192 protein-coding genes, 2 tRNA genes, 3 pseudogenes and 1 riboswitch (2 of these 198 only partly in view) are annotated in these 229,426 nt (G+C 71.9%); of the genes and pseudogenes, 115 read left to right on the forward strand and 82 right to left on the reverse strand.

The features are described 5' to 3' along the window. Positions 1-205, forward strand: partial view of a hypothetical protein gene (locus tag ACFVYX_RS04595; RefSeq protein WP_389679825.1) — the 3' portion only. 197 nt of this gene lie to the left of the window's left edge; 205 of the gene's 402 nt are visible here — the last part of the coding sequence; the start codon falls outside the window, past its left edge; the stop codon is at positions 203-205. 61 nt (positions 206-266) lie between these two features. On the opposite strand, the gene ACFVYX_RS04600 is transcribed toward ACFVYX_RS04595, so the two are convergent. Continuing rightward, positions 267-2,735: a Tex family protein gene (locus ACFVYX_RS04600; RefSeq protein WP_389679826.1), complete on the reverse strand. Its 2,469-nt coding sequence runs from the start codon at positions 2,733-2,735 to the stop codon at positions 267-269. 129 nt (positions 2,736-2,864) lie between these two features. Beyond that, a complete protein-coding gene (locus ACFVYX_RS04605) occupies positions 2,865-3,731 on the reverse strand; it encodes a hypothetical protein (protein ID WP_389679827.1) in 867 nt (288 codons plus the stop codon). Between the two features lie 149 nt (positions 3,732-3,880). Between ACFVYX_RS04605 and ACFVYX_RS04610 the strand changes: the two are divergent. Both ACFVYX_RS04610 and ACFVYX_RS04615 read left to right on the forward strand, forming a co-directional pair. Further along, positions 3,881-4,861, forward strand: a pseudogene (locus ACFVYX_RS04610) (GlxA family transcriptional regulator). Between the two features lie 11 nt (positions 4,862-4,872). After that, complete coding sequence (locus ACFVYX_RS04615) at positions 4,873-5,517, forward strand: DJ-1/PfpI family protein (protein ID WP_389680046.1); 645 nt, start codon at positions 4,873-4,875, stop codon at positions 5,515-5,517. Positions 5,518-5,520: 3 nt separating this feature from the next. Here the strand turns inward: ACFVYX_RS04615 and ACFVYX_RS04620 are convergent, their stop codons facing one another. After that, positions 5,521-6,264: an enoyl-CoA hydratase/isomerase family protein gene (locus ACFVYX_RS04620; RefSeq protein ID WP_389679828.1), complete on the reverse strand. Its 744-nt coding sequence runs from the start codon at positions 6,262-6,264 to the stop codon at positions 5,521-5,523. 117 nt (positions 6,265-6,381) lie between these two features. On the opposite strand from ACFVYX_RS04620, the gene ACFVYX_RS04625 reads away from it, so the two are divergent. Together ACFVYX_RS04625 and ACFVYX_RS04630 are read left to right on the forward strand one after the other, a co-directional pair. Beyond that, on the forward strand, positions 6,382-7,107 hold the full coding sequence (locus ACFVYX_RS04625) for an HdeD family acid-resistance protein (protein WP_389680047.1): 726 nt from the start codon (positions 6,382-6,384) through the stop codon (positions 7,105-7,107). Positions 7,108-7,237: 130 nt separating this feature from the next. Then, a complete protein-coding gene (locus ACFVYX_RS04630; RefSeq protein WP_389680048.1) occupies positions 7,238-7,759 on the forward strand; it encodes an ATP-binding protein in 522 nt (173 codons plus the stop codon). On the opposite strand, the gene idi is transcribed toward ACFVYX_RS04630, so the two are convergent. From idi to ACFVYX_RS04645, 3 genes are all read right to left on the reverse strand, one after another. Further along, entirely contained in the window at positions 7,725-8,345 is a 621-nt protein-coding gene (gene idi / locus ACFVYX_RS04635; RefSeq protein WP_389679829.1) for an isopentenyl-diphosphate Delta-isomerase, read from the reverse strand. The genes ACFVYX_RS04630 and idi overlap by 35 nt on opposite strands. 152 nt (positions 8,346-8,497) lie before the next feature. Continuing rightward, entirely contained in the window at positions 8,498-9,745 is a 1,248-nt protein-coding gene (locus ACFVYX_RS04640; protein ID WP_389679830.1) for a GNAT family N-acetyltransferase, read from the reverse strand. 203 nt (positions 9,746-9,948) lie between these two features. Further along, positions 9,949-10,890: a cation diffusion facilitator family transporter gene (locus ACFVYX_RS04645; protein WP_389679831.1), complete on the reverse strand. Its 942-nt coding sequence runs from the start codon at positions 10,888-10,890 to the stop codon at positions 9,949-9,951. A 414-nt stretch (positions 10,891-11,304) separates the two neighbouring features. On the opposite strand from ACFVYX_RS04645, the gene ACFVYX_RS04650 reads away from it, so the two are divergent. From ACFVYX_RS04650 to ACFVYX_RS04735, 18 genes are all read left to right on the forward strand, one after another. Beyond that, the gene (locus tag ACFVYX_RS04650) at positions 11,305-13,089 is read left to right on the forward strand and encodes a DUF5941 domain-containing protein (RefSeq protein WP_389680049.1); all 1,785 of its coding nucleotides are present in this window, start codon (positions 11,305-11,307) and stop codon (positions 13,087-13,089) included. After that, a complete protein-coding gene (locus ACFVYX_RS04655) occupies positions 13,086-13,823 on the forward strand; it encodes a sugar phosphate nucleotidyltransferase (protein ID WP_389679832.1) in 738 nt (245 codons plus the stop codon). The genes ACFVYX_RS04650 and ACFVYX_RS04655 overlap by 4 nt, the downstream gene beginning before the upstream one ends. Continuing rightward, a complete protein-coding gene (locus tag ACFVYX_RS04660; protein ID WP_389679833.1) occupies positions 13,811-14,872 on the forward strand; it encodes an iron-containing alcohol dehydrogenase family protein in 1,062 nt (353 codons plus the stop codon). Before ACFVYX_RS04655 ends, ACFVYX_RS04660 begins: the two co-directional genes overlap by 13 nt. Beyond that, positions 14,850-15,629 (forward strand): CDP-alcohol phosphatidyltransferase family protein, encoded by a 780-nt coding sequence (locus tag ACFVYX_RS04665; protein WP_389679834.1) that lies wholly within the window; start codon positions 14,850-14,852, stop codon positions 15,627-15,629. The genes ACFVYX_RS04660 and ACFVYX_RS04665 overlap by 23 nt, the downstream gene beginning before the upstream one ends. Positions 15,630-15,676: 47 nt before the next feature. Further along, positions 15,677-16,522 carry a glycosyltransferase family 2 protein gene (locus ACFVYX_RS04670; protein WP_389680050.1) on the forward strand — a complete coding sequence of 282 codons (846 nt, stop codon included), beginning with the start codon at positions 15,677-15,679 and terminating at the stop codon, positions 16,520-16,522. Between the two features lie 48 nt (positions 16,523-16,570). Beyond that, on the forward strand, positions 16,571-17,500 hold the full coding sequence (locus tag ACFVYX_RS04675; RefSeq protein WP_389679835.1) for an ABC transporter permease: 930 nt from the start codon (positions 16,571-16,573) through the stop codon (positions 17,498-17,500). Then, positions 17,493-18,278: an ABC transporter ATP-binding protein gene (locus tag ACFVYX_RS04680; RefSeq protein WP_389679836.1), complete on the forward strand. Its 786-nt coding sequence runs from the start codon at positions 17,493-17,495 to the stop codon at positions 18,276-18,278. Before ACFVYX_RS04675 ends, ACFVYX_RS04680 begins: the two co-directional genes overlap by 8 nt. 283 nt (positions 18,279-18,561) lie before the next feature. Further along, positions 18,562-19,209, forward strand: coding sequence for a TetR/AcrR family transcriptional regulator (locus tag ACFVYX_RS04685; RefSeq protein ID WP_389679837.1), 648 nt, complete (start codon positions 18,562-18,564; stop codon positions 19,207-19,209). A gap of 314 nt (positions 19,210-19,523) precedes the next feature. After that, positions 19,524-20,435 carry a squalene synthase HpnC gene (gene hpnC / locus ACFVYX_RS04690; RefSeq protein ID WP_389679838.1) on the forward strand — a complete coding sequence of 304 codons (912 nt, stop codon included), beginning with the start codon at positions 19,524-19,526 and terminating at the stop codon, positions 20,433-20,435. After that, positions 20,432-21,382 carry a presqualene diphosphate synthase HpnD gene (hpnD, locus tag ACFVYX_RS04695; RefSeq protein WP_389679839.1) on the forward strand — a complete coding sequence of 317 codons (951 nt, stop codon included), beginning with the start codon at positions 20,432-20,434 and terminating at the stop codon, positions 21,380-21,382. The genes hpnC and hpnD overlap by 4 nt, the downstream gene beginning before the upstream one ends. 82 nt (positions 21,383-21,464) lie before the next feature. Beyond that, the gene (hpnE, locus tag ACFVYX_RS04700; protein WP_389679840.1) at positions 21,465-22,865 is read left to right on the forward strand and encodes a hydroxysqualene dehydroxylase HpnE; all 1,401 of its coding nucleotides are present in this window, start codon (positions 21,465-21,467) and stop codon (positions 22,863-22,865) included. Then, positions 22,862-23,962, forward strand: a complete 1,101-nt coding sequence (locus ACFVYX_RS04705; RefSeq protein WP_389679841.1) for a polyprenyl synthetase family protein — start codon at positions 22,862-22,864, stop codon at positions 23,960-23,962. The genes hpnE and ACFVYX_RS04705 overlap by 4 nt, the downstream gene beginning before the upstream one ends. A 107-nt stretch (positions 23,963-24,069) precedes the next feature. Beyond that, positions 24,070-26,055 (forward strand): squalene--hopene cyclase, encoded by a 1,986-nt coding sequence (gene shc, locus ACFVYX_RS04710; protein ID WP_389679842.1) that lies wholly within the window; start codon positions 24,070-24,072, stop codon positions 26,053-26,055. Next, positions 26,055-26,729 (forward strand): 1-hydroxy-2-methyl-2-butenyl 4-diphosphate reductase, encoded by a 675-nt coding sequence (locus ACFVYX_RS04715; protein ID WP_389679843.1) that lies wholly within the window; start codon positions 26,055-26,057, stop codon positions 26,727-26,729. The genes shc and ACFVYX_RS04715 overlap by 1 nt, the downstream gene beginning before the upstream one ends. Before the next feature lie 7 nt (positions 26,730-26,736). Continuing rightward, positions 26,737-27,759: an adenosyl-hopene transferase HpnH gene (gene hpnH, locus ACFVYX_RS04720; RefSeq protein ID WP_030313699.1), complete on the forward strand. Its 1,023-nt coding sequence runs from the start codon at positions 26,737-26,739 to the stop codon at positions 27,757-27,759. Positions 27,760-27,766: 7 nt separating this feature from the next. Continuing rightward, positions 27,767-29,152, forward strand: a complete 1,386-nt coding sequence (locus ACFVYX_RS04725; RefSeq protein WP_389679844.1) for an aspartate aminotransferase family protein — start codon at positions 27,767-27,769, stop codon at positions 29,150-29,152. Between the two features lie 93 nt (positions 29,153-29,245). Beyond that, complete coding sequence (locus ACFVYX_RS04730; RefSeq protein ID WP_389679845.1) at positions 29,246-29,875, forward strand: helix-turn-helix domain-containing protein; 630 nt, start codon at positions 29,246-29,248, stop codon at positions 29,873-29,875. Positions 29,876-29,931: 56 nt separating this feature from the next. After that, positions 29,932-30,087: a DUF6126 family protein gene (locus ACFVYX_RS04735; protein WP_389679846.1), complete on the forward strand. Its 156-nt coding sequence runs from the start codon at positions 29,932-29,934 to the stop codon at positions 30,085-30,087. Between the two features lie 9 nt (positions 30,088-30,096). Here ACFVYX_RS04735 and ACFVYX_RS04740 read toward each other — a convergent pair whose 3' ends face one another. Further along, positions 30,097-30,918, reverse strand: a complete 822-nt coding sequence (locus ACFVYX_RS04740; RefSeq protein WP_389679847.1) for a tyrosine-protein phosphatase — start codon at positions 30,916-30,918, stop codon at positions 30,097-30,099. Positions 30,919-31,278: 360 nt separating this feature from the next. Beyond that, positions 31,279-31,466: riboswitch (cyclic di-AMP (ydaO/yuaA leader) on the forward strand. A 4-nt stretch (positions 31,467-31,470) separates the two neighbouring features. On the opposite strand from ACFVYX_RS04740, the gene ACFVYX_RS04745 reads away from it, so the two are divergent. Then, positions 31,471-32,481, forward strand: a complete 1,011-nt coding sequence (locus ACFVYX_RS04745; protein WP_389679848.1) for a peptidoglycan DD-metalloendopeptidase family protein — start codon at positions 31,471-31,473, stop codon at positions 32,479-32,481. A gap of 171 nt (positions 32,482-32,652) precedes the next feature. After that, positions 32,653-33,447 (forward strand): SGNH/GDSL hydrolase family protein, encoded by a 795-nt coding sequence (locus ACFVYX_RS04750; protein WP_389679849.1) that lies wholly within the window; start codon positions 32,653-32,655, stop codon positions 33,445-33,447. A 38-nt stretch (positions 33,448-33,485) separates the two neighbouring features. Here ACFVYX_RS04750 and ACFVYX_RS04755 read toward each other — a convergent pair whose 3' ends face one another. Further along, the gene (locus tag ACFVYX_RS04755; RefSeq protein ID WP_389679850.1) at positions 33,486-34,124 is read right to left on the reverse strand and encodes a TetR/AcrR family transcriptional regulator; all 639 of its coding nucleotides are present in this window, start codon (positions 34,122-34,124) and stop codon (positions 33,486-33,488) included. A gap of 199 nt (positions 34,125-34,323) precedes the next feature. Between ACFVYX_RS04755 and ACFVYX_RS04760 the strand changes: the two genes are divergently transcribed. The 6 genes from ACFVYX_RS04760 to ACFVYX_RS04785 all read left to right on the forward strand — a co-directional run bounded on the left by ACFVYX_RS04760 (position 34,324) and on the right by ACFVYX_RS04785 (position 39,932). Next, on the forward strand, positions 34,324-35,607 hold the full coding sequence (locus ACFVYX_RS04760) for an MBL fold metallo-hydrolase (protein ID WP_389679851.1): 1,284 nt from the start codon (positions 34,324-34,326) through the stop codon (positions 35,605-35,607). A 589-nt stretch (positions 35,608-36,196) separates the two neighbouring features. Beyond that, complete coding sequence (locus tag ACFVYX_RS04765) at positions 36,197-37,948, forward strand: ATP-binding protein (protein ID WP_389679852.1); 1,752 nt, start codon at positions 36,197-36,199, stop codon at positions 37,946-37,948. Positions 37,949-37,953: 5 nt separating this feature from the next. Then, positions 37,954-38,388: a roadblock/LC7 domain-containing protein gene (locus tag ACFVYX_RS04770; protein ID WP_351906169.1), complete on the forward strand. Its 435-nt coding sequence runs from the start codon at positions 37,954-37,956 to the stop codon at positions 38,386-38,388. Beyond that, positions 38,385-38,762 carry a DUF742 domain-containing protein gene (locus ACFVYX_RS04775; protein WP_389679853.1) on the forward strand — a complete coding sequence of 126 codons (378 nt, stop codon included), beginning with the start codon at positions 38,385-38,387 and terminating at the stop codon, positions 38,760-38,762. The genes ACFVYX_RS04770 and ACFVYX_RS04775 overlap by 4 nt, the downstream gene beginning before the upstream one ends. Then, positions 38,740-39,363, forward strand: coding sequence for an ATP/GTP-binding protein (locus tag ACFVYX_RS04780; protein WP_389679854.1), 624 nt, complete (start codon positions 38,740-38,742; stop codon positions 39,361-39,363). Before ACFVYX_RS04775 ends, ACFVYX_RS04780 begins: the two co-directional genes overlap by 23 nt. Next, positions 39,360-39,932 carry a GAF domain-containing protein gene (locus ACFVYX_RS04785; RefSeq protein ID WP_389679855.1) on the forward strand — a complete coding sequence of 191 codons (573 nt, stop codon included), beginning with the start codon at positions 39,360-39,362 and terminating at the stop codon, positions 39,930-39,932. Before ACFVYX_RS04780 ends, ACFVYX_RS04785 begins: the two co-directional genes overlap by 4 nt. Positions 39,933-40,018: 86 nt before the next feature. Here the strand turns inward: ACFVYX_RS04785 and ACFVYX_RS04790 are convergent, their stop codons facing one another. Next, positions 40,019-41,227, reverse strand: coding sequence for an acyl-CoA dehydrogenase family protein (locus ACFVYX_RS04790; RefSeq protein ID WP_389679856.1), 1,209 nt, complete (start codon positions 41,225-41,227; stop codon positions 40,019-40,021). 465 nt (positions 41,228-41,692) lie between these two features. Here ACFVYX_RS04790 and ACFVYX_RS04795 point away from each other — a divergent pair. After that, a tRNA-Pro gene (locus tag ACFVYX_RS04795) sits at positions 41,693-41,766 on the forward strand. Between the two features lie 72 nt (positions 41,767-41,838). Here ACFVYX_RS04795 and ACFVYX_RS04800 read toward each other — a convergent pair. Then, a complete protein-coding gene (locus ACFVYX_RS04800; RefSeq protein WP_389679857.1) occupies positions 41,839-43,554 on the reverse strand; it encodes an ABC transporter ATP-binding protein in 1,716 nt (571 codons plus the stop codon). Then, complete coding sequence (locus tag ACFVYX_RS04805) at positions 43,551-45,395, reverse strand: ABC transporter ATP-binding protein (protein WP_389679858.1); 1,845 nt, start codon at positions 45,393-45,395, stop codon at positions 43,551-43,553. Before ACFVYX_RS04805 ends, ACFVYX_RS04800 begins: the two co-directional genes overlap by 4 nt. Positions 45,396-45,560: 165 nt before the next feature. Between ACFVYX_RS04805 and ACFVYX_RS04810 the strand changes: the two genes are divergently transcribed. Then, positions 45,561-46,241 carry a TetR/AcrR family transcriptional regulator gene (locus ACFVYX_RS04810; RefSeq protein WP_389679859.1) on the forward strand — a complete coding sequence of 227 codons (681 nt, stop codon included), beginning with the start codon at positions 45,561-45,563 and terminating at the stop codon, positions 46,239-46,241. 97 nt (positions 46,242-46,338) lie between these two features. Continuing rightward, positions 46,339-48,153, forward strand: coding sequence for an ABC transporter ATP-binding protein (locus tag ACFVYX_RS04815; protein ID WP_389679860.1), 1,815 nt, complete (start codon positions 46,339-46,341; stop codon positions 48,151-48,153). 6 nt (positions 48,154-48,159) lie between these two features. Here ACFVYX_RS04815 and ACFVYX_RS04820 read toward each other — a convergent pair whose 3' ends face one another. The 3 genes from ACFVYX_RS04820 to ACFVYX_RS04830 form a co-directional block, all read right to left on the reverse strand. Then, on the reverse strand, positions 48,160-49,428 hold the full coding sequence (locus tag ACFVYX_RS04820) for a mannosyltransferase family protein (RefSeq protein ID WP_389679861.1): 1,269 nt from the start codon (positions 49,426-49,428) through the stop codon (positions 48,160-48,162). Between the two features lie 83 nt (positions 49,429-49,511). Then, on the reverse strand, positions 49,512-49,865 hold the full coding sequence (locus tag ACFVYX_RS04825; RefSeq protein WP_389679862.1) for a hypothetical protein: 354 nt from the start codon (positions 49,863-49,865) through the stop codon (positions 49,512-49,514). Further along, positions 49,858-50,355 (reverse strand): SigE family RNA polymerase sigma factor, encoded by a 498-nt coding sequence (locus ACFVYX_RS04830; protein WP_389679863.1) that lies wholly within the window; start codon positions 50,353-50,355, stop codon positions 49,858-49,860. The genes ACFVYX_RS04825 and ACFVYX_RS04830 overlap by 8 nt, the downstream gene beginning before the upstream one ends. 548 nt (positions 50,356-50,903) lie before the next feature. On the opposite strand from ACFVYX_RS04830, the gene ACFVYX_RS04835 reads away from it, so the two are divergent. The 3 genes from ACFVYX_RS04835 to ACFVYX_RS04845 all read left to right on the forward strand — a co-directional run bounded on the left by ACFVYX_RS04835 (position 50,904) and on the right by ACFVYX_RS04845 (position 54,206). Continuing rightward, complete coding sequence (locus ACFVYX_RS04835) at positions 50,904-51,329, forward strand: hypothetical protein (protein ID WP_389679864.1); 426 nt, start codon at positions 50,904-50,906, stop codon at positions 51,327-51,329. A gap of 153 nt (positions 51,330-51,482) precedes the next feature. Next, positions 51,483-54,038, forward strand: coding sequence for an ATP-dependent Clp protease ATP-binding subunit (locus tag ACFVYX_RS04840; RefSeq protein ID WP_389679865.1), 2,556 nt, complete (start codon positions 51,483-51,485; stop codon positions 54,036-54,038). Positions 54,039-54,041: 3 nt separating this feature from the next. Further along, a complete protein-coding gene (locus tag ACFVYX_RS04845) occupies positions 54,042-54,206 on the forward strand; it encodes a hypothetical protein (protein ID WP_389679866.1) in 165 nt (54 codons plus the stop codon). Positions 54,207-54,322: 116 nt separating this feature from the next. Here ACFVYX_RS04845 and ACFVYX_RS04850 read toward each other — a convergent pair whose 3' ends face one another. Further along, the gene (locus ACFVYX_RS04850) at positions 54,323-55,510 is read right to left on the reverse strand and encodes a thiolase family protein (RefSeq protein WP_389679867.1); all 1,188 of its coding nucleotides are present in this window, start codon (positions 55,508-55,510) and stop codon (positions 54,323-54,325) included. 167 nt (positions 55,511-55,677) lie between these two features. Continuing rightward, positions 55,678-55,929, reverse strand: a complete 252-nt coding sequence (locus ACFVYX_RS04855; protein ID WP_389679868.1) for an EF-hand domain-containing protein — start codon at positions 55,927-55,929, stop codon at positions 55,678-55,680. Between the two features lie 237 nt (positions 55,930-56,166). Here ACFVYX_RS04855 and recQ point away from each other — a divergent pair, with 237 nt between their 5' ends. Then, positions 56,167-58,188, forward strand: coding sequence for a DNA helicase RecQ (gene recQ, locus ACFVYX_RS04860; RefSeq protein WP_389679869.1), 2,022 nt, complete (start codon positions 56,167-56,169; stop codon positions 58,186-58,188). Between the two features lie 38 nt (positions 58,189-58,226). Here recQ and ACFVYX_RS04865 read toward each other — a convergent pair whose 3' ends face one another. Beyond that, positions 58,227-59,504: a YhgE/Pip domain-containing protein gene (locus tag ACFVYX_RS04865; RefSeq protein WP_389679870.1), complete on the reverse strand. Its 1,278-nt coding sequence runs from the start codon at positions 59,502-59,504 to the stop codon at positions 58,227-58,229. Between the two features lie 37 nt (positions 59,505-59,541). Further along, positions 59,542-60,402, reverse strand: a complete 861-nt coding sequence (fdhD, locus tag ACFVYX_RS04870; RefSeq protein WP_389679872.1) for a formate dehydrogenase accessory sulfurtransferase FdhD — start codon at positions 60,400-60,402, stop codon at positions 59,542-59,544. Positions 60,403-60,684: 282 nt separating this feature from the next. Here fdhD and ACFVYX_RS04875 point away from each other — a divergent pair, with 282 nt between their 5' ends. After that, positions 60,685-61,671 carry a Dyp-type peroxidase gene (locus tag ACFVYX_RS04875; RefSeq protein WP_389680051.1) on the forward strand — a complete coding sequence of 329 codons (987 nt, stop codon included), beginning with the start codon at positions 60,685-60,687 and terminating at the stop codon, positions 61,669-61,671. Positions 61,672-61,676: 5 nt separating this feature from the next. Then, positions 61,677-62,519 (forward strand): family 1 encapsulin nanocompartment shell protein, encoded by an 843-nt coding sequence (locus tag ACFVYX_RS04880; RefSeq protein WP_389679873.1) that lies wholly within the window; start codon positions 61,677-61,679, stop codon positions 62,517-62,519. A 23-nt stretch (positions 62,520-62,542) separates the two neighbouring features. Here ACFVYX_RS04880 and ACFVYX_RS04885 read toward each other — a convergent pair whose 3' ends face one another. After that, positions 62,543-63,010 carry a GreA/GreB family elongation factor gene (locus ACFVYX_RS04885; protein WP_389679874.1) on the reverse strand — a complete coding sequence of 156 codons (468 nt, stop codon included), beginning with the start codon at positions 63,008-63,010 and terminating at the stop codon, positions 62,543-62,545. A gap of 322 nt (positions 63,011-63,332) precedes the next feature. Here ACFVYX_RS04885 and ACFVYX_RS04890 point away from each other — a divergent pair, with 322 nt between their 5' ends. Continuing rightward, positions 63,333-64,004 carry a 1,4-alpha-glucan branching protein gene (locus tag ACFVYX_RS04890; protein ID WP_389679875.1) on the forward strand — a complete coding sequence of 224 codons (672 nt, stop codon included), beginning with the start codon at positions 63,333-63,335 and terminating at the stop codon, positions 64,002-64,004. 15 nt (positions 64,005-64,019) lie between these two features. On the opposite strand, the gene ACFVYX_RS04895 is transcribed toward ACFVYX_RS04890, so the two are convergent. The 3 genes from ACFVYX_RS04895 to ACFVYX_RS04905 all read right to left on the reverse strand — a co-directional run bounded on the left by ACFVYX_RS04895 (position 64,020) and on the right by ACFVYX_RS04905 (position 71,571). Then, on the reverse strand, positions 64,020-65,099 hold the full coding sequence (locus ACFVYX_RS04895; RefSeq protein ID WP_389679876.1) for a trypsin-like serine peptidase: 1,080 nt from the start codon (positions 65,097-65,099) through the stop codon (positions 64,020-64,022). A 6-nt stretch (positions 65,100-65,105) separates the two neighbouring features. Then, positions 65,106-70,460 carry a trypsin-like peptidase domain-containing protein gene (locus ACFVYX_RS04900; protein ID WP_389679877.1) on the reverse strand — a complete coding sequence of 1,785 codons (5,355 nt, stop codon included), beginning with the start codon at positions 70,458-70,460 and terminating at the stop codon, positions 65,106-65,108. Between the two features lie 223 nt (positions 70,461-70,683). After that, positions 70,684-71,571: a DNA/RNA non-specific endonuclease gene (locus ACFVYX_RS04905; protein ID WP_389679878.1), complete on the reverse strand. Its 888-nt coding sequence runs from the start codon at positions 71,569-71,571 to the stop codon at positions 70,684-70,686. A 103-nt stretch (positions 71,572-71,674) separates the two neighbouring features. On the opposite strand from ACFVYX_RS04905, the gene ACFVYX_RS04910 reads away from it, so the two are divergent. Continuing rightward, positions 71,675-72,481, forward strand: coding sequence for a caspase domain-containing protein (locus tag ACFVYX_RS04910; protein WP_389679879.1), 807 nt, complete (start codon positions 71,675-71,677; stop codon positions 72,479-72,481). A 164-nt stretch (positions 72,482-72,645) separates the two neighbouring features. After that, a complete protein-coding gene (rox, locus tag ACFVYX_RS04915; protein WP_389679880.1) occupies positions 72,646-74,076 on the forward strand; it encodes a rifampin monooxygenase in 1,431 nt (476 codons plus the stop codon). Positions 74,077-74,125: 49 nt separating this feature from the next. Here rox and ACFVYX_RS04920 read toward each other — a convergent pair whose 3' ends face one another. From ACFVYX_RS04920 to ACFVYX_RS04950, 7 genes are all read right to left on the reverse strand, one after another. Beyond that, the gene (locus ACFVYX_RS04920; protein ID WP_389679881.1) at positions 74,126-77,011 is read right to left on the reverse strand and encodes an AAA family ATPase; all 2,886 of its coding nucleotides are present in this window, start codon (positions 77,009-77,011) and stop codon (positions 74,126-74,128) included. Positions 77,012-77,237: 226 nt separating this feature from the next. Next, positions 77,238-78,938: a S8 family serine peptidase gene (locus tag ACFVYX_RS04925; protein WP_389680052.1), complete on the reverse strand. Its 1,701-nt coding sequence runs from the start codon at positions 78,936-78,938 to the stop codon at positions 77,238-77,240. A gap of 658 nt (positions 78,939-79,596) precedes the next feature. Beyond that, positions 79,597-80,463 (reverse strand): GNAT family N-acetyltransferase, encoded by an 867-nt coding sequence (locus ACFVYX_RS04930; RefSeq protein ID WP_389679882.1) that lies wholly within the window; start codon positions 80,461-80,463, stop codon positions 79,597-79,599. Between the two features lie 182 nt (positions 80,464-80,645). Then, entirely contained in the window at positions 80,646-81,545 is a 900-nt protein-coding gene (locus tag ACFVYX_RS04935; RefSeq protein ID WP_389679883.1) for a hypothetical protein, read from the reverse strand. After that, positions 81,542-82,549: an SPFH domain-containing protein gene (locus ACFVYX_RS04940; RefSeq protein WP_389679884.1), complete on the reverse strand. Its 1,008-nt coding sequence runs from the start codon at positions 82,547-82,549 to the stop codon at positions 81,542-81,544. The genes ACFVYX_RS04935 and ACFVYX_RS04940 overlap by 4 nt, the downstream gene beginning before the upstream one ends. Before the next feature lie 318 nt (positions 82,550-82,867). Then, positions 82,868-84,115: a DMT family transporter gene (locus ACFVYX_RS04945; RefSeq protein ID WP_389679885.1), complete on the reverse strand. Its 1,248-nt coding sequence runs from the start codon at positions 84,113-84,115 to the stop codon at positions 82,868-82,870. Further along, positions 84,112-84,939 carry a phosphatase PAP2 family protein gene (locus ACFVYX_RS04950; RefSeq protein ID WP_389680053.1) on the reverse strand — a complete coding sequence of 276 codons (828 nt, stop codon included), beginning with the start codon at positions 84,937-84,939 and terminating at the stop codon, positions 84,112-84,114. Before ACFVYX_RS04950 ends, ACFVYX_RS04945 begins: the two co-directional genes overlap by 4 nt. 210 nt (positions 84,940-85,149) lie before the next feature. On the opposite strand from ACFVYX_RS04950, the gene ACFVYX_RS04955 reads away from it, so the two are divergent. Next, the gene (locus ACFVYX_RS04955) at positions 85,150-85,752 is read left to right on the forward strand and encodes a TetR/AcrR family transcriptional regulator (protein ID WP_389679887.1); all 603 of its coding nucleotides are present in this window, start codon (positions 85,150-85,152) and stop codon (positions 85,750-85,752) included. 112 nt (positions 85,753-85,864) lie between these two features. After that, positions 85,865-86,230, forward strand: a complete 366-nt coding sequence (locus ACFVYX_RS04960; RefSeq protein ID WP_389679888.1) for a DUF488 domain-containing protein — start codon at positions 85,865-85,867, stop codon at positions 86,228-86,230. 10 nt (positions 86,231-86,240) lie between these two features. On the opposite strand, the gene ACFVYX_RS04965 is transcribed toward ACFVYX_RS04960, so the two are convergent. Continuing rightward, positions 86,241-86,777, reverse strand: coding sequence for a DUF309 domain-containing protein (locus ACFVYX_RS04965; RefSeq protein ID WP_389679889.1), 537 nt, complete (start codon positions 86,775-86,777; stop codon positions 86,241-86,243). Between the two features lie 161 nt (positions 86,778-86,938). Between ACFVYX_RS04965 and ACFVYX_RS04970 the strand changes: the two genes are divergently transcribed. The 6 genes from ACFVYX_RS04970 to ACFVYX_RS04995 all read left to right on the forward strand — a co-directional run bounded on the left by ACFVYX_RS04970 (position 86,939) and on the right by ACFVYX_RS04995 (position 97,404). Continuing rightward, positions 86,939-89,677 (forward strand): ATP-binding protein, encoded by a 2,739-nt coding sequence (locus ACFVYX_RS04970; protein WP_389679890.1) that lies wholly within the window; start codon positions 86,939-86,941, stop codon positions 89,675-89,677. A gap of 53 nt (positions 89,678-89,730) precedes the next feature. Beyond that, positions 89,731-89,804, forward strand: a tRNA-Pro gene (locus ACFVYX_RS04975). Between the two features lie 815 nt (positions 89,805-90,619). Next, on the forward strand, positions 90,620-91,159 hold the full coding sequence (locus ACFVYX_RS04980) for a hypothetical protein (protein ID WP_389679891.1): 540 nt from the start codon (positions 90,620-90,622) through the stop codon (positions 91,157-91,159). Positions 91,160-91,172: 13 nt separating this feature from the next. Continuing rightward, the gene (locus tag ACFVYX_RS04985; RefSeq protein ID WP_389679892.1) at positions 91,173-93,917 is read left to right on the forward strand and encodes a KGGVGR-motif variant AAA ATPase; all 2,745 of its coding nucleotides are present in this window, start codon (positions 91,173-91,175) and stop codon (positions 93,915-93,917) included. A 183-nt stretch (positions 93,918-94,100) separates the two neighbouring features. Continuing rightward, on the forward strand, positions 94,101-96,359 hold the full coding sequence (locus ACFVYX_RS04990; protein ID WP_389679893.1) for a hypothetical protein: 2,259 nt from the start codon (positions 94,101-94,103) through the stop codon (positions 96,357-96,359). Between the two features lie 598 nt (positions 96,360-96,957). Further along, positions 96,958-97,404: a subtilase-type protease inhibitor gene (locus ACFVYX_RS04995; RefSeq protein ID WP_389679894.1), complete on the forward strand. Its 447-nt coding sequence runs from the start codon at positions 96,958-96,960 to the stop codon at positions 97,402-97,404. A 208-nt stretch (positions 97,405-97,612) separates the two neighbouring features. Here ACFVYX_RS04995 and ACFVYX_RS05000 read toward each other — a convergent pair whose 3' ends face one another. Then, positions 97,613-99,049: an endo-1,4-beta-xylanase gene (locus tag ACFVYX_RS05000; RefSeq protein WP_389679895.1), complete on the reverse strand. Its 1,437-nt coding sequence runs from the start codon at positions 99,047-99,049 to the stop codon at positions 97,613-97,615. Between the two features lie 811 nt (positions 99,050-99,860). Next, complete coding sequence (locus ACFVYX_RS05005; protein WP_389679896.1) at positions 99,861-100,886, reverse strand: LacI family DNA-binding transcriptional regulator; 1,026 nt, start codon at positions 100,884-100,886, stop codon at positions 99,861-99,863. A gap of 231 nt (positions 100,887-101,117) precedes the next feature. On the opposite strand from ACFVYX_RS05005, the gene ACFVYX_RS05010 reads away from it, so the two are divergent. From ACFVYX_RS05010 to pntB, 11 genes are all read left to right on the forward strand, one after another. Further along, a complete protein-coding gene (locus ACFVYX_RS05010; RefSeq protein ID WP_389679897.1) occupies positions 101,118-102,410 on the forward strand; it encodes an extracellular solute-binding protein in 1,293 nt (430 codons plus the stop codon). Positions 102,411-102,498: 88 nt separating this feature from the next. Then, complete coding sequence (locus ACFVYX_RS05015) at positions 102,499-103,404, forward strand: carbohydrate ABC transporter permease (protein WP_389680054.1); 906 nt, start codon at positions 102,499-102,501, stop codon at positions 103,402-103,404. Beyond that, positions 103,401-104,231, forward strand: coding sequence for a carbohydrate ABC transporter permease (locus tag ACFVYX_RS05020; RefSeq protein ID WP_389679898.1), 831 nt, complete (start codon positions 103,401-103,403; stop codon positions 104,229-104,231). Before ACFVYX_RS05015 ends, ACFVYX_RS05020 begins: the two co-directional genes overlap by 4 nt. 68 nt (positions 104,232-104,299) lie before the next feature. Next, positions 104,300-105,664: a glycoside hydrolase gene (locus ACFVYX_RS05025; RefSeq protein WP_389679899.1), complete on the forward strand. Its 1,365-nt coding sequence runs from the start codon at positions 104,300-104,302 to the stop codon at positions 105,662-105,664. 26 nt (positions 105,665-105,690) lie between these two features. Next, positions 105,691-105,918, forward strand: a complete 228-nt coding sequence (locus ACFVYX_RS05030) for a hypothetical protein (RefSeq protein WP_389679900.1) — start codon at positions 105,691-105,693, stop codon at positions 105,916-105,918. Beyond that, positions 105,915-106,961 (forward strand): Gfo/Idh/MocA family protein, encoded by a 1,047-nt coding sequence (locus ACFVYX_RS05035; protein ID WP_389679901.1) that lies wholly within the window; start codon positions 105,915-105,917, stop codon positions 106,959-106,961. The genes ACFVYX_RS05030 and ACFVYX_RS05035 overlap by 4 nt, the downstream gene beginning before the upstream one ends. Beyond that, positions 106,958-107,818: a PmoA family protein gene (locus tag ACFVYX_RS05040; RefSeq protein WP_389679902.1), complete on the forward strand. Its 861-nt coding sequence runs from the start codon at positions 106,958-106,960 to the stop codon at positions 107,816-107,818. The genes ACFVYX_RS05035 and ACFVYX_RS05040 overlap by 4 nt, the downstream gene beginning before the upstream one ends. Next, complete coding sequence (locus tag ACFVYX_RS05045; protein ID WP_389680055.1) at positions 107,815-108,552, forward strand: cupin domain-containing protein; 738 nt, start codon at positions 107,815-107,817, stop codon at positions 108,550-108,552. Before ACFVYX_RS05040 ends, ACFVYX_RS05045 begins: the two co-directional genes overlap by 4 nt. Beyond that, a complete protein-coding gene (locus tag ACFVYX_RS05050) occupies positions 108,552-110,027 on the forward strand; it encodes a non-reducing end alpha-L-arabinofuranosidase family hydrolase (protein ID WP_389679903.1) in 1,476 nt (491 codons plus the stop codon). Before ACFVYX_RS05045 ends, ACFVYX_RS05050 begins: the two co-directional genes overlap by 1 nt. Positions 110,028-110,384: 357 nt before the next feature. Then, entirely contained in the window at positions 110,385-111,911 is a 1,527-nt protein-coding gene (locus tag ACFVYX_RS05055) for a Re/Si-specific NAD(P)(+) transhydrogenase subunit alpha (RefSeq protein ID WP_389679904.1), read from the forward strand. Position 111,912: 1 nt separating this feature from the next. Continuing rightward, entirely contained in the window at positions 111,913-113,331 is a 1,419-nt protein-coding gene (gene pntB / locus ACFVYX_RS05060) for a Re/Si-specific NAD(P)(+) transhydrogenase subunit beta (RefSeq protein ID WP_389679905.1), read from the forward strand. Between the two features lie 68 nt (positions 113,332-113,399). Here the strand turns inward: pntB and ACFVYX_RS05065 are convergent, their stop codons facing one another. The 9 genes from ACFVYX_RS05065 to ACFVYX_RS05105 form a co-directional block, all read right to left on the reverse strand. Beyond that, positions 113,400-114,905, reverse strand: a complete 1,506-nt coding sequence (locus ACFVYX_RS05065; protein WP_389679906.1) for a SulP family inorganic anion transporter — start codon at positions 114,903-114,905, stop codon at positions 113,400-113,402. Beyond that, positions 114,902-115,483 carry a carbonic anhydrase gene (locus ACFVYX_RS05070; protein ID WP_389679908.1) on the reverse strand — a complete coding sequence of 194 codons (582 nt, stop codon included), beginning with the start codon at positions 115,481-115,483 and terminating at the stop codon, positions 114,902-114,904. Before ACFVYX_RS05070 ends, ACFVYX_RS05065 begins: the two co-directional genes overlap by 4 nt. A gap of 323 nt (positions 115,484-115,806) precedes the next feature. Then, entirely contained in the window at positions 115,807-116,265 is a 459-nt protein-coding gene (locus ACFVYX_RS05075; RefSeq protein WP_389679909.1) for a CBS domain-containing protein, read from the reverse strand. A gap of 203 nt (positions 116,266-116,468) precedes the next feature. Continuing rightward, positions 116,469-118,937: an MDR family MFS transporter gene (locus ACFVYX_RS05080; RefSeq protein ID WP_389679911.1), complete on the reverse strand. Its 2,469-nt coding sequence runs from the start codon at positions 118,935-118,937 to the stop codon at positions 116,469-116,471. 9 nt (positions 118,938-118,946) lie between these two features. Further along, positions 118,947-119,075 carry a hypothetical protein gene (locus ACFVYX_RS05085; protein ID WP_389679912.1) on the reverse strand — a complete coding sequence of 43 codons (129 nt, stop codon included), beginning with the start codon at positions 119,073-119,075 and terminating at the stop codon, positions 118,947-118,949. Positions 119,076-119,184: 109 nt separating this feature from the next. After that, positions 119,185-120,396 (reverse strand): helix-turn-helix domain-containing protein, encoded by a 1,212-nt coding sequence (locus ACFVYX_RS05090; protein ID WP_389679913.1) that lies wholly within the window; start codon positions 120,394-120,396, stop codon positions 119,185-119,187. 218 nt (positions 120,397-120,614) lie between these two features. Continuing rightward, entirely contained in the window at positions 120,615-121,559 is a 945-nt protein-coding gene (locus ACFVYX_RS05095; protein ID WP_389679914.1) for a hypothetical protein, read from the reverse strand. A gap of 57 nt (positions 121,560-121,616) precedes the next feature. Beyond that, positions 121,617-123,254 (reverse strand): DUF6801 domain-containing protein, encoded by a 1,638-nt coding sequence (locus ACFVYX_RS05100; RefSeq protein WP_389679915.1) that lies wholly within the window; start codon positions 123,252-123,254, stop codon positions 121,617-121,619. Between the two features lie 117 nt (positions 123,255-123,371). Then, entirely contained in the window at positions 123,372-124,007 is a 636-nt protein-coding gene (locus ACFVYX_RS05105; protein WP_389679916.1) for a hypothetical protein, read from the reverse strand. Between the two features lie 617 nt (positions 124,008-124,624). On the opposite strand from ACFVYX_RS05105, the gene ACFVYX_RS05110 reads away from it, so the two are divergent. From ACFVYX_RS05110 to ACFVYX_RS05170, 13 genes are all read left to right on the forward strand, one after another. Beyond that, positions 124,625-125,680, forward strand: a complete 1,056-nt coding sequence (locus ACFVYX_RS05110; RefSeq protein ID WP_389679917.1) for an ABC transporter ATP-binding protein — start codon at positions 124,625-124,627, stop codon at positions 125,678-125,680. Beyond that, entirely contained in the window at positions 125,677-126,441 is a 765-nt protein-coding gene (locus ACFVYX_RS05115; protein ID WP_389679918.1) for an MlaE family ABC transporter permease, read from the forward strand. The genes ACFVYX_RS05110 and ACFVYX_RS05115 overlap by 4 nt, the downstream gene beginning before the upstream one ends. Positions 126,442-126,444: 3 nt before the next feature. Then, positions 126,445-127,251 (forward strand): ABC transporter permease, encoded by an 807-nt coding sequence (locus ACFVYX_RS05120; RefSeq protein WP_056555096.1) that lies wholly within the window; start codon positions 126,445-126,447, stop codon positions 127,249-127,251. A 1-nt stretch (position 127,252) separates the two neighbouring features. After that, positions 127,253-128,506 (forward strand): MCE family protein, encoded by a 1,254-nt coding sequence (locus ACFVYX_RS05125; protein ID WP_389679919.1) that lies wholly within the window; start codon positions 127,253-127,255, stop codon positions 128,504-128,506. Further along, the gene (locus ACFVYX_RS05130; protein ID WP_389679920.1) at positions 128,503-129,552 is read left to right on the forward strand and encodes an MCE family protein; all 1,050 of its coding nucleotides are present in this window, start codon (positions 128,503-128,505) and stop codon (positions 129,550-129,552) included. Before ACFVYX_RS05125 ends, ACFVYX_RS05130 begins: the two co-directional genes overlap by 4 nt. Further along, on the forward strand, positions 129,549-130,595 hold the full coding sequence (locus tag ACFVYX_RS05135) for an MCE family protein (protein ID WP_389679921.1): 1,047 nt from the start codon (positions 129,549-129,551) through the stop codon (positions 130,593-130,595). Before ACFVYX_RS05130 ends, ACFVYX_RS05135 begins: the two co-directional genes overlap by 4 nt. Further along, positions 130,595-131,620 (forward strand): MCE family protein, encoded by a 1,026-nt coding sequence (locus tag ACFVYX_RS05140; protein ID WP_389680056.1) that lies wholly within the window; start codon positions 130,595-130,597, stop codon positions 131,618-131,620. Before ACFVYX_RS05135 ends, ACFVYX_RS05140 begins: the two co-directional genes overlap by 1 nt. Continuing rightward, the gene (locus ACFVYX_RS05145) at positions 131,617-132,840 is read left to right on the forward strand and encodes an MCE family protein (protein WP_389679922.1); all 1,224 of its coding nucleotides are present in this window, start codon (positions 131,617-131,619) and stop codon (positions 132,838-132,840) included. The genes ACFVYX_RS05140 and ACFVYX_RS05145 overlap by 4 nt, the downstream gene beginning before the upstream one ends. Then, positions 132,837-134,111, forward strand: a complete 1,275-nt coding sequence (locus tag ACFVYX_RS05150) for an MCE family protein (protein ID WP_389679923.1) — start codon at positions 132,837-132,839, stop codon at positions 134,109-134,111. The genes ACFVYX_RS05145 and ACFVYX_RS05150 overlap by 4 nt, the downstream gene beginning before the upstream one ends. After that, positions 134,108-134,623 (forward strand): hypothetical protein, encoded by a 516-nt coding sequence (locus tag ACFVYX_RS05155; protein WP_389679924.1) that lies wholly within the window; start codon positions 134,108-134,110, stop codon positions 134,621-134,623. Before ACFVYX_RS05150 ends, ACFVYX_RS05155 begins: the two co-directional genes overlap by 4 nt. Beyond that, positions 134,620-135,408, forward strand: a complete 789-nt coding sequence (locus ACFVYX_RS05160) for a hypothetical protein (protein ID WP_389679925.1) — start codon at positions 134,620-134,622, stop codon at positions 135,406-135,408. Before ACFVYX_RS05155 ends, ACFVYX_RS05160 begins: the two co-directional genes overlap by 4 nt. Before the next feature lie 26 nt (positions 135,409-135,434). Next, positions 135,435-135,977 carry a nuclear transport factor 2 family protein gene (locus tag ACFVYX_RS05165; protein ID WP_389679926.1) on the forward strand — a complete coding sequence of 181 codons (543 nt, stop codon included), beginning with the start codon at positions 135,435-135,437 and terminating at the stop codon, positions 135,975-135,977. Between the two features lie 105 nt (positions 135,978-136,082). Then, on the forward strand, positions 136,083-136,874 hold the full coding sequence (locus ACFVYX_RS05170; RefSeq protein ID WP_389679927.1) for a hypothetical protein: 792 nt from the start codon (positions 136,083-136,085) through the stop codon (positions 136,872-136,874). Between the two features lie 16 nt (positions 136,875-136,890). Here ACFVYX_RS05170 and ACFVYX_RS05175 read toward each other — a convergent pair whose 3' ends face one another. Further along, a complete protein-coding gene (locus tag ACFVYX_RS05175) occupies positions 136,891-137,535 on the reverse strand; it encodes a DNA alkylation repair protein (RefSeq protein ID WP_389680057.1) in 645 nt (214 codons plus the stop codon). Between the two features lie 226 nt (positions 137,536-137,761). Here ACFVYX_RS05175 and ACFVYX_RS05180 point away from each other — a divergent pair, with 226 nt between their 5' ends. Next, complete coding sequence (locus ACFVYX_RS05180; RefSeq protein ID WP_389679928.1) at positions 137,762-138,943, forward strand: nitric oxide synthase oxygenase; 1,182 nt, start codon at positions 137,762-137,764, stop codon at positions 138,941-138,943. Positions 138,944-138,962: 19 nt separating this feature from the next. Here the strand turns inward: ACFVYX_RS05180 and ACFVYX_RS05185 are convergent, their stop codons facing one another. Continuing rightward, positions 138,963-139,253 carry a hypothetical protein gene (locus tag ACFVYX_RS05185; RefSeq protein ID WP_389679929.1) on the reverse strand — a complete coding sequence of 97 codons (291 nt, stop codon included), beginning with the start codon at positions 139,251-139,253 and terminating at the stop codon, positions 138,963-138,965. A gap of 101 nt (positions 139,254-139,354) precedes the next feature. Then, a complete protein-coding gene (locus ACFVYX_RS05190; RefSeq protein WP_389679930.1) occupies positions 139,355-140,239 on the reverse strand; it encodes an NAD(P)-dependent oxidoreductase in 885 nt (294 codons plus the stop codon). A 75-nt stretch (positions 140,240-140,314) separates the two neighbouring features. On the opposite strand from ACFVYX_RS05190, the gene ACFVYX_RS05195 reads away from it, so the two are divergent. Continuing rightward, a complete protein-coding gene (locus tag ACFVYX_RS05195; RefSeq protein ID WP_389679931.1) occupies positions 140,315-140,665 on the forward strand; it encodes a winged helix-turn-helix transcriptional regulator in 351 nt (116 codons plus the stop codon). Between the two features lie 147 nt (positions 140,666-140,812). Here ACFVYX_RS05195 and meaB read toward each other — a convergent pair whose 3' ends face one another. The 3 genes from meaB to ACFVYX_RS05210 are packed head-to-tail and all read right to left on the reverse strand — an operon-like array spanning position 140,813 to position 145,778. After that, positions 140,813-141,796: a methylmalonyl Co-A mutase-associated GTPase MeaB gene (gene meaB, locus ACFVYX_RS05200; protein ID WP_389679932.1), complete on the reverse strand. Its 984-nt coding sequence runs from the start codon at positions 141,794-141,796 to the stop codon at positions 140,813-140,815. Then, complete coding sequence (scpA, locus tag ACFVYX_RS05205) at positions 141,793-143,967, reverse strand: methylmalonyl-CoA mutase (protein ID WP_389679933.1); 2,175 nt, start codon at positions 143,965-143,967, stop codon at positions 141,793-141,795. Before scpA ends, meaB begins: the two co-directional genes overlap by 4 nt. Then, complete coding sequence (locus ACFVYX_RS05210) at positions 143,967-145,778, reverse strand: methylmalonyl-CoA mutase family protein (RefSeq protein ID WP_389679934.1); 1,812 nt, start codon at positions 145,776-145,778, stop codon at positions 143,967-143,969. The genes scpA and ACFVYX_RS05210 overlap by 1 nt, the downstream gene beginning before the upstream one ends. Before the next feature lie 134 nt (positions 145,779-145,912). On the opposite strand from ACFVYX_RS05210, the gene ACFVYX_RS05215 reads away from it, so the two are divergent. Further along, complete coding sequence (locus ACFVYX_RS05215) at positions 145,913-146,188, forward strand: hypothetical protein (RefSeq protein ID WP_389679935.1); 276 nt, start codon at positions 145,913-145,915, stop codon at positions 146,186-146,188. Positions 146,189-146,201: 13 nt separating this feature from the next. On the opposite strand, the gene ACFVYX_RS05220 is transcribed toward ACFVYX_RS05215, so the two are convergent. The 3 genes from ACFVYX_RS05220 to ACFVYX_RS05230 all read right to left on the reverse strand — a co-directional run bounded on the left by ACFVYX_RS05220 (position 146,202) and on the right by ACFVYX_RS05230 (position 148,812). Continuing rightward, positions 146,202-146,861, reverse strand: a complete 660-nt coding sequence (locus ACFVYX_RS05220; RefSeq protein ID WP_389679936.1) for a class I SAM-dependent methyltransferase — start codon at positions 146,859-146,861, stop codon at positions 146,202-146,204. Positions 146,862-146,923: 62 nt separating this feature from the next. Continuing rightward, the gene (locus ACFVYX_RS05225; protein WP_389679937.1) at positions 146,924-147,394 is read right to left on the reverse strand and encodes a hypothetical protein; all 471 of its coding nucleotides are present in this window, start codon (positions 147,392-147,394) and stop codon (positions 146,924-146,926) included. A 95-nt stretch (positions 147,395-147,489) separates the two neighbouring features. After that, on the reverse strand, positions 147,490-148,812 hold the full coding sequence (locus ACFVYX_RS05230) for a hypothetical protein (RefSeq protein ID WP_389679938.1): 1,323 nt from the start codon (positions 148,810-148,812) through the stop codon (positions 147,490-147,492). Positions 148,813-149,010: 198 nt separating this feature from the next. Between ACFVYX_RS05230 and ACFVYX_RS05235 the strand changes: the two genes are divergently transcribed. The 4 genes from ACFVYX_RS05235 to ACFVYX_RS05250 all read left to right on the forward strand — a co-directional run bounded on the left by ACFVYX_RS05235 (position 149,011) and on the right by ACFVYX_RS05250 (position 152,121). Then, the gene (locus ACFVYX_RS05235) at positions 149,011-149,715 is read left to right on the forward strand and encodes a DUF2470 domain-containing protein (protein ID WP_389679939.1); all 705 of its coding nucleotides are present in this window, start codon (positions 149,011-149,013) and stop codon (positions 149,713-149,715) included. 71 nt (positions 149,716-149,786) lie between these two features. Continuing rightward, on the forward strand, positions 149,787-150,341 hold the full coding sequence (locus tag ACFVYX_RS05240) for an HD domain-containing protein (RefSeq protein ID WP_389679940.1): 555 nt from the start codon (positions 149,787-149,789) through the stop codon (positions 150,339-150,341). Continuing rightward, entirely contained in the window at positions 150,338-151,066 is a 729-nt protein-coding gene (locus tag ACFVYX_RS05245) for an RNA polymerase sigma factor (RefSeq protein WP_389679941.1), read from the forward strand. Before ACFVYX_RS05240 ends, ACFVYX_RS05245 begins: the two co-directional genes overlap by 4 nt. Further along, the gene (locus ACFVYX_RS05250; protein WP_389679942.1) at positions 151,063-152,121 is read left to right on the forward strand and encodes a CU044_5270 family protein; all 1,059 of its coding nucleotides are present in this window, start codon (positions 151,063-151,065) and stop codon (positions 152,119-152,121) included. The genes ACFVYX_RS05245 and ACFVYX_RS05250 overlap by 4 nt, the downstream gene beginning before the upstream one ends. A 31-nt stretch (positions 152,122-152,152) precedes the next feature. On the opposite strand, the gene ACFVYX_RS05255 is transcribed toward ACFVYX_RS05250, so the two are convergent. Continuing rightward, positions 152,153-153,076 carry a glycerophosphodiester phosphodiesterase gene (locus ACFVYX_RS05255; protein WP_389679944.1) on the reverse strand — a complete coding sequence of 308 codons (924 nt, stop codon included), beginning with the start codon at positions 153,074-153,076 and terminating at the stop codon, positions 152,153-152,155. A gap of 145 nt (positions 153,077-153,221) precedes the next feature. On the opposite strand from ACFVYX_RS05255, the gene ACFVYX_RS05260 reads away from it, so the two are divergent. Together ACFVYX_RS05260 and ACFVYX_RS05265 are read left to right on the forward strand one after the other, a co-directional pair. After that, positions 153,222-154,034, forward strand: a complete 813-nt coding sequence (locus tag ACFVYX_RS05260) for an IclR family transcriptional regulator (RefSeq protein ID WP_389679945.1) — start codon at positions 153,222-153,224, stop codon at positions 154,032-154,034. A 166-nt stretch (positions 154,035-154,200) separates the two neighbouring features. Further along, positions 154,201-154,671, forward strand: coding sequence for a hypothetical protein (locus ACFVYX_RS05265; RefSeq protein WP_389679946.1), 471 nt, complete (start codon positions 154,201-154,203; stop codon positions 154,669-154,671). 67 nt (positions 154,672-154,738) lie between these two features. Here the strand turns inward: ACFVYX_RS05265 and ACFVYX_RS05270 are convergent, their stop codons facing one another. From ACFVYX_RS05270 to ACFVYX_RS05285, 4 genes are all read right to left on the reverse strand, one after another. After that, a complete protein-coding gene (locus ACFVYX_RS05270; protein WP_389679947.1) occupies positions 154,739-156,172 on the reverse strand; it encodes a GH1 family beta-glucosidase in 1,434 nt (477 codons plus the stop codon). A gap of 108 nt (positions 156,173-156,280) precedes the next feature. Then, entirely contained in the window at positions 156,281-157,189 is a 909-nt protein-coding gene (locus ACFVYX_RS05275) for a carbohydrate ABC transporter permease (protein ID WP_389679948.1), read from the reverse strand. A 4-nt stretch (positions 157,190-157,193) separates the two neighbouring features. Then, a complete protein-coding gene (locus tag ACFVYX_RS05280; protein ID WP_389679949.1) occupies positions 157,194-158,198 on the reverse strand; it encodes a carbohydrate ABC transporter permease in 1,005 nt (334 codons plus the stop codon). An 85-nt stretch (positions 158,199-158,283) separates the two neighbouring features. After that, on the reverse strand, positions 158,284-159,633 hold the full coding sequence (locus tag ACFVYX_RS05285) for an ABC transporter substrate-binding protein (RefSeq protein ID WP_389679950.1): 1,350 nt from the start codon (positions 159,631-159,633) through the stop codon (positions 158,284-158,286). A gap of 327 nt (positions 159,634-159,960) precedes the next feature. Here ACFVYX_RS05285 and ACFVYX_RS05290 point away from each other — a divergent pair, with 327 nt between their 5' ends. Beyond that, positions 159,961-161,025: a LacI family DNA-binding transcriptional regulator gene (locus ACFVYX_RS05290; protein WP_389679951.1), complete on the forward strand. Its 1,065-nt coding sequence runs from the start codon at positions 159,961-159,963 to the stop codon at positions 161,023-161,025. A 160-nt stretch (positions 161,026-161,185) separates the two neighbouring features. Here the strand turns inward: ACFVYX_RS05290 and ACFVYX_RS05295 are convergent, their stop codons facing one another. The 3 genes from ACFVYX_RS05295 to ACFVYX_RS05305 form a co-directional block, all read right to left on the reverse strand. Continuing rightward, positions 161,186-161,866: a D-Ala-D-Ala carboxypeptidase family metallohydrolase gene (locus tag ACFVYX_RS05295; RefSeq protein WP_389680058.1), complete on the reverse strand. Its 681-nt coding sequence runs from the start codon at positions 161,864-161,866 to the stop codon at positions 161,186-161,188. 259 nt (positions 161,867-162,125) lie between these two features. Next, entirely contained in the window at positions 162,126-163,871 is a 1,746-nt protein-coding gene (locus ACFVYX_RS05300; RefSeq protein ID WP_389679952.1) for a glycoside hydrolase family 6 protein, read from the reverse strand. 17 nt (positions 163,872-163,888) lie between these two features. Further along, positions 163,889-165,436 carry a cellulase family glycosylhydrolase gene (locus ACFVYX_RS05305; protein ID WP_389679953.1) on the reverse strand — a complete coding sequence of 516 codons (1,548 nt, stop codon included), beginning with the start codon at positions 165,434-165,436 and terminating at the stop codon, positions 163,889-163,891. Positions 165,437-165,708: 272 nt separating this feature from the next. On the opposite strand from ACFVYX_RS05305, the gene ACFVYX_RS05310 reads away from it, so the two are divergent. The 8 genes from ACFVYX_RS05310 to ACFVYX_RS05345 all read left to right on the forward strand — a co-directional run bounded on the left by ACFVYX_RS05310 (position 165,709) and on the right by ACFVYX_RS05345 (position 177,442). Continuing rightward, positions 165,709-168,621: a glycoside hydrolase family 48 protein gene (locus ACFVYX_RS05310; protein WP_389679955.1), complete on the forward strand. Its 2,913-nt coding sequence runs from the start codon at positions 165,709-165,711 to the stop codon at positions 168,619-168,621. Positions 168,622-169,106: 485 nt separating this feature from the next. Further along, a complete protein-coding gene (locus ACFVYX_RS05315) occupies positions 169,107-170,357 on the forward strand; it encodes an ABC transporter substrate-binding protein (RefSeq protein ID WP_389679956.1) in 1,251 nt (416 codons plus the stop codon). After that, entirely contained in the window at positions 170,357-171,376 is a 1,020-nt protein-coding gene (locus ACFVYX_RS05320; RefSeq protein WP_389679957.1) for a carbohydrate ABC transporter permease, read from the forward strand. Before ACFVYX_RS05315 ends, ACFVYX_RS05320 begins: the two co-directional genes overlap by 1 nt. Next, positions 171,373-172,254 carry a carbohydrate ABC transporter permease gene (locus ACFVYX_RS05325; protein WP_389679958.1) on the forward strand — a complete coding sequence of 294 codons (882 nt, stop codon included), beginning with the start codon at positions 171,373-171,375 and terminating at the stop codon, positions 172,252-172,254. Before ACFVYX_RS05320 ends, ACFVYX_RS05325 begins: the two co-directional genes overlap by 4 nt. Before the next feature lie 16 nt (positions 172,255-172,270). Then, positions 172,271-172,846 carry a hypothetical protein gene (locus ACFVYX_RS05330; RefSeq protein WP_389679959.1) on the forward strand — a complete coding sequence of 192 codons (576 nt, stop codon included), beginning with the start codon at positions 172,271-172,273 and terminating at the stop codon, positions 172,844-172,846. Between the two features lie 174 nt (positions 172,847-173,020). Beyond that, on the forward strand, positions 173,021-175,753 hold the full coding sequence (locus tag ACFVYX_RS05335) for a Tat pathway signal sequence domain protein (protein ID WP_389679960.1): 2,733 nt from the start codon (positions 173,021-173,023) through the stop codon (positions 175,751-175,753). 17 nt (positions 175,754-175,770) lie between these two features. Continuing rightward, positions 175,771-176,847, forward strand: a complete 1,077-nt coding sequence (locus tag ACFVYX_RS05340) for a rhamnogalacturonan acetylesterase (RefSeq protein ID WP_389679961.1) — start codon at positions 175,771-175,773, stop codon at positions 176,845-176,847. 292 nt (positions 176,848-177,139) lie between these two features. Then, positions 177,140-177,442, forward strand: coding sequence for a hypothetical protein (locus ACFVYX_RS05345; RefSeq protein WP_389679962.1), 303 nt, complete (start codon positions 177,140-177,142; stop codon positions 177,440-177,442). Positions 177,443-177,516: 74 nt separating this feature from the next. Here the strand turns inward: ACFVYX_RS05345 and ACFVYX_RS05350 are convergent, their stop codons facing one another. Beyond that, positions 177,517-180,390 (reverse strand): glycoside hydrolase family 2 TIM barrel-domain containing protein, encoded by a 2,874-nt coding sequence (locus tag ACFVYX_RS05350; RefSeq protein ID WP_389679963.1) that lies wholly within the window; start codon positions 180,388-180,390, stop codon positions 177,517-177,519. Between the two features lie 237 nt (positions 180,391-180,627). Here ACFVYX_RS05350 and ACFVYX_RS05355 point away from each other — a divergent pair, with 237 nt between their 5' ends. The 5 genes from ACFVYX_RS05355 to ACFVYX_RS05375 all read left to right on the forward strand — a co-directional run bounded on the left by ACFVYX_RS05355 (position 180,628) and on the right by ACFVYX_RS05375 (position 186,445). Continuing rightward, positions 180,628-181,725 carry a LacI family DNA-binding transcriptional regulator gene (locus tag ACFVYX_RS05355; protein WP_389679964.1) on the forward strand — a complete coding sequence of 366 codons (1,098 nt, stop codon included), beginning with the start codon at positions 180,628-180,630 and terminating at the stop codon, positions 181,723-181,725. Beyond that, complete coding sequence (locus tag ACFVYX_RS05360) at positions 181,706-182,245, forward strand: SigE family RNA polymerase sigma factor (protein WP_389679965.1); 540 nt, start codon at positions 181,706-181,708, stop codon at positions 182,243-182,245. The genes ACFVYX_RS05355 and ACFVYX_RS05360 overlap by 20 nt, the downstream gene beginning before the upstream one ends. Next, the gene (locus tag ACFVYX_RS05365) at positions 182,245-182,916 is read left to right on the forward strand and encodes a hypothetical protein (RefSeq protein WP_389679966.1); all 672 of its coding nucleotides are present in this window, start codon (positions 182,245-182,247) and stop codon (positions 182,914-182,916) included. Before ACFVYX_RS05360 ends, ACFVYX_RS05365 begins: the two co-directional genes overlap by 1 nt. Before the next feature lie 244 nt (positions 182,917-183,160). Further along, entirely contained in the window at positions 183,161-184,837 is a 1,677-nt protein-coding gene (locus ACFVYX_RS05370; RefSeq protein ID WP_389679967.1) for a rhamnogalacturonan lyase B N-terminal domain-containing protein, read from the forward strand. A gap of 105 nt (positions 184,838-184,942) precedes the next feature. Further along, complete coding sequence (locus ACFVYX_RS05375) at positions 184,943-186,445, forward strand: carboxylesterase/lipase family protein (RefSeq protein WP_389679968.1); 1,503 nt, start codon at positions 184,943-184,945, stop codon at positions 186,443-186,445. A 50-nt stretch (positions 186,446-186,495) separates the two neighbouring features. Here ACFVYX_RS05375 and ACFVYX_RS05380 read toward each other — a convergent pair whose 3' ends face one another. From ACFVYX_RS05380 to ACFVYX_RS05435, 12 genes are all read right to left on the reverse strand, one after another. Beyond that, positions 186,496-187,626 carry a pectinesterase family protein gene (locus tag ACFVYX_RS05380; protein ID WP_389679969.1) on the reverse strand — a complete coding sequence of 377 codons (1,131 nt, stop codon included), beginning with the start codon at positions 187,624-187,626 and terminating at the stop codon, positions 186,496-186,498. 25 nt (positions 187,627-187,651) lie between these two features. After that, a complete protein-coding gene (locus tag ACFVYX_RS05385) occupies positions 187,652-188,947 on the reverse strand; it encodes a polysaccharide lyase family 1 protein (RefSeq protein ID WP_389679970.1) in 1,296 nt (431 codons plus the stop codon). Further along, positions 188,944-189,750, reverse strand: coding sequence for a rhamnogalacturonan acetylesterase (locus tag ACFVYX_RS05390; RefSeq protein ID WP_389679971.1), 807 nt, complete (start codon positions 189,748-189,750; stop codon positions 188,944-188,946). Before ACFVYX_RS05390 ends, ACFVYX_RS05385 begins: the two co-directional genes overlap by 4 nt. After that, positions 189,747-191,087, reverse strand: a complete 1,341-nt coding sequence (locus ACFVYX_RS05395) for an ABC transporter substrate-binding protein (protein ID WP_389679972.1) — start codon at positions 191,085-191,087, stop codon at positions 189,747-189,749. Before ACFVYX_RS05395 ends, ACFVYX_RS05390 begins: the two co-directional genes overlap by 4 nt. Before the next feature lie 61 nt (positions 191,088-191,148). Beyond that, positions 191,149-192,717, reverse strand: coding sequence for a family 43 glycosylhydrolase (locus ACFVYX_RS05400; protein WP_389679973.1), 1,569 nt, complete (start codon positions 192,715-192,717; stop codon positions 191,149-191,151). After that, on the reverse strand, positions 192,714-193,559 hold the full coding sequence (locus ACFVYX_RS05405) for a PmoA family protein (RefSeq protein WP_389679974.1): 846 nt from the start codon (positions 193,557-193,559) through the stop codon (positions 192,714-192,716). The genes ACFVYX_RS05400 and ACFVYX_RS05405 overlap by 4 nt, the downstream gene beginning before the upstream one ends. Beyond that, positions 193,556-194,725 carry a Gfo/Idh/MocA family protein gene (locus tag ACFVYX_RS05410; RefSeq protein ID WP_389679975.1) on the reverse strand — a complete coding sequence of 390 codons (1,170 nt, stop codon included), beginning with the start codon at positions 194,723-194,725 and terminating at the stop codon, positions 193,556-193,558. The genes ACFVYX_RS05405 and ACFVYX_RS05410 overlap by 4 nt, the downstream gene beginning before the upstream one ends. Positions 194,726-194,751: 26 nt before the next feature. Further along, a complete protein-coding gene (locus ACFVYX_RS05415; protein WP_389679976.1) occupies positions 194,752-195,669 on the reverse strand; it encodes a carbohydrate ABC transporter permease in 918 nt (305 codons plus the stop codon). Next, on the reverse strand, positions 195,666-196,604 hold the full coding sequence (locus ACFVYX_RS05420; protein WP_389679977.1) for a carbohydrate ABC transporter permease: 939 nt from the start codon (positions 196,602-196,604) through the stop codon (positions 195,666-195,668). The genes ACFVYX_RS05415 and ACFVYX_RS05420 overlap by 4 nt, the downstream gene beginning before the upstream one ends. Positions 196,605-196,725: 121 nt before the next feature. Continuing rightward, entirely contained in the window at positions 196,726-198,474 is a 1,749-nt protein-coding gene (araD, locus tag ACFVYX_RS05425) for an L-arabinonate dehydratase (RefSeq protein WP_389679978.1), read from the reverse strand. Continuing rightward, positions 198,471-199,397, reverse strand: a complete 927-nt coding sequence (locus ACFVYX_RS05430; protein WP_389679979.1) for a dihydrodipicolinate synthase family protein — start codon at positions 199,395-199,397, stop codon at positions 198,471-198,473. The genes araD and ACFVYX_RS05430 overlap by 4 nt, the downstream gene beginning before the upstream one ends. Beyond that, positions 199,394-200,044 carry a GntR family transcriptional regulator gene (locus ACFVYX_RS05435; RefSeq protein ID WP_389679980.1) on the reverse strand — a complete coding sequence of 217 codons (651 nt, stop codon included), beginning with the start codon at positions 200,042-200,044 and terminating at the stop codon, positions 199,394-199,396. Before ACFVYX_RS05435 ends, ACFVYX_RS05430 begins: the two co-directional genes overlap by 4 nt. Positions 200,045-200,220: 176 nt before the next feature. Between ACFVYX_RS05435 and ACFVYX_RS05440 the strand changes: the two are divergent. Both ACFVYX_RS05440 and ACFVYX_RS05445 read left to right on the forward strand, forming a co-directional pair. After that, positions 200,221-200,826 (forward strand): annotated as a pseudogene (locus tag ACFVYX_RS05440) (TIM-barrel domain-containing protein); the annotation flags it as partial. Positions 200,827-200,982: 156 nt separating this feature from the next. Further along, a complete protein-coding gene (locus tag ACFVYX_RS05445; RefSeq protein ID WP_389679981.1) occupies positions 200,983-201,441 on the forward strand; it encodes a pyridoxamine 5'-phosphate oxidase family protein in 459 nt (152 codons plus the stop codon). A gap of 95 nt (positions 201,442-201,536) precedes the next feature. Here the strand turns inward: ACFVYX_RS05445 and ACFVYX_RS05450 are convergent, their stop codons facing one another. After that, positions 201,537-202,421: an NAD(P)-dependent oxidoreductase gene (locus tag ACFVYX_RS05450; protein WP_389679982.1), complete on the reverse strand. Its 885-nt coding sequence runs from the start codon at positions 202,419-202,421 to the stop codon at positions 201,537-201,539. A 127-nt stretch (positions 202,422-202,548) separates the two neighbouring features. Between ACFVYX_RS05450 and ACFVYX_RS05455 the strand changes: the two genes are divergently transcribed. Continuing rightward, positions 202,549-203,571 (forward strand): GlxA family transcriptional regulator, encoded by a 1,023-nt coding sequence (locus ACFVYX_RS05455; protein WP_389679983.1) that lies wholly within the window; start codon positions 202,549-202,551, stop codon positions 203,569-203,571. Positions 203,572-203,643: 72 nt separating this feature from the next. Next, the gene (locus ACFVYX_RS05460) at positions 203,644-203,856 is read left to right on the forward strand and encodes a DUF397 domain-containing protein (protein WP_389679984.1); all 213 of its coding nucleotides are present in this window, start codon (positions 203,644-203,646) and stop codon (positions 203,854-203,856) included. 31 nt (positions 203,857-203,887) lie between these two features. On the opposite strand, the gene ACFVYX_RS05465 is transcribed toward ACFVYX_RS05460, so the two are convergent. From ACFVYX_RS05465 to ACFVYX_RS05475, 3 genes are all read right to left on the reverse strand, one after another. Beyond that, entirely contained in the window at positions 203,888-204,415 is a 528-nt protein-coding gene (locus ACFVYX_RS05465; protein ID WP_389679985.1) for a hypothetical protein, read from the reverse strand. Between the two features lie 146 nt (positions 204,416-204,561). Then, complete coding sequence (locus ACFVYX_RS05470; protein ID WP_389679986.1) at positions 204,562-207,519, reverse strand: glycoside hydrolase family 3 C-terminal domain-containing protein; 2,958 nt, start codon at positions 207,517-207,519, stop codon at positions 204,562-204,564. Between the two features lie 225 nt (positions 207,520-207,744). Beyond that, positions 207,745-208,260 (reverse strand): hypothetical protein, encoded by a 516-nt coding sequence (locus ACFVYX_RS05475; RefSeq protein WP_389679987.1) that lies wholly within the window; start codon positions 208,258-208,260, stop codon positions 207,745-207,747. A 1-nt stretch (position 208,261) separates the two neighbouring features. Here ACFVYX_RS05475 and ACFVYX_RS05480 point away from each other — a divergent pair, with 1 nt between their 5' ends. The 3 genes and pseudogenes from ACFVYX_RS05480 to ACFVYX_RS05490 form a co-directional block, all read left to right on the forward strand. Then, positions 208,262-208,399, forward strand: coding sequence for a Beta-galactosidase C-terminal domain (locus tag ACFVYX_RS05480; RefSeq protein ID WP_389679988.1), 138 nt, complete (start codon positions 208,262-208,264; stop codon positions 208,397-208,399). Further along, the gene (locus ACFVYX_RS05485; protein WP_389679989.1) at positions 208,396-210,606 is read left to right on the forward strand and encodes a glycoside hydrolase N-terminal domain-containing protein; all 2,211 of its coding nucleotides are present in this window, start codon (positions 208,396-208,398) and stop codon (positions 210,604-210,606) included. The genes ACFVYX_RS05480 and ACFVYX_RS05485 overlap by 4 nt, the downstream gene beginning before the upstream one ends. A 147-nt stretch (positions 210,607-210,753) precedes the next feature. Then, positions 210,754-210,876, forward strand: a pseudogene (locus tag ACFVYX_RS05490) (transposase family protein); the annotation flags it as partial. A gap of 12 nt (positions 210,877-210,888) precedes the next feature. Here the strand turns inward: ACFVYX_RS05490 and ACFVYX_RS05495 are convergent. After that, positions 210,889-211,458: an SMI1/KNR4 family protein gene (locus tag ACFVYX_RS05495; RefSeq protein WP_389679990.1), complete on the reverse strand. Its 570-nt coding sequence runs from the start codon at positions 211,456-211,458 to the stop codon at positions 210,889-210,891. Between the two features lie 105 nt (positions 211,459-211,563). Here ACFVYX_RS05495 and ACFVYX_RS05500 point away from each other — a divergent pair, with 105 nt between their 5' ends. From ACFVYX_RS05500 to ACFVYX_RS05515, 4 genes are all read left to right on the forward strand, one after another. Next, on the forward strand, positions 211,564-211,965 hold the full coding sequence (locus tag ACFVYX_RS05500; RefSeq protein ID WP_389679991.1) for a hypothetical protein: 402 nt from the start codon (positions 211,564-211,566) through the stop codon (positions 211,963-211,965). Positions 211,966-212,039: 74 nt separating this feature from the next. Continuing rightward, entirely contained in the window at positions 212,040-212,663 is a 624-nt protein-coding gene (locus ACFVYX_RS05505) for a hypothetical protein (RefSeq protein WP_389679992.1), read from the forward strand. 316 nt (positions 212,664-212,979) lie between these two features. After that, positions 212,980-213,678 carry an alpha/beta fold hydrolase gene (locus ACFVYX_RS05510; RefSeq protein ID WP_389679993.1) on the forward strand — a complete coding sequence of 233 codons (699 nt, stop codon included), beginning with the start codon at positions 212,980-212,982 and terminating at the stop codon, positions 213,676-213,678. Between the two features lie 289 nt (positions 213,679-213,967). Further along, entirely contained in the window at positions 213,968-214,708 is a 741-nt protein-coding gene (locus tag ACFVYX_RS05515; protein WP_389679994.1) for a class I SAM-dependent DNA methyltransferase, read from the forward strand. 108 nt (positions 214,709-214,816) lie between these two features. Here ACFVYX_RS05515 and ACFVYX_RS05520 read toward each other — a convergent pair whose 3' ends face one another. From ACFVYX_RS05520 to ACFVYX_RS05530, 3 genes are all read right to left on the reverse strand, one after another. Further along, positions 214,817-215,854, reverse strand: a complete 1,038-nt coding sequence (locus tag ACFVYX_RS05520; protein ID WP_389679995.1) for a LacI family DNA-binding transcriptional regulator — start codon at positions 215,852-215,854, stop codon at positions 214,817-214,819. A 358-nt stretch (positions 215,855-216,212) separates the two neighbouring features. After that, complete coding sequence (locus ACFVYX_RS05525) at positions 216,213-217,256, reverse strand: zinc-binding dehydrogenase (RefSeq protein WP_389679996.1); 1,044 nt, start codon at positions 217,254-217,256, stop codon at positions 216,213-216,215. Then, positions 217,253-218,407, reverse strand: coding sequence for a mandelate racemase/muconate lactonizing enzyme family protein (locus ACFVYX_RS05530; RefSeq protein WP_389679997.1), 1,155 nt, complete (start codon positions 218,405-218,407; stop codon positions 217,253-217,255). The genes ACFVYX_RS05525 and ACFVYX_RS05530 overlap by 4 nt, the downstream gene beginning before the upstream one ends. A 224-nt stretch (positions 218,408-218,631) precedes the next feature. Here ACFVYX_RS05530 and ACFVYX_RS05535 point away from each other — a divergent pair, with 224 nt between their 5' ends. Beyond that, positions 218,632-219,402, forward strand: a complete 771-nt coding sequence (locus tag ACFVYX_RS05535) for an IclR family transcriptional regulator (protein WP_389679998.1) — start codon at positions 218,632-218,634, stop codon at positions 219,400-219,402. Positions 219,403-219,631: 229 nt separating this feature from the next. On the opposite strand, the gene ACFVYX_RS05540 is transcribed toward ACFVYX_RS05535, so the two are convergent. Then, positions 219,632-220,912, reverse strand: coding sequence for an ROK family protein (locus ACFVYX_RS05540; RefSeq protein WP_389679999.1), 1,281 nt, complete (start codon positions 220,910-220,912; stop codon positions 219,632-219,634). Positions 220,913-221,064: 152 nt separating this feature from the next. On the opposite strand from ACFVYX_RS05540, the gene ACFVYX_RS05545 reads away from it, so the two are divergent. The 5 genes from ACFVYX_RS05545 (at position 221,065) to dgoD (ending at position 225,831) form a co-directional block, all read left to right on the forward strand. Continuing rightward, on the forward strand, positions 221,065-221,970 hold the full coding sequence (locus tag ACFVYX_RS05545; protein WP_389680000.1) for an SMP-30/gluconolactonase/LRE family protein: 906 nt from the start codon (positions 221,065-221,067) through the stop codon (positions 221,968-221,970). A gap of 285 nt (positions 221,971-222,255) precedes the next feature. Beyond that, a complete protein-coding gene (locus ACFVYX_RS05550) occupies positions 222,256-222,930 on the forward strand; it encodes a bifunctional 4-hydroxy-2-oxoglutarate aldolase/2-dehydro-3-deoxy-phosphogluconate aldolase (protein WP_389680001.1) in 675 nt (224 codons plus the stop codon). Further along, positions 222,927-223,886, forward strand: a complete 960-nt coding sequence (locus ACFVYX_RS05555; RefSeq protein ID WP_389680002.1) for a sugar kinase — start codon at positions 222,927-222,929, stop codon at positions 223,884-223,886. The genes ACFVYX_RS05550 and ACFVYX_RS05555 overlap by 4 nt, the downstream gene beginning before the upstream one ends. A 50-nt stretch (positions 223,887-223,936) precedes the next feature. After that, complete coding sequence (locus ACFVYX_RS05560; protein WP_389680003.1) at positions 223,937-224,689, forward strand: SDR family NAD(P)-dependent oxidoreductase; 753 nt, start codon at positions 223,937-223,939, stop codon at positions 224,687-224,689. After that, positions 224,686-225,831, forward strand: coding sequence for a galactonate dehydratase (gene dgoD / locus ACFVYX_RS05565; RefSeq protein ID WP_389680004.1), 1,146 nt, complete (start codon positions 224,686-224,688; stop codon positions 225,829-225,831). Before ACFVYX_RS05560 ends, dgoD begins: the two co-directional genes overlap by 4 nt. 61 nt (positions 225,832-225,892) lie before the next feature. Here the strand turns inward: dgoD and ACFVYX_RS05570 are convergent, their stop codons facing one another. Together ACFVYX_RS05570 and ACFVYX_RS05575 are read right to left on the reverse strand one after the other, a co-directional pair. Beyond that, positions 225,893-227,479 carry an arabinogalactan endo-beta-1,4-galactanase gene (locus tag ACFVYX_RS05570; RefSeq protein WP_389680005.1) on the reverse strand — a complete coding sequence of 529 codons (1,587 nt, stop codon included), beginning with the start codon at positions 227,477-227,479 and terminating at the stop codon, positions 225,893-225,895. Between the two features lie 213 nt (positions 227,480-227,692). After that, positions 227,693-229,426: the 3' portion of a beta-galactosidase gene (locus ACFVYX_RS05575; RefSeq protein ID WP_389680006.1), read on the reverse strand. It continues 291 nt past the right edge of the window; the window shows 1,734 of its 2,025 coding nt (coding positions 292-2,025); its start codon lies off the right edge, out of view — the gene reads right to left on this strand; it ends in the stop codon at positions 227,693-227,695.

Raw genomic sequence — 229,426 nt, forward strand, 5'->3', positions numbered from 1 at the left:
CATCGGCGGCCCGGAGGCCCTGCCCGCGCTGATCCGCGCCTCCGCCGTCGACCTCGGTGACGACCAGGACGGCCTGGCCGCCGAGATCGTCGACCTGGTCCAGGCGGACCCCGGGACATCCCGCGCAGTCCTTGAGCCCCTCACGGACGACGACGACCTCTCCGTCGCCCACCGCGCCGAGTGGGCCATGCGCTTCCTGCCGTAGGACCCGGGACTCATGCGACGAGGCCACAGCCCGCCGGGCTGTGGCCTCGTGTCACTCGGGGTCAGCGGCGCTTGCCGCCGCCCTCGCCCAGGAGCCCGGCCTTGCGCAGGGCGTCGGCCATCGCGCTGTTCGCGGGCGCGGGCGCGGTGGACCGGTCACGGCCGCCGCGCTCGGGCTGCCCGCCCCGGCCGTTCCGGTCGCCCTGCCCGCCGCCCCGGTTGTCGCGGCCCCGCTCGGGCTGTCCGCCCCGGTTCCCGCGCTCGCCCCGGCCGCCGCCGCCCTGCCGCTGCTGCGGAGGCCGCCCGGAGCGCTCGCCCCGCTCGCGTCCGGGCGCCCCGTCCGGGGCCTCCGCGCCCGGCCGGTCGTCGAGCCGCAGCGTCAGCGAGATCCGCTTGCGCGGGATGTCCACGTCCTGGACCTTGACCTTGACCACATCGCCCGGCTTGACCACGTCGCGCGGGTCCTTGACGAAGTTCTTCGACATCGCCGACACATGGACCAGACCGTCCTGGTGCACACCGATGTCCACGAACGCGCCGAAGGCGGCCACGTTGGTGACGACCCCTTCGAGGACCATGCCGGACTCCAGGTCGCCGATCTTCTCGACGCCGTCCTTGAAGGTGGCCGTCCTGAACGCGGGTCGCGGGTCGCGGCCCGGCTTCTCCAGCTCGCGCAGGATGTCCGTCACCGTGGGCAGACCGAAGGTCTCGTCGACGAAGTCGTCCGCCCGCAGCGACCGCAGGGTGCCCGTGTCACCGATGAGCGCCGCGACCTCGCCGCCCGTCGCCTTCACCATCCGGCGCACCACCGGGTACGCCTCGGGGTGCACCGACGAGGAGTCCAGCGGGTCGTCGCCGCCCCGGATGCGGAGGAAGCCCGCGCACTGCTCGTACGCCTTCGGGCCGAGCCGCGCCACGTCCTTGAGCGCCCGGCGGGAACGGAAGGGGCCGTTGGCGTCCCGGTGCGCGACGATGTTCTCCGCGAGGCCGGAGCTGATGCCCGAGACGCGCGAAAGAAGCGGCGCGGAGGCCGTGTTGACGTCGACGCCGACGCCGTTCACACAGTCCTCGACGACCGCGTCGAGGGAGCGCGAGAGCTTCACCTCGGCCAGGTCGTGCTGGTACTGGCCGACACCGATGGACTTCGGGTCGATCTTCACCAGCTCCGCCAGCGGGTCCTGGAGCCGCCGGGCGATGGACACGGCGCCGCGCAACGACACGTCGAGGTCCGGGAGTTCCTGCGAGGCGAACGCGGAGGCCGAGTAGACCGAGGCGCCCGCCTCCGAGACCATCACCTTGGTCAGATTCAACTCGGGGTGCTTGGCGAGGAGTTCGGCCGCCAGCTTGTCGGTCTCACGGGACGCCGTGCCGTTGCCGATCGCGACCAGCTCGACCGCGTGTTCCTTCGCGAGCCGCGCCAGCCTGTCCAGCGCCTGGTCCCACTTGTTGGCGGGCACGTGCGGATGGATCGTGTCGGTGGCCACGACCTTGCCGGTGGCGTCGACCACGGCGACCTTCACGCCCGTACGGAAGCCGGGGTCGAGGCCCAGCGTCGCCCGGGTGCCGGCCGGCGCGGCGAGCAGCAGATCACGCAGGTTCGCCGCGAAGACCCGGACCGCCTCGTCCTCGGCGGCCGTCCGAAGCCGCAGCCGCAGGTCGATCCCGAGGTGGACGAGGATGCGGGTCCGCCAGGCCCAGCGGACGGTGTCCTGCAGCCACTTGTCGCCGGGGCGTCCCCGGTCGGCCACGCCGAAGCGGTGGGCGACGATCCCCTCGTACGAGGAGGGTCCGGGGGTCTCGGCGGGCTCCTCCGGCTCCAGGTCCAGGCTGAGGACGTCCTCCTTCTCGCCGCGCAGCATGGCGAGGATCCGGTGCGAGGGCAGCGCCGTGAACGGCTCGGCGAAGTCGAAGTAGTCGGCGAACTTCGACCCCGCCTCCTCCTGGCCCTCGCGGACCTTCGCCACCAGCCGGCCCCGGCCCCACATGCGCTCGCGCAGCTCGCCGATGAGGTCGGCGTCCTCGGAGAACCGCTCGGCGAGGATCGCCCGCGCGCCCTCCAGGGCCGCGGCGGCGTCCGCGACGCCCTTGGCCGCGTCCACGAAGGCCGCGGCGGCGGCCGAGGGCTCCACCGACGGGTCGGCGAGCAGCCCCTCCGCCAGCGGTTCGAGTCCGGCCTCGCGCGCGATCTGGGCCTTGGTCCGGCGCTTCGGCTTGAAGGGCAGGTAGATGTCCTCCAGGCGCGCCTTGGTGTCGGCGGCCCGGATCCGGGCCTCGAGCTCCTCCGTCAGCTTGCCCTGCTCACGTACGGAGTCGAGGACCGCCTTCCGGCGGTCCTCCAGCTCGCGCAGATAGCGCAGCCGCTCTTCGAGCGTGCGCAGCTGCGCGTCGTCGAGCATCTCCGTCGCTTCCTTGCGGTAGCGCGCGATGAACGGCACGGTGGAACCGCCGTCGAGCAGCTCGACGGCTGCCTTCACCTGTCGCTCGCGTACGCCGAGTTCCTCGGCGATCCTTGCTTCGATGGACGTCGTCACGGTGTCCCGACTCGCCTTCTCGTGCCTCAAGCTTGCGAGTGCATTGTGCCGGGTCGCTCACCCGTACGCGGCATCCGACCCGTTTGCGCGCGCGCCGGGGCCGCCGTGCCCCGGCCCCTTCCGATCGGCTCAGCCCTTGCTGATCAGGTCCGCGGGGAAGGCGCCCGCGGCGGACGCCGAGACGGCGAAGCCGCGCGCCAGTCCGGTGAGCCGCTCGACCCCGGCCGCGCCGAGGTGCTCGTAGGGGGCGGTGTCCAGCCGGTCCGTGACCTCCTCCAGCTCCTCCCGCAGCCGGGTCCCGGTCTCGGTCAGCTCGCCCTCGGCGTCGAGCAGGCCGCGTGCGCGCAGCCGCTCGGCCGCCGCCTCCCAGTCGGCGCGCCGCCAGCCGCGGCTGCCGAGGAACCAGCGCGGGCTCATCGCCCTGCCGGTCGCCGTGTGGGAGACGACCGCCTCGATCGGGTCGAGGCCCAGCGAGAGCAGGGCCGCGAGGTGCCCGTCGCCCCGGTGCTCGCGCAGCAGCGTCGCGGCGTGCCAGTAGGCGAGGTGGGGCGCCTCAGGCACCGGCAGGTCGGCGTTGGCGGAGTAGAGCGGCCTGGCGTGCCGGGTGCAGGCCTCGGTGGCGCGCAGGGCGAGTTCGGCGGCCTCGGCCATCTCGGGGGAGGTGATCGTCTCCTCGCCGAGCAGCCGGCGCAGGGTCGCGTCGGCGGCGCGCAGCCGGGCGTCGAGGACGGCCGCGGGCGAGGCGGTCTCCCAGACGGCGGGCAGGTGCCGGGCGAGCAGCTCGTGGTTGTAGTTGTAGAAGGTCGCGGCGACGGTGCCGGCGCCGACCGCGCCGAGGACGGCGCTGCGCGCGGCGAGCCGCGCCGCCGCGCCGTCGGTGATGCCGAGTCCGCCGCACTCGCGGTCGAGGTCGGGCGAGAAGTAGAGCGTGGTGTGGATCGTGTTGACGGCGTTGTGGCAGCGGCGTCCGGCACGCGGGGGGAGAGAGGTCGTCATGGACCCGTACGTTACCGACTGGTCGGTACGACGGGAACAGGCGGGCCGTGCCGGCGGACACACCGACCGGCGACGGGTTCGCCATGGATGGCAGGAAAGGTGGGTTCCTCGTCGTTGCGGACGCCCCGGGCCCGGCGAAGGATGGAGGCATGCTCCAGCGCCCCGTCCTCGTCGTCCTCTTCGACGGCGTCCAGAGCCTCGACGTCACCGGCCCCTTCGAGGTGTTCGCCGGCGCCGCGCGCGCCGCCGGAGACCCGTCCGCGTATCCGCTCCGCACCGCCTCCCTCGACGGCGGACCCGTCCGTACGCACAGCGGGCTGCGGCTGCTCCCCGACACCACGCTCGCCGAGGCCGTCGCCGACGGCGGACCGCACACCCTCGTGGTTCCCGGCGGCGAGGGCACCCGCGCACCCGACCCCGCCCTGATCGACTGGCTCCGCACCCACGCCCCTGGCGCCGGGCGGCTCGTCTCCGTCTGCACCGGGGCGCTGCTCCTCGCCGAGGCCGGGCTCCTCGACGGACACCGGGCGACGACCCACTGGATCGCCTGCGACCACCTCGCCCGCTGCTACCCCGACGTCGAGGTCGACCCGGAGCCCATCTTCGTACGGGACGGGCGGCTCTCCACCTCCGCCGGGGTCACCGCGGGCATCGACCTGGCACTGGCCCTGGTCGAGGAGGACCTCGGCCGGGACGTGGCCCTCACGGTCGCCCGCCACCTGGTCGTCTTCCTGCGCCGCCCCGGCAACCAGGCCCAGTTCAGCGCCCAGCTCTCCGCCTAGACCGCCCGCCGTGAGCCACTGCGCGACCTCCAGCACTGGATCACCGAACACCCCGGGGAGGACCTCTCCGTCGAGGCGCTCGCCGCCCGCGCCCGGCTCTCGCCCCGCCACTTCGCCCGCGCCTTCCACGCGGAGACCGGCACCCCGCCCGGCCGCTACGTCGACCGGGTCCGGATCGAACACGCCCGCCGGCTCCTCGAGGAGACCTCGCGCGGTGTCGAGGAGGTCGCCCGCGCCTCGGGCTACGGGACGCCGGAGGCCATGCGCCGCGCCTTCACCAAGGCCCTCGGCACCACCCCCGCCGACTACCGCCGCCGCTTCCACGCACCCGTCCACCGAACCGAATGAAAGGGCACACCGTGCAGATCGCCGTCCTGCTCTACCAGGGCTTCACCACACTCGACGCCGTCGGGCCGTACGAACTCCTCGCCCGCCTCCCCGGCGCCGAGACCGTCTTCGTGGCCAAGGAGACCGGCCCCGTCCGCAACGACCAGGGCAGTCTCGCGCTCGTCGCCGACAGGACCCTCGCCGAGGTCCCGCGCCCGGACATCGTCCTCGTCCCCGGCGGGCCCGACTCCCGGCAGGCCATGAACGACCCGGAGATCCGGGCCTGGCTCCGTACCGCGGACGAGACCAGCACCTGGACCACCTCGGTCTGCACGGGCTCCCTGCTCCTGGCCGCCGCCGGTCTGCTCGGCGGCCGCCGCGCCACCACCCACTGGCTCGCCCGGGAGGAGCTCCGGGCGCTGGGCGCCGAGCCCACCGGCGAGCGGGTCGTCTTCGACGGCAAGTACGTCACGGCCGCCGGGGTCTCCTCCGGCATCGACATGGCGCTGCACCTGCTCGGCCGGATCGCCGGGGACGAGACCGCCCAGACGATTCAGCTGCTCACGGAGTACGACCCGCAGCCGCCGTACGACGCGGGCTCCCCGGAGAAGGCGCCGGCCGCGATCGTCGCGCACTGGCGGGGCACACCCGTCGAGTCGCTCGCGCGGGAGGGCTGAGACTCAGAGCCCGTATGTGAAGCGGGGCGCGCGGCGCTCCAGGAAGGCGGCGACCCCCTCCGCGGTGTCGCCGCTGCCGCGCGCCTGCTCGGCCCAGTGGGCGTCCCGGTCCAGGCGCCCGTCCGCGAACTCCTTGGCGGCCGCCTGCGTCAGGAGCGAGCGGGAGGCCAGCACCCGGACGAACTCGGCCACCCGCTTGTCGAGCTCGCCCACCGGGTGGAGCTCGTCCACGAACCCGGTCCGCAGGGCCCGCTCGGCGTCGATCAGCTCACCGGAGAACAGCAGGTACTTGGCGGTCGCGGGCCCCACGAGAGCGGCGAGCCTGCGGGTCGAGGAGGCCGGGTAGACGATGCCGAGCTTCGACGGGGTGACACCGAAGCGGGCGCCCTCCTCGGCGAAGCGCAGATCGCAGGCGGCGGCGAGCTGGCTGCCGCCCCCGACGCAGAAGCCGCGGACGGCGGCGAGGGTCGGCCTGGGGAAGGCCGCGAGGGCGTCCTCGGCCCGTACCGCGAGCGTCTGCTGCTCGTCCCCCGGCTCCCGCAGCGCCGAGATGTCGGCCCCGGCGCAGAAGGTGTCGCCCTCGCCCGTCAGGACCAGGACCCGCACCGCGGGATCGGCGGCGAGCCGGTCCAGTACGCCGGGCAGGGCACGCCACATGCCGGCGCTCATCGCGTTGCGCTTGGCGGGGTTGGCGATGACGACGGTGGCGATCCCGTCCGTGACGCTGACCTTCAGCTGTGGCTCCATGGGCCGGATGCTATCCGCCGTGCTCGAACGTACGATCAGGAAGGGGTCGCCCTGAGGAGGGACCGCATGGCCAAGGACACCCGCGGGACGCGTGAGGAGCCGGACCCCGTCCGGGACATGGCGCGCGAGGGGAAGAAGCTCAGCCGCAGCTTCGGCTGGCTGGCCGCCCTCGGCACCCTGCTGGTGATCGGCGGTGTCGTCGGTCTGGTCTACACGGGCGTCGCCACCCTGACCTCGATGCTGCTCTTCGGCTGGCTGCTGCTGATCGGCGGTGCCGTGGGCCTGCTCCAGGCGATCCAGTCGCGGGGCACCAGCTACTTCTGGCTCGCCGTGGTGGTGGCCGCCCTGAACATCGCCGCCGGTCTCGTGGTGATCCGTCACCCGGAGGGCTCGGCGGAGACGCTGACGATGTTCGCGGCCCTGCTGTTCCTGACCGGTGGTGTCTTCCGTCTGGTCGGCAGTGTGGTGGTGCGCGGTCCGCAGTTCGGCTGGACGCTGCTCCAGGGAGCCTTCGGCCTGCTGCTCGGGCTGCTCGTCCTCTTCGACTGGCCGGACAGCAGCCGGTACGTGCTCGGGGTCTTCTTCTCGCTCGCGCTGCTCTTCGACGGCCTCGGCCTGATCGCGATCGGGGTGGGCGGGCGACGGATCGTCAGTATGGTGACCCCGGCCCCGGCCCCGGCCCCGGCCCCGGCCCCGGCCCCGGCCCCGGCCCCGGCCCCGGCCCCGGCCCCGACCCCGCCCCCGGACACGGCCCCGACCGCCACCTCGGCACCGGACCCGACCCCGGTTCAGGGGAGGGCCCCGGAGTCATCAGAAAACGCGCCCGATCAGTCGAAGAACTGACATCGGCATACTCAGCCGATCAGAAAGCAGCCGATAAGTGTCGACTTCTGGTCAGTAGGCCGGTCCGCCCTCGCGCATTGCCAAGACTCGATCCGTGGCGAGAATCGAGCACGAGGGTGGGAACCGTACCGTGGAGACCCGCGGAGGTGGCCCCGCCCGGCAACCGTCCTACGAAGGAGTCTGGCGCTTCACCGCTGCCGCGGTCGACGTCTCCGTCCCGCAGGCCCGGCACGCCGTACGCGACCTTCTGGTCCGCCAGGGCGTCCCCCTCCATCAGGAGATCATGGACGGCCTGCTGCTGATCGTCTCCGAGCTGGTCACCAACGCCGTGCGGCACGCCGCGCTGCTGTCGCCGGAGATAGCGGTGGAGGTGGCCATCGGCCCCGAGTGGATCCGGGTGTCCGTCGAGGACAACCACCCGTACCGCCCCAAGGCTCTTGAGGCGGACTACGGGCAGACGGGCGGCCGCGGGCTGCTCCTGGTCCGCGAGATCGCCCAGGAGGCCGGCGGCGCCTGCGACGTCGAGCACACCGCGAGCGGCGGCAAGATCATCTGGGCGGCGCTGCCCCTGGCCCCGATGGCACCGGGGCCCGAGGCCGTGATCCACCAGCCGGTCGTCACCAGCCCCCGGACGGACCCGTCAGTTCCCTGATGGCGGGGCGCGCCGCGTCGAGGACCGTCATGAACCAGGCGGAGAAAGGCGCGGCGCCATGGCGCTCGGCCAGCTCGGCAGCGGTCACGAAGGCGGTGTCCTCGATCTCCTCCGGGTCCGGCCGGGGGTCGGCCTGCACCAGGCCGACGAAGAGGTGGTTGAACTCCTGCTCCACCAGGCCCGAGGCCGGGTCGGGGTGGTTGTAGCGGACGGTGCCCGCCTCCGCGAGCAGCGTGGGGGAGACGCCCAGCTCCTCGAAGGTCCGCCGGGCGGCCGCCGTGAACGGAGCCTCACCCGGGTAGGGGTGGCCGCAGCAGGTGTTCGACCAGACGCCGGGGGAGTGGTACTTGCCGAGCGCGCGGCGCTGGAGCAGCAGCCGGCCCGACTCGTCGAAGAGGAAGACGGAGAAGGCGCGGTGCAGCAGCCCGGGCGCCTGGTGGGCGGCGAGCTTCTCGGCCGTGCCGATGGTCGTCCCGTCCTCGTCGACCAGTTCGAGCATGATCGGCGCCGGGGCACCGGACGGCTGGACACCGTTCGACATGATCTCCGGCGAGATCTGAGCCGCGGTGGCTGGTGTGGTCGGCATACCCATCCTTCGCTTCGGTCCTCGGCCCGGTGGGGCCACCTCAGTCTGCCGTACAAAACGGGCTTGTCCGTACTTCGGCGGCCGGACGTGGCCGCTCCCGCCGCACCGGACTGTCACCGGTGCGGCGGGAGCGGAGGGACGGCACGAGGAGGCTAGACCCCGAAAGCCGCCGGATAGGCGATCGTGCCCGGCGGAACGGGTACGGAGTCGTCGAGCACGAGCGCCATCATCGCCTCGTCGGGAACCTCGAAACCTGGCTTGATTCCATACTCAGACGCACGTACGAAGCCGAACCTCGGGTAGTACTCCGGATGCCCCAGGACGAGCACGAACGGTTCGCCCCGCAGCCGGGCCGCGTCGAGCACCGCGCGGACCACGGCCTGCCCCGCCCCCGTCCGCTGGTGTTCCTGAGCCACCGAGACCGGGGCGAGCGCCGCCGCGGGGGCGTCGCCGACCCGGCAGCGGGTGATCAGGGCATGCGCCGCGACCGAGCCGTCGGCGGCCTCGGCCACGTACGAAAGGCCGGGGAGCCAGGCGTCGGGGTCCCGCCGGAGGGCCTCGACCAGATCGGCCTCCGCGTCCGACCCGAAGGCCTCCGCCACGACCCGTCGGATCGCCGGGGCGTCCCCTGCGGTCTCCTGACGGGTGGGCCACCGGGGATCGGCGGGCCGCAGGACGAATCCGGCGTACCCGTAGTCGGAGCCGTGATCCCGGCGCAGGGCGATCTCGGCGCGGGCGCCGGCCACCGCCTCGGTCATGCCGGGCACGGAGGTGTCCGCCGCCTCGGCGTGCGCGGCCAGTGGACCGTAGTACTCGTCCCAGTCGCTCTCCGGCTGGGTGAAGGTCCCCAGGATCCGGTAACCGGCCTCGACGGCCGCCGCCGCGTTGCCGGTGACGGTACGGAGCGGGTAGTTCTCGTCCCAGAAGGCGCGGGCCACCGGGCCCGGCTCCCCGGTCGTCCAGACGCACTCGGTGAGCACCAGCGTGCCGCCCGGTGCCAGGAGCCTGCGCCACTCGGTGAGCGCCCGGTCGAAACCGAGGACGAAGACCGAGCTCTCGGCCCAGACGAGGTCGAAGGAGCCGTCGGGGAACGGCGGTGCGCCCATGTCGGCGCGGAGGGTACGGATCGAGCCGTCGAGCCCGCGGGCGGCGGCGGACCGCCGCAGTTCCGCGAGGAAGGGCTCGTGGGTGTCGACGGCGGTCACCTCGGCGCCCGCCTCGGCGGCGAGGAGCAGCGCGGAGCGACCGGGGCCGCAGCCCAGATCGAGCACGCGGGGACGCTCCGGGAGCCTCCCCGCGAGCGCGAGAAGCCGTCGGGTGGTGGTGTCGGAGCCGGGGCCCTGCCGCGGAAGACCGTGGTGCAGGGCGAAGAAGGAGTCGTGCAAGGCGTTGTCGGACAACGTGGGAAACCCTTGGTGAGAGGGCCCCGGCCGACGACGTGACCGGTGGGAAGACCGGGATCAGGTCAGCCGGAGACCCGGAGGCTGAGGGACGACCGGGCGCTGCCGCTGCGGGCAGCCTCCATCGCGACGGTCATCAACCTCAGCTCCTCTCTCCACACGTTCGTGCGAAAAGACTAACAGCCGGCCGTCTCCCCGGGAACTCAGAGACAGAGCTTCGCCTCGTGCTCCGCGTGCCCCACGGGCTCCAGCTGGAAGGTGCAGTGCTCCACGTCGAAGTGCGACCCGAGGCACCCCTGGAGGGAGTGCAGCATCTTCTCGTGGCCGACCGAGTCCAGTGCGCCCTGGTCCACGACCACGTGCGCGGAGAGCACGGGCATCCCCGAGGTGATCGTCCAGGCGTGGAGGTCGTGCACGTCCTCGACCCCCGGCAGGGCCAGGATGTGCGCCCGCACCTCCGCCATGTCGACTCCCTTGGGGGCCGCCTCCAGGAGTACGTCGAGGGTCTCGCGCAGCAGCTTGACCGTACGGGGGACGATCATCAGGCCGATCACGATCGAGGCGATCGGGTCGGCGTACTGCCATCCCGTGGCCAGGATGATGCCGGCCGCGACGATCACCGTGACCGATCCCAGGGCGTCCGCGAGCACCTCCAGGTACGCCCCGCGCACATTGAGGCTGTCCTTCTGGCCCCGCATGAGCAGCGAGAGCGAGATCACGTTGGCGACCAGACCGATCGCCGCGAACGTGATCGCCAGGCCGCCCTTGGTCTCGGCCGGCTCGACGAACCGCTGGACCGCCTCGTACAGCACGTAGCCGCCGACGCCGAGCAGCAGCAGACAGTTGGCGAGCGCCGCCAGGATCTCGGCGCGCGCGAACCCGAAGGTGCGGTTCCCGGAGGGCGGCCGGTTGGCGAAGTGGATGGCGAGCAGCGCCATCGCGAGGCCGACCGCGTCGGTCGCCATGTGGGCCGCGTCGGCGATCAGGGCGAGCGAGTCGGCGAGGAGACCGCCGATGATCTCGATCACCATCACGGAGAGCGTGATGCCGAGTGCTATCCGCAGCCGGTTCTTGTACGCGGCCCCGGCGGTGCCGGTCGGCGCCGGTCCGCCGTGGCTGTGCCCGTGGTCGTGTCCAGCCCCCATGGAATGGCCTCCAGATCATGTGGTCGCAGGTGCCCCGAGTCGCAAGTGAACTACGGGTGGGGGGTATGCGCAACACGGTACTGAACACCGTTGTCATATGCTCTGACCTGCGGTGATGCAGGAGTGACCGGCCATGGCGAGAAGTCGCCCCGGCACGTCCCAGGGGCGGGCTCCGGTCGTGGTTTGTGAGGCGGGCCACCGATCGCCCATGATGATCTCCACCGGGCGAGGCGCAGCTACGAGGACACGGGTGGGCCCGGGGGAGTCCTGCCCGCGAAGCCTCGGTGAACTCACGCTTCTGTTCATCCGATAGCCTCAGCCGACGTGTCGCCGCCCCGTGCCGGGCCGCACCGCCGCGCCCGGGGCCGCCATGGCCCCGCCGGCCCCTCCGTCAGCTCCAAGGAGTGAGTTCGTCTGTCGACCGCCATCGTCACCGGTCCGCCGGCACCCGGATCCTCGCTCGCCGGAGATCTGCGGTCGCTCGGCTTCGACGTCAAGGCCGCATCGGACGCCGACGAGGCCGGAGCCCTGCTGGCCGCCGTACCGGCGGGTGAGCGCGTCGCGCTCGTCGACCCGCGGTTCGTCGGTCACCTGCACGCGCTGCGCCTCACCCTGACCGATCCCCGGTTCCCGGCCGCGGCCGCCCCCGGCGCACTCGCCGCACAGCAGGAGGCCCGCCCCGCGCTCATCCGCGCGCTCAAGGCCGCCACCGCCACCGACGACCTCCCCGGCACCCTCGCCGACGCCCTCGGCGCCGACGGCGTCGCCGTGCACCGGCCCCAGCTCGGCACCCTCGTCGCCACCGTGCCCGCCGACCCGGAGGCCCGCCACGAGGCCCGCGCCGCCGTCGACGCCGTCGACGAGGAGGCCGTACGCCTCCGCTCGGCCGTCAAGGCCCACGACGGCTTCTTCACCACCTTCTTCATCAGCCCGTACTCGCGCTACATCGCCCGCTGGTGCGCGCGCCGCGGACTCACCCCCAACCAGGTGACGACCGCCTCGCTGCTCACCGCCCTGATCGCGGCCGGCTGCGCGGCGACCGGTGAGCGCGGCGGCTACATCGCGGCCGGCGTCCTGCTCCTTGTCTCCTTCGTCCTCGACTGCACGGACGGGCAGCTCGCCCGCTACGCGCTGAAGTACTCGACGATGGGCGCCTGGCTCGACGCCACCTTCGACCGGGCCAAGGAGTACGCCTTCTACGCGGGTCTCGCCCTCGGCGCGGCCCGCAACGGCGACGACGTGTGGGGCCTCGCGCTCGGCGCGATGGTCCTCATGACCTGTCGGCACGTCGTGGACTTCTCGTTCAACGAGGCCAACCACGACGCCACCGCCAACACCAGCCCCACCGCCGCCCTCTCCGGCCGGCTCGACAGCCTCGGCTGGACCGTCTGGGCCCGCCGCATGATCATCCTGCCGATCGGCGAGCGCTGGGCGATGATCGCCGTCCTCACCGCCGTCACCACTCCCCGGATCGTCTTCTGGGCGCTGATCATCGGCTGCGCCTTCGGCGCCTGCTACACCACGGCGGGCCGCGTCCTGCGCTCCCTGACCCGCAAGGCGAAGCGCACGGACCGGGCCGCGCGGGCCCTGGCGGACCTCGCGGACTCCGGCCCGCTGGCCGGGATCGCGGGTCGGATCTTCGGCCGGGCCGGGCTCGGGCTGCTCCCCGGGTTCGTCCTCGCGTTCATCGCCACGGGCGTACTGATCTCCGCGGTCCTCGCCCGCCCCTTCGGGGACGGTGGGACCGTCGTCGCCGCCGCCCTGTACGTGATGTTCGCCGGCGCGGCCGTCGCCCACCCCCTCAAGGGCGCCCTCGACTGGCTCGTACCCCCGCTCTTCCGCGCCGCCGAGTACACCACCGTCCTCGTGCTCGCCGCCCGCTCCGACTCCCCGGGCGCCCTTCCGGCGGCATTCGGCCTTGTCGCGGCGGTCGCCTACCATCACTACGACACGGTGTACCGCATCCGCGGCGGCACCGGCGCGCCGCCCGCGTGGCTGGTGCGCGTCACCGGCGGTCACGAGGGGCGCACGCTCCTGGTGGCCGTCCTCGCCGCCCTGCTGGCGGACCGCGGCGACGACTTCACCCTGGCCCTGACCGCTCTGGCGGCGGCCGTCGCCCTTGTGGTGCTCGTGGAGTCCATCCGCTTCTGGGTCTCCGCCGGAGCACCCGCCGTTCACGACGAAGGAGAAACAGCATGATCGGTCTCGTACTGGCAGCCGGTGCCGGACGGCGTCTGCGCCCCTACACCGACACCCTTCCGAAGGCCCTCGTGCCCGTCGACGGCGAGACCACGATTCTCGACGGGACGCTGAAGAACTTCGCCGAGATCGGCCTCACCGAGGTCGCGATCGTCGTCGGCTACCGCAAGGAGGCCGTCTACGACCGCAAGGAGGCCCTGGAGGCGAAGTACGGCCTCAAGATCACCCTCGTCGACAACGACAAGGCCGAGGAGTGGAACAACGCCTACTCCCTGTGGTGCGCCCGTGAGGTCCTCAAGCGCGGTGTGATCCTCGCCAACGGCGACACCGTCCACCCGGTCTCCGTCGAGAAGACCCTGCTCGCCGCCCGCGGCGACGGCCAGAAGATCATCCTCGCCCTCGACACGGTGAAGAGCCTCGCCGACGAGGAGATGAAGGTCATCACCGCCGAGGGCAAGGGCGTCCAGCGCATCACCAAGCTCATGGACCCGGCCACCGCCACCGGCGAGTACATCGGTGTCACCCTCATCGAGGCCGAGGCCGCGGAGGAGCTCGCCGACGCCCTCAAGGCCACCTTCGAGCGCGACCCCGACCTCTACTACGAGGACGGCTACCAGGAGCTGGTCAACCGCGGCTTCACCGTCGACGTGGCCCCCATCGGCGACGTCAAGTGGGTCGAGATCGACAACCACGACGACCTCGCGAAGGGCCGTGAGATCGCGTGCCAGTACTGACTCGGCTGATCCCCTCGCCGGTCGTCGTCGACATCCGCAGAGGAGCGCTGGACGACCTGTCCGCGCTCCTCGCGGACCAGCGGATCTCCAGCAACGGCAAGATCGCCGTCGCCATCAGCGGCGGCTCGGGCCTCAAGCTGCGTGACCAGTTCGCCGCCGAACTCCCGGGTGCCGACTGGTACCCGGTCTCGGGCGGCACCATCGACGAGGCCGTGAAGCTCGCCGACGCCATGCGGGGCAAGCGGTACGACGCCGTGGTCGCCCTCGGCGGCGGCAAGATCATCGACGTGACCAAGTACGCGGCGGCCCGGGTCGGGCTGCCGTTGGTGGCCATCGCCACCAATCTGTCGCACGACGGGATCTGCTCCCCGATCTCGACCCTGGACAACGACAACGGCCGCGGCTCCTACGGTGTGCCCACCCCGATCGCCCTCGTCATCGACCTGGACGTGATCAGGGAGGCGCCGGTCCGCTTCGTCCGCTCCGGCATCGGCGACGCGATCTCCAACCTCTCCGCCATCGCGGACTGGGAGCTCTCCCACGAGATCACCGGGGAGCCCGTCGACGGCCTCGCGGCCGCCATGGCCCGCAGCGCCGGCGAGGCGGTGCTCCGCCACCCCGGCGGCGTCGGCGACGACGACTTCCTGGTCTCCCTCTCCGAGGGCCTGGTGATGTCCGGCATCGCCATGTCGATCAGCGGGGACAGCCGCCCCTCGTCGGGCGCCTGCCACGAGATCAGCCACGCCTTCGACCTGCTCTTCCCGACCCGTGCCGCCAGCCACGGCGAGCAGTGCGGTCTCGGAGCGGCCTTCGCCATGCACCTGCGCGGTGCCCGCGAGGGGTCCGCGCAGATGGTCGAGACCCTGCGCAGGCACGGGCTGCCCGTCCTCCCGGAGGAGATGGGCTTCACCGTGGACGAGTTCGTGCAGGCGGTGTCCTTCGCCCCGCAGACCCGGCCGGGCCGCTTCACCATCCTCGAACACCTCGACCTGTCCGACGACGAGATCAGGGACGCGTACGCCGACTATGCAAAAGCCATCGGTAGCTGAGCTCCGACCGGTCGTCCACCCGCCGGGTGTGAAGGACCGGCGGAGCGGTGAGCACTGGGGCGGCCGCCTGTACATGCGGGAGATCTCGCTCAGGATCACCCGGCAGCTCGTCGGCACCAGGATCACGCCGAACCAGCTCACGTACGTCATGACCCTCGCGGGTGTCCTCGCGGCCCCGGCCCTGCTGGTGCCGGGGATCCCGGGGGCGCTGCTCGGCGCGCTCATGGTCCAGCTCTACCTGCTGCTCGACTGCGTCGACGGCGAGGTGGCCCGCTGGAAGAAGCAGTTCTCCCTCGGCGGGGTGTACCTGGACAGGGTCGGCGCCTACCTGTGCGACGCGGCCGTGCTCGTCGGCTTCGGCCTGCGCGCCGCCGACCTGTGGGGCTCGGGCCGGATCGACTGGCTGTGGGCCTTCCTCGGCACGCTCGCCGCCCTCGGCGCCATCCTGATCAAGGCCGAGACCGACCTCGTCGGCGTCGCCCGCCACCAGGGCGGTCTGCCTCCGGTCAAGGAGGCGGCCTCCGAGCCGCGCTCCTCCGGCATGGCCCTCGCCCGCAGGGCCGCCGCGGCGCTCAAGTTCCACCGGCTCGTCCTCGGCATCGAGGCCTCGCTGCTGATCGTGGTCCTCGCGATCGCGGACCAGGTCCGTGGCGACCTGTTCTTCAGCCGGCTCGGTGTCGCAGTCCTCGCCGGCATCGCGCTGCTCCAGACCGTGCTGCACCTGGTCTCGATCATGGTTTCCAGCAGGCTGAAGTGAGGCCGGCCGCGAGCACGCCGCTCAGGGTGGGAGCCGTCGTCATCACGATGGGCAACCGCCCCGACGACCTGCGCGCGCTGATCGACTCGGTCGCCGAGCAGGAGGGCGACCGGATCGAGGTCGTCGTCGTCGGGCAGGGCACCCCGGTCACCGGGGTGCCCGACTGGGTGCGGACCGTCGACCTGCCGGAGAACGTCGGCATCCCCGCCGGCCGGAACATCGGCATCGAGGCCTTCGGCCCCGGCGGCACCGACGTCGACGTCCTGCTGTTCCTCGACGACGACGGGAAGCTCGCCCACAAGGACACCGCCGAACTGGTCCGGCAGGCCTTCACCGCCGACCCGCGGCTCGGCATCATCAGCTTCCGGATCGCCGACCCGGAGACCGGGACCACCCAGCGCCGGCACGTGCCGCGGCTGCGCGCGGCCGACCCGATGCGCTCCTCGCGGGTGACCACCTTCCTCGGCGGCGCCAACGCCGTGCGCACCAAGGTCTTCGCCGAAGTCGGCGGTCTGCCGGGCGAGTTCTTCTACGCACACGAGGAGACCGACCTCGCCTGGCGCGCGCTCGACGCCGACTGGATGATCGACTACCGTTCCGACATGGTGCTGTTGCACCCCACCACAGCCCCGTCCCGGCACGCCTCGTACCACTTCAACGTGGCCCGCAACCGAGTGTGGCTGGCACGTCGCAATCTGCCCGCACCTCTGGTGCCGGTCTATCTCGGCGTCTGGCTGCTGCTCACGCTGGCCCGGCGGCCCTCGCTCCCCGCGCTGAAGGCGTGGTGCGGCGGTTTCCGCCAGGGCTGGACCACCCCCTGCGGACCGCGCCGCCCCATGAGGTGGCGTACGGTGTGGCGGCTGACCCGGCTGGGTCGCCCCCCGGTCGTCTGACATCGTGGTACCGACGTGCCGCGCATCTTGAACACGAAAGTTTCGACTGTGAGTGACACACACCAGGGCGGGGCGGTCGCGACGAGCGCGCCCCCGTCCGTCGACGAGGGCCTGGCCCCGGCCGCGCTGGCCGCGAAGTACGGCCTCTCCGTCAGCGGCGCCCGGCCCGGGCTGTTCGAGTACGTCCGCGAGCTGTGGAGCCGCCGCCACTTCATCCTGGCCTTCTCCTCCGCCAAGCTGACCGCCCAGTACAGCCAGGCGAAGCTCGGCCAGGTGTGGCAGGTGGCGACCCCGCTGCTCAACGCCCTGGTCTACTACCTGATCTTCGGGCTGATCCTCGGCGCGGGACAGGGGATGCCCAAGGACGTCTACATCCCCTTCCTGGTCACCGGCATCTTCGTGTTCACCTTCACCCAGAGCTCGGTCATGGCCGGCGTCCGGGCGATCTCGGGGAACCTCGGCCTCGTCCGCGCCCTGCACTTCCCGCGGGCCAGCCTCCCGATCTCCTTCTCGCTCCAGCAGCTCCAGCAGCTGCTGTTCTCGATGATCGTCCTCGTCGCGATCGTGATCTCCTTCGGCAGCTACCCCTCCCTCCGGTGGCTGCTGGTGATCCCGGCGCTCTTCCTGCACTTCGTGTTCAACGTGGGCCTGGCGATGATCGTGGCCAGGCTTGGTTCCAAGACGCCCGACCTCGCCCAGCTGATGCCGTTCATCATGCGGACCTGGTTGTACGCGTCCGGCGTCATGTTCTCGATCCCGGTGATGCTCGCCGACAAGCCGGCCTGGATCGCCGACATCCTCATGTACAACCCGGCGGCGGTCTACATGGACCTGATCCGCTTCGCGCTCATCGACAGCTACAGCGCGAGCAACCTGCCGGACCACGTCTGGATGACCGCCCTCGCCTGGGCGCTCGTCGTCGGCATCGGCGGTTTCGTCTACTTCTGGAAGGCCGAGGAGAGGTACGGCCGTGGCTGACACGAACGAGGGCAAGGTCCCCACCGTCATCTGCGACGACGTCCACATCGTCTACCGGGTCAACACCGGTGGCGGGGGCAAGGGCAGCGCCACGGCGGCGCTCAGCCGGATCGTCGGCCGCGGCAAGGCCGAGGTCACCCGGGGCGTCCGCAAGGTCCACGCGGTCCGCGGTGTCACCTTCACCGCCTACCGGGGCGAGGCCATCGGCCTGATCGGCTCCAACGGCTCCGGCAAGTCGACGCTGCTGCGCGCCATCGCCGGCCTGCTGCCCACCGAGACCGGCAAGGTCTTCACCGACGGACAGCCCTCGCTCCTGGGCGTCAACGCGGCACTGATGAACGACCTCACGGGCGAGCGCAACGTGATCCTGGGCGGCCTCGCCATGGGCATGAGCCGCGAGGAGGTCCGCGAGCGGTACGAGGGGATCGTCGACTTCTCCGGCATCAACGAGAAGGGCGACTTCATCAGCCTGCCCATGCGCACGTACTCCTCCGGCATGGGCGCCCGGCTCCGTTTCGCCATCGCGGCGGCCAAGAACCACGACGTCCTCCTCATCGACGAGGCGCTGGCGACCGGTGACCGCAAGTTCCAGATCCGCTCCGAGGAGCGGATCCGCGAGCTCCGCAAGGAGGCCGGCACGGTCTTCCTGGTGAGCCACAGCAACAAGTCCATCCGGGACACCTGCGACCGGGTGCTCTGGCTGGAGAAGGGGCAGCTCCTCATGGACGGCCCCACGGACGAGGTCCTCAAGGCCTACGAGCGGGAGACCGCCCGCTAGGGCCTGTCTGACAATTCCCGCCGGGTCCGGCCCGCCCGGCACGCACGCTCGCCGCACGGCCGAAACGCCCAAGTAGCTCCGCTACGAGGGCGTCCCGGCCGCACGCCGATCGCACGCACCGAACGACCCGGCCTGATCCGGCGCGAAATTGTCAGACAGGCCCTAGCCCCGCCGCCCGCGCCGCCCGCACCGCCCCCACTCACCGGTGGGGGCGGTTCCGGTTTCCGCGCGTCCTGCCGTCACCTGGAATGTTCATGCGGTAAACATCGGGCAGGATGAGCCCATGGCAGCGATCTCGGGGGGAAAGACCTACCACCACGGCGATCTGCGCAACGCGCTGATCTGCGCGGCCGTCGGCCTCGCCACCGAGGGCGGCCCCGAGCGGGTCGTCCTGCGCGAGGCGGCCCGCCGGGTCGGCGTCTCGCCCACCGCCGCCTACCGGCACTTCGACGGACGCGGCGAACTCCTCCGCACCGTCAGGGCCCACGCCCGCCGGGAGCTCGCCGCCTCCATGGAGCAGGCCGCCGCCCGCGAGCCGGGCGCCGACGACCCCGCGCTCGCGGCCGAGCGACGGGTCGCCGCCCTCTGCCGGGGATACGTCGGCTTCGCCGTCGAGCAGCCCGGCCTCTACCGGGCCGCGTTCTGTGCCCCCCGCACCGCCGACGAGGCCGAACCGGCACCGGAGCGAGAGACCGCCGAGCCCGAGGTCCGTGCGTTCACCCTGCTCAGGGAGGCACTCGAAGCGCTCGCCCGGTGCGGCGCGGCTCGGTGCGGAGCCCGTCCCGCCACCGGCGCCGCCGCGTGGTCCGCCGTGCACGGGCTGTCACTCCTCCTGGTCGACGGGCCCCTTCGCCGTCTCTCCGCACAGGGCAGGAACGTCGCCGTCGAGGCGACCCTCGCCATGGTGGTCTCCGGCATGCGCGCCGTCTGAGTCATCCCCTTGGTTCGAACTCCCTTGCAGCGCGGGCGGGTTGGCGACTCGTACGGGTGACCTTGTCCGCGTCCGCCACCCCGGAATGGCGACGGCCGTCGTACAACGTAAGCTGGACCGGTCTGTTTCGCGGCAAGTAGGGCGATACTCCACGACCATCGGGCCCCCGGGCGGCGGCTCTACGGGCAGGGGTCGGCGGCGTGTCCGAAATAGGATGGATTGGATCGGCAGTGTAGAACGGGAGACGTGACGGCCATGACGCAGAATCTCCAGCTCCACGAGGGTGTCGCCGTCCCTCCGTCGGGCAGTGACCTGTGACGGACACCGGGCGGGCGCGCCCCGACGCCTCCTCACGCGCCACACTGGGCAAGGCCGCGGACGAGAACTTCCCCGTGGCCCCCTTCTTCCTGCCCCGGGCCTGGCGCGACGACCTCATGGCCGTCTACGGCTTCGCCCGCCTCGTCGACGACATCGGCGACGGCGACCTCGCTCCCGGCGGCGCCGACGCCCGCCACCTCGGCGTCGGCCCCGAGACCGCCGAGGACCGGCTCGCCCTCCTCGACGCCTTCGAGGCCGACATCCGCCGCGTCTTCGACGGCACCCCCCGTCACCCCCTGCTCCAGGCCCTCCAGCCAACCGTCCGGCGCTGTCGGCTGACCCCGGAGCCCTTCCTCGGCCTGATCGCCGCCAACCGCCAGGACCAGCTGGTCAGCCGCTACGAGACGTACGACGACCTCCTCGCGTACTGCGAGCTCTCCGCCAACCCCATCGGCCGGCTCGTCCTCGCGATCACCGGCACCGACACCCCCGAGCGGATCAGGCGCTCCGACGAGATCTGCACCGCCCTCCAGATCGTCGAGCACCTCCAGGACGTCGCCGAGGACCTCGGCCGCGACCGGATCTATCTGCCCGCCGAGGACCTCAAGCGGTTCCACGTCACCGAGGCCGACCTCGCGCACCCCACCGCGGGAGCCTCCACACGCGCCCTGATCGCCTTCGAGGCGGGGCGGGCCCGCGAGCTGCTCCACGCGGGCCTGCCGCTCGTCGGCAGCGTCCACGGCCGGCTCCGCCTCCTCCTCGCGGGCTTCACCGCAGGGGGACTCGCGGCGCTCGACGCGATCACCGACGCCGGATACGACGTGCTCGCGGGCGCACCGAAATCCACCAAGCCGAGCCTGATGCGCCAGGTGGGAGCGGTACTGCTCCGGGCGCGGAGAGAGGGGTGAGCGCGACCGTGGAGGCACAGCCCCAGCCGTCCGCACCGGTACAGGCCGCCTACAGCTACTGCGAGGCGGTCACCGGACAGCAGGCACGCAACTTCGCCTACGGGATCCGGCTGCTGCCGACCGAGAAGCGCCAGACCATGTCCGCGCTCTACGCGTTCTCCCGGCGCGTCGACGACATCGGAGACGGCACGCTCGCCCCCGGAGTCAAGCAGGAACGCCTGGAGGCCACCCGCGCCCTGCTCGACCGGGTCCGGGCTGGCGAGGTCGACGAGGACGACACCGACCCCGTGGCCGTCGCCCTCGCCGACTCTGCCCGACGCTTCCGGATCCCGCTCGGCGGCCTCGACGAACTCATCGACGGCGTCCTCATGGACGTCCACGGCGCGAGCTTCGAGACCTGGGACGACCTCAAGGTCTACTGCCGCTGCGTCGCCGGGGCGATCGGCCGGCTCTCCCTCGGCGTCTTCGGCACCCAGCCCGGCGCCCTGGGCGCCGACCGCGCCCCCGAGTACGCCGACACCCTCGGCCTGGCGCTCCAACTCACCAACATCCTCAGGGACGTACGGGAGGACGCGGGTAACGGGCGGACCTATCTCCCCGCCGACGACCTCGCCAAGTTCGGCTGCGGCGACGGCTTCCGGGGCGCCACCCCGCCCGCCGGCGCCGATTTCGAAGGCCTCGTCCACTTCGAAGTGCGGCGCGCCCGCGCCCTGTTCGCCGAGGGCTACCGACTGCTTCCCCTGCTCGACCGGCGCAGCGGCGCCTGCGTCGCCGCCATGGCCGGCATCTACCGCCGCCTCCTCGACCGGATCGAGCGCGACCCCGGGGCCGTGCTGCGCGGCCGTGTCTCGCTGCCGGGCCGCGAGAAGGCGTACGTCGCGGTGCGGGGCCTCTCCGGCCTCGACACCCGCCACATCGCCCGCCGCGCCGTCAGGGGGCGTGCCTGATGCGCCCCCGCGCCGCCGCCCACCGGGCAACCCCGGGCGCCGCCCCGGCGTCCCTGCCCGCGACGACCCGAACGGAGGCCGTGTGACCCACGACGGAACCGAGCAGCACGCCCGGCAGCCCCACGCCGTCGTCGTCGGCGGCGGGCTCGCCGGAATCACCGCCGCGCTCCAGCTCGCCGGCGCCGGAGTCGGCGTCACCCTCCTCGAAGGCCGGCCGCGGCTCGGTGGACTCGCCTTCTCCTTCCGCCGCGGCGACCTCACCGTCGACAACGGCCAGCACGTCTATCTGCGCTGCTGCACCGCCTACCGCTGGTTCCTCGACCGGATCGACGGAACCCGGCTCGCCCCCCTCCAGGACCGCCTCGACGTCCCCGTCCTCGACGTCGCCCACCCGCGCGGACCCCGGCTCGGCCGGATCCGCCGCGACAACCTCCCCGTACCGCTGCACCTCGCGCGCACCCTCGCCACCTACCCGCACCTCTCCCTCGCCGAGCGTGCGTCCGTCGGCCGGGCCGCCCTCGCCCTGAAGAAGCTCGACCCCGCCGACCCCGCGCTCGACGGCGTCGACTTCGGCACCTGGCTCGGCCGGCACGGACAGTCCCCCCGGGCCGTCGAGGCCCTCTGGGACCTGATCGGCATCCCCACCCTGAACGCCCCCGCCCCCGAGGCCTCCATGGGACTCGCCGCGATGGTCTTCAAGACCGCGCTCCTCACCGAGCCCGGCGCCGCCGACATCGGCTGGGCCCACGTCCCGCTCGGCGAACTCCATGACACCCGCGCCGCGAAGGAGCTCGACGCCCTCGGCGTCCGCACCCTGCTCCGCACCAAGGCGGAGCGGATCTCCCGTACGGACGAAGGACGCTGGGCCGTCGACGTACCCGGCGAGACGATCACGGCGGACGCCGTCGTCCTCGCCGTACCGCAGCAGGAGACCCACGGTCTGCTGCCCGAGGGCGCCCTCGACGACGCCGACCGGCTCCTCGACATCACCGTCGCCCCCATCCTCAACCTGCACGTCGTCTACGACCGCAAGGTGCTCAAGCGGCCGTTCTTCACCACGCTCGGCTCCCCGGTGCAGTGGGTCTTCGACCGCACCGACTCCTCCGGGCTCACCGGCGGAGGCCAGTACCTCGCCGTCTCCCAGTCCGCCGCCCAGGACGAGATCGACGAACCCGTCGCCGCCCTGCGCGCGAAGTACCTCCCCGAGCTGGAGCGGCTGCTGCCCGCCGCCCGGGGCGCCGGGGTCCGCGACTTCTTCGTCACCAGGGAGCGGACGGCCACGTTCGCCCCCACCCCGGGCGTCGGCCGGCTCCGCCCCGGCGCCCGCACCCAGGCCCCGGGGCTCTACCTGGCCGGCGCCTGGACCGCCACCGGCTGGCCCGCGACCATGGAGGGTGCCGTCCGCAGCGGATTCAGCGCGGCGGGTGCCGCGCTCTCCGCCCTCGGCCGCCGCCATGACCATCCGCTGCAGGAGGCGGTATGAGTGTGAGTACCGGAACAAGAGGAGAGACCGTGCCGACTGTGCCGCCGGGTAATCCGGCCGTCGACACCGCGGACGTGTCCGCACTGCTTGAGCGGGGGCGGACCCTGTCCACCCCCGTACTGCGGGCGGCCGTCGACCGCCTCGCGCCGCCCATGGACACCGTGGCCGCCTACCACTTCGGCTGGATCGACGCCGAGGGCAATCCCGCGGACGGCGACGGAGGCAAGGCCGTCCGCCCCGCGCTCGCCCTGCTGTCGGCCGAGGCCGCGGGCGCCGCACCCGAGGTCGGCGTCCCCGGCGCCGTCGCCGTGGAACTCGTCCACAACTTCTCGCTGCTGCACGACGACCTGATGGACGGGGACGAGCAGCGCCGCCACCGCGACACCGTGTGGAAGGTGCACGGACCCGCGCAGGCCATCCTCGTCGGCGACGCCCTGTTCGCCCTCGCCAACGAGCTGCTCCTGGAGCTCGGCACCGTCGAGGCGGGCCGGGCCACCCGCCGGCTCACCACGGCCTCCCGCAAGCTCATCGACGGCCAGGCCCAGGACATCTCGTACGAGCACCGCGAGCGGGTCACCGTCGAGGAGTGCCTGGAGATGGAGGGCAACAAGACGGGCGCCCTGCTCGCCTGCGCCGTCTCCATCGGCGCCGTGCTCGGCGGGGCCGACGACCGCACCGCCGACAAGCTGGAGGAGTACGGCTACCACCTCGGCCTCGCCTTCCAGGCCGTCGACGACCTCCTCGGCATCTGGGGCGACCCGGAGGCCACCGGCAAGCAGACCTGGAGCGACCTGCGGCAGCGCAAGAAGTCCCTGCCGGTCGTCGCCGCACTCGCCGCCGGCGGCGAGGCCTCCGAGCGGCTCGGCGAACTCCTCGCCGCGGACGCCAAGTCCAACGACTTCGACAGCTTCTCCGAGGAGGAGTTCGCCTTCCGGGCGGCCCTCATCGAGGAGGCCGGAGGACGCGAGTGGACCTCCCAGGAGGCCCGCCGGCAGCACGCCGTCGCGATCGAGGCCCTGCACGAGGTGGACATGCCTGCCCGCGTACGGGCGCAGCTCACCGCGCTCGCCGACTTCGTGGTCGTACGGAAGAGATGATCACCATCACCCTGATATGAGTTCGCGGTCGCCGGCCGGTGCCACCCGGCGCCGGCCGACGGCAGACCCGTAGAAGCAGATGCAACCGACTGCGCAAAGGGGAAGCCATGACAGCGACGACCGACGGAAGCGCCGGGGGCATGAGCCCCCTGGCAGCCGCGGCCAGCACGACGCACGACACCGGCGCCGCCGCGCCGGACCTCGACGAAGCCGCCGCCCGGGCCGCGGAGCGGGCCGTCGAGCACCTGCTCGCCCGACAGGACCCCGAGGGCTGGTGGAAGGGCGACCTGGAGACCAACGTCACCATGGACGCCGAGGACCTCCTCCTCCGCCAGTTCCTCGGCATCCTCGACGCCGACACCACCCGCGCCGCGGCCCTCCACATCCGCCGCGAACAGCGCGAGGACGGCGCCTGGGCCACCTTCTACGGCGGACCCGGCGAGGTCTCCGCCACCGTCGAGGCCTATGTCGCCCTGCGCCTCGCCGGAGACCCGCCCGAGGCCCCGCACATGGCCCGCGCCGCCGCCTGGGTCCGCGCCGGGGGAGGCATCGCCGCCGCCCGGGTCTTCACCCGGATCTGGCTCGCCCTCTTCGGCTGGTGGCGCTGGGAGGACCTGCCCGAGCTGCCACCGGAACTGCTCTTCCTCCCCAAGTGGTTCCCGCTCAACATCTACGACTTCGGCTGCTGGGCCCGGCAGACGATCGTGCCGCTCACCGTCGTCTCCGCGAAGCGACCGGTCCGCCCGGCCCCCTTCCCGCTCGACGAGCTGCACACCGACCCGGCCCGGCCGAACCCGCCCCGCCCCCTCGCCCCGGCGACCGGCTGGGACGGGATCTTCCAGCGGCTCGACAAGGCACTGCACGCCTACCACCGGCTGGCGCCGCGCTCCCTGCGCAGGACCGCCATGAACATCGCCGCGCGCTGGATCATCGAGCGCCAGGAGAACGACGGCTGCTGGGGCGGCATCCAGCCCCCCGCCGTCTACTCGGTCATCGCCCTCCACCTCCTCGGCTACGACATCGAACACCCCGTCATGCGCGCCGGCCTCGAGTCGCTCGACCGGTTCGCCGTGTGGCGCGAGGACGGCTCGCGGATGATCGAGGCCTGCCAGTCGCCCGTGTGGGACACCTGCCTCGCCACGATCGCGCTCGCCGACGCGGGGCTCCCGCCGGACCACCCGGCCCTGGTGAAGGCCGTCGACTGGATGCTCGACGAGGAGATCACCCGGCCCGGGGACTGGGCGGTCCGGCGGCCAGGACTTCCGCCCGGCGGCTGGGCGTTCGAGTTCCACAACGACAACTACCCCGACATCGACGACACCGCCGAAGTGGTGCTGGCCCTGCGCCGGGTCAGACACCCCGAGCCCGCACGGGTGGAGGCGGCCGTCGCCCGGGGCGCCCGCTGGACCCTCGGCATGCAGTCGCGGGGCGGGGCCTGGGGCGCCTTCGACGCAGACAACACCAGCGCCTTTCCCAACAGACTGCCCTTCTGCGACTTCGGAGAGGTGATCGACCCGCCCTCCGCCGACGTCACCGCCCACGTCGTGGAGATGCTGGCGTACGAGGGCCTCGCCCAGGATCCCCGGACCCGCGCGGGCGTCCAGTGGCTGCTCGCCCACCAGGAGCCGAACGGTGCCTGGTTCGGCCGCTGGGGCGTCAACCACGTGTACGGCACCGGCTCGGTGCTCCCGGCGCTCACCGCAGCCGGGCTGCCCTTCTCCCACCCGGCGATCCGCCGGGCCGTCCACTGGCTCGGATCCACCCAGAACGAGGACGGGGGCTGGGGCGAGGACCTCCGCTCCTACACGGACCCGACATGGATCGGACGCGGCGCCTCCACCGCCTCCCAGACCGCGTGGGCGCTGATCGCCCTCCTCGCGGCGGGGGAGCGGGACTCCGAGCCCGTACGGCGGGGCGTGGCCTGGCTCGCCGGGACCCAACGCGAGGACGGCTCCTGGGACGAGCCGTACTTCACCGGCACCGGCTTCCCCTGGGACTTCTCGATCAACTACCACCTCTACCGCCAGGTGTTCCCCCTCACGGCGCTCGGACGCTACGTGTACGGGGAGCCCGCGCCCGGCAAGGAGCGCTGATGGGGCGCGAGCCGGGCCCCGCCGCCCCGCCGCCGCTGCTCATCGCCTGCGCGCTCGGCATCGAGCAGCTCGCCCTGCGCAGCGGGGAGCGCGGCGGCGCCCCAGGGCCTGTGACCGTGCTCCGTACGGGCATGGGACCCGACCGGGCCCGCCGGGCGGTCTCCCGGTCGCTCGGCGAGGAGCGGTGGCGGGACGCCGCCGTCATCGCCTCGGGCTTCTGCGCGGGGCTCGCCCCCGGGATGCACCCGGGGGACCTGGTCGTCGCCGACGAGGCCCGCGGGCCCGACGGCACGACCCTCTGCACCGGGACCGAGCTCCTGGTGAAGGCGCTGGCCAGGGCGGTGCCGGGGCGGGCCGTGCATACCGGGCCGCTGACCGGCTCCGACCACGTGGTGCGCGGCCCCGAGCGGGCCGCGCTGCGGGCGACCGGGGCGATCGCCGTCGACATGGAGTCCGCCGCGACGCTCCTCACCGCCCGGGAAGCCTTCTCCGGCGTCGGTGGCGGGCCGGACGCCCGCCCGGTTGCGGCCGTCCGGGTGGTCGTGGACGCTCCAGAACATGAACTGGTGCGGATCGGCACGGTACGCGGGGGAATATCGGCCTTCCGCGTTCTTCGTGCCGTCCTTCCCGCTTTCTTCGAATGGCACCGTTCTTTGCTGCTCCCCAGGAGGTGAGCGAGTTATGGCCATGCCGCTGCGTCAGTCCATCAGGGTCGGGACCTACCTCTTCGAACAGAAGCTCCGCAAGCGCGAGAAGTTCCCGCTGATCGTCGAGCTCGAGCCGCTCTTCGCGTGCAACCTCAAGTGCGAGGGCTGCGGAAAGATCCAGCACCCGGCGGGAGTCCTCAAGCAGCGCATGCCGGTCGCCCAGGCGGTCGGCGCGGTCCTCGAGTCCGGCGCCCCCATGGTGTCCATCGCGGGCGGCGAGCCCCTGATGCACCCTCAGATCGACGAGATCGTGCGCCAGCTGGTGGCGAAGAGGAAGTACGTCTTCCTCTGCACCAACGCGATGCTGCTGCGCAAGAAGCTGGAGAACTTCACCCCCTCGCCGTACTTCGCCTTCGCCGTCCACATCGACGGCCTGCGGGAGCGGCACGACGAATCCGTCGCCAAGGAGGGGGTGTTCGACGAGGCGGTGGCGGCCATCAAGGAGGCCAAGCGGCGCGGATTCCGCGTCACCACCAATTCGACCTTCTTCAACACCGACACCCCGCAGACGATCATCGAGGTCCTCAATTACCTCAACGACGACCTCCAGGTCGACGAGATGATGATCTCGCCCGCCTACGCGTACGAGAAGGCCCCCGACCAGGAGCACTTCCTCGGCGTGGAGCAGACCCGCGAACTCTTCAAGAAGGCCTTCGCCGGCGGAAACCGGCGCCGCTGGCGGCTCAACCACTCGCCGCTCTTCCTGGACTTCCTGGAAGGAAAGGCGGACTTCCCCTGCACCGCCTGGGCCATTCCGAACTACTCGCTCTTCGGCTGGCAGCGCCCCTGCTATCTGATGAGCGACGGATACGTCCCCACGTACCGCGAACTCATCGAGGACACCGACTGGGACAAGTACGGCCGCGGCAAGGACCCCCGCTGCGCCAACTGCATGGCGCACTGCGGCTACGAGCCCACCGCCGTCCTCGCCACCATGGGCTCCCTCAAGGAGTCCCTGCGCGCGGTGCGGGAGACCGTCTCGGGGAACAACGGGTGAGTGCCTCATGACAGGCGAGTTCGACCTGCGGGCGCTGCTCGCCGAGCGCGGCGGCGAGCGGTACGAGCTGCACGCCAGGTACCTCAACCACCAGCTGCCGCGCATGCTCCACACCATCGGCTTCGACAAGGTGTACGAGCGGGCTGAGGGCGCCCACTTCTGGGACGCCGACGGCGTCGACCACCTCGACATGCTCGCCGGCTTCGGCGTGATGGGCCTCGGACGGCACCACCCCGTCGTCCGCAAGGCCCTCCACGACGTCCTGGACGCCCAGCTCGCCGACCTCACCCGCTTCGACTGCCAGCCGCTGCCCGGACTCCTCGCCGAGCGGCTCCTGGCCCACAGCCCGCACCTGGACCGGGTCTTCTTCGGCAACAGCGGCACGGAGGCCGTGGAGACCGCCCTGAAGTTCGCCCGGTACGCCACCGGGCGGCCCAGGGTGCTCTACTGCTCCCACGCCTTCCACGGCCTCACCACCGGCTCCCTCTCCGTCAACGGGGAGAAGGGCTTCCGGGACGGCTTCGCCCCGCTCCTGCCCGACACGGCGATCGAGCTGGGCGACCTCGACGCCCTGGAGCGGGAGCTGCGCGGGGGCGACGTGGCCGCCTTCGTCGTCGAACCCATCCAGGGCAAGGGGGTCCACGAGTCCCCGCCGGGCTTCCTCCGCGCCGCCCAGGAGCTGCTCCACCGGCACGGGGCCCTGCTGATCGCCGACGAGGTGCAGACCGGCCTCGGCAGGACGGGCGACTTCTACGCGTACCAGCACGAGGAGGGCGTCGAACCCGACCTGGTCTGTGTCGCCAAGGCACTCTCCGGCGGCTACGTCCCGGTCGGCGCCACCCTCGGCAAGGACTGGATCTTCAAGAAGGTCTACTCGTCGATGGACCGGGTCCTGGTCCACTCGGCGAGCTTCGGATCGAACGCGCAGGCCATGGCGGCCGGGCTCGCCGTCCTCTCGGTCATGGAGGACGAGGGGACGGTCGCGCACGCCCGCCGGATCGGCGACCTGCTCTCCGGACGTCTGAAGGAGCTCGTGCCCCGGTACGAGCTGCTGCACGAGATCCGCGGGCGCGGTCTGATGATCGGGATCGAGTTCGGCCGGCCGTCCTCGCTCGGCCTGCGCGGGCGCTGGACGATGCTCCAGGCGGCCCGCAAGGGCCTCTTCGCCCAGATGGTCGTCGTCCCGCTGCTCCAGCGGCACCGGATCCTCACCCAGGTCTCGGGTGACCATCTGGAGGTGATCAAGCTGATCCCGCCGCTGATCATCGACGAGGCGGACGTGGACCGGTTCGTCACCGCCTTCACGGCGGTGATGGACGACGCCCATGGCGGCGGCGGGCTCCTGTGGGACTTCGGGAGGACCCTGGTCAAGCAGGCGGTCGCGCAGCGCTGAGCGCGGATCTCCGGCTGTCGAGCGGGATCCCCGGGCTTTTGCCTCTGAGGCAAGAAATTTGCCTCAGAGGCACGATGCTGGCGGAATGGACCCATGGACCACGTCCCCGGGGAGACCTCCCCGGACCCCGCCGCCCCGGGCGCCCTGCCGGGCGTCGCCCCGCAGCTGCGGGCCCTGCGCCGCCGCCGGGGGCTCACCCTGGAGGCCGCCGCCCAGCGGGCCGGCCTCTCGCCGGCCCACCTCTCACGCCTGGAGACCGGAAACCGGCAGCCCTCGCTGCCGATGCTGCTCGCCCTCGCCCGCATCTACGGTACGACGGTCTCCGAGCTCCTCGGCGAGGCGCCGCCCGAGCGTGACCCCGTCGTCCGGGCCGGCCGCTCCGAACCCGTCGAGGCCGACGGCTGGATCTACCGCCAGGCGGGCGGCGCCGGGCGGGCCCTGCAGTGCCTGCGGGTCCATGTGCCGTACGCGACGCGGGCCGACATCGTGCGTGTCCACCCGGGCGAGGAGTGGATCCACGTCCTGGAGGGGCGGGTGCGGCTGGCGCTCGGCGAGGCCGTCCACGTCCTCGACCCCGGGGACAGCGCGCATTTCGACTCGCTCACCCCGCACCGGATCGGCGCCGCCACCGCCGGCGGGGCGGAGGTGCTGTTCGTCCACACCCTGATGCAGAGTCCCGCGGCCGAACTGTGCCTCGGCGACGGGACCGCCCACCGGCGGTGATCTCCGCGACGCTCCGTTCCTCCGTACTCCCTCCGATTCCTTCCGAAAGGGCAGACATGTCCGACAAGTCGCGACCGGTCACTGGTGAAGAGCGCGGAGAGGGCAAGTTCCCCAAGGGGCTGGTCCTCCGTCTGTTCGCCTATCTGATCGCAGGCCACCTCTTCGCCGGCTTCCTCTATCTGCTCTTCATGCTCGGCGGGCAGAACCAGTAGCCGACGGGTCTACGCCTCCGTGAGCAGGCGTTCCTTCAGCCGCTCACGGGTCTCCGGGGCCAGCTTCAGGCCCTCCGCGAGGTAGCCGTCCACCGAGCCCCAGGTCGCCTCGATCGTCTCGAAGGCGCCTCGCAGATACTCCACCCGCGCGTCGAAGAGGGGGCTCAGCAGTTCCATCACCTCGGGCGACATGGCGTCCGGAGCGGTGGAGCCGCGGCGCACCTTGTAGCGGCGGTGCGGCTCGTTCGACTTCACGTAGTCGTCCTCGATCGCCGCCCGCTCGACTCCGACGGCGAGCAGGGTGATCGCGATGGAGAGCCCCGCGCGGTCCTTGCCGGCCGCGCAGTGCATCAGGGCGGGGAGGCTGTCCTCCGCCATGGAGTGCAGGATCCGGCTGTGCTCGGCGGTCCGCTCGATCACCATCTTCCGGTACGACTCGGACATACGGGCGGCGGCCTTGCCGTCACCGAGGATCTCCCGCAGCTGCTCGATGCCGCCGTCGCGGACCAGCTTCCAGAACTCCTTGCCGTCCGCCGGATCGTTGAGGGGTATGTTCACGTTCCGTACGCCGGGCAGCTCGACGTCCGGGCCCTCGACCTTCCGGTCGGCCAGGTTCCGGAAGTCGAAGACGGTGTGCAGTCCCAGCGAGTCGAGGAAGACGACGTCCGTCCCGGTCGCGTGGGCGAGGTGGCCGCTGCGGAAGAGGCGGCCGGGGCGCACGGCGCGCCCGTCCGTCGTCGGCAGGCCGCCCACGTCCCGGAAGTTGCGTACCTCGGCCAGCTCGGGTTCGTTCAGCTCGATGGGCGGGACCTGCGGCAGCTGCTGCGTCACGGATGCTCCTGGTGGTCGACGTTCGGGTGCCCGACGCGGAATGGGTTCCAGGGGCAATCATCCAGGCGGGACGGTGGCAGCGCAGCCCCCTGGACTGGAATGGGTGATCTGTCCGTATTGAGGCCTTACGTATAACGCGCCCTGTTTACAGGTGAGATGAGCTCCCGTGCGTGAGCAGGGTCATAGAAGTGACGGATCGTGGCCGACAGTCGGAAGCAATTCCCCTGCGTAAAACGGGAATCGAAGGGCCGTCATCCACGGAGGGTGACCGGAATTCCGGGTGAAAGAGGCGGCGGAGAAAGCCGGTGGAAAACGGTGGCTTGTTCGTGCCGACCCCGCTCGTCTAGCGTCACCGTCAATCCGGTCGGACCGCCGAATCCTGCCACCGTCCGGAATTCCACTCATCCCATGCGTGGCAGGAGCGGGGGACCCAGGAAGTACGCCGGTCCCGCGACGCAGGACGGCTTGGGGTGAAGCCGCGTGAGAACGCGGCCGGGCATCTCCAGTCCGAACCCGACAGCTCACCTCGCAGGCGCCGGAGAGGAATTCGCCATGCCCGCGACGGGTAAGCACCGCCGTACGAAGTCCAGCCGCCTCACCCGCGGCATCGCCGCCGCCGGTACCGGAGGCGCCGTCGTCGCCCTCCCGTTCCTCGGAGCCACCGGGGCCCACGCCGCCGAGCAGGCGGCCCCGGCCGCCGCCCCCGCCCAGGCCGTCACCGCCGCCGCCCACGTGAAGGCCGCCGCCGTCCAGGCCGCGCCGACCGCCACGAAGGCCGCACCGAAGACGTACTCCGTCGTCCGGGGCGACTACCTGTCGAAGATCGCCTCCGAGCACCACCTCGCGGGCGGCTGGCAGAAGCTCTACGCCGACAACCGCCAGGTCGTCGGCGAGGACCCCTCGCTCATCCTGCCCGGCATGAAGCTCACGCTCGGCGCCAAGAACACCGCCAGGCCCGCCGCCCCGAAGAGCGCCGCGCCCAAGGCCGCCGCCCCCAGGAGCAGCCAGAAGACCTCCGCCGCGCCCTCCTCGAAGAACGGCGACACCCCGCGCGCCTCCCGTGGCGCCGAGCGCTCCTCCGCCCCGGCCGCGCAGACCCCGGACGCCGCCCCCGCGCGGTCCACGGGCTCCTCCGCCTCCGGCGCCTCGACCTCCGCGTCCGGCTGGGTCGCCCCGGTCGGTGGCGGCGTCTCCACCCCGTACCGCGCCTCCGGCTCCATGTGGTCCTCCGGCTACCACACCGGTGCCGACTTCATCGCCTCCTCCGGCACCACCGTCCGCGCCGTCGGCGCCGGCACGGTCGTCTCGGCCGGCTGGAGCGGTGCGTACGGCAACGAGGTCGTCATCCAGCACGCCGACGGCAACTACTCGCAGTACGCCCACCTCTCCTCCCTCTCCGTCTCGTCCGGCCAGACGGTCACCGGCGGCCAGCAGATCGGTCTCTCCGGTTCCACCGGCAACTCCACCGGCCCGCACCTGCACTTCGAGATCCGCACCTCGCCGAGCTACGGCTCCGACATCGACCCGCTGGGCTACCTGCGCCAGCACGGCGTCTCCATCTGAGCCCGACGCCCGTCAACTCCCGTGTGGCCCGGCACTCCTGTGCCGGGCCACCGGCATGTCCCCCCGCTCTATTCCGGCTTGGCACATTCTTTATCGGTGGCATATGTCACGCACCGTCAACCCCTCCTTACGGTCGCGTAGGTCACACCCGAAAGGGAAGGATGTGCTCCCGTGGCAGACGATTCGAGATCAAGAGACAAGAACGCATTCGGGTCGTACGCGGCGATCGGTGACAGCTTCACCGAGGGCGTCGGAGACCCCGGGCCCGACGGGACGTACGTCGGCTGGGCGGACCGCTTCGCGGTGCTGCTCGCCGACCAGCTGCCGGAGCACGACGCCTTCCGCTACGCCAACCTGGCCGTACGCGGGCGCCTCCTCGACCAGATCGTGGCGGAACAGGTCCCCCGGGCGAAGGAACTCGCCCCCGACCTGGTGACCTTCTGCGCCGGCGGCAACGACATCATCCGCCCCGGCACGGACCCCGACGACGTGGCCGAGCGCTTCGAGCGCGCCGTCGCCGAACTGACCTCCGCCGTCGGCACGGTCATGGTGACCACCGGCTTCGACACCCGTGACGTGCCCGTCCTCCGGCACCTGCGCGGCAAGATCGCCACCTACACCGCCCACGTCCGGGCCATCGCGGACCGATACGACTGCCCGGTCCTCGACCTGTGGTCCCTGAAGTCCGTCCAGGACCGGCGGGCCTGGGACGACGACCGGCTGCACCTCTCGCCCGAGGGGCACACCCGGGTCGCCCTGCGCGCCGCCCAGGTCCTCGGCCTGCCGGTGCCGGCCGACCCCGACCAGGCGTGGCCGCCGGTCCCGCCGCGCGGCACGCTCGAAGTGCGCCGTGACAACATCCAGTGGGCGAGGGAGTACCTCGTGCCCTGGATCGGGCGCCGGCTGCGCGGCGAGAGCTCAGGGGACCACGTGGAGGCCAAGCGCCCCGACCTCATGCCCCTCTGAGCCCGCCTCTGAGCCCGTCGGTGACGGCCGGACCGTGGTCAGGCCTCGCCCGGTTCCTCGTCCGCGCGCGGTCCTCCGGCCTCGTCCGGCAGGTTCAGTTCCCGGACGAGCGCGGTGTCCGCCCAGCGCAGCATCGCGGTGCGGGAGAGAGAGCCGTGGTACGCCGTCGTCTGGACGGCGAGGCCGTCGAGGAAGGCGGTGAGCCGCCAGGCCGCCCCGTCCGGGTCCGCGCAGGCGAACTCCCCGGCGGCGCTCCCCTCCGCGATCACCCGGGCCAGCGCCGCCTTCCACTCCTGGTCGAGGGAGGCGGCGACCCGGCGCAGCTCGGGGTCGCGCAGCGAGGCCGCCCAGCCCTCGATCCACAGGCGCCACCCCTTGGCCTGACCGGTCGGCGCGTACCAGCGCACCGCGGCCCGCAGTCGTCGCACCGCCGTGGAGCGGCGCCCGAGGATCCGGCGCAACCGGGTGAGATCGGCCTCGGCGGCGTGTGCGAAGGCGGCGGCGACCAGCTGTTCCTTGGACGAGAAGTGGTAGAGCACCAGGGCATTGCTCACCCCGAGCGCGGAGGCCACGTCGGAGATCCGGACAGCCGCGACACCGCGCGCCTCGATCTGCTCGACGGTGGCCCGCAGCAGCTCCTCCCGCCGCTCGGCCACGCTCAACCGCACTCTCGCCACGCGGCGCAGCCTACACAGCACATGACGCGGGCATGATCGTCATGGGCAGCGGTGTGTGAGGGGACCGGTACCGGCCGTGGCGTTCGGCGAAGGGCCGGCCGGAGGCCGTACCGAACCGCTGCCCGGTACGGCCGGCCGCCCCGGACGTTCGCGGCGCGGGCCGCCCATAATGGAACGACCCCAGAGATCAGGAGGTCCTGTGACCGGTACCGGCTCCGACCGTTCGCCACGGGCCCGGCTGCGCGCACTGCGCCCCGAGTCCTTCGGCGCGGACCCCACGGGTGAGCGCCTCGCCCGCATCCGCCGCTCGCCGAACTTCGCGGACGGGATCTTCCAGAACCCCGAACCCGCCCGACGCGGCCCCTCCGGCTCCGGCGTCGAATTCGCCAAGATCTACTTCGACAAGGAAGGACGGTCGCGCCGGATCCCCACCGGCACGATCCCCGTCCACCCCACCACCGTCGCCGACCTGGCCAGGCCCCCCGTCACCGGTCTCCGGCTGACCTGGATGGGTCACTCCGGCGTCCTGGCGGAGATCGACGGCCACCGGGTCCTCTTCGACCCCGTCTGGGGCGAGCGCTGCTCCCCCTTCGCCTTCGCCGGGCCCAAGCGGCTCCACCCGGTGCCCGCGCCGCTCGCCGCGCTCGGTCCTGTCGATGTCGTCGTGATCTCGCACGACCACTACGACCACCTCGACCTGCCGACGATCAAGGCGCTCGCCACCACCGACACGGTCTTCGCCGTCCCGCTCGGTGTCGGCGCGCACCTGGAGCGCTGGGGAGTGCCCGCCTCCCGCCTGCGGGAACTGGACTGGAACGAGTCCACCGAGATCGGCGAGCTGCGGCTCACGGCCACCCCGGCCCGGCACTTCTGCGGCCGCGGCCTGCGCAACCGCCAGATGACGCTCTGGGCCTCCTGGGTGGTGACGGGACCCGGCCACCGGATCTTCCACAGCGGGGACACCGGCTACTTCTCCGGCTTCAAGGAGATCGGGGCGGCCCACGGCCCCTTCGACGCGACGATGATCCAGATCGGTGCCTACTCGGAGTTCTGGTCCGACATCCACATGACCCCGGCGGAGGGCATGAAGGCGCATCTGGACCTCCAGGGCGGCGGGCCGGCCGGGGTGATGCTGCCGATCCACTGGGGCACCTTCAACCTCGCCCCGCATCCGTGGGCCGAGCCGGGGGAGGGCACCGTCGAGGCCGCCGCCGGGGTCTCCCAGCGGGTCGCCCTGCCGATCCCCGGCGAGCCCTTCGAGCCGGGTGCGGAGCGGCTGCCCGAGACCCCCTGGTGGCGGACGGTCGCCCGGGTCCCCGCCGAGGGCTGGGGAGGGCGGCCTCTCACCGACGGTCACATGCCGCTCACCGGCGCGCCCGGCGTGTCCGCGGACCTGAAGGCCGGTGCGGACGCCGGACGGGCGCCTGGCGAGACGGGCACGGACGGCGGCCTGGGCGCGCCGGAGGCGGCCCGGACCCCCTGAGGGCGCGTGCGGGCCGTGCGGTCCGCGCGGCCCCGGGAGATTCCGGTCGAGGGCGATTTCCGCAGAGGGCGGAGGCGTGTGAACGCCTCCGCCCTCTTCCGTTCCCGGTCCACGGCAGCCCTTCCGCGCCACGGCGTCGACTTTAGGCCGATGCTTCTCGGCCTGTCGTGCGAGAGGCGATACCAGACCGGGCCGCTCTACGGGTAAGTTTGCCAACTGCGCGCCGCACATGAACGGTTGACGACTACAGTGTGTGGTTGGTGATCATCGGTAGGCTCGTCGCACCCTTGTCGGCCACCGCCAGAACAGCCCCTGAGCAGGACCCCGAGCAAGCCCCCGTACAACCCCCGTGAAGCCCTCCCCGTAACCCCTGAACAGCCCCCGCAGTACGCCGATTCCTGGGCACGTACCAAGGACACTCATGTCTCAACTTCGCGCACCCGCCTCGCGGTCAGATCGACGCGAGGGTGGGCGGCACGGCCGGTCAGGCGCCCGCTCCGCCCCCGGTACCACCAGCAACCCCCCGGCACACTCCTCCCCGCAGCACACGACGGAAGCCCGCATACGCTCCCAACTCCTGCGCACCTCCGTGCTCCCCGCCGTCGCGGTGGCACTCGGCGGGGCCGCGGCCGTCCTCTTCACCATCCGCTCCACCGGCGCCGGTCCCACCCCCGGCCTCTGGGCCGCGCTCACCGGCGCCGCCGCCCTCACCGTTGCCTCCGTGACGGCCGCCGCGCTCGGCGCGGACCGGGCGGCCAGGGCGGTGCTCGACCGCTGCAACGCCCTGCGCCGCACCAGCGCCCGAGGGCAGAGCGAACTGCACGCCATTCTCGAACAGTTGCGCAGGGGTGAGGCGCTGCCGCCCCGCCCCGCGCTGCCCACCGGCACCGCGTCCGGCGACGAGTTCGACCTGCTCTCCCAGGAGCTGACGCGCTCCCACGAGGCCGCCGTCGCAGCCGTCGTGCAGGCGTCCCGGCTCTCCAGCAGCGTCGGAAACGAACAGAAGGTCGAGGTCTTCGTCAACCTCGCCCGACGCCTGCAGTCCCTGGTCCACCGCGAGATCCAGCTCCTCGACGAGCTGGAGAACGAGGTCGAGGACCCGGAGCTGCTCAAGGGCCTGTTCCACGTCGACCACCTGGCCACCCGCATCCGCCGGCACGCCGAGAACCTCGCCGTGCTCGGCGGGGCCATCTCCCGCCGCCAGTGGTCCAACCCGGTCACCATGACGGAGGTGCTGCGCTCCTCCATCGCCGAGGTCGAGCAGTACCCGCGCGTGAAGCTCGTACCGCCGATCGACGGTACGCTCCGGGGCCATGCCGTGGCCGACGTCATCCACCTCCTCGCCGAGCTCGTCGAGAACGCGACGCTGTTCTCCGCGCCGCACACCACGGTGCTGCTCCGCGCGCAGTACGTCACGGCCGGCCTCGCGATCGAGGTCGAGGACCGCGGCCTCGGCATGCCCGTCACCGAGCAGAACAAGATGAACGCCCTGCTCGCCGACCCCGACCAGGTCAACGTCGCCCATCTGCTCCAGGACGGCCGGATCGGACTCTTCGTCGTCTCGGCGCTCGCCCGCCGGCACGGCATCGCCGTACGCCTCCAGTCCAACATCTACGGCGGGGTCCAGGCGGTCCTCGTGCTGCCGCAGGGCCTTCTCGGCGCCGACCCCGAGGGGCTCGCCCAGCACGAGCGCCAGGCCGCCGCGACCGCGGGTTCCGCCGCGGTCCCGCCGAACCAGGTGCAGATGCAGCCGCAGCCCCAGCCGACGGCGTCACAGGATCCGTCGCACCCGCAGTCCCGGCCGGAGACCCCCGCCGCCGCCCCGGCGGCGGCCCCGGCCCACACCCCTCCGACGGCCCCGACGGCGGCACCGGCCCACCCCCAGGCGCCCGTGCCCGCGGCCATGAACGCGGCCGCCCCCGTACCGCCGCGGTCCGCACCTTCCCCGGAGCGGGCCCCCGCCCGCCACGAGGAGCCCCGCACCGCCGACCCGCTCACGTACCCCCGTACGAGCGAGCGGCCGGACGGGTACGCGGACTCCGGCCGCACCACCCAGGTACCGGCCCAGTCGGCCGGCGCGGCACCCACGGGACCGCCGGCCTCCCTCCTGTCGCCGCTCCCCCCGGCGCCCGAGGCTCCCGGCCGGCCCGTGCTCCCCAAGCGGCGCGCCCAGGAACACCTCGTCCCGCAGCTGCGCGACGAGCCGGCGGCCCGCAAGCCCGAGGAGCACACCCTGCACGACCCCGGCCTGATGGCCGCGTTCCAGCGCGGCATCGGACTCGCCGAATCCCAGCCCGCCCCCCATGAATCGCTGCGTCCCGGCGACGCGCACAAGGAGTAGACACCATGGCGAGCAATGTGCCGACCGGCCATTCCTCGGACCTCGACTGGCTGCTGAGCGGACTGGTCCAGCGGGTCCCGTACACCCGCAACGCGGTTCTGCTCTCCTCCGACGGCCTCGTGAAATCCGTCCACGGCCTCGACCCCGACGCGGCCGACCACATGGCGGCCCTGGCCTCCGGGCTCTACTCGCTGGGCCGCAGCGCGGGCGCCCGCTTCGGTGACGGCGGTGAGGTCCGGCAGGTGGTCGTGGAGCTCGACTCCACCCTCCTGTTCGTCTCCACCGCGGGCTCCGGCACCTGCCTGGCGGTCCTCGCCGGCCGGGAGGCGGACGCCGCGGTCCTCGGGTACGAGATGGCGATGCTCGTCAAGAGCGTCCGGCCGTACCTGGTCACCCCCGCCCGGCAGGCCGCCGGCGTGGTGGGTGGCATCGGCCAGTGAACGTCACGTCCCCTCAGGAGGGGCCCTGGCTCGACGACGCGGCCGGCCGGCTGATCCGCCCGTACACCGTCAGCGGTGGACGGACCAAGCCGACCACCGCCCTTGACCTGCTGTCCATGGTGATGGCGACCGGATCGTCACCCCAGGCCCACATGGGCCCCGAGCACAGCCTGGCCCTCGGGCTGTGCGACGGGCCCACCTCGGTGGCCGAGATCGCGGCGCACTTACGGCTCCCCGCCGTGGTCACCAAGGTCCTGCTCTCCGACCTCGTGGACTGCGGGGCGCTCACCGCGCGCGCCCCCCGGTTCCACGCCAACCCAACCGACCGTTCCTTGCTGGAGGCAGTGCTCGATGGCCTACGACAACGGCTCTGAGCGCCACGACGGCTTCGCCGCCGACCCCTTCCCCACCGCGCTGAAGATCCTGGTGGCGGGCGGGTTCGGCGTCGGCAAGACGACCCTCGTGGGCGCGGTCAGCGAGATCGAACCACTGAGCACCGAAGAGCTCCTGACCTCGGTCAGCGCGGCCACCGACAGCCTGGAGGGCGTGGAGTCCAAGACCACGACCACCGTCGCCATGGACTTCGGCCGCATCACGCTCGACGACCGCCATGTGCTCTACCTCTTCGGCACCCCGGGCCAGGAACGCTTCTGGTTCATGTGGGACGAACTCTCCGAGGGGGCGCTCGGGGCGGTCGTCCTCGCCGACACCCGCAGGCTCCAGGAGTGCTTCTCCGCCGTGGACTTCTTCGAGCGGCGGGGCATCAAGTTCGTCGTGGCGGTCAACGAGTTCGACGGCTCCTTCCGTTACGAACCGGACGAGGTACGGGCCGCGCTCGACCTCAAGCCGGAGGTGCCGGTCGTCCTCTGCGACGCCCGGATCTCAAGCTCCGGCATCCGCACCCTGCTGACCCTCGTCCAGCATCTGCTCACCACCATCCCGGCCACCGTGCCGAGCTACGGAGCCACGCCATGACGTACGACCCCACCGGTCACCTCCTGCTGACCCCCATCGACAAGGACGCGCCCGCCCGCGTGCAGCGGCTGCGCGAACTCGGTCTCGGGGAGCGGCCGGAGCCGGCGTTCGACGAGTTCGCCCACCGTCTCGCGGACGTGACCGGCGCTCCGTTCTCGATGGTCAACTTCATCGACGAGAACCGGCAGTTCTTCGCCGGCCTGCACACCCCCGAGGGCACCCACTCGGGCAGCGACCTGGGCGCGGCCGCGGCGGGAGCGGGCGGTGTCGGCCGCTTCATGGCCCGCGACCACGGCTACTGCCCGCACGTCGTGGTGCGGCGCAAGGCGCTCGTCCTCGAAGACGTCTGCGACTACCCGCGCTTCGCGGGGAACCCGGTCGTGGACGAGATCGGCATCCGCTCCTACATGGGGGCGCCGCTGATCGACCGCACCGGGGTCGCCCTGGGCACCATCTGCGTCGTCGACACCGACGTCCGGCCGTGGGGGCGCGCCGGTCTCGAGACGATCAAGACGATGGCCGCCGAGCTGATGCAGCAGATCCACCGGCGTGAGGACGGCATGTTCTGACCGCCGCCCCCCACATCCCGGGAGCCCCGGTACGGCCGACGGCCGTACCGGGGCTCCCGGCACGTGGGGGCGGGCATGTCGGGGCGTCAGGCGTGCACCGGCTCCGGTTCCGGTGTGCGGACCAGCTCGGACAGACGCTCCGACCAGCTGCCCTTGTCCTGGCCGAGGGCGACCTCGGCGAGCCGCAGGAGCTGGATGTCGGAGGTCCCGGCCGGGGCGAAGATGTGGTGCGCGTCGCGGAGGTAGCGCTCGATGGCCCGGTCGGTGAAGAGTCCGGCGGCGGCGTGGATCTCCATGGCGTTACGGCCGGAGTCGATGGCCGACTCGACATTGACGAGCTTGGCGTTCATCAACTCGGTGTCGCAGGAGAGACCCTGGTCGAGCAGGTGCACGGCGTGGTACGCGGCCAGCCGGGCGGTCATCAGCCGGGACTGCATCTGGCCCAGCTTCAGCTTGACCGTCGGCAGGTCGTGGAGCGGCTTGCCGTACCGGATGCGCTCGGAGGCGAAGCGGGTGGTCTCCTCCAGGATCGCCTGGTGGATGCCGAGTGAGACGGCGGTGAGATTGGCCCGGCCGTAGAGCACGCTGGAGGAGTACGCGACGGCGAGGCCGTCGCCCTCGTCGCCGAGTCGATTCGAGGCCGGAACCCGGCAGTTCTCGAAGATGAGCTCACCGAAGCTGAAGCCGTGGAGTCCCATGGCGGGCTGCTGGGGACCGGTCCTGAACCCGGGGCGATCGGATTCGACGAGGAACGCGGTGAGGCCCTTCGAACCGGGACCGGTCCTGACCACGACGCCGTGCAGGTCACCGACGTGGCTGTTGCCGACGTAGACCTTGCTGCCGTTGAGGATGTAGTCGTCGCCGTCACGCACCGCGGTGGCGCTCATGCCGAGGACATGACCGCCCGACTCGGGCTCGGTGACGGCGATGGTGGGCAGGCACTCGCCGGCGGCGACGGCCGGAAGCCAGGTCTTGCGCTGCTCGTCGCTGCCGAAGTGCACGATCTTGGCCGTGCCCAGCTGTGAGGCCTGGACCATGGCGCCCATGGCACCGCTGACCCGGGACAGTTCCTCGATGATGATGGTCTTGGCCAGATGGCCGGCGCCCATGCCGCCGTACTCCTGGCTGATTGTCGCGCCCAGCCAGCCCTGCTCGGCGATGAGCCGGGACAGTTCGTGGTGGACCGTGCGGGACTCCTCCATCTCGGCTATGCGTGGCCGGACCTCACGCTCAGCGAACGCGCGCACCGTCTCCCTGAGCTGATGATGCAGTCGACTGCTGAAGTAGCTGTCCATACGAGTCCCTCCCTGCGAAACGCCTGATCGGTTCTCCGAACAGGTGGTGCATCGGCAGTGGTCCCGTCCCGAACAGGCCGACCACTTCATGGTGTTGATCTTTCCGGGACGGATCAATATCGCCACCAGATTTGTCCGAAACCCGAGCGGTTGACGATTGGATCCGGCTGTGTTTCGTGTGGACTTGGCCTGCTCGGCCCGCTCCGAGGGGCGTTCCGCGTGGGCATCTTTCTGCCACATGTCACCGGCAATCCACGTATGGGCATATGTCCATGAGGGCGATCGGTTCGCCACATGGGCACCTTCGACCCACAAAGCATGAGATTCCGGGCGTCACGGAGGGTGAGCGGTTCGCCGTGCGCGCCCGCACGCCGGACGCCGGGAAAGGGTTCGTGACCACCAGCGAAAGTGCGGTATTGTTCTCATGCGCGTCCAGCCAGGGGAAACCCCAGGTCAGACGGGCACCGGGACGTGGCGCAGCTTGGTAGCGCACTTGACTGGGGGTCAAGGGGTCGCAGGTTCAAATCCTGTCGTCCCGACTCGAAAGAGTCGTCGTCAAGGGGCCGTTTCAGAGCAGTCTGAAACGGCCCCTTGGTCGTGCCCCGGGTCTCTCACTCGCTCCCGGCCGGTGTCAGGGAGAGCTTCCAGAAGTCGGCGTACCGGCCGCCGTGGCGCAGCAGCGCGCCGTGGCTTCCTTGCTCCGCGATCCGGCCGCCGTCCAGGAAGACGACACGATCGGCGCGTCGGACGGTCCGCATCCTGTGCGCGACCATCACGACGGTCCGGCCCGCCATCAGGCGCTCGATCCCCTCGTGGACGGCTGCCTCGTTCACCGGGTCCAGTGCGGAAGTCACCTCGTCCAGGAGCACGACGGGAGCGTTCTTCAGCAGTGCTCGCGCGATCGAGACACGCTGGCGTTCACCCCCCGACAGCTGCGAGCCCCCCTCGCCGACGTGCGTCGACCAGCCGCCGGGCAGTCGCTCGATCACCTCGTCGAGGCGAGCCGCCGACGCCGCCGCCCGCACCTCGGCCTCGTCGGCGTCGGGGCGGCCGAGGCGCACGTTCTCCTCGATCGTGCCGTCGAAGAGATGGACGTCCTGGAAGACGATGGCGAACTGCGCCATCAGCACCTCCGGGTCGATCGCGCGCACGTCCACCCCGCCCACCCGCACCGCGCCCTTCTCCACGTCGTAGAAGCGCGCCAGGAGCTGCAGCAAGGTGCTCTTGCCGGAACCCGACGGTCCGACGACGGCGAGCCGCTCTCCCTGGGGCACGGACAGCGACAGGTCGTCGATCACCGTGCGGTCGCCGTGCCGGAAGGCGACGGACTCGAACTCCAGGTCGTGGCGCACCGGCTGGATCGGTACGGCCGGCTCCGGCAGCGGCTCCGTGCGCAGGACGGTGTCGAGCCGCGCCAGCTCATGGCGGGCGGCGCGGAGTTGGCCGCCGATGTCCGAGAGCGACAGCAGGGGGTCCGCGCAGCGGGCGGCCAGCACCAGGGTCGCCAGGACCTCCGCCGCACCGACGTGCCCGCCGATCGCCAGGTACGCGCCGAGGGCCAGGACCCCGGTGAACGCCGTCTGTACCGCGAGTGCGAGACCCACCACGCCGGGCAGGGCCGACAGCGCGGTCCGACGGGAGGCGCGCCGGACCTCCCGCAACGAGTCGTCGAGCATCCGGAAACGTTCGACGGTCCGGCCACCGGCCCGCAGTACCGGCTGGGCCTGGAGGTATTCGATGACCCGCCCGGTGGCCTCGTGGTCGCGTGCGTGGCGCTCCCTGTCCGCTGCGGCCATCGCGCGTCCCGTCCGCAGCTGGATCGCCGCCACGACCGGAACGGCGGCCAGCGCGGCGAGGCCGATCTGCCAGTGGAAGGCCAGCATGACGGCCACGATCGTCAGAGGGGTCACGGAGGCGGAGATGAAGGGGGCCAGCAGATGCGCGATCACGCTCATCGCCTGGAGGACTCCCCGGCCGGCCAGGACGGACACCTCCCCGACGCGGCCCCCCTCGTACCAGCCGATGGGCAGCCGGGCCAGATGGTCGCCGAGCCGGTGGTACGTGCCGCGCAACAGGGTGGCCCCCGCCCGGAAGCCGGACAGGTCGCTGACGTAGCGCAGTACCGCGTAAACGGAGACCACGGTCCCGAACGCGCCCAGCCACGGCCAGGCGTCCTCGGGCGTGCTCCCGAACAGTGCCCGCAGGACGGGAACCAGCAGGGCGTAGGACAGGCCCTCGACGAGTGCCGTCGTCGTCATCAGGGCCACGGTGCGACGCACCGGCTGGGCGTACTCCTGCCCCAGCACACGCAGCAGCATACGGATCACCGGGGCTCGCCTCCTCGCGGTACGCCCTCGTGGGTCTTGGTACGGTCGGCGACCGCCGACCGCTGGGCCTGCCAGAAGGCGGCGAACCGCCCGTTCCGTGCGAGCAGTTCGGCCGGTGCGCCGCGCTCGACGACCGAGCCTCGCTCCAGCATCACGACGGTGTCGGCCTCGGCGATCGTCTCCGGGCGGTGGGCGATGACCAGGATCGTCCGGGTGCCCTCCAGCGTCGCGAGCGCGCGCCGCACCGCCCGCTCGGTCCGCGGGTCGGCGAAGGAGGTCGCCTCGTCGAGTACGAGAACGGGCGCGTCGGCGAGCAGCGCGCGAGCCAGGGAGATCCGCTGCGCCTCGCCCCCCGACAGTCCGGCGTCCTCACCGATCACCGACTCGTATCCACGGGGGAGTTCGAGGATCCGCTCGTGGATGTGGGCCAGCCGGGCCGCCCGTACCACCGCGTCGAAGTCGGCGTGGGGTACGGCGAGGGCGATGTTGTCCGCGACCGACGCGCGCAGCAGCCGGACGTCCTGGAAGACGAAGGAGACCTTCCGGTAGAGCTCCCGGCTGCCGAGTTCGCGCAGGTCGACGCCGCCGAGGGTGACCGAGCCGTGGGTCGGGTCGAAGAACCGGGGCAGCAGCCGCACCAGCGTGGACTTGCCGCTCCCCGACGGCCCGACGAGCGCGGTGACCGTTCCCGGTTCGAGCACCAGGTCGATCCCTCGCAGCACCTCGTCGCCGGTTTCGTAGCCGAAGCGGACGTCACGCAGTTCCACCCGGTGCCCCTGGGCCGTGGCCGGGTGCGCGGGCTCCGGCAGCGGCCGTACCGCGAGCACCTCCCGGATCCGGCCGACCGCGCGCCGGGCGCTCTGCATGTCGTCGAAGCCGTGGCCCAGGGCCGCCACGGGAGCGGTCAGGCCGAGGCCGAGGAGCAGGAAGGGCAGCAGATCGGCCGCGGCCATGCCACCGCTGGTGAGGAGTGCCGTACCGCCGACCAGCACGACGAGCAGCACGAACGGCGGCGACAGCACCACCTGCATCCCGGCGGCGATCCCGGCCAGCCCGCGCACCATCCGGACGAAGCTGCCGACGAAGCCGTCCACGGCGGTGAGGAACCTGCGGTGGACGCGGTCGGCTCCGCCGAACGCCTTGACCACCGCGATGCCCTCCACGAACTCGACGACCGAACTCGCGATCCGTCCCATGCCCGCGTCGAACTCCTCCTGCTCCCGCAGCCGGTTCGGGGTCATCATCAGGGGGACGAGGGCCACGGCCAGGAGCACGGGTATCAGGGTGATCAGTGTCAGCCGCCAGTCGATGGTGAACAGATAGACCAGCGACGCAAGGGGCACCACGAACGCGGAGACGAGCTCGCCGGGGGTGTGGGCGATGAACGGGTGCACGGCACTGACGTCCTCGCCCACCACCTTCGCCAGTTCGCCGGTCCGGCGCCGCGAGAACCAGCCGATCGGTACGCGGCCGAGCCCCTCGGCCAGGTGCCGGCGGAACGCCAGTTGCACGTGGCCGTCGAGGACGTGCCCGATGCCCGACGACGCGGCGGTGAACAGCAGCCGGACGAACATGCCGGCGGCGCCCACGGTCACGACGATCCAGACGCGATCGTGATCGGTCGGGCCGGGTGACAGGAGGGCGCGGCCCAGTTCGCCGACCGCCAGGAGCGGCGCCAGTCCGGCGAGGGCGCCGATGACCTGCAGGATCACGACGGCGGCGAGCCCCGGCCAGTAGGGGCGCAGCAGTCCGCTCGTGCTCGGTCCCGCCGCGGCGTCGGCCCGGTCATCGGGTGGTGGGGTGGACTGCTCCCTCGGCGCGGCGAGGTCGGTGGTGGTCATGGCTCTCGTCGCTCTCCTGTCCTGCGCATCCCGAACTCCCTTCCGGCGGCGGCCCGCTGACTTATCGAACGTGTTCCGAAAGTAGCACGGGCAGGCAGCCGCGCACACGGAATCCGCCCCGCACCCGTGGTGAGGCGGGGCGCGGCGGGGCGGCATGATGGGACGATGTCCCGAGCGCCCGCACCGCACGGCCGCACCGGCCGGCCGCCCCTGACCTCCCGTGCGCAGATCCTCGTGGCCGCCCGTCGGCTCATCGACCAGGACGGCTGGGAGAAGCTGACGATCCGCCGCCTCGCCGCCGAGATCGGCGTCGGGGCGACGACCCTGTACCACCACATCCGGAGCAAGGACGACCTGCTGCTCCTCCTGCTCAACCACCACATCGGGCAGGTCGAACGCCCCCGACTGCCCGACGACCCGAGCGAGCGCATCGTCGCCGCCGCCACCGCGATGCGCGACGCCCTCACCGCCTGGCCGTGGGCGGCGGAGGTCCTCTCGGCCGACGGATTCGTCGGCCTCCTCGACGAATCGGCGATGTGGATGGTCGAGGCCATCGTGGCGGGCGCCGGCGACCACGGATGCACACCGGAACAGAGCGTCGACCTCTTCCGCGGCATCTGGTACTTCACCGTCGGCGAGGTCCTCGTCCGCGCCCACTCCGCCCGCCGGACGGACGAAGGCCGTCCCTTCGCCCACCGTGACGACCTGGACCCGTCTCAGGTGCCCCATCTGGCCGCCATCGGTGTCCGCTGGGCCGCGCTGGCCGCACGGGACATCTACCCCCAGGGACTCCGCGTCCTCGTCGACGGACTGCTCGCGCAGGCCACCCCCCACGGCGCCGGCTAGCCGGGCGCGGTGGCCGGTAATAACCCTTGGACGGCGTGAGCGCCCGCACGGAACACTGCCAACCCTGTCCATTTGGATACGACAAGACAGGGTTGGGATGGGAAAGCCTGAATCGCGCAGACGTTCGCCGGGCAGGGGCTCCGTGCTCCTCGCGCTCCGCTACTACGGACGGGAGCTGATCCGACTCAGACGGATGACGGCACCGGCGATGCTGCTCCCGGCACTGGGCAACATCGGGATCTTCTACGTCGTGCCGCTGATCGTCGCGAAGCTCGTCGGCCGCATCGCGGGGAACACCGGCGGAGGCGTCGGCCCGATGCTGCCCTACGTCCTCGCCTTCGCCGGTGTGCTGCTGCTCGCCGAGGCGCTGTGGCGCGTCGGACTGCACTGCCTGAACCGACTCGACGCCCTCGGCATCGAGCACCTGTACGTGATCGGCATGGACGCGCTGTTCGCCAAGGACGCCGCCTTCTTCCACGACAACTTCGCCGGCTCGCTGACCAAGCGGGTCCTGAGCTTCGCCTCACGGTTCGAGGAGTTCGTCGACACGCTCACCTTCTCCGTCATGGGCAAGTTCGTGCCCCTCGTGTTCGCGTCGGTGGTGCTGTGGACGTACGAACCCCTGCTCGTCGTCGGGCTTCTGACGATGATCGCGGTCACCACGCTGTGCGTGCGGCCCCTGATCCGGCGCCGTCAGGCACTCGTCGACCGGCGTGAGGAGGCGATCGCCCGGGTCTCGGGCCACGTCGCCGACAGCCTGATGAACATGGACACCGTCCGGTCGTTCGCCGCCGAGGAACGCGAGGCCGCCGAACACCGCTCCCGCGTCGCCGAATCGCGCCGCCTCACGCTGCGCTCGTGGGACTACGGCAACCTGCGCATCGACACGCTGATCGCACCGATGTCCGTGCTCACCAACGTCCTTGGTCTGGTGCTCGCCCTCTCGCTCGGCGCGGGCGAACACGGCGTCGAGGCCGTCGTCGTCGCCTTCACCTACTACTCCAACGCCACCCGGATCATGTTCGAGTTCAACCAGATCTACCGCCGCCTGGAAAGCTCGATGACCGAGGCCGCGCAGTTCACCGAACTGCTGCTGACCCCGCCGACCGTACGGGACCCCGAGGTACCGGAACCGCTCCTCTCCGAGGGCGCCGATGTGCGCTTCGAGAAGGTGACCTTCGCCCACGCGGGAGCGAAGCCGCTCTTCGAGGGCCTCGACCTGTCCGTGCCCAGCGGCGCCAAGGTCGGATTCGTCGGCCGCTCCGGCGGCGGCAAGACCACGCTCACCCGGTTGCTGCTGCGGATGACGGACATCGACGGCGGCCGGATCACGATCGGCGGGCAGGACATCAGCAGGCTGCGGCAGGCCGAACTGCGCGGCCTGATCGCCTATGTGCCGCAGGACCCGGCGATGTTCCACCGCACGCTGCGGGAGAACATCGCGTTCGCCCGGCCGGACGCCACCGACGCCGAGATCCGCCGCGCCGCCGAGGCGGCGCACGTCACGGAGTTCGTCGACACCCTGCCCGACGGCTTCGACACGATGGTCGGTGAGCGCGGAGTGAAGCTGTCCGGCGGCCAGCGCCAGCGGGTCGCCCTCGCGCGGGCCATTCTCCGCGACGCGCCGATCCTGCTGCTCGACGAGGCGACCAGCGCCCTGGACTCGGAGAGCGAGATCCTCGTACAGGACGCACTCTGGCGTCTCATGGACGGGCGGACGGCGCTCGTGGTCGCCCACCGGCTCAGCACCGTCGCCACCATGGACCAGCTCGTCGTCCTCGACGGCGGGCGCATCGTCGAGCGGGGCACGCACCACGAACTGCTCGCCGCGGAAGGCGCGTACGCGAAGCTCTGGCAGCACCAGTCGGGCGGCTTCCTCGACGGAACGCCCGCCGGGGCCGACCTGGTGTAGGCGGTGTCAGCCGGCCCAGCGGCCTGTCATGAAGGTGACGGCCAGGACCGTGCCCAGGGGCGCGACCAGGCAGAGGTACACGGTGGTGGCCGTCCCGCGGCGCAGGCTCCAGACGGCGAGTCCGGTCCACAGGGGCCACCACAGGAGGGTGCTGCGCGCGACGGACATGTACCAGTACGAGGTGCCGAGCGCCCACAGCGTCAGCGCGATGTACAGGGCTTCCGCCCAGCGGCGCCGGCGGACGAGCACGGCGAGCAGCAGGAGGCCGAGCAGCATGGCGACGAGGTCCGCCTGGAACAGGGCGGCGTAGCCGGTGGCCTGGGTGTGGGCGAAGGCCTCGTGCCAGGTCTGGGCCCAGGCCTCCCAGGGGGCGCGGAAGGTGCGGTACCAGCCGCGTTCCTGGGCGTGCTTCCACGCCATCAGGTCACCGGTCCGCTCGTACAGGTACCCGAAGTAGAGGAGCGCGGGCAGTACGGGCAGGACGAGCAGCGCGGCCCGGTGCCGCCTCGTGCGTACCGTCGTGAGGAAGTGGACGGCGAGGGCGGCGGCGAGGAAGAGGCCGCTGATGCGGACGGTGGTGGCGCAGGCCGCGAGGAGCGCGGCCAGGGGCCAGCGGTGCCGCTGGGCGGCGAGCCAGGCGGGCAGGGCGAAGGCGAGGAACAGGGCCTCGCTGTAGCCGGCGGCGAGGAAGACCGCGCAGGGCGACAGCAGGAGGAACAGGGCGGCGCGGCCGCCCGCCCGCGAGCCCGGCAGGTGCAGTTCGGCGATCCTGGCCAGTGCGAGGACGGCGACGGCGCCGGCCACGAAGGAGATGAGCAGCCCGGCGACGGTCCAGTCGGGGACCACCGTGTGCACCGCCCGCAGGAGCAGGGGGAAGCCGGGGAAGAACGCCTCCCTGTTGTCCCCCGCACCGGCACCGGTCGCCGTTCCGGATCCGTCTTCGCCGGGGAAGTAGCCGTCCCTCGCTATGTGGAGGAAGTGCCCCCAGTCCCAGTGCTCGAAGGACGCGAGCACCGGTTCGGGCTCACGGGCGTCGCCGTGTCCGGGGAACAGCCAGCGGGTGCAGTAGGCGGTCGTCCACAGGGCCGCCCGGGTCAGCAGGTACAGCCCGAGGACCTCGCGGTCGACAGGCCGCAGCCGTGCCCACGCCCGTCCGAGCAGCGTGTCCCGCGGGCATGGGCGATCCGCCCGCCGTACGTCCTCCGGTGCCTCGGACGCGACGCCGCCCGCCCGTACGGGGGCATGCCTGGGGGAGGGGGGTGCCGTGACAGGCATGGGTGATCGTCTCTCCGTGGGTACGTCGAAGGGCGGGCGGGCCCTGTGGCGCGGGCCGTCCCGTGAAGGGGGGGAGCGGTGGGTCAGCTGTGCGGGCTCGTGGGGTCCTGGCTGGGCGGCGGCGACGTGGTGGTCTGCGCCGTCTCCCGCGGCTCCGGCCCGGGAAGGGTGGAGCTGGGACCGGGCTGCGGTGTGGAGGGGCTGGTCGCGGGCATGACGGGGCCGGGTCGTTCGGGCACCAGCGTCGCGGCCGTCGCCACGCCGAGAGCGGCGACGGCGCTCGCCGTGACCACGGCGAGGGCCACGTGGCGCCGCCGGGACCGCCTGCCCCGCTCGACGACCCGCTCGACCGGCGGCGGCGTGGCCTGCCGCCGGCCGTGATCGGCGGCGGCCCGGAACAGGGCCCTCAGGGACGGGTCGTCGATGTCGTCACGCATCGGGAGCCTCCTGCACGTTGTCCCGCAGCCGGTCGGCCAGGGCGGCACGCCCGCGGCCGAGATGAGTCTTGACCGTGCTGGCGGACAGCCCGGTCTCGCCCGCGATCTGCTCGACGGTGAGGTCGCACAGATAGTGCAGGGCGACGGTGCGCCGCTGCTGGGGCGGCAGGGTACGCAGCGCCTCGACAAGGACGACGTGCTCCGGGCCCGGTCCCGCCACCTGGGGCGGGACCGCGGCCCGCCGCGTCCACGCGTCGGCCGTACGTCTCCGGAAGCGCCACTGGCTCACGGCCAGACGCCAGGCGACCTTCCGGATCCACGCCTCCGGTCCGCCGTCGCGGTCGAGCTGCCGTCGCCGGTTCCAGCCCTTGACGAACGCTTCCTGGACAACGTCTTCAGCCTCCTGCAGATCGCCGAGCATGACGTAGAGCTGCCCGGTGAGCCGCCCGACCGCCTGGACGTAGAACGCTTCGAACTCTTCGACGGTCAACGGCAACTCCCGGGTCTCTCGCTTCACCAGGCATACGCCCGGGAGGGCCGCGACGGTCTACACCGCCGCCGAGAAGAGGGTGTGAGGCCCGTCACAGCCCCGGCTCCACCCGCACTCCGGGGGGCCCGACGATCGAGCGGGCGGCGCCGGCGGTCGGCCGGACGACGCCCACGACCCATATCCGTGGATCCTGGTCGGGGAGCGGTGGCGGATGGTCTTCCTCGCACGCATCACGTCTGCTCCTCGGTCGACTGGACATGGAGACAGCAGTCTCACCAGAGGTGAGCATGGTGGTCATGAGTACGCGTACTCATGACCCGGTGGTCCAACGCGGTGTGCCCACTACCGGGTGTCCGGCCGATCACGCTCCTGGCTAGGGTGAACGAGCGGGTCGGAAGCGAGCGTGAACCAACGGGGCCGGCTGTGTGCCCCGCCTGTGGGTCAAGCCGTGGGGAACCAACCACTTTCGTACCGCGGGGCGGGGATCTACCAGTAAGGCGGGGCGCAGCGTGAAGTCCTGGAGTTTTCGGCGCAAGGCAGTGGTCGGTGTGACCTCGGTATTCCTGCTCACCATGGGAGGGTGCTTCGCCGCGCTGTCCGAGCAGCCCGAGAGCATCGATCGCTCGCAGGTCGCCGGTACATGGATCGGGGACGGCGGCGCACGGGTGGAGTTGCGCGTGGACGGAGGGTTCGAGATGTCCGGCATCCCGCGCAGCGCCCTGCACTTCAGCTTCATCGACCCGCCGCCGGGTGAGGGCAAACTGTCCGGGAGCGGGACCTGGGAGCTCGGCCCTCACCGCGAAGGCGACAGCGTGGAGAACATCCTCCTGTACGTCGACACCGGCGGGTCGTTCTCCGACGACTCCGAGGTCGAGGAACTTCGGGTGGCCGAGAGCGGCGAGAAGCCGGTGCTCTACTTCTTCACCAGCCCGGAGAAGTGGTACGGGTTCGAGGTTCGCAAGACCGGCACCTGACCGGCCGGGCCGCTCTCTCCAGGAGGGCGGTCGGCGGAGAGCCCGGCGCCCGGCACGTGGCGCGTGCCACGCGCGCCCGGCCGCACCGTTTGCGGAGGGGCCGGGCTCGGGTTTGAGTGGACGGGACCCCCCACTCGCTCATCAGGAGCCGGTATGTCGATGGCCTTCGGTTCTCCCTTCGGTTCGTCGGATCCGTTCAGCGACATGCTGAATCGTTTCTTCGGTATGTCGCCGGCGTCCTCGCCCCCCGCCGTGCAACGCGTGCCCATCGGACGCCTCCTCACCGAGTCCTCCCACGAACTGCTCAACGCGGCCGCGGCCAAGGCGGCCGAGGACGGGACGAGCGACCTCGACACCGAACACCTCCTGTGGGCGGCCACCCAGGTCGAGCCCACCCGCAGGCTGCTCGCCCAGGGCGGGGTGGACCCCGGCACCCTCGCCGCACGGATCGCCAAGGTCCTGCCCCGCGAGGCCCAGGAGCCGTCCTCCGAGCCCGGCCTCACCCCGGCGGCGAAGCGCACCCTCGCCCTCGCCCATGCCAGGTCCCAGGCGGCCGGCGTCTCGTACATCGGCCCCGAGCACATCCTCGGCGCCCTCCTCGGCGACGCCGACTCCGGCGCCTCGCGCTTCCTGCGCGCCGACGACCTCGACGTCTCCAAGCTGCGCGGCACCGCCGACCGGGCCGCCTTCGGTGAGAGCGGCCCCGCGGCACCGAAGCAGCCCGCCACGACCCTGGACGAGTTCGGCCGGGACCTGACGGAGGAGGCGAGGGCCGGCAGGCTCGACCCCGTCGTCGGCCGGGCCGAGGAGATCGAGCAGACCGTCGAGATCCTGTCGCGTCGCTCGAAGAACAACCCCGTCCTCATCGGCGAACCCGGCGTCGGCAAGACCGCCATTGTCGAGGGCCTCGCCCAGCGGATCGTGGCCGGAGAGGTGCCCGACACCCTCAAGGACAAGCGGGTCGTCTCCCTGGACATGTCCGGGATGGTCGCCGGCGCCCAGTACCGGGGCCAGTTCGAGGAACGCCTGAAGAAGGTCATCGAGGACGTCCAGCAGGCCGGGGGCGAGATCATCCTCTTCATCGACGAGCTCCACACCGTCGTCGGCGCGGGCGCGAGCGGCGAGGGCGCGATGGACGCCGGCAACATGCTCAAGCCCGCCCTCGCGCGCGGCGAGCTCCATGTCGTCGGTGCGACGACGATCGACGAGTACCGCAAGCACGTCGAGAAGGACGCCGCCCTCGAACGCCGCTTCCAGCCCGTCCTCATCCCCGAGCCGACGGTCGAGGAGACCGTGCAGATCCTCGAAGGGCTGCGCGACGCCTACGAGGCCCACCACCAGGTCCGTTTCGCCGACGGGGCGCTCGCGGCCGCCGCCGAACTCTCCGACCGGTACATCAGCGACCGCTTCCTGCCCGACAAGGCCATCGACCTGATGGACCAGGCGGGTGCCCGCGTACGGCTGCGCAGCTCCGGGCGCTCCACCGAGGTCGTCAGCCGGGAGGAACGGCTCGCCAAGCTGCGCCGGGAGAAGGACCAGGCCGTCGCCGCCGAGGAGTTCGAGAAGGCCAAGGGGCTGAAGGAGGAGATCGCCGAGGTCGAGGGCGAGCTCGCCGGCATCGAGGAACGCCGGGAGGGCGTCGTCTCCGTGACGGCCGCCGACATCGCCGACATCGTCTCGCGCCGTACCGGCATCCCGGTCTCCCAGCTCACCGCCAGCGAGAAGGACAGGCTCCTCAAGCTGGAGGAGGAGATGCACGCCCGGATCGTCGGCCAGGACGAGGCGGTCACCGCCGTCTCCCAGGCCGTGCGCCGCAACCGGGCCGGCATGGGCGACCCCGGCCGGCCCGTCGGGTCGTTCCTCTTCCTCGGCCCCACCGGCGTCGGCAAGACGGAACTCGCCAAGACCCTCGCCGAGCTGCTGTTCGGCGAGGAGGACCGGATGATCCGGTTCGACATGAGCGAGTTCCAGGAGAAGCACACCGTCGCCCGGCTCGTCGGCGCCCCTCCCGGATACGTCGGATACGAGGAGGCCGGCCAGCTCACCGAGAAGGTCCGCCGCAATCCGTACAGCGTCGTCCTCTTCGACGAGGTGGAGAAGGCGCACCCCGACGTCTTCAACACGCTGCTGCAGATCCTCGACGACGGGCGTCTCACGGACGGACAGGGGCGCACGGTCGACTTCCGCCACTGCGTGATCATCATGACGTCCAACATCGGCGCCCACCGCATCCTCGCCCACGAGGGCGACGCGGCCGATCTGAAGGACGAGCTGATGGAGGACCTGCGGGGCCGGTTCCTGCCCGAGTTCCTCAACCGCATCGACGACATCATCGTCTTCCACAGCCTCACGGAGAAGGACCTGTCGGAGATCGTCGACCACCTCCTGGACCGCAGCAAGCACCGCGTCCACGCCCAGGGCCTGACCCTGGAGGTCACCGAGGCCGCGAAGAAGCTGCTCGTGGCCCACGGCTACCAGCCTGAGTTCGGCGCCCGACCGCTGCGCCGCACCATCCAGACGGAGCTCGACAACCGGATCGCCTCCCTGCTCCTCGGCGGCGAGGCCGAGCCGGGCGACACGATCGTCGCCGACGTGATCGACGACTCCCTCCACTGCACCATCCGCGCGAGCGGCGGCGCCGGAACCGGGACGGTCCCGGTGGCCGACAAGGCCCCCACGGCGACCGCCATCCCCGAAGGCAAGGAGTGACCGATGGCCCACCACCACAAGTCGAGCGAAGAGGTCGAGGGCGACCCCGACACCGGCCACGGCCGCGGGATGCCCCGCCGCCCGGACGAGGAGGAGCTCGACGAGCGCCTTGAGGAGGACCGCGAGGACGTGGGTCTCCCTCCGGACCAGGAACGGCAGGCCGACTAGCCCGGACCCTGGAGCCCGGTTTCCGCGCGCCGCGACCACGAGCCCGACCGGCACCGCCCGGTCGGGCTGGTTCGCCTCGGAGTGACGGCTCGGGCGGACGGCAGCGGGCTCGGGGGTCAGTCCCGGTCGACGAGGACGGCGGTGCCCTGGCCGACGCCGACGCACATGGTGGCGAGGCCGCGCCGGTCTCCGGTGCGGCGCATGCGGTGGAGCAGGGTGGTGAGGATGCGGGCGCCGGAACCGCCCAGGGGGTGGCCGAGGGCGATCGCGCCACCCTGAGGGTTGACCCGCTCGGGATCGATGCCCAGTTCGCGGACGCAGGCGAGGGCCTGGGCGGCGAAGGCCTCGTTGAACTCGGCGGTGTCGACATCCGTGAGCGCCCGGCCGGTCCTGGCGAGCACCCGGCGTACGGCCGGGACCGGGCCGATGCCCATGACGTCCGGGTCGACGCCGGCGCTGCCACCGGCCACGTAACGGCCGAGCGGCTCAAGGCCGAGCTCGTGCAGGACCTCCTCGCTGACCAGGAGCAGCGCGGCCGCGCCGTCGTTCATCGGCGAGGCGTTGCCGGCGGTCACGGTGCCGTCGGGCCGGAACACGGGCTTGAGGGCGGCCAGCTTCTCCGCCGTGGTGTCGGCCCGGATCGACTCGTCGTGGGCGACGACCGTGCCGTCGGGAAGGGTGACGGGGACGGTCTCGGCGTCGAAGAGGCCGTCCTTGCGGGCGGCGGCGGCGAGCCGGTGGCTGCGGAGGGCGAAGGCGTCCTGGTCCTCGCGGCTGACGCCGTACCGGGCGGCGACCTCCTCGGCCGTCTCTCCCATCGAGAGCACCCCGTGGAGCTCCTTCATCCGCGGGTTGGTCATCCGCCAGCCGAGCTTGGTGTCGAAGATCTCCTGGTGGTGGGGGAGGGCTGTCTCGGCGCGGGGCAGGACGAACGGGGCGCGGCTCATCGACTCCGAGCCGCCGGCGAGGACGACGTCGGCCTCGCCGGCGGCGATGGCGCGGGCGGCGGTGGTGACCGCTTCGAGCCCGGAGGCGCACAGCCGGTTGAGCGTGGCGCCGGGCACGGAGTCCGGCAGTCCCGCGAGCAGCACGGCCATCCTGGCCACGTTGCGGTTGTCCTCGCCGGACTGGTTGGCGGCGCCCCAATAGACGTCGTCGACCCGGGCCGGGTCGAGCGAGGGGACGGTGTCCAGGGCGGCGCGGACGGCGGTGGCGGCGAGGTCGTCGGGCCGTACGCCGGAGAGAGCGCCGCGGAGGCGGCCGATCGGGGTGCGCCGGGCGGCGGCGAAGTACACGGGACGCATGGTCACGGCTCCAGATGGGGGTCGGTCATCACACGGGCGCGCGGGCGTGGGTGCACGGCCCGCCCCTCAAACTAGCAGTGCAAGTTTCCCCGTGGAACGCGACCGCAGGGTGAGCCTCCGTGTCCGTCGGGACACTGGCCCGTCGTCCCGCGCCCGGTTCCCCGGCGTCACCAGTCGAAGCGGCGGTCGACCAGGGCGCCGAACTCCTCGAAGGACAGGACGCGGTCGCCGTTCTGGTCGGCGGCGTCGAAGAGGGCCGAGGCGTCGTCGGCGCTCCCCACACCCCAGAAGGGGATCACTCCCTGCGCGGCGAGCGTCGGACCCTTGGCCCTCAGGGCGTTGATCACCTCGGTACGCGTCAGGGTGCCGTCGTGGTCGAGATCGAGCGCGTCGAAGAGAACGCGGGCCTTGTCACTCATGGTCTGTCCTGTTCCCTGTGGCCCGGGCCGCCATATCGGCCGGGTCCGTGTGAGGAAGGACGCCGGGGACGCCCCGCGCGTTCCCTCCGGCCCGTCCCCGACCTCTCCCGGCGGCCGCGCGGGGAGCGCTCCCCGCGCGGCCGCCCGCTCGCACCCCGGACCGGAACCCCCGAGAGGTTTTCCACAGGTTCCATCGGACGCGGCCGGGGTGTCCGTGGCGGCCGATAGGGTGGGTGAATGGTCCTTTCCGACGATTCCGCCGTGATCTCCGAGTCCGCGGGTGTCCTCCATCGCGTCTTCGGCTACAGCTCCTTCCGAGGGGAGCAGCAGGAGATCATCGAGCAGGTCGTCGGGGGCGGAGACGCCCTCGTGCTGATGCCGACCGGTGGCGGCAAGTCGCTGTGCTACCAGATCCCCGCCCTCGTCAGAGAGGGCACGGGCGTCGTGATCTCGCCGCTCATCGCCCTGATGCAGGACCAGGTGGACGCGCTCAAGGCCCTCGGGGTTCGGGCCGGATTCCTCAACTCTACGCAGGATCCGTACGAGCGCCAGGCCGTCGAGCAGGCCTTCCTCGCCGACGAGCTCGACCTGCTCTACCTGGCCCCCGAGCGCCTCCGCACCGAGGGCACCCAGCGGCTCCTCGACCGCGGCACGGTGTCCCTCTTCGCGATCGACGAGGCGCACTGCGTCGCCCAGTGGGGTCACGACTTCCGGCCCGACTACCTCGCGCTGTCCATGCTGCACGAGCGCTGGCCCAAGGTGCCGCGCATCGCGCTCACCGCGACGGCCACCGAGGCCACGCACAAGGAGATCGCGGCCCGGCTCGGCCTCGAGGACGCCCGGCACTTCGTGGCCGGCTTCGACCGGCCGAACATCCAGTACCGCATCGTCCCGAAGAACAGCCCGCACAAGCAGCTGCTCGAACTGATCCGGACCGAGCACGAGGGCGACGCCGGCGTCGTCTACTGCCTCTCGCGGGCCTCGGTGGAGAAGACCGCGGCCCTCCTCGTGGAGCACGGCATCGACGCCGTGCCGTACCACGCCGGCATGGACGCCCGTACGCGCGCCGCGAACCAGGCCCGCTTCCTCCGGGAGGACGGGGTCGTCGTGGTGGCGACGATCGCCTTCGGCATGGGCATCGACAAGCCGGACGTACGCTTCGTGGCCCACCTCGACCTGCCGAAGTCGGTCGAGGGCTACTACCAGGAGACCGGCCGCGCCGGCCGCGACGGCGAACCGGCCACGGCCTGGCTGGCGTACGGCCTCCAGGACGTCGTCCAGCAGCGCAAGCTCATCGACGGCTCCGAGGGCGACGAACAGCACCGGCGCGCCCTCGGCATGCACCTGGACGCCATGCTCGCGCTCTGCGAGACGGTCGACTGCCGACGGGTGCGCCTCCTCGCGTACTTCGGCCAGTCCGGCGAGCCGTGCGGCAACTGCGACACCTGCCTGACCCCGGCCGAGTCCTGGGACGGCACGGTCGCGGCACAGAAGCTGCTGTCGACCGTGTGGCGTCTCGCCAAGGAGCGGCGCCAGAAGTTCGGCGCGGGCCAGATCATCGACATCCTGCAGGGCAAGAAGACCGCCAAGGTCATCCAGTTCGATCACGACGCCCTTTCGGTGTTCGGCGTCGGGGCGGACGTGAGCACCGCGGAGTGGCGCGGGGTCGTCCGTCAGCTCCTGGCTCTGGGGCTCCTCACGGTGGAGGGCGACTACGGGACGCTCGTGCTCACGGAGGAGAGCGGTGAGGTCCTCGGCGGGCGCCGCACCGTCACCATGCGGAAGGAGAAGGCGCAGGCCGCTCCGTCCCGCAAGGAGTCCGGGGCGCGCTCGGGGAAGGGCGCCCGGGTGCCGGTCGACCTGCCCGCGGCCGCCGTGCCGGTCTTCGAGGCCCTCCGTGCCTGGCGGGCCGCGACGGCCCGCGAACAGGGCGTGCCCGCGTACGTCGTCTTCCACGACGCCACGCTGCGGGAGATCGCGACGCGGCTTCCCGGCACGGTGGAGGAGCTCGGCACCATCGGCGGTGTCGGCGAGGCCAAGCTCACCAAGTACGCCGAGGGTGTCCTCGGCGCCCTGGCGGAGTCCGGAGCCGGCGCCGCCGCCCCGCATGATCCCGCGCCGGCCGCCGCGTCCTCCGCGGAGGTCGCCGGCCGGAGCTCGGTACCCGCCGCTCCGGAGGCCGGCGCGCCGTACGACGAGGAGCCGCCCTACGACATGGACGGGATGGAGGAGCCGCCGCCCTGGGACGACTGGCGGTAGCCGGGCCGCCGGGCGCGCGGCCTCCCCTTCCGTACCGCTCAGGCGGGCTGGGGTGTGAGGCGGCGCAGTCCCCTGCGGTCGTAGTAGTGGGTCATGGCGAAACCGAACGCCAGAGCGGCGGCCGTTCCCACCGCGATCATGATCCAGCCGCGGGCCAGGCCCGCGTCCGCGCGGGCATCGAAGTACAGGATGGACCGCACACCCGCGCTGAGCTGGTGCATCGGCTCGAAGACGCCGAGGAAACGGTAGAAGCCGGGAGTGGCCTCCAGGGGGACGGTGGCTCCGGAGGAGGGGAGGGCGAGCGCGATGAAGACGAACATCGACACGAGCTGGCCGATCCCGCCGAACGCCGCGTTGATGGCCTGGACGCCGAGACCGACGGCGACCGTCGCGCAGAACGAGAAGATCCACAGCATCGGCAGGTGTGAGGCGTCCATGCCGAGGACGGAGATCGTGGCCACCATGACGAGCGTGGTGGTGAGGACCGAGATGCCCGCCGTCATGACCATCTTCAGGACGAGTGTCTGGGTGCGGCTGATGGGCACCGCCGGATGGCGGGAGTGCCAGGGGCCGATCTCGCTGTCCGCGTAGCCGAGGGCGGTGTCGACGCTGCTGTTGACCAGGTTGCCCCCGATGAAACCGCCGAGGACGAGCAGCAGGGTGTAGTAGAAGGCGGTCAGGCCCAGCCCGCTGTGCCGGCCGATCGGATGGCCGACCTGGGTGGTGACGGCCACCGGGTCGGTCAGGAGCAGCCGGGTCGTCGGGGCGGTGGCGGCGGCCGCGAGCTGCTTGCCGATGGTCAGGGAGGCCTGACGGGCCGCGTTCTGGTTGATCTGGGCGGTCAGCGACGAGCCCAGGCTGCCGACGCCGGGATTGGTGAGCACGGTGAGCGTCGGCCGGGCGGTCGCCCGGTTCGTGGAGAGGGCCGCGACGGACGCGGTGAAGTCCGCCGGGACGACCAGGGCGCCGAAGACCTCGCCGGACGCCAGCGCGTCCTGCGCCCCCGCGCGATCGAGCCGCCGCCAGTCGACCCTCGTCCCGGACGAACCGGCGGTGACGATCGAGTCGGTGATCTGCTTCCCCAGGTTCTCGCGCTGACCGGGCAGCGGGTCGCCCCGGTCCTCGTCGACCAGCGCGACGGGGAGCCTGTGCAGGTTGTCCGTCGGATTGAGGATGCCGCCCATGTAGAGCAGGGAGAGGCCCACGGCGACCAGTGCGCTCAGGACGGTCGGTACGAGCCACAGCTTGGGGCGCCGGGCGAGGGCGCCTGCACGCACCTGCGGGTGGGGGGTGTTCGGGGGGATCGCGGACGTCATGGACTCATGGTCGGCGCGAGCGCCGCCAAGGCGGGGATTACGGCCCGTACGGGGCGGGCGGGCGTGTCGACGCCTCGTCGGCCAGTCGTTCGTCGCCGGTGTAGACGTTCATGGAGGTGCCGCGGAGGAAGCCGATGAGGGTGAGCCCGGTGTCGGCCGCGAGGTCGACGGCGAGCGAGGAGGGGGCGGAGACGGCGGCGAGCAGGGGGATGCCGGCCATGACGGCCTTCTGGACGAGCTCGAAGGAAGCGCGACCGCTGACCATGAGGACGGTGCCGCGCAGGGGCAGGAGGCCTTCGCGGAGGGCGTGGCCGATCACCTTGTCGACGGCGTTGTGACGGCCGACGTCCTCGCGCAGGCAGAGCAGTTCGCCGTCGGAGGTGAAGAGTCCTGCGGCGTGGAGACCACCCGTGGTGTCGAAGACCCGCTGGGCGGCCCGGAGCCTGTCGGGGAGGGCGGCGAGTACGTCGGTCCGGATGCGCAGGGGGTCTTCGGCGACTGTCCAGGCGGCGGTGGTGCGGACCGCGTCGAGGCTGGCCTTGCCGCAGAGGCCGCAGGAGGACGTGGTGTAGAAGTTGCGCTCCAGGGAGGCGTCGGGGGCGGCCACACCGGCGGCGAGGCCGACGTCGACGACGTTGTAGGTGTTGCCTCCGTCGGCTGTGGCGCCCGCGCAGTAGCGGATTCCCGTGACGTCCCGGGCGCTGTGGACGACGCCCTCGCTGACCAGGAACCCGGTGGCGAGGTCGAAGTCGTCGCCCGGGGTGCGCATGGTCACGGTCAGGGGCCGGCCGCCCACCCGGATCTCCATGGGTTCCTCGGCGGCCAGGGTGTCCGGGCGGTAGGAGGCCTCCCCCTCCCGTACGCGCAGGACGCGCCGCCGTACGGTCACTCGCCCCATGGTCCGCTCCTCTCCTCGGAGCGCCGCCCCGACGGTGTGCCGTGGTCGTCACGGTTCTGATGTGGTCGTACCCCGAGACTCTGCCACGCGGGCCGAGGAGCCGGGCACGGGGGCGCCGCAGCAGCGGGGGTGCCGGAGCGAGGGACGACCGGAGCTCCGGGGCACGGGAGCACATGAGCACCGGAGTGCCGGGCTGCGCGTCCGATCACTCCCGCCTAGGCTGACGCTGCCCCTTTCACTCCCTTTATTGATACATGCTGATGATTGTCCGACGGGAGTCCCATGGTCGTCGTCCAGCCCGTCGTCGCGACACCCGAGCGGGCCGCCGTGTTCCTGGTGGCCACCGTCAACTCCGGCGGCGAGGCCGCCGTGGCGGCGGCGCTCCAGGACCTGACGGGCCTCTCCCGATCGGTGTCCTTCCGCTTTCCCGACGACAGCCTCAGCTGCGTCGCCGGTATCGGCTCCGAGCTGTGGGACCGGCTCGTCGACGGGCCGCGCCCCCGCGAACTCCATCCCTTCGTGCCCCTGAGCGGCCCCCGCCACCGTGCCCCGGCCACCCCGGGCGACCTGCTGTTCCATCTGCGCGCCCGGCGCATGGACCTCTGCTTCGAACTGGCCCGGCTGATCGTGGAACGGCTCGCCAGTGCGGTGACCGTCGTCGACGAGGTGCACGGCTTCGCCTACTTCGACGAGCGCGACCTCCTCGGCTTCGTCGACGGCAGCGAGAGCCCCGGGGGCGCGGTGGCCGCCGACGCGGTGCACATCGGGGACGAGGACCCCGGGTTCCGCGGGGGCAGCTACGTCATCGTGCAGAAGTACCTCCACGACATGGCGGCCTGGGACGCGCTCACCGTCGAGCAGCAGGAGCTGGTCATCGGCCGCAGCAAAGCGGCCAACGTCGAGATGCCCGACGACGTCAAACCCGCCGACTCGCACGTCGCGCTGAACACCGTCGTCGACGAGAACGGCGTCACCCGCCAGATCGTCCGCGCCAACATGCCGTTCGGGCGGGTCGGCACCGGGGAGCTCGGCACGTACTTCATCGGCTACGCGCGCACGCCGGCCGTGACCGAGCTGATGCTCCGCAACATGTTCCTCGGGGACCCGCCGGGCAACACCGACCGCATCCTCGACTTCTCCCGGGCCGTCACCGGCGGCCTCTTCTTCGTGCCGAGCGCCGACTTCCTCGACGACCTGCCCGCCGCGCCGCCGTCCGCCGCCGCCCGCCCGGGAGAGTCCCTGGGCATCGGCGGCCTGAAAGGAGCCTGAGCCCCATGACGACCCCCGACGCCATGAGCGACCCGCACCACGGACCCGACACGGGCAACCTGCACCGCGAACTCGCCCCGATCACCCCGGCCGCCTGGGCCGAGATCGAGGAGGAGGCCCGCCGCACCTTCCGGCGCAACGTCGCGGGCCGCCGCGTCGTCGACGTTCCCGACCCGGCGGGGCCGGCGCTCGCCGCCGTCGGCACGGGGCACCTCGCCGCCATGAACCCGCCCGCCCCGGGCGTCACGGCGCGCCTGCGCGAGGTGAAGCCGCTCGTGGAGCTCAGGGTGCCGTTCACCGTGGACCGGACGGCCGTCGACGACGTCGAGCGCGGCGCGAAGGACTCCGACTGGCAACCCGTCAAGGACGCGGCACGAGCCATGGCGTTCGTCGAGGACCGGACGATCTTCGACGGCTACGGGGCGGCGGGTGTCGACGGACTGCGCGCCCGGTCCTCGAACCAGGTGGTACGGCTGCCCGCCGAGCCGCGCGACTACCCCGACGCCGTCAGCCGGGCGCTGACCGCGCTGCGCCTCGCCGGTGTCGACGGCCCGTACGCGCTGCTGCTCGGCGCGGAGGAGTACCGGGCGGTCAGCGAGACCTCCGACCACGGCTATCCGATCGCGGCGCACCTCGGGCGCATGCTCGACGGCTCCCCGATCTGGGCACCGGCCCTCAGCGGGGGCTTCGTCCTCTCCACCCGTGGCGGTGACTTCGAACTCCTCCTCGGCCAGGACCTGGCGATCGGCTACACGGGGCACGACGCGGACAGTGTGCGGCTGTACTTCCAGGAGACCCTCACCTTCCGCACGTACACCGACGAGGCCGTCGTCGTCCTGGAGGCGTGAGCTCCCGGATCGCCCGTGCCGGGTCAGTCCCCGACGGAGACCACGACGGCGGTCGCCGGGCCGTCGGGTGTCGTGTACGTGACCGTGTCGCCCGGACCGTGGCCGAGGAGCGCGCTGCCGAGCGGGCTGTCGGCGGTGACCATCGTCCGGTCGAGCACCGCGGCGACCTCGCCGATCTGGACGGTCGCCTCCGTGCCGTCGTCGAACCGCACCGTCACGGTGCTCCCCACCCCGACCCCGTCGGTACGAGGGGCCCCGGCCGCGTCCGCCTCGCGCAGCCGTCCGCGGATCTCGTCGATGCGGGCGTCCAGGCGGGTGAGCTGGGTGCCGCGCTGCAGCTCGTCGGCCTGGTCGGCCCGGTCGCCCGTCTCGTCCCCGCCGCCGTCCCGCAGGGTGACGGCGACGGCTTCGCGTTCCGTCCGCAGATCGTCGAGCTCCCGCTCCAGGGCCTCGCGGCCGACGGCGCTGATGGGCTCGGGTCCACCGGTCATTCCTGCTCCCGTTGTGCGACGGCACGACTCCGTACCGAACGATAGGTGACATATGCGACGTTATCAGTCGGTTCGTCACATTGCGGGAGCACGCGGTCAGTTCGGGCTCGGCGCGGCCGCCGTGAGCGGGAACGCGGTATCCGTCGGGAAGACGGTGTCGCGCGGGCCCGCGGGGTCGAGGACGTTCTTCCGGATGCACGCGTGCGGGGGTGTGCCGCCGACCTGGCCTGGCCGGGCAGGACCGGATCGCACCGTGGCCCTCCGGTCCGGTCTGTTACGTTGCGAAGGCCCTGACCACTCCAGGAGAGGAAGGCCCCGCACGATGGCCGTCATCCACCACACCACGCTTCGGCCCACCAAGCTGGAACTGCTCGCGGAGTGGCTTCCCACCCGGCCGTGGCACACCGGTGCCGAGGCGCGCCCCGGCAAGGCCGGGGGCTTCCGGCTCGACGACCCGGCGGGCGAGGTCGGCATCGAACTCATGGTGGTGACCGACGGCGAGGGCGACACGGCCGTCACCTATCTCGCCCCCATGACGTACCGCTCCGGGCCCCTCGCGGACGCCGGGCACGCCCTGATCGGCACCATGGAGCACGGCGTCCTCGGCAAGCGCTGGGTCCATGACGCCACCCACGACCCGGTGTTCGTCTCCCGGCTGTACGCGCTCCTCACCGGACGGACACAGGCCCAGGCCCAGTCGGAGACGGACACCGTCGACACCACCGTCGCCGTCTCGCCCGCCCCGGCGGAGGCCGCGGCCGACGTGGAGCTCGTACGGGTCACGGAAGGCGCGGACCACACCGACCTGGAGGTACGGGCCTCCGGTGGCGCGTCCGCACCGCTGACGCTGCGGGTACGGCGGGTTCTCCGGGCCGGCACGGACACGGCCCCCGACGGCGGCGCCGGCCGGGTCACCGCCGAGTGGCTGCTGCCCGACGGGACCACCGCCCGGGGCGAGTTCGCCACCGTCCTCGCCGGCCCCGGGCAGGGGTGACCGTCCGGGTGGTCCTCAGACCCAGTTGACCTCGGCCGCGGCGAGCAGTGGATCGTCCACCAGCTCCCAGAGCGGGACGGCGAAGTTCCCGGTGCGGTAGCGGCCGCCGAAGTGGAGGCCGAGGACACGGTGGTCGGTCAGGTCGAAGACGGGGGAGCCGCTGTTGCCGCCGAGCGTCGAACAGTCGTGCTTCATCACCAGACCGCCGGGGGTGAACTCGGTCGCCATGCCCGGCTGCAGCCGCTTCACGTTGTACACGTCCATGAAGATCCGGCGCATCGACTCCGGTTCGTTGCGCCGGCCGTCCCAGGCCGGGTAGCCCACCACGTACACCGGTCGTCCGGGGAGGCTCGCCGGCGCGTCCGCGGCGACGGCGAGCGGCGTGGGCAGACCGCCGTCGGCCGAGAGCTCGACCCGCAGCAGGGCCAGGTCGACCTCCTCGTGGATGCCGATGATCTCCGTGACCTCGTACGGGGCGGAGGCCCCGGACGGCTCGCCGTCGACCGGCAGCTCCTCCGCCGGGTCGATCCGCGCCGACATGCCGTACTCGAAGGTCCAGGGCGCCCCGTCGTCCTGGAAGCGGCTGAACTCCACCGCCACATGACGGTTCGTCATCACCGTGCGCGGACCGACGAGGAAGCCCGTGCCGACCCAGTCGAGGCGCGGGTGCCCGGTGACCTCGACCCGTCCGACGCGCGCAAGCGACTCGCGGATGGAGGGCCGCTGGCCGTCCAGGACGGCCCACTCGTCACGCTGCGGGGCGAAGTCCTGGCGCTGGACCAGGATGGCCGGGCGGCCTTCCAGGAGGACGATCGCCTCCACCCCGAAGGCCTCGTCCCCGTCGAGCTCGTCCTCCCGGTGTGCGGCCAGCTTCTCCAGACCGCTGACCCCGGCCTCCAGGACGCGGGCCCGTTCCTCACGGGCGAAGCGGGAGATCTCGGCCGCCGGTGCCACATCGGCGGGGAGCTCGAACGCGGACTCGGCGATCTCCGCCTCCAGAGCGCCGCGCACCCGCGCGGCGACCTCCCGCAGATCGCCGAAGATCTGCTCCGTCGCGGTCGCGACCGGAGACACGCTCCGTGGTCCGTTCGGCATCGTCACTCACCTCGGCCTTCCGTTCGTCGCGTGCGCGGGGCCCGGCCGGCCGGACTGGGCCGCCATGATCTCCTCGTACAACTCCCGGCGGAACTCCCGGAGATGGGCCAGGATGCCGCTCATCTGGGTGCCGACGTTCACGAACCGTGTCCTGGCGCCCTGGAACTCGACCTCGTCCACCTTCCGCGTCCCGCGGTGCAGCCCCACCACCGTCCAGTCGTCGAGGCAGACCGGTGAGCCCGAGGAGCCGCCGCGGGTGTCGGTGAAGTAGAGGATGTCGTGCTCGTCCGCCCGGTAGACCAGGTTGTTGCGCAGCGCGACCCGCTTCGGCAGACCGCCGGGGTGCTGGATGATGTTGACCGGGACGCGCTGCCGCTCCCGGACGAGCAGCGGCCGGGTGGCGATCCGGAGTGTCGGGCGACGTTCCTGGTCGGGGGCGAGCCGCACGATGGCGTAGTCGAGCGCCGGGTCCCAGGCGGCGAGCTCGCCGGCCGTCGCCTCCGGCGCCGCCGCCGTGTTCTCGACGAAGTCGAAGCGGGAGCGGGACATGAGCGCCTGGAGCCGCAGGTCCTCGTCGCTGACGTACGGCCGGACACCCGGGTCGTGCGAACGGGCCATCACCACGTGGTGGTTGGTGATCAGCAGGCCGGGTGCGATCATCCAGCCCGTGCCGCCGTGCGGATAGGACGGCAGGAGCGGGGCGCCCGACTCGTACGGGGGGATCCTCAGCAGGGCGACGGAGGCACCGGCCCGGATGCCGCCGTGCAGGAACTCGTACGGCACGGTGTCGTCCTGGAGGATGATCTCCTCCTTCATCTCCCCGGGCATCATCTCCGGGGGAAGCTCCGCCTCGCCGGTGATCGCGCGGGCCACGGCGTCGAGCGCCCCCTGGAGGACGGCGCGCGGGCCCGGCTCATGCGTCTTCTCGATCGCGTTGTGGAGCCAGATCTCCAGCGGCACCAGGCCGTCGATCAGCCGCTCGACCTGGTTCATCGCGTTCAGGTCGGCGTGCAGCTGCTCCCGGGGGTCGTCCAGCGGTTCGAGCGTGGCCGCGAAGTAGCCGGGGGTCCCCTTGAGCAGGGCGGGGCGCAGCGCCCGGTCCGCGAGGCCCGCCTCCATGGCGGCGTTGCGGACGCGGACGAGGTCGGGCTGCGGCAGGAACGGCTCCTCGCGGAGCGCGGCTCCGGCGGCGTTCGGCGGGGGACGCGTCCACAGTCCCGTACCACCGCGTCGGGGGCGCGAGCCCGCCCAGAGGGCCGGCTCGTCCCCGGTCGCGGGACCGAGGGAGGACGGCCCGCGCGCGCTGCCGCGCGGCAGCGGACCCGCGTCCATCGCCGAGGCGACGCCAAGGAGCAGGTCGCCGCTGCCGTCCCGGAGCGTCAGCGCCTGCCGGGCGACGCTGTCCAGGGTGCCGCGCCGCCGCGCCTCCCGCAGGTGCCGCTCGATCCGGACACGGTCCGGACGGGCCGCCCCGTACGCCTCCCCGGCGGCCGGCGGGTACGTCTCCCCGGCCGCCGACGCCAGAATGCGGGCCAGCGGCTCGCGGAGGCGCGGCTCGTCGGTGAGCGTGCTGTCGATCCAGTGGGCGAGCTCCGTCACCACCGCCTCCTCGTCCGCCGGCAGACCGACCAACCGGAGCGTGTGCTCCAGGAGCTGGGGATCCGACCGGCAGGCCGCGGCCGCCGCCGTACGGGCCAGGGACGGCTGTCTCGCCAGGTCGGCGTCGGGCATGGTGCGCAGCGTCCTGGCGAGCCGCTCCCGCGCCGGAGCGGCGTCGACGTCCGCGAGCGCCGCGAGCCGGGAGCGGGCGACGAGCACGCCGAGGGACTCGTACCGCAGTCCGAGGCCCGCCGCGATCTCCTCCGCCTCCTGGAGGTCCCGGTCCGCGGCCGGGAAATCGCCCAGGTCCTGCGCGAGCCGCGCGGACAGCTGGAGCAGTTCGAGCTGGGTCTCCGCGCAGCCCGCCTCCGCCGCTCCGTCCACGGCACGCTCGGCGGTCGCGCGTGCCTCCGCCGTCCGCCCGGAGCGGGCGAGGGTCTCGGCGAGCAGGGCGTGCAGCCTGCTGCACGGCGTCCAGGGGCGCCGCTCCCCGAGGCGCTGCGCGGCGGCGTCCACGTACCCCTGGGTGAGCAGGTCCTCGACCTCGCGGGCCGCGATCCGCTCCCAGTCCTCCTGGTCCGCCTCGGTCATGATCTGGTCGGGGACGTGACCGCCGATCCTGCCGAGGAGGAACGCGGCCGGGCGGTGCGCCATCTCCAGGTGCGTCGACCCGCCGAGGTAGGAGGCGACGCCGGGCTCCCAGCGGCTTTCCACCGTACGGGGGTTCTCGCCGAGCCTGAGCCGGTGGTAGATCTCCTCGGCACGGTTCCTGGCCCCCTCGCGGGCCGCGTAGTACGCGACGGCGCCGCGGTCCACGGCCCGCATCAGATCGGTCCGCGCGCTGTCCGAGAGGCGCAGCATGATGGCCCGCAGATCGGCCCGGTGCCTGATGGCGTCGGGCCCGGCCGACTCCATCAGGTCGACCCGCGAGGTCAGCAGCCCGTAGAGACGGCGGGCCTCCGCCGCCGTCTCCACGCGGAGCCCCGCCGGACCCGCGAGCACCTCCCGGACCAGGTCGGGGGTGATGAAGCGGAGCGCGAGGCCGGCCTGGACGAGGGCCCGGACGTCGTCGTCCGCGATGTGCTTGAGGATGCGGTCGTACAGCGTGCCCTGGATGAGCATCTGGTCCACCTGGCGGTCGAAGTACCGCCGCCGGGACGGCAGTCCGCGCAGCAGCCCGCCGAGCGTGGGGGAGTCGGTGCCCAGGGCGACGGCTGTCCGCGCCGCCAGTCTGAGGCTCAGCGGATGGCCGCCGATCCGGTCCGCGAGGTCCTCCGCGAGCGTCTCGTCGAGCACCCCGGACGACATCAGGAGGTCCACGGACGCCGGGTGGTCGAGCTCGGTCAGCTCCATGGTGCGCGGGGTCAGGAGCCGGGCCGGATGGTCGACGAGGGCGCGCCCGGAGATGATGAACCGCAGGCGCGAGTAGGCCGCCCGCAGTGCCGTCCAGATGGCCCACATGCGGGTGATGACGGGTGAGCCCCGGTACTGGGCCTCCTCGAACGAGTCGACGACGATGAGGAACGGCGGTGCCGTACCGCCCGGAGCGGGCCGGACCGCCTCGGCGACCAGGGACGCGAGCCGGTGGGCGAGTTCCTGCTCGCGGGCGCTGGCACGGGCGTGGAAGTCGGACGAGTAGTCGCGGGCGAGGGTGGCCCGGGTGCCCGCGAGCTGATGGAGTTCGTCGAGTTCGTTGCGCTCGCCGCGCTGGGACGCCGCCGTCCGCTCGCACTCGTCGGCGAGGCCCTCGAAGGAGGCCCGGAGACCGGGGTGCCGGACGGCGAGCTGCCGGGCCGTCTCCGCGATCACGGTCGCGGGTTCGTGGACGGAGAGCGTGGGACGGGCGAAGTCGATGTAGGCGAAGGGGAATCCGCCGGGGGTCGCGGCCAGGGCGTCGACGAGGAACTTGGCGAGCAGGGTGCTCTTGCCGATCCCGCCGATGCCGTGGAGGATCACCGGCGGCTCCGCCGGCTCCTCGGGCAGGGCGAGATAGGCGTGCAGCGCGTCGAGTTCGGCGGTCCGGCCGTGGAAGGTCCCCCGGATCAGCCGGCGCATCGGCTGGAGCAGCCGGGCCTCCTCCAGACGGTGCTGGACCTCGTCGACCGACGGCAGTCCGGTCACGCCCGGTACGCGGCTCAGCCAGAGCACGGCCTGAAGGGTGTCGGACAGCTCCTCGACGTCGTCGTCCGCCGCCGCGGGCGGGGACGGCGTGGGCGGGGACGCCGTGGGACGGGTCTGGGGGAGTCCCGTGCCGGACAGCAGGGCCAGGGCGGTGTGCTCGGGGCCCGGGCCCTCCGGGCACAGTCCGATGTTGGCCCGCAGGGCGCTCAGCGCGGCACCGGGGCCCGCGAGCCCCGCGAGCGTCCCGTCGCGGATCTCCGGCTTGAGCGTCCAGACCGCGGCCCCGGGCGACGGCAGGGCGACGCAGTCGTCGACGAGCTCCAGGACGGCCCGGCCGGTGGAGCGTTCCTCGCCGGGCAGGCGGAGCAGCGCGGGGTCGAACTCCTGGAGCAGGCAGGCGGCCTCCCGGTAGGAGCGGCGCGGGTCGGGCAGCGCGACGGCCGGAGCGGCGAGGCTCGCCCGCAGGGCGTCGCGCAGCAGACGGGCGGCCTCGCCCGGCGGCGCCGACGTCGGCGGCAGGGCCCGGTGGATCCGTACGACGTCCTCCACGGCCGTGCACAGCCGACGCATGTAACAGTCCTCGCCCGACGGCGAACTGACGACCCGCAGCACCTCCGCCACCGCCGTCTCCGTCAGCTCGCGGACGGTCTCCTCCTGTCCGAAGTCCGCCGTGTCGGTGAAGAGCTCCCGGAAGAAGTGCCGGAGATCGCCCTCGTCGGCGAGACGCGTGGTGTCCCGGCACTCGTTCTTGCGTATCTCGTACGGAAGCTGACGCATCGTCGTCCCGTAGCCGAGCAGCACCAGGCGGGGTACGGAGTCGGTCCGTACCGGGGTGTGCTCGTAGATCGCCCGCGCCAGGACACCGATGACGTCCCACACGTCCGACTGCGGGTCGAGCCGGTCGCAGTCGTCCAGGACCAGCCAGAAGCGGTCCTCGGCGGTCGTCGCGCGGGCGATGATCCGGTGGGCGGCGTCCTCGAAGGACGGCAGTGGATCGTTCAACCGTGTGGGATTCAACGGAAACCCGTCGGCCTCCGGGCCCGCCACGAAGGCCGCGAGCCGCTCCATCAGCCGCGCCGCCGTCGACGTACGGGACAGGGTCACCCGTACCGGACGGAAGCCGCGGTGCTGGCCGAGATGGCGGATCAGCTCGTACGTGTAGGAGCGGCCGCTGTCCTCAGGACCGTCGACGATCAGCACCGTCCGCTCCGGGTCGGCGAGGAAGCCCCGGAGCTTCTCGCGCAGCTCGGAGCGGTCGAGGAACACCGCCGCGCCGTGCTTCAGGAGCAGACTGTCGAGCGGGTCCCGCGACGAGCGCAGCAGCCGCTCGTCGTCCCGCAGCCGGGTGAGCAGGTTCCGGGCCTCCGTACCGCGTTCGAAGGCGTGCGGCTCGTCGATGGAGGACAGCGGGTCGAGACCGGCGAGCACGGAGAGCAGACGACGCTGGTGGGCGACGTCCCGGCGGGCGGCCGCGACCACGAGCAGGGCGTTCCGGTCGGGGTCCGGAGTGAGGGGCAGATCGTCGACGAAGTCGGCGGGGAGGCCGGCGCCCAGCAGACGTTCGCACGGCTCGGGGGAGTCGAGGAGGTGGTCCCGCACCCAGCCGGCAACGAGCCCCCATTCGGTCTCGGTGAGCGGCATACCGCACCTGCCCGGCGCTCTTGGCGCAGCGCCGGTCGCTCCGGCGCCGGGACGTGACATGACAGATCGGACGGGACGACCGATCCCTCTCATCGTTCCACCGGCCCGGAAGGACCGCAATCGCGGCCGCGGAGCGGTGCGGGGGGTCGCGGCAGGCCGGGTGCGGGGGCTCGGAGGTCAGGGATGCGGCGGCGCGGCGGCCGGGGGGGCGACGGCTCGGCGATCAGGGGTGCAGCACCATGTCCTCGTACGACTCGAGGCGCCGCCAGCGCTCCTCGGGCGCCCGCGCCGGGGGCATCACGTCCACGTCCGGCAGCGGCCCGAACTCCAGCTCGGTGATCTCCGCGACGTCCGATACGGGCACCTGGTACGTACGGAACGGGCCCAGCGGCGGCGGCGCGCCGGGCGTCGCACCGAGGAGCGCCCGTTCCGCGTCCCGGCTGAGGTCGGGACTCTGGTCGAGAACGTACGCGGCGGCGGCGAGCACCCCGTCCTGGAGGAACGCGGCCACCTTCCAGAAGCGCATCGGCACCTGGATCCCCCGGTACGGCGGATCGGAGTCGTGCAGCACCGGGCCGGTGAGGACCGCGAGGCGCCGGTCGAACACGGCGGCATGGTCGAGGAGGTGGTTCTCCACGCCCTGCCAGAGTTGCCTGCCCTGGTTGAAGACGTCCGCCTGCGGTGCGGCGTTGGTGAAGTGGAACGTGTCCCTGTTGGCCCGGACCGCCACGGCCGTCGGCCCCCAGACCGGGTCGAGCCGGCGCACCAGATGGCCGCGGTCGAGACTGTTGTTCCGGTAGATCTCGTCGCCCGCCTGCAGCTCCTCGGGCAGCCGGGGGTCGAACACCCAGACGTCGTCCCGTGGTACGTCCTCCAGGAGCTCCCGGCCCTCGACGCACACCGCGGTCGCGGCCGCGAGACGGCGGTCGGGCCGGAACACCACGGTGAAGTGGGTGTACGGCAGGATCATCGTTCCGACCGCCTCCCGCGCCGGAAGCGGCAGCGGGACGACCGGACCGAGGAAGCCCTCGTCGTAGCCGGCACGGTCGGCGAGCAGGTCACGGCGGGCGCCGCCCGCGCCCGGAGGAGGCGGGAGATCCGAAGGGTTCATACGATGTAGGTACCGCGTGGAGAGGGTCGCGCTCGGCGCCGGACCACAGGCCACTCGATCAGACGCCCCGGCGTCCCCTCCGCTCCCCGCCAGGAGGCATCCCATGGCCACCGGACTCGCCCTGCACGTCGGACTCAACCGGGTCGACCCCGGCCGCTACGACGGCTGGGAGGGCACCCTGACCGCCTGCGAGAACGACGCCCACGACATGGCACGGCTCGCCCGCGCCGCCGGGTTCGAGAGCACCGTCCTGCTCACCCCCGACGGCACCGCCGCCCAGGTCACCGCCGTGCTCGCCGAGGCCGCCGCACGGCTCGGCCCCGGAGACATCCTGCTCCTCACCTACTCGGGGCACGGCAGCCGGCTGCCCGAGACCACCGGCTCCGGCGACGAGCCGGACGCGCTCGACGAGACCCTGGTGCTCTACGACCGCCAGTTCCTCGACGACGAGGTCCAGCGGGCCTTCCGCGCCTTCGCCGACGGCGTACGGATCGTCGCCCTGTTCGACTGCTGCCACAGCGGGACCGGCATCGAGGTCCCCGGCGGCACGGCGGCCGCCGGCACGGCCCGCCACCTGCCCGAGCCCCGGCAGCGGCAGCTCTACGACCGTGACCGGGACTTCTACGAGGAGCTCCGACGGTCACTGGCGAAGGAGCCGGCCGACGGCGCGGCCCCCGACGCGCTCCTCATCTCGGCCTGCCAGGACGACCAGGTGGCCCTGGACGGCGATATCAACGGAGCGTTCACCGGGGCGCTGCTCCGGGTGTGGGACGACGGTGTCTTCCGGGGCGGCTACCGCGACTTCCACCGGGCGATCCAGGACCGGCTGCCCCCGACCCAGCGCCCGAACCTCCATCTGACGGGCAGTCCGGACGCGGACTTCCTGAACCAGCGTCCGTTCACGATCTGAGGCCCGGAGCTCCGGGAGGAAACAAGAAAGGCAAGGAGAGTCGACCGCTCCTTGCCACTCTCAAGGTATAGCGCACAGGGGGCCTTGCCACAAGGCCCCTGTCCTGCTGCAGAATCTCCGCTCGTGGCCAGTGACTCTGGCAGTTCTTCGAAACGGGGCAGTGAATGTTTGACGTGATCGTGGTCGGCGGCGGACCGACCGGCCTGATGCTCGCCGCCGAGCTGCGGCTGCACGACGTACGTGTGGTCGTGCTGGAGAAGAGGGACGAGCCGACCGCCGAGTCCCGTGGGCAGGGCCTGCACGCCCGCAGCGTGGAGATGATGGACCAGCGGGGGATGCTCGACCGGTTCCTCGCGGCCAGTGAGAAGTTCCAGGTGGGCGGTCTCTTCGGCGGCATCATGAAGCCGTGGCCGGAGCGCCTTGACACCGCGCACCCGTACGGCGTCGCCACGCCGCAGCCGGTCACCGAGCGGCTGCTCAACGAGCGCGCCCTCGAACTCGGCACCGAGATCCGGCGCGGCCGCGAGGTCGTCGGGCTCAGCCAGGACGAGGACGGGGTGACCGCGGAGCTCGCGGACGGGACCCGGCTGCGCTCGCGCTACCTCGTCGGGTGCGACGGCGGCCGCAGCGCGGTGCGCAAGCTGATCGGCGTCGACTTCCCCGGCGAGCCCGCCACGGTCGAGACGCTCCTCGGTGACATGGAGGTGACCGCGGACCCGGCGACGATCGCCGCCGTGGTCGAGGAGGTCCGCAGGACACAGCTGCGGTTCGGGGTGACCCCGGGGGAGAACGGGGTGTTCCGGATCGTCGTGCCCGCCGACGGGGTCGCGGAGGACCGTGCGACCGCGCCGACCCTCGACGAGTTCAGGAAGCAGCTGCGGGCCTTCGCCGGCACCGACTTCGGCGTGCACTCACCGCGCTGGCTCTCCCGGTTCGGCGACGCCACCCGGCAGGCCGAGCGCTACCGGGTCGGCCGGGTGTTCCTGGCCGGCGACGCCGCGCACATCCACCCGCCCACCGGCGGCCAGGGCCTGAACCTCGGCATCCAGGACGCCTTCAACCTCGGCTGGAAGCTTGCCGCGCAGGTGAACGGCTGGGCGTCGGAGGACCTGCTCGACACCTACCACACCGAACGGCACCCGGCGGGCGCCCGCGTCGTGGACAACACCCGCGCGCAGATGACGCTGCTCGGAACCGACCCGGGCGCGACGGCGCTGCGTGCGCTGTTCTCGAAGCTGATGGACTTCGAGGAGGTCAACCGCTACATGACCGGCATGATCACCGCGGTCGACGTCCGCTACGACCTGGGCGAGGGCCACGAACTGCTCGGCCTGCGGATGCGGGACGTCGGCCTGAAGCGGGGGCGTCTCTACGAGCTGATGCGCGGCGGCCGGGGACTGCTGCTCGACCAGACCGGCCGGCTCTCGGCGGAGGGCTGGGCCGACCGGGTCGACCACGTCGTCGACGTCAGCGAGGAACTGGACGTGCCCGCGGTGCTGCTGCGGCCGGACGGCCACGTCGTGTGGGTCGGCGAGGACCAGCGGGAGCTGTCCGCCCGCCTGACCGAGTGGTTCGGCGCCGCCACCACGGGCTGAGCGCCGAGTGGAGGCTCGTACGGCGCCCGTACGAGCCTTCCGTCGCCGTTCACGGTCGGAGCGCCGTCGCCAGCTGGGCCCGTGAGCGGACGTCGAGCTTCTGGTAGATCCGGGTCAGCCGCGCCTCGACCGTCTTCACGCTCAGGTACAGCTTCGCCGCCGCCTCCTGGTTGCTGGCGCCCTGGCCCACGAGACGGGCGAGGCGCAGTTCCGCCTCCGTCAGCGTGGAGAGCGCGGCCGGAGCCTCCTCGCCCCCGGAGCCGGCCCCGGGGTTCTCGCCCACCGCGCCCGCGGGGGCCTCGCTCGCCAGGGCCAGCCAGGGAGCAGCCCCGGCCCGCTCGAACACCGTGGCCGCCGCGTGCAGGGCGCCCTGCGCCGCTGACCTGCGCCGTCTGCGGCGCTCCACCCGGGCGAGCGCGATCAGCGCCCGGCCCCGCTCCAGGGGAAGCCCGGCCCGCCCGAAGGCCTCGGCCGTGCGGGTGAGCAGCTCCGCCGCCTCGTCCGTCCGCCCCTCCGCCGCGAGCCACAGGGCGTACGCCCGGTCGCAGCCGAGCAGGACCGTGGACCGTCCGAGCCGGGACGCCACGGGCCGTACCTCGTCGAGCAGCGCCAGGCCCTCGTCGCCCGCGTCGTGGGCGATCAGAGCCTCGGCCAGCTCCTCGTGCCAGCGCAGCATCGACGGGTCCACGGTCGACTGGGCGCGTTCGTCGGCCTGGACGCGGCGCAGTGTCTCCAAGGCGGCTGCGACGTCTCCGTTGACCAGCTGGACCCGCCCGAGCGCGTACCGGCTGCGGGAGAGGAAGACCCGGTCACCCTCCTCCTCTGAGGCCTGGATGCTGCGCCGGGCGTAGCTCGCCGCTCGTGCGAAGCTGCCGCCCGCCGTCTCCGCGAGCGCGAGCGCGTACCAGGCGGGGCCGGGGGAGAGACCCGCCTCCAGGGTGAGCGCGAGGGACTGCCCGGCGTGCGCGAGGGCCGCGGAGCAGGGGCCGATCCGTGCCTCGATCTGGGCGAGCGTGCCGTAGAGCTCGATGGCGTCCTCGACCGAGCCGCGCCGCTGGACGAGGGGGAGCAGGGCGTTCAGTTCGTCGCGGGCGTCCGTGAGCCGGTCGTCGAAGAGCGCGTGACGGATCGTCAGGATCTGGGCGGCGTTGCGGATCCCGAGGGGGCGCTCGGCCAGCTCCAGGGCGCGGGCCTGCGCGAGCACCGCCTCGGCGTCCGGTGCCCCGAGGGCCCGCTCCATCCGTGCCTGTACGGTCAGGGCCTGCGCCGCCGTGCGCGGATCGCCCATGGAGGCGGCGAGCGCGGCCGATTCGACGGCCGCGGTACGGGAGCGCTGCGGGTCGCCGTCCGCGAGGACGTACTTGACGGCGAGGCGCAGCTGGACGGCGGCCCGCAGGGCCGTGTCGCCCTCCGAGTCCTCCATGGCGTGGACGTACATCTCGTCGAGCCCGGTCAGCCCCTGGCCGGCCGTGTCGAGTACGGCGAGGCGCGCCCTGACCCGGTCCGCGGGCTTCGCGTCCCGGGCGAGCAGATCGGTGGCGGCCCGCATCGCGAGGTCGGCGCGGGCCGCGCGGGCGGCCTCCTCGGCGGCGTCGACGAGCCGGGCGATCCGCCGGGTGCCGTGCCGGCCGGGCGTCGACTCGGCGGCGAGCAGGGCGAGTTCGGCTGCGAGCGCGCTGTTGCCGCGCCGGCGGGCCAGATCGGCGGCGGCCGCGACCTCGGCGGCGAGGTCCTCGTCAGGGCTGTCGGTGGCCAGGGCCCGGTGGCGTACCGCCTCGACGGGGTCGTCCACGACCTCCGCGAGCGCCGCGTGCCCCGCGCTGCGCTCGGCCCAGCAGGCGTCGTGCACCAGGGTGGAGGGGAGCAGCCCGGCTGTGAACGTCACCGAGCCGTCCTCGGAGAGCGACACGAGTCCCGCCCGCTCGGCCGCGGCGAGGTCTGCCTCGGCGTTGGGGCGCCCGGCCCGTCGTACCAGCGTCGACGAGGGACGGAGCGCGAGGGCGGCGAGCAGCAGCGTCTCGCGTACGGCGAGGGGCGCGGCGCCCAGGAGCTGGCGGGCGAGGTCGCGGGCCCGACCGGAGAGCGTCAGCGCCTCCGCGTGGTGCACGGGCGTCCGCGCGTCCGCGAGCGAGCGGCCCACGGCGAGCGCGAGCCGGGGATTGCCGCCGCTGGCGCGGTGGATGCGGCCGGCCATCCGGGAGGGGAGCCGGTGGTGGATGAGGAGTTCGGCGATCTCGTCGGCGTGCAGCGGGGGCACGAGCAGCACGTCCGCCTCGGACGGCACCCAGAGGTGGGTGGCGTGCGGGTCCTCGGGACGGTGGGGCTCCTTGGCCTCGCCGTACGGTTCCGGGGTCTCGACGGCCACCACCCGCAGCGCGGGCGGCGCCAGGTGGAGGGCGAAGCGCAGCAGGTCCGCGCTGTCCGCGTCGACGTGCTGCACCCCGTCGACGACGAGGAGGACGGGGCCCCGGCAGGTCAGCGTGCGCAGGATCTGGGCGATGCCGAGCCGGAGCGCGATCGGGTCCCAGCCCCCCGCGTCGAGCGGTGCCTCGCGGCAGAGCATCGCGATGGCGGTGCGCTGGGGACCGGGCAGTTCGTCGAACACGCCGCAGGCCTCGGGCCGGGGGGTGTCGAGGTCCGGCCAGGCCACCGTGGCCGCCACGGAGGCCACGAGCGCGGCGGCCGAAGCCCCGGGTATCTCACGGTCGGACGGCAGGGTCGCCAGCCACAGGACGGTCTCGCCGCGCGCCTCGGCGCGGCTCGCCTCGGCCAGCGCGAGCTCGGTCTTGCCGACACCGGCGGGTCCGGTGAGCAGGGCGCGGCCCCGGGTGTGCAGGACGCGTTCCAGCCGGCCGAGGAGTTCCTCACGGCCCACCGGCGCGGGGGTTCCCCCCACGCCCGCAGGACGCAGAGCCAGGTACGGAGCTGTCGTCACTGTCCATCACCTCCGCCGCTCGGGCCCCCGGCCCAAGAGCCCCGTGCGCAGAGAATACGGAGCCAGGGGGCGGAGTCCAGGCCCCTTGTCCGGCATACGGACAGCGCACCCCGGCGGAGCGGTGCGTCAGAACGCCAGGACGCGCCCGTGGTGTAGACCACGAGCGCGCCGCTGACCAGCAGTGATGCTGTTGTGGGGGGTGTCTCAGGGGTGGAGCGGTGGTGCCTTAGAAGGTGAGGCTCCACGAGTCGATGTAGCCGGTGTCACCCGAGGCCACATCGCGGACCTGAAGCTTCCAGGTGCCGTTGGCGACCTCGCTCGACGCGTCGACCGTGTACGTGGTCAGGACGTTGTCGGCACTGTCCGAGGAGGAGGACGCCTTGAGGTTGCGCACCGTGCCGTCGGGGGCGATCAGGTCGATGACCAGGTCCCCGCGCCAGGTGTGCTTGATGTCCACGCCGACCTTGAGGGCGGCGGGCGCGTTGCCCGTGCGGCCGGTGACGGCGATCGAGGACGACACGGTGGTGTTGTCGGAGATCGTCACGTTCGTCGCGTTGGAGAAGACGGTGCCGGTCGGCGGCGTGGTGGTGCCGGTGACGGCGTCCACGGTCTTCGCGGTGTCGGCGATACCGGTGCCGCAGCCGCCCGAGCAGGTGCCGGGCAGCGGACGGGCGTTGGTCTTGATCGCGGACTCGATCTCGGCCGGGGTGAGGGTGCTCTTGGCCGACTTGAGCAGCGCGGCGAGGCCGGCGATGTGCGGCGCGGCCATCGAGGTGCCCTGGTAGGGCTTGTAGTTCTCGACCGACTGGGTCGTCGTGCCCGAGTTCAGCGTGGAGTGGATGCCGTTCTCGGGGGTGGTGACGGTACCGGGCGTGTCCGTGGCGCGACGGGTCTCGCCGCCGGGTGCGGCCACGTCCACGATGGTGCCGTAGTTGGAGTAGTACGACCGGTTGCCCTCACGGCTGGTCGACGCCACGTTGATGACGTTCGAGCAGTTCGCGGGGGTGAAGCCGGAGGCGTTGGCGTTGCTGTTGCCCGCGGCGACGACGACGGTGGTACCGCGCGAGACGGCGCCGTTGATGGCGGTCTGGTAGACGCTCGGGCAGGTGGAGCTGGCGCCGCCCAGGCTCAGGTTGATGACCCTGGCCGGGTTCGCGTTGGCCGGGACGCCCGGCACGGTGCCGCCGGAGGCCCAGGTGATGGCGTCGGCGATGTCGGCGGACGAGCCGCCGCACTTGCCGAGCACCCGCACGGGCTGGATCTTCGCGTTGTACGCGATGCCCGCGATGCCCTTGGTGTTGTTCGTGACGGCACCGATGGTGCCGGCCACGTGGGTGCCGTGCCAGGAGGAGTTCGAGGCGCGCGAGCCGGTGCCGCACTCGCCGTCGGTGGCGTTCCAGTCGCCCTCGTCCTTGGCGTCCGCGTCGCGGCCGTTGCCGTCGCGGGCGTCGGCGGAGGTCGAGATGAAGTCGTAACCGGCGACGACGTTGGCGGCCAGGTCCGAGTGGGCGGCGTAGCCGGTGTCGATGACGGCGACGGTGACGCCGGAGCCGGTCGTCTTGTCCCAGGCTGCAGGAACGTTCATGCCGCCGGTGGGCTCGAAGAGGTCCCACTGCTTGGCGTAGTCCGTGTCGTTCGGCGTGACAGCCATCGCGTAGGCGCGGATGTCGGGCTCGACCGAGGCGACCGACGGGTCGGCGCGGAACGCGTCCATGACCTCCGTCAGATCCTGCTTGCTGGCGCTGTCGCCCAGGTCGACCAGGGCGCCACCGCCGGCGAGGCGGCGCTCGAAGGAGAGCTTCTCGCCCGTCTTCGCGGCCTTCTCGGCCGTGTCGCTCTTCGCGGCGGTGTTGGAGCCGGCCTCGGCGGCCTGGCTCTTGTAGGTGACGATGACCTTCTCGACCGGGGCGCTGGGGAGCGCCCGCATCGTCTGCGAAGCCGGAGCCGGCTTCGGGGTGGCAGCGCCCGGGGCGGCGGCGAACGCCCCGGTGGTGGCAGCGGCGCCGAGGATCGCGGCGCTCGCGACCACGGATATGACTCTCCGCCTGGAACCGTTCAAGGTGTGGCCCTTTCGAGTACGACGTAACTGCGGAGCAGTGGCGGCGGCGCGGGACGCACGGGGCGAAGTGGGGTCGCTGTCCGTCGGTCCCTGGGCTTGGGGAGCCCGTGCGCCGCCACCGGCGCGACGGCCCGGGTCAAGGCCGCCCCCGGCGGACGCCACCCTCCTCATGCACCTGTCAGGGTGCGTTCGGGGGATGATATCTGCCGGTGCGGAGGACAGTAGGGAACGGGAGGGTGAACCCGATACGGGGAAAACCCTTGTCACCCCTCAGGGGGCGGCGGGGGGTCGGCGAGGGGAGGGGACGCCGATGTCCTGGGGCGATGCCCTGCGCCGATGCCCCGGGCCGGTGGCTGTGCGGACGGGGGTGCCAGGGGGGCTGGGGGTGAGGGCCGAGGGGGCGAGGTGCAGTTGGGCCGTCAGCGGGCCGTCGCCGGGGCGCCGCCGGCCGTCGCCGGGACGCCGCCGGGGCGCCGCTGGGCCGTCGCTGTGGAAGGGGCCGGGATCGCTGGGCGGGGCCGGGACCTCAGCCGAGTTCCAGCGTCGTGACGCCGTAGACGCGCTCGTGCGGCACCGGGCGGACCGGGCCCGTGTACATCCTGGCCGTCTCGAACGTCGGCCGGAGGCCCCTCTCCTCGGCCAGCCGCGCCGCCGCCGGGTTCGACTCCGGCATGTCGACCGCGATCCGGGCCGAGCCGAAGTCCCGTGCCTCGGCGGCGAGCGCGTCGAGCAGGGCGGCCGCGTCGTCCGGGGTGTCGGCGAACAGCGGCCCCACCCGGGCCTCGTCCTGAGCCGGGCGAACCACCCCGTATCCGGTCACCCGTCCGTCGACGACCCGGACCAGCGCACGATGGCCGGGAGTCGCCAGCCAGGCGGCGAGGAAGCGGGGCCGGTCGGCGTGGTGGCAGGCGCTGTCGTACGCGGCGACGGCGGCCGGATCGACCCCCCGGGCGGCCACCACACCGGCCGCCGGACCGTCGGTGGCCGGGACCTCGCCCACGTAACGCGCCGTGCGGTACGCCGTGGAGAAGCCGGAGCGCCGGTAGTTGTCCTGCTGCGCGGGCACTCCGTCGAGCCCGACGGACCGGTCGCCCGCGTGGGCGAGCGCGGCCCGCCAGGTGGCCACACCGTGACCGAGGCCACGAAGTTCCGGACGTACGAGGTAGAAGCCGAGGAAGGCGTACGCGTCGTCGTAGGTGACGACGGAGACGGCGGATACGGGCTCCCCGTCGATCCGCCCGAGGAAGAAGCCCCGGGGGTCCTGCGCGAAGAAGGCCCGGGCGTCGGAATGTCCGGGATTCCACCCTTCCTCGGCGGCCCAGGAACGCACGAGCTCCCAGTCTTCCGCCGTGGCGCGGGAGATGGAAAGCGAGCCGGAGGAGACGGGAGCCACGGAGAATCCTTCAACAGCCGGGAGCGGGCGGGCGGGTGTCCGGGCGCAGGGAAATCCAGACAAAGCGCGCCGAGCATAGCGCCGGTCGGGACCGGGCCCGTCGGCGGCCGATCGATTCCGGCCGCGGGGCCCCCGGTGGTTCGTCCCCTCCGTCGGCGCCCCCGCGGTCGCGTCGGCGCCTCTCAGTGGACGAGGCGCAGGCGGGGGCCGGCGAGCGAGAGGCGGACGGTCTGGCCCCATGTCAGCTCCAGAGCGTCCGATTCGACACCGTCGCCGAACGCTACGAGACGGTCCGACTCGACGGTGAGGCGCAGACCCTCGCCCGGGTCGAGGAGGCCCTCCACACGGCTCGTTCCGGTCGTCGGCGACGGCCAGGCCTCGCGGACGAACCAGGCGAGCCGGGCGTCCGCGGGTGCGGGCAGCGTCAGTGCGCTGGAGCGCTGCTCCCACAGTGACCGCAGCCAGCCCGTGGCACCCGTGCCGGTGCCGACCAGCACTCCCGACGAGGCCTGGGGTTCGGGCGGCGCCTCCGTCGCGTCCAGGTCGAGCGTGTAGCGGGCCGTCTGGTGCCCGCGGGGGCCGACGTAGATCTCGTTCAGGGCGAGCAGCCGCTGGGCGTCGTCCGTGACGGCCTCGACCATCGTCAGCTCGTCGGCCGTCGCCCCGGCCCCCGCCGCGTACGGCAGCAGCCGGCGCGCCCGGTCCGCGCGGTGGCGGACCAGGACGCCGGCGTTGCGCCCGGGGTCGGCGTCGATCCCGATGACGGGCTGACCGGTGAGGTACTTCGCCGCGTTGGCGACCAGGCCGTCCTGTCCGACCACGACGACCACGTCCTCGGGACCGAACAGGAACCTGTCCAGATCGGCGCGCTCCACCCGGGTCTGCCGCCACGTCAGTGGCACCGCGGCCGCCACCTCGGCGAGCGCCCGGCGCGTGCGCTCGTGCCGCTCGCGGACGGCCTCGACCGAGCGGCCGCGCGCGGAGAGGAAGAACGCGGCCTGGCCGTGCGTACCGTGCCGGGCGAGCAGCTCCTCGTACTCCGTGGTCCGGTGCACGAGCACCGCGCGCGGCGCGAGGCTCACGACCGTGCCCCGCCCTCGCCCAGCTTGGCGAGCAGACCGGTCACCACGTCGGGCGAGAGCGTCAGGTGTTCGATCCGGGGCAGGTTCTCGGCCGCCGTCGTCACGGCGAGGGCGTGCAGGGTGGCGGGGTCCACCTCCGCGTGCGCCCGCAGCCATCCGGACTGCGCCCCGGCGCGCGCCTCGCCGACCTCGCGCGCCGCCTCGGCCTCGGCGCGTGCGAGGCGGACCTTCCGTACGGCCTCGGCCTCGGCCCGTACCGCGTCGGCCGCCGCGTTCTCCTCGGCCTCGCGGCGTGCGTTGGTGCCGCGCTGTTCGACGAGCCGCTCCTCCTGCCGGGCCAGTTCGATCTTGCTGGCGAGTTCGTTCTCGGCGATGGCACGTTCGCGTTCGACGGCGACGGCGCGACGCTCGTACGTGGCCCGGTCGGCCTCCTGCTGGATCTGCTCGCGGGCGGGGGTGCGCAGGGCCCGCTCCACCTCCGGTTCGGGGCGGATCGCCACCACCCGGACCGCGACGACCTCGATGCCGGTGGCCGGCAGTCGGGGCTCCGCGCCGAGCCCGGACGTGACCCGGTCCCGTACCGCCGCCACGCCGTCGACGAGCGCCTCGGCGAGGGAGGTGCGGGCGAGGACGTCGAGGGCGTGCTGCTGGGCGGTCTCGGTGAGGAGGGTGGCGATCTGCTCCAGCGGTGCGCCGCGCCACGCGCCCGTGTCGGGGTCGATGGAGAAGTCGAGCCGGGTGGCCGCGGCCGCCGGGTCGCCGATCCGGTACGTGACGGTGGACTGGACGCTGACGTCCTGGAAGTCGGCGGTACGGGCGTGGAAGGCCATCGCCAGTTCGCGGTCGTTCACCGGGACCTCGGAGAGGGCGGCGGTGAGCGGCCGGAACCAGAAGCTCAGCCCCTCACCGTCGTGCGCGAGCCGGCCGCGGCGCTGGTGGCGGATGTGCGCGGTGGGCGCGGAGCGCAGATGGCGCCAGCCGGCTCGCCGGGTGATGTCTGCCATGGTGGAGTACCCCCTTGTCGTCAGGTTGACGATAGGAGGCGGGGTGGGTTGTCGTCAAGGTGACGAATTCTGGAGCTGGGGGTGTGGGGCCCGGTGAGCGGGAGGCGGGGCGAGCGCCCCCAATCTGGGCCCGCGCCCCCGCGTCCGGTGCAGGCCTCCGGCGCTGTGACCCTTTGGGCGCGGGGTCTTGAGCACGTCTCCGCTCTGCTGGCCGCGGCGCAGTTGGGCATCACGCTCCGCACCGCACCCCAGGCGCCAGGCCTGTGCCGTGCGCACCCCTGCGCCCGGTGCCGGCCGTGCCCCGGGCGTCGTTCTTCCTCAGCCCGCGACCGGCGCGTGTACCGCCTCGGTCTTCGGCCCGGCCGGGCCGAAGAGGGGCAGGCCGGTGACGGACTGTTCGGCGGCGGACCGGCCGGCTGCGGTCGGCTCGGCGCGGGCCGGGGCGATGGCACCCGGCCCGGGGGCGACGGCTCCTACGGCGGCGCGTCCGGCGGTCGTGGCGACCCCGACCGTGGTGGCGCCCCCACCAGGGGCGGCAGTGCCCCTCACCCCAGGCTCTCCCTTGGTGACGCCGCTGCGCCGCGACGGCACCGCCAGCCTCTCCCCGGCTCCACGCGCACGCGTGGGAACGGCCCGCCCGGCCTCCGGGGCCGGAGCCGGTTCGGGGGCTCCCTTCGTGAGCAGGACCACGCCCCGGGCCGCGACCAGCGAAGCGGTGGCCGCGACGAGCCAGCCCCACGCCCCCGCGCGGAACGTCTCGCCGAGCAGCGCCACCCCGATCACGGCCGCCGCCGCCGGGTTGGACAGGTTCACCACGGCGAGGGGCGCGGCGAGACCACCCCGGTAGGCGGCCTGCGAGAGCAGAAGTCCGCCCGTCGCGAAGCCCGATACGAGGAGCGCGAGCAGCGTGGTCTGCCACCAGGCGGGCGTGCCGCCCGGCAGCTCGCGCGCGAACGCGGCCGTCAGCGTCTGGGTGAGCGCGGAGGCGACGCCGGAGGCGATGCCGGAGGCCGTGGCGTGGCCGAGTCCGCGGGCGGCCCGGTCTCCCGCCGTGCCCGGTCCCGCCCCGTGCGCGCCGCCGTGCTCGCGCCCGCGCGGCCGGCCGGAGGCGAGCGCGGCGATCAGGAGCGCCGTCGCCGCGGCGACGACCAGGGACTCGCGCAGGCTGAGCGCCTCGCCGGGAGCCGTGGGACCGGTCACGGCGACCAGTCCGACGAGGCCGCCGAGGGTCCACAGGGCGCCGCGCCACTCAGTACGGGTGACCCGGCGCCGTGCGTAGTACGCGCCCAGCGGCAGTGCCGCCACGAGCGTCAGCGCGCCGAGCGGCTGGATCAGGGTCAGCGGACCGTAGTGCAGGGCGGCCACGTGGGCGAGGGCCCCGGCGGCGTTCAGACCGACCGCCGACCACCACTGCCCGCGGGTGAGCAGGGAGCGCAGCGCCCCGCGCCCGTCCTGGACGGGGGAGGCGGCGGCGAGCCGGGACTGGGAGACGGCGGCGAACGCGTATCCGGCGGCCGAGACGAGCGAGAGGAGCACCGCGATGACGGTGGCGGCGGCGGGGTTCATCGGAGGGCTCCGGCCGGGAGAGGGGTGGTCCCGAGCGTGCGGGGTGCGAGTGGGGGCGCCGTCAGGCGGCCCGGCGCGCGGACGGCGAGCAGGGCGAGGCCGAGGAGCGCGGCGGCGGCGAGCGCGTCGAACCAGTAGTGGTTGGCGGTGCCGACGATGACGAGCAGGGTGATCAGCGGATGGAGCAGCCACAGGAGCCGGCGGCGGGACCGGGTGGCGGCGATCAGGCCGATCGCGACCATCAGGGCCCAGCCGAAGTGCAGCGACGGCATGGCCGCGAACTGGTTCGCCATGGAGTCCGTCTCCGGGGTGGCCCCGTACACGGAGGGGCCGTAGACCCGGGCGGTGTCGACGAGTCCGCTGGCGGCGAGCATGCGCGGCGGCGCGAGCGGCATCAGCAGGTGCAGGGCGAGGGCGGCGGCGGTGACGAGCGCGAGCACGCGGCGCGACCACACGTAGTGGGCGGGCCGCCGCCAGTAGAGCCAGACGAGGAAGGCGAGGGTGGCCGGGAAGTGCACGGCCGCGTAGTAGGTGTTCGCCGCCCGGATGAGCGGTTCGCCGTGCAGGAGCAGCTGCTGAATCGTTCCCTCGCCCGGCAGGTGGATCGCGCGTTCGGCGTCCCAGACGCGGTCGGCGTTCCGGAAGGCGCGGGTCTCGTGGCCGTTGGCGAAGAGCCGGCCGAACTTGTAGACGAGGAAGAGCGCGGTCACGAGCGCGAGCTCGCGCAGGAGGGGCGGTCTGGCGGATTCGCCGGAGGGCTCGTCGCCCGCGCCCTCCTCCGGCGTGCCCCCGGCGTGCCCGGCGGGGCCGGGGGCAGGTGTCAGCCCCGGTCCTGCAGGACGAGGTCCTCGTATCCCGCGTATCCCGGCAGCCATCGCGCGGCCCTTCTCACTCATCAGCAATCAGTCAAATCGGCAGAAACGGAGGAAGCCTAGATCCGATTTCATCGAGACGCAACCGTCTCGATACGTTTGCGTCTCGATTGTGCGCCCCCTACTCTCGTATGTGCAGACACAGGTGTCCGGGAGGGTTCGATGTCCACAGAGGCCGCGACCGCCGCAGCCCGTCGCAGCAAGATCACGCCGGAGCGCGAGACGGAGCTGTACGACGCCGTCCTCTGCCTCCTGCGCGAGGGCGGCTACGACTCGGTGACCATGGAGGGCGTCGCGGCCCGCACCAAGTGCGGCAAGGCCACCCTCTACCGCCAGTGGGGCACCAAACCGCAGCTCGTCACCGCGGCGCTGGCCCGGCGGCGCTGCACGGTGTTCACCGGCATCGACACCGGCACCCTCGCCGGGGACCTCCGCGAGGCGGCCCGTATCGCCGCCTCCCATCACGAACGCGACGCCGAACTCATGGAGGCCGTCGCCCAGGCCTTCATCCAGCACCCCGACCTGCGCGCCGCGCTGCGCGAGACCGTCATCGCCCCCGAGGTCGCGGCGATCGACGCGGTGGTGGCACGAGCGGTCGAGCGCGGCGAGATCGACGCCGGCAACCCGGCGATCGGATTCGTCGCCCCCTGCTTCCTCGGCATGCTCCGCATCGAGCGGCTCTTCGAGGAACGCTTCACGGACGCCTCGACCATGCGGACCTTCGTCGACGCGATCCTCCTCCCGGCGCTGCAGGCCAAGAACTGACCCCGGGCCGCCCGCCGCCGGACGGTCGAGGACCGCCCGTCACGGGGCGGCGGCCCGTCACCGGGAGCAGCGTCGACAGGACAGCCCCAGGCGCTTCCTGCACCCTGGAGCCATGCCCGCACGCAGTCACGACGTCCGCGTCCGCCGGGTCTACGAGCCCCCGTCGCCCGACGACGGCGTCCGGGTCCTCGTCGACCGGCTCTGGCCGCGCGGACTCGCCAAGACGGACGCCCACATCGACGAATGGCCCAAGGCCCTCACCCCGTCGACCGAACTCCGCCGCTGGTACCACGGCCCGGAGGGGGAGTACGAGGAGTTCTGCCGCCGGTACGAGGCCGAACTCGCCGCCCCCGAAGCCGCCGCGGCCCTCGACCGGCTACGGGACCTCGCGGCCGGGAGCACGGTCACGCTCCTCACGGCCGCCAAGGACCCGGACGCCGGCCACACCTCGGTGCTGCGACGCGAGCTGGACCGGTGAGCCTCCGCTCCTAGAGGGTGTCCCGGCGCAACCTGGGCGCCTCGGTGGCGGCGTCGACCGGCGCGGGGTCCACCCCTTCCGTACGTACGGCCTCCGTACGGTCCGCCAACTCCCGTGCCCACGACACGAGCCCGCCCACGTCGATGCCGTACGCCGCGCCGGCCGCCGGGCTTCCGGGCCGCCCGCCCGCCAGGCGGTCGGCGCCACGGCGCAACAGCCGCGCCCCGCCCGCCGCGTTGCCGCGGGCGGTGTGCGTCAGACCCACGGCGAGCTGCGCCAGCCCCTGCCACAGCTCCCGTTCCGACTCCGGGCCGGACTTCCAGGCGTCCTCGAAGACCTCGTGGGCGTGGAAGGGCATTCCGGCGTCGAGCAGCCGCTGCGCCTCGCGCAGGGTCTCGGCGGGGTCGCGCACGACGCCCTCGGGCTGCCGGGGCACTCCCTCCGCCCCGTACGGCAGCGGTCGGCCGAGCCCGTCCCGGGGGCGCGCGCTGCGGGCCCGTCCCTCGTCGTCACGGTCCCTGCCACGGTCATTCGCCGTCGGTTTCACCCGCCCATTGTCACCCTTTGGACGATCAGGAGCGCTAGGCTCAACGATCCAGTGAATCACTGGTCCGCGTGGGTCGCGCGGGTCACGTCAAGGCAGTTGCTCGTGTGGGGAGTGAGTCACCGGTGCCGTCGGAATCCGAACAGTCGCCACCCGTCAGGCCCTTGGAGACCCCCGACGGTCCCGCGCGCGCCGTGGCCTCCGTCGCCACGCGCCACGACGGCCTGCTCGAACGCGGGCCGGAGCTCGCCGCCGCGGTCCACGCCGTCGACGAACTCGTCGCCTCGGCCGTGGCGGGCGGACCCGCGCACGGCGGCATCCTCGTCTACAGCGGAGAGCCCGGAATCGGCAAGACCGCGCTGCTCGCCGAGATACGCCGCACCGCACAGGACCGGTGCACCGTCCTGACCGCCCGGGGCGGCGAGACCCTGACCTCGGTCCCCTTCCACCTCACCCGCCAGCTGCTCCAGCCCGCCCTGGACGGTTTCGCCGCCGAGGACGTCCGCCACCTCTTCGGCGAGCACTACGACCTCCTCGCCCCCGCGCTCGGGCTCGCACCGCCGCCCTCGCCCTCGGCCGCGCCCGCCGACCCCCAGGGCGTGCGGGACGGACTCGCCAGGCTCCTGAAGCGTCTGGCGGAACGGCTGGGGGACCGGCCGCCGGTGCTGCTCGTGGACGACGCGCAATGGGCCGACGCCGAATCCCTGGCCTGGCTCGACACCTTCACCCGGATCCGCGGGGACCGTCGGCTGCCCGCCCTCGTCGTCCTCGCCCACCGCCCCCTGCCGACGGAACCGAGCGGCCCCGGTGTGCCCACCACCCTCGCCGAGCTCGGCGACCGCGCCGTCCTGACGCTCGGCCTCCACGCCCTGACGCCCGCCGCCACCGCCGCGCTCGCCCGCGACACGCTCGGCGGCAACGTCGACGAGCCGTTCTGCCACGAACTGTGGACCGTCACCGCCGGGAACCCGTACGAGACCGTCGAGCTGCTCGCCAAGGTCCGCGACCGGATGCTCGAACCCGTCGCCGGTTCGGCCGGACAGCTCCGCGACCTCGGCGCGGCAGCGCGCGGCGGTGGCCTCGTCTCCCGCCTGGAGGAGCTCGGCTCCGGCCCCACCCGCCTCGCCTGGGCCATCGCCGTCCTCGACTCGGACAGCACACCGAAGCTCCTCGCGGAGCTCACGGGCATGCGCCCGGCCGACGTCGCCGAGTACACCGACCGGCTCCGCGACGCCCGGATCGTGCAGACGAGGCCGGCGGTCACGGCCTCCGCCGCGGACCGTCTGGAGTTCGCGCACCCGCTCATCGCGACCGCCGTCTACGGATCGGTACCGCCGGCTTTCCGGACCGCTCTGCACGGCCGCGCCGCCTGGGCGCTCACGGCGGCCGGGCACGGCCCCGCCGCCGTCTCACGGCACCTCCTCGAAGTGCACCCGGACGACGACGAGGACGTCGTCAGCCAGCTGCGGGCCGCCGCCGTCGAGCACCTCGCCGTCGGAGCGCCCGAGGCGGCCCGCCGCTGCCTGGGGCGCGCCCTCGCCGAACCGCCCAGGCCGGAGACGTACGCCAGGGTCCTCTACGAACTGGGCTGCGCGTCCCTGCTCACCGCACCCGCCGCCACCGTCCGCCATCTGCGCTCCGCGCTCGACCTGCCCGGTCTCGACGACGCCCTGCGCATCGACGCGACCCACCGGCTCGCCCAGGCCCTCGCCCACGACAACCAGCTCCAGGAGGCCGCGAGGACCGCCGGCGCCGCCGCCGCCAGGACCCCGTCCGGCATCGGCCGCCGACGCCTCCAGGCCGCGCACTTCATGTTCGAGGGGTTCCAGGCCGCGGAGAAGGACGGCATCGGCCGCTCCCGCCGCCTCGCCGAGCTGACCGAGCACTTCACCTGCTCCGACAACTCCGAGCGGGCCCTCGTCGCCGTACGGGCCTTCGACGGGATGATGCGCGGCGAGCCCGCCGACGACGTCGTACGACTCTGCGACCGCACCCTCGTCGACGGAGCACCCGCCCGCGGCCTCGGCTGGACCGACACGACCTGGGGCTTCGAGATCCCGGCGCTCACGGGCATCGCGTACGCGTTCTCCGACCGTCCCGACCGCGCCCAGGCCCTGTTCGGCGAGGCGGTCCGGGCCTTCGAGATCTCCGGCTGGAGCGGCGCCCACCTCGCCTTCGCCCACACCCTCCTCGGCCTGGTCCACCGGCGCCGCGGAAACCTGCCCCGGGCGCAGCACCACCTGGAGGAGGGCCTCAGGCTCGCGGACCGGGTCGGCACCGGGCTCCCCGTCCACTGGGACACGGCATGCCTCCTCATCGACACCCTGGTCGCCCGGGGCCGTACCGCCGAGGCGCGGAGCGTCGCCGACCAGTACGCCTTCGGCCCGCCGTGGCCGGGCGCCATCGTCCTGCCCGACGGTCCGAGCGTCCTCGGCCGGCTGCTGCTCGCCGAGGGCAGGCGCGAGGAAGCGGTGGCCACCCTCGAAGCGGCGGCCGAGTCTCTGGCCGGCCGTGGCAGGCACCACGGCCTCTGGGCGCCCTGGCCCTTCGAGCTGGCCCGCGCACTCGCCACCACCGACCCGGACCGCGCGGTGCGCGTCGCCACCGAGGCCCACGCCCACGCCGAACGCCTCGGCACCCCGACCGTCCTCGGCGAAGCGCTCCGCTGCCTGGCCCTCTTCGCCGAGCCCGACGAGTCCCGGCGTCTCCTCACCCAGGCCGTCGAACACCTGGCCGCCTCCCCCTCCCGCTACGAGGAGGCCCGCGCCCGCCTGGACCTCGCCCACGCGACGGGCTCCGCCGCCGCCCTCGCCGAAGCGACGTCCCTGGCCGCCACCTGCGGCGCGGACACCACCGCCCCGGACCCGGTGACAGCCCGTGCGTCATCCCACCCTCCGGAGTGAGGTAATGTTTTCCCTGCACGCCGACGCGGGAGAAACCCCGCGAAGACGCGCACCGGGACGTGGCGCAGCTTGGTAGCGCACTTGACTGGGGGTCAAGGGGTCGCAGGTTCAAATCCTGTCGTCCCGACTCGAAAGAGTCGCAGGTCAGGGACCGTTTCAGAGTAATCTGAAACGGTCCCTGACCGTTTTGGGTACCACTTGGGGACCAGTGCACTTGACCGGGGCGAAGCACACCTTGACCCAGTAAAGTGCGTTGATCATGGAGATGCGGCTCCTGCCCGGATCACCTCGTGTAGGTGGGTACCGTGGGCCCTTCTCTTCAGTTCCGCTGAGTCGCTGCACAGCCGGGGATGCGCTGGGACGGCTAAGCTGCCTGCACGGGACCACGGCAGTCAGATCGGCGTGATCGGTGGCAATGACGTCGGCACCGAGGTCACCCGCGCCGCCGAGCCTATCGGGGAGCGATCAAGCCGTCCGTCGCAGCAGCTTGCCGCACGGCTGCTCGAAGCCGGTCGGGCTCATTGCTTCGACCTGCCACATTCTGTACGTGAGCAGTGCCGATGCCGGTGCGGACGGTGGTTCGTAGGGTTGCTCGACAGGTCCGAGGCCTGATGGCGTCAACAGGTCGAGGACTGTACCGAAAGCCGACGAAGATCAGGAGATAGCACCTCCAACGGACGGCCCAGGCGAGTCCGACCGGCCCGCGACGAGGCTGCCTGGTTCTGAGGCGCTCGCCTACTCACTCTCCCTGCCCTTGGTCAGCCTCGCCAGGAGTACGCTCTGGCCACGGGCCGAGGCACACGGCGGATGAGGCGGACGGTTCTTGAGCAGCCGGAGATTCGCTGGGTGATGGGGGCGCCGTGCAGCTGAAAGAGCCAGATCCGGATGACGGTGAGGAAGAAGGAAGTTCTCGCTCTTTGAGGCCTGACCGGGAGAGTGTTCATGGAACCCTCATTGGACCTCGGCCTGTTTGGTGACGATACCTCAGCTGATGAGCAGGCGGGCCTGTTTCGGACGTTTGATCACATCGGCGTCGTGGTAACCAGTTGCGGTGCGATGATGTGCGGCATGGTGCTTCACGTGGGGGTGGCTGCGCTCCGTAAACGATGGGTGCAGTTGCGGGACAGTGCGGGCAAAGTGGCGGATGGTGGGGATACGGTCACCTCCTGCCTCCTTCTCTTCTATGCAGCGGAGTGCGCCCTCAAAGAGAGGGTTCTGGCGCGTCGCGGCCTTCGGGACACTTCGCATCTCGAGCCGACACACGATCTCTGGAAGCTGGCAAGGGACTTAGGCCTGCCGCGGCACCTGGGAGCTGCGCTCAAGGGGATGAAGAACTGCCGCGCTGTTGGGCAGCCGGGAGTGAACGTGGCTCTACCCGACCTGCACCAGGCCTGGCGTTATGGTGTGAAACTGCATGTCGAGGACGAGAAGAAGGCCCGTGACCTGCTGGACGAGCTCATCTCATGGTGCGAGCAGGACTGAGGGGGATCGAGTCATGGCAGAACTGGAAAAGCTGGAGATCATGGACAGCGGAATCGTGTCTCCTGGCCACCTCTTCAGCTGGGTGGACGTGGATGAGCATTTGACCAGTTTGGCTCTGGCGGGGGATTGGCCCGACTGGCTCGTTGCCGCGGACGGCTGGTGGGACTGTCTGGAACTGGTCACCAGGAGTACCGTCGAGCCCGAAACAGTGAAGCGCTGGCTGGACGAAGTGTTCGGCACCGGATCGGCCGGGTGGGTTGACGGCGAGCTGCTGCTCGGCCTCGACGATCCTCGGACCACCGAGTTCACCGGGTTGCGGGTCGAGCTCACCGTGGATGCTGAGCAACCTGGTGCGGCGAGGAGGCGCGTGCCGTTGCTGCGGGAGAAGCACATCACGCGCCAGCTGGCAGAACCTCTTCAGCGACCTGATGCGCTAACTTTCGCTGACGATGTGCAGCTCATGGCATTCCACTCCTTCAAGGGGGGCGTCGGGCGCACCGTGCACGCGGTGGCAGTCGCCGACAGACTGGCACGGAGCGGGGGCAAAGTCCTGCTGATCGACGCCGACCTGGAGGCTCCTGGTATCACCTGGATGCACGCGGAGCAGGGCGGACAGTGCGACTTCACGTACGAGGACTTCATCACTCTGCTGCAGGGTGCGGAGAACGGTGACTCTGCGACGGCGGTCGACATCGCAGTCGCATACCTGCCCAATCAGCAGGCCGGCCACTACGCGAGTGGCGGGAGTGTCACTGTCATGCCATCGAGCCGTCGTGTGACGTTGGCTCCGCCAAGGATCGAGCCTGCGGACCTTCTCTCCCCCGGGCGGTCAGTATATTTCGTGACGGAGGCGCTGGCAGCTCTGGGATCACGGCTCGGAGCGGACACGGTGGTCGTTGACCTCAGGGCGGGTGCTTCGGAACTCTCTGCACCGGTGCTTCTTGACCCTAGAGTTCAGCGTATCTTCGTCACTACGTTGAGTCATCAATCCTTGGCTGGCACGGAACTGATGGTTCAGCAGCTTGGTCGAAAGGCACCCACCGTTCAAGGTACCGACCCCGCAGCGTCGGTCATTGTCACCCAATACCGGATGGATACTCACACTGCTCTGGCGGATGCTGCGCGCAGCAGGCTTTCGGCAGCTCTGGGAGCTGTGCTCCGTGGACCGGAGGGGCGTGACGGAGACGACACGGAAACCGTCGATGCGGCGCTGCTCGCCCAGCCAGTGCTGAGCCCCTTCAGGGAGGAGCTTCTCGCACTCCCTTCCTCCTGGGATGCGGTGTTGGACGTGATTTCGTCGTGTGGCGTCGCCGACGGACTCGAGTCCCTCCTTCCGGCCCCCGCACCCCGCATCAGGGCTGGCTCTGCGCCCGAGGTAGCGGTGGACTACGGTCAATTGCGGCGCAATCTCGCTCGGACCGCGGGCAACCTCGTCTATGCAGAACAGAGCGGGCTCTCCTCGGCCGGTGGCTTCCTCGTTACAGAACCGCTCCGTCGGCTGCTCGCTGACCACCGGACCGAGCTGCCGCAGGCCCTTGTAGTAGGGGCGAAGGGAGCAGGTAAGACTTTCATGTACGCGAAGGCATGCGCCGCGCGGACATGGCAGACGTTTGCGGAGCAGTCCGGGATCAGAGGGGTCACGGTCGAAGCGCCGATCGTTCCCGTTCTGGAATCAGCGAACCTGGAGAACGGGGGTCTCGAGCCACAAGACCTGCGTGATGCCTTCGCGTCAGCGCACGGAGACGTGCCACGACGGAATGTCACCGCATCGAGTATCTCGGACAGGCTGAAAGCTGGTCTGGGGAGGCTCGGCGGTCAGGATGAACTCGGTTGGCGGAGTCTTTGGCTGGAGTGCCTGGCCATGGCCTGCGGACTGGAAGTCTCCGAGCAGCGTACTTCAGAAGAGGTGTTGATCGATCTTGGTCGACGAGCCAAGGCGGTTTTCGTGATCGACGGCCTCGAGGACCTCATGCAGAACCTAGACAACGATACGAAGCGGACGGCATTGAGGGTTCTGCTGATCGACGTCCTGGGATGGCTTCGGTCGCTGCGCGGCCGGCCCTTCGGCCTCGTGGTGTTCGTCCGGCGCGACCTTGTCACCGGGGCGGTTCGGCAGAACACTGGGCAGCTCCTCGGCAGGTACGATCACTACGCCTTGCATTGGAGTAAGGAAGAGGCGCTGCGCCTGGCGCTCTGGGTGACTGCACACGCCGAAGCACTGCCTGAACCGGTTCCGCTCTCCGGGATCACCGATCTTTCGGCGGATGAGCTGATCGACAGGCTCATCCAGGTGTGGGGCTGGAAGATGGGCAGCGCGAAGTCTCGCGAGGCACGATCCCACCTGTGGGTCCCTGCGGCACTCGGGGATTTCAACGGCCAGGTGCAGGCACGCGACGTAGTCATGTTCCTTGCAACGGCTGCCAAGAATTCGGAGCAGTACAACGACACGGTGGACGATCGTGTGCTCGTCCCCACCGCAATGCGCAAGGCCTTGCTCGAATGCAGTAGGAACAAGATCGCTTCAGTGGGGGAGGAGGACAAGGAGATTGGTCGGCTGCTGGTGCACATGCAGGGGCTCGGCCACTCGGTCCTGGTTCCCTTCGAGCTCGATCAAGTCGAGCTGACTGTTGCGGAGGCTGACCTGCTGATCGAATCCGGGGTCTTCAGCAAGGGGTCCGACGGACGCTACTGGGTGCCGGAGATCTATCGACACGGTCTCGGGTTCAACAGTGAGCGCCGTGCGAGGGTGCTCTGGTAACAGCGGCTGCCGACGGACTGCGGTGCCCCACGAGCTCAGCCGATTCGGGGTGCGGCTGCGGACGAGGTGAGTCGGTAACGTATTCCGCCCTACATCCGGCGGGAAGTTGCCGCTCCCTCACGTCCGTCCGCACGTGGCTGCACTTGCGGACTTGCCGACCGGAATGGATGAAGGGCTCTTCGTGTGGCGGCACGTGTGTCGGTGCTCGGCTCTAAGCTCGCGAGGCATGAGAAGGGGGAGTTCGTGCGCGACCGCATGCTGACAGCCGATGTACCGCTCGGGCCGTTCGAGGGCACCAAGATCACCGTCCATTCGGCGAAGGGCAAGAGCGCCAGATTGCATGTCCGGAGGGAATGCGGCCTGCTCCGTACGACCCACGTGACGACGACCGAGATCCCACTGAGCGCGGACGTGGTGGAAAGGTTCTGCTCGGGTTGCGCGGACTGGGGCCCGAGGGTCCGGCCGACATCCGGGCTGGGCATCTTCCTGGCAGCGCTTGGCGGAGCGGGGTTGCTTCATCAGCTGCAGGCCTACGTAGAGCCGGACGAGGATGTGTACTGGCCCCAGGGCGAGGTGCAGGCCGCAGCTGAGCTCCTGCGCTCGGAGCGGGATCCTGCGAACGAGGACGACGACGAACGGTGGGAAGCGCGCAGGGAGGCCGGGGAGCTGCAGGAGCGGGTGTTGTCCCGCTGGCGTCGTGCAGCGGGGAGCCTTTGCCGAGCGCAGGCCGTTGTCGCCGACTTCCCTTGGCTGGCGGACTGGGCGAGGCCGAAGCTGTTGGCGAAGGAGGGCTACCTTGAGAGTCTCCGGGCGCAGGCGGCCCTCTTCGTGGAGCCGGCCGGTCTCGTCGTAGCCGCTGCGGCAGCCGCACTGGGAACGCCCTCGCTGCCCGCCGACGATCACGCCTTCGCGGTGCTCGGCAACCGCAGTCAGATTTCCACTGGCTTGAGCGCGCTATGGCGTAGGTGGCAGTACGCGGCCGAAGACGGCTGGGAGGGGTCGGCCTCCCGGGCGTTCAGGCGTTATGACCTTGTGGAGGGCATCAGGTCGAACAAGAAGGGGCACGCGGAAGCTCTGGAAGGAGCCCGCCGCCTCATCCAGGCGTGGGAGGACGAGGCCCGCGCCGCGGCCGCGGTGACGGATCCGACACCGACGGTGTGGGTCACGGCACGCTTGCCGGAGGACACGGAGGAGCCTTCGCGCGGGGAAACACGTGATGCCCTGGACGGCCTGGATCGGTGGACCCTCGGGGTGGTGGTGACCTGGACCGTGACCGCCGACTGGAGCCGCCGCACCTTGACGCTCAAGGTCCCCACCCTTGTCGCCGACAGACTGCTCGCATCCTCGAGCGTCCTCTCCTGCGAGCGCGGGGCCGAAGCCGCGCCGGCGGAAGTCGTCTCCGAGGCGCACCCCGGCTTCCTGCGGCCCGGAGTCTTCGACGACACCGCCGTCTTCGATCGCCAGCCCGTTACCCTTGCTCACTTGCGGGCGCTGCGTAACTACTCGTACGCCGCCGACCAGCTCTACATCGTCTTTTCGACCAGCGGAGGAGCGGAAGTCCTGCCCCTCCAGGCCATCGAGAAGCGCGTCGAGCAGGGCTGGCTGGGCGTCATCGTCGCCGGCGCGTCGGATCTTCCCGAAAGCCTGCTCAGCACGTGGAACAAGGAAGTCGCCCCTACATCGGAGGCCGACGAGGGCCCTCACTTCGGCCATGACAGCGCAGCGCAGGATGACAGCTTGGGAGCTGACCTGGGTCTTGCAGGCGGGGCTCAGGCGGCTGTCCGATGGGTGCACGGGGAGCGTGCGAAGGAGCAGGATCTGCGGCTGCTGGCCATGGCACGCGGCGTTCCCGACCTGCGGAGCCTCGACACCGGCTACCCCGGCGTGCTGTCGGTCGCGGTCTGGGAGGGCTTGCTCACGCCCGGCCCCTTGGACCTGACGCCGTTCCGAGAGCCCGGCACCGACCGCTGGCGCCGCGGCGGCGGCCTACCACTGGGTGTTCTGGGACCGGTACAGATCTACGCCACGAACGCGGATCCCGCGTTCGAAGGTAAGGGACATTCACCCTTCTGCCGACACGCACGGGACCGAGGTCTCGCGCGGAGCGACGACCTCCTCAGTGTTTCCGACCTGCTGGCCCGTGACGACTGGGACTGGTGCAGCAAGTGCGGCGGCTACTCTGCGCGCCGGCTGACCGACACCCAGCTCTCTTACTACCGCGCTGCCCACAAACTCCACGACATCGCCGGCCGACTCGACGAGGAGCGCACCTACCGCTCTCCTGTTGAACCGGAAGCCCTGCGCAAGCAGCTCGAAGAGCTCGCGGACTGGCAGCCCGGCGGCCACGAGAACCTCAACTGGGACGGACGGTGGCGTTGGCGTGAGGTCGTCGGCGGCCTTCGCAACCGGGTCGAAAGGCGTCGGCTCGACATCGCTCCCTGACGCGCCTCGCCCGCCCAGCTGTCCGGGACCGCTGGGCGGGCCGAGGGCCAGGTGGCCTACTTGGGGACCAGTTGGGGACCAGCGCCCATGTTGATGGACGCACAGCACGCACGGATGTGCACGCCATGCGCCCATAGATTGCGGCATATGTCAGGAACTTTCCCCGGCCCCTCGATCTGGGGGTCAAGGGGTCGCAGGTTCAAATCCTGTCGTCCCGACTCGAAAGAGTCGCAGATCGAGGGACCGTTTCCGAGAAATCTGAAACGGTCCCTTGGTCGTTCTTGGGGTCTCTTCGAGGCCTTGGGTTCCGGACGATGACGAGCGGGTGCGGGTGGTCAAATCCCGAACCATTTCCGCGACGGCGCAGGTCAGCGGATTGTTCGAGCTTGGACCGCCTGTGGGCAGCCGCGCCCGGGAAGCGGGGCGGAGAACCGGAGCACCGCCTCCCAACTGGCCGAACGACCAGTCGGTAGGGGCCTGTCGAGGGCCACGGCCGGAAAGGTGCGACCAGGTGTGCGATCACCCTCCGCGTCGACAAGACTCCGGGGCGCAGCCGATCGGCTCGCATCACCCCTGTCACCCAGCGAAGGGACACCCCGTGCGCTACTTCCGTACCCTCGGCGCCACCGCGTTCGCCACCGCGACCGGCCTCGCGCTCGTCGGCACCGCCCTCAGCGGCACCGGCACCGCCGGGGCGGCGCCCGCGAGCCTCTACGCGCCGTCGGCGCTCGTGCTCACCATCGGTGAAGGCGCGCACCCGGAGACCGCCACCGTCGTCCGCGCGGTCACCCTGACCTGCGCCCCCACCCCGTCCGGCAGTCACCCCGCGCCGGCGTCGGCCTGCGGGGAACTGGCCGCCGCGGAAGGCGACTTCACGAACCTGACGGGCTTAGGGGACGGCCGCCCCTGTACGCGCGAGTGGAACCCGGTCACGATCACCGGTGACGGCGTCTGGCAAGGCCGCCGCGTCACCTGGTCGGAGACCTACGGCAACCCGTGCGAACTGCGGGCCCGCACGGCGGACGGCACGGTCTTCGCGTTCTGACGGAACCCCGGCCTGATCGCGCGACATCAGCCACCTGTCGGTGGGCGAGCCGCGGCAGTTGCTGCCGGAGCCACGCCCCCCGCCGCGCCGGGACGGTGGGCCCGTCCACACCGCCGGCCGCGAGGGGGACCGCCACCACGACGGCGAACCGGGAGCACCAGCGATTTCTTGGTGGGGCTTCACCGGTCCGCCCGTTCGCTGTGGCAGGTCAGCTGCGGGTCCAGCGCTGGTTGCCGCCGTTCCAGCAGGAGTAGAGCTGGATCAGGGTGCCGTTGGCCGTGCCGTTGGCGGTGGCGTCGAGGCAGAGGCCGGACTGGACGCCCACGATGGATCCGTCGGAGTTGAGGCGCCACTTCTGGTTGTCGCCACCCCAGCAGCTGTAGATCTGGACTTTGGCGCCGTTGCCGGTGCCGGCGGCGTCCAGGCACTTGTCGCCGTAGACCCTGAGCTCACCTCCGGCGGTGTGGGTCCACTGCTGGTTGGTGCGGTTGTTGCAGTCCCACAGCTGGAGCTGGGTGCCGTCGGTGGTGCTGGAGGCGGGCACGTCCAGGCAGCGGCCCGAAGCCACCCCCTTGATCTGTCCGGCACCGGGCGACGGGGGCGGCGTGGGGGAGACGGCGTTGAGTGCGTTGAGGACGGAGGTGTAGGCGGGCTTCTTGCTCCCGTCGCCGTTGAACAGGAGGGGCGTGTGCTCCGCCCGCCAGGAGTCGGTGTCGCGCACGCCCCAGACGGTGATGCCGAGGCAGCGCGGGACGGCGAGGCAGTCGTTGGTCACGTTGGCGTAGGTCGTGCCCGAGGCGCCCTGGATGTCGAGTTCGGTGATGGCCACGTCGACGCCGAGGGCGGCGAAGTTCTGCAGAGTGGTGCGGAAGTTGCTGTTGTAGGGGCTGTCGTTGTTGAAGTGCGACTGGAAGCCGACGCAGTCGATGGGCACGCCGCGCTGCTTGAAGTCCCGGACCATGGCGTACATGGCCTGGGTCTTGGCCCAGGTCCAGTTCTCGACGTTGTAGTCGTTGTAGCAGAGCTTGGCGGCCGGGTCGGCGGCGCGTGCGGCGCGGAAGGCGACCTCGATCCAGTCGTTGCCGGTGCGCTGCAGGTTGGAGTCGCGCCGGGCACCCGACGTGCCGTCGACGAAGGCCTCGTTCACGACGTCCCACTGGGTGATCTTGCCCTTGTAGTGAGTCATCACGCCGTTGATGTGGTTGATCATCGCCTGGCGCAGTGTGCTGCCGCTGAGGCTCTGCATCCAGCCGGGCTGCTGGGAGTGCCAGGCCAGGGTGTGACCGCGCACCGTCTTGCCGTTCTGCACCGCCCAGTTGTAGACGCGGTCACCGGCGGTGAAGTTGAACTGGCCCTGCTGGGGTTCGGTGGCGTCGATCTTCATCTCGTTCTCGGCTGTCACCGAGTTGAACTCGCGGCTCGCGATCGTCGTGTACGCCGAGTCGTTGAGCCTGCCCGACGCTATGGCGGTGCCGAAGTAACGGCCGCTCTGCGCCGCCGCGCTGCCGAGCGTGCTCTCGGCGGCGTGTGACGTCGGGGGAGCCACCAGCACGGCGGCGGAACTGAGGACGCCGACGATCAGCGCCGCACACAGGCTGCCCATCTTCCGGCGGACGGTGGATGGGGGAAGGGCGGGTGAGCGCATGACTGAACCTCCAGGACGGAATTCACGGAAGGATGTGAGCGCGGCGGAATTAATCCGCTCCGCCTTCGGCGACGTCTGTGTCCATGGGTAAGGACATGCGCCACCAAGGCGTAACGATGCAAGGCCGGCACCCCGGCACTTGGGCGGAGGGCGATGCCGCCTCGGGATTCAGTGTGGGAAATCTGGCAGAAACATGTCAAGAGTTTCGAAAGGGTTTCGGAACCCCGCCCTCATCGAAATAGTTTCGACGGGGGTGGGGCTCTGACCTGAGGCTTCCAAGGTCAAGCCTCTTTTTTCGTCCCGTGGCGAATCCTGGCCATGCAGGGTCCTTGCATTTCGGACCGACGGAGAGGGATCTGGGCCGGGTGTGGATGTCGCTTTCGGCGCATGTGCGCAGGAATCCGAACGAAGATTCCTGAGGGGAGAGATCCCGCTATGGGTGCCGAGCACTTCCTTGAATTCGCATGTGTCTCTTGCTGTGCGGACCGTTCCCGCCGGCTCGGATACGTGATGTCGAACCACGTGAAGTGGGCCTGGCTGGTGGACGGGCGGCCGTCGGAGGTGGCGTAGAGGCCGAGCTGGACGCTGTGAACAGGGGGTGAGAAAGGTGGCTTCGGCGGTGGTCAGGTCCTGCCAGGCGCCGTCGAGGAAGGAGCCCCGGAGCGGGAGATCGCCGCCGGACCATCCGACGGCCACGCCGATCTCGCCCAGGGACCGGCGAGTTGCCCCGCCTTCTCCTCCCATGACATCCGTATGAGCAGATCGGCGACGCGCACGGACGCGGGCACGAGGCCGCCACGCCGGGGACCGGTCACGGTTGCTCCTGGGGGCGGGGCGGGCCGGTGGAGAGCCGGACCTTGAGCTCGGTCGACAGTTCCATCCGGGGGCTGACCAGGGGCTGGCCCTCCAGCAGCTGGAACAGTGTGCGGGCGGCGACCCGGCCCATCTCCTCCAGCGGCTGGCGCACTGTCGTCAGCGGCGGTGACAGCCATTCGCACATCGGCAGGTCGTCGAAGCCGACCACGCTGAGGTCCTGCGGGATTCTCAGGCCGTTCTGCCGGGCGGCTTCGTACACGCCCATCGCCTGCTGGTCGCTGCCGGCGAAGATGGCGGTCGGCGGATCGGGGAGGGCGAGCAGCTCCCGAGCGCCCTGGAACCCGCCCTCGTGCTGGAAGTCGCCGAACCGGATCAGGTCGCGGTCGACCTCGATCCCGGCCCGCTCCAGGGCGGCCCGGTACCCGTCGATGCGGGCCTGGCTGCAGAGCATCTCCTTCCTGCCGCCGATCGTGGCGACCCGGCGGTGCCCCAGCTCCAGCAGGTGCTCGGTGGCGGCCAGGCCGCCCGCCCAGTTGGTCGCGCCGACGCTCGGAACGCCGTTGCCCGGCAGGTCGATCGGGTCGATGACGACCAGCGCCACACCGGCCCGTTCGACCTGGGCGCGCTGGGCCCGGGTGACCGAGGTGGTGACGAGGATGACGCCGTCACTGTGGTGCAGGACCGGCAGTGCGGCCCAACTCGACGGCGTGGCCTCGCCCGGCGGGACGAGCGACACGACGGTGCCTACGCTCCTCCGGGCGCACTCGGCCTCGACGCCGCGCAGTATCTCCACCGCCCACGCGCTGTCCAGGCCGCCGATGATCAGGTCGACCAGGCCCGACCTGCGAGCCCTGCCCTGCCGACCGGGCTGGAGGTAGTTGTGCGACCGCAGCAGGCCCTCGATCCGTTCGCGTGTCGAGGGTGCGACATCGGAGCGGCCGTTGATCACCTTGGACACGGTGGCCTGGGAGACCCCTGCCTCCGCGGCGATGACGGCCAGGGTCGGACGCTGCTCGCTCAACTTCTCTCCTCTGCGCGGACGACTTGGGTGGGCGATAGGTATCGCAAACTTTCGAAGAGTTTCTGGTCGGCGTGACTGCTTGTCAAGCCCATGAACAGCGGCTGTCTCTAGCGAAATTGACGAAAGCCTTGACCAGGAAGCCCCGCGTTCCTAGTTTGTGGCAGCACAGAATTCGAGAGCATTTCGAAACATTTTCGGGCGTCCACCGGCATTCCCCAACCCGGAGGTCACATGGCCAGCATCCCCCCGAGCCGACGAAGCTTCCTGGCGCTCTCGGGCTTGACCGCACTGTCCGTCTCCATGGCCGCGGCCTGCGGCGTCGACGATTCCGGCGGTGCGCCGTCGGCCGACGGCAAGGTGACGTTCGCGTGGTGGAACATCGCCACGACGGAGCCCGGCAAGTCCCTCTTCCCGGAGATCGCCTCGGCGTTCATGTCCGCTCACCCGAACATCGCCATCAGGACGACCTCGTTGGAGAACGAGGCGTTCAAGTCCAAACTGACCGCCACCACCTCTTCGGGCAGGCTCCCCGACGTCTTCCAGACCTGGGGCGGCGGCGTGCTCCAGCAGCAGGTCGACGCGGGTCTTGTCGAAGACCTCACCGAGGCGTTCGACTGGTCGTCCGACCTCACCCCGGTCTCGCTGCAGGCCTATCAGTTCGGGGGCCGGACGTACGGGGTGCCCTACGACATCGGCATGGTCGGCTTCTGGTACAACAAGAAGCTCTTCGCCAAGGCCGGGATCACGACGCCGCCGGCCACCTGGGCCGAGCTCCTCGAAGACGTCGAGAAGCTCAAGGCGGCGGGCGTGACCCCGATCGCCCTCGCGGGCAAGGAGAAGTGGCCGGGCCACTACTACTGGGCGTACCTCGCGATGCGCGTCGCGGGCCTCCCCGCGCTGCAAGAGGCCGCGACCGCCAAGGACTTCACCGGCGCGGGCTTCGTCGAGGCAGGCACCCACCTCAAGGAACTGGTCGACCTCCAGCCCTTCCAGACGGCCTTCCTCGGCGCCGGCTACGCCACCCCCGGCGGCCAGGCCGCGACCATGGGCAACGGAAAGGCCGCCATGGAGCTGATGGGGCAGTGGGCACCGTCGGTGCAGAAGGACGCCGGCGGCGGCCTCGGAGCGGACCTGGGCTTCTTCCCCTTCCCGACGGTGGACGGCGGTGCCGGCCGGGCCACCGAGGTGTTCGGCGGTGGCGGCGGCTTCGCGCTGCGCAAGGGCGCCCCGAAGGAGGCGCTGGACTTCCTGAAGTTCTTCGTCCTGGAGAACGAGTCCAAGCTGCTGGCCTCCAACGGCTACCTGCCGGTGGTCAAGGGCGCGGAGAGGCTGCTTACCGACGCCGACAAGAAGGTGGTGGCCGACGCCCTGGTCAACGCGACGGGCTTCCAGCTCTTCCTCGACCAGGCCTACCCGCCGGCGGTCGGCCAGGAGGTCAACGACAGCGTCGCCGACCTCATCGCGGGCAAGAAGACGCCCGAGCAGGTCACCACCTCGATCACCGAGGCTGCGAAGGGTGCCTAGCTCCGTGTACACCCCGGCCAAGGGCCCGGCCGAGGACCGGACGGAGGACGCCGTGCCGGTGCGCCCGCCCACCCCGGCCCGGTCGCTCCTGCGCGGGTGGGGAAGCTGGGCGTCGGTCGCCTGGTTCCTCGTACCGGCCCTGGTCCTCTTCCTCGTCTTCGTCCTCGCCCCGATCGTCGTGGCCGTCTACACCGGCTTCTTCACCTGGGGCGGGATCGGCCCCATGGACGACTTCGTCGGCTTCGCGAACTACACCAGGCTCTTCGACGATCAGGTCTTCCTCGGCGATCTGGGCCGCGGGCTGTACCTGATCATCCTGTCGATCACGGTGCAGTTGCCGTTCGCGCTGTTCACCGCGGTCCTGCTCAACCAGAGGCTGCGCGGCCGGGCCGTCTACCGGATGCTGTTCTTCGCGCCGTACGTCCTGTCCGAGGTCGTCACGGCGGTCCTCTTCACGATGGTCTTCCTGCCCGGCGACGGCATGGCCGACCATCTCGTCGGCGCCATCGGCCTGGAGGGCTTGCAGGGCAGGTGGCTCGCCGATCCCTCGACGGTCATGCCGACCCTGTTCGTGGTCATGATCTGGAAGTACTTCGGCTTCCACATGATGCTCTTCCTCGCCGGGCTGCAGAGCATCCCGGCCGAGATCCTCGAGGCCGCCTCCATCGACGGCGCCGGCGCCTTGCAACGCTTCCGATACGTGACGCTGCCGCTGCTCGGCCCGACGATCCGGATCAGTGTCTTCCTTTCGGTCATCGGGTCCATCCAGCTCTTCGACCTCGTCTGGGTCATGACCGCGGGCGGGCCCAACCACTCCTCCGAGACGATGGCGATCTCGATGTTCCAATTCGGGTTCAAGCGGTACCAGGTCGGCTACGCCAGTGCGATCAGCGTGGTGCTGTTCGTGATCAGCATGGTCTTCTCCCTCTTCTACCAGCGTTACGTGCTCCGCCGTGACCTGAGCGGCGCCGTCACCACGGGAGGTGGCCGATGACCGCCCGCGGGACGGCACGCGGCCTCTCGCTGCACGCCGTGATCTGGCTGATCGGCGCGTTCGTCGTCGTGCCGCTGATCTACGCGGTGATCTCCGGGTTCAAGAGCACCGGCGAGCTCACGACCAACCCGTTCGGCCTGCCGGAGCAGTGGAAGACCGGCAACTACGCCGGCGTTCTCGGCGACGGAATGTTCTGGCGGCAGATCGCCAACAGCGCGGGCATCGCGATCGGCACGACCTTCTGCACGGTGGCGGCCGCCGCGATGGCGGCGTTCGTGCTGGCCCGATACGCCTTCCGGGGCAGGGAGTTGTTCTACACCCTGTTCACGATCGGACTGATGTTCCCGTTCGCGGTGGCCGTCCTGCCGCTGTTCCTCATGCTGCGCACCTTCGACCTGCTCGACAACCCGCTCGGGGTGATCCTCCCGCAGGCGGCCTTCGGGCTCCCCATGACGATCATCATCCTGCGCGGCTTCTTCCGGACCATCCCGGCCGAGATCGAGGAGGCGGCCGTCGTGGACGGCTGCGGCAAGTTCCGCTTCTTCTGGAAGATCCTGCTGCCGATGGCGCGTCCGGCGCTCGGCACGGTCTCGGTGCTGGCGATCGTCGCGAGCTGGAACAACTTCTTTCTGCCGCTGCTGGTCTTCAACGACCCGAAATGGCAGACGATCCCGGTCGGCGTCCAGCAGTTCCAGGGCCAGTACTCGACCGACTACGCGCTCGTCCTCGCCTACATCGTGCTCGCCATGGTCCCCGCCCTGGCCTTCTACGCCGTCGCAGAGCGCCAGCTGATCGGCGGCCTCACCGCGGGCGCCACCAAGGGCTGACCCGCCCCGCGTTACCTCCACCCCGAGGAGACCTTGTGAAACGCCTGACCGTACTGACGGCCGTCCTGATGTTAGCGCTCACATCGCAGGTCGCGGCCGCCCCCGCGCGACCCGCCGCCGACCCCGCCCGCCCCGCCATCGACTTCCGCACCGCACTCCAGCCCATCGACGGATTCGGCTTCTCGATGGCCTTCCAGCGCGCCGACCTGCTGCACGGGGCGCGCGGCCTCAGCCCGGCCAAGCAGCGCGAGGTGCTGGACCTGCTGCTCAGCAAGGACAAGGGCGCGGGCCTCTCGATCCTGCGCCTGGGCATCGGCTCGTCGACCGACAGGGTCTACGACCACATGCCGACGATCCTGCCGGCCGATCCCGGAGGGCCGGACGCCCCGCCGAAGTACGTCTGGGACGGCTGGGACGGCGGCCAGGTCTGGCTCGCCAAGGAGGCCAAGGCCTACGGCGTCGAACGGTTCTTCGCCGACGCCTGGAGCGCCCCGGCCTTCATGAAGACCAACGACAGCGAGAACGACGGCGGCGAGCTCCGGCCCGAATGGCGCCAGGCCTACGCGAACTACCTCGTCCAGTACGCCAAGTTCTATCAGCGGGAAGGCATCGGGATTACCGACCTGGGGTTCACCAACGAACCCGACTGGACGGCGACGTACGCCTCGATGCGGTTCACCCCGCAGCAGGCCGTCGACTTCCTCAAGGTCCTCGGGCCGACCGTTCGCGCATCCGGTCTGAAGACCGATCTGGTCTGCTGCGACGCCGCCGGCTGGGACCGGCAGGTCGCCTACACCGAGGCCATCGAGGCGGACCCCGTGGCCGGCAAGGCCGTGCGGACCATCACCGGCCACCGCTACAGCGGTCCGACCTCGGTCCCACAGCCGACCGACAAGCGTGTGTGGATGTCGGAATGGTCGCCGGACGGCACCACCTGGAACGAGAGCTGGGACGACGGCAGCGGCTACGACGGTTTCACCGTCGCGGCCGACATCCAGAACACCCTGACCGTCGGCAACGCCAACGCCTACGTCTACTGGACCGGCGCGTCCCTCGGCGCGACACGAGGGCTCATCCAGCTCGCCGACCCCGGTGACGACTACCGGGTGTCCAAGCGGTACTGGGCCCTGGCCGCCTTCAGCCGGTTCATCCGCCCCGACGCCGTCCGCGTGCCGGTCACGAACGCCGACCCGGCACTGCGGATCACGGCCTTCCGCAACACCGACGGCAGTCGCGTGATCCAGATCCTCAACACCGCGACCACCGAAAGCTCCGCCGAGTTCTCCCTTCGCGGCGGCCACGACCGCCACCCCGACGGCTACGTCACCGACGAGACCCGCTCGATCACCCCGGCCGACATCGTCTCCACGCGGGGCACCACCCTCACGGCGAAGCTCGCCCCGCGCGCGCTGACCACGATCGTCCTCGACTGAACCGCCAAGGACCCGAGGAGTCCCTCATGTTCATGTCCCGGAATCTCATCGCCCTGCCCGCCGCCCTCTGCTGCCTCGGGGCCGGCCTCGCCGCCGCGCCCGCGGCCGCCGAGCCCCGTCCCAGGACGCTCGGCGAACCGGCCAGGAAGCACCACAAGTACGTCGGCTCCGCCACCGGCGCCGCACTGCCCCACGACGAGCACCCGCGGCCCAAGCCCGCCCCTCACTCGATCAGGAAGGTGCTGGGCGGATGATCAGAGCGGCGATCGTCGGAACGGGCGGGATCGCGGGCATCTGCCACGTTCCCGCCCTCCGGGCGCAGGCGCACCGGGCCGTGATCGTGGCAGCCGTCGACGTGGACGCGGCGCGTGCCGAGGCGTTCGCGGCCGAGCACGGCATTCCCGCGGTCTACACCGACCTGCACACCATGCTCCAGGAGCAGAGCCCGGACCTCGTGCACCTGTGCACGCCTCCGTTCCTGCACGCCGACCAGGCCGTGGCCTGCCTGGAGTCGGGGGCCTGGGTGTGGTGCGAGAAGCCCGTGGCGCTGTCGCTGGCCGGGCTCGACCGGATCCGTGCCGCCGAAGGGACCGCCGTCGCGGGCGCGGTGTTCCAGCACCGGTACGGCTCGGGCGCCCGCTACCTGCGCGACCGGATCGCGGCCGGGACACTGGGCCGTCCCCTGGTCGCGCAGTGCGTCACGGCCTGGTACCGCGACGACGCCTACTACGAGGTGCCGTGGCGCGGCACCTGGGAGAGCGAGGGCGGCGGCCCGACGCTGGGCCACGGCATCCACCAGATGGACCTGATGCTCGCGGTGCTCGGCGACTGGGCCGAGGTGCGTGCGATGGCCGGCCGACTGGAGCGCGACGTCCGGACCGAGGACGTGTCCGCGGCTCTGGTCCGGTTCGAGAACGGAGCCCTCGCGACGGTCGTCAACAGCGTCCTCTCCCCGCGCGAGGAGAGCTACCTGCGGTTCGACCTCACCGACGCCACCGTCGAGCTGCGGCACCTGTACGGCTACTCCAACGCGGACTGGACCGTCACGACCAGGTCGGCCGGCGTGAAATGGGAGCCGCCGGACGACCTGCCCAGCTCGCACACCGCCCAGCTCGCCGACTTCCTGGACGGCTACGAGGCGGGGATCCGGCCCGACCTCGGCAGGCCCACCATGGAACTGGTCACCGCCCTGTACAAAGCCGCGATCACCGGCCTGCCGGTCCGGCGCGGAGAGATCGGCACGGCCGACCCGTTCTACGGCTCGCTCAACGGCGGACGCCCCGAGGTGTTCCGATGACGTTCGAACTCCTCGAGAACGAGGACTCGCTGATAGTCAGGGCTCGCGACGTCGACCTCTTCCGGTACGTGCACCGGCCGGTCATGGACCCCTTCGAGGCGCCGAAGCCCTACCTGCATCCGGTGCGCACGCTCGCCGGCGACGTCGTCACCGGGTACCGGCCGCACGACCACCGCTGGCACAAGGGCGTCCAGATCACGGCGTCGTGGGTGTCCGGGCAGAACTTCTGGGGCGGCGGCACCTACCTGCGCGGCCAGGGCTACGTCGACCTGCCGAACCTCGGCACGATGCGCAGCCTCGCCGTGTCCGCCGAAACGGGTTGCGGCCGCGCCGTGATCACCGAGGACCTGGCCTGGCACACGATGGCGGGGGAGCACTGGATCGACGAGCGCCGCACACTGACCGCGCGCGACGTCGAGGCCGATTCCTGGACCCTGGAGGTCACCACCGCGCTGACCAACGTCCACGACACCGATCTGGTGTTCGGCAGCCCGGGCACCCAGGGCAGAGAGCTCGCCGGATACTCCGGTCTGTTCTGGCGCGGCCCGCGCGACTTCACCGGCGGCGCCGTGACCGGCCCCGGGATGGGCGAGAAGGGCGACTGGCTCGCCTTCACCGGCAGGCACGACGAGGTCGACCGCTCCTCCACGCTCCTGTTCCTGGACGATCCGGACGCACCCTGCCGCTGGTTCGTCCGCAGCGAGCCCATCCCCGCCGTCAACCCGTCCCTGGCGTTCGACGAGGAACTGCCGCTGGCCCCGGGCGACACCCTGTCGCGCCGCTACCGGATCGTCGTGGCCGACGGCGCGTGGACCCCCGCGCGCCTGGCCCGCCATGTCGCGGAACACCCGTGGTGACGCCGTTCCCCGGCGGCGTGGGGATCTCCGGACTGACCGTGTACGACTGGGAGGCCGCCGACGGACTGTGCGGCGGCACACCCCACATGCACCTCGTCTGCTCCGAGGCCTATGTCGTCATCGACGGCGCCGGCAGCGTCCAGACCCTCACCACATCCGGGTTCGCCGACACCCCGCTGCACCCCGGCGACGTCGTCTGGTTCACCCCCGGCACGATCCACCGCCTCGTCAACGCCGGCGGCCTGCGCCTCGTGGTGCTCATGCAGAACAGCGGACTGCCCGAGGCGGGCGACGCCGTCTTCACCTTCCCCGCTCCTGTGCTCGCCAATCCCCACGCCTACCGGAAGGCGGCCGCCCTGACCGGCGACCATTCCGCGGCGGCGCGCCGCCGCCGTGACCTGGCCCTGGAGGGCTTCCTGGCCTTGCGCGAAGGCGGGCTGCGGGAGTTCCACACCGCGGCCCACCGCCTGAAGAGCGAGCTCCTGGACGCCTGGCGGATCCGCTGGCATGACGGCCCGCTGGCCGCGGCCGTCACGACCGGCCGTCAACTGGAACGGCTGAAAGCCGGAGACCTCTCGCACCTCGGCGACGGCGAGGTGTCACGCCTGGAACGCCCGAGGCGCCAGGTCTTCGGCATGTGCGGCCACCTTCACACCTATCCCGTCCCCGGCCCCCCGAAGCGGCCGCTCCGCGGTCCGTCAGGGTCACCCCACTCCCCGAAGGAGCTCTTCTGATGCGCTTCCGCCATCCACCCCTGGTCCTGAGTCTCGTACTCGCGGTCCTGTCGTCCTTGCTGCTCGGAGTCACCTTCCTCGGCGCCCCGCCCGCCGCCGCGGCGACCGTCGACACCAGGGCCTCGTACGTGCTGGTCAACCGCAACAGCGGCAAGGCCCTGGACGTCCACAACCTGGCGACCGGCGACGGCGCCCGCATCACCCAGTGGACCAGGAACGACCAGAACCAGCAGCAGTGGCAGTTCGTCGACTCCGGCGGCGGCTACTACCGCGTCAAGTCCCGCCACTCCGGCAAGGTCCTGGACGTCCACAACCTTTCCACCGCCAACGGCGGCGCGATCGTCCAGTGGTCCGACCTGAACGGCACCAACCAGCAGTGGCGGCTCGCCGACAGCCCTGACGGCCATGTGAGGCTCATCGCGCGCCACAGCGGCAAGGCCCTCGAAGTGCAGGGCGCCTCCACCGCCGACAACGCGAACATCGTCCAGTACGACGACTGGGGCGGCACCAACCAGCAGTGGCAGCTCGTCAAGGTCGGTACGGGTACCCCCGGCCAGTGCGCTCTTCCTTCGACGTACCGCTGGTCGTCGACGGGCGCGCTCGCGCAGCCCAAGTCGGGCTGGGCCTCGCTCAAGGACTTCACCGTCGCCCCGTACAACGGCAAGCACCTCGTGTACGCGACGACGCATGGCGCCGCGGGAACCGGAGCGGGCTGGGGTTCGATGAACTTCACCCCGTTCACCAACTGGTCGGAGATGGCCTCGGCCGGCCAGAACACCATGGCGAACTCCGTCGTCGCGCCCACGCTCTTCTATTTCGCGCCGAAGAACATCTGGGTGCTCGCCTACCAGTGGGGAGGCGGGAGCGCCTTCTCCTACCGGACGTCGAGCGACCCCACCAACCCCAACGGCTGGTCGGCGCAGCAGGTGCTCTTCACCGGAAGCATCACCGGCTCCACGACAGGCCCCATCGACCAGACGCTCATCGCCGACGGCACGAACATGTACCTGTTCTTCGCCGGTGACAACGGCAAGATCTACCGGGCGAGCATGCCGATCGGGAACTTCCCGGGCAGCTTCGGCTCGTCGTACACGACGATCATGAGCGACACGACGAACAACCTGTTCGAAGCCCCGCAGGTCTACAAGCTCCAGGGCCAGGACCGCTACCTCATGATCGTCGAGGCGATCGGTTCGCAGGGCCGGTACTTCCGCTCGTTCACGGCCACCAGTCTGAACGGCTCGTGGACGCCCCAGGCCGCGACCGAGAGCAACCCCTTCGCCGGCAAGGCCAACAGCGGCGCCACCTGGACCAATGACATCAGCCACGGCGAACTGATCCGCGTCGGCGCCGATCAGACCTTCACGGTCGACCCCTGCAACCTGCAGTTCCTCTACCAGGGACGCAGCCCCGGCTCCGGCGGCGAGTACGGCCTGTGGCCCTACCGGCCGGGTCTGCTGACACTGCAGCGCTGACGACTGACACGGGTCCGGCTCCGGAGCCGTACCGATAGGCGGACCGTGACACGCCCCTCGCGGCGTCGTCACGGTCACGCCCACGATGCCGAACGTGTGACGGGATGTCGAACGCCCCACGTAAAGGAGCGTGCGGCGCCGGTCAGGCCCGGTGCGTCGGCCGGCCCTCCCGCGGGGCGGCGACGTTCTGTGAAGCACGGGATCCCGGCCGTGTCGAGTGTTGCGTGTACCTCACTGGTGGGAGCTGTTCAAGGAGAGCTCCCGGCGGCCAAGCTGTGCCTCGTGCTCCGGATCATCGTGGGAGCACCTTTCTGAGAACACGCCGTTGACAGCCAGTACAGCGAACGGAGAACACTCGTGATTGTCGGAGTCCTCAAGGAAGCGCGGGCAGGTGAGAATCGCGTCGCGGCGACGCCGGCCACGATCGAACAGATCCGCAGACTGGGGTACGACGTGGTCGTCGACCCGGGCGCGGGGGTCGCGGCCGGTTTCACCGACAGTGCCTACGAGGCAGCCGGCGCGACCGTCGGCGAGGCGGCGGCCGCGGACGTCGTGCTCGGGGTCAACGCCCCGACTCCGTCGCAGCTGGACCTCGTACGCCCCGAGGCGACGGTGATCGCCCTGTTCGCGCCGGCCTTCGACCCGGCGATGGTCGAGGACCTGGGCCGGCGTCCCTTCACGGCCCTTTCGATGGACGCCGTGCCGCGCATCAGCCGCGCCCAGTCGATGGACGTGCTGTCGTCCATGGCGAACATCGCCGGCTACCGCGCCGTCATCGAGGCCGCGCACGAGTTCGGTCGCTTCTTCACCGGTCAGGTGACCGCGGCGGGCAAGGTTCCGCCGGCGAAGGTGCTCGTCGCGGGTGCCGGCGTCGCCGGTCTGGCGGCGATCGGCGCGTCCGGCTCGCTCGGCGCGATCGTACGGGCGACCGACCCGCGACCGGAGGTGGCCGACCAGGTCCGCTCGCTGGGCGGCGAGTACCTGTCGATCGAGTCCGCGGAGGTGGAGGTCTCGAAGACCGGCTACGCCAAGGAGATGGGCGAGGACTACAAGGCGCGCGAGGTCGAGCTCTACGCCGCGCAGTGCCGCGAGGTCGACATCGTCATCACCACCGCGCTGATCCCGGGCCGTCCCGCGCCGACGCTGATCACCGCGGAGATGGTGGCGAGCATGAAGCCGGGGTCGGTGATCGTCGACATGGCGGCCGCCAACGGCGGCAACGTCGAGGGCACCGTGAAGGGTGAGAAGACCGTCACGGACAACGGCGTGACGATCATCGGCTACACCGATCTGGCGGGCCGACTCGCGGCGCAGGCCTCGCAGTTGTACGGCACGAACCTGGTGAACCTGCTGAAGCTGATGACGCCGGGCAAGGACGGGTCGCTGGTCCTCGACTGGGACGACCCGGTGCAGCGCTCGATCACCGTCGTACGCGCGGGCGAGTCGGCGTGGCCGCCCCCGCCGGTCCAGGTCTCCGCGGCCCCGGCCCCCGCGGCGGCCGCCGCGACGGAGCACGCGAAGCCGAAGAAGGCGCCGGCGACGGCGAAGCAGAGGTTCGGCGGTGTGGCGCTCGGCGCGCTGGCGCTGTTCCTCACCGCCGCGTTCGCCCCCGCGGCGCTGCTGCCCCACGTGACGGTCTTCGTGCTCGCGATCGTGATCGGCTACTACGTGATCGGGCATGTGCACCACGCGCTGCACACGCCGCTGATGTCGGTGACGAACGCGATCTCCGGGATCATCGTCGTCGGCGCGCTCCTGCAGATCGGGCACACGAGCACAGCGGTCACGGCGCTCTCGTCCGTCGCCATCCTTCTGGCCAGTATCAACGTCTTCGGCGGCTTCGCGGTGACGCGTCGCATGCTCGCCATGTTCAACCGGAGCTGACATGTCTGCGACCCTTGCCGCACAGGCGGCCTATCTAGTCGCCGCGCTGCTGTTCATCCTTGCGCTGGCAGGACTCTCCAAGCACGAGTCGGCACGGCTCGGCAACGCGTTCGGCATGCTCGGCATGGGCGTCGCGCTCGTCGCGACGGTCGTGCTCGCGCTGGACGGCGACGTCAGCGGTGCCGGCCTCGGCCTGATGGCCGCCGCGATGCTGATCGGCGCGCTGATCGGCCTGCAGCGGGCCCGCGGCGTCGAGATGACCGGAATGCCCGAGCTGATCGCGCTGCTGCACTCCTTCGTCGGTCTGGCCGCCGTGCTGGTCAGCTGGAACGGCTTCCTGAACGTCGAGTACGACCCGGACGGCCACGAGGCCAAGGCCCTGGACGCCCTCGGCACCCTGGACATCCACCACGCGGAGGTGTTCATCGGTCTGTTCATCGGCGCGGTGACCTTCACCGGCTCCGTCGTGGCGTATCTGAAGCTCGCCGCGAAGATCGACTCCAAGGCGTTGGTGCTTCCGGGCAAGAACGCCCTGAACCTCGGCTCGCTGGTCCTTTTCCTCGCCCTGACGGTGTGGTTCGTGATCACGCCGGAGCTGTGGCTGCTGATCACCGTGACGGTCCTCGCCCTCGCCCTCGGCTGGCACCTGGTGGCCTCGATCGGCGGCGGCGACATGCCGGTCGTCGTCTCCATGCTCAACAGCTACTCCGGCTGGGCGGCGGCGGCCTCCGGCTTCCTCCTCGGCAACGACCTGCTGATCATCACCGGTGCGCTCGTCGGCTCCTCGGGTGCCTACCTGTCCTACATCATGTGCAAGGCGATGAACCGCTCGTTCCTCTCCGTGATCGCCGGAGGCTTCGGCATCGAGTCCCCCACGGGCTCGGACGTCGACTACGGCGAGTACCAGGAGATCACCGCTCAGAGCGTCGCCGAACTCCTGGAATCGGCCCGGTCCGTGGTCATCACGCCCGGGTACGGCATGGCCGTCGCCCAGGCGCAGTACCCGGTGGCGGAGCTCACCTCGAAGCTGCGCGCGAAGGGCGTCGACGTACGGTTCGGCATCCACCCCGTCGCCGGCCGCCTGCCCGGTCATATGAACGTGCTCCTCGCCGAGGCCAAGGTGCCGTACGACATCGTGCTCGAAATGGACGAGATCAACGAGGACTTCGCCAGGACCGACGTCGTCCTCGTGATCGGCGCCAACGACACGGTCAACCCGGCGGGAGCGGAGGACCCCAGCAGCCCGCTCGCCGGCATGCCGGTGCTCACCGTCTGGGAGGCCGGCAAGGTCATCGTGTTCAAGCGCTCGATGGCCTCCGGATACGCCGGCGTGCAGAACCCGCTGTTCTTCCGTGAGAACAGCGCGATGCTCTTCGGCGACGCCAAGGCCCGCGTCGAGGACATCGTCAGCGCCCTCTGAGCGGCGCGACAGGAAGAACGCCACTCGGGCGGTGCACGTCTCCGTGCACCGCCCGGTGAGCCGGCGGGTCAGATGCTCGCCGTGACCTTCACAGGTTCCGTACCGACCGAGCTGTGCCGTTCGGCCCAGCTCTCCAGGGCCGAACGGCAGGCGTGGTCGAGGTGGTGGAGACCGGACAGGTCCAGCTCGACCGGCCGGTCCTGGGGCAGTGCCTCCAGGCTGTCGAGCATCTTGGGCAGCCGCAGGAAGGTCGCGTTGCCGGAGAGATACGCCCGGATCGGACCGGCACCCTTGTCGACGACCTCCAGATGCGCGTGCGACGACTCCCAGGCCGTCTTGACCACCGAAAGCGCCAGACCGATCAGGACGCCCTCGAACATGTTCACCGCGACGATCGAGACGGCCGTGGCCACGAGGATCAGAGCCTCGCCCCGGTGTGCCCGCCACAGCGACACCAGCTGGCGGAAGGGGATGAGCTTCCAGCCCGCGTGCACCAGGATGCCGGCCAGAGCGGGCAGCGGGATCAGGGCCAGCGCCCAGGGCAGCAGCGCGGCGAAGAGCAGCAGCCACGCGCCGTGCAGCACCCGGGACGCCTTGGTCTTCGCTCCCGCCGCCACGTTGGCGGAGCTGCGCACGATGACCGCCGTCATCGGCAGGGCGCCGAGCACACCGCACACCGCGTTGCCCGCGCCCTGCGCCATGAGCTCCTTGTCGTACTCGGTGCGCGGACCGTCGTGCAGCCGGTCCACCGCCGCGGCGCTGAAGAGGCTTTCGGCCGAGGCGATCAGCGTGAAGGCGAGGATCGTCCCGATCACGGCCGGGCCGGCCAGCGCGCCGAAGGCGTCCGCACCGGGAAGCCGCACGGCGTCCAGCAGGCCGTGCACCTCGACGCGGGCGACCGGCAGTCCGAACAGCGGCGTGACCACCGTCGCCAGGATCACCGCGGCCAGCGCGCCCGGTACCGTACGGGCGCCCTTGGGCAGCTTCTTCCACAGCACCAGCACGGCGACGGTGCCCGCTCCGACCGCCAGCGAGACCAGGGCCTCGGTGCTGCCCAGCGCGTCGACGGTGGCCCCCGGCAGCCCGATGAGCTTGTCGATACCGGAGGCCGGCGCCTTCAGGCCGGCCGCCGCGTACAGCTGGCCGGCGATGATCACCAGGCCGATACCGGCGAGCATGCCCTCGACCACCGCGATCGAAATCGCCCGGAACCACCGCCCCAGTCTCAGGGCGCCCATGGCCAGCTGGAGCAGACCGGCGGCCAGGACGATCAGACCGAGCGCGGGCAGCCCGTACGCACGTACCGCCTCGAAGACCAGCACGGTCATGCCGGCGGCCGGGCCCGACACCTGAAGGCTGCTGCCCGGCAGCAGTCCGGTGACGAGCCCTCCCACTATGCCCGTGACGAGTCCGAGCTCGGCCGGGACGCCGGAGGCGACGGCGACGCCCACGCACAGGGGCAGGGCGACGAGGAACACGACGAGCGACGCCGCGAAGTCCTGACGCAGATGGGGAAACCGGGCCTTCGTGACCGGCGCGGTGCTCGCGGCCCTCCCGTTCGCGGCCCCGCTCACAGCGCCTCGAACGCGTCGGTGTCCGGGCGGTGTTCGCGTACGGCTCCGGTGTGCACCTCGTAGTACCAGCCGTGCAGCTGGAGTCGGCCGTCGGCCAGACGCTGTTCGACGCACGGGTAGGAGCGCAGCCGGAGGAGCTGGGCCAGGACATGGTGCTGCACGGCTTCGGCGACCGTCGGGTCGCCCGTGTCGGAGCCCGTGGGCTCGTCGGCGGCATGTGCCAGCCAGTCGCGCACGGCCGGTACGGCGGTCAGGTCGTCACCGCGCACCAGTGCGCCGACGGCGCCGCAGTGGGAGTGGCCGCAGACCACGATGTGCCGGACGCCGAGGACCTCGACCGCGTACTCGACGGTGGCCGCCTCGCCGGTGGGCTGGTCGGAGTGGTATGGGGGGACGATGTTGCCGGCGGTGCGCAGCTCGAAGAGCTCGCCGGGCCGGGCCCCCGTGATCAGGGCGGGCACGACCCGGGAGTCGGAGCAGGTGATGAACAGGACCTCGGGCGTTTGCCCCTTGGCCAGTCTGACGAACTCCTCAGGGCGCTGTCCGAATGTGCGGGCGTTGTCGATGAGGGGTTGCATGGTTGTGGTGATTCCTCCTGGCGCGCGTGGGGGCGCGTCGGGCTTACAGGACAGAGGGCCGGCGCGATGAGGGCTCACTCCGTGCAGAGCGGCGGCGGGCCGTCGGCGTCGTCGTCCGCATACCGTCCGCCCCTCTCCAGGCAGTTCACTACCTCATGCGCTCATCAACGAATGGTCAAAGGCCGGTCAAGAATCACCATAGCCCGGCAAAGTTGTTTGTTGGGTGAACTGAATGTTTCCACCTGAAGAGAGCCTGAAAACCGAAGCCAGTTGGCGTGAAACAGCAGGTCCGGCAGACGGGCGGCCGCTCTCTCCCCGACGGCTCACGGGACGGTGAGGAAGTGCTCCATCAGCCGGGCCGCCGTGATCGCCCCCGCCGTACGGACCCCCTCGCCGTCCGCCATCACCACCGCCACCAGCGGCGTGTGCGTACGTGCCATCACCGCGGCGATCTCCAGCGCGGTGGCGTCCGGGCCGACCACCGTGGGCATGGTGCGGTGCTGCGGCAGCCACTGCGCGACCGTCAGCCCGCGCAGCTGCTCGGTGAACGACTCGGCGTCCCCGCCCCGCAGCGCGCCGGCGAGCGTGGGGTCCTGCACCACGAACTCCGGCACCATGACCTTGAGCAGCTGCGAGCCCGGCACGATCGCGTACGGCCGCTGATCCCCGTCGAGAACGAGCAGGGCGGGCAGCCGGTGCTCTACGAACAGACGGGCGGCCGTGACGGCGTCGTCGTCCGCGGATACCGACGGATACGGCTCAACCAGCTCATATGCGCGCATAGGAGAGGCTCTCATCCGAACGGCCTCCACGCACGCACCCGCAGACCGTGCGTCCGGTGGTTCCTCGGTCGTCCTTCAGGAAGGACGCGCCCGGGCCCGCCGTCAGGACGAGCGTCTCGCGGGCGACGACGGCGTCGGCGCGGCCCTCCTGTTTCCCGCTGAGCGAGCATGCCGTCGCCGGTCATCGTCCGGGTGGGGGCAGATCAGGCCGCCGCGCCCTCGGAGGGCCTCGTCCTGACCATCACCCCTCCGACCAGCGCCCCGAGCAGCAGGACGCCGGCCGCCGTGTACTGCAGCGCGGGGTCCAGGTAGAAGTGCCCGATCGCTCCGCCGAGCAGTGCGAAACCGAGCTCGGCGCCCACGTGCTGGTTCACCATGACGAGGCCGGCCCGGCCGCCGGAGTCCCGCGCGGCGATGCCCTCCATGACGGTCGAGTAGAGCACCGTGCCGGCCGCGCCGAGCCCCAGGCCGAGGCAGACCATGCCGAGGAAGGTGCTGAGGGCGGAGCCGCCCATGACTGGCTGGACGAGCAGCCCGACCGCCGCGACGAGCAGACCCGGCACCAGCAGGGCGCGCGGCCCGACGCGGGGCAGCAGCCGGGCGGAGATCAGCAAGGAGCCCATGAGGAACGAGACGGTCAACAGCACGACGGCCACGACCGTGGACACCGTTCCGGCGTCGGCGTTCAGGAAATGGTCGAGGGACGGAACCACGGCCGTCAGGGCGAGCCCCATCAGGAACAAGGTGAGCGACGCGCCGAGACCGTCGCGGGTCCTCGCCGGGTACGTCGGCAGGATCGCGTTCGTCGAGGCCTCCCGCTGCCGCAAGGCGAAGGCCGCGATCAGGAGGACGCCACAGAGGAGAGCGAGGAGCGGGAGAGGAGCTCCCCATCCGGACTCCCCGGACCGGGTGAAGCCGTAGAGGAGGGCGGCGACGCCGCATGTGCTCAGCAGCGCGCCGAGCGCGTCGAAACGGGCGGGAGCCCGGCCGCCGGACCGGTCGCGGACCAGGGCCGCGGTGCCGATGAGGGCGAAGACGGCCAGCAGGACCGTGAGGAACAGGGACATACGCCACTCCATCAGATGGGGGAGCGGCACCGCGAGGAACAGGGTGAGCACGGAACCGCCGAGACCGGTCAGGCCGTAGATCCCGATCGCCTTCCGGCGTGCCTTCGGCTCGGTGAACTGGGCCGCGACCAGACCGAAGGACGCCGGGGCGATCAAGGCGGCGAAGGCACCCTTGAGGACCTGGCTCGAGACCAGCATGGCGGGCCCGGCGGACAGGGCGGCGACGGCGGTGGCCACCGCGAAACCGGTCAGGCCGATGAGCAGCGTCGTCTTGCGGCCGATGAGGTCCGCGAGGTGCCCGCCGACGAGCAGCAGCGCGCCGAAGGCCAGGGCGTAGCCGAAGTACACCCACTGCAGGACCGAGGAGGTCAAAGCCACGTCGGCGGCGATCTGAGGCAGCATCCGGGCCGTGGTCGTCACGTCGAGCACCACGAGCAGTTGCGCGAGCACGGCCATCGCGAGGCCCCACCAGCGCCTGGCGTGGGGACCCTCGCCGTCGACCGCCGCGCCGAGGGGCGCGGGCGCGGACCAGGCGCCGGGCAGCGGAGGCGTCGGCGGTCCGAATCCCGCCGGGGCCGTCGGATCGTAGGGGTTCGAGGCGTACGTGGGCGGTGGCGTGGACGGCGGCAGGGGGTACGAGGTCGGCTGGGCCTGAGCGGCGGGGGAAGCGGACTGGACCCGTGGGTCCGGCCGCGCGCCCCGCACCTCCGGGGTGAAGTCCAGCAACTGCGCCGCCCTTCGCCCCAGATGGGCGAGGACCGACCCGGGCAGCCACTCCTCGGCCCGGTCCGTGACCGTGCGTTCCCTGACCTGCGCCGGCGTGGGCCGCTTCGCCGGGTCCTTGTCCAGACACGCGCGCACGAGATCGACGAGCGAATCCGGTACGCCGGTGAGGTCCGCCTCCTCCTCGGCGATCCGGAACAGATGCGCGTTGAGGCCGGTGTCCGTGGCGCCGAAGAGCAGGCGTCCGGTGGCGGCGTAGACGAGTACCGCGCCCAGGCAGAACACATCGCTCGCAGGGGTGAGTTCGCGGCCTCGGACCTGCTCCGGAGACATGAAGCCGGGGGAGCCGATCAGCATGCCCGTGCGGGTGAGCAGGCTGTCCCCGCCGATGCTGTCGAGTGCGCGGGCGATCCCGAAGTCGATGACCCGAGGGCCGTCGACGGTCACAAGGACGTTCGACGGCTTGAGGTCGCGGTGGATCAGGCCCGCCTCGTGGACGGTCTGCAGGGCGAGGGCGAGACGGTCGGCGAGGGTGTGGACCGAGTGCTCGGGCAGGGGGCCGAAGTCCTTGCCGACCACGGTGGTCAGGTCGGGGCCGGGTATGTACTGGGTGGCGACCCAGGGCACGGCCGCCTCGGTGTCGGCGTCCAGGACGGCAGCCGTCCAGTCGCCGCCCACCCGCCTGGCCGCGGCGACCTCGCGGGCGAAACGCCTGCGGAACTCCGGGTGTTGGGCGTGCTCGGCCTGGACGACCTTCACCGCGACCGTACGGCCGAGATCGGATCGGCCCAGATAGACCAGGCCCATTCCGCCCTCGCCGAGGCGGGCTATCAGGCGGTAGGGGCCGATGTGTGTGGGGTCCTGCCCCGTCAGCTGTTCCATGGAGGAGGGTCAGCCCCTCAGGTGCGGGCTCAGATGCCGGCACCGCGTGTCGATCCACCCGCCCGGGCCGCGTCGGGCGGCGACAGCGGCGACGGGCGGCCGCTCGGTGCGGATGTGCGCGATCTCGTCGTCGGCCATGTGCTGATCCCCCTGGATAGGCTGAGGAGATCAAAATTAGTGCAACCGCCCTGGCGACGACATGGATTGCGGAAAAGGACCGGACCTTCTGCGTGTTCCGGCCCTCCGGTCAGTCGGGGCGTCTTCGGCCGGAGAGGTGGAGGGAGCGCAGGGCCGCCTCCAGCGCGAAGCGGCGGTCCGGGTCGAGGAGGCGGTCACCGAAGTGGCTGTCCAGGTTCCGCAGCCGGTAGCGGACCGTCTGGGCGTGCACGCCCAGCATCTCGCCGACCTGTTCGGCGGGGGCGCGGGTGGAGACGTGGACGCGCAGCGTCTCGATCAGGCGGTCGCGACGGGTGCCGGACAGGCCGTCGAGCGGGGCGAGTTCGCGGGTGGCAAGCTGGGCCACGAGGGCGGGGTCGGACAACAGCCATAACGTTGTCAGATGGTCCTCGCAGTGCACGACGGGGGCGTCCGCCACGATGCCCTCGTCGATGAGTTCGAGGACGCGCCGTGCCCAGCGGACGGAGTGGGCGGCCTGCCCCGGCGGCACGGTGAGACCGACGACGGCGGGAGTCCCGGCGAGGGCGGATCCGAGCATCGCGAGGCGCTCGGCGGTGAGCGGGCCGGGGATGAGCAGATGCGGCTGGGGGAGGCTGAGGTCGGCGAGGACGTCCCGGTCGAGTCCCGCCTGGACGAGTTCGGCGACCGGCGGGCGGAGGGCGACCAGGGTGCATTCGGCGGGGAGCTGCCAGGAGGCCTCCCGGCAGAGTTCGGCGATGGTCGCCCGGGGCAGCGGCGGGCCGGCGACGACGAGGTGGAGCAGCTGTCTGCGCAGCGCCGCCACATCGGTCACCGTGCGGGCATGGGCCATGACGTAGCCCTCGCGGGACAGGGCTTCGAGCTCGTCGACGTAGGCGAAGAGGGCGTCCGCGAAGGCGAGGATGAGGGTGGGGGAGAGGTTGTACGTACGGCCGATGCTCTTGGCCCGGCGGAGCGCGATGCGGGCGCCGAGGCGGTAGGCGCCCTGCAGGGTGTCGAGGGCGCGGCCCTCGTAGGCCTCGACCCGGCCGAACTTGCGCAGGAGTTCGTCGCGGAGGGCCGAGTGCGTTCCCGGGACGGCGACCCGTTCCACGAAGGCGGCCAGCGCCTGCTCCACGCCCTGGCGGATCGCGTCCGAGTGGGGTCCGTTGAAGAGATGGGCGTACACGGGGTAGGCCCGCTGGATCTCCACGCCTATCTCCCTGATGAGGCCGGGGATCTCCGGCCTCATCAGGTCGGCGAACTCGCGGGGGAGCGGGTCGAGCGGTTCACCGGTGCTCGGTGACTGTGCGGTTGCGGGCATGGACCGATCCCTTGCTCTTCTGCGCGACCGGTGGGGGGAACGGCTGTGGCGGCGCCCTGCCTGACGTGCGGGGCGCCGCCACGGCCGTCAGGTGCGTACCTGCGGGGAATGCCGAAGCTAAATCAACTGCTCGGTGCTGTACACAACTTGCGCAAGAGTTGGCGCCCCCGGAAGGGCGTGCGCGGCGGAGTCGGCCGGGAATCGCCCCTGGATGGCCGTTACTTGACCGCGGAGTGCCAGTTCTGGGACATGACCTTCCCGGCGTCGGGGGCGACGAGGCCCGGCGCGTAGAGACCGGACAGGTAGGTCTGGGTGTTGTTGAGGGTGAGGCTGTTCTTCCCGGCGGCGGAGGGCAGCCCCGTCTTGAGGTTGACCGCGCCGTCGATCAGGCCGAACAGCCCGAGGCCGCAGCCGCTGGCGCCGGGGACGGCGAAGGTCTTGTCGACCTGGGTGGAGCCGAGGAGGTTGAGGCGGCTCATGTCGCCTTCCTCGTTCGGGGAGCCGTCGCCGTTGAAGCGTTCGACGGCGAAGGAGGGGGACGTGGCGTTGCTCGGGCGCAGCATGATCGGGTTGGACTTGGTCCCGATGTAGCAGTTGCTGCCGAGGAACGGGTTCTGGAGGTGGATGCGGACCGGGATCTTGACGATCGGCATGTCCGTCAGGACACCCGCGATCTGGTCGAAGTCCGAGGGGGTCCCGACCGATTCCACGGTGGCGGTGATCTTGTTGAGCCGGGCGTCGGACAGCTGCCGGCAGATGTCGGTGATGAACGGGATGTCGCTCGGGCACATCAGACCGAGCAGGCCGCCGGGGACGGTGGCGGAGTCGGCGATGATCGATCCCGCGGGGGGCGCGACGACCGTGCTGGTGCCGTCGGCGTTCTGGACGACACCGATCTGGAGGTCGGTCCTGCCGGTGACCACGGTCGTGTTGCCCAGCTTGATGGAGCCGCCGGCGGAGAACGAGGAGACGCACTGCGGCGCCGTGTCGAGACCGTCGGTGGCGAGCATCGCCGGGGCGTCGACGGGACAGCGGGTGAACGGCGCCCAGCTCCCGTCCAGCTCGGGGACGGCCGCTGTCGCGGTGCCCATGGAGGCGAAGGCACCGAGCGCGGTGAGGGCGGAGAGGGTGGCCAGACGGGTGCGGGCGGAGACGAGGGGCATGGCGGAGCCTTCCGTTGACGGGAGAGGGGAACGAGGGGTGGTGGGGGGAGCGCCGGCTCAGCGCTCGGGCTTGGGGACCACGTACGGCTGCCGGTCCTCGGTGCACTGGCCCTCGGTGGGCACTTCCACCATCACGGCGCAGGTCTGGCCCTGGATCTGCTTGACGTGGTTGCCGGGGCCGGAGATGGACGCGGTGAGGAGCCGGTCGAGGTTCTCGCCGCCGGCGCCGCAGTTCTTGAAGGCGGGGATGGTCACCTCACCGGTGAGCGGGCCACCGCTGGTGAGGAGGTAGCCGACGGCGTCGCTGCCGTTGATGAGCTGTCCCTTGCCCAGGAGCACCAGATGGTCGCCGGGGTATGTGGCGGGGTCGGGCTCGGGAGAGCGGAGCGGCTTCTCCGTGCGGCAGGAGGGGCCGACGTCCAGGGGAGTGCCGTTGACCCGGACGTCGAGGACGCGCAGGACCAGGGGGGCGCGGACGTAGGTCTCCGCGGTGTTGTCGGGGAAGGAGAGGGTCATGTCCGACGAGACGGTCATGGGCCCCGCCTGCTCCAGGACCATCGTCGCCGTGGCGGGCATGAAGTCGAAGGTCAGGAAGGTGGACGTGAAGGGCGGGGTCTGCTTGCGCCCCTGGTGGTCGAGGGCGGCGTCCGAGGTCTGGAGGAAGTGCGGGGGGCCCTCCGGCGGGAAGACGATCTCCGGACTGCCCTGCTCGATGAGGACGCAGGACGCCGGGATGAGCGAGGCGCCCTTGAGCTTCCCCACGTTGGCGTAGCCGGTGATGTACGCGGTGAGCGACGTGGAGGTCGGCTCCTTCTTGACGCAGGGCGGTGCGGCCGGGCGTTCCGTCGGGGCGGCGTCGGGCGCGTCCGCGTCGGCGGTCCTCGGGCCCCGCTCCGGCCGTGGCCCGGCCTCCGGGTCCTTCGGAGCCGGCCGCGGTCCGCCCTGGGGCGTCTCCCGGTCAGTCGGGGGTGACGGCAGCGGGGGGCCGGAGGACGGGGAGGGGGCCGGGGGAGAGGACGACGAGGGGTCGGCCGACGACGCGGGGGGCGCGCTCGGTTCTCCGGTGGCCCCGGCGCCGATCGGAACCGTGGCCAGTGCGTGGCCGCCCTCCGGGCCCTCGCCGGGGACGCAGGTGACGGCGGCGGACGGGGGCGTGGTGGCCGCGCCGTCGGCCGCGCCCAGGGCGAGGTCGATGCTCAACGCCCCTGCTGTGAGGGTGAGTTCGCCGACGCTGTCGGTCGTCAGGGCGGGGACGGCGCCGGTCGTCGTGAGGGAGAGGGGTCCTTCGGCGGGTACGGGGACGGGCTGTGCCGTTCCGCGCCAACCGACGTCCGCGCGCTGCCCGTTCTGGCTCGCCGCGACCGTGAGCAGCGTCTCCGCCCGGACGGTGGCCGTCTCGGTCGGGGTGAGGTCGGCCACGGCCGCTGCCGGGAGTTCCACGGTCGTACTGACGTCGGACGGCTGGACCGCCTCGCCGACGGCCGCGCGGTCGGGGACGGTCGCCCTGATCCGTACCGTCGCGGGCTGTTCGCCCGACGGCAGGGTGCAGCGATAGGGGAGTTCGGCGTCGATGTCGTGGGAGCCCAGGGCGACGGCCGCCGCGGGGAGCAGGGGGGCGAGTGCCACGAGTGCGGCGATCGCCGCGCCGCGTGCCTGGACGCGGGAGGGTCGCAGGGCGGCTCGCTGGCCTCTCATCTGGTGCTCCGCTCGGATCGTGCGCGCGCGGGCGCGAAGGGGGTGCGGTCGGGGTGGGGACAGGTCCGCGTCCGCCCGGCCGGGGTCGCCGGCCGGGCGGACGCGGGTTCCCGCGTGTTACGGGTTGGAGCCGACGATCTTCGGGATGGTGGTGGTGCCCGCCACCTTCACGAGGTAGGTGCCCTTGAAGGTCGGCTTGGAGCCGACCGGGACGGCGGAGCCGCAGTTGGTCGACGAGACGACGGTGAGCTCACCGGCGAGGCTGTTGACGGCGAGCGCGCCCGTCGAGTTGGTGTACGTGCCGGACGCCTTGCCCGTCACGCGGAAGACGCAGGCGCCGACGGTCACCTTGGCGTCGACGTTGCCGACGTAGCCCTTGGTGACGCCGGTGGAGGCGGTGTAGTCCTGCGCCACCACGGTCCAGGGGGTGGTCGCGACGGTGGTCACGTTGCCCAGGACGCTGGTGCAGGGCGCGCTGCTGGCGCCGAAGGCGATGGCGCTGATGGAGCCGACGGTCGCCGGGTTTCCGTTGGCGCTCTGCATCGTGCCCGAGGCGTTCGACTTCGTACACGTCATGGCGATGCCGTTGACGCTGAGGACGACGTTCCCGCTGTTCGTCGCGGCGAAGTTGGCGGGCGACGGGGTGACGGTCCAGACCGTCGAGGCCACCGCGGAGGCGGGGCTGACGGCGAGGGCGAACGCGGCCGTGGCGGCTCCGGCGACGACGGCGACGTTTCTCATGGGCTTCTTCATGGCTCTGGGACTCTCCTTGGGGATTGACCGGCAGAGGGTGGCCGCGGTGGGGGTCGAGCGGCCGGCGGCCCGGTGATTCTCGGCCGCGAAACCTGACGTTACTTGCGGGAAACTTAGCTGAACAATGGCGCAGTTCATGATTCTTTGAAGTGGCCGAATTGCCTGTCAGGCGGGTGAGCGGTGGTGGTGACCGGCTTGGTTCCGGGGTGCGCAATGTCGACAATTATGATCGATCAGGTGAACTCCGGAGGGCCGTCGGCAGGGGATGCTCCCGGCGTCCTGTGGGGCGTTCATTGCTCTCCCCGGTGACATATGGCAAAGGGAAACTGTCGCCCGTCTGACAAGTATTCCGGCGTTCGGTCACGTCCCGGGAAAACTCGGATTCCGGTATTGCCGAGGAAGGTTACTCGGCCGTAGCGTTCCGGGGGCGGCGACCAGCCGCAGGTCGGCGCAGTTCCCCAGGCCCGACCTGTCTCGGCGGAGACAAATGACGATCGACGCCTTGTCTCCGCGGTGACAAATACGGGAGCGGATCAAGGATTTTGCCGCCCGGCTATTGTCCGGGTGATCCGCACCGACTTACCGTGCGCCCGCGGCGCACGCTTGCTGGAGGTGGGATGGGAATCGAAGTAGTCGTTGAGGGTCTGACCATGTCCTTTGGCAAGCAGAACATCTGGCAGGACGTGACACTGACATTGCCGGCCGGAGAGGTCAGCGTGATGCTCGGCCCTTCCGGTACCGGCAAGACGGTCTTCCTGAAATCGCTCATCGGACTGCTCAAACCCCAGCAGGGCCGTGTCCTCATCAACGGCGTCGACATGGTCAGCAGCCCCGAACGCGACATCTACGAGACCCGGAAGCTCTTCGGGCTCATGTTCCAGGACGGCGCCCTCTTCGGCTCCATGACCCTCTTCGACAACATCGCCTTCCCGCTGCGCGAGCACACCCGCAAGCGGGAGTCCGAGATCCGGCGCATCGTGATGGAGCGGATCGAACTCGTCGGCCTGCTGGGCGCGGAGGGCAAACTGCCGGGCGAGATCAGCGGAGGCATGCGCAAGCGCGCGGGCCTGGCCCGTGCGCTCGTGCTCGACCCGCAGATCGTCCTGTGCGACGAGCCGGACTCCGGTCTCGACCCCGTACGCACCGCCTACCTGTCCCAGCTCCTCATCGACCTCAACGCGCGGATCGACGCGACGATGCTGATCGTCACCCACAACCTGGACATCGCCGCCACGGTCCCCGACAACATGGGGATGTTCTTCCGGCGCAACCTCGTCACCTTCGGCCCCCGCGAGGTACTCCTCACCAGCGAGGAACCGGTCGTGACCCAGTTCCTCGCCGGGCGCCGCGAAGGCCCCATCGGCATGTCGGAGGAGAAGGACGCCGCCCTCCTCGCCGCCGAGCTGGTCGACGCCGCCCACCACCGGCCGCCCGGGCCCCCCGTCATCGTCCCGCAGCTGGAACCCTCACCCGGCCTCCCGCCCCGCGCGGCCGTCGCACGACGGCGGGAGCGGGTCCTCGGCATGCTCGACAGCCTGCCGCCCGCGGCCCGCGCCGCCATCCGCGACACCTACGCGCGGAGCGCCGCGGCGCCCACGCTGTCCATGCCGGCCCAGGGGAGCGCCATTCCCGCCGCCGGGAACGCCCGGCGAGCCCCCGGGAGCGGCTCGTGATCACCGGCGCGCTGCGGCAGACCGGCCGTCTCTTCGCCCTCACCGCCGAGGTGAGCCGGGCCGTCTTCCGGCGGCCCTTCCAGTTCCGCGAGTTCCTCGAACAGTTCTGGTTCATCGCGAGCGTCACCATCCTCCCGGCCGCCCTCGTCTCCATCCCCTTCGGCGCCGTGATCGCTCTTCAGGTCGGCTCGCTCACCCAGCAGTTGGGCGCCCAGTCGTTCACCGGCGGTGCCAGCGTCCTCGCCGTCATCCAGCAGGCGAGCCCGCTCATCGTCGCCCTCCTGATCGCCGGCGCCGCAGGCTCCGCCATCTGCGCCGACCTCGGCTCCCGCAAGATCCGGGAGGAGCTCGACGCGATGGAGGTCATGGGCGTCTCGCCCGTCCAGCGCCTGGTCGTCCCGCGCGTCCTCGCCACCATGGCGGTCGCCGTGCTCCTCAACGGAATGGTCTCCGTCGTCGGCACCCTGGGCGGCTACTTCTTCAACATCGTCCTCCAGGGCGGCACCCCCGGCGCCTACCTCTCCAGCTTCTCCGCCCTCGCCCAGCTGCCCGACCTCTACATCAGCGAACTCAAGGCCCTGATCTTCGGGTTCATCGCCGGCATCGTCGCCGCCTACCGGGGACTCAACCCCCGCGGCGGCCCCAAGGGGGTCGGCGACGCCGTCAACCAGTCCGTCGTCATCACCTTCATGCTGCTGTTCTTCGTGAACATGGTGATCACGGGGATCTACCTCCAGATCGTCCCGCCGAAGGGAGGCTGACCGATGGCCTCCCCGTTCGTCTGGCTCGACCGCTCCGGAGACCAGCTCCTCTTCTACGTCAGGGCCCTGCTCTGGATCCCCCGGACGCTGCGCCGCTACCTCAAGGAGGTGCAACGGCTGCTCGCCGAGGTCGCGTTCGGCTCCGGCGGCCTCGGCGTCATCGGCGGAACCATCGGCGTCATGATCGCGATGACACTGTTCACCGGAACCGTCGTCGGCCTCCAGGGACACGCGGCACTCGAACAGATCGGCACCGCCGCGTTCACCGGATTCGTCTCCGCCTACTTCAACACCCGGGAGATCGCCCCGCTCGTCGCCGGACTCGCCCTCTCCGCGACCGTCGGAGCCGGATTCACCGCCCAGCTCGGCGCCATGCGCATCAACGAGGAGGTCGACGCCCTCGAAGGCATGGGCATCCGCTCCATGCCGTACCTGGTCACCACCCGCATCATCGCGGGCGTCGTCGCCATCGTCCCGCTGTACGCGATCGGCCTGCTCTCCTCCTACCTGGCCTCCCGCTACGTGACCGTCCTGTTCAACGGCCAGTCCCAGGGGACGTACGACCACTACTTCAACCTCTTCCTGTCACCGACGGACGTCCTCCTCTCGGTGCTCAAAGTGCTGATCTTCAGCGTGATGGTGATCATCGCCCACTGCTACTACGGCTTCCGGGCCTCCGGCGGCCCCGCCGGCGTCGGCATCGCCGTCGGCCGTTCCGTCCGCAACGCCATCGTGCTGATCAGCGTCACCGACTTCTTCCTGTCCCTGGCCCTCTGGGGCGCGACCACGACCGTGAAGGTGGCGGGGTGAGATGAGCGATTCCCGTGCCGAGACCCTGCGCCGCCGGTTCGCCGGCGTCGTCTTCCTGCTGGTGCCCGCCCTGCTCGCCTGGCTGGCGGTCGCCGTCTACGACAAGCGCTTCACCGACTCCGACCCGGTCGTCGTCGAGACCGGCAGCATCGGCAACGAGATGCACCTCGGCGCCGAGGTGAAACTCCGCGGCGTCGTCATCGGCGAGGTCCGCGCCATCGACGCCACCGACCGCGGAGCCCGGCTCACCCTCGCCATGCGGCCCGGGACCCTGCGCCACGTCCCCTCCGACGTACGCGCGCAGATGCTGCCCACGACGCTCTTCGGCGAACGGTTCGTCGCCCTCGTACCGCCCGGGAACCCCTCCGCGCGACCGCTCGGCCCCGGAGACGTCATCCCCGAGGACCGGTCGAGCAACGCCGTCGAACTCCAGCAGGTCCTCGACAACGTCCTGCCCCTGCTCACCGCCGTCCAGCCGCAGAAACTGTCGGCCACCCTGTCGGCCGTCTCCCAGGCCCTCGAAGGACGCGGCGACAAGCTCGGCGAGACCCTCGCCCGGCTCGACGCCCACCTGCGGAAGTTCAACCCTCAGCTGCCCGCCCTCACCCGCGACCTGAAAGAACTCGTGAAGGTCAGCCACCTCTACGCGGACGTCGCCCCGGACATCGTCACGGCGCTCACCGACTTCACCACGACCAGCGGCACCCTCGCCGAGAAGGAGGGCGAGCTGGCCGGCACCGTCGGGACCACCACCCGGACGGCCCAGGACCTGACCGCCTTCCTCCGGCAGAACAAGGACAACATCATCCGGCTCAGCGCCACCAGCAGGCCCACCCTGGAACTGCTCGCCGAGTACTCCCCGTCCTTCCCCTGCACCCTGCGCACCCTCGCCCAGTTCGTGCCCGCCATGGACAAGGCGCTCGGCAAGGGCACCGACCGGCCCGGACTCCACGTCGACGTGACCACGGTGCCCTCGCGCGGCGCCTACGTCCCCGGCCGCGACACACCCTCCTACGGGGCGGGCGGCGGCCCCCGCTGCTACCCCGTGCCCTACCTCGGCGTCCCCGCCGCACCCGCCGCACGGGCGTCCGCCGCCGCCGACCAGCAGCTCGGCCCCGCCAACTCCCCGCAGGAGAACGACCTCGTCAACGAACTCCTCGCCCCCGCGGCGCAGCAGCGGCCCGGCGACCTCCCGGACTGGAGCAGCCTCCTCGCCGGACCCGCGTTCCGCGGCGCGGAGGTGACCCTCCGATGACGAACACCCACACCCGCCGACGCGGCCTCACCGGGACCCTCCTGAAGTCCCTCGCGTTCGTCCTCGTCACGGCGCTCGCCACCACCGTGCTCGGCTTCAGCATCGCCAACACCGGTGTCGGCTCCGCCACCCGCACGTACAAGGCGCTGTTCACCGACGTCACCGGGCTCGTCAACGGCGACTCCGTGCGCATCGCGGGAGTGAAGGTCGGAGAGGTGACCGACGTACGCGTCGTCGAACGGCGCACCGCCCAGGTCACCTTCTCGGTCCGCGAGGACCGCTCCCTGCCCCGGTCGGCCACCGCCGCCGTGAAGTACCTCAACATGGTCGGACAGCGGTACGTCTCCCTCGACCGCGGCAGCGGGGACGTGACCGGCACCCTCCGGGCCGGGGACACCATCCCGCTCGACCGCACCACACCCGCGCTCGACCTCACCCTGCTGTTCAACGGGTTCAAGCCCCTGTTCGAGGGACTCTCGCCGGGCGACGTCAACGAGCTCGCCGGATCCCTCGTCCAGGTCCTCCAGGGCGAGAGCGGAACCGTCGACAGCCTCCTGCGGCACATCGGCTCCCTCACCAGGACCGTGGCCGCCAAGGACGAGGTCATCGGCCAGGTCATCACCCACCTCAACACCGTCCTCACCACCCTCAACAACCGCGAGGCCGCCTTCGACGACCTCGTCGTCACCCTCCGGAAACTCGTCACCGGCTTCAACACCGACCGCAAACCCCTCGGCGAGGCCGTCCAGGCCATCGGCGACCTCACCACGACGACCGCCGGGCTCTTCCACGACGGACGCGCCCCCCTCAAGAAGGACATCCGCGAACTCGGTCGGCTCTCGGGCACCCTCGGCGACCACACCCCCGCCATCGAGAGGTTCCTCGCCAACACCCCCGACAAGATGACCGCCCTGGCCCGGCTCTCCTCGTACGGATCGTGGTTCAACCTCTACCTCTGCGAGGCGCGCGTGAGCGGCGTGGGAACGTCCGACGGCTCCAAGCCGCCGACCGGCATCGCCGTGACCGAACCGAGGTGCCGCGGATGAGCCCCCGCCCCCGGCTCAAGCCGGTCAAGGAACGCAACCCGATCGCCGTCGCCGTCGTCGGGCTCCTCGTCCTCGCCCTGATGGCCGCCCTCGCCTACAACGTGGAACGGCTCCCCCTCGTCGGAGGCGACACCGCCTACAGCGCCGACTTCTCCGAGGCCGCCGGGCTCGACACCGGCGACGAGGTGCGCATCGCCGGAGTCAAGGTCGGCAAGGTCACCGAGGTCTCCCTCGACGGCCCCAGGGTCAAGGTGACCTTCGAGGTCGGCGACGCCTGGGTCGGCGACCGATCGACCGCCGCCATCGCCATCAAGACCCTCCTCGGCGAGAAGTACCTGGCGCTCGACCCGCTGGGCTCCGCCCCCCAGGACCCCGGAACCCGCATCCCGCAGACCCGCACCACCTCCCCGTACGACGTGACACAGGCCTTCCAGGACCTCAGCGGCACCGTCGACGCCCTCGACACCGAGAAACTCGCGGAGAGCTTCGAGACGATCTCCGCCACCTTCAAGAACTCACCGCCGCACGTGCGCAACGCCGCCACCGGACTGTCCGAACTCTCCCGGTCCGTCTCCAAGCGCGACACCGAACTCGACCGGCTCCTGCGGAACAGCAAGAAGTTCACCAAGACCCTGGAGACCCAGAAGTCCAGCTTCGAGACGCTCATCGAGGACGGCGGCTCGCTGCTCGGCGAGCTCAGGAAACGCCGCGACGCGATCCGCGCCCTCCTCAAGGGCAGCCGGGCCCTGGGCACCGAGCTCAGCGGCCTCGTCGGCGACAACGACCGGCAGCTCGGCCCCACCCTGAAGGCCCTCAGCCGTGTCACCGGCGTCCTGGAGAAGAACAGCGGCCGGCTCGACAGGACGCTCGCGCTCATCGGCCCGTACTACCGCCTCGTCGGCAACACCCTCGGCAGCGGCCGCTGGTTCGACAGCTACCTGTGCGGCGTGGTGCCCCGCACCTACCTGCCCGAGGCCTCGCAGCCCACGACCGGATGCCTGCCGCCGAAACAGACGGCGAAGGCCAAGGGGAGCGGTGAATGATGACCAGGACCAGAAGACCCCTCGTCGCCGGGCTCGCCCTCGCGGTGCTCGCCGCCTGCGGTCTCGTCGCCGTACGCGTCCTCGACGACGACGGCACCCGCGTCACCGCGTGGTTCGACCGGGCGGTCGGCATCTACGCCGGATCCGACCTGCGCGTCCTCGGCGTACGGGTCGGAGAGGTGGAGTCCGTGGAGCCGCAGGGCACCCGGGTACGCGTCGGCCTCCGCCTCGACGAGGGCGTACGCGTCCCCGCGGACGCGCGGGCCCTCGTCGTCGCCCCCAGCATCGTCGCCGACCGGTACGTCCAGCTCAGCCCCGCGTACAGCACCGGCCCCACCCTCGCCGACGGCGCCCAGCTGCCCGCCTCCCGCAACCGCACCCCCGTCGAGATCGACCAGCTGTACGCCTCCCTCACCGAACTGAGCAAGGCGCTCGGCCCGGACGGCGCCAACTCCGCCGGAGCCCTGTCCGAACTCCTCGACACCGGGGCGAAGAACCTCAAGGGCAACGGCACCGCCATCGGCACCTCCATCGAACAGTTCGGCAAGGCCGCCAAGACCCTCGACGGCAGCAGCGAGAACCTCTTCACCACCCTCCGACAGCTCCAGACCTTCACCACCATGCTCAAGAACAAGGACGGCGACATCCGCACCGCGCAGGAACGCCTCGACGAGGTCGTCGGCTACTTCGCGGAGAACAAGGACGACCTCGCCGGCGCCCTCAAGGAACTCGGCACGGCCCTCGCCCAGGTCAAGACGTTCATCAAGGACAACCGCGGCGAGCTGAAGAAGAACGTCGACCGGCTCGTCCCCCTCACGCAGACCCTCGTCGACCAGCGCGCCTCCCTCGCCGAGGCGCTCGACGTCGCCCCGCTCGCCGCCGGCAACCTCGTCAACGCCTACGACAAGGACACCCGCACCATCGACGGCCGCGCCAACCTCAACGAGATCAGCATGGGCGGCCCCCTCCTCCCGCTGCCCGCCACCGGCGGCGCCGCGGCGAGCACCGGAGAGGGGGAGCGGTGAGACGCGGCACCCTGCCCTCCCGGAAGGCCGCCGGCGCCGGAGCCGCCGGCGTGATCGCCCTCGGCCTCGGACTGGCCGTCGTCCTCGGAGCGATCCCCGCGCACCCCGTCCGGTTCGACGGCATCGAGGACCTGCCCCTGCCCGGCGGCGCCGACCTCGGCTCCCACCCCTACACGGTCACCGCCGAACTCGACGACGTACTCAGCCTCGTGCCCCAGTCCGCGGTCAAGGTCAACGACGTCGCCGTCGGCCGCGTCACCGGCATCGAGCTGGGCACCGACACCTGGACCGCCCGCGTCACCCTCGCCATCAACGGCGACGTCCGGCTCCCCGCCGACGCGAGCGCCCGCCTGGAACAGTCCAGCCTCCTCGGCGAGAAGTACATCCAGCTCGTCGCCCCGAGGAAGGACGCCGGCGGACGGCTCGCCGACGGCAGCGTCATCCCGCTGGCACGCACCAGCCGCAACACCGAGGTCGAGGAGGTGTTCGGCGCGCTGTCCCTGCTCCTCAACGGCGGCGGCGTCAACCAGCTCAAGACCATCACCAAGGAACTCAACGCGGCACTCGGCGGCCGCGAACCCGAGGTCCGCTCGATGCTGAGGCGGGTGAACACCCTGGTGACGAACCTCGACGCGCACCGCGGCGACATCACCCGCGCCCTCGACGGCGTCAACCGGCTCTCCGCCACCCTCGCCGGCCGCAAGAAGGACGTCGACACGGTCCTCACCGGACTCTCACCCGGCCTGAAGACCCTGGAGAACCAGCGAGGCTCCCTGCTGACCATGCTGCGCGCCCTCGACACCCTGTCCGGCATCGCCGTCACCACCATCGACGCGAGCAAGAAGGACATGGTCGCCGACCTCAAGGCCCTCGCGCCGACCCTGAAGGCCCTCGCGGACGCAGGCGCCGACCTGCCCGAATCGCTGCAGGTCCTCCTGACGTACCCCTTCACCGACGAGGTGATGCGGGGCGTCAAGGGCGACTACCTCAACACCTATCTGCACCTCGCCGCCGCCCCCGGGACCGAGGTGATCCCGCCGCTGATCCCCAAGCCCGAGCCCACCCCCTCCCCGCCGGCCCCGGCCCCGTCCTCCCTGCGGCGACCGGGAACGAACGGCGCCGCCCGGAGCCCGGAAACGCCCCTGCCCCTGCCACCTGTCCCGACGGGCAGCCGGCCGGAGTCCGCCACCCCACCCAAGGACGGAGGCGAGAACCGGTGATCACCCGCACCGTACGGCTGAAGAACCTCGCGTTCCTCGTCATCGCCGTGCTCGTCCTCGGCTTCGTCGGCGTCCGCTACGCCGACCTCGGCCGCTACGCGGGCGTCGCCGACCACTACACCGTCCGGGTCCATCTCGCCCGCACCGGCGGCCTGTTCACCCACTCCGACGTCACCTACCGGGGTGTCTCCGTGGGACGCGTCGGAGACATCGGCCTCACCGCCGAAGGCGTCGTGGCCGAGCTGCGCATCAAGAAGTCGGCCCCCCGGATCCCCGCCGACGCGCGGGCCGTCGTCGCCGGACTCTCCGCCGTCGGCGAGCAGTACATCGACCTGCGCCCCGAGAGCGACGACGGCCCCTTCCTCGCCGACGGCGCCCGCATCGAACAGCGCGACACGGAGGTACCCGCGCCCGTCACCGACGTGCTCGCCGGCATGAACGACCTCACCCGCTCCGTACCCCTGGAGTCCCTGCGCACCGTCGTCGACGAACTCGGCAAGGCCTTCGAGGGACACGGCGACGACCTCCAGGTCCTCCTCGACAACGGCAGCAGCTTCGTCGAGGCCGCCGACAGGTCGCTGCCCGCCACCATCCGGCTCATCGAGGACGGCGAGGTCGTCCTGCGCACCCAGGCCGAGGAGAGCCGCGCCATCAGGGACTTCGCCACCGGCGCGCGCGACCTCGCCGCCACGCTCAAGGGCTCCGACGCCGACCTGCGCCGCCTCCTCGCCGTCACCCCCGACGCGACCGGCCAGGTCAGCGGCCTCCTGCGCGACCTCGACCCCAGCCTCAGCGTCGTCCTCGCCAACCTCCTCACCACTTCCGAGATCGCCGTCACCCGGCAGCGCGGTACGGAGGAACTGCTCGTGAGACTCCCGGCGGCCGTCTCGGCCGGAGCAACCGCCGTCGACGGAGGGCGCCTGAACATCGGGCTTGCCGTCACCTTCTTCACGCCGCTGCCCTGCACCTCCGGATACGGCGGTACGCGCTACCGCAACGGCCTCGACCTCGGGACCGCACCCGCCCTCAACACCGGTGCATCCTGCACCGGTTCCGCGGCGGCCGGGGTCAACGTACGGGGCTCGGCCCAGGCACCGAAGGGAGGCCCGGTGCCCGTTCCCGCCAAGCCCGGCTCCCTGCCCTCCGGCGGCGCACGCCCCGCCACGGGCACACAGACGGCACTGCCCGGCGCGCTCGCGCTGACCGGCCAGGCGGGCGGACCGACGGACATGGCCGGCCTCCTCGGTCTGCACACCGGGAGCACGCCATGAGGCGGGCCAGGCTCTTCGGCGCCGGCGCCCTCGTCGTCGCCCTCGGCTTCTGCGGGACCGGCGCGTGGGCGTACGCGCAGGCCCGCACCGACCAGGAGCTCGCCTTCAGCCGTGAACGGGACACCGCGCTCGCCGAGGGCCGGCACGGCATCACCGTCCTGAACACGCTCGATGCCTCGACCCGGGAGCGCGCCGAAGCGGGCATCCGGGCCTGGCGCGACGCGGCCACGGGCCCGCTCCGTACCGAGCTCGCGCGCACCGAACCCGCGGTGGGCGCCTCGGCGCGCGCCACGGTCACCGAGGCGGCCCTCACCGCGCTCGACGCGAGAGCCGGTACGGCGAAGCTCATCGCGACCGTCCGCGTCGACGTCACCCCGCGCGGCGCGGGACGCGCGACCACCGACCGCAAGCGCATGGAGGCCGTCCTGACGCGCACCGGCGAGGACACATGGCGAGTGGCGGCACTGAGCGCGGTGCCCGTCGCCGGAGCCGAGGGGAGCGAGGACGAGTGACGCCAGTGCTGCGCAGGGCGACCGCTGACGGGACGGGGGTCCCGGACGAGGCCGGGGCCGCCCCGGGGACCCCGGACGAGGACGGGCCGGAGGCGGTCGAAGGGACCGCGGCGGAGGACGCCGGCGAGGCCGGGGCGGAGAGCGCCGGCGAGGCCGGGGCGGAGGGTGCCGGCGAGGCCGGGGCGGAGGACGTCGGCGAGGCCGGGGTGGAGGACGCCGGCGAGGCCTCGGCGGAGGGCGCCGGCGGTGGGTCGGAGGCGACCGGCCGGCGTGGGCGCCGATTCCCCGCATCCTGGCGGCAACTCGCCCTCGTCGTGGGTGTCGTCGGCCTCCTCCTCGCCGGGAGCGGCTTCTTCTACGGCGCCCACCAGCTCCGGTCGACCCCGTCCGCGCGCAACCTCGCGCTCACCGACACCGGGGCCACCACCCGCGTCAGCGGCGACGTCGGCGAAGGCCTCGCCCGGGTCTTCTCCTACGCCCCCGCCAGTGCCGACGCCGCCGAACGCTCCGCCCGCACCGTGCTCGCCGGTCGCGCGGCCCGCCAGTACAGCGACCTGTTCGCCCAGGTCCGCGCCCGGCTGGCCGAGCAGCGCATCACCCTCACCACCCAGGCCGTCCGCACCGGGGTGATCGAACTCGACGGAGACAGCGCGCGCCTCCTCGTGTTCCTCGACCAGACCTCGCGGCGGGACAAGGCAGCCGCCACGGCCGCCGCGGCCCAGCTCACCGTCACCGCCAGGTTCGAGGGCGACCGGTGGCTGATCGTCGACATCAAGGCCCGCTGACGATGAGCGGGAGACGGGAGCACTCCATGACACGCGCGGTCCGCACCCCTGCGGGCATCCGGCCCGCCCTGGCCGGGGCCCTCGCGCTCACCCTCGTCGCGGGCGGGTTCGCGGCCTGGGCCGGCCGGGACTGGTACGCCGCCGCCCACGACGACTCCGCCGCGTACGCCGTGCAGCGCGACCGGGCGCTGGCGGCGGGGGAACAGGCCGTGCAGAACCTCAACACGCTCGACCACCGGCGGGTGGAGCAGGGGCTCGACCTGTGGGAGTCCTCGACGACCGGTGACCTGAACAAGCAACTCGTGGACGGCCGTGAGGAGTTCACCACCCAGGTGCGGAACGCGAAGACCGTGACCAAGGCCCGGGTGCTCTCCGGCGCCGTCACGGAGCTCGACGACCGGGCCGGGCGGGCCCGGGTGCTCGTCGCCCTGCGGATCACCGTCACGACATCCGACAGCAAGAGCACCGAGAAGGACAGCCGCATGCTCGGCGAACTCACCCGCACCGACGGCCACTGGAAGCTCAGCGGACTGGGGCAGGCCCCCGTGGGCGGCACGGCGGCCGGCTGACCGGGCCCCGGGGGTGTCGTGTCGGTCAGGTCAGGCGTCGCGAGCCCGGCCTGACCGACACCCCCTACCGCGAGAGAGCCACCCGCACCCGAAAGGACACGCACGATGCCGACGCCCCGCCATCACCTCAACCGCCAGCGCCGCCGCCAGGCCCTCGCCGACCAGCCGACGGGTCTCCTGACCGAGGCCGCCCCACGGACCCGGCAGCGGCCGGCGGCGGGGCCCGCGCGGGGAGCGGCCGTGACGACGGAGCGGGAGACCTCCGACGGGACCGCCGGGCGCGCCGAGGCCACCCGGAGCGCGCCGCCCTCCGGCCGGAGTGCCGAGGGCCGGGCGCGGCCGCGTCACCTGGTGCCCCTCGTCGTCCTGTGCGTCCTGACGCTCCTTCTCGGCGGCTTCGCCGGATGGGCGTACAGCAGGGCCGGAGAGCTCCGCGACGACCCCGCCCGGGGCAACACCGCCCTCACCGATCTCGCCCGTACCAGCGAGATCAAGGGGCAGACTTCGGCCGCCGTCGCCGCGCTCTTCTCGTACGACCACGCCGACACGGGCCCCTTCGAGCAGGCCGGAAAGACGCTCCTCACGGGCAAGGCCGTCGCCCAGCACCGGACGCTGCTCGGCGGGGTGCTCGCCCAGGCGGCACGGCAGAAGACGGTGATCACCACGACGGTCACCGACAGCGCCGTCGAGCGGATCGACGGCGACCGTGCCCGGGTCCTGGTCTATGCCGACCAGAGCAGCGTGAGCACGGCGGGGACCGGCAAGAAGACCGGCGGAGGGAAGCAGCAGTCGAAGGCAGAGGACCAGGGGGTGTACGCGGGCGCGATGTTCGCGGTGGACGTCGTGCGGCGCGACGGGCGCTGGCTCGTCGAGAACATCGACACCTTCGGCCGCTGAGACCCGGCCCGTACGGTCACGGAGTTCCCTGCCGGCGCACCATCTCGGTGATCCAGACGGGCGCGAAGGGAGATGTGCAGCCCGGTGAGGTCGGGTAGTCCTTGAGCACCTCCAGACGCTCACCGATGGCGAGGGCACGGGAGCGGTGCCCGGGGTGCCCGATCCCGATCTGGGCCAGGCAGTGGTTCATCGCCCACTGCAGACGGTCCGGGGCGTCCTTCATCTCCGCCTCGATGACGTCGAGCAGTCCTTCGAAGTCCAGTCCTTCGGGCTTTTTCGCCACGCGTTCGGTGGTCAGCGCCCACCCGGCGCTCGCGACCACCGGATCCGGATCGGCGGTCCACGCCAGGCGCAGCTCCTCGGCGTGCGGACTCTTCTTGACCACGTAGTTCACGAGCCAGTCGTGCACCTTGGGGGCGCGCGCCTCGCGCAAGAGGGCGTCGAGCTCGCCCCGCCCGAACGCCTTCGGGCGGCAGATCAGGAGCGCCAGGAGTCTCGCCGCGGTGTCCCCCGTCTCCCAGAGGCCGCGAGCGAGGTCCTGCTGCGTCTTCAGCCGCTTGGCGAGCGCGCGCAGCCTGCCGAGGTTCACACCGTGATCGTCGCCGTGCCTCTCGTTCACCGCGCGCGCCTTCGGATCCTCGAGTCCGGCCAGCTCGGCCATCACCTCGGCCACCGTCGTCCCGCTGGGTGTCGTCCCGGCCACATCCGCCTCCTGTCCCTCGCGTGCGGATGTCACCCTACGACGGAGCTCCGACAACGCCCTGTCCCGGCGGGCGGGGAGAGAAGAACAGGGCAGGCTACCAGCGAGAGTCCCTCCAGGGACGGGATTCACCTACCCTCCGCATCCGCTCGTGTTCCTACGGTAGTCATGACGCGGGAGGAACACCTTGATCTTCAGTCGCAGCCGCCGCCGGAAATCCGTCCCCACCACGGGCACCTGCCCCTACGCCTCCGGAGAGCCGGCCGTCCCGGCCCCCGGGCCGCCGCCCCAGCTCACCGACCGGCAGCAGGCGGAACGATTCATCCGGCAGTTCCACGACGAGCAGCCCGGCGCCGGAGAACGGGAGAGCCGGGTCCGCGAGGTGCTCGCCGAGATCGACCGCACCGGAACCTACGAGCACACCCCGGCCGAGCTCGCCTTCGGCGCGCGGGTCGCCTGGCGCAACGCGGCCCGCTGCATCGGCAGGCTCTACTGGCGCGGTCTCGTGGTGCGCGACCTCCGGCACCTCACCTCCGCCGACGCCGTCGCCGACGCCTGCTTCGAGCATCTCCGGCTGGCCGGCAACGGCGGCAGGATCCGCCCGGTGATCACCGTCCTCGCCCCCGACCGGCCCGGCCGCCCCGCGCCCCGGATCGTCAACGACCAGCTCGTCCGGTACGCCGGGCACCGCACGCCCGACGGCCGCTGGAGCGGCGACCCGCGCAGCGCGGCCCTGACCGCGCAAGCCCGCGACCTGGGGTGGAAGCGCGACGAAGGGCCCTTCCAGGTCCTGCCCCTGATGGTGCGGGAGCGCCCAGGAGGGCGGCCGCGGTGGTACGAGCTGCCGGACGACGCCGTACGGGAGGTGCCGCTGAGCCACCCCGGGCACGCCTGGTTCGCGGAGCTCGGACTGCGCTGGTACACCGTGCCCGCGATCAGCGACATGACGCTGGAGATCGGCGGCGTACGGTATCCGGCGGCGCCGTTCAACGGCTGGTACATGGGCACGGAGATAGGGGCCAGGAACCTCGCCGACGCCGAGCGGTACGACCTCCTCCCGGTGGTGGCCGACCGGCTCGGGCTCGATCGCTCGTCCGAGCGCACCCTCTGGCGGGACCGGGCGCTCGTGGAACTGAACCTGGCGGTGCTGCACTCCTTCCAGGAGGCAGGGGTGACGATCGCCGACCACCACACCGAGTCCCGGCGCTTCCTCCGGCACATCGACCAGGAGAGCCGTCACGGCAGGTCGACGCCCGCCGACTGGAGCTGGATCGTCCCTCCGGTGTCCGGCTCGGCCACCCCGGTCTTCCACCGGTACTACGATCCGGTGGACCCTTCGCTCCGGCCGGCCTTCCTCGCGCGGACCTGAGCGGTGGGGCACAGGGCCGTCAGCGGCCCGCGCCGGGCACCCACTGGTTGTGCACTTGCATGATCCTGGGCCGGTCTCCCGTCATGGGCCAGCCGAGGTCGGTCGCGACCGGCATCATGCGCTCCACGAACGCGTTCATCTGCCGCTCGGACTCCCAGAGGTCGAAGATCTCCAGACCGTCGTCCGTCGCGACGCACGCGTGGGACATACAGCCGTCGAAGATGTCGGGTGTCTCCTGGAGCTTGGCGTTGAGGCTGTCGTACTGGTCCGCGGTGACACCGGGGACGATGCTGTGGACGAAGATCGCCATGGCGGACTCCTCCTCATGAGGCAGGGCATCCCCCTACCCGCCAGCACATCACGACCCGCCGGGGACGGCATCCGAGGGAGCCGTCCCCGGCCGGGCGTCCCTCAGCGGCGTCCGAGCACCTCGGCGACCCGCGTGAAGCCCTCCGCACCGTGGCCGAGGGCCACCGTGCGGCGCGCCAGGCCCTCGGCGGCCCGCATGACCCCCGCGTCGATGCCGTGCGCCTCGGAGGCGTGCACGATGTGCGCCATCGTCGACACCGCGGAGGTGAGCGGGTTGCCCTCACCGGAGTAGGTGCCGCTCTCCAGGTCCCCGGCCAGCTCCCCGAACAGCGGCGGCAGGATCGCGCCGATGCCCTGGGCGAAGGGCGCGAGTTCGGTCGGGGTGATGCCCTCGGCGCGCGCCACCGCCATCGCGTGGACATAGCCCGTCATCGCCGTCCAGAAGATGTCGAGCAGCGCGATGTCGTACGCCGCCGCCCGGCTGGTCTCCTCCCCGAGGTGGGTGTGGGTGCCGCCCAGGGCGTCGAGCACCGGCCGGTGCTCGCGGTAGAGCGCCTCCGGGCCGCTGTGCAGGAACACGCCGGCGGGCGTCCCGATGGTCGGGGCCGGGGTCATGATCGCGCCGTCGAGATAGCCGATGCCGTGCTCGTCGGCCCAGCGAGCGGTGTCCCTGGCCCGCTCGGGGGTGTCGGCGCTGAGGTTGACCACGGTCCGCCCCTTGAGCGCCCGCGTCACGGCCTCCTGCCGCAGGACGGAGTCGGTGGCGTCGTAGTTGACCAGGCAGACCACGGTGAGCGGGCTCGCGGCGACCGCCTCATCGGCGCTCGCGGCCGGCACGGCACCGGCGGCGACGAGTTCCCCGTCCCGGCCGGGGGTGCGGTTCCACACGGTGGTCCGTACGCCGGCCGCCACGAAGGCGGCTGCCAGCGCCCGTCCCATCGGCCCGAGACCGAGAACCGTGACGGACTGATGTTCGGAAGAGGACATGGCGGAAGAAGACATGGGTGAACTCCCTTGTAGAAAGGTGAAGGTAAGAAATGCCGGAGGAAGGAGAGGACGCGGATGAGTCGCGCCCGGGCCCAGAACACCAACGTCTGCGGAGTGAGCGCAGCGATCGTGGTCATCGAGGGCAAGTGGAAGACGGTCCTGCTGTGGCTGCTGGAGTCCGGCCCGCACCGCCCCGGTGAACTGCGCCGGAAGCTGCCCGAGATCAGCGAGAAGGTGCTGACCCAGGCGCTGCGCGAGATGGAGGACGACGGACTCGTGCACCGCGAGGTGCACGACGTGCTGCCGCCGAAGACCGTGTACTCGCTGACCGACTTCGGGGTCGAACTGTCCGAGGCGCTCGCCCCGTTGTCCGACTGGGGGTACCGCCGCCTGGACCGGCTCACGGCCGTGCCGACCGCTTCCTGAGGCCCTGTCCCGCTCCCTTCCTCCGGGCCGCTCTCAGCTTCGCCCGGACGCGTGCCACCGACAAGTACGCACAAAAAAGTGGGTATGCGGGGGAGCGCGAAAAGGGGGCCTTCCCGAAGAGGAAGGCCCCCGAAGACGGAGGAGTCGTCAGTCGCGCCGCTCGCCGAAGGCGTCCAGGACGCGCTCGGCGGCCAGGGTCGCCGTCAGCTCCCCGGCGCGGACCCGCCGCTCGAGGGCGGGCGCGAGGTCCCGGACCGCCGGATCCGTGTGGAGGCGGCGCAGCAGCTCCTCGCGGACCATCGCCCAGGTCCAGTCCACCTGCTGGTCCTGGCGCTTGGCCGTGAGGCGGCCGGTCGAGTCGAGCAGGCTCCGGTGCTGCCGGAGGCGCTCCCAGAGTGCGTCGAGGCCGGCGGACTCCCGGGCGCTGCAGCTGAGGACGGGCGGCGTCCAGAAGGAGTCGACGCCGTGCATGAGCCGCAGCGCGCCCGCGAGTTCGCGGGCTGCGGCGCGGGCGTCACGCTCGTGCGGGCCGTCGGCCTTGTTGACGGCGACGACGTCGGCGAGCTCCAGGACGCCCTTCTTGATGCCCTGGAGCTGGTCGCCGGTGCGGGCCAGGGTGAGCAGCAGGAAGGAGTCGACCATGTCGGCGACGGCCGTCTCCGACTGCCCGACGCCGACCGTCTCGACGAGCACCACGTCGTAGCCGGCGGCCTCCATCACGACGATCGACTCGCGGGTCGCCTTCGCGACGCCGCCGAGTGTGCCGGCCGTGGGCGAGGGGCGGACGAACGCGGCCGGGTCGACGGCGAGGCGTTCCATCCGCGTCTTGTCACCGAGGATGGAGCCGCCGGTGCGGTTCGACGACGGGTCGACGGCGAGCACCGCGACCCGGTGGCCGAGTCCGGTGAGCATCGTCCCGAACGCGTCGATGAACGTCGACTTGCCGACACCGGGCACTCCGCTGATCCCGATCCGCACGGCGTTCCCGCTGTGCGGCAGGAGTTCCGTCAGGAGCTCCTGGGCGAGTGCCCGGTGCTGCGGGCGGGTCGACTCGACGAGGGTGATCGCGCGGGCGACCAGCGCCCGCTTCCCCTCCCGCACACCCCGTACGTACGTGTCGAGATCGATCACCGCTCGTGCCCGAGGCCGGCCGACAGACGTGTCACCAGGTCGTGGGCCGCGTCCGGGATCACGGTGCCGGGCGGGAACACGGCCGCCGCGCCCATCTCCAGGAGCGTCGCCACGTCCTGCGGAGGAATCACCCCGCCGACCACGATCATGATGTCCTCGCGGCCCTCGGCGGCCAGTTCCTCCCGCAGCGCCGGAACGAGCGTGAGGTGTCCCGCGGCCAGCGACGAGACCCCGACGATGTGCACGTCCGCCTCGACGGCCTGGCGGGCCACCTCGGCAGGGGTCTGGAACAGCGGGCCGACGTCGACGTCGAAGCCCAGGTCGGCGAAGGCGGTGGCGATGACCTTCTGGCCGCGGTCATGGCCGTCCTGGCCCATCTTGGCGACCAGGATGCGCGGCCGGCGTCCCTCGGCCTCGCCGAAGGCGTCGACCAGGGCCCGGGTGCGCTCCACGGACGGGGACTCGCCGGCTTCGTTGCGGTACACACCGGAGATCGTACGGATCTGTCCGGCGTGCCGTCCGTACACCTTCTCCAGGGCGTCGGAGATCTCGCCGACGGTGGCCATCGCGCGGGCCGCGTCCACCGCGAGTTCGAGGAGGTTGCCCTCGCCGCCTGCCGCCCGGGTGAGCGCGGCGAGCGCGTCCTGGCAGGCCTGCTCGTCGCGCTCCTCGCGCAGCCGCTTCAGCTTGGCGATCTGCTGGGCGCGTACGGAGGAGTTGTCGACGGACCGGACGTCGATCCGCTCGTCGGTCGCCACCCGGTACTTGTTGACGCCGATCACCGGCTGCCGTCCGGAGTCGATCCGGGCCTGGGTGCGGGCCGCGGCCTCCTCGACCCGCAGCTTGGGGATGCCGGCGTCGATCGCCTTCGCCATGCCGCCGGCCTGCTCGACCTCCTGGATGTGCTTCCAGGCGCGCCGGGCGAGGTCGTGGGTGAGCTTCTCGACGTACGCGCTGCCGCCCCAGGGGTCGATGGTCCGGCAGGTGCCCGACTCCTGCTGGAGGAGCAGCTGGGTGTTGCGGGCGATCCGGGCGGAGAAGTCCGTGGGCAGGGCGAGCGCCTCGTCGAGGGCGTTGGTGTGCAGCGACTGGGTGTGGCCCTGGGTGGCCGCCATCGCCTCGACACAGGTGCGGGTGACGTTGTTGAACACGTCCTGCGCGGTGAGCGACCAGCCGGAGGTCTGCGAATGGGTCCGCAGAGACAGGGACTTGGGGTTCTGCGGGTCGAACTGCTTGACCAGCTTGGCCCAGAGCAGCCGTGCCGCGCGCAGCTTCGCGATCTCCATGAAGAAGTTCATGCCGATCGCCCAGAAGAACGACAGGCGCGGTGCGAACGCGTCCACGTCGAGCCCGGCCTCGCGGCCCGCGCGGATGTACTCCACGCCGTCCGCGAGGGTGTACGCCAGCTCCAGGTCGGCCGTGGCCCCCGCCTCCTGGATGTGGTACCCGGAGATGGAGATGGAGTTGTAGCGCGGCATCCGCTGCGAGGTGTAGGCGAAGATGTCGGAGATGATCCGCATCGAAGGACCCGGCGGATAGATGTACGTGTTGCGGACCATGAACTCCTTGAGGATGTCGTTCTGGATGGTCCCGGCCAGCTTCTCGGGCGGTACGCCCTGCTCCTCGGCCGCCACGATGTACAGCGCGAGTACGGGAAGCACGGCGCCGTTCATCGTCATCGACACCGTCATCCGGTCCAGCGGGATGCCGTCGAACAACTGCCGCATGTCGTAGATCGAGTCGATGGCCACACCGGCCATGCCGACGTCACCGGTGACGCGCGGGTGGTCGCTGTCGTAGCCGCGGTGGGTCGGCAGGTCGAAGGCGACCGACAGACCCTTCTGCCCGGCGGCGAGGTTGCGCCGGTAGAAGGCGTTCGACTCCTCGGCCGTGGAGAAGCCCGCGTACTGCCGGATCGTCCAGGGCTGGTTGACGTACATCGTCGGGTACGGGCCGCGCAGGTACGGTGCCATGCCCGGGCGGGTGTCCAGGAAGTCCAGGCCCTCCAGGTCCTGACCGGTGTACAGCGGCTTGACGCCGATGCCCTCCGGGGTCTCCCAGAGCAGGTCGTCCCCGCCCGCGGCCTTCTTGACGGCCGTACGCCACGCGTCGGGTCCGCCGTCGGCGGTCGGCGCCCCGAGCTCGATCCCGGAGAAGTCGGGGATGGACATCAGGACACTCCCATGCGGTCGAGGGCGGTGGAGAGCAGGGCGACGGCGTCACAGCCCGCGAAGAGATACGTGTCGACACCGGGGTGGTCCCCGGGGCGGCCGGCGAGGAGGACGTGCTCGGCGCCCGCCGCGCGCAGCTCCGCCGCCGCGGTCGCGGCCTGCTCCGCGTACAGCGCGTCGCTGGAGCAGAGGCAGGCCTCGCGGGCGCCGCTCTCCTCGAACGTGCCCTCGGTGACCGGCTCGATGCCGCCCGCCTGGAAGAGGTTCGCGGCGAAGGAGAGGCGGGCCGAGTGCGCGGCCGCCGGGCCGAGCGCGGCCAGATAGACCCTGGGCCGGGCGCCGGTCGCGGCCAGGTGCGCGTCCGAGCGGGCGCGCAGCGTCTCGTACGCCTCGTCGCGGCGGACCCGGGGGAGGCCGCCGGTCGGCTGCGCGGGCGCGGGCTCGCGCTCGACGGGCTTCTCGCTGAGGTGGGGGAACTCGCTGACACCGGTGATGGGTTCGCGGCGGGTGGCGAGCTTCTTGCTGCGCGCCGCCCAGGTCCCGGCGAGGCGCTCGCCGATCGTCCCGGCCCGCAGCGCGGCCTGCTGGCCGCCCGCCCGCTCGATCTCCTGGAAGAACTCCCAGGCCGCGTGCGCGAGCTCGTCGGTGAGCCGCTCCACGTACCAGGAACCGCCCGCCGGGTCGATCACCCGGGAGAGGTGCGACTCCTCGATGAGGACGGTGGAGGTGTTGCGGGCGATCCGCCGCGCGAACGCGTCCGGCAGACCGAGGGCGTCGTCGAAGGGGAGCACGGTGACGCTGTCGGCGCCGCCGGCCCCTGCGGCGAGCGTGGCCACGGTGGTGCGCAGCATGTTCACCCACGGGTCCCGGCGCGTCATCATCACCGGCGAGGTCACCGCGTGCTGGCGCTGCGCGCCCGCGTCCGGGGCGCCGCAGACCTCGGCCACCCGGGCCCAGAGCCGGCGTGCCGCGCGGAGCTTGGCGATGGTCAGGAACTGGTCGGCGGTCGCCGCGTACCGGAACTCCAGCTGCGCGCAGGCCTCGGCGACGCTCAGTCCGGCGTCGGTGAGACCGCGCAGATAGGCCACGCCGGTCGCGAGGGAGCAGCCGAGCTCCTGCGCGGCCGAGCCGCCGGCCTCGTGGTACGGCAGGGCGTCCACGGTCAGGGCCCGGAGGCCCTGGTACCCGTCGGCGCAGCGGCGCGCGAGACCGGCGACGGACGCCAGGTCGTACGCGGCGCGGCCGGTGCGGGCCTCGTGGCCGAGCGGGTCCGCGCCCAGGTTGCCCCGGGCGGCGTCCGCGGCGACGCCCCGCTCCTCGTACAGCCGCAGGAGCTGCTCGGCCGCCGCCTCCGTCTCGTCGCCCGCGTCGAGGACGACGGGCGCCAGGTCGAGGTAGACGCCGTCGAGGACCTTGTCCAGGGAGGTGACCGGGATGCCGGTGCGGCCGACGCCCAGCCAGAGGGAGGTGACGCCGTTCTCCAGGTCGGAGAGGACGGCCTCGTTGTCGGGGGCGAGATGGCGCTGGCGCACGTCCCAGCCGCCGAGGGCGTTGCCCTCGGCACGGCCGCCGCGGACGAAGGGCGCGAAGCCGGGCAGTCCGGCGTCGGGCGCCGCATCGCGTGCCGTGTACAGCGGACGGGTGTCGAGGCCGTCCTCGAGGAGCGTGGACAGGGCGTCCTCGGCGGCGTCGCCGGAGACCTCCTTGCCCGACTTGCGCAGGACACCCGCCACGAGGTGTTGCCACTGTTCGTGTGGCGCGTCAGGGAATTCGGACGCCAGGGAGAGCCCGTCTTCAGGCAGGACCGTCATGGTCGGATGCTAGGGGAGATCACCAAAGGAGCAGGAGGGTGAACGACTGTGACCTTCTTCTCCTCGACCTGCGGCGATCCGTGTGGTGGGCCCGCTCGGCGGCGTTGTCAGTGGTGGCTGGGAGGCTGGTCCTCATGGACAGGGACGAGGAGCTGCTGAGAGGCCGGGTCTACGGCCAGGATCACGACGACCCCCGGCCGGGCCCACGCCCGGGCCGTGTCTACGCCGAACTGGTCGGCGGGCCGCTCGACGGCCTGCTGCTCGACGTCACCGACCGGACGGCGGAGGAGCGGGCCGCCGGCGCGGCCCTGGAGACGGAGCTCGGCCGCTACGGCGCCGGCGGCCGCTCCCTCTACGACCCGCGCCCGGGCGACGCGCGCCGCTTCGACTGGTCGGGCGACGCGCCGTGACCCGGCGCGCGGGTCAGCTCGGCCCGCCGGGGCGGCGGGCGTAGCAGAAGAGGTGCTCCTCCGGGGCCGCCCGCTCGTCCTCCGGGCGGAAGACCGACACCTCGTGATGGAGGACGTCGAGACCGCACTCCTCCCGGAGCCTGCGCAGGTACTCGTCGGCCGGGAAGCTGGAGACCCTGACCGGCCGGCCCATCCACTCGATGTCCACGCCGTCGACGTCGGCGGGCACCGTGGCGGTCACCAGGTAGCCGCCGGGCGCCAGCCAGCCCGCCATCCGCTCCAGGGCGGCGCCGGCCTCCGCCCGGCTCATCATCAGGAGCGGGAAGAAGGCACAGACCGCGTCGAAGCTCCCCGGGGGAGCGTCGAAGTCACGGACGTCGACCCGCTCGAACCGGGCCCGGGGCACCTGCTCCCGGGCCAGGTCGACCATCGTCCCGGACACGTCGATGCCCGTCACGGCGCAGCCCGACCGGACGAGGAGGTCGGCGACCGGCCGTCCGGTGCCGCTGCCGACGTCGAGCACACGGGCTCCCGCGTCCAGACGGGACGTGAGCCAGTCGACCGCCGCCAGCTGCGCCGGCAGGTGCCCGAAGGCCCGCTCGTACGCGATTCCCAGACCGTCGAACAGCTCCGCCGCCGACAGCGGTCTCCGCTCGGAACCCTCTTCCCGCATGCTGCTCCCCTTTCCCGGGTGTCACGGGGCGGACTACCCGTCAGGGGAGCGTTCTACCGGTCTCAGCCCAGGACGGAGGAGAAGTTGTCCAGCTGGATCCAGGTCACCCTGTTCGTCGACTGGGGGCCGTAGACGTTGACGTAGCCGGCCGTGTTGGCCTCGATGCGGACGGCGTTGATGCCCTGGCTGTTGTTCCGGGGGCAGACGCCGCGGGTCAGCTTCGGCGGGCGGATGGCGGCGGGCAGCGTGCCGAGCCGGCCGTCGGTGCCGAAGTCACAGGTGACGGTGCCGCGCAGCTGGAGGAACTCCGTCCCCGCGAGCCGTATCACCCGGGCCTCCGCCGGTGCGCCCGCGACGGCCGTCACGGCCGGGTCCAGGGTGATCGCCGTCCAGTCGACGACGGTCTGGCAGCCGTCCACGGGGTCCACGGCGGCGGCCGGGGTGGCCGTCAGGAGCGGGGCGGCGACGGCGACGGCGGGGGCGGCCAGTGCGGCGGTGAGCAGGGAGCGGCGGCTGGTCGTGTGCTGGGACATGCTCGATCCTCCGGATCGGGTGGGGCGGTCGGTCGGGGTGAGGGGCGCGGTGGGTGCGGGGCGGTCCGTGCGGCCGGTCGCGGTGGGGCGGCGGTTCATCGCCAGGCGACCGAGACGCCGTCGAGGTCGATCCAGGTGGTGGCGTTGTCGCTGGTGGCGCCGTACGCCCAGAGGGCGCCGTGGACGTCCGCCTCGATCCGGCACACGCAGCGGCCGGTGTTGTTGTTGCGGGGCACGTTCTGGCGGGTCAGGTGGGTCGGGCGCAGCCGGTGCGGAAGGGTCCCGATCCTGCTGTCGGCGGTCAGGCCGGGGGAGCAGGTGAGGGTGCCGCGCAGCTGGAGGTAGGTGGTGCCGGCGAGGGCGATCAGCCGTCCGCGCGGGGGCTGGGCGCCCGGGGAGACGCCCGCGGCGAGGGTGAGGTCCTCCCAGTCCGCGAGCACCTTGACCCCGTCCACCGCGGGCTTCGTCGGGTACCAGCCGATCGTGACGTCACGCGAACCCGTGGTGCCGGGGACGGCGTTGCTGAAGCCGAACAGCAGCCGCGTCTCGGCGGTGGCGGGGTCGACCTCGACGGCGACGCCCTCGGGTTCGCGCCGGGTGAGGCCGTCGGCGTTGGTGACCACCTGCCGGTCGAGGCGTGCGCCGGTCGTCCACGAGTACGAGGTGAGGAAGGCGATCCCGGGGAACTCGCTGGGGACCGTCGTCGGGTTGTTCTCCTTGTCGTACGGCGCCCACTGGTACGAGTAGAGGACGTCGCCCAGTGCGGTGAAGCCCTGGGAGACGAGAGTCTTGCGCAGCGGGTAGGGCGACGGCACGGCGGGCGTGACGTCCTCTCCGGCCGGCATGACGAAGGTGGTGCCGACCGGGACCCAGGAGCCGGCGGCGGCCGCGGCGGGGTCGTACCGGGTGAAGTGCCGCTTTCCGTCCTTGTGGTACATGACGCACAGCAGGTTGTTCACCGGGTCGAGCGACGGTCCGACACCCGAGGTGCTGCCGGGCGGTGTGAACTTCCGCTCCTGCGGGATGAGGGCTCCGTCCAGGACCGAGCCGGCGACGAACCGGAACCGGGTGACGGCCTTGCCGAAGGTGGTGCCGTCCGAGGTGACGTGCAGGGGGCCGACCTCGGTCCAGAGGTAGGTGTCGGCGCCCACCGGCTCGGCGCCCATCGAGAGCCCGTGTCCGAAGCCCTTCAGTTGCATCGAGCCGGTGACCGTGCCGGTCCGGCGGTCGATGCGGTTCAGGTACATGTTGCCCTGCGGGGCGGTGGCCGAGCTCTCCACCTGGAGCACGAAGACGTGCCCGTTGACGGTGTCGGTGGCGATCGCCTGGGGCGCGGGGCCCTTCACCAGGTCGACGGTCTGGATGAGCCTGCCGGTGACGCCGGACAGATCGACGCCGTTGGCGTCCGTGTATGCCATGTTCTCTCCCCGGGATCCACAGGGGATCCGCTCGATGAAGAGCAGATCATCACATGGGCCGTCAGGCGCCGTGTCGGGTGGTGGCCCGCCCTTCCGTGGCCACCGAGAGTGGGTTAGCTTAGGCTTACCTAAGTAGCAGTCGCCGACGCGACTGTCCTCAGGAGCAGTGTCTCCGTCACCTGTCCCGGGAGAACTCGGATGCGTCCCCTCAGCCCCCGCGCCACGCGCCCCACCCCCGCCGAGCGTGTGCGATCGGTCCTGGCAGCCGCCCACTCGATGACCGTCGTCTCCGACGGTGTCCACCAGGAGGTGCATCTCCTCGACGGGACCGGACCGATGGGACACATCCACCTGCACGACCCTTCCGAGGAGAGCCACGCCGGACAGTCCGCACGGATCCCCGTACGCCTGGAGTTCACGGACATCGCCCCCACTCCCGTACGCGAACGGCTGCGCGCCCGCGTCACCCTGACGGGGCTCCTGGCCACCCCGTACGAGCCTGAGACGAGCGCGAGCATCTGCATGGAGTTCGGCCAGGCGCTCCTGGAGAACGCCGAGGGCCGGACCTTCGTCACCCTCGAAGAACTCCACGCGACCGACATCGACCCGATGGCCACCTGCGAGGCCTCCATGCTCACCCACCTCGTCGACGGCCACGGCGAACTCGTCCCCCTGCTCCTCCGCCTCGTCCGGCCGCGACCCGACCGGCACATGGTCCGCGCCCTCCCCGTCGCACTCGACCGCTACGGCATCACCCTGCGGCTCGAACACCCCACCGGCCACCAGGACGTCCGGCTCCCCTTCCCCACCCCCGTCACCGACATCGACCAGGCCGGCCCCCGCATGCACGCCCTGTTCGCGGCGGCCCGCCGCTCCTCCCACCCCAACCGCCTGCTGACCTGACCGGACGCCCACGCGGCCAGGTGCGGGGGAGGGGCACGACCGGCCGCCGTCCTCCCCGCGATGATGGGGCGATGAAGACACTCGCCGAGGTGGACGCGCTCGCCGGCCGGGCACACGCCGGACAGACCGACAAGATCGGCGTCCCGTACGTCGCACACGTCCGCGCGGTCGCCGCCGGACTGGAGCCGTTCGGCCCGCACCTCGTCATGGCCGGGCTGCTCCACGATGTCATCGAGGACACCTCCTGGACGGCGGAACAGCTCCGCGCCACCGGAATCCCCGACCGGGTCGTCGCCATCGTCGAAGCCGTCACCAACCGGCCCGGCACGCCCTACGAGGAGAAGATCCGCCGGATCACGGAGGATCCCGACGCCACCCTCGTGAAGATCGCCGACAACGCGCACAACAGCCGCCGGGACCGGGTCGCCGCGCTGCCACCCGACCACAGGGACCGGCTCGCCGCCAAGTACCGGGCGGCCCGCGAGGCGTTGTGGGCGGCGGCCGATCCCGGGCACGTCGCGACCATCCTGCGCGTGGTCAACCCCGAACTCCTCGAAGAACTGACCTCCCGGAGTGACGGGCGTCACGGGAACCCGTCAGCGGGCCCGGACAGACGAGAGAGGTGAACACAGACACCCGCGCACGGATCCGGGACGGAGACCCCTCGGCTTTCGCCGCACTCTTCGACTCCTACGCCCGCAGCGTCTACAACCACGCCTTCCGGCTGACCGGCGACTGGTCGGTCGCCGAGGACGTCATGGCGGCGACCTTCCTGGAGGCCTGGCGGCTGCGGCTGAAGGTGGACCCCGAAGGGGGGTCGCTCCGCCCCTGGCTGCTAGGCGTCGCCACCAACGTCGCCCGCAACCACTGCCGCGGCAACCGCCGCTACCGGGCGGCCGCCGCCGCGTACGCCGCCGCGGGACCGGCCGGGGCCTCCGTACCCGACCACGCGTCCGAGGTGGCGGGGCGGCTCGACGACCGGCGCCGCATCGCGGCCACGCTGCGGGCCCTCGGCACGCTCCGCCGCACCGAACGCGAGATCCTCGTGCTCTGCCTCTGGGAAGGCCTCGCCTACACCGACGTCGCCAGAGCCCTGCGCGTCCCCGTCGGCACCGTCCGCTCCCGGCTCTCCCGCGCCCGCGCCAAGCTCCGCACCGGCACCGAGGCCGAACTCGCCCTGGAACCGGGCACCCCCGGCACGGAGAGGCGCGAACCCGTCCCGGGGCAACGGGAACCCATCCCGGGGAAGCGCGAACCCGTCCCCGGGAAACGGGAACCCGCCCCCCGCCCCCGACAGACAACAGGTGATCGCACGAACGCGGTCCGGCCCGCGCAGGAAGGAATCCGATGAACCCCGACCCGAACCAGCCCGCCACGGCGAACCGGCTCGACACAGGAGACCTCCCGGCGAACGAGGAGCACGACCTTCCTCCGGGCCGCCACCAGTTCCACAAGGAGCGCCTGATGAGCCGGATCCACGACGACCGCCGCACCGCCGCCCCGCGCAACCCCTTCCTGCGGAAGGCGATCCTCCTGCCGGCCGCGACCGTCCTCGCCGGCGCCCTCGCCGCCGGAGTCCTCCTCCTCACTCCCGGCGGCGGTGACCAGAGCCGCGGCGAGCTCGCCACCGGACCCGCCCTCACCACGACGATCGGCGCCGTCGACGCCCACGGCGCGCCCCGGCTCCTTGACCGGATCTCGCTGGCCGCGGCCGGGGCCGACGCCCCGAAGGGCCGCGCGGGACAGTACGTCTACATCGAGACGCGGTCCGCGGGCACGAACATCAAGACCGTCGACGGCGTCAGCAGCCTCGCGCCCAGCCCCCTGCACACCCGGCAGTCCTGGCGGTCCCCCGACGGCCTCAAGGGCTGGCTGATCGAACCCGGTACCACCGGGCCCGAGGGCATCACCCTGGGAGGCCTCGACGAGACGGGCAACGTGCCGAAGCCCCACCTCGGCGCGCCCTCGCACGACTACCTGGCCACCCTCCCCACCGACCCCGACGCGCTGCTGCGGAAGATCTACGAGGAGACCGAGGGCCAGGGCAGCGGCAAGGACCAGCAGGCCTTCACCACCATCGGGGACCTGTTGGTCGAGAGCTGGCCGTCCCCCGGGCTCACGGCGGCGCTCTACCGGGCCGCCGCGAACATTCCCGGAGTCGTCATGGTGGACAGCGCCACCGACGCGGCCGGCCGCAAGGGCGTCGCGGTCGCGCGGCTCGACGAGTTCGGCGGCCAGCGCACCGAGTGGATCTTCGACAGCAAGACGCTGACCCTGCTCGGGGCGCGCACGGTCCAGGTGAAGGGCAACGGCGACGAGGACGGACTGATCAAGCCCGGAACCGTCATCAGCACCAGCGCGATCATGGTCCGGGCCTTCGTCGACGACATCAGGGTCACGCCGTAGGGGCCACGGCCCGCACCGGGCCGACGGCCGCTCAGGCCGTACGGCCCGCCCACCATCCGCCCAGCTCGGTCGGACGGTTGGTGATGATGCCGTCCACACCGAGCCCGTCCAGGACCTTCCAGCGAGCCGGCCGGTCGACCGTCCACACGAAGACGGCCAGGTCGGCGGCGTGCAGCTCGGAGACGAGCCCCGGACGGGTGGACAGCGCGGCGTCCGAGACGTTGTACGCCGCGAGGCCCAGCTCCTCGGCGAGCGCGACCGGGTCCGCGTCCAGGGTGTCGCGCAGCAGGCCCAGCGGCAGTTCGGGAGCGAGCTCGTGGGCGTACCGCAGCGACGGGATGTCGAAGCTCTGGACGAAGACCCGGTCGGCCATGTCCTGGCGGCGGACCTCCTGGACGATCCGCTCCACGTCGGCCCGGCGGTGCGGGCCCTTGATCTCCAGGAGGAGCTTCCCGCCGCGCTTCCGGAGGTCCGCCAACTGGTCGGCGAGGGTCGGGATCCGCGCCCCGGCGTAGGCGGGGGCGAACCAGGAGCCGGCGTCCAGGGCGTCCAGCTGGGCGGAGGTCAGGGAACGGATCGGGCCCGTGCCGTCGGTCGTCCGGTCGACGGTCGCGTCGTGGAGGACGTACGGCACGCCGTCCTCGCTGGGCTGGACGTCGTTCTCGATCCAGACGGCCCCGCCCCGCCGGGCCACCTCGCCGGAGACCAGGGTGTTCTCGGGGGCGGCCGAGGAGGCACCCCGGTGGGCGATCACCGTCGGCGGCGCGCCGGGCAGGCGCATCCAGGGGCTCGCCGCCGACGTGCCGTCCGCCCCGGGACGGGGCGCGGACCGGGAGGGCGGGGCAGTGGCGAACGCGGTCGCGAGGCCGGCCACGGCGGTCGTCAGGGCGACGGCGACAAGCCCGGCGGTCCTGCGCCGACGGGACCGGGCGGTGGGGGACTGAGGGTCTCTCATGTCCGGAGACTCTAAGGCTCGTTGCCCGCGACACGACGGACGACGCAAGCCCTTCGCCGGAACGGTCCGGTACGCGGCATGGTGGGGGCGTGCCTGGAGCCGAGCCATCGGGGTCACGGCCGGGCCTGCGGAGTCGGGGGGACTCATGGACACCGGTGAGGGACGTGGAGCGGGCAGAGCCGATATCGGCCGGGGAGACGGCGGCGCGGACGCGCGGGCGAGAGGCGGCGACCCCGCGCTGTCGAGGGGCGGCGACACCGCGCGGCCGAGAGGCGGCGACACCGCGCGGGCGCGCGGCCGGGGCGTACTGGAAGGCGCGTTCGCGCTGCTCGACGCCCTGCGCCGGAGCGGTGACGAGGCGGGCGTGACCGAACTGGCGCTGACCTGCGGGGTGCCCAAGGGCAGTGTCCACCGGCTGCTCGACCAGCTGGTCACGCTCGGCGCGGTCGAACGGAAGGGCAACCGCTACCGGGTCGGCCCCCAGCTGTACCGCATCGGCCAGGCCTGGGAGCCGCACCCTGGTCTGCGGCCCGCCGCCCGGCTGCCGCTCCAGCGCCTCCGGGCCGCCACCGGCGCCAGCGTGGTCCTCACCGTGCTGCGCGAGGACATGGCGATCACCGTCGGCTCGGTGCCCGGGGACCTCGAACCGCTCCTCCCCGTACGGGACGGCATCGCGTTCCGGCTCGACACCGCCGCCGGGAAGGCCCTGCGGGGGCCGCTCCGCGGCGGGCCCGTCCTCGACCGGGAGGACGTGATGGACGGGGTCTGCTGCGCCTCCCTGCCGGTCCGCACCCGGGACGGGCGTACGGTCGCGGCCCTCGCCGGCATGATCCCGGCCGGTCGGCCGCTCGACGCGCTCGCCCGGGGCGTCGCCGAGGCGGGGGCCGCGATCAGCCGCGCGCTCGCCCGGAGCGGCGGCCCGCGGGGGACGGCCCCGGCGGCCGTCCTCGTCCCCTGAACCGAGGCCGAGCGGTGCTGTTCCGTCCAGCGGAACGCGCGTAGAACCCGGCGCGGCGGACGGGCACAGTAGGTGATGTGCCGAGGGGAACGGCACACCGGCCCCGCCGAGCGGAGGCGGACCGGAACCACCGTCACGCGAGTGACCCGATGTGTGGGGGGACCACATGCGCAAGAACCGATTCGTCCGAGCCGCCGCCACCGTCCTTCTCGGACTCGGCAGCGTCGCCGCCTTCGCCGGCACCGCCCAGGCCGAGCCGATCGACTACGTGCGGATCGAACTGGTCGAGCTGCACTGCCAGAAGAACAGCGAGGGCGACCACGACGAGGCGTACCTCAAGATCACCGACGCCAACGGCAACGCCGTCAAGGTCTGGCCCGGCAACGGCGTCAAGTACCAGACCATGGGCAGCGGTTACGTCCGCTCCATGGCCGACGGCAACGGCAACGCGGCCCTCGCCCTCGGCAGGGAGCAGGCCCGCACGATGACCCTGTGGGACCTCGACACGTTCGGCGGCGACGACAAGCTCGGCGCCACGCTCGTCACCGGCAGCGAGGTCGGCGCCGAGACCCAGTGGCGCACCGTCGAGGGCTCCGGCGGCGTGTACGTCATCGGCTACCGGGTCATCGACATCTGACCGGCGCGCACCCCATGACGGAAGGCCGTGCCGGTCACCCCGGCACGGCCCACCCCGTCATGCGGCCTCAGGGGGCGTGCAGCTCACCCGTGCGCGCCACCCGCGCGTACCAGCGGGCGCTGGACTTGGGGGTCCGCTCCAGGGTGTCGTAGTCGACCCGGACCGCCCCGAACCGCTTCGCGTAGCCGTACGCCCACTCGAAGTTGTCGAGCAGCGACCAGAGGAAGTAGCCGCGTACGTCCACCCCGTCGCTCATCGCCCGGTGCACGGCCTCCAGATGCGCGTGCACATAGGCGGCGCGCTCCGGGTCGTGCACCGAGCCGTCCGGGGAGACCACGTCCTCGTACGCCGCCCCGTTCTCGCTGATGACCAGCGGGAGTTGGGGATAGGCGTCGGAGACCCGGGTCAGCAGGTCGTACAGGGCACTCGGGTCGACCGCCCAGCCCATCGCGGTCGGCTCGCCGGGCCCCCGGTGGAAGGCGACCGAGTCGGCGCCCGGCCACGGCGAGAACGCGCTGTTGCCGTGGCCGTCGTCCTGGGGCTTCTCGGCCCCCTCCGGCACATCGGAGACGATGGTCGGCGCGTAGTAGTTGATCGCGAGCAGGTCCAGCGGCTGGTGCGCCGCGGCCGTGTCACCCTCCCGGACGAAGGACCAGTCCGTGAGGTGCGCCGTGTCGGCGAGCAGGTCCTCGGGGTAGGCGCCCTCCAGCATCGGGCCCAGCCAGATCCGGTTGCCCACCGCGTCGATCCGGCGGGCCGCCTCCGCGTCCGCCGCCGAACCGGTCAGCGGGCGTACCTCGTGCAGGTTGAGCGAGACCGAGATCTGACGGTCGGACGGCATCGCGGCCCGCAGCGCCTGGACCGCGAGACCGTGGCCCAGGTTGAGGTGGTGCGCGGCCCGCAGGGAGGCGACCGCGTCCGTGCGGCCGGGGGCGTGGACCCCGGAGCCGTACCCAAGGAAGGCACTGCACCAGGGCTCGTTGAGCGTGGTCCACCGCTTGACCCGGTCGCCGACCGCGTCGGCGACGATCCCCGCGTACTCGGCGAACCGCTCGGCGGTCGCCCGCTCGGGCCAGCCGCCCGCGTCCTCCAGCTCCTGCGGAAGGTCCCAGTGGTAGAGGGTGAGGGCCGGCTCGATCCCGGCGGCGAGCAGCTCGTCGACGAGCGCCCGGTAGAAGTCGAGTCCCTTCTGGACGGCGGGTCCCCGGCCGGTGGGCTGCACCCGGGACCAGGAGACGGAGAAGCGGTAGGCGTTCAGGCCGAGTTCGGACATGATGCCGACGTCCTCGCGGAACCGGTGGTAGTGGTCCACGGCGACGTCGCCGGTGTGGCCCTCGAAGACCTTGCCGGGGGTGTGCGAGAAGGTGTCCCAGATGGACGGGGTACGGCCGTCCTCCGCCGCCGCTCCCTCGATCTGGTACGCGGCGGTGGCCGCGCCCCAGAGGAAGTCGGACGGGAACGAGCGGGTGGCGGTGAGCGGCCGGGTTTCGGACGCGGTCATAGGAGAGCGCTCCCAACGCGGGTACGGGGCAGGTACGTTCGGTACGTGCGGGACGGAGAGGGCATGCGGACCGGACGGGGCATGCCGTACGGGGGAAGGGGCGGCCGGTCAGCTCTTGACGGCGCCGGCCGTGATGCCGCCCACGATGTGCTTGCCGAGGAAGGCGAAGACGAGCAGCAGCGGCACGGTGGATATCAGGGCGCCGGTCAGCACGATGGCGTGGTCCACCGTGTGGTTGCCCGCGCCCAGCCCGGCGAGCGCCACCTGGAGGGTGGGGTTGCCGTCCGGGGTGAGGGCGATGAACGGCCAGAAGAAGTCGTTCCACGCCTGGACGAAGACCAGCATGCCGAGCACGGCCATCGCCGGCCGGGCGATCGGGAACACCACGTGCCAGATGATCCGGAGGCTGTGCGCCCCGTCCATCCGGGCCGCCTCCACCAGCTCCGTCGGCAGGGCCTCCACCAGGAACTGGCGCATGAAGAACACACCGAAGGCGGCGACGAGCGAAGGCAGGACGACCGACTGGAGCTGGTCGAACCAGCCGAGGTCGGTGATGATCTGGTACAGCGGGATGACGCTGAGCTGGGGCGGGATCGTCATCGTGGCGACGACCAGGGAGAGCAGCATGCCCCGGCCCCGGAAGGGCAGCTTGGCGAAGGCGAAGCCGGCGAGCGTGGAGAACAGGACGGTGGACAGCGCCACCAGGCTCGCCACGATCGTGGTGTTGATCAGCGCCTCGCCCATGTCGACCTGGTTCCAGGCGAAGGTCAGGTTGTCCAGGAGGCGGTTGCCGGGCAGCAGCGGCGCCGGGGCCTCCACCACCCGCTCGCCGGTGTGCGAGGCGGCGACCACGTTCCAGTACAGCGGGAAGAGCGAGACGAACGCGGCCACGGCGAGCAGGACGTAGGTCAGCGGTCCCGCGTGGTGCTGCTTCCCGGCCGACGGGCGGAGGCGGAGCCGCGACGGGGCCGCCGGGGCCTCTGCCGGGGCCGGCGTCGTGTCGAGTGTGCGGGCCATCGGGTCAGCCCCCCAGCTTCTTGCGGTTGTGGCGGGAGACGAGCGCCTGGACGCCGCCGATCAGGAGCAGGAGCAGGAGCATGACCCAGGCGATCGCCGAAGCCTGCCCCAGCGCGCCGGTCACCCACCCCTTCTCGTACATCAGGAGGCTCAGTGTCTGGAACTGGTTGCCGCTGCCGCCGCTGATGCCGACGCTGCCGCCGAAGAGCATCGGTTCGCCGAAGAGCTGGGTGGCGCCGATGGTGGAGACGATGATCGTGAAGAGGATGGTCGGCCGGATCGAGGGGATGGTGACGCTGATGAACTGGCGCCAGCGCGAGGCCCCGTCCAGCGCGGCCGCCTCGTACAGGTCCTGCGGCACGGCCTGCATGGCGGCCAGGTAGATCAGCGCGTTGTAGCCGGTCCAGCGCCAGGTGACGATCACCGAGATGGCGATCTGCGCCGGCCACTTGGACGACTCCCAGTTCACCGGATCGAACCCGAACCAGCCAAGGACGCCGTTGATCATCCCGTAGTCGGTGTTGAACAGCTGGGCGAAGACAAGAGTCGCCGCCGCGATCGAGGTAGCGTACGGGGCGAGGATCGCGACCCGGAAGAAACCTCGGCCGCGGAGCTTGTAGTTGAGCAGGTGTGCCAGGCCCAGGGCCATGAGCAGCTGGGGAACGGTCGAGATGATCCCGATGGTGAACGTGTTGAGGAGCGCGTTCCAGAAGAACTCGCTGGTCGCCAGGTCGGTGTAGTTCTCCAGGCCCTTCCACGTCGGGTCACCGCCGAGCTCGACCCGGTTGAGCGAGAGCCAGCCGGTGTAGATCAGCGGGAACAGGCCGAAGGCGGCGAAGGTGAGGAAGAAGGGGGCGATGAAGACGTACGGGATCGCCTTGAGGTCCCAGCGGTAGAGCGTGCTGCGCCGGCCGCCCCGGGCGGATCGGCGGCCGCGCGGGCCGGGGGAGGAGGGCGGTGCGGCGGGCGGCGGGGAGCCGTCCGGCTTCGCCCGAACGGAGGTGGCCACGGGGGCGTCCTTCCAGGTCGATGCGTGCGGTGGTGCGGACGGTGCCGGTCCGCCGTCCGTGGGCGGCGGACCGGCACGGCCCCCGCTACTGGTCGATCTTGTCGTCGACCAGCTTCTTGACGTTCTCCCAGGCCTTGGCCGGGTCGGTGCCGCGCTGCTCGATGTCGAGGATGCCGTTGTCGGTGAGGAAGGTCTTCACCTGGCCGTCGTAGCGGCTGATCACGGCGGGGGTGATGCCGGCCGCCGCGCTGGAGAAGATCTTGCCGACCGGTGTGTCACCGAAGTACGGCAGCTTCGCCTCCTGGACCGCCGAGGAGGCGAGCGTGTCCTTGGACGAGGGGATGTTGCCGTTGACCGCGAACACCTTGGCGTGCTGCTCGGGGGCGGTCAGCCAGGCGGCGAGCTCCGCGGCCTCCTTGGTGTGCTTCCCGGCCTTCGGTACGGCGAGGAAGGAGCCGCCCCAGTTGCCGGCGACCGGAGGCGCGGCGATGTCCCACTTGCCCTGGTTGGCCGGGCCCGCCTGGTCCTTGATGATGCCGGTCATCCAGCTGGGGCAGGCGACGGTGGCGAACTTCGAGTTCTTGAAGGCCGCGTTCCAGGTGCCCTTCTCGTCGAACTGGCGCAGCTTGGCGGTGAGACCGCCCTGGGCCGCCTTGACGGCCGTGTCCCAGGCCTTCTTCACGCCGGGGCTGTTCTCCCAGTCGAGCTGGCCGCTGGTGTTGGCGTACTGCACCGGGTCGCTGGAGACGACCGCGTTGAACAGGCCGCTCGCCGAGTCGTGGAAGGAGGTGCCCGCGGGCGCGGCCGCCTTGTACTTCTCGCCGGTCTCGATGAACTTGCCCCAGTCGCCGGCCCACAGCTTGGCGACGGCGTCGCGCTCGGTGGGCAGCTTGGCCTTGGCGAAGAGGTCCTTGTTGTAACAGATGGCCATGGGGCCGATGTCGGTGCCGAGCGCGATGAGCCTGCCGTCGGCGGTCGTCGCCTGCTTGACCTTCCAGTCGAGGAAGTTCTCGGCCTTGGCGCCGCCCTCCTTGCCCAGGTCGACCCACTTGCCGGCCATGGCGGTGCCGGTCGCCTCGGCGATGTAGCCGACCTCGACGGCCTGGATGTCGGCGACGCCGCTGTTCTGGGAGAGGCGCAGCTTCAGGGTGTCCCAGTACTTCTGGCCGTCGGAGACGTTCGACTCTTCGATCTTGATGTTGGGGTGGAGCCGCTCGTACTCCGCGTAGAGCTTGGCGCCGGTCTTGTTGTCGTAGCCGAAGGAACCGAAGGTCCCGATCCGCAGCGTGATCTTCTCGCCGGCCTTGGTGCCGGTGCCGCCCTTGCCGTTGTCGTCGTCGCTGCCGCAACCGGTGAGCAGGGTCGTGCCGGTCACGACGACGGCGACCGCCGCGATCGCCGCACGGCGTCCGCGTCTGCTGCTGGAAGTGCGCATTCCACTCTCCTCGTCCAAGGTGGTGCTCGTTGTGCGCCAAGAGGCCCGGCCGGCTGATCGCGGCTCGGCGGCGCCCGCCAGGACCTGATGAAGGCTGTACGCGTCCCGGATGGGAGCGCTCCCACGTCGTTGCCGGAAGGTTGCTGCCTGGCGGGTGCGGGTGTCAAGACATGAACGCGGTTTCGTTATCGGAAGGTTCTCCAGGGGTTTCGCGGCTCGATGCGCGGACGGTCGTGTCATCTCCTGAACGCGCGGTCGTGGCGCGAGAGCGCGGGAGGGGACTATTGTGGGAGCGCTCCCATCGGCCGTTCCGTTTCCTGGCGGGCCATGGTGAGCTGCGCGTTGTCCTACGAGGGGAGTTCGGGAGTTGTGAGCGGACGGCAGAGCGGCAGACCCACCCTGGAGCAGGTGGCCGCCAGGGCAGGAGTCGGCCGGGGCACGGTCTCCCGGGTCATCAACGGCTCCCCCCGGGTGAGCGAGCAGACCAGAACGGCCGTCGCCAGAGCCGTCGCCGAACTCGGCTACGTCCCCAACCAGGCCGCCCGCGCCCTGGCCGGCAGCCGTACGGACGCGATCGCCCTCGTCATCCCCGAGGTCGAGGCCCGGCTCTTCGCCGAGCCGTACTTCCTCGACCTCATCCGCGGGGTGAGCGCCGAACTCGCCGTGGCCGACAAGCAGTTGCTGCTCACTCTGGTCCGCAGCGAACAGGAGCGGCAGCGCTTCGAGCAGTACCTCGCCGCCCAGCGCGTCGACGGGGTGCTGCTCGCCTCGGTCCACGGCGACGACCCGCTGCCCGACCGCGTCAGGGAGCTCGACCTCCCCGTCGTCATGAACGGTCGCCGCGCGGAGGCGGAGCCCGTGCCGTACGTGGACTCCGACAACATCGGCGCCGGACGCGCCGCCGTCGCCCGGTTGGTGGCACGCGGACGGACCAGGATCGCGACCGTCACCGGGCCGCTCGACATGTACGTGGCCCGCGCCCGGCTCGGCGGCTACCGCGCGGGTCTCGCGGAGGCCGGACTCGCGCCCGACGAGGCGCTGGTCTCGACGGGCGACTTCACCGAGGAGGGCGGCCGGCGGGCCATGCGGCTGCTGCTCGACCGCAGCCCGGACCTGGACGCCGTGTTCGCCGCCTCCGACGTGATGGCGGCCGGAGCGCGCGCGGCGCTGCGGGAGGCGGGTCGGCGGGTGCCGGAGGACGTGGCCCTGGTCGGGGTCGACGACTCGCCGGTGGCGCGGCTGATGGACCCGCCGCTGACGAGCGTGCGGCAGCCCATCGAGGAGATGGGTCGCACCATGGCGCGGATGCTGCTCCAGGAGATCGCGGGGACCTCGGACGGGGTCGGCCGCCATGTCCTGCCGACGGAGCTGGTGGTGCGGGAGTCCTGCTGAGCGGGGGCCGCCGGCGCCGGGCCGCACGCGGCCCCCGCGATCGCGCAGCCGGCATCCCGGTGCCGGCCGGGCGCGCTTGGGCGCCGCCGCGGATCGGCGGGTGGAGCCCGCGAGGCGTGAGCGCGGGCGCGCCTCGGCGTGCCCGCGCCCGGTGGGCCGGTCAGATGCCGCAGCTTGAGGCGGACCAGTAGCGGCTGCTCCGGTGGTCGAGGTGGGTGTGGTCGCCGTGGCCCGGGTAGCCGGGGCCGAGGATGCCGTTGAAGCCGTGGCTGCGGGCCTGCTGGGCGAGCCGGCACAGCGAGTGCGGGCCGGCGCCGAGGTCGGCGGCGTCGCCGTACAGGTGGCGGCTCGACGTGGCACCGCCGACCGCGTCGTTGCAGGCGTGGCTGCGGAAGCCGCTGGTGACCCGGATGGGCTCGTCGCCGAGGGCGTGGCGGAGCGCCTCCAGCTTCCACATGGTGCGCAGGGCGTTGGACTTGGCGGTGGCCGCGGTCACCGCGCCTCCCGCCCAGGTGGTGTTGCAGTCGTTCAGTTCGGCGTAGGAGAAGTGGATCGGCGTGCAGTCGTCGTCCTGGAGCCCGTAGATCTTCCCGAAGGTCGCGGATCCGGCGACGCCGTCGGCGCTGAGGCCGTACGCGGTCTGGAAGCGCTTGACGGCGGCGACGGTGGCGGGTCCGTAGGACCCGTCGATCGCGAGCACGCCTCCGTATCCGGGGTAGCCGGCCACGCGGATCTGCAGCTGGGTCACATCGGCGCCGGTGGCGCCCTGGGACAGGGTGCGGGACCAGGTGTAGCAGCCGTCCGCCCGGGCCGTCCCGGCGGTGGCGACCACGCCCGCCATGCCGGTGACCAGCAGGGCGAAGGCGAGCAGGAGTCTGGGGAGGAGTGAACCGAGAGCGCGTCCGTGCATCGTGCGGGCCTCCGTCGATCGTTGATGTGAACCTGCCATGCGCAGCGTGGCCGCTCGGGTCGACGCGCGTCAACAGCGTCGCGACACCGTCATTTGTCCGACCAATGACGTTCACTCCGGGCACGCCGAGATGCCGCACCCGTCCCGCCGGACGGATGCGGCACCATGGGGCCCCGGGGCCCGTGTTCCCCTACAGCGCCGGGTGGGCGTTCTTCATGAGCTCCTGGAACTGGGCAGAGAACCAGGCACCCGCGAGCGGGGAGTCCGGCAGTGCGCCCGACATGCTGTTCCCGTTACGGGCGTTGCCCGTGTACGTCGGGTCGCACATCCGGTCGAAGCCCTTGCCCTCGGTGTTCGGGATCTCCTTGGAGGCGCCGTCGGACTCGCCCGGGGGCTTCATCCAGACGTACGCGTCGATGCCCGCGGCGGGTGCGGCCTGGGGCCGCTCGCCGAGACCGGCACCGGACTGGTTGCACCAGTTGCCGAGGTGGATGCGGCGGTCGTACTTGCCTCCGTTGACGTACGTGTCGACGCTGGTCAGCGCGCCGGGGCCGGTGGGCCGCTGGGTGCCGCCCCAGCCGTTGCGGGAGGTGTCGATCAGCATGCCGAGGTTGCTGTTGAAGCCGATCGAGACCAGCTTGTCGCGCATCGCCTGGGCGTACGACAGCTCGTCGGTGTACTGGTTCCAGTCGATCCACTTCGACGTGCGCACGGAGGTGCCGTTGACGGAGTCCCCGATCTTGAAGTGGTCCTCCTTCAGGGCGCTGTAGTTGGCGGTGTTGACGATGAAGCCGTGCACCTTGTCGACCGTGGAGCCCTCGGCCGTGGCGGCCGTCTTGAACAGCTCGGCGGAGGGGCCGAAGTTGCTGTCCCAGCCCAGCCAGCCGTGGTGACCGGCGTCGACGTAGTTGTAGACGTTGCCGATCGAGCCCAGCTTGTTGAGGGCGTAGCCGACACCGGTGATGTAGTTGCCGTTGGCCTTCATGACGTCGCAGTTGGCGGTGGCCGTCGGCCGGCCGCTGACGTTGGTGACCAGGTTCGGCAGCGAGTCGATCTCGACCGTGGTGACGATCCGCAGGCCCGCGTACTTGGGGTCGGCGAGGATCGCGGCGATCGGGTCGATGTACTCCGTCTTGTAGCGGTTGATCTCCGTCGGGCCGAGCTCGCCGTTGGAGGCGAGCGCCGCGCAGTCGCGGCCCGGCAGGTTGTAGATGACCAGCTGGACGACGAGCTCTCCGGTGCCCTTCTGGATCAGGGCCTGGTCGAGGTGGGCGCGCAGGCCCCGGGCGCCGGGGGTGCCGTTGATGGCGGCGATCCGGTCCATCCAGACACCGGTGGGCTGGTTGGCGATCCTGCTGCCGCCGGGCTCGGCGGCGGCCTTCGCGCTCCAGTCGGGGTTCACGTACACCTTGGCGCCGGCGTACGGGTTGTCGACCTTGGAGCCGGCCGGCGGCGGGGTCGTCGGGGGAGTGGTGGGCGGGGTAGTCGGGGGATCGGTCGGCACGGTGGCGCCGTTGCAGACGACACCGTTCAGCTTGAAGGTCGCGGGGACGGCGTTGGTGCCGCTGTACGTGCCGTTGAAGCCGAAGGAGGTGGAACCGCCGGTGGCCAGGGCGCCGTTGTAGGAGACGTTCTTGGCGGTGACGGCGGCGCCGGACTGGGTGACGGTGGCGTTCCAGCCCTGGGTGACCTGCTGGTTGCCGCCGTAGGACCACTCGAGGGTCCAGGCGGAGACCGGGTCACCGGTGTTGGTGACGGTCACGTTGGCGCCGAAGCCGTTGCTCCACTGGTTGGTGACCTGGTAGTCGACCTTGCAGCCGGGGGCGGCGGCGCCGGCGGTGGCGGTGCCGAAGACGGTGGCGGTGGCGCCGGTGGCCGTGATGAGGCCGAGGGCCGCCAGGAGGGCGGTGCGGCTTGTGCTGCGGGTGCGGCTCATGCGGGTGGGGATTCCTCTCAGGGGGTGAGGGCGCGCAGATGGTCGCGCAGCCCGATGCCGAATGCGGTGGGGGTGCCGTCGTACGAACTGATCAGTGCGGGACCCGAGTTGCAGTTCCAGGTGTTCCAGGTCCAGCCCAGGTACGAGAGGCCGCGGTCGTCGAACCACTTCATGACGCGGTCGATGAACGCGTGTCCGCAGGTGTTCTCACCGATCTCGCCCGCCAGCAGAGGTACCTGGGCGGCTACCGGGGCGAGGGTGTCGTTCCAGCACGTCTCGGTGGAGCAGGTGTTGAAGTTGTAGACGTGCCAGGCGGCGGCGAGATTCGCCGCCGAATCCGTGGGGCGGTGCGCGAGCCACTGGCTCAGGTCGTTGGAGTACGCGATGCCCGGGACGAGGACGAGGTTCTTCGCCCCCGTGCCGCGGACGGCGTCGAGCAGGTCCTGCATGCCGGCGACCTCGTATCCGATGCCGGGGCAGGCTCCTCCGTCGCGCCAGCAGGACCACGCCTGTGCCGCGGTGGAGATCGCCCGGTCCGGATAGGGCTCGTTGAACAGGTCGAAGACGACCCGCTCGTCGTTCTTGAAGGTGTTCGCCACCGAGGTCCAGAAGCCCGGGGTGTACTGGGCGTTCGGCATCGGCTTCTGGCAGGTGGCGTGCACGTCGGAGCAGCCCGAGGAGTTGCCGGTGTACTGGCCGTACGTCCAGTGAAGTTCGAGGACCGGGGTCATGCCGTGGGCGAGGACCTTGGTCACCAGGCCCTTGACAGCGTCGATGTAGTTCGCGCCCCGGTATTCGGGCTTGATGTTGTCCAGGCCGAGCCAGCACTCCTCGTTGAGCGGGATGCGGACCGTGTTGGCCTTCCAGTCGGCGATCGCCTTGACCGAGGCGTCGTCGACGGGACCGTCCCAGATGCCGTGGCCCTGGACGCACATGAACTCGCCGCCGGAGCGGTTGACGCCGAGGAGGCGGCGGACCGCGCCGTTCTGGTCGACGAACTTGTTGCCGACGACGCTCAGTTCGGGCGCGCCGGGGACCGGCGGGGGCAGGGTCGGCGGAGTCGTCGGGGGAGTGGTGGGCGGGGTGGTCGGAGGAGTGGTCGGGGGTGTCGTCGGGCCGGTCGGGGTCGGGGTCGGCGTGGTTCCGTCCGTGGAGCAGGGCGTGCCGTTGAGCGTGAACGCGGTGGGCGCCGTGTTGGTGCCCGACCAGGAGGCGATGAAGCCGGCCGAGATCTTCGCGCCCGTGCCGAGCGCGCCGTTCCAGCTCTCGTTCACGACCGTGACGTTCGTCCCGGACTGGGACCACTTGCCGCCCCAGCCCTGACTGACGACCTGGCCGGCCGGGAAGCCGAAGCCGAGGCTCCAGCCGTTCAGCGCGGCGCCGTTGTTGGTGACGGTGACGGCACCCTGGTAGCCGCCGGCCCACTGGCCGGCGACCGAGTACTCCACCGTGCAGTCGGGTGCGGCCGCGGCTCCTGAGGCCGTACCCATGAGGGCGAACGCGGTGCTCGCCATCGTGAGCGCCACTCCGGAGAGCAGCGCGGACAGACGTGGGGGATGTCGCATGAGCGAGTCCTCGCAGCGAGGGCACACCCCTGACGGCGTGCCGACCGGACGGATTCGCTCCCACTGGTCGGGCAGACCGTAGCGTCAACAGACGCCAAGCAAAAGAGGGGTTGGGTAAATTCCCTCGCCAATTGCCTTCGACTCTTCGCGCATCTTGACGCCGTTGCGTCCCAACTGCACAGTGGGAGCGCTCCCACTGGTTCAGAGCTTGTCTCCACGCACGTTCCGCTCTTCGCTCCCCCGCCTTCCGAGCCGCGAGGAGAACCACCCGCATGCCACGCCTACGAGCACGAACGAGACCACGTCTGCGGCTGACCGCCCTGGCCGCGGCGCTCTCCCTCCCCCTCGGCCTGACGGCCGTCAGCGCCACCACGGCCCAGGCCGCCGCGGTCCAGTGCAGCGTCGACTACAAGGCGAACGACTGGGGTTCGGGCTTCACCGCCGAACTCACGCTCACCAACCGGGCCGCCACGGCCCTGAACGGCTGGACGCTGACGTACTCCTACGCCGGCGACCAGAAGCTCACCAACGGCTGGAGCGGCGTCTGGTCGCAGTCCGGCAAGAACGTCACCGTGACCAACGCGTCCTGGAACGGCACCGTCGCCGCCGGCGCGGCCGTCACCACCGGCGCCCAGTTCACCTACAGCGGGACCAACGCCGCTCCCTCCGCCTTCGCCGTCAACGGCACCCCCTGCGCGGGCGCCCACCAGCCGCCGGTCGCCGTCCTGACCAGCCCCACCGCCGGGGCGACCTACTCCCGGGGCGACGCGGTGCCGGTCGCCGCCACCGCCGCCGCGGCCGACGGCGCCACCGTGAGCAAGGTGGAGTTCTACAGCGACACCACGCTCCTCGGCACCGACACCACCGCGCCCTTCACCCACAGCGCCGCCGGCCTCGCCACCGGCGCCCACTCCCTCTACGCCAAGGCGTACGACAGCCTCGGCGCCTCCGCCGAGTCGGCGCCCGTCGGCATCACCGTCGCCGCGGGCCCCGCGCTCGTCGCCTCCCCGAGCCAGCTCGGCGTGCGCCAGGGAGCCACCGGCACCTTCGACCTGAAGCTCTCCACCGCCCCCAGCGCGAACGTCACGGTGAGCGTCGCCCGTACCTCGGGCAACACCAGCCTCACCGCGACCCCGGCCGCGCTCACCTTCACCCCGGCGAACTGGAACACCGCCCAGAAGGTGACCGTGGCCGCCGCGGCCACCGGCACCGGCTCCGCCGTCTTCACCGCGAGCGCCCCCGGCCACGCCAAGGCCGAGGTCACCGTCGCCCAGCTGGCGGCGGACTCCACGTACGACGCCCGCTTCCTCGACCTCCACGGGAAGATCACCAACCCGGCCAACGGCTACTTCTCGCCCGAGGGCATCCCGTACCACTCCGTCGAGACCCTGATCGTCGAGGCGCCCGACCACGGGCACGAGACGACCTCGGAGGCGTACAGCTACCTCATCTGGCTCCAGGCCATGTACGGCAAGATCACCGGCGACTGGACCAAGTTCAACGGCGCCTGGGACATCATGGAGAAGTTCATGATCCCCACCCACGCCGACACCCCGACCACCGGCTCGTACAACGCCTCGAAGCCGGCGACGTACGCCCCCGAGTGGGACCTGCCCTCGCAGTACCCGGCCCGGCTCGACTCCGGCGTGACCTCCGGCTCCGACCCGATCGCCGCCGAACTCAAGAGCGCCTACGGCACCGACGACATCTACGGCATGCACTGGATCCAGGACGTCGACAACGTCTACGGCTTCGGCAACGAGCCCGGGAAGTGCTCCGCGGGTCCGACGGCGACCGGCCCCTCGTACATCAACACCTTCCAGCGCGGCCCGCAGGAGTCCGTCTGGGAGACCGTCACCCACCCCACCTGCGACAACTTCACGTACGGCGGGAAGAACGGCTACCTGGACCTGTTCACGGGCGACGCCTCCTACGCCAAGCAGTGGAAGTTCACCAACGCCCCCGACGCCGACGCCCGCGCCGTCCAGGCCGCCTACTGGGCCGACCTCTGGGCCAAGCAGCAGGGCAAGGGAACCCAGGTCGCCGGCACCGTCGGCAAGGCCGCCAAGATGGGCGACTACCTGCGGTACGCCATGTTCGACAAGTACTTCAAGAAGGTCGGCAACTGCGTCGGCCCGACCGCCTGCCCGGCCGGCACCGGCAAGGACAGCGCCCACTACCTGATGTCCTGGTACTACGCCTGGGGCGGTGCCACCGACACCTCGGCCGGCTGGTCCTGGCGCATCGGATCCAGCCACGCCCACGGCGGCTACCAGAACCCGCTGGCCGCCTACGCGCTCAGCGAGTACGCCCCGCTCAAGCCCAAGTCGACGACGGGCCAGGCCGACTGGGCGACCAGCCTCGACCGGCAGCTGGAGTTCTACCGCTGGCTCCAGTCCGACGAGGGCGCCATCGCCGGCGGCGCCACCAACAGCTGGCAGGGCCGCTACGCCACCCCGCCGGCCGGCACCCCCACGTTCCACGGCATGTACTACGACGAGAAGCCCGTTTACCACGACCCGGCGTCGAACCAGTGGTTCGGCTTCCAGGCCTGGTCGATGGAGCGGGTCGCCGAGTACTACCAGCAGACCGGTGACACCGCCGCGAAGACCGTCCTCGACAAGTGGGTCTCCTGGGCCCTGTCCGAGACCACGATCAACCCGGACGGCACCTACCGCATCCCCTCCACCCTCCAGTGGTCCGGCAAGCCCGACACCTGGAACGCGGCGAACCCCGGCGCCAACGCCGGCCTGCACGTCACCGTCACCGACTACACGAACGACGTCGGCGTGGCCGCCGCCTACGCCAAGACCCTCACCTACTACGCGGCCAAGTCCGGGCACGCGGAGGCCAAGCGCGTCGCCAAGGCGCTGCTCGACGGCATGTGGGCCCACCACCAGGACCCGCTGGGCGTCGCCGTCGAGGAGACCCGCGCCGACTACAACCGCTTCGACGACCCGGTGTACGTGCCGAGCGGCTGGACCGGCGTCATGCCGAACGGCGACACGGTGAACAGCACCTCCACCTTCGCCTCGATACGCGGCTTCTACCAGGACGACCCGGCCTGGCCGAAGATCGAGGCCTATCTGGCGGGCGGCGCGGCCCCCGTCTTCACCTACCACCGGTTCTGGGCCCAGGCGGACATCGCCCTGGCCATGGGCTCGTACGCGGAGCTGCTCGAATAGCAGCCGCCCCGCAGAGAGAGGCTCCGCGTACGACGAAGGCCGGGTGGACCCCCCAGGGGCCCGCCCGGCCTTCGGGTATGCCGGGGCGGCCCCAGGGGCCGTGCTCCATTGACGATCGCCGACGGCGCTCCTACGTTCTCGTTCGGAGACACGGCCAGTGGTCGAAATCTCGAACACGACGAACGAGAGGGGCTCGCGTGTCACGCCCCGAACCCACCGCGCCCACCGCCCGCTTCGCCCTTGACCCCGACGTCACCGTCGACCGCTCCGGCCGGGTCGTGGTCGCCGTGCGAGCCGTTCCTATTGAATCCTTTCACAGGGGTGGTCGTGGTTCACAGCTCGAAGCGCTTCGAAAGATCCTGTCCGAAGCGTTGACGTGGCTGGCGAGCGACCCTACTTTGTCCCAGCAAGCGCTTTCCTGAAACGTTCCATTAACGCGCGGAGGACGAACTGTGCGTACTCAAGGCACTGTTGACCGTCGGAGCATGCTGAAGGTCGCGGGCGGCTCGCTCGCGGCTCTCGGTCTGACTGCGGCGGGCTGTGGCACCGGCTCGGGCTCCGGAGACGGCACCGTCACCATTCGGTACAGCTGGTGGGGCTCGGAGGACCGGGCCAAGCGGATCAACCAGTCGATCGCGCTCTTCGAGAAGAAGTTCCCGAAGATCAGGATCAAGACCGACTTCCAGCCCTACGCCGACTTCTGGAAGAAGTTCAACACCCAGGCCTCGGGCGGCAACACGCCCGACGTCTTCCAGAACGCCATCGGCTTCCTGCGCAAGTACGACGCGAAGAACGTCCTCCTCGACCTGCGCGAGCAGGCCACGGCGGGGAACCTCCGCCTCGACGGATTCCGGGCCGGCCTGGAGAAGTTCGGCGAGGTCGACGGCAAGCTGCTCGGCATACCCGTCGGCAGCAACTCGATGGCCCTCGTCGTCGACCAGGCCGTCCTCACCAAGGCCGGCGTCGCCCCGAAGCCGGGCTGGACGTGGGACGAGTACCACGCGGCCCTCGCCAAGGTCCACGACACCCAGGGCCGGGCCGGTGACTCGGGCCCGTACGGGATCATGTACCTGTACGACCTCTACCTGCGGCAGCACGGCAAGGCGTTCTTCACCACCTCCGGTCTCGGCTTCACCGAGGCCGACCTGACGGACTGGTGGACCAAGGCCTCCGCGCGGGTGAAGTCCGGCGTCTACGCGGACCCGAAGAAGACCATCCCGGTCAAGCCCAAGTCGGCGGTCACCGCCGAACTCGCCGCCGCCGAGTTCACCTGGGACAACTTCGCCGTCCGCTACACCTCCGAGGGCAAGAGCCAGTACGGCCTCGCCCCCATCCCCACCACGGACGGCCGCAAGACCGGCCAGTACCTCGGCTCCCTCATGCTCAGCGCCTCCAAGCGCACCAAGCACCCGAAGGAGGTCGCCCAGTTCATCGACTTCATGGTCCACGACCCCGAGGTCGGGAAGATCATGGGATTCGACCGGGGCGTCCCGGCCAGCGAGGCCCAGTACCAGGCGTACGTCCCGGCGGACGAGGTCGGCAAGCAGATCGCCGCGTACGAGAAGCAGCTCGTCGAGACCCGCGTCCTGGAGCCCATCACGCCGCACCCGGCCGGCGCCGACGTGTGCGAGGCCGCCTTCATGCGGCTCGCCGAGGAGATGTCCCTGGGCAAGCGGCCGGTCGAGGACGCGGTGAAGCAGTACTTCACCGAGGCGAAGACGGCGCTCTCCTCCTGATGGACGCCGCCGTGACCTCCGCACCGAACCCCGCGCCGGCGACCCGGCCGGACGTGGCGACCGCACCCGCGGACGCCGCGTCCGGCGGGGGCCGTCCGCGCCGGAAGCCCGCCGGCGCCCCACGGCACCGCGGCCGCCGGGAGAACCTCGCCGGCTACCTCTTCATGTCCCCCTGGATCGCGGGCTTCCTGCTGCTCACCGCAGGGCCCATGATCGCCTCGCTCTACTTCGCCTTCACCGACTACAACCTCTTCGACGCCCCGAAGTGGATCGGGCTCGACAACTTCACCGAGATGTTCGGCGACCCCCGCTGGCGCACCTCCGTCGAGGTGACCAGCTGGTACGTGGTCATCGGCACCCCGCTGAAACTGGCCGCCGCGCTCGGCGTCGCCCTGCTGCTCAACCAGAGCCGGCGCGGACAGGGCTTCTACCGGGCCGCCTTCTACGCGCCCTCGCTCATCGGGGCAAGCGTCTCCATCGCCATCGTCTGGCGCGCGATCTTCTCCGACGGCGCCCCCGTCGACCGCGCCCAGCAGCTCGTCGGACTCGACCCCGGCGGCTGGATCGGCGACCCCGACCGCATCATCTACGCCCTGGTCGCGCTGACCGTCTGGCAGTTCGGCGCCCCGATGGTCATCTTCCTGGCCGGACTGAAGCAGGTGCCGCGCGAACTGTACGAGGCGGCGCAGGTCGACGGGGCGAGCCCGTGGCGGAGGTTCTGGAGCATCACGCTGCCCATGATCTCCCCGGTGCTCTTCTTCAACATCCTCCTGGAGACCATCCACTCCTTCCAGATCTTCGGCTCCGCCTACATCATCGGCAGCCAGGGCAACGCCTGCGGGCCGGCCGACGGCACGCTCGTCTACACCTGCTACCTCTACATCCAGGGCTTCGAGAACAGCCGGATGGGTCTCGCCTCGGCGATGGCCTGGATGCTGCTGCTCGCCGTCGGCCTGGTCACGGCGGTGCTTTTCTGGTCCCAGCGGCGCTGGGTGCACTACGAGGAGGGGGGCCGATGAGCCTCGCACGCACCGGCACGCGCGCCGGCATCCGGATCGGAAGGCCGCGCACGGCGGGTTCGGTCGCCTGGCACCTCGGAGCCCTGGCCGTGCTCGCGGTCATCCTCTACCCCGTGGTGTGGGTGATCGGCGGCTCCTTCAAGCCGAACGACGAGATCGTCGGCAGCCTCACCCTCTTTCCCGGCGACCCCATCACCGACAACTACCGGCGGCTCGCCGACGGCATCGCCGACATCCCCATCTCCACGTTCTTCGGCAACTCCCTCTTCCTTGCCATCGGTTCGGTGGTGGGCGTGGTGGCGTCCAGCTCGCTCGCCGCGTACGCCTTCGCCAAGATCGGCTTCGCCGGGCGCGGAGTGCTCTTCACCCTGATGATCGGCACGCTGCTGCTGCCCTACCACGTCCTGCTCATTCCGCAGTACGTGCTGTTCCAGAAGCTCGAACTCATCAACACCTACACGCCGTTGCTGCTCGGCAAGTACCTGGCGACGGACGCCTTCTTCGTCTTCCTGATGCTCCAGTTCATGCGGGGGCTGCCGAAGGAGCTGGACGAGGCCGCCCGGCTCGACGGCTGCGGGCACCTGCGGACCTACTGGTCGATCGTGCTGCCGCTCTGCAGGCCGGCCCTCATCACCAGCGCCATCTTCACCTTCATCAACGCCTGGAACGACTTCATGGGCCCGATGATCTACCTCAACGAACCCGAGAAGTACACGGTCTCCCTCGGTCTGAAGATGTTCGTCGACCAGGACGGCGTCGCCAACTACGGCGGCATGATCGCGATGTCGCTCGTGGCGCTCCTCCCCGTGGTCGCCTTCTTCCTCGCCTTCCAGCGGTACCTCATCGACGGCATGGCCACCTCGGGACTGAAGGGCTGAGGGGGTGGCCGGCGAGATGAGGACACGGTTCCTCGCCCGGTTCGCGGTCTTCGCGGAATGCCTCCTGGTGGGGGTGTGGATCGCCGTCGCCGCACTGCCCCTCGTGACGCTTCCGGCGGCGCTCGCCGCCGGCGCGGCGCACCTGCGGCGCTGGACCGGCGACGAGGAGGCCGGACTGCGCTTCTTCGCCGCCGACCTGCGCGCCGCCGTACGCCGGGGCTGGCTCGTGGGCCTCGCCTACGGGGCCGCGCTCGCCCTGGTGGGCGCCGACCTCGCGCTCGTACGGGCGCTGCCCGTGCCCGGCGGGCGGGCCGCGGGGGCGCTCGCGATCCTCGCGGCGCTCTGGCTGACGGTCACCCTCCTGCGGGCGGCCACGGCCTGGCGCCCGGACCTGCGCTGGCGGGACCTGCTGGGCCCCGCCGCCCGCCGCGCGCTGCGCGACCCGGCGGGCTCCCTCCTCGTCGTCTGCGGCCTGGCGGTGATCGCCGCGTCGGCGTGGTTCTCCGCACCGCTGGCCCTGCCGGCGCTCGGCGTCCTCGTCGCCTCGACCCTGGCGGCCGAGCGCCGCCTGGCGGTACCGGCGGCGGTCTGACCCCCACTGACCACGCGCCGCCTCCGCCACGCCCGACCGGTGGCCGCGTGACCCGCCCCCGCGTGGGAGCTCGCCCCGGCGGAACGACTGCCCACAACAGGGGTGGGCGCCCCCTGCCTCCGTACCTTCCGCTTCCGCAGGCATGCCTCCGGCATGCCCCTGAAAGGAGTTCCCGTGTCCTCCCTACCCCGCCGCTCCCTCCTCAAGGCCGCCGCCGTGGCCGGAGCCGCCGCGCAGTTCAGTTGGGTCCTCGGGCGCGAGCAGGCACAGGCCGCCCCGGCCGCCCCGGCCGCCGGGGAAGGGCGGCCCGCGACCGTCAGCTGGCTGGAGCCCGGCGGGCTCGGCGCCGCCGCGGGATCGACCTTCGGCGCGGCCTGGCCCAAGGGCGCCCACCCGGGCGACCAGGCCTTCGCGCTCACCACCGCCGACGGCGCCGACGTCCCCGTACAGACCTGGACCACCGCCCGCTGGCCCGACGGCTCCCTCAAGTGGACCGCGCACGCCGTCGGACCCGAGGCCGCCGGCGCCGAACGCTTCACCCTCGCGCCCGGCACGCCCGCGACCGCCACGAAGACCGTCTCCGTCACCGAGTCCGGCCGCCGGATCACCGTCGACACCGGCACCGTCCGGGCCGTCGTCTCCAAGGACGGCGAGAAGCTCGTCGAGTCCGTCACCCGCGACGGCGTGAAGATCGCCACCGACGGCCGGCTCGTCCTGCTCCGCCAGAGCGACCTCGACGACGGCGACCACGGCAACGCCAAGTGGGAGCGGTTCGACGGCGAGATCTCCGGCGCCGTCGTCGAACAGAGCGGCCCCGTCCGGGCCGTGGTCCGCATCGACGGCAAGCACCGCAAGGGCAGCCGCAGCTGGCTGCCGTTCTCCGTCCGCCTCTACTTCTACGCGGGCTCCGAGTCCTTCCGTATGGTCCACACCATCACCTACGACGGCGACCAGAACAAGGACTTCATCCGGGGCCTCGGCGTCCGCTTCACCGTCCCCATGAGGGACGCCGCCTACGACCGGCACGTCCGGATCGCCGGAGAGGGCGCCGGATTCCTCACCGAGGCCGTCCAGGGCATCACCGGCCTGCGCCGCGACCCCGGAGCCGCCGTCCGCACCGCCCAGGTCAAGGGCGAGAAGCTGCCCGACCCGGCCACCTGGGACCAGCGCGTCACCACCCGCATGCAGTACGTCCCCACCTGGGGCGACTACACACTCTCCCAGCTCTCCGCCGACGGCTTCGCCCTCCGCAAGCGCACCAAGCCGGGCCACGGCTGGATCCCGGCAGGTGGCGGCCGGCGCGCGAGCGGCTTCGGCTACGTCGGCGGTGTGACCGGCGGACTCTCCTTCGGTCTTCGTGACTTCTGGCAGAAGCACCCCGCCCAGCTCGACATCCGGGGCGCGGCCGGCGACGAGGCCGAGGTCACCCTCTGGCTCTGGTCACCCGAGGCCCAGCCCATGGACCTGCGCTTCTACCACGACGGCATGGGCCAGGAGAGCCACCCCGAACAGCTCGAAGGCCTCAACATCACCTACGAGGACTACGAGCCCGGCTTCGGCACCCCGTACGGCATCGCACGCACCAGCGAGCTGATGTTCTGGGCCAACGCCGCCACCCCCACCGCCGACACCCTCGTCGCCCAGTCCGCCGCCGTCCGCACGCCCCCGCAGCTCGCCGTCAGCCCCGAGGACCTCGTCCGCGCCAAGGTCTTCGGCGGACTGTTCTCGCCCGTCGACCGCTCCACCCCCGCGAAGGCGAGGATCGAGGACCACCTCGACTACCTCTTCACGTACTACAAGGACCAGGCGGAGCAGCGCCGTTGGTACGGCTTCTGGGACTACGGCGACATCATGCACACCTACGACGAGGACCGGCACCAGTGGCGGTACGACGTCGGCGGCTACGCCTGGGACAACTCCGAACTCTCGCCCGACCTGTGGCTCTGGTACGCCTACCTGCGCTCGGGCCGCGCCGACGTCTTCCGCTTCGCCGAGGCCATGACCCGCCACACCGGTGAGGTCGACGTCTACCACCTCGGCAAGTGGGCCGGCCTCGGCACCCGCCACGGCGTCCAGCACTTCGCCGACAGCGCCAAGCAGCAGCGCATCTCCACCGCCGTCTACCGGCGCCCCTACTACTTCCTCACCGCCGACGAACGCGTCGGCGACCTCATGCACGACCTCGTCGACTCCGACGAGACGTTCCTCGTCCTTGACCCCATCCGCAAGATCCGCACCGAGCCCTACACTCCGGACCGCCACGCCCTCTCCATCGGCTTCGGCACCGACTGGAGCGGCCTCGCCGCGGCCTGGCTCACCGAGTGGGAGCGCGGCGGCCCCAAGGCCGCCAAGGCCGAGGCCCGGCTCCGCTCCACCATGGAGACCATCGCGGCCCAGCCCAACGGCTTCGTGCAGGGCACCGGTCTCTACGACCTCGACACCGGACGCTTCGCCGTCGCGACCGAACCCGTCGTCGGCGTCTCGCACCTCTCCGCGATGTTCGGCCTGGTCGAGATGTGCGCCGAGCTCATCGACCTCGTGGACCTTCCGGAGTTCAAGGAGGCCTGGCTCGACTACTGCCGCTACTTCAACGCCTCGAAGACCGAACAGGCCGCCCGCTACGGCAAGAACTTCGGCACCCTCCTGCTCTTCCAGGGCCACTCCCGCCAGGACGCGTACGCGGCGGCCCAGCTGAACGACACCACGCTCGCCCAGCGCGCCTGGGCCAAGTTCGACAGGAGCGACGGCTACACCGCGGCCATGGTCTGGGACAAGACCCCCGTCCAGGGCTCCGACGCCCTGGAACCCGGCTACGAGCACCTCTGGATCAGCACCAACACCACGGCCCTGTACGGCCTGGCCGCCATCCAGAACCTCGCCCTCGTCGGCGACCACCTCCCCAAGTGACCACAGGAAGGCCCACGATGAGAAGGACCGCACTCCTCACCGCCGCGGCGACCCTGCTCGGCGCGCTCGCCGTCGCGCCCGCCGCCCACGCCGACGGCTCCCACGGCCCCTACGGCCAGAGCCTCGACCACTGCACCGCCACGGCCACCGGGGCTCTCGCCTGCCACTTCGACGTGGCGCCGGGCACGTACGACGTCACCCTGACCCTCGGCGGCGACACCGCCGGCGCCACCGCCGTCACCGGCGAGACCCGGCGCGCCCTGCTCGCCGAGACCGCGACCGGGGCGGGCGAGCGGCTCCGGCGCTCGTTCACCGTCGACGTCCGCGACCCGGAGGGCGAGCCCACCGGAGCGGCGGGAAGCCCGGGTCTCGACCTGGTCATCGGCGGCTCCGCCCCGCGCGTGACCTCGCTCCGGATCACCCCGGCCCACCGGGCCCACCGGCTCTTCCTCGTCGGCGACTCCACGGTGTGCGACCAGCCGGGAGACCCGTACACCGGCTGGGGGCAGATGCTGCCCGCGCATCTGAAGCGGGGGATCGCCGTCGCCAACCACGCCGACTCCGGCGAGAGCACCGTCACCTTCCTGGCGAACCCGGCCCTGTTCGACCGGGTCGAGGCCGCGATCCGGCCCGGCGACCCCGTCCTGATCCAGCTCGCCCACAACGACAAGCAGACGGACGCGGCCACCTACCGCGCCAACCTGACGACCCTGGTCGAGCGGGTACGGGCCCGGGGCGGCGAGCCGGTCCTCGTCACCCCGATCGTCCGCCGCTGGTTCAACGCCGACGGCACCCTGAACAACGGCACCGCCCTGCTCGTCAACGGCCTCGGCGTCGACCACCCCGCCGAGATCCGCGCCCTCGCGGACTCCCTCGGCACGCCGCTGATCGACCTCACCGCCCTCACCAGGGCACGGGTCGAGGAGCTGGGGCCCGAGGCGTCCAAGGCGCTCTACCTGACGGCCGAGAAACGGGACAACACCCACACCTCGGTCCGCGGGGCCACGGAGTACGCGGCCCTCGTCGCCGGCGAGCTGCGGACCCGGGGCATCCTTCCGGCCCCGCTCCTCCGCCAGGGGCCGTCCGGTAATTGACGTCGGATCAGTCCGGGTCGTTCGGTGCGGCGAGCGAGCGAGCGAGCGAGCGTGCGTGCGTGCCGGGCGGACCGGACCCGACGGGAATCGTCAGACAGGACCTGGCACCCGATCCGGTGTCCGACGCGAATCGTCGGACACCTCCGGGTCTCCCGGGCCGCGGCGCCGACCCCGTGCGCCGCGGCCCCCGTCATCCCCTGGCCACCGGACCGGAGCGCCTCTACGATGCCGAAGATCATCGCCCGCCGTGGCCGGACCACGGCGGCGGCACCACACTCCGGGGGGAGCGTCCATGGACGCCTACAACGTGCCCGTCGGGCCCGCGGCCGCGCGCGGGCCCCGCTACAGATTCCGCGACCCGAACGGGCCGGCTCTCATCGCCCAGTCGCTGATCGCGACCTCCGCGCTCACCGACGTCTACGTCATCGCGACCGGCGGCAAGGACTCGCCCTGGCTCTCCGAGGACATGGTCCCGTTCCCCGCCGTGCTCCAGGTGGCGTGCTGGATCTCGTTCCTGGTCTGGTTCCATCGCGTCCGCTGCAACGCCGAGGTCCTCGCCCCCGGCAGCCACAAGTACAGCCCCAACATGACCTGAGACACGGTCTGGGCCACGGCCCGACGCGCGGGCCCGTGCCCCGCCTCCCGTTCCGCGGAGGCGGGGCACCGTGCTCAGCCCGCCGACGGGGTGAAGGTCAGCGCGAACGCCGCCGGGCCCGCGTCGAGACGGTGTCCTGGCAGCACGCCCGGCCCGCAGGACTGCGAACCGATGCCGTGCTGGGCGTGGTCCAGGTTCAGCCACAGCGTGTCGCCGGGCACCAGGTCGGGGCGGTGCGCCGCCGCGTCGAGCCGTTCGGTGGTCCAGCGGCGGGCGGTGAACCAGAAGGCGGGCTCGCCCCCGACCCGTACCCCCGTGCTCCCGTCGGTGAGTTCCAGCCACCGGGTGTCGATCCGGGCCCCGTTCTCCTGCGGCCGCACGTAGGGCGTCTGGAGTCCGGCGACGGTCGACTCCCAGCGGCCGAGCCGGGCGGCCGCGCGGGTGTCCGGGTACGCCTCGCCGGGCCCGCCGCCGTACCAGACCACCCGGTCGAGGGCGGCGGGCAGGCCGAGCAGGACCCCGAGCCGGGGGAGCGGCACGGTCCACGTCCCCTCGGGGGTCACCTCGACGTCGAGCCGCAGCGCCGTGCCGTCCGACGTCCAGCGGTACGTGACACCGAGGCCGAAGTCGCGGGCCGCGGGCGCCACCCGCGACCGCACGGTCAGGACGCCCCCCGTGGTGCTCACCTCGTCGGTGCGGTGCCGCATCCGGTGCAGGCCGAGCTCGCGCCAGAGCGTCGCGTACCGGATGTCGGGCTGCCAGGGCGCGCCCTCGTCGTTGTCGGTCGGCGCCCGCCAGACGTCGAGCCGGAGTCCGGTCACGGGGAGGGCTCCGACGGCGAGCGGTTCGCCCGTGCGGGCGTCGAAGACGCCGGGGCCGAGGGTGATCCGGTGCCCTGCCGGGGCCGGCCGGGCGCCGGTGAGGGGCCGGAGGCGGCGGCCCGGGGCGGTGGCCGGGATCTGCCCCCAGGCCACCTCGTGCCCGGCGGGCGCCCACGCGGTGGCGCGGGCGAGGACGGCCCGCACCGTCCACACCGCTTCCGTACCGGCCGGAGTCCCGGGCGGCTCGGGCAGGCGGACCAGCGCGTTCGCTCCGGCGGCGAGCGCGGGCACCTCCAGCGGGCCCTCGGCGAGGACCTCGCCGTCGGCCAGAAGGGACCAGGTGAAGGCGAGATGGGAGAGATCGGAGACATCATGGCCGTTGGTCACCGAGACCGTGCCGGGCTCATCGCCGGGAGAGATCCGGACCGGCTCGATCACCTTCTTGTACTCGACGAGCCCCGGCGACGGCGTCCGGTCGGGGAAGAGCAGTCCGTCGCAGACGAAGCTCCCGTCGTGCAGTTCCTCGCCGAAGTCGCCGCCGTAGCCGTACTCGTGGGCCGGGTGGACCAGGCCGTGGTCGATCCACTCCCAGACGAAGCCGCCCTGGCAGCGCTCGTACGTCTCGAAGAGCCGCTGGTACTCGGTGAGCCCACCGGGACCGTTGCCCATGGCGTGCGCGTACTCGCAGAGGATGAAGGGCATGCGGCTGCGGGCCTCGGGCCCCTCGTCGGCGCGCCGGCCGATCTCCTCGACCTCCGCGTGCGGCGGGTACATCCGCGAGTAGACGTCGGTGTCCGCGCAGGAGCGGTCGCCCTCGTAGTGGACGAGCCGGGAGGGGTCCCGGTCGCGGATCCACTCCGCCATCGCGGTCAGTCCGGCGCCGGTGCCGCACTCGTTTCCCAGCGACCACAGGACGACCGACGGGTGGTTCTTGTCCCGTTCGACGAGCCGGGCCGCCCGGTCGAGGAGGGCGGGCGTCCAGCGAGGGTCGTCGACCGGGTTGCCCTGCCAGGCCAGCTCCTCGAAGCCGTGGGTCTCCAGGTCGCCCTCGTCGATCACCCAGAGGCCGTACGTGTCGCAGAGGTCGAGGAAGGCGGGGTGCGGCGGATAGTGGGAGGTGCGGACGGCGTTGATGTTGTGTCGCTTCATCAGCTCGACGTCCTCGCGCATGGTCGCGAGGTCGAGGGCGCGCCCGCGCTCGGGGTGGAACTCGTGCCGGTTCACGCCCCGGAAGAGGACACGGCGCCCGTTGACCTTCAGGACGCCGTCCTCGACGTACACCGAGCGGAAGCCGATCCGCAGCGGGATCCGCTCGCCGCCGGCCGTCAGCTCCCCCTCGTACAGACGGGGGACCTCGGCGCTCCACGGCTCGACCGGGACGGTGACGCTCTCGCCGGTCGCGAGGTCGAGACCCAGCTCCGGCACCCGCACCCGGCCCGGCACGTCACAGTCGACGCGCAGGCCGCCGGCGCCCGCGGTGTGGTCGTACGAGGCGTGGACGAAGAAGTCGCCGGGGGAGCCCTCCGGCCGGTGCAGCAAGGTCACGTCACGGAAGACGCCCGGCAGCCACCACTGGTCCTGGTCCTCCAGGTAGGAGCCGGAGGACCACTGGTGGACCCGGAGGGCGAGGACGTTGTCCCGGGCCTTCAGAAGGTGTCCGACGGCGAACTCGTGGGCGAGCCGCGAGCCCTTGAAGTCGCCGAGCTCCGTGCCGTTGAGCCAGACCCGGGCGCAGGACTCGACCCCGTCGAGGCGGAGCACGGTCCCGCCGTCCGCCGGCCAGTCGGCGGGCAGGTCGAAGCGGCGCAGATGGTCGCCGGTCGGGTTCTCGGTGGGGACGCGGGGCGGATCGACGGGGAACGGGTACAGCACGTTGGTGTAGGCGGGGCCGCCGAACTCCTTGCCCTGGAGCACCCAGTGGCCCGGGACCGCGACGGTGCCCCAGCCGCTCGCGTCGAAGTCCGGGGCGGCGAAGGACGTGTCCTCGGCGTCGGCCGTGGGGGAGAGACGGAAGGCCCAGTCGCCGTTCAGAGAATGGGCCGGGGCGTCGGAGCGGGCGTACCAGGCGCGGGGCGGCAGTGTGCCGCGGCCGGGGGAGACGTCTTCGTACCAGGGCAGGGCGGGCATGGTCCTCCTGTCGGAGAGGGGAAGAGAAGGGAAAGGTCACGGGGGCAGAAAGCGCTTGCTGCCCGCTGTTCATCCCACCGCGCCGGACGCCCGCGCACAACCCCGCCCGGGCCCCGGACCCTTGGACTCTTCGCGGCCCGCCTGGACAGCCCGCCGAGCGGCCGCTTAGGGTCGGGGTCCGCATCAGCCACGGGCGCCGGACGCCCGGAACACCGGGAACTGCCGAGGAGCGCGCACGTGGTCACCCTCGCCGATGTCGCCCGCCACGCCGGGGTGTCGGCCAGCACCGTCAGCTACGTGCTCAGCGGCAAGCGCTCCATATCCGCCCCCACCCGCGAGCGGATCCAGCACAGCATCGACACCCTCGGCTACCGGCCGCACGCCGGCGCCCGCGCCCTCGCCAGCAGCAGGACCGACATCCTGGCCCTGATGATGCCGCTGCGCACCGGCCTCTACGTGCCGGTCATGATGGAGATCGCGATGGCCGTCACCACCACGGCCCGCTCCCACGGCTACGACGTCCTGCTGCTCACCGGAGAGGAAGGCCCCGAGGCCGTCCGCCGCGTCGAGGGCAGCGCCATCGCCGACGCCATGATCGTCATGGACGTCGGGATCGGCGACCCCCGGCTCCCCTGCCTCCGGGAGGCCGAGCGGCCCGCCGTCCTCATCGGGCTCCCCGCGGCGTCGGCCGAGGACGCCGAAACGGACGGACTCGACTGCGTCGACCTCGACTTCGAGGCCGCCGGCGCACGCTGCGTCGAGCATCTCGCCGGTCTCGGCCACACCCGCGTCGCCGTGCTCGGCGAACCGCCCGCCGTGTACGAGCGGGATACGGGCTTCGCCGCCCGCACCCTCACCGGGCTGCGCGCCGCCGCGGCCGCCCACGGCGTCGGGCTGCTCCACCGGCCCGTCGACGGCACCTACGCGGCCGTCGCCGCCGCCGTCACCCGCGTCTTCGAGGAACGCCCCGGCACCACGGGCCTCGTCGTCCAGAACGAGGCCGCCGTCGAACCGCTGCTCGCGCTCCTGCGGCACCAGGGCCGCGCTGTGCCCGAGGACGTCTCGGTCGTCGCCATCTGCCCCGACCAGGTCGCCGTCCACGCCTCCGTACCGCTCACCGCCGTCTCCGTACCCGCCCAGGAGATGGGGCGGCTCGCCGTCGAGCGGCTCGTCCGGCGGCTCTCGGGGGAGGGCCCCCGGGGGACGGAGCTCATCCCGCCCCGGCTGACCGCGCGCGCGAGCACAGGCCCCGCGTCGCCCGGCGCTCCCGCACCCCTCCCCGTCGACCGCCCCGTCTCCGGCCCCGAGGACCGCCGTGGTCACGGCGGACAGTGAAGCCGGCGACAGCGCGACGGAGTTCCGGGTCTTCTTCGAGCGCCACTACGCCGAACTCGCCCGGCTCGCCCACCTGCTGACCGGCGAGACCGACGCCGCCGACGACCTCGCCGCCGACGCCATGCTCGCCCTCTGGCACCGCTGGGACCGGGTCCGCGCCGCCGACCACCCCGCCGCCTACGCCCGGGGCGTCGTCGCCAACCTCGTCCGCACCCGGATCAGGGGCAGCGTCCGCGAGCGTCGCCGCGTCGCCGCCTTCTGGGACCGGCGCCCCGACCACGTCGAGGACCCGGACGTACCGGCCGTCGTCGACGTGCGGACGGCGCTGCGCGCCCTGCCGTTCCGCAAGCGCGCCTGCGTCGTCCTCCGGCACGCCTTCGACCTCTCCGAACGCGACACCGCGCTCGCGCTCGGCGTCTCGGTCGGTACGGTGAAGAGCCAGACCGCCAAGGGCATGGCGGAGCTCCAGCGGTTGCTCGGCCCCCGGGCCGCCACCCAACTCGCCGCGGGGAGGCGCTGATGGACGAGACACGGGTCCGCCGCGAGCTGCGGGAGGCGGCGCTCGCGCACCGGCCGGACCACGCCCGCATCCTGGCCCGGGTGGAGCGCGGCCTGGCCGCGCCCGCCCCGGCGGCCCGCCCGATCCGGCCGGCGAGCCGGTGGAACGGCCGGCGGTGGACGGCGGTCGTGGCCGTGACCGCGGCTGTCGCCGGTGTGGTCGGTCTCGGCGGTCTCGCGGCGACCACCCTGGGCGACCGGCCCGCCGGACCCGCCGCCACGGTGCCCGCGCCCGGCCCAGCGGCGCGGGTCGTCGCCACGCTCGACCCCGGCAGCAACCGCTGGTGGTCCCAGAACGACCTCGCCCTGACGACGGACACGCCGGTCACCGGGCTCACCGTGGAACTGCGCGTCGCCCGTACCGCCGGAGTGGTGAGCACGGGCCACTGGCGCACCCGCCCTGCCGAGGACTTCACGGTGACGGTGGACCAGGAGCCCGGGGCCCTGGTCTACCGGTGGACCCTCAAGCCGGACCGCACGGTCCCGCCCGGCCCCCATGTCTTCGCGGGACAGTACAACCACGCCGAAGGAGTACGGGACGCCTCGGCCGACACGTACACCGTGGTCCTCACGGGCGGCGACGGCGGCCGCTCGACCCTTCGGGGCGACTTCGGGGCGGCCGCCGGCCGCTGACCGGCCGGTCAGCCGGCGTCGTCCGGTTCAGCCGACCGCCGGGGTGCCGGTTCCCCCGGGGACGCCGGTCTTCTTCCGCGGGTCGGAGAAGCGGCTCACGCATGGGGACGACGCCACGAAGTCAACGCCGTTCCCCCGTCAGGCCGTCACGGGCGTGAAACGTTTCGAAACGCTGCGGCAACCCTTCTGCCGGTGGCGGCGACCTACGGGCAGCCGCACCGCCCACCGAAGGAGCCGCACGCCGATGAGCTCGTACGACACCTCCGCACAGCCCCTGCGCCGCCGCACCCTCCTCGGGGCCGCCCTCGCCGGCACGGCCGCCGCCACCGCCGGCCTCGCGTCCGGCACCGCCGCCGCCGCGGGGTTCGGCTGGAGCGACGACGGCAACCAGTACGTCATCGACACCGGCGCCGGACTGGTCTTCAAGGTCTCCAAGTCGACCGGCGACCTCACCTCCCTCGTCTACAAGGGCAGGGAGTACGAGGGGTACGGCGGCAAGCACTCGCACGTCGAGTCCGGCCTCGGCGCCTCCACCGTCACCCTCGCGCAGACCGGTTCCACCGTCCTCGTCACCGTCGTCCACGGCACGCTCCGGCACTACCTGGCGGCGCGCTCCGGACGGAACAACGTCTACCTGTGGACCGACAAGGCAGACACGTCCTTCACGGCCACCCGTTTCATCGCCCGCGTCAAGCCCGGCCTCTTCCCCAACGAGGGCCCCGACTCCTGGGTCGAGGGCGCCGACACCGTCATCGAGGCCGGGGACGTCTGGCAGCGCGCCGACGGACACACCCGGTCCAAGCACTACTCCGGCGTCCGGGTCATGGACTACGACCACATCGGGTACAGCAACGGCTCGGTCGGCCTGTGGATGGTCCGCTCGAACCACGAGAAGGCCTCCGGCGGCCCCTTCTACCGCTCCCTGCTCCGCCACTCCAACGAGCTCGGCGTCGGCCTGTACGAGATCCTCCACTACAACCAGTCCCAGACGGAGCCGATGCGCTTCGGTCTGCAGGGCCCGTACATGCTCGCCTTCACCGACGGCGCCACCCCCGACCCCGCCCTCTTCCCCGCGAACCACGACACGAGCTGGGTCGACGGCCTCGGCATCCGCGGCTGGGTCGGCGCCGCGGGCCGGGGGCGGGTCGCGGGCGTCGGACTCCAGGGCATGGCGGCGGGACACGCCTACACCGTCGGCTTCGCCAACGCCGACGCCCAGTACTGGGCCCGTGCCGCCGCCGGAACCGGCGCGTTCTCCTGCCGGGGGATGCTCCCCGGCACGTACACCCTGACCGTGTACAAGGGCGAACTCGCCGTCCACACCGGCACGGTGACCGTGACCGCCGGCGCCGCCACCGCCCTCCACACGATCACCCTCGCCAACGACCCGAGCACCGCGCCCGCGCTCTGGCGGATCGGCGACTGGGACGGCACCCCCGGCGGGTTCAAGAACGCCGCGCTCATGACGGTCGCCCACCCCGCCGACGTCAGGGCCGCGCCATGGACCGGGAACGTCGTCCTCGGCAACGGCGACGTGACCGCCTCCTTCCCCTGCTACCTGTGGAAGGACGTCAACGACGGCGTCCTCGTGTACTTCCGGCTCACCGCCGCCCAGGCCGCCGCCGCACACACCCTGCGGATCGGGGTCACCACGGCCCTCCTCAACGGCCGCCCCCGGGTGACCGTCAACGACTGGGTCTCCGCCATCCCCCTGCCGCCCGACCAGCCCTCGACCCGGTCGCTGACCACCGGCTCCTACCGGGGCAACAACCACACCTTCACCTACGTCGTCCCGGCGAGCGCCTGGAAGACCGACCCCAGCCAGTACAACGTGCTCCGGCTGAACGTCGTCAGCGGATCCACCGGCACCGGCTTCCTCAGCGCCGGCACCGCGATCGACTGCGTCGACCTGCTGCCCTGAACCGCCGCCCCCGCGGGGTACCGGCACGCATCCACATCACCGGTGTGTCAATCGTCATGATCTTGGTGTTGGTGCCGCCGGGGGCCGCGCTGCCAAGCTGCCCCCATGGACCTCTTCAAGACGACCCACGGCGCGGTGCGGGGCTTCCGGGCCTCCGTCGACGTCGTCGCCGCGCTCGGCATCCCCTACGCGGCCCCGCCGTTCGGCGCCCACCGCCTCAGGGAGCCCGCTCCGGCCTCCGCGTGGACGGGAGTGCGGGACTGTACCGTCTTCGGCCCCGTCGCCCCGCAGTCGGCGGAGCTGCCCGGCGCGCCCGTGTGGTCGCCGGGCGACGAGGACATCCTCACCGTCAACGTCTGGACACCCGCCCCGGACGGCGGCGCCCTGCCCGTCCTCGTCTGGATCCACGGCGGCGCCTACACCTTCGGTTCCTCGGCCCAGCCCGACTTCGACGGCGTCGTGCTCGCCCGCGCCGGTCTGGTCGTGGTCACCCTCAACTACCGGCTGGGCTTCGAGGGCTTCGGTCACATCCCCGGCGGCGGAGCCGCCCACCCGGACAACCGGGGCCTGCTCGACCAGGTCGCCGCCCTGCGCTGGGTCCGCGACAACATCGCCGCGTTCGGCGGCGACCCGGCGAACGTCACGGTCGCCGGACAGTCCTCCGGGGCCGCCTCGGTCGCCTGCCTCATGGTCATGGACCGCGCCCGCGGACTGTTCCACCGGGCCATCGCCCACAGCCCCGCCAGCCCCTGCTACCCGCTCGGCGTCGCCGCCGCGACCACCCGCGAGGTGGCCGCCGCCGCGGGCTGCCCCGACACACCCGAGGGCCTGGCGTCGGCGACTCCCCAGGCCCTGGTCCTCGCCTCCGACCAGGTGGTCGACGGCTACCGGCGGGACCCCTCCTCCGGGTCCCGCCACTACGACCCCTCGCTCTACGCCCCCGTCCTCGACGGCGACGTCCTGCCCGTCGACCCCCTCACCGGGATGGCCGCGGGACGGAGCCGGGGCATCGACCTGCTGGTCTGCCACACCACGGAGGAGTACTGGCTGCTCGACGCCGTCGGCAGCAGCGCGAAGGTCACCACCGAGGAGCGACTCGACCGCTTCGCCACGGACTTCGGGCTTCCCGGCGGTCTGGTGGACGGCTACCGCGCCGCGCTGCCCGGAGCCCCCGTGCTCGACGTCTACCTCGCCGTCTTCGGCGACCTCCTCTTCGGGGAGTACGCCCACCGGCTCGCCGAGCTCCACGCGGGCGCCGGCGGCCGTGCGTTCCTGTCGCGCTTCGACCGCCGCCGCACCGGCCCGCGGGGGCCCGTCCGGGCCTGGCACTGCGCGGACATCCCCTTCGCCTTCGGCAACGTCGACAAGGAGGAGCTCGCCTTCCTCATCGGCGGCGCCCCCACCGGCGAGGACCACGGGCTCGCGCGCCGCATGGTGCGCGCGTGGGCCGGCTTCGCCGCCACGGGGGACCCGGGCTGGCCGGCGGTCGACGGCTCCGCCACCCGCACCAGGACGTGGCGCACCGCCGACGCACCTGGCGACGAGGACGAGCCGGCCTCCCTCCGCGCCCTGTGGGCGGAGGCCCGTTTTCCCCTCCTGCGGCCGTGAACGGGAAACCACCGGACCCCGCGAGGGGCCCGGTGGAGGTGCTCCCGTCGTCAGGGGCAGGGCCGCCGGGGAACCCAGTCGCCGAGGTACGCCGCCGGGGTCACGGACGCCGCGTCGGCGGCCGTGAGCTGGGGACGGTTCTCCGGGACGGTGATCCGGGCGCCCCGCCCGGAGTTGCGGTGCTCGGCGAAACGTTGCGCCTGCCACGGGAAGGCCTCGCGCATGTTCGCGTACGGGAGGACGGCGTCGACACCCGCGCCGAGGACGCTGTCCCGGACGACGAGGGACGGCCAGGCCGTGAGGTCGGAACTCGGCACCCACGGCCGGGCCAGCTTGTAGAAGCCGTCCGGGGCCGAGCTGGTGACCCGGCAGCGGGCGGCGAGGAATCCGTACGGGTTCGCCCGGGCCGTGGACGGGGCGAAGACGAAACCGTGCGGCGCCGACGCCAGGTCCGGGCGGAGCAGCGTCCGGAAGTGACAGTGCTCGAACACGGCGGTGGCCCGGCCGAAGACGAAGTCGACGTCACCCTCCACGTAACAGTGCGCGAAGTACTGGCGAGCGAAGGCCGAGAGAGCCGCCGAGTCGGCGTACAGGGTGTCCTGGTGGCCGAGGAAGCGGCAGTGGAAGAAGGCCGACCTGTCGCCCGTCACCTTGAGGGCGACCGCCTGGGTGCCGGGGTTCCCCGGCAGGTCGGTGCGGAGGAAGTCGTTGGCGAAGGTGACGCCCTGGGCGGCGTAACCCTCCGCCTGGACGGTGGTGGTCGCGGAACCGGAGGTGCCGTACGTGCCGCCCTCCGGCCGGGGCGTCCCGGCGGAGTTGGCGTACACCACGACGACGTCCCGGGGGTCCCCGCTCGCGCCGATCCACGTCATGCCGGTACGGGAAGGACCGACGACGACCGTCTCCCGGTACGTGCCGGGGGCGAGCACCAGGGTCCAGCCGGGGCCGTCGGCCGCGGTGACCGCCGCCCGGACCGTGGTGTGGTCGCCGAGGCCGCCGGGGTGTACGTACAGCGTCCGGGCGGTGAGCCGTTCGGCGGGCGAGCCGAACCGGCCGAAGGGGCCTTCGCGCGGTGCGGCCGACGCGGGCGCGGCGGGCAGCGCCAGGGCGAGCGCGGTTCCGGCGGCGCCCAGGAGCAGGGAGCGGCGTCCTGGGACGGCTCCGGTGGGGTGCGAGGGCATGCGGGTCCTCCTGAAGGGTGGGAGCTCAGCGAGAACGGCCGGCGCCCGCGTGGTGGGCGACGACCGCGGGAACGGCCCTCGGGTGGTCGACGCGGGTCCGCAGGACCGGGGTCCAGCCGGCGTCGGCCCGCAGCAGCTCCTCGGGGAACTGCGCGTTGTGGACGGCGAGCAGGTCCGTCGGGGCGCCGTTGACGTAGTTGCCCGTGGTGGTGACCGGGGCGTCCTTCCACTTCTTCAGGATCTTCCCGGCGGGCACGCCCGCGGCGAGCGTGAACGCGTTCTTCTCCGCGACCAGCTGGGACTCCTGCCCGATGCCCAGGCTGTACGCGTAACCCGAGGACGGCACGACGAAGTGGTTGTTGTACGCGTCGACCTGGCCGAACCGGACCCGGGGCGCCCGCTCGATCACGTTCTTGAAGAGGTTGTGGTGGAGGGTGACCCGCAGCTTGCCCCGGTCGGTGGCGCCCGCGCTGTCGCTGTTGCCGATCATCAGGGTCTTGTCGTGGTCCGTGAAGACGTTCCAGGAGACCGTGACGAGGTCCGCGCCCCGGACCACGTCCAGCTCGCCGTCGTGCTGCTGGTACACCTCGCCGTAGTACGAGGGCAGCGAACTGTCCGGGTGGGCGCCGTCGGTGAACGTGTTGTGGTCGATCCACACATGGGTGGAGCCGTACACCACGAGGCTGTCGTACTCGGAGTTCCACGCCCCGGTCGCGCCGTCCGTCGGGTCCCACTGCGGGAAGCAGTCGAGCGGGCTCTCCAGGGTGAGGTTGCGGACCACGACGTTGTCGACGCCGGTGACCTGGAGGCTGCCGCCGGTGATCCCGGCGTGCCGGCCGACCCCGGTGATCGTGGTGTTCGCGGGCACCTTGACCTTGATCGCCTGGCCCTGGGCGGTCGCCGACGCGGCCCGCAGCTCCTCCTGGGGGCCGCTGACCTCCTTCTCGTACCCCCAGACGGCCGGGTCGTAGTCGGCGAGGTAACGGGCGAAGTCGTACCCCGGGGCCTCGAAGGCGGCGCAGCCGGCGGCGGTCGCGTTCAGCGTGCCCACCACCTTGACGATCCTCGGTTCGGTGCCCGGCACGGCGAGCGCGGTCCGGAACTCCTCCCAGGTGGTGACGGTGAACACGCGGGAGGACTCGGCGGCGGCCCCGCCGGTCGTGCCGGTCCCGGAGGACGCCCAGCCGTCGCCGGCCGGCAGGGTCGCGCGGGCGGGGTCGGCGCCGGGCCGGTGCCCGGAGTGCGCGCCGGCGACGGGGGCGGTGACCGTCAGGGCGAGCGCGGTCGCGGCCACCACTCCCAGGTGCTTGCGTCGGTTCATGGACGGCTCTCCTCGGCGTCGGGCCAGGTGATCAGGTCGGTGGGGATCTCGTCGTCCAGGCGGCGCGTCTCACGCGGGGCGAGGACATGGGTGCGGAGCAGCTCGGCGGCGACCAGACGGGCCACCTCGACGGCGCCCGGCGGGTTGAAGTGGGTGTTGTCCTGCTCGGTCGCCGTCCAGTTGAAGTACGTCTTGGTCGCCTCGGGGCCGAGCCGCTGCCACAGGGCGAGCGACAGCGCCTCGATGTCGAGGAGCGGCACGTCGGAGGCGCGGGCCACCTCGCGCATCGCCGCCGGGTAGGCGCCGTGCGTGCGCAGGGCGGTGCCGTCGACGCCGAACTTCCGCCGCTCCACGGAGGTGGCGAGCACGGGGAGGGCGCCGCGGGACCGCGCGGCCTCGACGAAGATCCGCAGGTTGTCCTGGTAGGTGGTCCACGGCTCGGTGTGGCGGGCGGGGTCGGCGACCTTCGCGTCGTTGTGGCCGAACTGGATCAGGAGCAGGTCGCCGGGGCGGATCGCCGTGAGGATCGCGTCGAGCCGTCCCTCGTCGAGGAAGCTCTTGGTGCTGCGTCCGTTGACTGCGTGGTTGGCGACCCGCACGTTCCGGTGCAGGAAGAAGGGGAGAGCCATGCCCCAGCCGGTCTCGGGCGCGGCGTCGGCGTACTTCTGGGCGGCCGTCGAGTCGCCCGCGATGAAGAGGGTGCGCATGGGGGGACGTCCTTGGGAACGGGCCGGGGATGCCCCGGCCAGGGCGAGCGCGAGGCCCGCCCCGGCCGAGACCACCGCGCGGCGGCCTACGCTCACGGGTTCTGCTGCTTCCACTCCGCCTGCGCCTTGTTCAGCTGCTCGGCGAGGTCGTCGAGGAACTCCTTGGCGGAGGTCTTGCCGAGCAGGACCTTCTGGAAGCCCGCCTCGTTGTCGGACTTGGAGATGTTGTTCCAGTCGGTCAGGTAGTACGGCAGCTGGACGATGGCCGTCTTGCCGCTGAAGAGGACCTCGGCGGCGAGCTTGGTCGGCTCGGCCTCCTGGATCCACGGGTCCTTCGCGGCCTCGGTGTTGGCCGGAATGGCGCCGGCCGACTTGTTCCACTTGCTGTTCGAGGCGTGCGAGGCGGCGAACTCGATGAACTTCCAGGCGGCCGCCTTGTTCTTGCTGGAGGAGAAGAGCCCGAGACCGTCGACCGGGTTGGAGACCTGGACGCGGGTGCCGTCGTCCAGGGTCGGGTTGGGGATGCCCCGGAACTTGTCCGTGCCGAGCGCCTTCACGTGGTCCTGGTAGGAGCCCAGGTTGTGGTTCAGCATGCCGATCTCGCCGCTGTCCCACTGGGCGACCATCTTGGTGAAGTCGTTGTTGACGTCGGCGGCCGGGGTCGTCCTCTTGAACAGCGCGGCGTACTTCTCGAGCGCGGCCACGTTCTTCGGGTCGTTGACGGTGGTCCTGTCGCCGTCCCAGAAGCTGGTGATGCCGCTCTGGCCGTACATGGCGTCCAGGGCCTGCGCGATGGAACCCGCACCGCCGCGGATCGTGTAGCCGAAACGGTTCTTGTCCTGCTGCGTCAGCTTTTCGGCCGCCGTGTAGAACTTCGACCAGGTGGTGGGCTCGGGCAGGCCGGCCGCCTTGAACAGGTCGGTGCGGTAGTAGAGCACGCCGTTGCTCGCGGAGGTCGGGACGGTGAACAGCTTGCCCTGGCCGCCGGCCGACTTCACGCTCTCGACCATGCCGGCGTTGAGCCTGCCCTTGAGGGAGCTGCCCTCGATCCTGGCGTCCAGCGGCTCCAGGGCGTTCTGCGCGGCGATCCCCGCGAGCATCGCCGCCCCGACGCCGCCCACGTCCGGCAGGCCGTCGCCCTGGATCGCCGTGTCGTACTTGGACTGGACCTCCTTGGAGGCGATCCCGACGTACTCGACGTCGATGTCGGGGTTCGCCTTCTCGAAGTCCGCGATGATCTCCTTCCAGACGTCGGTGCGGACACCGCCGTTGTTGTCCCAGAAGGTGATCTTTCCCTTGCCCGATCCCTCGGTGCCCTTGGCGCCGCCCGCGCCGCTGCCGTCGTCACCGCAGGCGGTGGCGGTCAGGGCGAGGACACCGGACAGGGCGAGGGCGAGGGCGGCTCTGCGCCGTCCGCCGGGGAAGATGGTCATCGTCGGCTCTCTTCTCTCGGGGTGCTACGGGATGTGACGGGGGATGGGGATGTGGGGGAGCTCATGGGGTGGTGACGCGGAAGGCGGAGAACACGGCCGTCCCGGCGTGTTCCGCCTCCGCGGGCGCCCCGGCGAACAGACCGAGCAGTGCGCCGACCCAGCGCCAGGGCGTGGCGGCGAACTCGGGGCCGAGACGGACCGGACCCTCGCCGTCGGTGCTGTTGCTGGTGTCGTCCGTGTCGTCGGTGGTGTACGAGAAGCGGCAGCGCGCGTCGGCCGTCACCTCGATCCGCAGGCGGACCCGGTCCCCCGCGAGGGGCACCGGGTGCGCCGCGTCCCGTTCACGGTCCGCGGTGGCCGGCGCGAAGCGGTGCACGAGCCGGGCGGTGCCGTCCGGGGCGCGTTCGAGACCGATCCACGCATACGCGTCGCCGAGGACGACGAGCCCCGCGCGGGACCCGGCCGCCGTGGAGTCGAGCCGCAGCCCGACCTCGACCACGAGGGCCCCGGCGGGCAGCCGCTGGGTGAGCACATGCGGCACACCCCGCAGATCGTCGACGCGGTCCGAACGGACACAGCCGAGGCGCAGCCCGTCGCCGGTGTGCTGACTGGCCCAGCCCTCGCCCGGGTTGGCGGTCCACTGCCACTGGCGGCCGAACCGCCCGCCGGGAAACGTGTCGTCCACGGCGGGCCGCGCGGGCGGCTGCTCCGGCAGATCCGGCTTCCGGTGCACACGGACCGGGGAGCCGCCGTCACCGAGCACCGGCCAGCCGTCACCGTCCCAGCGCATCGGCTGGAGGTGGACGATCCTGCCGTGCGCGCCCGACTGCTGGAAGTGCAGGAACCAGTCCTCGCCGCGCTGGGTGCGCACCCAGCCGCCCTGGTGCGGGCCGTTGACGTCGGTGTCGCCCTGCGCCAGGACGGTCCGCTCCTCGTACGGACCGAGGAACGACCGCGACCGGAACGCGCCCTGCCAGCCGGTGGCCACCCCGCCGGCCGGGGCGAGGATCCAGAACCAGCCGTCGTGCCGGTACAGCTTCGGTCCCTCCAGGGTGAACCAGCCCGGTATCAGGTCGGCGTCCACGAGGACCCGGCCCTCGTCGAGCACCTTCGAGCCGTCCGGGCTCATCCGGTGCCCGACGAGCCGGTTGTTGAAGCCGGCGCGGGACTTGGCGAAGGCGTGCACGAGGTACGCCTCGCCCGACTCCTCGTCCCACAGGGGGCAGGCGTCGATCAGCCCGAGCCCCGACTTCACCAGGTGCGGGGCCGTCCAGGGGCCGCGTACGGAAGGGGCGTTGACCTGGAAGATCCCGTGGTCGGGGTCGCCCCAGAAGATCCAGAACCGTCCGTCGTGGTGCCGGAACGAGGGCGCCCACACCCCCCGGTCGTGCCGGGGCTCGGTGAACGCGGCGGCCGGTTCGAGCCGTTCCAGGGCGTGGCCGACGAGCGTCCAGTTGACCAGGTCCCGGGAGTGCAGCAGCGGCAGACCGGGGGCGCGGCCGAAGCTGGACGCGGTCAGGTAGTAGTCCTCGCCGGCCCGCAGGACGTCCGGGTCGGACCAGTCGGCCGCCAGGACCGGGTTGCGGTACGTGCCGTCGCCCAGGTCCCCGGTGACGGTCGCCGCGCTCACGACGCCACCGCCTTGCGGACCAGGGCAGCGGCCCCGTCCCGGTCGAGGCGGCCGTCGGCGACGACGGTCACCACCCGCCGTACGAAGGTCTCCCCGTCCGCCACCGCGAGCCGTTCGCCGTGGGCGAGGGAGGAGCCGACGCCCGGGTACTCGGCGGCACGGACGAACCACGGGTCCTCCCGGGTCCGCGCGGTCGCCCCGGCGAACACCAGGGTCCACCCCTCGCCGGCGAGCGCCACCCAGTCGGAGCGCGCCCCGTGCACGGCCTCCTCGCCGTCGGCGTCCGCCCCGAACACCACCGGAGCCGTCGCCTCCTTCGGCGCTCGCCAGAAGAAGCCGCCGTACGCGGCACCGGGCCGGCCGTTCGTCGCGGGGCTGCCGACCGACAGGTCCCGCCCCGACACGTTGGTGAGGGAGAACGTGAGGTCGAGCACCCAGGCGGAGTCGGTGAGCGCGGTGGCCGCCACCGTCCGGTGCTCCCGCAGGAGCCGCTCGCCGCTCGCCGTCCAGCTCAGCTCCTCCACGAAGCCGTCCGGGTCACAGAGTTTGAAGCCGTCGTGCCGCTGCACCCCGTGGTTGTCGAGCTCGACGGAGCCCCGGTCGCGGACGAAGGTGCGTCCGCCCCAGAAGTTGTGTCCTTCGACATCGGGCACCGCGACGCCCGCCCCCAGGTGGTGCGGGTGGTCCACGGGCACCGTCTCGGTCACCGGCCGGCCGCCCAGGGTGGTGACGGGGTGGAGGTACGGCCGGGGGGAGTGGTCGAGGGCCAGGTCGGGCCGGGTGAGGTAGTGGGCGACGGTGCGGCCCGCGCAGCGCAGGACCGTCGGGGACGCCTGGTTCATCGGACCTCCGCCCGGGTCGTCGGCGCCCAGGAGGCGCCGAGTTCGGAGAACAGCCGGAGCGTGTCGGCACTGGCGTCCACCAGGGCGTCGACGCCGTCGACGACCCGGCGCGGCGCGCTCTCGCCCGGTTCGGTGTGCCACTGCCCGGGAGGGATCTCCACCGGGTCGGGAGCTGTCCGTACCGCCTCGACGACCCGCATGAACGCGCCGGTCTCCGCCGGCGGCACCCACAGCGGCTCGCCGTCGGTGACGTGCGCGACCAGGTTCTCCAGGAGGTCGGTGCGCCCGTACTCGGTCTCCACCGGGCCGTGACCGGCACGCTGCACGAGGACCCGGTCCTGCCGGTACCAGAAGGTGATCCGGCCCTGGCTGCCGTGCACGATCACATACGGCTCCGAGGACTTCTCGGCGCACAGCGTCGCCGCGACCGTGACCCGGGTGCCGGCGGAGGTCACGACCCGTACGGCCGAGGTGTCGTCGGACTCGATGGCGTTCGCGTGCAGCAGCTCGGTCTCGATGTGCTCGACGTCCCCGGCCCGGGTGGAGCCGGACAGCGCGAGCGCGGTGGCGACGGCGTGCGCCAGGGGGTTGGTGAGCGCCCCGTCGACGACGTCGGCCCCGTCGAGCTTCCGGTGCCCCGCCCAGGGGGCGCGCCGGAAGTAGGCCTCGTCGCGGACCCAGGCCCCGGCCGCGCCGACACCGAGGAGTTCACCGATGGCACCCTCCTGGACCAGGCGGCGGATCGCGGGTACCGCGTGGGAGCCGAGCGACTGGAATCCGATCTGGCAGGCCACTCCGGCCGCCCCGACTCCGTCGGCCATCCTGCGGAACTCCGCGAACGACGGGGCGGGCGGCTTCTCCAGGAGGATGTGCGCCCCGTGCCGGGCCGCGGCGAGGGTCATGTCGGTGTGGGTCTGGATGGGGGTGCTGAGCACCACGATCCGGGCGCCGGTCGAGGCGAGCAGCGCCTCGAAGTCGGCGGACTGCTCCGGGTCTCCGACGCCGTCGAGTTCGGCCGCGTCGAGCGGGCGCAGCTCGCAGACTCCGGCGAGCCGGACGAGCCCCTGTTCTTCGAGGCGGCGGATGTTGAGGAGGTGGCTGCGGCCGTGGCCGCGGGCGCCCGCGAGAACGACCGGAAGCGGGGTTCGGGTGGTGACGTCGTTCATGTCTTCCTTGTTCGTGGGGTGGCGGCTCATCCCTTCACCGCCCCGGCGCTGAACCCGGTGACCAGCCACTTCTGGATGAAGCCGAAGACGATGACGACGGGGACCGCGGCGATGACCCCGCCCGCGGCGAGCGCCCCGAGGTCGACGCTGTCGGCGCCCATGAGGGTGTTGAGACCGACCGGGATCGTCTGCTTGTCCTGGCTGCTGAGGAACATCAGGGCGAAGAGGAAGTGGTTCCAGGCGTGCACGAAGGCGAAGGAGCCGACGGCGACCAGACCGGGCCGGAGCAGGGGGAGGACGACGACCCTGAAGGCGTGGAAGCGGTTGCAGCCGTCGACCCAGGCCGCCTCCTCCAGGGAGTACGGCACGTTCTTGATGAAGCCGCTGATGAGGATCATCGACAGCGGGAGCTGGAAGACGGTCTCGGCGATGATGACGCTGCCGAGGGAGTTGATCATCTTCAGCTCGGCGAAGATCTGGAACAGCGGGACGAGGAGCAGGGCGCCGGGCACGAACTGGGAGCAGAGCAGGGCCAGCATGAAGCCCTTTTTGATCCTGAAGTCGAAGCGGGCGAGCGCGTATCCGCCGGCGAGGGCGACGACGGTGGTGCTGATGAGCACCGCCACGCCGATGAGCAGGCTGTTCTGGAAGAAGATCCCGAAGCTGCGCTCGTTCCACACCTTCTCGAAGTGCGCGGTCGTTATCGGCCAGGGCACCAGCGAGGTGGAGCCGGCGGGCCGGACGGCGAAGAGCAGGATCCAGTAGAACGGGATCAGGGTGAAGAGGAGGTAGATCCCGAGGGGCAGATAGATCTGCCAGCGGGGCACCTCGTCCCAGGCGCGGTGCCTGCCGCGGCCCGCGGCGGGCGGGGTCCGGTCGGGCGGCGGTGCCGCCTGAGCGGCCGGGGCGGCCGGGGCCGGGCTGAGAGTGGACTCGGCTGTCACTTGCCGTCGCCTCCGAACTTGCTCAGGCGCAGATAGACCATGGAGCAGAAGAGAAGGATCACGAACGCCACCGTGGTGAGCGCGGAGGCGTAACCGAAGTTGTGGGCGTCGACGCTGGTGTGGGCGATGTACAGCGGCAGGGTGGTCGTCTCGCCCGCGGGGCCGCCGCCGGTCAGCGTGTAGAGGAGGTCGACGTTGTTGAACTCCCAGACCGCGCGCAGCAGTGTGGAGAGGACGATCGCGTCCCGGATGTGGGGCAGTGTGATGTGGACGAACTGGCGGATCCGGCCCGCCCCGTCGACCTCGGCCGCCTCGTACAGGTCCTTGGGTACGGACTGGAGGTCGGCGAGGATGAGGATGGCGAAGAACGGCACCCCGCGCCAGAGGTCGGCGACGATCGCCGCGGGGAACACGGTGGCCGTGTCGGAGAGCCAGGACGTGCCGTACGTGCCGATGCCCATGTCCGCCAGATAACGGCTGATACCGGTCTGGGAGTTGTAGAGCAGCACCCAGATCGCGGAGGTGAGCACACCCGAGACGGCCCACGGGGAGAAGACGAGGGCCCGGCCCAGGGCGCGGCCGACGAAGGTCTGGTTCACGATGAGGGCGAGCGCGAGACCGAAGAGGAGCTGGAGCGTCACCTCGACGACGACCCACTTGAGGCTGAAGGTCAGCGTCCCCCAGAAGTGCGGGTCGTCCGTGAAGATCCGGGTGAAGTTCTCCAGGCCGGCGAAGCCGTTCCGCCAGGGCTTCGTGGGGTTGTAGTGCTGGAGGCTGTAGTAGAAGACGCTGAGCACCGGGTAGGCGATGAAGCCCAGCATCAGCAGTCCGGCGGGGGCGATGAGCAGGTACGGAAGTCGGCGGGGGGCCGCTCCCGTGCGGCGGCGCCTCCGTGCCGTGACGGCTTGGGGCGATGGGGTCACAGCTGAGGCCATGACGGCGGCTCCGTTCTCGGTGAAGCGCTTCGCGAACGACGTTCGAGATATCGGACAAGAGGGGTCGGGTGGGGCTGGTGGGCCTTCCGGGCCGGGACTGCCGGGAGTTCGAGGGCGGGTCTCAGCCCGCGTACGGATCGGGGGTCGCTCCCGGCCTGGCCAGGAACTCGAAGTCGCAGCCGGTGTCGGCCTGGGAGATCTGCTCCATGTAGAGCGCGCCGTAGCCGCGCTCGTAGCGGGCCGGCGGCGGTGTCCACGCGGACCGGCGGCTGTCCAGCTCCTCGTCCGTGACGTGCAGATGGAGGGAGCGTGCCGCGACGTCGAGGGTGATCGTATCGCCCGTACGGACGAGGGCAAGGGGTCCGCCGACATGGGATTCGGGCGCCACGTGCAGCACACACGCCCCGTAGCTCGTCCCGCTCATCCGGGCGTCGGAGATCCGCACCATGTCCCGGACGCCCTGCTCCAGGAGGTACCGGGGGATGGGCAGCATGCCGTACTCCGGCATCCCGGGCCCGCCCTTGGGACCCGCGCCGCGCAGCACGAGGACGTGCTCGGCGGTGATGCCCAGCGCAGGATCGTCGATGGTCCGCTGCATCGAGCGGTAGTCGTCGAAGACGACCGCGGGACCCGTGTGCCTGAGCAGCCGCGGCTCGGCCGCGATGTGCTTGATGACCGCGCCGTCCGGGCAGAGGTTGCCGCGCAGCACCGCCACCCCGCCCTCGGCGGCCAGCGGCCTCGACCGGAGGCGGATCACCTCGTCGTCGTGGACGAGGGCCCCGTCGAGCTGCTCCCGCAAGGTGGCGTGGGAGACGGTGGGCCGGTCCAGGTGCAGCACGTCGGTGAGCCGCGAGAGGAAGCCCGTCATCCCGCCCGCGAAGTGGAAGTCCTCCATCAGGTACTGCCCGCCCGGCCGCAGGTTCGCCAGGACCGGAACCGTCCGCGCGATCCGGTCGAAGTCGTCCAGCGTCAGCTTCACCCCCGAACGCCCCGCCATCGCGATCAGATGGATCACCGCGTTGGTCGAACCGCCCAGCGCGAGCACCGCGGCCACCGCGTCCTCGTACGCCTCCCTGGTCAGCAGCCGCGAGAGCCGCAGGTCCTGACGGACCAGCTCCACGATCCGCAGCCCCGAGGCGGCGGCCATCCGGTCGTGCCCCGAGTCCACCGCCGGCACCGAGGAGGCACCCGGCACGGTCACGCCCAGGGTCTCCGCGGCGGCGGTCAGCGTGGACGCCGTGCCCATCGTCATGCAGTGGCCGGGGGAGCGGGCGAGACCGCTCTCCAGCTCCGCCATCTCACAGTCGCCGATGAGCCCGGCCCGCTTCTCGTCCCAGTACTTCCACATGTCCGTACCGGAGCCGAGGGTCTCGCCCCGCCAGTGCCCCGGGAGCATCGGACCGGCAGGCACGAAGACCGTCGGCAGGTCGACCGAGGCCGCGCCCATCAGGAGCGCCGGGGTCGTCTTGTCGCAGCCGCCCATGAGGACGGCCCCGTCCACCGGGTAGGAGCGCAGCAGCTCCTCCGTCTCCAGGGCGAGGAGGTTGCGGTAGAGCATGGGGGTCGGCTTCTGGAAGGTCTCCGACAGGGTGGAGACCGGGAACTCGAGCGGAAAACCGCCGGCCTGCCACACCCCCCGCTTCACGGCCTGCGCCCGGTCCCGCAGATGGACGTGGCAGGGGTTGATGTCGGACCAGGTGTTGAGGATCGCGATCACCGGCTTGCCGAGATGCTCCTCGGGCAGATAGCCGAGCTGCCGGGTGCGGGCGCGGTGGCTGAACGAGCGCAGCCCGTCCGTGCCGTACCACTGGTGGCTGCGCAGCTCCTCGGGCCGCTTCTCCGGCCGGCCGTCGGGGGTCGGCGTGCTCATGCCGACCAGCCGGCGGCTATCGCGGCGACCTCGGCCCGCTCGCCCTCAGGGAGTTCCCGGCTCGGCGGGCGGACCGCGCGGCGGCACAGGCCGAGGGAGGCGAGGGCCTCCTTGACCACGGTCACGTTGTCCGCGCTGCCGTTCGCCGCGCGCAGCTCCTCGAAGCGGCGGATCCGCTCCCACACCTTCATGGCGGCGGGGAAGTCGCCGGCCCGCAGGGCGCCCAGCATCTCAAGGGAGACCGCGGGGGAGACGTTGACCAGGCCGGAGGTGAAGCCGGTCGCGCCGCTCGCGAAGTACGCGGGCGCGTACGGCTCGGCGAGGCCGGCCACCCACACGAACCGGTCGAGGCCCGCGTCCCTGGCGAAGCCGGCGAACCGGGCCGCGTCGGGGACCGCGTACTTCACGCCGATGACGTTGGGGCAGACGGCGCCGAGTTCGGCGAGCCGGGCCCCGCTCAGCAGCGGGTTGCGGATGTAGGGGACGACACCGAGCTCCGGGACGGCCTCGGCGATGGCCCGGTGGTAGTCGACCCAGCCGCTCTCGGAGACGTACGGGTGGACGGGCTGGTGGACCATCACCATGCCGGCGCCGGCCGCGCGGGCGTGGCGGGCGGCCTCGACCGCCGTCGGCACGTCGTGGCCGACACCGACCAGGACCGTGGCCCGGTCGCCGGCCTCCTCGACGGTCACCTCGGTGAGGGAGCGGCGCTCCTCGGGGGTGAGGGCGTAGAACTCCCCGGTGTTGCCGTTCGGAGTGAGGGTGCGGACCCCGCCGTCGAGAAGCCGGCGCAGCAGCGCCCGGTGGGTGGCGGTGTCCACGGAGCCGTCCTCGGCGAACGGGGTGACCGGAATGGCCACGACGTCGGCGAGGGCGGCCCTCAGGGTCTCGAATTCGATGCTCACGTGCTGCTGCCCGCTCATTCGCTGTCCAGGGGGGAGTGGGGGAAGGCGCGCTCGACGAACGAGGCGATGTGGTCGTGTACGGCCCGGCCCGCCCCGTCGACGTCGCCCGCGGTGGCCAGCCGCAGGATCTGCTCGTGCTCCGCCGCCTCGCGCTCCCAGGAGGGGACGGCGGCCCAGGCGACCGTGGAGACGAGCGCGGCCTGGTCGCGGACCTCGTCGAGCATGCGGCCGAGCAGCGGGTTGCCGCAGGGCAGGTAGAGCGCGCGGTGGAAGTCGCGGTTGGCCAGGGACCGTTCGGCCGGGTCCTCGGCCGCGGCCGCCCGGCGCAGGGCCTCGTCGGCCGCGTCGAGCGGGGCGCGGGAGGCGACGGCGCGGCGGACCGCCTCCGGCTCGAGGAGCAGACGTACGTCGTAGACGGCGCGGGCCATGTCCGCGTCGACCATCCGGACCGTGACGCCCTTGTACTGGCTCATCACCACGAGTCCGCTGCCCGCGAGGGTCTTGAGCGCCTCGCGGACGGGGGTCTTCGACACCCCGAAGCGCGCGGCGAGTTCGGTCTCCACGAGCGCCTGTCCGGGTCTGAGTCCGCCGGTGAGGATGTCGTGCTTGATCGCTTCCAGGACGTACTGGGTGCGGGAGGGGATGGGACTGGGGGCGAAGGCCATGGCGCGCTCTCAGATCTCATGTATCGCGTCTCATATATGACGTACGAAGTGCAACGGGCATGAAGCTATGGGGGCGTTCGTGTTTCGTCAATGCTTCGCGCAAGCGTTTTCTACGGCCCGGATCCTGGGGAGGTCTGGTTCAGCGTTTTGTTTTCTGACCGCTTCACCGCCCACGCGACTGCTTCTGGATGCGCGAGTACCAGTGGTCGGACTTCCGCTGGGACCCCGAGACCTTCCCCGACCCCGAGGACATGCCGGCCCGGCTCAAGGCCCGGGGGCTGCGCGTCGGCATGTGGATCGACCCGTACATCGCCCAGAAGTCGGAGCTCTTCGCGGAGGCCGCGGCCCGGGGCCTCCTGGTCCGCAGGCCCAACGGCGACGTGTGGCAGTGGGACCTGTGGCAGCCCGGCATGGCCCTCGTCGACTTCACGAACCCCGAGGCCAGGACCTGGTTCCAGGACAAGCTGCGGCCCCTGCTCGCGCAGGGCGTCGACTGCTTCAAGACCGACTTCGGCGAGCGCGTCCCCACCGACGTCGTCTGGCACGACGGCTCGGACCCCGAGCGCATGCACAACTACTACGCCCAGCTCTACAACCGGACCGTCTTCGACCTGCTGGAGAAGGAGCGCGGCACCGGCGAGGCCGTCCTCTTCGCCCGCTCGGCCACCGCCGGCGGCCAGCAGTTCCCCGTCCACTGGGGCGGCGACTGCCGGGCCTCCTTCGAGGCCATGGCCGAGTCCCTGCGCGGCGGCCTCTCGCTCTCCCTGAGCGGCTTCGGCTTCTGCTACGAGATCACCCGCACGCCGGAGGGCCCCGGGTCACGGTGAGCGGAACGGAACTGCCGTACGAGGTACGGCTTCTGGCGCCGGGCGGGCTCGACGGCTGAGCCCCTGCGGCCCCTCCCTCCTGACGGGAGGGAGGGGCCGTAGGGTCGGACCATGACGAACACGCGGACGACACGAGACCCCGGACAGCGCAAGAAGGACGTCCTGGTGCGCCTCACGGACGAGGTGGACATCTGGGTGTCCTCCGCGGCCGGCGACGGCACGCCGTACCTCGTGCCCCTGGCCTTTTACTGGGACGGCGCCGACATCTGGCTGTGCACCCGGCTCACCAACCCCACCGGGCGCAACCTCAGCACCGGCGGACGGACGCGGCTCGCGCTCGGAGACACCCGGGACGTGGTGCTGCTCGACGGCGAGGTGACGAGCCTCGCCGTCGCGGACGTGCCGACGGAGGCGATCGAGGGGTTCGCCGCCAAGTGCGGCTGGGACCCGAGGGGCTCGGGCCCCGCGTACGTCTGGTTCCGGGTCCGTCCCACCGCCGTGGAGGCCTGGCACGAGGAGCCCGAACTCGTCGGCCGCCACCTCATGCGGGACGGCGTCTGGGTGGTCTGAGCCCGCCGCCGGGCTCCCGTCATGCCGCGGGGCGCCGCCCTACCCGGGCCCCGGCGGGTCCCCCGCGGGATGAGTGGTGGCTGTCGGTGTCACGGTCATGCGCCGTCCGCCGGGTTCCTCAGGACCTCGATCACGCTCGCGTAGCTGTCGGAGCCATGGCCCGCGGCCTTGGCCCGTTCCATGGCGGACTTCAGGAGTTCGGGCAGGGCGTTGTCGATGCCGCGGGCCGCCGCGGCGTGGATGAGATGGTCGATGGCCGCGATCTGCACGTCGACGGTGGCGTCGTCGCCCGGGTAGCGGCCGGCGTCCACCTGGGGCGCGTAGGTGGTCAGGAAGCCGGTCACGGTGGTCAGCCAGCGGATCGCGACAGGGGTGAAGGCCGTGGCCGGTATCTTCTCCGCGCCGACCAGCGCGGTGCCGTGCAGCCATCCGGTCATGGTGGACCACATCAGGCCGAGCAGAGCGGCGTCGTAGAGGGAGGCCAGGCCCGGGTCGGTGCCCAGGTACAGGGGATCGCCCAGGGCCCCCAAGGTCGGACGATGGGCCTCGAAGACGGTGTGGGAACCGCTGTAGAGGAACATCGTCTCGGGGCTGCCGACTCCGGGCGGAGTGGTCAGGATCGCGCCGTCGAGATAGTCGGCGGCGTACGACCGGGCCCACGCGGCGGCCTCGTCGGCCTGCTCGGGAGAACCGGAGGTGAGGTTGACCAGGACCTTGCCCGCGAGGGAGCCGGCGACGGGGTCGAGGACGGTGTGCAGCGCCTCGTAGTCCAGTACGCAAGCGATGGTCACGGGACTCGCCGCGATCGCCTCCTCGGGTGTCGTGGCCAGCCGGGCACCCCGGTCGACCAGCGGCTGGGCCTTGTGCGCCGAGCGGTTCCACACGGTGGTCTCGTGGCCCTGCTCCAGCAGTACGGCGGCCAGCGCCGAGCCCATCGAGCCCAACCCCATGACGGTCACTGAGGAATGATCAGAATGCATGTCAGAACTCCCTGTTCGTCCGCCTGCGGCGGTCGGTCACGTGAGGACCAAGATCGCAGCGCGCGGCGGTCGGGAACAGTGACGCCGGTGACGGCGACCACCAAATTCCTGCCGTACCCTTCGAGGCATGAATCCTGGTTCCGTCGCCTTGGTCGTGACCGAGGACATCGGATTCCCCTCTTGGGATCTGTACGAGTTGAGCGTCCCCTGCACCGTCTTCGGGAAGCCCCAGCCCGACCTGGCAGACCCCTGGTACGACCTGCGGCTGTGCAGTACGGGGGAGCGTCAGCAGGACGACTCCCCGACCGGGACCGGGCTGTCACTGCGGACCCGCTACGGGCTCGACGACCTCGTCGGCGCCGACACGGTCATCGTGCCCTCGGTGCCCGACCCCTGTGTCGACGAGGGCAGGCCGCTGCCGCGGAACCTGATCACGGCCCTGCGCAACGCCTACGACGCGGGCGCCCGCATGGTCTCCCTGTGCACCGGCGCCTTCGCACTCGCCGAGGCGGGTCTGCTCGACGGACGACGCGCCACCGCCCATTGGATGCACACCGCTCAACTGGCCGAGCGCTACCCGAAGGTACGGGTCGACGACTCGGTGCTGTACGTGGACGAGGGCGATGTGCTCACCAGTGCCGGGCTGACCGCCGGACTCGACCTCTGCCTCCACCTGGTACGTCGTGACCTGGGTGCGCACGTCGCCAATCAGCTGGCCCGGCGGATGGTGGTGCCCGCCCACCGGCCCGGCGGCCAGGCGCAGTTCATCGACCTGTCCGTGCCCCCCACCGACGACGGGAGCCTGGGGCCCGTACTGGACTGGGCTCGTACGCACCTGGACCAGCCCCTGACGGTCGAGGACCTGGCGCGGCGTGCGGCGATGAGCCCGCGGACCCTCTACCGGCGACTCCAGGCGGCCACCGGGACGACTCCACTCCAGTGGCTCCTCAACCAACGCCTCGGACGGGCCCAGAGCCTGCTGGAATCGACGGACCTGCCGATCGAGAAGGTCGGGGAACTGAGCGGCCTCGGCACGGCGAACAACCTCCGCCACCACTTCCTCAAACAGGTCGGGGTGTCGCCGAGCGACTACCGACGGGCCTTCCCCCGGACGATGTCCGGTGACGCCAAGGGCGACGGGGCCGCGTAGGGCGGAACGGTGATCGGGTCCATGCAGCGCGCGGTCACGGAGAGCTCGGACTCCGGTCCGGGGTGATTGCCCATGCGGTGGACCGGCGCGACGGTCCTCGCCGCCGTAGTCACGGCCGCTCCCGGTGGCCAGTGCGTGGAGGTCGCCCACAACCTCGTGCCCACCCTCGGAGTCTTCCCCGTCCGGGACTCGAAGGTCCCGGACGGTCCGGGCCTCGCCGTCTCCGCCGCCGCCTTCGCGGCCTTCGTCGACTTGGTCAAGGCGCGGCGGCCCGGCGTCTGCTGAGAAACGGGCGGGGCGACCCGGGGCGCCGTGGTCAGCGGTAGTCGTCCGGGTGGCCCTGCATCCACGTGTTGATGAAGTCACGGGTGCCGATGAGCAGCTTCTCGTGCTTCTTCAGGTTCTCGTAGGAACTGTCCCCGGCCAGCGCCTCGTTGAGCTCGGCGATCTTCTGGATCGGCTCGGGGAAGTGTCCGGGCCCCTTGGGGTCGGCCTTCATCGCCCCGTCCAGCTCCTGGAGTTCCTTGTGGACGCGGCCGAGGAAGTAGGCGCAGTCGGCAGCGCAGGAGTCGTAGAGGGTGGCCTGCAGGGTGGCGAAGGCGTCACGGACCTTCTCGCCGGGGGCGGGGGCGAGTTCGCCGGTCGGGGTGGAGGTCGCGGCCGCCCCGGGGGCGGCGGTGGGCTCGGCCGTGGTGGTCCCCGCCTCGGGCGCCGTGGTCGTGGCCGCCGTCCCCGGGCCCGTCGCCGGACGGTCGGGCTCGGGGGTCGTGCCGCAGGAGACGGCCAGGGCCGCCAGAGCGACGGCGACCAGCGCGGCACGTCGTACGGACATCTTGTCGATCATGTGGAGCCCTCCCCGGTGTCATGGACCGGGCGAGCCTATCCCGCACGTGATCAGGGCCCGGCACCGGAGGTGCCGGGCCCCGGTGAGGTGTCCCGCCGCGCCGGAAGGAGACCGGCGGGTCACCCGTCGTCGCCTTCTCCGGACCCTCAGCCGGAGAAGGCGACGTGCGCGAGGCGCACCGGCCCGCGCAGCTCGACGCGGAGGTCCGTCACGTCCCGGAGGTGACAGGCCGCCCCCACGGTGGTGAAGGCGTACGGGCCGTCCGTCGGCCCCACCGTGACGCGGGCGAGGACGGTCGTCCCGTCGGCCCCGGAGAACGTCACCTCGCCCGCCTCCGAGGCCGTCACGGCGACCTCCGTGACACCGTCGCCGAAGTCGCACGCGCGGTAGAGCAGGGTGCCGGGCACGCCCGGGGCCGCCGGGGCGACCGCGTCGCCGGAGACCTGGGAGCGGTCCACGATGACCGTGCCCGTCTGCTCGTCGTACCCGGCGGCCTCCAGGCCGGCCTCCAGGACCGGCCGGGGGCCGGGCGCGATGCCGGTCAGTTCGATCCGGACGGTACGGTGTGCCTCCGCGCTGGAGGGCCCGGCCAGGAACTCGTACGTCCCCGGCTCCACCGCCCACCGCCCGTGCGCCACGTCCCAGTACGCGAGCGCCGACAGCGGCACCGTGAAGGCGAGCGACGCCGAGGCGCCCGGCGCCAGGTGGATCCGCTCGTGGGCGACGAGCTCCCGGTGCGGGCGCGGTACGGACGGCGTCACCGCGCGCGCGTACACCTGGACCACCTCGTCCGACGCGACGGCGCCCGTGTTGGTGACCGCGCAGTCGATGCGTACCGTCTCCCCCTCGACGGTCGTGGACAGTTCCCCGTACCCGAAGGTCGTGTACGAGAGACCGTGCCCGAAGGGGAAGAGCGGCGTCCCGTCGAAGTACAGATACGTCTGACGCCCCCCGATCACGTCGTAGTCGAGGAGATCGGGCAGGTCCGCATCGGTCGCGTACCAGGTCTGCGGGAGCCGCCCCGCCGGGGAGACGTCACCGGCCAGGACGCGGGCCAGCGCCGTGCCCGCCGCCTGTCCGCCGTGCGCGGTCCACAGCAGGGCCGGGAGCGTGGCGGCGGCCTCCGGCACCGCGTACGGGTAGGACGAGACCAGGACGAGGACGGTCCGCGGGTTCGCCGCGTGCGCGGCGCGCCACAGCCGGTCCTGGTGGGCGGGCAGGGCGAGCGTCGTACGGTCCTCGGTCTCGCGGCCGTTGATGTGCGGGTCGTTCCCGGCGACGACGACCACGACGTCCGCCGCCGCGGCGGCCCGGGCGACCGTGTCCTCGCCCCGCTCGACGGTCTCGACCGAGAACACGTCGGCGGATCCGCGGTCGGCGGCAACCTTCACGCCGTCGGCGGCGACAGAGACGTAGCCACCCGTCCCCAGGTGCAGAAGGAGGTGCCCGTCACCGTGGTCCGCGTCGCCATCGTGGTTCCCCGCGTCCTCCAGCCGGAAGGTCTCCTGGACGACCCAGCCACCCGGCTCGTCCGCCGAGGCGCGGACGAAACCGTCCTCGGCGACCGACAGGTACCGGCCGTCGGGGGCGCGCAGGGTCAGCACCCCGTCGCCCCAGTCGACCAGGGCCAGCTCCGAGCCCTCCCCGTCGGCGGTCAGCGGCGGAAGGTCGGTGCGACCCGCGGTCAGCGCCGGGTCGAGCGCGCCCTCCGCACCCCGTACCGGGCCGGCCGCCCCGCTCTCCGGCACCCGCAGCAGCGCGCCGGACGCGGTGCGCAGCCGTACCCGGTCCACCCCCTCGGCGAACGTCACCCGGTCCGCGCCGAACCGTTCCCGCAGCCCGTCGAGCGGCGAGGACCGGTGCAGCAGCGCACCGCTGTACCAGTCCAGCTTGCAGGCGTCGCCGAGCAGCCCCACCACGGCGATCCGCTCCGGCCGCCCGAGCGGCAGCAGCGGCCCGTCCGCGCCCGGGACCGCCTTCTCGTCCCGAGGTCCCTCCGCGCCCGGAAGTCCCTTCTCCTCCAGCGGCCCGCCCGCGCCCACGGGTTCGTTCCTGAGCAGGACGACCGCCGCCTCTGCCGCCTCCAGGGCCAGCCCCCGGTGCTCGGGGGTGTCGAAACGGTCCTCGTCCCCGTACGGGCCCGAGTCGGGGTCGAACTCGCCCAGCAGACACCGCACGGTGAGCTGGCGCCGTACGGCCCGGTCCACGTCCTCCGGGCCGATGAGGCCGAGGTCGAGCGCCCCGCGCAGCCGCCCCAGGGTGACCGAGGCGTCCGTGCCGTGGTCGGTGAAGGAGTCGACCCCGGCGCGCAGCGATGCCGCCAGGGCCTCCTCGTGGGTGGCGAAGTACCCCTGGGAGTCCGCGAGGTTGGACGGCGCGCCCGCGTCCGAGCAGACGAACAGCTCCTGGTCCGTCCAGGTCCGCAGCTCGTCCCGCAGGTACGGGGAGAGGTGGTTCGGACGCCCGTTGACCAGGTTGTACGCGGGCATCACCCCGGCCACCGCGCCCGCCTCGACGGCGCCGCGGAAGGCCCGCAGGTCGTACTCGTGCAGCACCCGGGGCCGTACGGAGGCCGAGGAGGTGTCGCGCGCGGTCTCGTTGTTGTGGGCCAGCCAGTGCTTGAGGACCGGTGCCGTGCGCCAGTACACGGGATGGTCGCCGCGCAGCCCCCTGGTGTACGCGGTGGCGATCGCGGAGGTCAGGGCGGGGTCCTCCGCGTACCCCTCCTCGCCGCGCCCCCACAGCGGGTGGCGGAGCAGGTTCACCGTGGGCGCCCAGACGTTGAGGCCCGCCCGGTCGTCCTTGGCGCGCATCGCCCGCACCTCGCGGGAGACCGCCTCGCCGACGCGGCGCACCAGTTCCGGGTGCCAGGTCGCGCCCAGGCCCACGGACTGCGGGAACACCGTCGCGGGTCCCAGCCAGGCGGCGCCGTGCAGGGCCTCCTGGCCGGTGCGGAAGGCGGCGAGGCCGAGGCGGTCGACGGCGAGCGTGAACTGGTGCAGCAGCGCGAGGCGTTCGTCGGCGGTGAGCCGGCCGAGGAGGTCGTCGACGCGCCGGGCGACGGGAAGGGCCGGGTCACGGAAGGGCGGCCGGTGTGCGGTCACGTGCGAGTCCCTTGGCAGAGGAGTGTGTCGTCAGGACGAGGAATTCGAAGCGCTTCGATGCTCCGGCCGACGGGAACGGGTGTCAAGGCGTACGGGGCGCCGATTTCCCGTTCCCGGGCTGGTACTTGGCGGGCGCGCAACGATCGCGGGAACCCCGAGATTCTTGGGAACGACTCTTGCCGCGCCCGTGACGTTCACTTAACCTCGCAGCAATATCGAAGCGCTTCAACTCGACCGTCGGCGGCGCCCGGGGCTCCGGCCCGCCCGCACCACCTCCACCACCGCAGCCGGCCGGCACCTCGACGGTCGCCGTATGTCCTGGCGCGTGCCATGAAGGGTTGACGCAATGACGCCGAACGCCGTCTCCCCGGGCTCCCGGAGATCCACCCCGAGCCGGAGTGACTCCGGGCAGAGCCGGAGGGGCTTCCTCGCCTCCACCGCCGTCGCCGCCGCGGTGGCCGGCGGCGTCCCCCTGTTCGTGGCCTGCGGCGGCGGCGGTACGGACACCGGGAAGCCGCCTACCGGGGAGGCGAACTCGACGGCCTGCCCGCCGTCCTCCGCAACGGCCGCGCCCGGTACGTCTCCACCCTCCCCGAACCCGAGGGCCTCCGCGCGCTCCTCGCCACCGCGGCCCACCGGGCCGGGGTCCGGCCCGTCCTCGACGACCTGCCCGAGGGCGTCGAAGCCGTCCGCCGCGGCGACCTCCTCTTCCTCCTCCACCACGGCCGCGGACCCGGTCACCGTGCCCCTGCCCGGCCGCCACCACGAGCTGCTCACCGGCACCACGGTCGAGGAGGCGGTGAAGCTGGAGCGGTACGGCGTCGCGGTCCTCGACGCACACGAGCGCGCACCGGACCCCGTACCGAGGGAGCTTCCGTGATCCACGGCACCTGGGAACCCGCGCCCGCCGCCCGCTGGGAGGACGCCTTCCTCGCCGGGAACGGCCGCCACGGCGCCCTCGTCCACGGCGACCCCGTCGACGACCGGGTGATCGTCACCCACCACACCCTCGTACGGCCCGGCAACCCGCCCGGCGGGACCGCGCCGCCCCGGCTCGCCGCCGCGCTCCCCGCTCTTCAGGACGCCCTGCTCGCGGGGGACCCGACAGCGGCGGAACGGTTCACCGACGGGCGGCCGCTGCGCTGGGTGCGGCCCTTCCACCCCGGCTTCCTGACCCGGGTACGGAGCACGCCCGCCACCTCGGACGTACCTGTGCGGCGGTCCGTGGACTTCACCACCGGGGTCGTCACCTGCGTGAGCGGGGAACGGCGCAGCGAGGTCTTCGTCTCCCGCGCGGACGACGTCCTCGTCCAGCACGTCACCTCTCCCGGCCCCGTCGTCGAGATCGAGCTCGACCACCGGCTGCCCGGCGTCCCCGCCGACCTCGGCGCGGGACGCGGCGTCGCCACCGCGCGCGGCGAGACCCTCCTCACCCTGCGGGCCCGCTACCCCGGAAGCCCCCTCGGCTACACCGGGCTCACGCTGCTGCTCACCGACGGCGGCCGCACCACGGTCACATCCGGCGGCGTCCGCGTCGAGGGCGCCGGGCGGCTGCTGCTCCTCACCCGGGTGCGGAGCCACGCCGGAGCCGTCGACACGACCCGCGAGACCGACACCCTGCGCGCCCTGACCGGCGGCCCGACCTCCGGGGATCCCACGACGCTCCACGCCCGGCTGCTCGCCCGCCACACCGCCCTGCACACCGCCGCCTACCGGCGCGTCACCCTCGACCTCGGGGCCGACGAGGCCGAGCGGGCCCTCCCCGGCTCGGCCCTCCTCCGCCGTCCCGGAAGCCCCGCGCTCCTCGAACGCCTCTTCGCGGCGGGCCGCTACCACCTGCTCTCCTCCTCCGGCGCACGGCCGCCCCGCCTCACCGGGCTCTGGACGGGTGACTGGAACACGGCGTGGGCGGGGGCGTTCACCACCAACGCCAACCTCAACCTCCAGACCGCGTCCTCCGTCGCCGCCGACCTTCCCGAGGTGACGGCGGCCCACGCCTCCCTGGTGCACGGACAGCGGGACGACTGGCGGGAGAACGCCAGGGCGATCTTCGGCACCCGGGGCATCGTCGCCCCCTCCCACACGGACGGCGTCTCGGGGTACACGTACCACTTCAGCCGCGAGTACCCCCTCCACCTGTGGACCGCGGGCGCCGACTGGCTCCTCAAACCGCTCCTCGACGACGAGGAGACGAACGGCACACGGGACCCGAGGACATCGGCCGCCCTCGCCGAACTCGCCCTCTTCTACGAGGACTTCCTCACCCGCACAGGACCCGACGGACGCATCGTCGTCGTCCCCTCCTACTCCCCGGAGAACCGTCCGCGCGGCGGGAGCTGGGGAGCCGTCAACGCCACCATGGACATCGCCGCCGCCCGGCACGCCCTGCACGCGGCCGCCGACCGCGCGCCGGCCGGGGACGCCGACCGCCTGCGGGCGCTCGCCGGCCGACTCCCGGAGTACCGCGTCAACGACGAGGGCGCGCTCGCCGAATGGGCCTGGCCCGGCCTCGGCGACCGCTACGACCACCGGCACCTCAGCCACCTCTACCCCGTCTGGCCGCTGGACGAGATCAACCCGTACGACACCCCCGCCCTCGCCCGGGCCGCCCGGCGCGCCCTCGAACTCCGGGGCAGCGAGAACGACTCGGCCCACGGGCACCTCCACCACGGACTGGTCGCCGCCCGGCTGCGGGACGCGGCCCGCACCGGCGCCGCCCTCGACCGCGTCCTCACCGGCGACTACTTCCACGACTCTCTGATGAGCGCGCACTACCCGGCCCGCGACGTCTACAACGCCGACGCCGCCCACGCCCTGCCCGCTCTCGTCGTCGAGGCCCTCGTGCAGTCCACGCCCGCCCGGCTCGTCCTGCTCCCCGCGCCGCCCGCCCGGTACCCGCGCGGCCGGCTCACGGGCGTACGAACCCGTTTCGGCGCCCGCCTCGACCTCAGCTGGTCACCGGGCACGTACGAGGCGGTCCTGCGCCCGGACCGGGACGCGGAGATCGACCTCAGGACACCGACGGGGGCGACCCGTCTCGTCCTGCGCGCCGGAGCGGAACGGACCGTCGGCTCCGAAAACTCCTGACGAAATGATCTCCTGGGGGTTTGGCCGAGCCGAAGCGCGACAGCTGTCACATAGGCAGGCTCGTTGCCACCGGCAAGGCCGTAGGCGCACAGGTGAGACTTTGGGGTTCCGTATCCTCACGCTCGACGTCCGCACGAGCTCGTTGAGCATGTGTGCAAGAACGAGACGTTCTCGCAGCTCGGAGCCGGTTTCGGGATATCCCAGGCCACCGCCTGGCGGTACGTCGACGAGACCTTGGACGTCCTGGCCTCCTGGGCGCCCGGGCTCCATTGGGGAACCGTCTCACGACCAGACAAGTCGACCTTCGGTGAACCGACAGACCGGGGAGCTTCCACCGGCGATCCTCGTCAGCGTCGCCGCCACGGAGTCGAAATACTCGGCCATCGATTCGTACTCGCCCGTGACCGTGGGGCCACCCACGAACCACCTGCCGACGCGCCCGTCCCGTACATCGACGAACTTTCCCATCCAGCCGTCCTGGTCCGACAGGAACGGGATCCACTCGTTACGCCAGAACGGGTGGTCCGGCTGGTCCGGAGGGTCGAATCCACCAGACGTGTATCGGTTCGCGTAGAGCCTCTCCATCGCCCTGATGCCCAGAAAGAAGCTTCCCTCGTCGGGGAACCCGTCGAAGCCGCAACACATCACGTCGTCGTCGAATTCTTCCTCCGGCAGATCCGGATTGTTCTGCAACAGCCACGTCCGCAGGTCCCCATGCAGGGAGATCCCCATACGTTCCTCGGCTGCCGCGAGCATCTGCTCCGTAGCGGGCCCCGGCAGATCCGCGTGATCGGCCGGCGCGTGCTCCCGAAGAAGACTCATCACACGCGTCCAACTCTCAGCCACACTCATCGCCCTCTGCCCTCCGTCCTCTCTACGGATGTCTCCGTCCGACTACGCCACTGCGGAGATCGGGAATTACCGGCCGGAGAACCTTGCAGGGATGGTACTTCGAGCATGCGTTCCATCCGTCCCCACGATCTCGCGGACCGCGCCTACCAGGGCGCCGGCCCCTCTTTCCGCACCCCGCACTACCACCCCCGCGAACAGCCGCAGCAAGTACTGCGGATCGTGAAGATCGAACGGTGCGTTGCGCGGCCAGTCCTCGACACTCGTCTTGACCGCACCACCGTCGGGACCGATCTCAACCTGCCGCAGCCGCCGTCCGTCCGGCCCGAGCTTCATCAAGAAGACCCTTCCCTCCTCGAACTCCGGCCGGCGCAAGTAGACACAGCCCCGTCCCACCAGGACGGCGAATCCGGGCTGCCGGCGCTGGGCACCCCTCTGAGCGCGGAAACTGGACAGCGGATTCGGATCCGGAGCGTCAAGGTGGGCCTCCTCCACGTCCCCACGGCATGAACGACCGGCCTGCGGGCCTGAGGTGAGCCCCGGCCGGGGGAACCGGGCGCTCGGGGTCGCACGTCCACCCGTACATGCTGATCGTCCTGGGGATACTCTTCGCCGTCGCGCCCGTCGTCGTCTGGATGACGATCGCCCGCACCCGCCCCGTCGGCTTCGCGATCGGCGGCACGCTGCTCGCCGGAGCCAGTCTGCTGATCAGTGTCCAGCACGGCTGGATCGACGTCCCCAGACCCGACGCCCATCTCATATTCACGGCTCTCGCGCCCCTGCTCATCGCCTGCGGCGCGGGACTGGAAGGACGGCACGAGAACTCTCCTCCCCCGCAATGGACCTCCCGCCGCAACGGAGCGATCGGCTTCCTGGGGATGCAGTTCGTCCTCACTCTCGTGGCCGGCCTCCTGTACGCGCTGTTGATCAGCGAAGGCTCGGAGGCCCCGCCGTCCAAGGCCCTCCCCTCATTGCCGCCGGGCATCAGCATGGTCAGCGAAGGCACCAGCTGCGGTTCCGGCGGCTGCTGGCGCGTCGCGACGGTCACCAGCGAGGACGGCCTGTCCCGCCCGGAGATCATCCGCGAACTGGGCCTCCAGCGGGAGAGCTGCCGTTCCAACGGCTGGCTGCTGGACCGGCGTGACCTGTGCGTCGGAGCCAGGGACAATGGCGAGAACGTCATCATCTATGTCGGCTTGGGATACTGAGAGGTCGTTTCCTGGTGCCGCATCAGACGACGTTGGCCTCGTCTCGTGGAGTGAGGCGGCGGGAGTTCTGGGCGGGAGGGCTTTGAGGCGCTTGTCGGCGGCGTTCTTGTTCCGTCAGGTGATGTAGCGGCGGAGCACGCTGCCCTGGGCCGCGTGGGTGGGTGTAGGTCGCGCGGCGTCGCCGTCGGGGCTCGCGGTCGGGCGGAGCAGGATGCGCAGGTGTCACAACAGGGTGCATGTTGCCTGATGCGGCACTGGGGCGTGTATCGAAAAAATTTTCGGAGCGGTCGTGGGGCCGCTCAACTAGGGTGCGGCCATGGCGAACTTTGTACTCATTGCAGGTGCGCGACTCGGATCGTGGGCGTGGGACGATGTGGTGCCGTATCTGCGTGCGGCCGGCCATGGGATCCACCCGCTGACGCTGTCCGGTCTCGCTGAGAAGCAAGGCGTGCCGGCCGGGCAGCAGACCCACGTCCAGGACATCGTTGATGAGGTCGAGCGCCAGGATCTGCGTGAAGTGGTCCTGGTAGGGCATAGCTACTCGGGTATCCCCAGCGGTCAGGCCGCCGAGCGGATCGGCGACCGGCTGGCGCACGTGGTCTTCCTTGACTCCAGTGTTCCGGCCGACGGTGAACCGTTCGTCTCCTCCTGGCCGGACGGCGGAGCGATGATGAGGGCAACGATCGCCGAGAACGGAGGATTCTGGCCGGTCGCGCCCGCGGCCCACTTCGAGGGTCACGGTCTCACCGATGAGCAGATCGCGCGGATCGTGGGCGGTTCGACGCCGCACCCGGGTGCCACGCTGACCGAACCCGCCGTGTTGGAAAGGCCGCTCGACGACCTCCCGGCGACTTACATCAAGTGCACGCTCGGTGACCCCGAGCCGAGCGACGACGTAGCCAAGCTGCTGACCAGCGGGCGCTGGCGGCTGATCGAGATGGACACCGGCCACTGGCCGATGTTCTCCCAGCCACGCGAACTGGCGCGGAACCTCCTCGACATTGCCGGGGTGTGACCGCAGTTCCATGCTTCCGGACTCCTTGCCGGCGTTGTGTCGACTGCGCTGATCACAGCCACTCGTAGATGGCCGCGATGAGAACGGTCGCCTCGTGGCGGACCGCGAGTGTGTCGTACCAGCGTGGCCACGGCCCAGTGCCTTTTGAGGCGATTGTTGCCGCACTCGACCGCATGCGAGCCTTGTAGCCCTGCCAAGGCGACGAACGAGTTGTGGGCGGTGCGCGCTGCGCCGCGGAGAACCTAAATGTGTCGACAGTGCTCCTCGGCACCCGGCACAGTGGCCACCCGTGACGAGCAGTGAACTGTGGACCCGTGAGACCGCCGACCGCTACGACGCCGGGGAGGCCGAACTGTCCTCGGCCGCCGTCCTCGGACCGACCCTCGCCTTCCTCGCCGAGCTCGCCGGAGACGGCCGGGCACTGGAGTTCGCCATCGGAACCGGACGGGTGGGCGTCCCGCTGAGGGAACGCGGCGTTCCGGTGGTGGGCATCGAACTGTCCGAGCACATGGCGGCGGTGCTGCGGCGCAAGGCGGACGAGGAGACGCTCCCGGTGACCGTGGGGGACATGGCCACCACCGTCGTGCCCGGCGAGTTCTCCCTGGTCTACCTCGTCTACAACACCATCACCAACCTGCTCACACAGGACGAGCAGGTCGAGTGCTTCCGCAACGCCGCACGGCATCTGGAGCCCGGCGGCCGGTTCGTCATCGAGCTGGGTGTGCCGCCGCTGCGGCTCCTGCCGCCCGGCCAGATCGCGGTGCCGTTCGATGTCTCCCAGCAGCATCTCGGCTTCGACACCTTCGACCTGGTCGAGCAGATGCTCGTCTCGCACCACTTCACCCGCGACGGCGACGACGGCCGCTACCGCCGTGAGAACTCCCGGCACCGGTACGCCTGGCCGGCGGAGCTCGACCTGATGGCACGGATCGCCGGGCTCGAACTGGAACGCCGGGTCGCGGACTGGGACGGAGCTCCGTTCACCCAGGACTCGGCGAAGCACATCTCCGTGTGGCGCAAGCCGGCCTGAGGTCGGCCACCGGGCCAGGCCGTCAACGTGGCTCCTGAACGCCGCCGCCAGGTGCCCGGTTCGCGTGGGGCGCGCGCGGTCGGTTCCTCGGCTGTGGTTGGCGCGCCGTCAGTTTCCCGGTTCGCGTGGGGCGGGGGGCGGGCCCGAGCTGTCGCGTACGGTCAGTTCGGGTGTGAGGAGTTCGACCCCGACGGCGTCCGCCGCCCCCTCCGGCCGGGTCAGGCGCGCGATCAGCCGCTCCACCGCCCGCCGGCCCAGCTCCTGCGCCGGGATCGCCACCGAGCTGAGCGCCACCGAGGCCTGCGCGGCGATCTGGTCGGCGCAGACCGCGACCACCGACACGTCCTCCGGTACGGCACGGCCCGTGCGCCGCAGCAGGGCGAGCAGCGGTTCGACCGCCGTCTCGTTCTGCACGACGAACGCGCTCGCCCCCGGCCGCTCGTCGAAGATCCGGGCGAGCACGCCCGCCACGGCGTCGTGCCCGCCCTCGCACGGCCGGTGCAGCAGACCGACACCGAGCTCGGAGGCGCGCTCGCGGAGCCCCCGCAGGGTCCGCTCGGCGAAGCCCGTGTGCCGTGCGTAGACACCGGGGGCCTCACCGATCACCGCGATCTCCCGGTGCCCGAGATCCGCCAGATGCTCCACGCACAGCGCACCGGCCGCCGCGAAGTCCAGGTCGACGCAGTTGAGGCCCGTGGGGTCGGCGGGCATGCCGACCAGGACGGCCGGCGGCCCCGCGGCGCGCAGCACCGGCAGCCGCTCGTCGTCGAGCTGGACGTCCATCAGGATCACCGCCTCGGCGAGACCGCTGCCGGTGACCCGGCGCAGCGCCGAGGGGCCCTCCTCCCCGGTGAGGAGCAGCACGTCGTAGCCGTGGGCGCGGGCGGCGGTGGCGACGGCGACCGCGATCTCCAGCATCACCGGCACGTACATGTCGGTGCGCAGCGGCACCATCAGCGCGATGATCCGCGAACGGCTGCTCGCGAGCGCGCGGGCGCCCGCGTGCGGCTGGTAGCCGAGCCGGTCGATGCTGGCCCGCACCCGCCGCCGGGTGGGATCCGAGATGGGCCGCTTGCCGCTGAGGACATAGCTCACCGTGCTGGCCGACACCCCTGCGTGCCGGGCGACCTCGGCAAGCGTGACCATCCGTTCTCCCCGCGGGCCGTGACTGAGGTGAATCGCTTCGACGACATCTGCCGAAAGCCGTCGAACCATCGCTTCCGACGCTCAGCGAGACCGTAACCCGACCGTGTTGACCTGTCCAGAGAGACCGCTCAAGAAGATCGAAGCGCTTCGATGTGAGGGCGAACGCACGGCAAGTCCGCCGGGAAGAGGCGGAGTTCGCCCGGCTGCCGGGAGTCGGCTGCCGGGAGCTGATCGGCGACATGCCCCCGTCCGCCCCGTGCCGGGCGGGCAGTTCGAGGACGAGCCGGGCGCGCCGGGCCTCGCCCGTGGGGCTCCGGGCGTCGCATGTGCGCCGCCGGGGCTCGGCTGTGGGGCCCGCTCAGGGGCGCAGAAGGACCTTGCCCGTGGCCGGGTCGCCGCCGCCCACCAGGGCGAGCGCCTCGCCGAACCGTTCGAGCGGGAACTCGTGGGTGACCAGCGGGGCCGGGTCGAGCAGCCCCAGGGAGAAGGCGCGCACCGCGTCGGCCCAGGCGGCGGAGGAGGCGCCGAAGACGCTGCGGACCTCCAACTGGCTGACGGACAGATGGACCGGGTCGATCCCGGTGGCCCCCGCCGTGAACATGCCGGTGAGCACCACCCGTCCGCCCCGGCGGGCGAGCAGACAGGAGGAGGCGGCCGTGGTCGGCGCCCCCGCGGTCTCCACGACGAGGTCGAAGCGCCCGGTCGCGCCCTCCGCCTCGCCCGGGGTGAGCGGCAGGGTCGCGCCGAAGCCCAGGGCCTTGCCGGCCCGTTCGGCGCGCGGGTCCACGACGGCGAGCTCGGCGGGGGAGGAGGCGGCGAGCCACTGGACGGCGAGCAGACCGAGCGTCCCGGCGCCGACCACGGCGATCCGCTCCCCGGGGCGCGGCCGCCCGGCGCGTACCGCCGCGGCCACGACGGCGGCCGGTTCGAGCAGGGCCGCGGCCCGGAGGTCCGTCCCGTCCGGCAGGGGGTGCAGCAGCCTCGCCGGTACGAGGAGGTGGTCGGCGAACGCGCCCGGTTCGGTGAACCCGGTCTCGGCGTACCCGGCCGTGCACAGGCTGGTCTCCCCGTACCGGCAGCGCTCGCACCGGCCGCAGGACCGGAAGCCCTCGGCGACGCACGGCCTGCCCAGGAGCGCGGGGTCGGCCCCGGTGCCGACCGCGTCCACGGTGCCGGACCACTCGTGGCCGGGCACCACCGGATAGCGGACGTAGCCGGGGGCCCTGCGGCCCTCGTACAGCTCGCGGTCGCTCATGCAGATCCCGGCGGCGGCGACCCGGACCCGTACCTCGCCGGGGCCGGGCTCGGGGACCTCGCGGCCGAGGAGCCGGTGCCTGCCGGGCCGCTCGACGAGGATCGCGCGGCTCGGAGCGCCGGAAGGGGCGGACGCGGCGGCGCTCACCTCGGCTGCCTCTTCTCCCAGCCCTCGGCCCACAGGTCGAACCGGGCCCGCTGCTGGGGGAACTCGGCCGCCGCGTCCACGTCGAGCTCGACGCCGAGGCCGGGGGCGTGGGGGACCGTGAAGCATCCGGTCTCCGGGTCGACCTCGGGAGCGCCGCGCACGACCTCCTTGATCTCGGCGTCCGCGAAGTCGTTGAAGTGCTCCAGGACCTTGAAGTTGGGGGTGCAGGCCGCCAGTTGGAGGGAGGTCGCGGTGAGCACCGAGCCGCCCACGTTGTGCGGGGCGACGAGGACGTAGTGGGTCTCGGCGGTGGCGGCGAGCTTCCTCGCCTCCCAGATGCCGCCGATGTGGCCGACGTCCGGCTGGATGATGTCGGCGGCCTGCGACTCGAAGAGCTCGCGGAACTCGATCCGGTCGTGGATCCGTTCACCGGTGGCGATCGGCAGGTCCACCTTCCCGGCCACCTTCGCGAGCGCCTTGAGGTTCTCCGGCGGCACCGGCTCCTCCAGCCAGGCCGGCCGGAACGGGGCCAGCTCACGGGCCAGCCGTACCGCCGTCGCCGGGGAGAAGCGTCCGTGCATCTCCACCATCAGCTCCGTGTCGGGGCCGATCGCGTCCCTGACCGCCTCGATCAGGGACACCGCGTACCGCGAGTGCTCGGCGTCCAGCTCGTGGTGACCGGTGCCGAACGGGTCGATCTTCAGTGCCCGGTAGCCGCGCGCCACGACCTCGCGGGCCGCCGCGTGGTACGCCTCCGGGGTGCGTTCGGTGGTGTACCAGCCGTTGGCGTACGCCTTGACCCGGTCGGTGACCTTCCCGCCGAGCAGCTGCCAGACGGGCACGCCGAGCGCCTTGCCCTTGATGTCCCAGCAGGCCATCTCCACGACCGCGATGCCGGACATGACGATCTCCCCGGCCCGGCCGAAGTCCCCGTACTTCATCCGCCGTACGAGGTCCTCGACCGCGAACGGGTCCGAGCCGGCGATGTGGTTGGCCTCCGCCTCGCGCAGATAGCCGATGAGCGCGTCGGTGTGGCCGAGCATCCGGGTCTCGCCGACCCCCGTGAGTCCCTCGTCCGTGTGGACCAGGACGTAGGTCAGATTTCGCCACGGCGTGCCGACGACGTGAGTGGTGATTCCCGTGATGCGCACGGTGGTTGCTCCCGGGGGGCGCGGACGAGTTGTTCGGGATACCGAATCGCATTCGGTGGATCGGCGAGACCGTAGGCAGCGGTCCGCCGGGGTGTCAATGGGAGTGCGTCCACCCGGCCCGGCCGGTCGGAGTCGTTGCCCGCTCCCGGCCGCGCCGCTAGTCTCTGTTCGCGATTTCGATCGCAGTACGGGATTTCGGACGGACCGAGGTGGGGTGGGGATCCATGGGACGACTGGTTCCGGCGGTGACCAGGGCATTCGACATACTGGAGCTTTTCCTGGAGGGCGACGGGACGCTGTCCGCCCCCGAGATCACCCGAGGACTCCAGCTGCCGCGCACGACCACCCATGAGCTGGTCAGCACCCTGACCGCGCGCGGCTATCTGGTACCGGTCATGGAACAGCCCGGCCGTTACCGCCTCGGCGTCCGCACGTACCAGCTCGGCAGCCGGTACGCCGAGCAGCTCGACCTCGCTGCCGAGGGCCACCAGGTCGCCCGCGAGGTGGCCGACACGTGCGGCGAGACCGTCCATGTGGCCGTACTCGAGGACACCGACGTCATCTACATCGCCAAGGTCGACTCCACCCACGCGGTACGGATGGTCTCCGCCGCCGGCCGACGGCTGCCCGCCCACTGCACCGCCGTCGGCAAGATGCTGCTCGCCACCCTCCCCGAGGACGAGCTCGACGAGCGTTTCGAAGGGCGCGAGCTCACCGGCATGACACCCCACAGCCTCACCGACCCGGACGCCCTGCGCGCCGCGCTCGCGGAGATCCGGATCCTCGGGGTCGCCGTCGAGCAGCAGGAGTCCAACCCCGACGTCAGCTGTGTCGCCGCGCCGGTCCGTGACGGCTCCGGCCGGGTCGTCGCCGCGCTCTCCGTCTCCGTGCCGGCGCACCGCTGGACCGAGGAGCGGGAGAACGAGCTCACGGCCCTCGCCGCGAAGGGCGCGGACCGGTTGTCGGAGCGCCTCGGCCACCGCGTCATCCGCTGAGGCGGTGGCGGTGGGGGTGACGGACGGCGTCGTCGGCAGGCGCCGGGGATTATGGCTCCGCACCGGTGGACGCCCGGGCTCCGGCCTCGGCGCCCGGAGAGCCCCGGGCTCACGCCTCGGCACCGGTGGACGCCCGGGCCCCGGCCTCAGCGCCCGGAGAGCCCCGGGCTCACGCCTCGGCACCGGTGGACACCCGGGCCTCGGCCTCGGCGCCCGCAGGCCCCCGGGCTCACGCCTCGGCACCGGTGGACCCGGCGCGCCCGCCGTCCCCCTTCCGCTCCCGGGGCCGGCGCGTCCGGCTGACCGGGCCGAAGACCTCCCGGTCGTCGAGGAAGCCCTCCAGGGCGAAGGCGGCCGCGCCCCGGGTGACCGCGTTGTGAGGGACCGAGCTGCGCCGCAGGCTCGCCGCCCCGTGCGGCAGCGGAAGGGCGTGCCGGGTGACCGCCTCGTACGTGGCGCTCAGCAGGCGCTCGCCGAGCAGGTCGACGACCTGGTTGCCGAGGACGAGGACCCGGGGATTGAGCAGATTGACCAGGTTGGCCACCGCCGCGCCCAGGTAGCGCCCCGTCCGCTCGACGACCTCGGCGGCCGCCGGCTCCCCGTCCACCGCCGCGCGCGCCAGGGCGGCGACCGTGGCCGCGTCGTCGGGACCCGTCGCCCGCTCGTCGCCGGGGGCGAGTTCGCGCCAGGTCTGCGCGATCCCCCGGGTGCTGACGTACGCCTCCACACAGCCCCGGTTGCCGCAGGTGCAGAGCCGGCCGTCGATCGCGAGACAGGTGTGGCCCCATTCGCCGGCGCTGTTGGTGAACCCCCGGTAGAGCTGGCCGCCGATCGCGATCCCGGCGCCGACACCGGCCCGCAGGGTGAGCACCACCAGGTCGTCCGCCTCCCGTCCGGCGCCGAACCACAGCTCGGCGACGGTGCTGGCCCGCAGCGGGTTGTCGAGCCGGAGGGGGAGCCCCAGGCGCTCGTCGAGCAGGGCGCGCAACGGCACCTCGTGCCAGGACCAGTACGGGGAGAAGGAGGAGACCCCGCCCTCGTGCTCCACCATGCCCGGGACGCTGACGCCCACGCCGAGCACGCGCGCGCGGGGCACCCCGGAGCCGCGCAGCAGTTCCTCGACGCAGGCGGCGAGCTGCTCGACGACGTCGGCGGGCCGGACGTCGCCTGGGGGGAGCGGGCGTTCGACGGAGTGCCGGACCTCCAGGGCGAGGTCGAAGAGTTCGGCGTGGACGGAGGTCTCGGCGATGTCGACGCCGATGAGCGCGCCCCGGTCGGCGTTGACCGCGAGCCGCGCGCGGGGCCGGCCGCCGCTGGAGTCCTCGCGGCCCGCCTCGGCGAGGACGCCGGCCTCCAGGAGTTCGGAGGTCAGGTTGGCGACGGTGGCGAAGGAGAGGCCGGTCGCCGCCGCGAGGTCCTGGCGGCTGACGGCGCCGGATCCCGCGTAGAAGCGCCGCAGGACCTCGAAGCGGTTGAGGCGGCGAATGTCCTGCGACGTCCGCTTGATCATGGCTGCTGTCCTCCGCTGGTACGGCCCCGGGTGGGTCCCCGTACCGCGATCTTATTCAAAGGGTTGGAAGAAGCGGCGGGGAGGATATTTACAACCGTTAGACGAACCCGTAGTTTTTCCAGTGCCGCACCCCCGCCGACCGAGGAGGCCAGATGCAGCACCTCAGGGCCGTGCCCTGCTCCCCCCTGCCCGGACGCTTGACGGAAGGTCCCGTCTGGGACACCCGGCGCCAGGAACTGCTCTGGGTGGACATCCCCGACGGCCTTGTCCACCGGGCCGCGCTCACCGACGACCACGGACGACCGGACCTCGCCCCCGTCGCCACGCTCCGGTTCGACCGGCCGGTCGGCGCCGTCCTGCCCTGCGCCTCCGGAGCCCTGCTCGCCGCGGCCGGCACGTCCTTCCTGCACCTGGCGCAGGACCGGCCGGTCACCGAGGCCGTCGAAGTCGCCGCGCCCGTCCTGCCCGATGACGGTCTGCCGCGCCGGATGAACGACGCCGCCGTCGACCCCGCGGGCCGGCTGCTCGCCGGCACCATGGCGTACGACGAGAGCCCCGGCGCGGGCGCCCTTTACCGCCTCGACGGCGAAGGCCTCGTCACCCTCCTCGACTCCGTCACCATCTCCAACGGTCTCGGCTGGAGCCCGGACGGCACCCGCCTCTACTACGCCGACAGTCCCACCGGCCGCGTCGACGTCTTCGCCTACGACCCGCTGATCGGCACGCTCCACGACCGCCGTCCCTTCGCGGTCCTCGATCGCGGAGTGCCGGACGGTCTCACCGTCGACAGCGAGGGACGGGTCTGGGTCGCCGTCTGGGGCGGCGGCGAAGTCCTCGCGTTCACCCCCGACGGCACCCTCCACGCGCGCGTGGAGGTCCCCGCCTCCCACGTGACGAGCTGCGCCTTCGCCGGCCCTGGCCTCGACGTCCTGGTGATCACGACGGCGACCGAGGGCCTCGACGAGAAACGCCGGAGCGCGGAACCGGAAGCCGGCCGCCTGTTCGCCTGCCGCCCCGGCGCCACCGGCCTGCCCCAGCCCCCGTACGCGGACCGCTGACCCGTACCGCCGCGCGCGCTCCAATCTCCGTCGGCGGACCGCTGACCCGTACCGCCGCACGCTTTCGAGTCTCGGTGCGCGGACTGCTGCCCCGTACCGCCGCACGCTTTCGAGTCTCGGTGCGCGGACCGCTGACCCGTCCCGCGGCGGGCGCTCCAGCCTCCGCACGCCGGACCGCTGCCCCGTACCGCGGCGCGCTCCCCAGCCTCCGCACGCCGGACCGCTGACCCGTCCCGCCGCACCCTCCCCGTACCAAGTGCCGTATCAAGGAAGCAGCAGCACACCATGACCTCCCCGCAGCAGACGGCCGGACGGACGGACGGATCCGATCCGTCCGACGGCCTCCGTGCCGCCCTCGCCGCCGCACCCGTCATCGCGATCCTCCGCTCCACCTCCGCGACCCGTTTCGCCGAAGTCACCGACACCCTCCTGGCGTCCGGTGTCCGCGCCGCCGAGTTCACCCTCACCACCCCCGGCGTGCTCGACGCCCTGCGCGAGTACGCCGCCGACGCTCCGCCCGGACTCGCCCTCGGCGCCGGTACGGTCACCACGCCCGCCCAGGCCCAGGCGGCCGTGGAGGCCGGGGCCACCTACCTCATCACCCCGACCACCTCCACCGAGGTCATCGCGGAGGCCGTCCGGCTCGGCGTCCCCGTGCTGCCCGGCGCGTACACCCCCACCGAGATCCTCACCGCCTGGCGGGCGGGCGCCACCATGGTGAAGCTCTTCCCCGCCGCCACCGGCGGACCGGAGTACCTCCGTGCCGTCCGCGCCCCACTGCCCGACGTCCCCCTCGTGCCGACCGGGGGCATCGGCGCCGCCGACGCCCCCGCCTACCTCGCCGCCGGCGCCACCGCGCTCGGCATCGGCAGCCCGCTCGTCGGGGACGCCTGTGAGGGCGGCTCCCTCGCCGCCCTCACCGAGCGCGCCGCCGCCTTCCTCGACGGGATACGCCGGTGACGGCCGGGACTCCGCCGGCTCTGGTCACCCTCGGCGAGGCCATGGCGGTGGCCGCCGCCACCGAACCCGGTCCGCTCGCCACGGGAACGGCCCTCCGCCTCGGCTGGGCCGGTGCCGAGGCCACCGTCGCCATCGGCGTCAGCCGCCTCGGCCACCGGGCCGCCTGGACCGGCCGGGTCGGCGAGGACGCGGCCGGTGCCATGGTCCTCGCGGGACTCCGCGCCGAGGGCGTCGACGTCTCAGCCGCCCGTACGGACCCGGCGGCGCCCACAGGCCTCATGCTCCGTGAGCGTCGCACCGCCGACCGGCTCCGCGTCAGCTACTACCGCGCCGGGCTCGCGGGCTCCCGGCTCGCCCCCGAGGACCTCGACGAGGAGCAGATCACCGGGGCGCGGGTGCTCCATGTCACCGGCGTCACCCCGGCGTTGAGCGACACGGCACGCGCCGCCGTCACCCGGGCCGTCGCGCTCGCCCGTGCCGCCGGGGTCACCGTCTCCCTCGACGTCAACCACCGCGAACGCCTCTGGAGCCGCGCCGACGCCGCCGGGGCGCTGGCCGGCCTCCTCCCGTACACCGACATCGTCTTCGCGGGCCCCGAGGAGGCGTCCCTCCTCGTGCCCGAGGACGAGCCCGAGCGGATGGCCCGCGCCCTGACCCTCATCGGGCCGGGACAGGCCGTGCTCAAACTCGGCGCCGGGGGAGCCCTCGTGGCCACCGGCGACGGCGCCCTCCACGTCCGGCCCGCCGTCCCCGTCACCGCCGTCGACCCCGTGGGCGCGGGCGACGCCTTCGTCTCCGGGTATCTCTCCGCCGTCCTCGACGGCTCCCCGGTGGAGGAGCGCCTGCGCCTCGCCGTGCTCTGCGGGGCCTTCGCGGTCTCTGTCCCCGGCGACTGGGAGGGCCTCCCGCGCCGCGCCGAACTCGGCCTGCTGACGGCCCAGGACATCACGCGCTGACGGCGCCGCGCCTTCCGCATCCCCATTCGGAAACACCAGGAACCCACACCATGAACCGTTTCTCCGGACAGACCGCCGTCGTCACGGGCGCGGCCTCCGGCATCGGGGCGGCCAGCGCCGCCCGGCTCGCCGCCGAGGGCGCGTCCGTGATCGTCTCCGACATCGCGGGCGAGGCCGGCGAGGCCGTCGCCGCCGCGATCCGCGCCGACGGGGGCCGAGCCGTCTACGTACGCTGCGACGTCGCGTCCGAGGAGGACTGGACCGCCCTGCGCGCCGAGACCCACGCCCGCTTCGGGCCGGTGAGCATCCTCCACAGCAACGCCTTCACCCACACCGCCGCGGCCGCCCACGAACTCCCCGTCGCCACCTGGGACCGGGAGATGGCCATCAACCTGCGGGCCCTGTACCTCGCCACCCGCACGTTCCTCGACGACCTGCGCGCCGAGCGCGGCAGCCTCGTCGCCACCTCCAGCGTGCACGCCGACTTCGGCCTGCCCGGTTACGCCGCGTACGCCGCCGCGAAGGGCGGTATGTGCGCCCTGGTCCGTCAGCTGGCCGTCGAGTACGGGCCGGACGTGCGCTTCAACTCCGTCCTGCCGGGCCCCATCCTCACCGAGGTCTGGAACGACGTCGACGAGGAGGGACGCCGCCTCTCCGCCGACGCCACCGCGCTCGCCCGGCTCGGCCGGCCCGAGGAGGTGGCCTCCGCCGTCGCCTTCCTCGCCTCGGCAGACGCCGCGTACATCACCGGAACCAACCTGGTCGTCGACGGCGGCTGGACCGTGAAGAAGGAATCCAAGTGAAGATCACCTCCCTGCGCACCTATCTGGTCGCCCCGCGCTGGTGCTTCCTGCGCATCGACACCGACGAGGGCATCACCGGCTGGGGCGAACCCGTCGTCGAGGGCCGCGCGCACACCGTGGCCGCGGCCGTCGAGGAGCTCTCCGACTACCTGATCGGCCAGGACCCGATGAAGATCGAGGACCACTGGCAGGTCCTCACCAAGGGCGGCTTCTACCGCGGCGGCCCGGTCCTCTCCAGCGCCGTCGCCGGCATCGACCAGGCCCTGTGGGACATCACCGGCAAGGCCCTCGGCGTGCCCGTGTGGCAGCTGCTCGGCGGCAACGTCCGCGACCGCGTCCGCGTCTACAGCTGGATCGGCGGCGACCGCCCCGACGAGGTCGCCTCGGAGGCCCTGGCCCGCAAGGACGAGGGCTTCACCGCGATCAAGATGAACGCCTCCGCGCAGCTGCGGCTCATCGACACCCCCGCCGCCACGCAGGCCATCGTGGACCGGGTCGCCTCGATCCGCGAGGCGGTCGGCGACGAGTTCGACATCGCCATCGACTTCCACGGGCGGCTCACCGCCCCGATGGCCCGCCGGGTCCTGCCGCTCCTGGAGCCGTACCTGCCCTTCTTCGTGGAGGAGCCGGTCGTCCCGGAGATGAGCGACCACATCGGCGACATCGTCCGCTCCACCTCCATCCCGATCGCGACCGGCGAACGCCTCTACTCCCGCTGGGACTTCAGAAAGGTCCTCGCCCAGGGCATCGCGGTCGCGCAGCCGGACCTCTCGCACGCCGGCGGCATCTCCGAGGTGCGCAGGATCGCCGCGATGGCGGAGGCGTACGACGTCTCCCTCGCCCCGCACTGCCCGCTGGGGCCGATCGCGCTCGCCTCCTGCCTCCAGGTCGGCTTCGCCGCGCCGAACCTGCTGATCCAGGAGCAGAGTCTCGGCATCCACTACAACACCGGCTCCGACCTGCTCGACTATCTGGTCGACCCCTCCGTCTTCCGGTACGAGGACGGGCACGTGGGTCTGCCCACCGGGCCGGGCCTCGGGATCGAGGTCGACGCGAAGGCGGTCGAGCGCGCGGCCGAGGCCGGGCACCGCTGGCGCAACCCGGCCTGGCGGCGGGACGACGGCTCGCTCGCCGAATGGTAGCGACGACAGCCGGAAGGGGCGGGCTCGGATACGAGCCCGCCCCTGCTGTGCGGTGTGCGGATCAGCGGTGGGCGAGCCAGCTCGCGGCCGGCAGCAGCCTGCTGTCGTAGTCGAACAGGGCCTGGTTCTCCCAGCCGTTGCCCGAGGAGGGGTCGGCCGGGTCCCAGCCGTTGCCGGTGACGGCGGTCCAGGCCGGCTCCCAGTAGACGACACCGAGGCCGCGGCCGCTCGGGACCGCCTCCACGACGTTCATGATGTCCCGCAGCCAGGCCGACTGCCCGGCAGGGCTCGCCGGGTAGCCGGAGACCAGCTCCGACGACAGGTCGATGATGTTCTCGTGGGAGTCCTCGCTGTCGAGCCGGAAGGGGTACGCGGTCTCCACGACGAGGACCTTCTTGCCGTAACGGGCCGAGACGTCGTCCATGTTCGCCTGGAGGGAGGCGAGGGCGCCGTGCCAGTAACCGTAGAAGGAGAGCGCGATCACGTCGTAACTCACGCCCTGGGCCCTGGCGTTGTCGAACCAGGAGCGGTACAGGGCGTTGTCGCCGCCGTGCGCGAGGTGGAGCGCGATCTGGGTGGTCGACGAGACCGCCTTGGCCGCCGAGATGCCGGACTTGAGCAGCCCGCCGAGCTGGGACCAGTTGGACGTGGAGCCCTCGGGCCAGAGCATGCCGGTGTTGATCTCGTTGCCGATCTGCACCATGTCGGCCGTGGTGCCCTGCGCCTTGAGGGCGTTCAGCACGTCGTACGTGTGGTTGTAGACGTCCGTGGTCAGCTGGGAGTACGAGTGCCCCGCCCACGCGGCGGGCTTGCTCTGGGCGCCCGGGTCGGCCCAGATGTCGGAGTAGTGGAAGTCGACGAGCAGCTTCATGCCCTGGGCCTTGATGCGCTTCGCCGTGGCGAGGACCCGGGCCTTGTCGTTGTAGCCGTCAGCCGGGTTCACCCACACCTTGAGGCGGCCGTAGTTCGCGCCCGCGTTCTTCAGGATGGCGACCGGGTCGCCCGTCGTCCCGGCGCTCGTGCGGTAGGTGCCGCCGAGGTCCTCGCTCTTCTTGAGCGTGGAGAGGTCGACGCCCTTGACGGCGAGGCCGGTCGTCCCGGAGGTGAACGTCAGGTCGTCCACGTTGAGCCAGTTGCCCGCCCTGGCGTCGGAGTTGACGCTGATCGTGCAGCCGCCGCCGACGACCTTGACGGAGGTGACGATCCGTATCCAGGAGCTGGTCGTCACCGGCAGGTCGGTGCGCTGCTCGGCGGAGCCGCAGTTGCGCAGGGCCAGGTAGGCGGCGTTCTGGCCGCCGCCCGAGCGGACCCAGGCGCTGAGCGTGTACGTGCCGTCGGTGAGCCCGGAGAGGTACTGGTACGTCTCCACCTTGTACGCGGAGGCCGACCAGTGGCTCAGCCGGTAACCGCCGCTGTGGCCCCCGGCCTCGGTGAACGAGGCGGCGTTCTGGCCGGCGGCCGAGTAGGTGGACCAGCCGGCCGGGGTGGCGGTCCCGGCGGCGTCGCTCTCGAACCCGGCGTTGGTGAGGGTGGCGGCGGCCTCTGCCCGCGGGGCGGCGGGCAGCGGGGCCAGGAGCAGGGCGCCGAGCGCGGCGGCGACGGCCGCGGCGCGCAGCCGGACGCGGCTTCTGAGGGGGGCGGGGTGCATCGTCGAGTCCCTTCGACGGTGGCGGACAGGTGAGTGGTGCGTTTCCTTACGGGTGGTACGGCTCACCCGGGGGCGGCGCAGCGGGTGCGGGCCGCCCCCGGGGAGATCAGAGGCCCCGGCGGCGGGCCGGGGAGGGGTGGTGCGGTCAGACGTCGAGGCGTACGACCCCGACGGCGCCGGCCGGACGGTGATCCTGCCGACCGGGTGGTGCGGTCAGACGTCGAGGCGTACGACCCTGACGGCGCCGGCCGGGACGGTGATCGTGCCGACCGCCGGGGCGCCGTCGGCGAGGAGTTCCGTGCCGGTGCCGTCCAGCGGCACCACGGCGTCCTCGCCGGAGTGGTTGAGCACGAAGAGGTACTCCGCGCTCTCCCCCGCGCGGCGCACGACCTCCACGTCCCGCGGGAGCGCGGCGCGCGCGGAGACCCCGGCGTCCTCGCAGGCGGCGGCGACGATCGTGTCGAGCGAGGCCGCGTCGAGGCGGGTGGAGAGGTACCAGGCGGTGCCCCGGCCGAGCCGGTGCCGGGTGACCGCGGGCCCGCCGGCGGCCGGCCCGTCGGCGTACGTCCACACGGTCTCCGCGCCCCGCGGCCGGACGAACTCCGTCCACACGTCGCCGGTGAGCGTGGCGCCGTCCGGTCCCTCGATCCGTACGCGCTGGTCGTCGAGGAGCGGCGACCACTCGTCCACGGTGAGGCCGAGGACGTCCCGCAGGGCGCCGGGGTAGGCCCCGGGGTGGACGGCGTCGTGCTCGTCGACGATCCCGGAGAAGTACGAGACGACGAGGGTGCCGCCGTTCTCGACGTACTCGCGGAGGTTCTGCCCGGCGGCCTCGGTCATGAGGTAGAGCGCGGGCACGACGACCAGCGGGTAGGCCGAGAGGTCGGCCTCGGGGTGGGCGAAGTCGACCGTGAGGTGCCGGTCGTAGAGGGTCTCGTAGAAGCTGTCGGCGCGCTCGCGGGCGTCGTGGGCCTCGTTCGGCCGCCACTCCAGGCCCTGCGCCCACCAGGAGTGCCAGTCCCAGAGGACCGCGACGTCGGGGACGGTCCGGGTGCCGCGCACCTCGGCCAGCGCGTCCAGGTCGGCGCCGAGGGCGACGACCTCGCGCCAGATCCGGGTGTCGGTGCCGCCGTGCGGGACCATCGCGGAGTGGAACTTCTCGGCGCCGCGACGGGACTGGCGCCACTGGAAGAACATGGCGCCCTCGGAGCCCCGGGCGACGTGGGCGAGGGAGTTGCGAGCCATCTCGCCGGGGCGCTTGGCCGGGTTGCGGGGCTGCCAGTTCACGCCGGACGTGGAGTGCTCCAGGAGCAGCCAGGGCGCGCCGCCGGCGACGGAGCGGGTGAGGTCGGCGGCCATGGCGAGGTTGACGTGGGTGCGGCGGCCGTCGGTGATCAGGTAGTGGTCGTTGGTGACGAGGTCGACCTCGCGGGCCCAGGCCCAGTAGTCGAGGGAGTCGCACTGGCTGAGGGCGGTCATGAAGTTGGTGGTGACGGGGATGCCGGGCGCCAGTTCGTGCAGGATGTCCCGTTCCATCCGGAAGTTCTCGCGGATGGTGGCGTCGGCGAAGCGGCGGTAGTCGAGCTGCTGTGCCGGGTTGCCGACGGTGGGAGTCGTCCTGGGCGGGTCGATCTCCTCGTACGAGCCGTACCGCTGGCCCCAGAAGGCGGTGCCCCAGGCCTCGTTCACCGCCTCCACCGAGCCGTACGCGCGGTCCAGCCAGCGGCGGAAGTGGGCGGCGCAGTTGTCGCAGTAGCAGGCGCTGACGGGGACGCCGTACTCGTTGTGGACGTGCCAGAGGGCGAGCGCGGGGTGGCTGCCGTAGCGGCGGGCCAGTTCGGTGGTGATGCCGGCGGCGGTCGTGCGGTAGGCGGCGGAGCTGTGGCAGATCGCCCCGCGTGAGCCGTAGGAGTGGCGGACGCCGTCGGCGGTGACGGGCAGGGCCTC

Source organism: Streptomyces sp. NPDC058326, assembly GCF_042879855.1.
Classification (GTDB): domain Bacteria; phylum Actinomycetota; class Actinomycetes; order Streptomycetales; family Streptomycetaceae; genus Streptomyces.

Bases quoted from the DNA above. Each gene is read 5' to 3' on its own strand.
- ACFVYX_RS04605 (WP_389679827.1), bottom strand. From the start codon at position 3,731: ATGACGACCTCTCTCCCCCCGCGTGCCGGACGCCGCTGCCACAACGCC.
- ACFVYX_RS04620 (WP_389679828.1), bottom strand. From the start codon at position 6,264: ATGGAGCCACAGCTGAAGGTCAGCGTCACGGACGGGATCGCCACCGTC.
- ACFVYX_RS04625 (WP_389680047.1), top strand. From the start codon at position 6,382: ATGGCGCGCGAGGGGAAGAAGCTCAGCCGCAGCTTCGGCTGGCTGGCC.
- idi (WP_389679829.1), bottom strand. From the start codon at position 8,345: ATGCCGACCACACCAGCCACCGCGGCTCAGATCTCGCCGGAGATCATG.
- ACFVYX_RS04645 (WP_389679831.1), bottom strand. From the start codon at position 10,890: ATGGGGGCTGGACACGACCACGGGCACAGCCACGGCGGACCGGCGCCG.
- ACFVYX_RS04655 (WP_389679832.1), top strand. From the start codon at position 13,086: ATGATCGGTCTCGTACTGGCAGCCGGTGCCGGACGGCGTCTGCGCCCC.
- ACFVYX_RS04665 (WP_389679834.1), top strand. From the start codon at position 14,850: ATGCAAAAGCCATCGGTAGCTGAGCTCCGACCGGTCGTCCACCCGCCG.
- ACFVYX_RS04670 (WP_389680050.1), top strand. From the start codon at position 15,677: ATGGGCAACCGCCCCGACGACCTGCGCGCGCTGATCGACTCGGTCGCC.
- ACFVYX_RS04685 (WP_389679837.1), top strand. From the start codon at position 18,562: ATGGCAGCGATCTCGGGGGGAAAGACCTACCACCACGGCGATCTGCGC.
- ACFVYX_RS04705 (WP_389679841.1), top strand. From the start codon at position 22,862: ATGAGTGTGAGTACCGGAACAAGAGGAGAGACCGTGCCGACTGTGCCG.
- shc (WP_389679842.1), top strand. From the start codon at position 24,070: ATGACAGCGACGACCGACGGAAGCGCCGGGGGCATGAGCCCCCTGGCA.
- ACFVYX_RS04715 (WP_389679843.1), top strand. From the start codon at position 26,055: ATGGGGCGCGAGCCGGGCCCCGCCGCCCCGCCGCCGCTGCTCATCGCC.
- hpnH (WP_030313699.1), top strand. From the start codon at position 26,737: ATGGCCATGCCGCTGCGTCAGTCCATCAGGGTCGGGACCTACCTCTTC.
- ACFVYX_RS04725 (WP_389679844.1), top strand. From the start codon at position 27,767: ATGACAGGCGAGTTCGACCTGCGGGCGCTGCTCGCCGAGCGCGGCGGC.
- ACFVYX_RS04730 (WP_389679845.1), top strand. From the start codon at position 29,246: ATGGACCACGTCCCCGGGGAGACCTCCCCGGACCCCGCCGCCCCGGGC.
- ACFVYX_RS04735 (WP_389679846.1), top strand. From the start codon at position 29,932: ATGTCCGACAAGTCGCGACCGGTCACTGGTGAAGAGCGCGGAGAGGGC.
- ACFVYX_RS04745 (WP_389679848.1), top strand. From the start codon at position 31,471: ATGCCCGCGACGGGTAAGCACCGCCGTACGAAGTCCAGCCGCCTCACC.
- ACFVYX_RS04770 (WP_351906169.1), top strand. From the start codon at position 37,954: ATGGCGAGCAATGTGCCGACCGGCCATTCCTCGGACCTCGACTGGCTG.
- ACFVYX_RS04780 (WP_389679854.1), top strand. From the start codon at position 38,740: ATGGCCTACGACAACGGCTCTGAGCGCCACGACGGCTTCGCCGCCGAC.
- ACFVYX_RS04785 (WP_389679855.1), top strand. From the start codon at position 39,360: ATGACGTACGACCCCACCGGTCACCTCCTGCTGACCCCCATCGACAAG.
- ACFVYX_RS04790 (WP_389679856.1), bottom strand. From the start codon at position 41,227: ATGGACAGCTACTTCAGCAGTCGACTGCATCATCAGCTCAGGGAGACG.
- ACFVYX_RS04805 (WP_389679858.1), bottom strand. From the start codon at position 45,395: ATGACCACCACCGACCTCGCCGCGCCGAGGGAGCAGTCCACCCCACCA.
- ACFVYX_RS04810 (WP_389679859.1), top strand. From the start codon at position 45,561: ATGTCCCGAGCGCCCGCACCGCACGGCCGCACCGGCCGGCCGCCCCTG.
- ACFVYX_RS04815 (WP_389679860.1), top strand. From the start codon at position 46,339: ATGGGAAAGCCTGAATCGCGCAGACGTTCGCCGGGCAGGGGCTCCGTG.
- ACFVYX_RS04820 (WP_389679861.1), bottom strand. From the start codon at position 49,428: ATGCCTGTCACGGCACCCCCCTCCCCCAGGCATGCCCCCGTACGGGCG.
- ACFVYX_RS04825 (WP_389679862.1), bottom strand. From the start codon at position 49,865: ATGCGTGACGACATCGACGACCCGTCCCTGAGGGCCCTGTTCCGGGCC.
- ACFVYX_RS04840 (WP_389679865.1), top strand. From the start codon at position 51,483: ATGTCGATGGCCTTCGGTTCTCCCTTCGGTTCGTCGGATCCGTTCAGC.
- ACFVYX_RS04845 (WP_389679866.1), top strand. From the start codon at position 54,042: ATGGCCCACCACCACAAGTCGAGCGAAGAGGTCGAGGGCGACCCCGAC.
- ACFVYX_RS04850 (WP_389679867.1), bottom strand. From the start codon at position 55,510: ATGCGTCCCGTGTACTTCGCCGCCGCCCGGCGCACCCCGATCGGCCGC.
- ACFVYX_RS04855 (WP_389679868.1), bottom strand. From the start codon at position 55,929: ATGAGTGACAAGGCCCGCGTTCTCTTCGACGCGCTCGATCTCGACCAC.
- recQ (WP_389679869.1), top strand. From the start codon at position 56,167: ATGGTCCTTTCCGACGATTCCGCCGTGATCTCCGAGTCCGCGGGTGTC.
- ACFVYX_RS04865 (WP_389679870.1), bottom strand. From the start codon at position 59,504: ATGACGTCCGCGATCCCCCCGAACACCCCCCACCCGCAGGTGCGTGCA.
- fdhD (WP_389679872.1), bottom strand. From the start codon at position 60,402: ATGGGGCGAGTGACCGTACGGCGGCGCGTCCTGCGCGTACGGGAGGGG.
- ACFVYX_RS04875 (WP_389680051.1), top strand. From the start codon at position 60,685: ATGGTCGTCGTCCAGCCCGTCGTCGCGACACCCGAGCGGGCCGCCGTG.
- ACFVYX_RS04880 (WP_389679873.1), top strand. From the start codon at position 61,677: ATGACGACCCCCGACGCCATGAGCGACCCGCACCACGGACCCGACACG.
- ACFVYX_RS04885 (WP_389679874.1), bottom strand. From the start codon at position 63,010: ATGACCGGTGGACCCGAGCCCATCAGCGCCGTCGGCCGCGAGGCCCTG.
- ACFVYX_RS04890 (WP_389679875.1), top strand. From the start codon at position 63,333: ATGGCCGTCATCCACCACACCACGCTTCGGCCCACCAAGCTGGAACTG.
- ACFVYX_RS04895 (WP_389679876.1), bottom strand. From the start codon at position 65,099: ATGCCGAACGGACCACGGAGCGTGTCTCCGGTCGCGACCGCGACGGAG.
- ACFVYX_RS04900 (WP_389679877.1), bottom strand. From the start codon at position 70,460: ATGCCGCTCACCGAGACCGAATGGGGGCTCGTTGCCGGCTGGGTGCGG.
- ACFVYX_RS04905 (WP_389679878.1), bottom strand. From the start codon at position 71,571: ATGAACCCTTCGGATCTCCCGCCTCCTCCGGGCGCGGGCGGCGCCCGC.
- ACFVYX_RS04910 (WP_389679879.1), top strand. From the start codon at position 71,675: ATGGCCACCGGACTCGCCCTGCACGTCGGACTCAACCGGGTCGACCCC.
- rox (WP_389679880.1), top strand. From the start codon at position 72,646: ATGTTTGACGTGATCGTGGTCGGCGGCGGACCGACCGGCCTGATGCTC.
- ACFVYX_RS04925 (WP_389680052.1), bottom strand. From the start codon at position 78,938: ATGCGGGCGCTCCCCAGCGCCCCGGTCGAGAAGGTCATCGTCACCTAC.
- ACFVYX_RS04940 (WP_389679884.1), bottom strand. From the start codon at position 82,549: ATGGCAGACATCACCCGGCGAGCCGGCTGGCGCCATCTGCGCTCCGCG.
- ACFVYX_RS04945 (WP_389679885.1), bottom strand. From the start codon at position 84,115: ATGAACCCCGCCGCCGCCACCGTCATCGCGGTGCTCCTCTCGCTCGTC.
- ACFVYX_RS04955 (WP_389679887.1), top strand. From the start codon at position 85,150: ATGTCCACAGAGGCCGCGACCGCCGCAGCCCGTCGCAGCAAGATCACG.
- ACFVYX_RS04960 (WP_389679888.1), top strand. From the start codon at position 85,865: ATGCCCGCACGCAGTCACGACGTCCGCGTCCGCCGGGTCTACGAGCCC.
- ACFVYX_RS04980 (WP_389679891.1), top strand. From the start codon at position 90,620: ATGGAACCCTCATTGGACCTCGGCCTGTTTGGTGACGATACCTCAGCT.
- ACFVYX_RS04985 (WP_389679892.1), top strand. From the start codon at position 91,173: ATGGCAGAACTGGAAAAGCTGGAGATCATGGACAGCGGAATCGTGTCT.
- ACFVYX_RS05000 (WP_389679895.1), bottom strand. From the start codon at position 99,049: ATGCGCTCACCCGCCCTTCCCCCATCCACCGTCCGCCGGAAGATGGGC.
- ACFVYX_RS05010 (WP_389679897.1), top strand. From the start codon at position 101,118: ATGGCCAGCATCCCCCCGAGCCGACGAAGCTTCCTGGCGCTCTCGGGC.
- ACFVYX_RS05020 (WP_389679898.1), top strand. From the start codon at position 103,401: ATGACCGCCCGCGGGACGGCACGCGGCCTCTCGCTGCACGCCGTGATC.
- ACFVYX_RS05025 (WP_389679899.1), top strand. From the start codon at position 104,300: ATGTTAGCGCTCACATCGCAGGTCGCGGCCGCCCCCGCGCGACCCGCC.
- ACFVYX_RS05030 (WP_389679900.1), top strand. From the start codon at position 105,691: ATGTTCATGTCCCGGAATCTCATCGCCCTGCCCGCCGCCCTCTGCTGC.
- ACFVYX_RS05035 (WP_389679901.1), top strand. From the start codon at position 105,915: ATGATCAGAGCGGCGATCGTCGGAACGGGCGGGATCGCGGGCATCTGC.
- ACFVYX_RS05040 (WP_389679902.1), top strand. From the start codon at position 106,958: ATGACGTTCGAACTCCTCGAGAACGAGGACTCGCTGATAGTCAGGGCT.
- ACFVYX_RS05050 (WP_389679903.1), top strand. From the start codon at position 108,552: ATGCGCTTCCGCCATCCACCCCTGGTCCTGAGTCTCGTACTCGCGGTC.
- pntB (WP_389679905.1), top strand. From the start codon at position 111,913: ATGTCTGCGACCCTTGCCGCACAGGCGGCCTATCTAGTCGCCGCGCTG.
- ACFVYX_RS05070 (WP_389679908.1), bottom strand. From the start codon at position 115,483: ATGCAACCCCTCATCGACAACGCCCGCACATTCGGACAGCGCCCTGAG.
- ACFVYX_RS05075 (WP_389679909.1), bottom strand. From the start codon at position 116,265: ATGCGCGCATATGAGCTGGTTGAGCCGTATCCGTCGGTATCCGCGGAC.
- ACFVYX_RS05080 (WP_389679911.1), bottom strand. From the start codon at position 118,937: ATGGAACAGCTGACGGGGCAGGACCCCACACACATCGGCCCCTACCGC.
- ACFVYX_RS05085 (WP_389679912.1), bottom strand. From the start codon at position 119,075: ATGGCCGACGACGAGATCGCGCACATCCGCACCGAGCGGCCGCCCGTC.
- ACFVYX_RS05090 (WP_389679913.1), bottom strand. From the start codon at position 120,396: ATGCCCGCAACCGCACAGTCACCGAGCACCGGTGAACCGCTCGACCCG.
- ACFVYX_RS05095 (WP_389679914.1), bottom strand. From the start codon at position 121,559: ATGCCCCTCGTCTCCGCCCGCACCCGTCTGGCCACCCTCTCCGCCCTC.
- ACFVYX_RS05100 (WP_389679915.1), bottom strand. From the start codon at position 123,254: ATGAGAGGCCAGCGAGCCGCCCTGCGACCCTCCCGCGTCCAGGCACGC.
- ACFVYX_RS05105 (WP_389679916.1), bottom strand. From the start codon at position 124,007: ATGAAGAAGCCCATGAGAAACGTCGCCGTCGTCGCCGGAGCCGCCACG.
- ACFVYX_RS05110 (WP_389679917.1), top strand. From the start codon at position 124,625: ATGGGAATCGAAGTAGTCGTTGAGGGTCTGACCATGTCCTTTGGCAAG.
- ACFVYX_RS05120 (WP_056555096.1), top strand. From the start codon at position 126,445: ATGGCCTCCCCGTTCGTCTGGCTCGACCGCTCCGGAGACCAGCTCCTC.
- ACFVYX_RS05125 (WP_389679919.1), top strand. From the start codon at position 127,253: ATGAGCGATTCCCGTGCCGAGACCCTGCGCCGCCGGTTCGCCGGCGTC.
- ACFVYX_RS05130 (WP_389679920.1), top strand. From the start codon at position 128,503: ATGACGAACACCCACACCCGCCGACGCGGCCTCACCGGGACCCTCCTG.
- ACFVYX_RS05135 (WP_389679921.1), top strand. From the start codon at position 129,549: ATGAGCCCCCGCCCCCGGCTCAAGCCGGTCAAGGAACGCAACCCGATC.
- ACFVYX_RS05140 (WP_389680056.1), top strand. From the start codon at position 130,595: ATGACCAGGACCAGAAGACCCCTCGTCGCCGGGCTCGCCCTCGCGGTG.
- ACFVYX_RS05155 (WP_389679924.1), top strand. From the start codon at position 134,108: ATGAGGCGGGCCAGGCTCTTCGGCGCCGGCGCCCTCGTCGTCGCCCTC.
- ACFVYX_RS05165 (WP_389679926.1), top strand. From the start codon at position 135,435: ATGACACGCGCGGTCCGCACCCCTGCGGGCATCCGGCCCGCCCTGGCC.
- ACFVYX_RS05170 (WP_389679927.1), top strand. From the start codon at position 136,083: ATGCCGACGCCCCGCCATCACCTCAACCGCCAGCGCCGCCGCCAGGCC.
- ACFVYX_RS05175 (WP_389680057.1), bottom strand. From the start codon at position 137,535: ATGGCCGAGCTGGCCGGACTCGAGGATCCGAAGGCGCGCGCGGTGAAC.
- ACFVYX_RS05185 (WP_389679929.1), bottom strand. From the start codon at position 139,253: ATGGCGATCTTCGTCCACAGCATCGTCCCCGGTGTCACCGCGGACCAG.
- ACFVYX_RS05190 (WP_389679930.1), bottom strand. From the start codon at position 140,239: ATGTCCTCTTCCGAACATCAGTCCGTCACGGTTCTCGGTCTCGGGCCG.
- ACFVYX_RS05195 (WP_389679931.1), top strand. From the start codon at position 140,315: ATGAGTCGCGCCCGGGCCCAGAACACCAACGTCTGCGGAGTGAGCGCA.
- scpA (WP_389679933.1), bottom strand. From the start codon at position 143,967: ATGTCCATCCCCGACTTCTCCGGGATCGAGCTCGGGGCGCCGACCGCC.
- ACFVYX_RS05210 (WP_389679934.1), bottom strand. From the start codon at position 145,778: ATGACGGTCCTGCCTGAAGACGGGCTCTCCCTGGCGTCCGAATTCCCT.
- ACFVYX_RS05215 (WP_389679935.1), top strand. From the start codon at position 145,913: ATGGACAGGGACGAGGAGCTGCTGAGAGGCCGGGTCTACGGCCAGGAT.
- ACFVYX_RS05220 (WP_389679936.1), bottom strand. From the start codon at position 146,861: ATGCGGGAAGAGGGTTCCGAGCGGAGACCGCTGTCGGCGGCGGAGCTG.
- ACFVYX_RS05225 (WP_389679937.1), bottom strand. From the start codon at position 147,394: ATGTCCCAGCACACGACCAGCCGCCGCTCCCTGCTCACCGCCGCACTG.
- ACFVYX_RS05230 (WP_389679938.1), bottom strand. From the start codon at position 148,812: ATGGCATACACGGACGCCAACGGCGTCGATCTGTCCGGCGTCACCGGC.
- ACFVYX_RS05235 (WP_389679939.1), top strand. From the start codon at position 149,011: ATGCGTCCCCTCAGCCCCCGCGCCACGCGCCCCACCCCCGCCGAGCGT.
- ACFVYX_RS05240 (WP_389679940.1), top strand. From the start codon at position 149,787: ATGAAGACACTCGCCGAGGTGGACGCGCTCGCCGGCCGGGCACACGCC.
- ACFVYX_RS05250 (WP_389679942.1), top strand. From the start codon at position 151,063: ATGAACCCCGACCCGAACCAGCCCGCCACGGCGAACCGGCTCGACACA.
- ACFVYX_RS05255 (WP_389679944.1), bottom strand. From the start codon at position 153,076: ATGAGAGACCCTCAGTCCCCCACCGCCCGGTCCCGTCGGCGCAGGACC.
- ACFVYX_RS05260 (WP_389679945.1), top strand. From the start codon at position 153,222: ATGGACACCGGTGAGGGACGTGGAGCGGGCAGAGCCGATATCGGCCGG.
- ACFVYX_RS05265 (WP_389679946.1), top strand. From the start codon at position 154,201: ATGCGCAAGAACCGATTCGTCCGAGCCGCCGCCACCGTCCTTCTCGGA.
- ACFVYX_RS05270 (WP_389679947.1), bottom strand. From the start codon at position 156,172: ATGACCGCGTCCGAAACCCGGCCGCTCACCGCCACCCGCTCGTTCCCG.
- ACFVYX_RS05275 (WP_389679948.1), bottom strand. From the start codon at position 157,189: ATGGCCCGCACACTCGACACGACGCCGGCCCCGGCAGAGGCCCCGGCG.
- ACFVYX_RS05285 (WP_389679950.1), bottom strand. From the start codon at position 159,633: ATGCGCACTTCCAGCAGCAGACGCGGACGCCGTGCGGCGATCGCGGCG.
- ACFVYX_RS05290 (WP_389679951.1), top strand. From the start codon at position 159,961: ATGGTGAGCTGCGCGTTGTCCTACGAGGGGAGTTCGGGAGTTGTGAGC.
- ACFVYX_RS05295 (WP_389680058.1), bottom strand. From the start codon at position 161,866: ATGGCGGGCGTGGTCGCCACCGCCGGGACGGCCCGGGCGGACGGCTGC.
- ACFVYX_RS05300 (WP_389679952.1), bottom strand. From the start codon at position 163,871: ATGAGCCGCACCCGCAGCACAAGCCGCACCGCCCTCCTGGCGGCCCTC.
- ACFVYX_RS05305 (WP_389679953.1), bottom strand. From the start codon at position 165,436: ATGCGACATCCCCCACGTCTGTCCGCGCTGCTCTCCGGAGTGGCGCTC.
- ACFVYX_RS05310 (WP_389679955.1), top strand. From the start codon at position 165,709: ATGCCACGCCTACGAGCACGAACGAGACCACGTCTGCGGCTGACCGCC.
- ACFVYX_RS05315 (WP_389679956.1), top strand. From the start codon at position 169,107: ATGCTGAAGGTCGCGGGCGGCTCGCTCGCGGCTCTCGGTCTGACTGCG.
- ACFVYX_RS05320 (WP_389679957.1), top strand. From the start codon at position 170,357: ATGGACGCCGCCGTGACCTCCGCACCGAACCCCGCGCCGGCGACCCGG.
- ACFVYX_RS05325 (WP_389679958.1), top strand. From the start codon at position 171,373: ATGAGCCTCGCACGCACCGGCACGCGCGCCGGCATCCGGATCGGAAGG.
- ACFVYX_RS05330 (WP_389679959.1), top strand. From the start codon at position 172,271: ATGAGGACACGGTTCCTCGCCCGGTTCGCGGTCTTCGCGGAATGCCTC.
- ACFVYX_RS05340 (WP_389679961.1), top strand. From the start codon at position 175,771: ATGAGAAGGACCGCACTCCTCACCGCCGCGGCGACCCTGCTCGGCGCG.
- ACFVYX_RS05345 (WP_389679962.1), top strand. From the start codon at position 177,140: ATGGACGCCTACAACGTGCCCGTCGGGCCCGCGGCCGCGCGCGGGCCC.
- ACFVYX_RS05350 (WP_389679963.1), bottom strand. From the start codon at position 180,390: ATGCCCGCCCTGCCCTGGTACGAAGACGTCTCCCCCGGCCGCGGCACA.
- ACFVYX_RS05365 (WP_389679966.1), top strand. From the start codon at position 182,245: ATGGACGAGACACGGGTCCGCCGCGAGCTGCGGGAGGCGGCGCTCGCG.
- ACFVYX_RS05370 (WP_389679967.1), top strand. From the start codon at position 183,161: ATGAGCTCGTACGACACCTCCGCACAGCCCCTGCGCCGCCGCACCCTC.
- ACFVYX_RS05375 (WP_389679968.1), top strand. From the start codon at position 184,943: ATGGACCTCTTCAAGACGACCCACGGCGCGGTGCGGGGCTTCCGGGCC.
- ACFVYX_RS05380 (WP_389679969.1), bottom strand. From the start codon at position 187,626: ATGCCCTCGCACCCCACCGGAGCCGTCCCAGGACGCCGCTCCCTGCTC.
- ACFVYX_RS05385 (WP_389679970.1), bottom strand. From the start codon at position 188,947: ATGAACCGACGCAAGCACCTGGGAGTGGTGGCCGCGACCGCGCTCGCC.
- ACFVYX_RS05395 (WP_389679972.1), bottom strand. From the start codon at position 191,087: ATGACCATCTTCCCCGGCGGACGGCGCAGAGCCGCCCTCGCCCTCGCC.
- ACFVYX_RS05405 (WP_389679974.1), bottom strand. From the start codon at position 193,559: ATGAACCAGGCGTCCCCGACGGTCCTGCGCTGCGCGGGCCGCACCGTC.
- ACFVYX_RS05410 (WP_389679975.1), bottom strand. From the start codon at position 194,725: ATGAACGACGTCACCACCCGAACCCCGCTTCCGGTCGTTCTCGCGGGC.
- ACFVYX_RS05420 (WP_389679977.1), bottom strand. From the start codon at position 196,604: ATGGCCTCAGCTGTGACCCCATCGCCCCAAGCCGTCACGGCACGGAGG.
- araD (WP_389679978.1), bottom strand. From the start codon at position 198,474: ATGAGCACGCCGACCCCCGACGGCCGGCCGGAGAAGCGGCCCGAGGAG.
- ACFVYX_RS05430 (WP_389679979.1), bottom strand. From the start codon at position 199,397: ATGAGCGGGCAGCAGCACGTGAGCATCGAATTCGAGACCCTGAGGGCC.
- ACFVYX_RS05435 (WP_389679980.1), bottom strand. From the start codon at position 200,044: ATGGCCTTCGCCCCCAGTCCCATCCCCTCCCGCACCCAGTACGTCCTG.
- ACFVYX_RS05445 (WP_389679981.1), top strand. From the start codon at position 200,983: ATGACGAACACGCGGACGACACGAGACCCCGGACAGCGCAAGAAGGAC.
- ACFVYX_RS05450 (WP_389679982.1), bottom strand. From the start codon at position 202,421: ATGCATTCTGATCATTCCTCAGTGACCGTCATGGGGTTGGGCTCGATG.
- ACFVYX_RS05455 (WP_389679983.1), top strand. From the start codon at position 202,549: ATGAATCCTGGTTCCGTCGCCTTGGTCGTGACCGAGGACATCGGATTC.
- ACFVYX_RS05460 (WP_389679984.1), top strand. From the start codon at position 203,644: ATGCGGTGGACCGGCGCGACGGTCCTCGCCGCCGTAGTCACGGCCGCT.
- ACFVYX_RS05465 (WP_389679985.1), bottom strand. From the start codon at position 204,415: ATGATCGACAAGATGTCCGTACGACGTGCCGCGCTGGTCGCCGTCGCT.
- ACFVYX_RS05495 (WP_389679990.1), bottom strand. From the start codon at position 211,458: ATGAGTGTGGCTGAGAGTTGGACGCGTGTGATGAGTCTTCTTCGGGAG.
- ACFVYX_RS05500 (WP_389679991.1), top strand. From the start codon at position 211,564: ATGCGTTCCATCCGTCCCCACGATCTCGCGGACCGCGCCTACCAGGGC.
- ACFVYX_RS05505 (WP_389679992.1), top strand. From the start codon at position 212,040: ATGCTGATCGTCCTGGGGATACTCTTCGCCGTCGCGCCCGTCGTCGTC.
- ACFVYX_RS05510 (WP_389679993.1), top strand. From the start codon at position 212,980: ATGGCGAACTTTGTACTCATTGCAGGTGCGCGACTCGGATCGTGGGCG.
- ACFVYX_RS05520 (WP_389679995.1), bottom strand. From the start codon at position 215,854: ATGGTCACGCTTGCCGAGGTCGCCCGGCACGCAGGGGTGTCGGCCAGC.
- ACFVYX_RS05535 (WP_389679998.1), top strand. From the start codon at position 218,632: ATGGGACGACTGGTTCCGGCGGTGACCAGGGCATTCGACATACTGGAG.
- ACFVYX_RS05540 (WP_389679999.1), bottom strand. From the start codon at position 220,912: ATGATCAAGCGGACGTCGCAGGACATTCGCCGCCTCAACCGCTTCGAG.
- ACFVYX_RS05545 (WP_389680000.1), top strand. From the start codon at position 221,065: ATGCAGCACCTCAGGGCCGTGCCCTGCTCCCCCCTGCCCGGACGCTTG.
- ACFVYX_RS05550 (WP_389680001.1), top strand. From the start codon at position 222,256: ATGACCTCCCCGCAGCAGACGGCCGGACGGACGGACGGATCCGATCCG.
- ACFVYX_RS05560 (WP_389680003.1), top strand. From the start codon at position 223,937: ATGAACCGTTTCTCCGGACAGACCGCCGTCGTCACGGGCGCGGCCTCC.
- ACFVYX_RS05570 (WP_389680005.1), bottom strand. From the start codon at position 227,479: ATGCACCCCGCCCCCCTCAGAAGCCGCGTCCGGCTGCGCGCCGCGGCC.